Raw genomic sequence first — 224,470 nt, 5'->3', positions numbered from 1 at the left:
GCATGGCGCAGTCGAACGAGCGGGTCTCCGAGCTGCTGCGCAACCTGGGCAACAGCAGCCCGTGGCTGGTCAAGCCCGAGCTCATCGAGATCACCTCGGCGACGGTGAGCCTGAGTGCGCGCGACCAGCGGCGCGTCGCCAACTTCAGGATGCGCATCGGCCTCAAGCGGCCGACCGACGCCCAGAAACCACCCGCCGGCGCGCCCGCGGCCATCAAGGCGAAGGGGTAAGCGCTCATGGCAAAGAAACGCCCTTCCGAGAGGTTCGACCTCGCACTGGCCCTGCGCCGCTTCAGCCAGCAGTTCCAGGGGCTGAACCCCAACGATCCGTCGGTCTGGCCGGCCGTGCCGCGCTACGCCTTGTGCGCGGCGGTGGTCGCCGCGGTCCTGGCGGCGCTGTGGTTCGTCTGGCTCACCAACTCGAACGACGAGCTCGATGCCGAGCGCGCCAAGGAAGTCACCCTCAGGGCCGACTACCAGAAGAAGGTGGCGCAGGCCGCCAACCTCGATCTGCTCAAGAAGCAGCGCGAGCAGGTGCAGCAATACGTCACGCTGCTTGAGAAGCAGTTGCCCAGCAAGGCCGAGATGGATGCGCTGCTGTCGGACATCAACCAGGCCGGCCTGGGTCGCAGCCTCCAGTTCGAGCTGTTCCGCCCGGGCCAGATTTCGGTCAAGGACTACTACGCCGAGCTCCCGATCGCGGTCCGCGTGACCGGCCGCTACCACGACATGGGTGCCTTCGCCGCCGACATCGCGAACCTGTCGCGGATCGTGACGCTGAACAACCTCTCGGTGTCGCCGCAGAAAGACGGGGTGCTGGTCATGGACGCCACGGCGCGCACCTACCGCTATCTCGACGAGGAAGAGCAGGCGGCGCAGAAGCGCGCAGCCGCCGCGGCTGCGGGGGCCAAGAAGAAATGAGAACGCTCAGCTTTCTATGGATCGCGGTCGCAGCCGTCGGGCTGACCGGCTGCTTCGGCTCGGAGCAGGAAGACCTCCAGCGCTGGATGGCCGAACAACGCGCGCAGGTGAAGCCCAGCGTGCCGCCGATCACCGAACCGAAGAAGTTCACGCCGCAGGCGTACACCGAGGCCGCGGCCTTCGACCCGTTCAACATTCAGAAGCTGACGCAGGCGCTGCGCCGGGACTCGGCCCAGCCCAGCACCTCGGGCCTGATCGCGCCCGAGCTGGCGCGTCGCAAGGAAGCGCTCGAGGCCTTCCCGCTCGACTCGATGGCGATGGTCGGCAGCCTGAGCCGCAATGGCCAGCCGGTGGCGCTGATCAGCGTCGACAAGCTGCTCTACCAGGTGCGGGTCGGCAACTATCTGGGACTCAACTACGGGCGCATCACCCGTATCAGCGAAACCGAACTCGGCCTGCGTGAAATCGTGCAGGACGCTGCCGGTGAATGGATCGAACGCGTGGCGACCCTGCAGTTGCAAGAGAAGGCGAAATGAACCAACAAAAATCTATGCTCGCGCAGTGGCTGCGCGTGGCCGGTGCCGCGATCGTGGCCTTCGGTGCCGCGGCAGTCGTTCATGCGCAGAACGCGATCGAATCGGTCACGAGTTCGATGCAGTCCGGTGCCGAGGTGATCCGGGTCGACTTCACCCAGCCGCTGGCCGCGGCGCCGACCGGCTTCGCGATCCAGTCGCCGGCCCGTGTCGCGCTTGATTTTCCGGGCGTGACCAACGCCATCGGTCGCAACGCGATCGAAGTCAACCAGGGCAACTTGCGCTCGGTCAACGTGGTCCAGGCCGGCGATCGCACGCGCCTGGTCCTGAACCTGAAGCAGGCTGCCGCCTACAAGACCGAGATCCAGGGCAAGTCTTTGCTGGTCTCGCTGGAACCGGTCGCGGGGGCCGCATTGGCCGCTTCGACGCCGTCCGCCTTCGCCGAGAACCGCAACCGCGACATGCTGCCGCTGCGCGATGTCGATTTCCGCCTGGGCAGCGACAACACCGGCCGCGTGATCGTCGACCTCGCCAACAACCAGGTGGGCGTCGACATCCGCCAGCAGGGCAAGAACCTGGTGGTCGAGTTCACCAAGTCGACCCTGCCCGAAGGCCTGCGCCGCCGCCTCGACGTCTCCGACTTCGGCACCCCGGTGCAACTCGTGACGACCCAGCAGGTCGGCGACCGCGTCCGGATGGTGATCGAGCCGCGCGGCGAGTGGGAGCACAGCGCCTACCAGAGCGAGAATCAGTTCGTGGTCGAAGTGCGTCCGCGCAAGATCGATCCGACCAAGCTGACGCAGGGCGTCGGCTACAACGGCGAAAAGCTGTCGCTGAACTTCCAGAACATCGAAGTGCGCTCGCTGCTGCAGGTGATCGCCGACTTCACCAACTTCAACATCGTGACCTCCGACTCGGTCACGGGTTCGCTGACCCTGCGCCTGAAGGACGTGCCCTGGGACCAGGCGCTCGACATCATCCTGCAGGCCAAGAACCTGGGCATGCGCAAGAACGGCAGCGTGCTCTGGATTGCGCCGAAGGACGAGATCAACGCCAAGGAAAAGATGGAGTTCGAGGCCCAGGCCGCGATCCAGAACCTCGAGCCGCTGCGTACCCAGTCGTTCCAGCTCAACTACACCAAGGCGATCCAGATCGCCCAGGGCCTGACCGGCACCGGCGCTTCCAGCGGCGGCGGAGGCGGCAGCAGCACCACCCGCATTCTGAGCCCGCGCGGCAGCGTGATCGCCGAAGCCCGCACCAACCAGCTGTTCGTGTCGGACATCCCGTCGCGGCTGGTGCAGGTGGCCGAGCTGATCCAGAAGCTGGACATCCCGGTGCGCCAGGTGCTGATCGAGGCCCGCATCGTCGAGGCGTCCGACACCTTCGGCAAGTCGCTGGGCGTGCGCCTCGGCGGCGGCGCGCTGAACAACAACAATGCGATCGGGCCGACGACCTTCATCCCGGGGACCGCGACCTCGCCGCCGAACCTGATCTCGACCCCGACGGGCAGCAATTTCGTCAACCTGCCGTCGACCGGTGTCTCCGGCAACGGCAATGCGCCGGGCACCTTCGCGGTCTCGCTGTTCAATTCGAGCCTCTCGCGCATCCTGAACCTCGAGATCTCGGCCCTCGAAGCCGACGGCAAGGGCAAGGTCGTGTCGAGCCCGCGCGTCGTGACCGCCGACCAGACCAAGGCGCTCATCGAGCAGGGCACCGAGCTGCCCTACCAGGTCGCGACTTCCAGCGGCGCCACCTCGATCGCCTTCCGCAAGGCCAACCTGAAGCTCGAGGTGACGCCGCAGATCACGCCCGAGGGCAACATCATCCTGACGCTGGACGTCAACAAGGACACGGTGGGCCAGCCGACCACCGCCGGCTTCGCGATCAATACCAAGCACGTGCAGACCGAGGTGCTGGTCGAAAACGGCGGCACGGTCGTCATCGGTGGTATCTTCGAGCTCACCGAAGCCAACGACGAATCGCGCATCCCGGTGCTTGGTGAGGTGCCCTACCTCGGGGCGCTGTTCCGGACGCGCACTCGCACTGCCAACAAAACTGAAATGCTCGTCTTCATCACCCCGAAAATGATCACCGACCGCAACGCTGCGCGCTGACGCGCGGCGTTCGCAGCTTTGCATGGCGGTCGCACTCGTCGGCTTGCCCGGCGCCGGCAAATCCGCGATTGGCCGGCGCCTTGCGCAGCGCCTTCAACTTCCCTTCGTCGACAGCGATCACGTGATCGAGGAGCGGATCGGCTGCTCGATCCGCGACTATTTCGAGCGCGAAGGTGAGGCCAGTTTCCGGGATCTGGAGCAATCCGTCATTGCCGAACTGGCCGCCGCGCCGCACGGCGTGGTCGCCACCGGTGGCGGCTGCGTGTTGCGCGAGGCCAATCGGCAGGCGCTGCGCGCCGGCTTCCATGTGCTCTACCTGCGCTCGCTGCCCGAGGACCTGTTCCGCCGGCTGCGCCACGATGTCAAGCGTCCGCTGCTGCAGGTGGCCGATCCGCTGGGCCGGCTGCGCGAGCTCCATGACGCGCGCGACCCCCTTTACCGCGAGACCGCCCATGAAACCGTCGAGACCGGCCGGCCGTCGATCTCGGTGGTGGTCAACATCATCGTGATGCAGCTGGAGCTCGCCGGCGTCGTGGTGCCCCCCGACCCGGGGCCGCTGACGGACTGACCGTCCCCCAGGCCGGGCCCGAACCCGCGCCGCCGCATGCACCTAAACTCGGGGGATGCCATTGCCAGTCCCTCCCGAACGCGTCGAGATCCAGCTCGGCGAGCGCAGCTACCAGATCCTGATCGGCAGCGACCTGCTGGGCGATCCGCGCAGCTTCGCGGCCGCCCCTTCGGCCGCCAGCGCCCTGATCGTCACCAACACCACCGTGGCGCCGCTCTATGCGGCCACCCTGCGCGAGGCGCTGGCCGGCCGCTACCGCGAGGTGCACGTGCTCGAGCTGCCCGATGGCGAGGCGCACAAGGACTGGCAGACCCTGAACCGGGTCTTCGACGCGCTGCTGGCCCGCGGCGCCGATCGGAAGACGGTGCTTTTCGCGCTGGGCGGCGGCGTGGTGGGCGACATGACCGGCTTCGCCGCCGCCAGCTACATGCGGGGCGTGCCCTTCGTGCAGGTGCCGACGACGCTGCTGGCGCAGGTCGATTCGTCGGTCGGCGGCAAGACCGCGATCAACCACCCCCTGGGCAAGAACATGATCGGCGCCTTCTACCAGCCGCAGCTGGTGTTGTGTGACCTGGCGACGCTGGCCAGCCTGCCGCCGCGCGAGCTCAGCGCCGGGCTGGCCGAGGTCATCAAGTACGGGCCGATCTACGACCTGGACTTCCTGGCCTGGATCGAGGCCCACATCGATGCGCTGATCGCCCGCGAGCCCGCGGCGCTGGCGCATGCGGTCAAGCGCAGCTGCGAAATCAAGGCCGAGGTCGTGGGCCAGGACGAACGCGAAGCCGGCCTGCGCGCGATCCTCAATTTCGGCCATACCTTCGGCCATGCGATCGAGTCCGGCCTCGGCTATGGCGAATGGCTGCACGGCGAGGCGGTCGGCTGCGGCATGGTCCTGGCGGCGCAGCTGTCCGCGCGCCTCGGCGGCATCGACGCCGCCTTCGTCGAGCGGCTGACCGCGCTGGTGCGGCGTGCCGGCCTGCCGGTGGTCGCGCCCGCCCTGGGCGCTGAGCGCTACCTTGAACTCATGCGGCTCGACAAGAAATCCGAGGCCGGCGAAATCCGCTTCGTGGTGCTCGACAAGCCGGGTTCGGCGGTCGTGCGCAGCGCGCCCGATGCGATGGTGCGCGAAGTCCTGGCGCAGGGCTGCGCCGCTTGATTTTGCCGGGCTTCATCCGATGAGCCTCGCGCCCTACGCCAGCGATCCGGCCCGCTCGCGCGGCCGGCGTCATGCCGAGGCGCCGGCGCCGACCCGCGACGACTTCCAGCGCGACCGCGACCGCATCGTGCACTCGACCGCCTTCCGGCGCCTGGTCTACAAGACCCAGGTGTTCCTGAACCACGAGGGTGACCTATTTCGCACCCGCCTGACCCATTCGCTCGAGGTCGCGCAGCTTGGGCGCTCGATCGCGCGGGCGCTGCGGCTCAACGAAGACCTGGTGGAGGCGATCGCGCTGGCCCACGACCTCGGCCACACCCCCTTCGGCCATGCCGGACAGGATGCGCTCGACGCCTGCATGCAGGCGCATGGCGGCTTCGAGCACAACCTGCAGAGCCTGCGCGTGGTCGACGAGCTCGAGCACCGCTATCCGCAATACGACGGCCTCAACCTGAGCTTCGAGACCCGTGAAGGCATCCTCAAGCACTGCTCGCGCGCCAATGCCGAGCGGATCGAGGCCGCGGAGCCCGGCGGGGTGGGGCGGCGCTTCTGCGACCGGACCCAGCCCGGCCTGGAAGCGCAGCTGTGCAACCTGGCCGACGAGATCGCCTACAACGCCCACGACATCGACGACGGCGTCAGGTCGGGCCTGATCAGCATCGAGCTCCTGGGCGAGGTCGACCTGTTCGATCGCCACCGGCGCGAGGCCTTGGCCGAGCACCCCGGGCTGGAAGGGCGGCGGGTGCTCTACGAGACGATCCGCCGCATGCTGAGCGCGCAGGTCTACGACGTCATCGACGCCACGCGCGCGGCGCTCGAAGCGGCCGCGCCGGCCGATGCCGACGCGGTCCGGCGAAGCGACCCGCTGGTGCTTTTCAGTGCCGGGATGCGGGCCGAATCCACGGCGCTCAAGCGCTTCCTGTTTCGCAATCTCTATCGCCACCCGCAGGTGGTGCAGACCGCCGAACAGGCGCAGGGCGTGGTGCGCGCGCTGTTCGATGCCTACCTGGCGGCGCCCGCGGAAATGCCCGAGGCCTTCGCCCGGCGCGGCGACCGGCAGCGCGGCGTGGCGGACTACATCGCCGGGATGACCGACCGCTTCGCGATCCGGGAGTACGAGCGTCTCACGGGGCAGCGGTGGGTGCCATGAGCCCCCGCCCGGCCGCTCCGAAGGGGGCTCGCACCGCAGTGCGCAGCACGGAGGTTTCCGAATGAGCCCCCGCCCGGCCGCTCCGAAGGGGGCTCGCACCGCAGTGCGCAGCACGGAGGTTTCCGAATGAGCCCCCGCCCGGCCGCTCCGCAGGGGGCTCGCACCGCAGTGCGCAGCACGGAGGTTTCCTCATGAGCCCCCGCCCGGCTGTGACCCGCCGGATTCCGGTCGCCGCGCTGGCGGTCGTCGCCGGCGGCGTCGCCGCGGCGCTGCATATCGGCAAGCTGCCGCCGGCGGTGCCCGCCTTGCAGGCCAGCCTGGGCATCGGACTGGTGCAGGCGGGTTTCCTGCTGTCGCTGGTGCAGGTCGCCGGCATGAGCCTGGGCCTGGGTGTCGGGTTGATGGCCGACGCCATCGGTCTTCGACGCAGCATGCTGGCCGGACTGGCGCTGCTCGCCGCCGCCAGCGCGGTCGGTGGCGGTGTCGGCGCCTGGGTCGACGATCCGGCGCAGGCCTTCGCCTGGCTGCTCGCGCTGCGGGCGCTCGAGGGGGTCGGCTTCCTGCTGGCCGTGATGCCGGGGCCGGGACTGATCCGTGCCGTCGCGCCGGTTGGTGCCGACAAGGCCGCCATCGGACTCTGGGGGGCCTACATGCCGCTCGGGGTGGCATTGGCGCTGCTGGTCGGGCCGGCGCTGATCGCCCAGGCCGGCTGGCCCGGTTGGTGGTGCGCCCTGGCGGCGGCTTCGGCCTGCGCGGCCATCTGGGTGGCGCTGGCGGTGCCGGCCGACGGCGCCCGCCGCCGCGTTGCGTCCGCCGGCTCGGCAGAAGGGTGGGGCGTCCGCCTGCGCGAGACGCTGAGTGCGGGCGGTCCGTGGACGCTGGCGCTGGCTTTCGCGGTCTACTCCTCCCAATGGATCGCGGTGATCGGATTCTTGCCTGCGATCTATGTCGACGCGGGCGTCCCGAGCGGCTGGAACGCGGCGCTGACCGCGCTCGCCGCGGCCCTCAACATCATCGGCAACGTGGTCGGCGGCCGGCTGCTCCAGCGAGGGCTGCCACCGGTTCGACTGCTGCGCTGGGGCTTTGTCGTGATGGCGCTCGCGAGCGTCGCGGCCTTTCTGCGGATCGGGGCGCCCGAGGTCGCCTGGAGCCTGCCGCCGGCCCTGCGCTACCTGGCGGTCTGCCTGTTTTCGCTCGGCGGCGGCATGGTGCCGGCGACCTTGTTCATGCTCAGCGTGCGGCTGGCGCCAGGGCCCGCCACGGTCTCGACCACCGTGGGCATGATGCAGCAGGCCTCGTCGTTCGGGCAGTTCGTCGCCCCGCCGGTCGTGGCCTGGCTGGCCCATCGCGTGGGCGGCTGGCAATGGACCTGGATCGTCACCCTGTCCTGCTCGCTGGCCGGCCTGGGCCTGGCAGCCCGGCTGGCGCGGCCGGTCTCCAGCAGGGGCATGGCATGATCGACGGCGCTCCGATCTCCGCTGCGCAAGCCGAGGCCGACACCCGGCGCTGGCTCGAGCGCGCCGTGATCGGGCTCAACCTGTGCCCCTTCGCCAAGGCCGTGCACGTGCGCGGCCAGGTGCACTATGCCGTCTACCTGGCGGGCGACGAATCCGGACTGATCGACGCGCTGCTCGCCGAAGCCCGGGCGCTGGCGGCCAGCGCTGCGTCGGAGCGCGACACCACGCTGCTGATGGCACCGAACACGCTGGCCGATTTCCTCGACTTCAACGATTTCACGGGGCGTGCCGAACGGCGCCTGGCGCGCGCCGGCTTCGACGGCGTTTTCCAGCTGGCGAGTTTTCACCCGCGCTTCCAGTTCGGCGGCACCGAAGCCGACGACATCACCAACGCCACCAACCGGGCGCCTTATCCCACGCTGCACCTGCTGCGCGAGGACAGTGTGAGCCGGGCGGTGGACGCCTTTCCGGAGGCCGAGGCGATCTTCGGCCGCAACATCGAGACGCTCGAAGCGTTGGGCGCCGACGGCTGGGCCGCGCTCGACGTCGGGCCTGGGAGTGCATCATGAACAAGGCGTCGAAGGCGTCCAGGGCCGAGGCGGAAGTGCTGGCGGAATTGCGGCCGGGACAATCGGTCGAGCTGCTGAAGGAACTGCACATCCTCACGCGCGAAGGCCGGCTCAACCAGGATTCGCGTCGCAAGCTCAAGCAGGTCTACCACCTGTTCCAGTTCATCGAGAAGCTGCTGCGCGAGCTCCCCGGCGAAGGGGCCGAGGCGTCGCTGGCCGACCATGGCGCCGGCAAGTCGTACCTCGGCTTCATCATCTACGACCTGTTCTTCAAGCAGGGCGGCGCCGGCCATGTCTACGGCATCGAGACCCGGGCCGAGCTGGTCGAGAAATCGCGCGCGCTCGCCGCGCGACTGGGCTTCGACCGCATGGGCTTCCTCAATCTCACGGTGGCCGAATCCGCGACCGCGGCGGAGCTGCCGCCGACGATCGATGTCGTCACCGCGCTCCATGCCTGCGACACGGCCACCGACGACGCGATCGCCTTCGGGCTGGCCAAGCAGGCGCGCTTCATGGTGCTGGTGCCTTGCTGCCAGGCCGAGGTCGCCGCCTGCCTGCGTGAGACCAAGGCGCTGGCGCTGTCCCGCACGCCGCTGGCGGAGCTGTGGCGCCATCCGCTGCACACGCGCGAGATCGGCAGCCAGCTCACCAATGTGCTGCGCTGCCTGTACCTCGAAGCCAGCGGCTACCAGGTCACGGTGACGGAGCTCGTGGGCTGGGAGCACAGCATGAAGAACGAGCTCATCATCGCGCGCCGCACCGGGCAGCGCAAAGCCAGCGCGGCCGAGCGGCTGCGCGAGCTGCTCGAGCAGTTCGGCCTGACATCGCTGCTCGAGACGCGCTTTCGACTGGCCTGAGCCGGCGCGCCGCCCGTCACCCTCCTGCGCCGCCCTCCGCCATGGCACGACTGCCCCGCCTCACGCTCGCCGGCCAGCCGCACCACGTGATCCAGCGCGGCAACAACCGGCAGCCGGTGTTCCTGGATCGCGCCGACCGCGAGATGTTCCTCGGCCTGCTGGGCGAGAACGCCACGCGATTCGGCATCGCGCTGCACGCCTATGTCCTGATGGACAACCACTTCCACCTGCTGGCCACGCCGTCGACCGCCGACGGCCTGCCGCAATGGATGCAGGCCGTGGGGCGGCGCTACGTGCGCTACTTCAACGATCGGCACGGGCGCAGCGGAACCCTGTGGGAGGGACGCTACAAGTCGACGCTGATCCAGACCGACCGCTACCTGTTCGCCTGCATGGCCTACATCGACCTGAATCCGGTGCGCGCCGGCCTGGTGGCGGAGGCGCGCGAGCATCCGTGGTCGAGCCACGCACACTATGCCGGCCTGGTGCACGACAAGCTGCTGACGCCGCACCCCCTCTACTGGACGCTGGGCAACACGCCCTTCGCGCGCGAGGCCGCCTATGCCGAAATGGTGCGCGCGGGCGTTCCGGCCGCCGCGCAGGCGCTGCTGACCGAAGCGACGTTGCACGGATGGGCCGCCGGCGACCCTGAATTCGTCGATTCGTTACAAAAAACGACAGGTCGGCGCACGGTAAAGGCACGCGCAGGAAGGCCGCCGCTGCCTCGAAAAGCGTAGCGAAAAGTGCCAAATCTCCCGTCAACGCTTGATTGATTGCTATGTCTTTTGATATGTCCCCAATTTAAAGTCGACAAGATTTATCGGAAATAAATTGGAATCTGACCCCAATTAAAGGGTTTGGCATTATTTGTGCAAAGCAATATGCTCCTTTTCCCTGCGAAAACTGAAGGAGCACGCCCATGACGACGGCTGCCGAGATCCAGCATCTCCAAGAACACGGTCTTTATTCCGCCGCTGACGAGCACGACGCCTGCGGCGTCGGCTTCGTGGCCCACATCAAGGGCGAAAAGAGCCACGCCATCGTGTTGCAGGGCCTCAAGATTCTCGAGAATCTGGACCACCGCGGCGCAGTGGGCGCCGACAAGCTCATGGGCGACGGCGCCGGCATCCTGATCCAGCTGCCCGATCTGCTGTACCGCGAAGAGATGGCCAAGCAGGGCGTGACCCTGCCGCCGCCCGGCGAGTACGGCGTCGGCATGATCTTCCTGCCGAAGGAGCACGCCTCGCGCGAGGCCTGCGAGCAGGAGATGGAACGCGCGATCAAGGTCGAAGGCCAGGTGCTGCTGGGCTGGCGCGACGTGCCGGTCAACCGCGATATGCCGATGTCGCCCAACGTGCGCGCCAAGGAGCCGCTGCTGCGCCAGGTCTTCATCGGCCGCGGCAACGACGTCATCGTGCAGGACGCCCTGGAGCGCAAGCTCTACGTGATCCGCAAGACCGCCAGCGCCAACATCCAGCGCCTGAAGCTCAAGCACAGCAAGGAATACTACGTCCCGAGCATGTCGAGCCGCACGGTGGTCTACAAGGGCTTGCTGCTGGCCGACCAGGTCGGCACCTACTACCTCGACCTGCAGGACAAGCGCTGCGTCTCGGCCCTGGGCCTGGTGCACCAGCGCTTCTCGACCAATACCTTCCCCGAGTGGCCGCTGGCCCACCCGTACCGCTACGTCGCCCACAACGGCGAAATCAACACGGTCAAGGGCAACTACAACTGGATGAAGGCGCGCGAAGGCGTGATGTCCTCGCCGGTGCTGGGTGCCGACCTGCAGAAGCTGTATCCGATCAGCTTCGCCGGCCAGTCCGACACCGCCACCTTCGACAACTGCCTCGAGCTGCTGACGATGGCCGGCTATCCGATCAGCCAGGCCGTGATGATGATGATTCCCGAGCCCTGGGAGCAGCACGCGACGATGGACCCGCGCCGCCGCGCGTTCTACGAGTACCACGCGGCGATGCTCGAGCCCTGGGACGGCCCGGCCTCGATCGTCTTCACCGACGGCCGACAGATCGGCGCCACGCTCGACCGCAACGGCCTGCGCCCGTCGCGCTACTGCGTGACCGACGACGACCTGGTCATCATGGGTTCCGAGTCCGGCGTGCTGCCGGTGCCCGAGCAGAAGATCGTTCGCAAGTGGCGTCTGCAGCCCGGCAAGATGTTCCTGATCGACCTCGAGCAGGGCCGCATGATCGACGACGAGGAAGTCAAGGCGACGCTGGCCAACAGCAAGCCCTACAAGCAGTGGATCGAGAACCTGCGCATCAAGCTCGACAGCGTCGAGGCCGAGACCGTGCAGCCGCCGCCGAGCCAGGTCAGCCTGCTCGATCGCCAGCAGGCCTTCGGCTACACGCAGGAAGACATCAAGTTCCTGATGAGCCCGATGGCCGCGGCCGGTGAAGAGGGCATCGGCTCGATGGGCAACGACAGCCCGCTGGCCGTGCTGTCGAACAAGAACAAGCCGCTCTACAACTACTTCAAGCAGTTGTTCGCGCAAGTGACCAACCCGCCGATCGACCCGATCCGCGAGGCGATCGTGATGTCGCTGGTGTCATTCATCGGCCCGAAGCCGAACCTGCTGGACATCAACCAGGTCAACCCGCCGATGCGGCTCGAGGTGAGCCAGCCGATCCTCGACTTCGCCGACATGGCGAAGCTGCGCGACATCGGCAAGTACACGCAGGGCAAGTTCAAGAGCCATACGCTCGACATCACCTACCCGCTGGCCTGGGGCGACGAAGGCGTCGAAGCCAAGCTGGCCTCGCTGTGCGCGGAGGCGGTCGATGCGATCAAGGGCGGCCACAACATCCTGATCGTCAGCGACCGCAACGTCGGCCCGACGCAGGTCGCGATCCCGGCGCTGCTGGCGCTGTCGGCGATCCACCAGTACCTGGTGCGCGAAGGCCTGCGCACGACCGCCGGCCTGGTGGTCGAGACCGGCTCGGCGCGCGAAGTGCATCACTTCGGCGTGCTCGCGGGCTACGGCGCCGAAGCCGTGCACCCATACCTGGCGATGGAAACGCTGGCGGCGATGCATGAAGACCTCTCCGGCGACCTGAGCGCCGAAAAGGCCATCTACAACTACGTCAAGGCGGTCGGCAAGGGTCTGTCGAAGATCATGTCGAAGATGGGTGTCAGCACCTACATGAGCTACTGCGGCGCCCAGCTGTTCGAGGCCATCGGCCTGAACACCGAGACGGTCGAGAAGTACTTCACCGGCACCGCCAGCCGGGTCCAGGGCATCGGCGTGTTCGAGATCGCCCAGGAAGGCATCCGCATGCACAAGGCGGCCTTCAGCGACGATCCGGTGCTGGCCCACATGCTCGACGCCGGCGGCGAATACGCCTGGCGCACCCGCGGCGAAGAGCACATGTGGACGCCCGACGCCATCGCCAAGCTGCAGCACAGCACGCGCGCCAACAACTTCAGCACCTACAAGGAATACGCGCAGCTGATCAACGACCAGAACCGCCGTCACCTGACGCTGCGCGGCCTGTTCGAGTTCAAGATCGATCCGGCCAAGGCGATTTCCGTCGACGAGGTCGAGCCGGCCGCCGAAATCGTCAAGCGCTTCGCCACCGGCGCCATGTCGCTCGGCTCGATCAGCACCGAGGCGCACGCCACCCTGGCGGTGGCGATGAACCGCATCGGCGGCAAGAGCAACACCGGCGAGGGCGGCGAAGACCCGGCGCGCTACCGCAACGAGCTCAAGGGCATCCCGATCAAGATGGGCGACACGCTCAAGAGCGTGATCGGCGAGGCCAATGTCGAGGTCGACCTGCCGCTCCAGGACGGCGACTCGCTGCGTTCGAAGATCAAGCAGGTGGCCTCGGGCCGCTTCGGCGTCACGGCCGAGTACCTCTCGTCGGCCGACCAGGTGCAGATCAAGATGGCGCAGGGCGCCAAGCCCGGCGAGGGCGGCCAGCTGCCCGGAGGCAAGGTCACGAAGTACATCGGCCAGATGCGCTACTCGGTGCCGGGCGTGGGCCTGATCTCGCCGCCGCCGCACCACGACATCTACTCGATCGAGGACCTGGCGCAGCTGATCCACGACCTGAAGAACGTCGCGCCGCATGCCAGCGTCAGCGTCAAGCTGGTGAGCGAAGTTGGCGTCGGCACCATCGCCGCGGGCGTCGCCAAGTGCAAGAGCGACCACGTCGTGATCGCCGGCCACGACGGCGGCACCGGCGCCTCGCCGTGGTCGTCGATCAAGCACGCGGGCAGCCCGTGGGAGATCGGCCTGGCCGAGACCCAGCAGACGCTGGTGCTGAACCGCCTGCGCGGCCGCATCCGGGTGCAGGCCGACGGCCAGATGAAGACCGGCCGCGACGTCGCCATCGGCGCCCTGCTGGGTGCCGACGAGTTCGGCTTCGCGACCGCGCCGCTGGTGGTCGAGGGCTGCATCATGATGCGCAAGTGCCACCTGAACACCTGCCCGGTCGGCGTCGCGACGCAAGACCCGGTGCTGCGCAAGAAGTTCTCGGGCAAGCCCGAGCACGTGGTCAACTTCTTCTTCTTCGTGGCCGAGGAAGTGCGCCAGATCATGGCCCAGCTCGGCATCCGCAAGTTCGACGACCTGATCGGCCGCGCCGACCTGCTCGACACCAAGCTCGGCATCGACCACTGGAAGGCCCGCGGCCTGGACTTCAGCCGACTGTTCGCCCAGCCCAATGTGCCGGCCGAGGTGCCGCGCTTCCATGTCGAGAACCAGGACCACGGCCTCGAGAAGAGCCTGGACGTGAAGCTGATCGAGCGTTCGCGCCCGGCCATCGACAAGGGCGAGAAGGTGCAGTTCATCGAGGTGGCGCGCAACGTCAACCGCTCGGTCGGCGCCATGCTCTCGGGCGCGCTGACCAAGGTGCATCCGCAGGGCCTGCCCGACGACTCGATCCGCATCCAGCTCGAAGGCACGGGCGGCCAGTCCTTCGGCGCCTTCCTGGCGCGCGGCATCACGCTCTACCTGATCGGCGATGCCAACGACTACACCGGCAAGGGCCTGTCGGGCGGCCGCGTGGTGGTGCGCCCGAGCCTGGACTTCCGCGGCGAGGCGGCGCGCAACACGATCGTCGGCAACACCGCGCTCTATGGCGCGACCACCGGCGAGGCCTATCTCTGCGGCGTGGCCGGCGAGCGCTTCGCGGTGCGGCTGTCGGGCGCCACCGCGGTGGTCGAAGGCACCGGCGACCATGGCTGCGAATACATGACCGGTGGCACGGTCGCGGTGCTGGGCCAGACCGGACGCAACTTCGCGGCCGGCATGAGCGGCGGCGTCGCCTTCGTCTATGACGAGGACGGCCAGTTCGCCTCCCGTTGCAACCTGTCGATGGTGTCGCTCGACAAGGTGCTGACCTCGGCCGAGCAGACCGCCAGCGTGCACCGCAAGGTCTGGCACGATGGCGAGACCGACGAGGCGCAGCTGCGCAAGCTGCTCGAGGACCATCACCGCTGGACCGGCAGCAAGCGCGCCCGCGAACTGCTCGACAACTGGGCCGTTTCGCGCACCAAGTTCGTCAAGGTGTTCCCGAACGAATACAAGCGAGCGCTGGCCGAGATCCACGACCGCGAGGTCGAGCTCACGAGCAGCGGCAACAACGCGCATGCCGGCATGGAGCCGCATGCGGCCGCCAAGCCGGTGGCGGCGGTCTGAGCGACAACGAACAGAACAGGAAAGCACGATGGGAAAAATCACCGGCTTCATGGAGCATGAGCGCATCGAAGAGGGCTACAAGCCGATCGATGAGCGGGTCAAGCACCACAAGGAATTCGTGGTCGGCCTCGACGAGGCACAGGCCAAGGTCCAGGGCGCGCGCTGCATGGACTGCGGCACGCCGTTCTGCAACAGCGGCTGCCCGGTCAACAACATCATTCCGGACTTCAACGACCTGGTGTATCGGGCCGACTGGCAGAGCGCCTTCGTGGTGCTCGACTCGACCAACAACTTCCCCGAGTTCACCGGCCGCATCTGCCCCGCGCCCTGCGAGGCGGCCTGCGTGCTCAACGTGAACGACGATCCGGTCGGCATCAAGTCGATCGAGCACGCGATCATCGACCGCGCCTGGGACGAAGGCTGGGTGGCGGCCCGTCCGGCCAAGCACAAGACGGGCAAAAAGGTCGCCGTGGTCGGGTCCGGCCCGGCGGGCATGGCGGCAGCCCAGCAGCTGGCGCGGGTCGGCCACGATGTCACCTTGTTCGAGAAGAACGACCGCATCGGCGGCCTGCTGCGCTACGGCATCCCCGACTTCAAGATGGAGAAGGTGCACATCGATCGCCGCGTCGAGCAGATGAAGGCAGAAGGCGTGACCTTCCGCACCGGCGTGATGGTCGGCGCGGCCAAGGATCCGCTGGGCAAGGGCTCCAAGGTCACCAACTGGGCCAAGGAAACCGTCACGCCCGAGCAGCTCGACAAGGAGTTCGACGCGGTGCTGCTGACCGGCGGCGCCGAGCAGTCGCGCGACCTGCCGGTACCGGGGCGCGACCTCGACGGCATCCATTTCGCGATGGAGTTCCTGCCGCAGCAGAACAAGATCAACGCCGGCGACAAGGTCAAGGGCCAGCTGCGCGCCGACGGCAAGCACGTGATCGTGATCGGCGGCGGCGACACCGGCTCCGACTGCGTGGGCACCAGCAACCGCCACGGTGCCGCGAGCGTGACCCAGTTCGAGCTGATGCCCCAGCCGCCCGAGGAAGAGAACCGCCCGCTGACCTGGCCCTACTGGCCGTACAAGCTGCGCACCAGTTCCAGCCACGAAGAGGGCTGCGAGCGCGAGTTCGCCATCTCCACCAAGGAATTCATCGGCGAAAAGGGCAAGGTCACGGGCCTGAAGACGGTCCGCGTCGAGTGGAAGGACGGCAAGATGGTCGAGGTGGCCGGCAGCGAGCAGGTGCTCAAGGCCGACCTGGTGCTGCTGGCGATGGGCTTCGTGAGCCCGGTGGCCAATGTGCTGGACGCCTTCGGCGTCGAGAAGGACGCCCGCGGCAATGCCAAGGCCAGCGTCGATTTCATTGGCGGCTACGCGACCAATGTGCCCAAGGTGTTCGCCGCCGGCGACATCCGTCGCGGGCAGTCGCTGGTGGTCTGGGCGATCCGCGAGGGCCGCCAGGCCGCGCGTTCGGTGGATGAATTCCTGATGGGCTTCAGCGACCTGCCGCGCTGAACTATTTTCGGATTTGTCTCGGCACAGCCTGTTACGCGCTTCCCTTATCATTGGCTGTTACCGCGAGCCGGGATGTCCTCATGGGGGCGCCCCGGCTTTTTCATTGCCATGGACCCATCACCTGCCACTTCCCTCGTTGAGTTTCGCGACGTCGTCTTCGGCTATGGCGACCGCGCCATCCTCGATGGCGTCTCGTTCCGCGTGCCGCGTGGCAAGGTGACCGCGTTGATGGGCGCCTCGGGCGGCGGCAAGACCACCGTGCTGCGCCTGATCGGCGGGCAGGTGCGGGCGCGCCGTGGCGAGGTGCTGGTGGACGGGCAGGACGTCGGCCGGATGGCACCCGATGCGCTTTATGCCGCCCGGCGTCGCATGGGCATGCTGTTCCAGTTCGGTGCGCTCTTCACCGACATGAGCGTGTTCGACAACGTGGCCTTCCCGCTGCGCGAGCACACGCGCCTGTCCGAGGGCTTGATCCGGGACATCGTGCTGATGAAGCTCGACGCCGTCGGCCTGCGCGGCGCCCGCGAGCTGATGCCGAGCGAAGTCTCGGGCGGCATGGCGCGGCGCGTGGCGCTGGCCAGGGCGATCGCGCTCGACCCCGACCTCGTCATGTACGACGAGCCCTTCGCCGGCCTCGACCCGATCTCGCTCGGCACCGCGGCGCGGCTGATCCGGCAGCTCAACGACACGCTGGGGCTCACCAGCGTGATCGTGTCGCACGACCTCGAAGAGACCTTCCGCATCGCCGACCACGTGATCATCCTTGCCAATGGCGGCATTGCCGCGCAGGGCAGCCCGGACGCGGTGCGCGCCAGCGCCGACCCGCTGGTCCACCAGTTCGTCAATGCGCTGCCCGAGGGGCCGGTGCATTTTCACTACCCCGCGGTGGCTGTCGAGGCCGATTTCGGCAACTCCCAAGGGGGGCGTCAATGAGCTGGTACAAGCCGGCCGACGTCGGCTTCGCCGTACGCAGCAAGCTGGCCGACCTCGGTCTGGGCGCGCGCCTTTTTTTCCAGCTCGTGGGGGAGGGTGCGCGCAGCCTGCGCCGCTTCGGCCTGGTGCGCGACCAGATCCACTTCCTGGGCAATTACTCGCTGGCGATCATCGCCGTCTCCGGCCTGTTCGTCGGCTTCGTGCTGGGCCTGCAGGGCTACTACACGCTGCAGCGCTACGGCTCGTCCGAGGCGCTGGGCCTGCTGGTCGCATTGAGCCTGGTGCGCGAGCTCGGCCCGGTCGTGGCGGCGCTGCTGTTCGCGGGCCGTGCCGGCACCTCGCTCACCGCCGAGATCGGCCTCATGAAGGCTGGCGAGCAGCTCAGCGCGATGGAAATGATGGCGGTCGACCCGGTCCAGCGCATCCTGGCGCCCCGCTTCTGGGGCGGCGTGATCACCATGCCCCTGCTGGCGGCGGTGTTCAGTGCGGTCGGCGTGATCGGCGGCTATGTCGTCGGGGTGCTGATGCTGGGCCTCGATGCGGGGGCCTTCTGGGGCCAGATGCAGGGCGGCGTCGACGTCTGGAAGGACGTCGGCAACGGCGTCGTCAAGAGCATCGTCTTCGGCATCGCCGTGACTTTCATCGCCCTGCTGCAGGGCTACCAGGCGCAGCCGACGCCCGAGGGAGTCTCGCGCGCCACCACCCGCACGGTGGTCGTCGCCTCGCTCACCGTGCTCGGGCTCGATTTCATGCTGACCGCCATGATGTTCAGCATCTAGGCTCCACGTTCACTGAGAGTGCAACACATGCAACGTTCCAACAATGACATCTGGGTCGGCCTGTTCGTGCTGATCGGCGGCGCGGCGCTGCTGTTCCTGGCGCTGCAGTCGGCCAACCTGCTGAGCCTGAATTTCCAGAAGACCTATGCCGTGACCGCGCGCTTCGACAACATCGGCGGGCTCAAGCCCCAAACCGCGGTCAAGAGCGCCGGCGTGGTGGTCGGGCGCGTCGAATCCATCACGTTCGACGACAAGAACTTTCAGGCCGCCGTGACGCTGGCGCTGCAAAATCGCTACAGTTTCCCCAAGGACAGCTCGTTCAAGATCCTGACCAGCGGCCTGCTGGGCGAGCAATACATCGGCATCGAGGCCGGCGCCGACGAAAAGACCCTTCAAGCCGGCGATGTCGTGACCGATACCCAATCAGCGGTTGTGCTCGAGAACCTGATCAGCCAGTTCCTGTACAGCAAGGCGGCCGAAGGAAGCACGCCATCCGGTAACGCCAACAACAAGAAATGAAACCACGAAATTCTCTCGCCGGCCGGGTCGCGTGCGTCCGCATCGCCAATGGCCTGCGTGCAGCAGGCGCCGCCGGCGTCCTGGCCTTCGTCACGGGTTGCGCCACCGGCCCGAACGCCAATCCGGCCGATCCGCTGGAGCCGCTCAACCGGCAGGTCTATCGCTTCAACAACGCGCTCGACGATGCGGTTCTGAAGCCGGCCGCAACGGTCTACGTCAAGGTGCTGCCCTCGCCGGTGCGCACCGGTGTGAACAATTTCTTCGGCAACCTCTCCGACGTCTGGAGTTTCGCCAACAGCGTGGCGCAGCTCAAGCTCCAGGACAGCGCGCAGACTTTCATGCGCCTGAACGTCAACACGTTCTTCGGCCTCGGCGGGGTCCTGGACGTCGCGACCGAACTCGGCATCGACCGCCACAGCGAGGACTTCGGCCAGACGCTGGGCCGCTGGGGCGTTCCGGCGGGCCCCTACCTGATCCTGCCCCTGCTCGGCCCCTCCACGCTGCGCGACACCGCCGCTTTGCCGCTGGACCTCCGGGGCGACCTGCTGAGCGGCGTGTCGGACATCTCGGTGCGCAACTCGATGTACGCTCTGCGCCTGATCGACATCCGCGCCAACCTGTTGCGCGTCGGCCAGCTGCTCGAGGATGCGGCGCTCGACCGGTACACCTTCACCCGTGACGCCTTCCTGCAGCGCCGCCGCAACGACGTCCACGACGGAAACCTGCCCGACGAGGGCAATTAAGGCCTTGCGCGGGCGGGGCCATTGCATTCGGTTGCAGGCCATGAGCCGCGATGTGGAACCCTCCGTGTGGCGTGGACTCGAACTCGGTTGGGCGAACGCCTCACTTTTGATGACAAGGGATTGACTCGATGAACCAGATTCTTCAACGCCGCACCCTGGGACGGTTGGCGCTGGGCGGCCTGCTGCTGGCGGGTGCCGCTGCCGGATTCGTGCGGCCGGCCCTGGCCGCGGACGAGGCGCCCGATGCGCTCGTGAAGCGGCTGTCTTCCGACGTCCTGGACACGATCAAGGCCGACAAGTCGATCAAGGCGGGCGATGTCGGCAAGATCATGCAGCTGGTCGACACCAAGATCATGCCGAACGTGAACTTCCTGCGCATGACGTCCTCGGCCGTCGGTCCGGCCTGGCGCCAGGCCACGCCGGAGCAGCAGAAGCGGCTCGAGGACGCGTTCAAGACCCTGCTGGTGCGCACCTACGCGGGCGCCCTCGACCAGGTCAGCGACCAGACCGTCGTCGTGCGCCCGTTCCGCGGCTCGGCCGACGACAAGGAGGTGCTCGTGCGCACCGAAGTCAAGGGCAGCGGCGATCCGGTGCAGCTCGACTACCGGCTCGAGAAAACCCCCGGCGAGGCCGGCGGCTGGAAGATCTACAACATCAACGTCCTGGGCGTATGGCTGGTGGATACCTACCGCACCCAGTTCGCGCAGCAGATCAACGCCAAGGGCATCGACGGCCTGATCGCCGCCCTCGAGGCGCGCAACAAGAACAACGGCAAGGGTTGAGCCGGCCATGCTGGTTCTGCCACCCAAGTTGACGCACGACGAGGCACCGGCCTGCGCCTACATGCTCCAGCGCGGCCTGGCCGGGCAAACCGACACGGCCACGGTGGTCGACGCCAGCGCGCTGGTCCACTTCGACTCCTCGGCGCTGGCGGTGTTGCTCGAGTGCCGGCGCGAGTCCAGCGCGCTCGGCCGCGGTTTCGCGGTCAAGGGCCTGCCGGCCCGCCTGCGCGAACTGGCCGCCCTGTACGGAATCGCAGGCCTTTTGCCGGCCGCGCCCTGACTGGGCTCGCCCCCAGGTTGCCCGGCACTTCGTGTCCGGGCGCCCACCCCCTGCCAGGGGGCGCAGTCAGCGGCCCGGCAAAGCCGGTCCCGCGACTGCCCACGAACAGGCGTGCGCTGCGCGCCGCCCGAGAACCGATGCCTTTCTTCCATTGGCCGGCGCAGCCAGGCCCGTTGGTGAAACACCGCGGAACCGGCTTCGCCGGGCCGCTGGTGTTGCCCCCGGCAGGGGGTGGGCGGGCTACACGAAGTGAGCCCAACCTGGGGGCGAGCTTAAAATAGCGGGTTCCCATGCCCGCGATCTCCTTCCAGTCGGTCTCCAAGACCTATCCCCCCTCACGCCAGCAACGAAACCAGGGTAAATCCGGGCTTCGTGCCGTAGATGACGTGAGCTTCCAGATCGAAGAGGGCGAGTTCTTCGGCCTCCTGGGGCCGAACGGGGCCGGCAAGACCACCCTGATCAGCATGCTCGCCGGGCTGTCGCGCCCGACCAGCGGCGCCATCGCGGTCCACGGTTTCGACGTCCAGAAGGACTACGCCCAGGCCCGCCGCCAACTCGGCGTGGTGCCCCAGGAGCTGGTCTTCGACCCGTTCTTCAACGTCCGCGAGGCGCTGCGGATCCAGTCGGGCTATTTCGGCATCAAGAACAACGACGACTGGATCGACGAACTCCTGCAGAGCCTCGGCCTGGCCGACAAGGCGGGCGCCAACATGCGCCAGCTCTCGGGCGGCATGAAGCGGCGCGTGCTGGTGGCCCAGGCGCTGGTCCACAAGCCGCCTGTGATCGTGCTGGACGAGCCCACCGCCGGCGTCGACGTCGAGCTGCGCCAGACGCTGTGGCAGTTCGTCGCCAAGCTCAACAAACAGGGCAGCACGGTGCTGCTGACCACCCACTATCTCGAAGAGGCCGAGGCGCTGTGCCATCGGATCGCGATGCTCAAGCAAGGCCGCGTGATCGCGCTCGACCGGACCAGCGAGCTGCTGCGGTCGGCCGCCAGCAACGTGCTGCGCTTCAAGACCGACGGCATGCTGCCCTGGGCGATCGCCCAGAACGCCCGCATCACGGGCCGCATCGTGCAGCTGCCCGCGCAGAACGCCCACGAGGTCGAACAACTGCTGGCCGCGATCCGCGAGGCCGGGCTCGATGTCGAGGACGTCGAGATGCGCAAGGCCGACCTGGAGGATGTCTTCATCGACCTGATGGCCGGTGAGCAGACGCCGCTGGAGGTCGCAAGATGATGATCAACGCTCTTGGGTGGCGCGCGCTTCTCTACAAGGAAACGCTGCGCTTCTGGAAGGTCGGCTTCCAGACCGTCGGCGCCCCGGTGCTGACCGCGGTGCTCTACCTGGCGGTCTTCGGCCATGTGCTCGAGGACCACGTCAAGGTCTTCGGCACCGTGAGCTACACCGCCTTCCTGGTCCCGGGCCTGGTGATGATGAGCGTGCTGCAGAACGCCTTCGCCAACAGCTCGTCGTCGATCATCCAGAGCAAGATCATGGGCAGCCTGGTGTTCGTGCTGCTGACGCCGCTATCGCACTGGGGCTGGTTCCTCGCCTACGTGGGCTCGTCGATCGTGCGCGGGCTGGCGGTGGGCCTGGGCGTGTTCATCGTCACCGCCTTCTTCGCGATGCCGAGCTTCGTGGCGCCGCTGTGGATCCTGGTGTTCGCCTTCCTGGGCGCCGCCATCCTCGGCACGCTGGGCCTGATCGCCGGCCTCTGGGCCGAGAAATTCGACCAGATGGCGGTGTTCCAGAACTTCCTGATCATGCCGATGACCTTCCTGTCCGGCGTGTTCTATTCGATCGGGTCGCTGCCGCCTTTCTGGCAGACGGTGAGCCACCTGAACCCCTTCTTCTACATGATCGATGGCTTTCGCTACGGCTTCTTCGGCATCAGCGATGCATCGCCCTGGCTGAGCCTGGCGATCGTCGGCAGTGCCTGGCTGGTGGTCAGCGCGATCGCCGTCCACCTGCTGCGCATCGGCTACAAGATCCGCGGATGAATGAAACACCCCCGAAGCGCCTGCGGCGCCTCCCCCTCAAGGGGGCGATACCAGCGGCCCGGCAAAGCCGGTTCCGCGGTATCCCTGGCTTTGCGCCGGGCCGGATTCATGCGTCGCGGGTCACGCGATCACACGCTGAAACACTGACATGACTGCCGAAGAACTGCAATCGATCATCCAGGCCGGCCTGGCCTGCGACCACATCACGCTCGAGGGCGATGGCCGCCACTGGTACGCCACCATCGTCTCCCCCGAGTTCGAGGGCAAGCGCGCCATCCAGAGGCATCAGCGGGTCTATGCCACCCTGGGTGCGAAAATGCACACCGACGAAGTGCACGCGCTCTCGATGAAAACCTTCACGCCTGCCGAATGGGCAGGCCAGTCTCGCTAGACCTCCGCTGGATTCCTCATGGACAAACTTCTGATTCGCGGCGGGCGCAAGCTTCGCGGCGAGGTACTCATTTCCGGCGCCAAGAATGCCGCGCTGCCCGAACTCTGCGCGGCCCTGCTGACCGATCGCCCCGTCACGCTGCACAACGTGCCGCGCCTGAAGGACGTCGCGACCATGCTCAAGCTGGTCCACAACATGGGCGTGCGCGCCGAGCGCGACGACAACGGCACGGTGCGCATCGACGCCCGCTCGCTCGAGGTGCCCGAGGCACCGTACGAACTGGTCAAGACGATGCGGGCCTCGGTGCTCGCGCTCGGCCCGCTGCTGGCGCGCTTCGGCCGGGCCAAGGTCTCGCTGCCGGGCGGCTGCGCGATCGGCTCGCGTCCGGTCGACCAGCACATCAAGGGCCTGCAGGCCATGGGTGCCGAGATCGTGGTCGAGCACGGCTACATGGTGGCGGGCATCGGCGGCGGCCGCAAGCGCCTGCACGGCGCCCGCATCACGACCGACATGGTGACGGTCACCGGCACCGAGAACTTCCTCATGGCGGCGGCGCTGGCCGAGGGCGAGACGGTGCTCGAGAACGCCGCCCAGGAGCCTGAAATCGCCGACCTGGCCGAGATGCTGATCGCCATGGGCGCGAAGATCGAGGGCCACGGCACCAGCCGCATCCGCATCCAGGGCGTGGAGCGGCTCGACGGCTGCACCCACCAGGTGGTGGCCGACCGGATCGAGGCCGGCACCTTCCTGTGCGCCGTGGCCGCGGCCGGCGGCGAAGTGTTCCTGAAGCATGGCCGCGCCGACCACCTCGATGCCGTGATCGAGAAGCTTCGCGAGGCCGGGGCGCAGGTTGCGGCGGTCGAGGGCGGCATCCGGGTGCAGAGCCAGGGCCGGCTCAAGGCCCAGAGCTTCCGCACCACCGAGTATCCGGGCTTCCCGACCGACATGCAGGCCCAGTTCATGGCGCTCAACGCGATCGCCGAAGGCACCTCGACCGTCACCGAGACGATCTTCGAGAACCGCTTCATGCACGTCGACGAGATGCTGCGCCTCGGCGCCAAGATCCAGACCGACGGCAAGGTGGCGGTGATCGAGGGCGTGCGTCAGCTGTCCGGCGCCACCGTGATGGCAACCGACCTGCGCGCCTCGGCCAGCCTCGTGATCGCCGGCCTGGTGGCCGATGGCGAGACCCTGGTCGACCGCATCTACCACCTCGATCGCGGCTACGACCGCATGGAAGGCAAGCTGCGCGGCATCGGCGCCGACATCGAGCGGGTGGCCGGGCCGGCCGAGGTGCAGCCGTGATCACGCTGGCGCTGTCGAAGGGCCGCATCTTCGAGGAGACCCTGCCGCTGCTGGCCGCGGCCGGCATCGAGGTCACCGAAGACCCCGAGAAATCGCGCAAGCTGATCCTCGCCACCACAAGGCCCGATGTCCGCGTGGTGCTGGTGCGCGCCTCCGACGTGCCGACCTACGTCCAGTACGGCGGCGCCGACCTCGGCGTGACCGGGCTCGACGTGCTGCTCGAGCACGGCAACCAGGGCCTCTACCAGCCGCTCGACCTGCGCATCGCGGCCTGCCGCCTCAGCGTGGCGGTGCGTGCCGACTACGACTACGCCTCGGCCGTCAAGCAAGGCTCGCGGCTCAAGGTGGCGACCAAATACGTCGGCCTGGCGCGCGAATTCTTCGCCAGCAAGGGCGTGCACGTCGACCTGATCAAGCTGTACGGCAGCATGGAACTGGCGCCGCTCACGGGGCTGGCCGATGCTATCGTCGACCTGGTCTCGACCGGCAACACGCTCAAGGCCAACCATTTGGTCGAGGTCGAACGCATCATGGACATCAGCGCCCGGCTGGTGGTCAACCAGGCCGCGCTCAAGCTCAAGCAAGAGCCCATCCGCCGCATCGTCGATGCCTTCGCATCGGCCCTCCCGACATGAACCTGAAAGCCGCTCCCGCCCGCCTGTCCACCGCGTCGGCCACCTTCGAGGCCGAATTCAAGGCGCGCCTGCATTGGTCGGCCGAAGCGGATGCGGCCATCGAGCAGGTGGTGGCCGACATCCTGGTCGACGTTCGGCAACGGGGCGACGAGGCGGTGCTCGAGTACACGCGGCGTTTCGACCGCCTCGACGTCGACGGCCTGCCGGCGCTGGAACTCACGGCCGCCGAGTTGCGCGCCGCCTTCGAGTCGCTGCCGACGGAGCAGAAGGATGCGCTCCAGGCCGCGGCAAGCCGCGTCAGGAGCTACCACGAGGCCCAGAAGAAGGCGAGCGGCGAAAGCTGGAGCTACCGCGATGCCGACGGCACGCTGCTTGGCCAGAAGGTCACGCCGCTGGACCGCGTCGGCATCTACGTGCCGGGCGGGAAGGCCGCCTATCCGTCGAGCGTGCTCATGAACGCGATCCCGGCGCACGTGGCCGGTGTCGGCGAGATCATCATGGTGGTGCCGACGCCGGGCGGCGAGCGCAACCCGCTGGTGCTCGCCGCCGCCCACGTGGCTGGTGTCACGCGCGCCTTCACGATCGGCGGCGCCCAGGCGGTGGCGGCCCTGGCCTACGGCACGGCCACGATTCCGGCGGTCGACAAGATCACCGGGCCCGGCAATGCCTACGTGGCGGCCGCCAAGCGGCGCGTCTTCGGCACCGTCGGCATCGACATGATCGCCGGCCCGAGCGAAATCCTGGTGCTGGCCGACGGCAGCACGCCGCCCGAGTGGGTCGCGATGGATCTGTTCAGCCAGGCCGAGCACGATGAACTCGCGCAGAGCATCCTGCTCAGTCCTGACGCCGCCTACATCGAGCGCGTGCAGCAGGAGATCGACCGCCTGCTGCCCTCGATGCCGCGCGCTGAGATCATTGCCGCCTCGCTCAACGGCCGCGGCGCGCTGATCCACACGCGCAGCATGGAAGAAGCCTGCGAAATCAGCAACCGGATCGCACCCGAACACCTCGAGGTCAGCAGCCAGGAGCCGCACCGCTGGGAGCCGCTGCTCAGGCACGCCGGCGCGATCTTTCTCGGTGCCTACACCAGCGAAAGCCTGGGCGACTACTGCGCCGGCCCCAACCACGTGCTGCCGACCAGCGGCACGGCACGCTTCAGCTCGCCGCTCGGGGTCTACGATTTCCAGAAGCGCTCGAGCCTGATCGAAGTCAGCGAGGAGGGCGCCCAGGCGCTCGGCCAGGTGGCCTCGGTGCTCGCCCATGGCGAGGGCCTGCAGGCCCACGCCCGGGCGGCCGAGATGCGGCTGCGCCAGCGCTGATTTCGGTTAGCCTGCGGCCATGAGCAGTTTCGTCAGCTACCTCCGGCGCTACCGGGACCCGCACGGTGCGCTCGGCATGCTCGGACCGGCCTGTCGGCGCGTCGGCACCGTGCAACTGGTGCGGGTGCCCATGCATCCGGTGCTGGTCGATGTCGCGCCGCTGCCGCGCCGTGCCAGCGGCATGCTGGGCAAGCTCTTCGGCCACCTGAGGCTGATTCCCAGGGCCTGGACGGCGGGCGGACGGACGCTGTTCATCCGCGAGTTCCTGACGGTCCCGCTGTTCCTGGTCGCGCCGGCCCTCTGGCTGCGCCGGCGCTCGCTGTGGTTCCTGTGCCATCACAACGTCGGCCAGGCGGCCCGGCATCCGGTGCATCGCCTGATGCTGCGCATCCTCTATGCGGTCGGCTTTCGCTTCGTCGTCTACGAGACGATCGACACCTGGCGCCCGGTCGCGGCGCATCCGGACCCGTCCCGCATCATCGCCATGCCGACGCCGATTCCGGAGCTCGCGCGCAGCGCGCCGGTGCGCGACCCGGTCGGGCGGAAGATGGTGGTCGGCTTCATCGGCAGCTTCCGGGCCGAGAAGTCGCCGCGCTGGGCGCTCGATGCCATCGCCGGCGCCAGCGCCGAGGGCCGTTTCACGCCGCCGATCGAACTGCTGGTCGGCACCGCCGACGCAGACTTCCTGGACCGCTGGAAGGACCGTGCGACCGTCATGAACACCACCCTGCGCGCGGACTACCTGCGTGCGCTCGAGTCGTGCGACGTCGTGGTCCTGCCCTATGACGAGTCGGCCTACAGCTACCGGATCTCCGGCGTGCTGGCGGAGGCGGTGGGGCTGGGCTGCCTGGTGGTGGCCCCCGACCTGCCCGCGCTGCGCGAGCAGGTGGGTCTGCCGCTGCCGGCCGGTGCCTGCTACCGCGACCGTGCCGAACTGGTCGAATGCGTGCAGCGGGCGGTCGACATGGCGCGCCTGCCGGCCAGGGCCGAGGCCGTCCAGGCGCACCGGGAGCACCGGTCGATGGACGCGGTGACCCGGGCCATTGCACGGATGGGAGCCGCGGCATGAAGCAGGACGCCATGGACCTCCAGAACAGCAGGCACCCGTGGAGCCTGGGCCACAAGCTGCGGCGGGTGATCTGGATGATCGTCTGGACCCTGCTGGGCCGCGTGGGGCCGCGTGCGCTGTCGCCGCTGCGCGTGCGCCTGCTGCGCCTCTTCGGCGCCCGGGTGGGACAGGGCGTGCTGGTGTGCCCCGGCGTCAAGGTGCTGATGCCCTGGAACCTGCGCATCGGCGACTACACGGCGATCGCCGAGGGCGTGGACATCTACAACTTCGGCGAAGTCCGCATCGGCTCGAACACCTGCGTCTCGCAGGGCGTCTGGCTGTGCACCGGCTCTCACGACTACAACGTCCCCAACTTTCCGCTGATCTGGGACGACATCCAGGTCGGCGACCGGGTCTGGATCGCTGCCCAGAGCTTCATCGGACCGGGCGTCAGCGTCGGCGATGGCGCCGTGGTGGGCGCGCGCTCGGTCGTGACCCGCGATCTCGAAGCCTGGTCGGTTTCTGCAGGCAATCCATGCGTATTCATCAAGCCGCGCCGGCACGACTAGGCCGAGGCCGGCGGGCCGCCGCGGCCTGCGCGCTGCTGCTGATGCTGCCGGCGCTCGCCCAGGCGATGTCGATCCGCGAACTGCGCACGCTCGAGGCCAACGAGAAAGACGGCAAGGCCTACGCCAACTATTACCTGGTGGGCGTCATGGAAGGCCTGCGGGAAGCCAACGACGCCGAACAGCGCGCCGGCCAGAAGCCCCTGTTCTGCATCAACGGCCGCCGGCTCGAGCCCGTGATGGCGCGCTCCCTCTATCAAACCGAACTGACGCGCAACGCCGACAGCTACGAGGCCGACATGCCGGTGCAGCTCGTGCTCTCGGCGGCGCTGCGCAACAGCTATCGCTGCAACCCGTGAATCCGAACGAGCCCCGAATGACCGCCACCGACGATACCCGCCGCGCCCTCGGCCGCATCCGCGCCGACGTGCAATCCATGCATGCCTACGCCGTGCAGGACGCCCGCGGCCTGCTCAAGCTCGACGCGATGGAAAACCCCCACGGCCTGGCGCCCGCGCTGCAGGCCGCCCTCGGCGAGCGGCTCGGCGCGCTGGCGCTCAACCGCTACCCGGGCGAGCGCGGCGCCGACCTGCAGCGCGCGCTGGCGGCGCACGCCGGCATGCCCGAGGGCTTCGCGCTGATGCTGGGCAACGGCTCGGACGAGCTGATCTCCCTGCTGGCGATCGCCTGCGACCTGCCGGGCGCCACGGTGCTGGCGCCGGTGCCCGGCTTCGTGATGTACGCCATGAGCGCCCAGCTGCAGGGCCTGCGCTTCGTCGGCGTTCCGCTCTCGGCCGACTTCGAGCTCGACGAGGGCGCCATGCTCGACGCCATCGCCCGCGAGAAGCCGGCCATCGTGTTCCTGGCCTACCCGAACAACCCGACCGCCAATCTCTGGGACGACGCCGTGATCGAGAAGATCGTCCAGGCCCAGGGCGCCCAGGGCGGCCTGGTGGTCATCGACGAGGCCTACCAGCCGTTCGCGGGCCGCAGCTACATCGACCGCGTGGCCCGCCATGGCCACGTGCTGCTGATGCGCACGCTCAGCAAGTTCGGCCTGGCCGGCGCCCGCCTGGGCTACCTGATGGGCCCGGCGGCGCTGGTGGCCGAGATCGACAAGGTGCGCCCGCCCTACAACATCAGCGTGCTGAACTGCGAGTGCGCCCTGTTCGCCCTCGAGCACGCCGATGTGTTCGCCGCCCAGGCGGCCGAGATCCGCAGCCAGCGCGCTGTGGTGGTGGCGCGGCTGGCCCGCCTGCCGGCGGTCCGGAGCTGGCCGAGCGAAGCCAACATGATCCTGATCCGGGTGCCCGACGCGGCAAAGACCTTCGAGGAAATGAAGGCTCGCGGCGTGCTGGTCAAGAACGTTTCTAAAATGCACCCATTGCTCGCCAACTGCCTGCGCCTGACGGTCGGAACCGCCGACGAGAATGCGCAGATGCTCGCGGCCCTCGAAGCCTCACTATGAACACCCCACTGGCACCCGAAGCCGTCATCGCCACCGGCGCGCGCGCGGCGTCCGTCACCCGCAACACGGCCGAGACCAAGATCACGGTCAAGCTCGACCTCGACGGCACCGGCCGCGCGAAACTGTCGACCGGCATCGGCTTTTTCGACCACATGCTCGACCAGATCGCCCGCCATGGCCTGATCGACCTCGACATCGACTGCCAGGGCGACCTGCACATCGACGGCCACCACACGGTCGAGGACGTCGGCATCACCCTGGGCCAGGCGGTCGCCAAGGCGGTCGGCGACAAGAAGGGCATCCGCCGCTACGGGCATGCGTATGTGCCGCTCGACGAGGCGCTGAGCCGTGTCGTGATCGATTTCTCGGGCCGCCCGGGCCTGGTCATGGACGTGCCATTCACCAGCGGCATGATCGGCACCTTCGACAGCCAGCTGACCTACGAGTTCTTCCACGGCTTCGCCAACCACGCCTTCGTGACCCTGCACATCGACAACCTCAAGGGTGTCAACGCGCACCACCAGTGCGAGACCGTGTTCAAGGCCTTCGCCCGGGCGCTGCGGGCGGCGCTCGAACTCGATCCGCGCTCGGCCGGCGTCATTCCCTCGACCAAGGGCTCCCTCTGACCGTGTCGACCGCCAACAACACAGTGGCCGTGGTCGACTACGGCATGGGCAACCTGCGCTCCGTGTCGCAGGCCGTGCAGCACGCCGCCGACCAGGTCGGGGTGGAGGTGTTCGTCACCTCCGACCCCGACGTGGTGCGCCGGGCCACCCGCGTGGTCCTGCCGGGACAGGGCGCCATGCCCGACTGCATGCGCGAACTGGCCGACTCCGGACTGCTCGACTCGGTGCTCGAGGCCGCCGCCAGCAAGCCGCTGTTCGGCGTCTGCGTCGGCATGCAGATGCTGCTGTCGCACAGCGACGAAGGCCCGACCGATGGCCTGGGCCTGATCCCGGGCCAGGTCCGGAAGTTCGAGCTCGAAGGCCGGCTGCAGCCGGACGGCAGCCGTTTCAAGGTGCCGCAGATGGGCTGGAACCAGGTTTTCCAGACCCGGCCGCACCCGGTCTGGGCCGGCGTGCCCGACCAGAGCTATTTCTATTTTGTCCACAGCTTCTATGCCCGGCCGGCCGATCCCGCGCACAGCGCCGGGGAGGCCGACTATGGCGAGCGCTTTACCGCTGCCGTCGCACGCGATAATATTTTCGCTACCCAGTTCCACCCGGAGAAGAGTGCGGACCACGGGTTGCAGCTCTATCGAAATTTCCTCCACTGGAACCCCTGACGCATTGAACGCCTCCACCGTTCGGCCCGGGCCTGTGCCCGCGGCCCGTCGGGTTCTGAGTACCATCGCGCTTTTCCCCGTCCGCAATCCCGCACCACCATGCTCCTCATTCCTGCGATCGACCTCAAGGATGGCCACTGCGTTCGCCTCAAGCAAGGCGATATGGACCAGTCCACCACTTTCAGCGAAGACCCGGCCGCGATGGCGCGCAAGTGGCTCGAAGCCGGCGCCCGCCGCCTGCACCTGGTCGACCTGAACGGCGCCTTCGCGGGCAAGCCGCAGAACCACGCGGCGATCAAGGCGATCCTGAAGGCGGTCGGCGACGAGATCCCGGTGCAGCTGGGCGGCGGCATCCGCGACCTGGACACCATCGAGCGCTACATCGACGACGGCCTGCGCTACGTCATCATCGGCACCGCCGCGGTCAAGAATCCGGGCTTCCTGAAGGACGCCTGCAGTGCCTTCGGCGGCCACATCATCGTCGGGCTGGACGCCAAGGACGGCAAGGTCGCCACCGATGGCTGGAGCAAGCTGACCGGGCACGAGGTGGCCGACCTCGGCAAGAAATTCGAGGACTACGGCGTCGAGTCGATCATCTACACCGACATCGGCCGCGACGGCATGCTGTCGGGCATCAACATCGATGCCACCGTGCGGCTGGCCCAGGCGCTGACGATCCCCGTGATCGCCTCGGGCGGGCTCTCGAACATGGCCGACATCGACAAGCTGTGCGCGGTCGAGGCGGACGGCATCGAAGGCGTCATCTGCGGCCGGGCCATCTATTCGGGCGACCTGGACTTCGCTGCCGCCCAGGCCCGGGCCGACGAACTCGCGGTCTAGGGTCCAGGTCCGGGCCGATCACTCGGCCTTGATGGCCATCGCCTGGATGATCGTCTCCAGCTGCGGGCTCATCGGCAGGTCGAGGCTGGTGCCGCCGGGCAGCTTGCGAAGGAACCAGCGCTTGTACTGGCGCTCGATCTCCCCGTCCTCGGCCAGCACCTGGAAGGTGTCGTTGACCACCTTCGCCATCTCCGGATCGCCCTTGCGGTACATCACGCCGTAGGGGTCGTAGGACAGGAAGTCACCGACCACCTGGTAGTCGGTCGGGCCCTGGGCGCCGCCCCTGTCCTGCGCGATCAGGCCGTACAGCAGCACCTCGTCGGTCGCGAAGGCCTCCACCTTGCCGGACTTCACGAGCGCGAACGATTCGGCGTGATCGCGCGAAACGACCAGCTCCAGGCCCAGCTTGAAGCGCGCCGACAGATCGCGCATCGTCTTCTCGTTGGTGGTCCCGGCGGTCACGGCCACCGGCTTGCCGGCGAGGTCGCGGAAGGACTGGATCGGCGAGCCTTTCCTGACCAGCAGCCGGGTGCCCGAGACGAACATCGTCGGCGAGAAGGCGACCCGCTTCTGGCGCTCCAGGTTGCTGGTGGTCGAGCCGCATTCGAGGTCGACCTGGCCGCTCGCCACGGCATCGATGCGGGTCTCGGCCGTCACCGGCAGCCACCGGATCTCCAGCGTCTTGTGCACCGCATCGCCCATCGCCTCGACCACCGCCTTGCACAGCTCGATCGAGTAGCCGATCGGCTCCTTGCGCGGCGACAGGAAGGAAAACGGCACCGAGGATTCGCGGTAGCCGATCACGACCGCGCCGGCCGCCCGTACCTTGGCCAGCGTGCCGCTGAGCGCGGCCGGCGTCGCCGGCGTCGGATCGGACTGGGCGAACGCGGCCGGCGCCAGGCCCAGCAGTGCGCCCAGCAGCGCGGCGGTGGTCGCCAGGGTCCGTACGGCGCTCATTTCGGGGCCTCAGGCATGCACCGGATGGGCGAGGGTGGCGGCGCTTTCGATGTCCATCGCCCGCGCATTGGCCGCGGCGTCGCTTTCGGAGAGCAGTTCGCCCTCCCATTTGGCGACCACCGCCGTGGCGATCGAATTGCCCACCGCGTTGGTGGCCGACCGGCCCATGTCCAGGAAGGTGTCGACGCCGAGGATCAGCAGCAGCCCGGCTTCGGGGATGTTGAACTGGTTCAGGGTCGCTGCGATCACGACCAGCGAGGCGCGCGGCACGCCGGCCATGCCCTTCGAGGTCAGCATCAGGATCAGCAGCATCGTGAGCTGGGTGCCGAGCGACAGCGGGATGTCGTAGGCCTGGGCGATGAACAGCACCGCGAAGGTGCAATACATCATCGAGCCGTCGAGGTTAAACGAATAGCCCATCGGCATCACGAAGCTGGAGATCTTGCGCTTGACGCCGAAGCGGTCGAGGGCGATCAGGATCTTGGGGTAGGCCGCTTCCGAGCTGGCGGTGGCGAACGAGAGCAGGAACGGCTCCCGGATCAGCTTCAGCAGCGTCACGATGCGCGGCCCGAGGAAGAAGAGCCCGGCCAGGGCCAGCAGCCCCCACAGCAAGAACAGGCTCAGGTAGAAGCCGCCCATGAAGACCGCGAACTTGAGCAGGATGCCCAGGCCGTTGACCGCCACCGTGGCCGCCATGGCGGCCAGCACCGCCAGCGGCGCCAGCTTCATCACGTAGCCGGTGATCTTGAGCATGGCGTGGGAAAGCTCCTCGATCGCGTTGACCAGCGTGCGGGCCTTCTCGCCGAGCGAGGCCAGCGCGACGCCGAAGAACATCGAGAACACCACGATCTGCAGGATCTCGTTGTTGGCCATGGCCTCGACGAAGGATTTCGGCACCACGTGGCCGACGAAATCCTTGAGCGTGAACTTGGAGGTGGCGAGGTTGGCGGAGGACCCGATCTCGGGCAGCGGCAGCCCGAGGTCGTGGCCCGGCTGCAGCAGGTTGGCCATCAGGAGGCCCAGCAGCAATGAGACCAGCGAGGCGGTGATGAACCAGCCCAGCGCCTTGCCGAACACCCGTCCGACGGCGGCCGCGTCGCCCATGTGGGCGATGCCGACGACCAGGGTGGAGAACACCAGCGGCCCGATCAGCATCTTGATCAGGCGCAGGAACACGTCCGACATGATCGAGATGTAGCCGGCGATCTCGCCGGCGGTCTTCTTGTTCGGGAAGTTGACGAAGACCATGTAGCCGATGGCGATCCCGATCAGCATCGCGATCAGGATCCAGGCGGCCGGCGGCAGTTTCCTTCTCATGGAGGCGCTCCTCGTTGCGAGTTGTTCTGAAGCGGGATCCGTGTCGCCGGTGCCCAACCGCAACCGCCGGCCAAACCTAGAATCGGGCCATGACCCTCCAAGCCCTCGTCTTTCGTGGCCAGCCGGCCGTGCGGCTGGCGCTGCCCGGCGGCGACAGTTGCACTGTAGCGCTGCACGGCGCTCATGTGTTGTCGTGGACCACGGCCGATGGCGTCGAGCGGCTCTACCTGAGCCCCGACGCCCGCTTCGACGGCCAGAGCCCGATCCGCGGCGGCATTCCGGTCTGCTGGCCGCAGTTCAACCTGCGCGGCTCCCTGCCCAAGCACGGCTTTGCCCGCACCCTGCCGTGGACGGCCGAGCCGCAGGCCGACGACCGGCGCGACACCGTCGTGCTGGCCTTGCGCGACGGCGCCGCCACGCGGGCGCTCTGGCCGCACGCGTTCCGGGCCCGGCTGGCCGTCACCCTGGCCGCGCGTTCGCTGCGCGTCGCCCTGGCCATCGACAACATGGGCGGCGAACCCTGGTCCTTCGCGGCGGCGCTCCACAGCTACCTGCGGGTCGACGAGGCCACCGAGGTCCGGCTCGAGGGCCTGCAGGGCGCCAACCGCTGGGATGCGGTGCGCGACGACCGCCATGTCGAGATGGCGCCGGCGCTGGCCTTCGGCAGCGAATTCGACAGCGTCTACGCCGCGCCCGCCCGGCCGCTGCGGCTGGTCCAGCCTTCGGGCACACTCGAGATCTCGCAAAGCGCGAGCTGCACCGAGACCGTGGTCTGGAACCCGGGCCCGCTGCTCGCCGCCAAGCTCGACGACCTGCCCGACGACGGCTGGCGCCACATGCTCTGCGTCGAGGCTGCCCGCATCGACGAACCCGTGCTGCTGGCGCCCGGCGCGCAGTGGCAGGGCTGGCAACAGCTCAGGGTCGCCTGAACCTCTTTTCGCCCGAACCACACCATGCTTGCCAAACGCATCATTCCCTGTCTCGACGTCACCGGCGGCCGCGTCGTCAAGGGCGTCAATTTCGTCGAATTGCGCGACGCCGGCGACCCGGTCGAGATCGCGGCCCGCTACAACGCACAGGGCGCCGACGAGCTCACCTTCCTGGACATCACCGCCACCAGCGACGGCCGCGACCTGATCCTGCCGATCATCGAGGCGGTGGCCTCCCAGGTCTTCATCCCGCTGACCGTCGGCGGCGGCGTGCGCACCGTGGCCGATGTCCGCCGGCTGCTCAATGCCGGGGCCGACAAGACCAGCTTCAATTCGGCCGCGATCGCCGATCCCCGGGTGATCGAGGATGCCTCGCAGAAGTACGGCGCCCAGTGCATCGTGGTGGCGATCGACGCCAAGCGGCGCTCGCCCGAGGACGCCGCCACGCGCGGCCCGGGCTGGGACGTCTACAGCCACGGCGGGCGCAAGAACACCGGCCTCGACGCCGTGCAGTGGGCGGTCGAGATGGCGCGCCGCGGCGCCGGCGAGATCCTCCTGACCAGCATGGACCGCGATGGCACGAAAAGCGGTTTCGACCTCGAACTGACGCGGGCCGTGAGCGACGCCGTCAGTGTGCCGGTGATCGCCTCGGGCGGTGTCGGCAGCCTGGAGCACCTGGCCGACGGCATCCAGACTGGCGGCGCCGACGCCGTGCTGGCGGCGAGCATCTTCCACTATGGGGAGTTCACCGTCGGCGAAGCGAAGCGGCAGATGGCCGCACGCGGCATCCCGGTGCGTCTGTGACCGACAATAGCCCGCTATGAACTGGCTAGACGAAGTGAAATGGGACGCGAACGGCCTGGTGCCGGTGATCGCGCAGGAACAGGGCAGCAACGACGTGCTGATGTTCGCCTGGATGGACCGCGAGGCGCTGGCCAGGACGGCGGAACTCGGCCGCGCCGTGTACTTCAGCCGCTCGCGCCAGAAGCTCTGGTTCAAGGGCGAGGAATCCGGCCACGTCCAGACCGTGCACGAGATCCGGATCGACTGCGACAACGACGTGGTGCTGCTCAAGGTCACGCAGCAGGGCCACGAGCCCGGCATTGCCTGCCATACCGGCCGCCACAGCTGCTTCTTCAGCAAGTACGAGAACGGCCAGTGGGTCGCGACCGAGCCGGTCTTGAAAGACCCGGCCTCGATCTACACATCGTCCCCAAGATGAGCACCGAAGCCCGCAACGCCGAAGACGCCCTGGCGCGCCTGGCGGCCGTGATCGAAAGCCGCCTGCCTTCGCGCGGCGGCGACCCCGACAAGAGCTATGTCGCCCGCTTGCTGCAGCGCGGCCCGGATGCCTTCCTCAAGAAGATCGGTGAGGAGGCCACCGAGGTCGTGATGGCCGCGAAGGACGCCGACCACGGCGGCGACCGCGCGAAAGTGGTGAACGAAGTGGCCGATCTGTGGTTCCACAGCATGGTGGCGCTCGCGCACTACGGTTTCTCGCCCGCCGACGTGGTGGCCGAACTCGAGCGTCGCGAGGGCACCAGCGGCATCGAGGAAAAGGCCCTGCGCAAGGCGCAGGATCGCGAAGCTTCCAACGACTGAAAGGAGCGCACGCCATGCCCAACGACATCGTGACCGTCGAGCCCGACGACTCGCTCAAGACCTGGGGCTGGGTCAGCTACATCCTGCACCTGGCGGTGGCGGTCGGCGCCGTGCTGCCTGGCGCCCAGGCCTCGATCGGGCTGCTGGTGATCGCGCTGGTGATCGACCTCGTCAAGCGCGATGACGCCGCCGGCACCTGGCAGGCGTCGCATTTCAGCTGGCGCATCCGCTCGGTGCTGTGGGCCGGCGTGCTGTATGTCCTGACCTCGTGGCTGTGGCTGCTCTTCCTGGTGCCCGGCTGGATCGCCTGGGCCCTGATTTCGCTTTGGTTCCTCTATCGCATCGTCAAGGGGATGGTGCGCATGAATGCGAGCCGCCCTATGGATACCAGCAATGTCATCTGACCCGAACTGCATCTTCTGCAAAATCATCGAGGGCAAGATTCCCTCGCGCAAGGTCTACGAGGACGACGAACTGTTCGTCTTCCACGACATCGCGCCCTGGGCGCCGATACATTTCATGATCGTCCCGAAGCGCCACATCCCGTCGATGGCCCAGGTCACGGCCGACGACGCGGGGCTGCTGGGCCGGATCATGACCCTGGCGCCCAAGCTGGCGATCGAGCAGGGCTGCCGGCCGTATCCCGAGGGCGGGTTCCGTATCGTGGTCAATACCGGCGCCGAGGGCGGGCAGGAGGTTCAGCATCTCCATGTGCACGTCATGGGTGGCCCGCGGCCCTGGCTGCGTGGCTGAAAGCCATCCTTTCGGCCGGTCATTCGGCGCCGACTAAAATGCGACACATTCTTCAGGAGTAATCCATGGGTTCACTTTCCATCTGGCACTGGCTGATCGTGCTGCTCGTCGTCGTGATGATCTTCGGCACCAAGAAGCTGCGCAACATGGGGTCCGACCTCGGTGGCGCCGTGAAGGGCTTCAAGGACGGCATGAAGGACGGCGCGAGCACCGATGCCCCGACCGCCGCCGGCCCGAACGCCCAGGTGAGCGGCAACAGCACCGCCGACAAGACCACGATCGACGTCGAAGCGCGTCAGAAGTCCTGAGCCAGACCGTTCCGTGATCGATCTCGGCATCTCGAAACTGGCCCTGATCGGCGCCGTGGCGCTGATCGTCATCGGGCCGGAGAAGCTGCCGCGCGTGGCGCGCACCGTCGGCACCCTGCTCGGCAAGGCGCAGCGCTACGTCAACGACGTCAAGGCCGAGGTCAATCGGTCGATGGACCTCGACGAACTGCGAAAGATGAAAGACACCGTGCAGGAGGCTGCACGCGACGTCGAGCAGAGCATCCAGTCCGGCGCCAGCGACTTCGAGAAGCAGTTCTCGGAAAGCGGCCAGACCTTGTCCGCGCTGTCGGACACCACGCCCGCCTATCCCGAGTACAAGCACCCACGCAAGAAATGGCGCCTCAAGCAGGGCGCCACGCCGCAGTGGTACAAGGCGCGCAACGGCGTGCGCACCAAGGCGCTCTCGGGCGCGGCGCGCGTCGCCCGCTACCGCCCTCACAAAATCAATTAGGCGCAAGCAAGCGAAGGGCGGCGCACAGCGCGCGCCGATTTCTGAACGCAGCGTCCCCACATGGCCGATCCCAAAGACAAGAACAAAGAAGACGAACTGGCCGGCACCGAGCAGCCTTTCGTCCAGCACCTGATGGAGCTGCGGGATCGCCTGCTCTATTGCGTCTACGGCCTGGTCGTGGCCGGTGTGCTGCTGGCCATCTGGCCCGGGCCGGCCGGGCTGATCGACATGATCGCGGTGCCGATCCGCGCCCACATGCCACCGGATGCCAAGCTGATCGCCATCGGCGTCTTCTCGCCGTTCTTCGTGCCGCTCAAGGTGCTGGGGATGACGGCCGTGCTGCTGGCGCTGCCCTGGCTCATGTACCAGGCCTGGATGTTCGTGGCGCCCGGCCTCTACAGCCACGAGAAGAAGTTCGCGCTGCCGTTGATCTTCTTCGGCAGCCTGCTGGCCTACGGCGGCATCGCCTTCGTGCAGTTCTTCGTGCTGGACAAGATGTTCGGCTTCATCCAGAAGTTCACGCCGCCCTCGGTCAATGCCACGCCCGACATCTCGTCCTACGTGGAGGCGATCCTGTCGCTCTACATCGCCTTCGGGGTCGCTTTCCAGGTGCCGATCGTGGTGATGCTGCTGGTCCGCTTCGAGCTCGTCACGATCGAGAAGCTGCGCTCGTTCCGCGGCTATTTCATCGTGCTGGCCTTCGTGGTCGCCGCGGTGCTGACGCCGCCCGACGTGGTCTCGCAGCTCGCACTGGCGATTCCGATGTGCCTGCTGTACGAGGTCGGCATCATCGGCGCCCGCTACTTCACCAAGTACAGCAAGCCGCCAGAGGAAAGCGCCGACTCCGCCCAGTCCTGAAAACCTGATCGCCGGCCGGGCCGGCGTGCAGGTTCACTCTGCGTCGCTGCTCGGCACCCGGCGCACCGGCGACTTGGGGCGCAGGCCCGGCGTCACGTCCAGTTCCAGCTTGTCGCTGCCCCGCTGAAGCGCGAAGCGCGTCGCCGTGCCCGGCTTGAGCCCGGCCACGGCGCTCAGCAGCTCCTGCGTGTTGCCCACGCTTTTCTCGGCCACGCCCGTGATCACGTCGCCGGGACGCACCCCCGCCTTGGCGGCCGGGCCGTTCTGCAGCACGCCGGTGATGATCACGCCGCTGCTGGCCTTGACGCCGAAAGTCTCGGCCAGTTCGGGCGACAGGTCGTTGGGCTCGACGCCGATCCAGCCGCGCGTGACCTTGCCGGCCTTGACGATGTCCTCCAGCACCTGCTTGGCGGTCGAGACCGGGATCGCGAAGCCGATGCCCATGCTGCCGCCCGAGCGGGAGTAGATCGCCGTGTTGATGCCTTCGAGGTTGCCGTTGACGTCGATCAGCGCGCCGCCCGAATTGCCCGGGTTGATGGCGGCATCGGTCTGGATGAAATTCTCGAAGGTGTTGATGCCGAGCTGGTTGCGCCCGAGCGCCGAGACGATGCCGCTGGTCACGGTCTGGCCGACGCCGAAGGGGTTGCCGATGGCCAGCACTTGGTCGCCGACCTGCAGCGCGTCGGAGTTGCCCAGCACGATCACGGGCAGCTTGTCGAGCTCGATCTTGAGCACCGCCAGGTCGGTGTCGGGATCGGTGCCGATCACCTTGCCGCGCGCGTGCCGGCTGTCGTTGAGCGTGACGTCGATTTCGTCCGCGCCCTCGACCACGTGGTTGTTGGTCAGGATGTAGCCGTCGGCGCTGACGATCACGCCGCTGCCGAGGCCGATCTGCGGCTGGTCGCCCTGGTCGCCGAAGAAGAAGCGGAACCAGGGGTCGTTGCTGCGCGGCGAGCGCTGGGCCGCCTTGCTGGTGTTGATGCTGACCACGGCCGGCGACGCCTTCTTGGCCGCGGCGCTGAGGCTGCCGGCGGCGATGCTGCCGGCGGGCGCGGCAGGGGCTTCGACCACCGAGACCAGGCCGTTGAGCGGGCCGGTGCGCCGGTTCAGCCATTCGGGCTTGAGCGTCGCGACGACGAAATAGGCCGCCAGCAGGACGGTCACGGCTTGGGCAAACAGCAGCCAGGTGCGTTTCATGAAAAAGCGGGAAGCAAAGCGCCAATTGTCCCCCAAAGGGTTCTGCGCTTCGGTCGGTCCCCGCCCGCGAGCCCGGCAGTGTCGGCAAGAATAAGGGAAAACCCTTAAAATAGACGAACTTGCAGCCGGACACCCTATCGGGACCGATCCGGCGTGACGCGCGCGAGACCCCGCCGCGATTCGCCTTGGCAAGAAGCGTGCGCTCCGTCCGGGGGTGCTTGTCCCGCCATTCGCCTTTCGCCCGTCCATGACCGCTCAACTCCTTGCCGATGGCGCCGCCGCGCCTGCGAGCCGCGCCCGCCCGCTCGGCGCCCGGGACTACAAGACGCTCGCCCTGTCCGCCCTCGGCGGCACGCTCGAGTTCTACGACTTCGTCATCTACGTCTTCTTTGCCACCGTACTGGGCGGCCTGTTCTTCCCGGTCGACATGCCGGACTGGCTGCGCCAGCTGCAGACCTTCGGGATCTTCGCCGCCGGCTACCTGGCACGTCCCTTGGGCGGCATCGTGATCGCCCATTTCGGCGACCTGCTCGGCCGCAAGCGGATGTTCACGCTGTCGATCTTCCTGATGGCCGCGCCGACGCTTGTGATTGGGCTGCTGCCGACCTATGCCTCGATCGGCGTGGCGGCGCCGCTGCTGCTGCTCGCGATGCGGGTGCTGCAGGGCGCGGCGATCGGTGGCGAGATGCCGGGCGCCTGGGTGTTCGTTGCCGAGCACGTGCCGGCGCGCCGCTACGGCTTCGGCATCGGCACGCTGACCTCGGGCATCACCGGCGGCATCCTGCTGGGCTCGCTGGTCGCGGTGGCGATCAATGCCCGCTACACGCCGGCCGAAGTGGGCGCCTTCGCTTGGCGCATTCCGTTCGTGCTGGGTGGCGTGTTCGGGCTGGTGTCGGTCTACCTGCGCCGCTTCCTTCACGAAACGCCGGTGTTCCAGGAGCTCGCCGGGCGCCGCAGCGCGGCGCGCGAGCTGCCCCTCAAGACCATCCTGCGCGAGCACCGCGCGGCCAGCCTCTACGTCGCGCTGCTGACCTGGGTGCTGTCGGCCGCGATCGTCGTGGTGGTGCTCTACACGCCGACCTACCTGCAGAAGGTCCACCACGTGGAGCCCGCGCTCGCGCTGGCCGCCAACGCGGTCGCGACGCTCATGCTGACCCTGGGCTGCGTGGCGGTCGGCTGGGCCTGCGACCGGATCGGCACGCGGGCCGTGATGCTGATCGGCTGGGCCGGCCTGCTGGTCACCAGCTACCTGTTCTATACCGGGCTGCCGGGGACGCCGGCCTCGCTGGTCTGGCACTACGGGCTGGTGGGCCTGTTCGTCGGCAGCATCGCCACCGTGCCGATCGCCGGCGTGCGGGCGTTCCCGGCGCCGGTGCGCTTCACGGGTCTTTCGTTCGCCTACAACATGTCCTACGCGATCTTCGGCGGCCTCACGCCGGTGATCCTGACCGTGTGGCTGCAGCGCGACCCGATGGCGCCGGCGCACTACGTGGCCGCGCTCGCTGCGCTGGGCTTCGTGCTGGGCCTGATGCCCCTGGCGGCGCGCGGCCATGCGATGCGGGCGGCGCCGGCCGGGGCCACAATGGCGCGATGAGCACGACCCGCCACGAACTCCTGCACGCGTTCGACCTGCTGCTTGCGCCCGCGCGCTTCAAGGACTACGGGCCCAACGGCCTGCAGGTCGAGGGCCGCACCACGGTGCGCAAGATCGTCTCCGGCGTGACCGCGAGCCGGGCCCTGATCGAAGCCGCGATCCACGCCGAAGCCGATGCGATCTTCGTCCACCACGGCCTGTTCTGGCGCGGCCAGGACGGGCGTGTCACGGGCTGGATGCGACAGCGCCTGGGCCTGCTGCTCGGCGACGACGTCAACCTGTTCGCCTACCACCTGCCGCTGGATGCCCATCCGGAACTCGGCAACAACGCGCAGCTCGGGCTGCGGCTCGGCCTGGTCGCGCACCCGGGCTCGGCCGGCCGTTTCGGCGAGCAGGAGATCGGCTTCCTCGGCGCGCGCGACAACGGCGAAGGCTTCACGAATGCGAAGGCGCTGGCCGCCCACGTAGAGAAGGCGCTCGGCAAGGCCGTGACGCTGGTGGAAGGCCCGCCGCGCCCGATCCGCAACGTCGCCTGGTGCACGGGCGGGGCGCAGAGCTACTTCGAGGCCGCGATCGCCGCCGGTGCCGATGCCTTCATCACGGGCGAGATCTCCGAGCCCCAGGCCCACTACGCCCGCGAGATGGGTGTCGCCTTCCTGGCCTGCGGCCACCATGCCACCGAACGCTACGGGGCGCCGGCCGTCGCGGCGCATGTCGCCGCCCAGTTGGGCCTGGCCCACGAATTCATCGACATCGACAATCCGGCGTGAGCAACAACGACGCATCCCTCCCCATCGCCATCACGCTCGGCGACCCGGCCGGCATCGGCCCCGAGATCATCGCCAAGGCCTTTCGCGACGCCGCGACCGACTTGCGAGGCTGCTTCGTGGCCGGCGACGTGGCGACGGTGCGCCGGGCTGCGCAGGCGATCGCCACGACCGGTGCGCCGGCCCTGCCGGTCGCGTTGCTCGAGACGCCCGGCGAGGTGCGCGATGCGCCGGCCCGCTGCATCCCGGTACTGCAGGTGGTCGCGCCGACGGGCGCGCCGATCGTCCAGGGCCAGGTCAGCGCCGAGGCCGGCCGCATCGCCGGCGATTGCGTGGTGTGGGCCGCGCGCGCGGCGCTGCGCGCAGAGATCGCCGCGATCGTCACGGCCCCTCTGCACAAGGAAGCGCTCGCGGCGGCCGGCTTCCCGTATCCGGGCCACACCGAACTGCTGCAGGCCGAAGCCGCGGCCCATCTGGCCCGGCCGCTGTCGGAGGTGCCGGTGCGCATGATGCTGGCCAACGACGAACTGCGCACCGTGCTCGTCAGCATTCACATGTCGCTGCGCCAGGCGATCGAGGCCGTGACCGTCGATGGCGTGCTGCAGACGCTGCGGATCGCGCACCGGGCCCTCGGCGCGGTGCTCGGGCGGGCGCCGAAGATCGGCGTCGCGGGGCTCAATCCGCATGCGGGGGAGGGCGGCCTGTTCGGCTCCGAGGAGCGCGACATCATCGCCCCGGCGATCGCGGCCGCGCGCGCCGAAGGGATCGATGCCGACGGACCTCACGCGCCCGACACCGTCTTCATGCGCGCCCGTGCCAAGGCCGATGGCCCTGGCGAGTTCGATGTCGTGATCGCGATGTACCACGACCAGGGGCTGATCCCGGTCAAGTACCTGGGCGTCGAGAAGGGCGTGAACGTGACGCTGGGGCTGCCGCTGGTGCGGACCAGTCCCGACCATGGGACGGCGTTCGATATCGCGGGGACTGGACGGGCGGATGCTTCCAGCTTGATCGAGGCCGTGCGGATGGCGCGGTCGTTGGTGCGGGGAGCTAGCGCTTGAGGCTGTCGCGGATCTCGCGCAGCAGCATCACGTCTTCGGGCGTCGCCGCGGGCGCCGGCGGCGGCGGGGCTTCGGTCAGGCTGCGCAGCCGGTTGATCTGCTTGACCATCAGAAAGATGATGAAGGCCAGGATCACGAAGTTCACCGCCACGGTGATGAAGTTGCCGTAGGCCAGCACCGGTGCGCCGGCCTTCTTGAGTTCGACCAGCGTGTCGGCCACGCCGCTGGGCCTGGGGCCCAGCACGATGTAGAGGTTCGAGAAATCGAGCTTGCCGAAGATGAGCCCGACCAGCGGCATGATGATGTCGCTCACCAGCGAGTCGACGATCTTGCCGAAGGCCGCACCGATGATCACGCCGACTGCCAGGTCGATCACGTTGCCCTTGACGGCAAATTCGCGGAACTCTTTCAGAAAGCTCATGTCGTGCACCTCGTCTGCGGTTGGTTTTGAACGGCGGCCAGTATAGGGGCGGGGGCGGTGTCTGCGTCCGGTCACAGGCGCGTGCGGCGGGCACTGCGCGCCGTTGAATTCGCCTTTTACGCTCCGCTACAATCCTTGGTTGACCCAAGTCCCCCCGAAGAAGATTGAGGATCTCCATGAGTGACAGCAGCGCGAGTACCGCCGGCCGACCCCGGATCGACACCAGCAAGCGGACATGGTTGATTGCCTCAGGCTGCGCCGGCGCAGTGGGTGGCGTCGCCGTCGCAGTGCCTTTCGTGAGTTCGTTCCAGCCGTCGGAAAAGGCCAAGGCCGCCGGCGCTCCGGTCGAAGCCGACATCGGCGCGCTGCAGGTCGGCGAGAAGATGACCGTCGAATGGCGGGGCAAGCCGGTCTGGATCCTGAAGCGTTCGCCCCAGCAGGTCGCCGAGCTGCCCAAGCTCGATCCGCTGCTCGCCGATCCGCAATCGAAGCGCAACCCCGACGAGTTCACGCCGGAGTACGCGCGCAACGAGCATCGCTCGATCAAGCCCGAGATCCTGGTGGTCGTCGGCATCTGCACGCACCTGGGCTGCTCGCCCACCGACCGCTTCCAGCCGGGCCCGCAGGCTTCGCTGCCCGACAACTGGGAGGGCGGCTTCCTGTGCCCCTGCCATGGCTCGACTTTCGACCTGGCCGGCCGCGTCTTCAAGAACAAGCCCGCACCCGACAACCTGCCGGTGCCGCCGCACATGTACCTCTCCGACACGCGCCTCCTGATCGGCGACGACAAGAAGGCCTGAGGAGAACAAGAACATGGCTGAATTCCACGAAATTTCCCCCAACGCGCCAGCCAACGAGAAGCTGCTCAACTGGGTCGACAACCGATTCCCGCTGACCAAGCTCTGGAACGACCAGTGGGGCAAGTACTACGCGCCGAAGAACTTCAACTTCTGGTACATCTTCGGCTCGCTCGCGATGCTGGTCCTCGTGATCCAGATCGTGACCGGCATCTTCCTGGTGATGCACTACAAGCCCGACGCCGCGCTGGCGTTCGGCTCGGTCGAGTACATCATGCGCGACGTGCCGTGGGGCTGGCTGATCCGCTACATGCACTCGACGGGGGCCTCGGCCTTCTTCATCGTGGTCTACCTCCACATGTTCCGCGGCCTGATGTACGGCAGCTACCGCAAGCCGCGCGAGCTGATCTGGATCTTCGGCTGCGCGATCTTCCTGTGCCTGATGGCCGAGGCCTTCATGGGCTACCTGCTGCCCTGGGGCCAGATGAGCTACTGGGGCGCCCAGGTGATCGTGAACCTGTTCGCCGCGATCCCCTTCGTCGGCCCTGACCTCGCCCTGCTGATCCGCGGCGACTACGTGGTGAGCGACGCCACCCTCAACCGCTTCTTCAGCTTCCACGTGATCGCGGTGCCGCTGGTGCTGCTCGGCCTGGTGGTCGCCCACCTGATCGCGCTGCACGAAGTGGGTTCGAACAACCCCGACGGCATCGAGATCAAGGCCAACCGCGGTGCCGACGGCCATCCGGTCGATGGCATCCCGTCGCACCCGTACTACACGGTGCACGACATCTTCGGCGTGGTGGTGTTCCTGACGATCTTCTCGGCCGTGATCTTCTTCGCGCCCGAGGCCGGCGGCTACTTCCTCGAATACAACAACTTCATCCCGGCCGATTCGCTCAAGACGCCCAACCACATCGCGCCGGTCTGGTACTTCACGCCCTTCTATTCGATGCTGCGTGCCATCACCAGCGAGATGATGTATGCGCTGATCGCCTGCGTGGTCGGTGCCGCCGCCTACGGCGTCTGGAAGGCCCGCTTCCCGTCCTTCATCAAGGCCGGCATCGTGATCGTCGCGGTCGGCGTGGTCGCGATGATGCTGTCGATCGACGCCAAGTTCTGGGGCGTGCTGGTGATGGGCGGCGCGGTCGTCATCCTGTTCTTCCTGCCCTGGCTGGATCACAGCCCGGTCAAGTCGATCCGCTATCGCCCGAGCTGGCACAAGTATGTCTACGGCGTGTTCGTCGTCAACTTCGTGGTGCTGGCCTACCTCGGCGTGCAGCCGCCGTCCCCGGTCGGCGAACGCATCTCGCAAATCGGAACGCTCTTCTATTTCGGTTTCTTCCTGCTGATGCCGTGGTGGAGCCGCCTCGGCGAATTCAAGCCGGTCCCCGAGCGCGTGGTTTTCAACGCTCACTGACCGGGAGACAACAAGAATGAAGAAACTGATCCTCACGTTGATCGCGGCGCTCGGCATCGTCACCGGCGCACACGCTGCCGAAGGCGGCCTCGCCTGGGACAAGGCGCCGAATCGCACCACCGACCTGGCCGCGCTGCAGAACGGCGCCAAGCTGTTCGTCAACTACTGCCTGAGCTGCCACTCGGCGGCGTACATGCGCTTCAACCGCCTGACCGACCTCGGCATCACCGAGCAGCAGATCAAGGACAACCTGCTGTTCACGACCGACAAGATCGGCGAGACCATGCGGGTCAACATGGACCCGCGCCAGGCCAAGGAATGGTTCGGCACGGTGCCGCCCGACCTGACCCTGGTGGCGCGTTCGCGTGCCGGCCACGGCGGCACGGGTGCCGACTATCTCTACACCTACCTGCGCACCTTCTACCGCGACGACACCAAGGCCACGGGCTGGAACAACCTCGCGTTCCCGGCCGTGGCGATGCCGCATGTCATGTGGGAGCTGCAAGGCGAGCGCCGTCCGGTCTTCGACAAGGTCGAAGCCCACGGCCATGAAACCGAAGTGTTCAAGGGCTGGGAGCAAGTGAGCCCCGGCACCATGACGCCGATCCAGTTCGACCAGAACATGGGCGATCTCGTGAGCTTCCTGCAATGGATGGCCGAGCCGGCGCAGAACACCCGCATTCGCGTCGGCGTCTGGGTGCTGCTGTTCCTCGTCATGGCGGTCGTCTTCACGTGGCGCCTCAATGCCTCGTACTGGAAAGACGTCAAGTAATGCCACGCCGATCCGGCGCCTCGTGCGCCGGGTCCCGCAGAGTGGGTTGCGAACGCGACCCACTCTTTTTGATTTTTAGGAGTCTTTCGCCATGATGGTCCTGTATTCTGGAACGACCTGCCCGTTTTCCCATCGCTGCCGCTTCGTGCTGTTCGAGAAGGGCATGGATTTCGAGATTCGCGACGTCGATCTCTACAACAAGCCCGAGGACATCAACGTGATGAACCCGTACGGGCAAGTGCCGATCCTGGTCGAGCGCGACCTGATCCTGTACGAGTCGAACATCATCAACGAGTACATCGACGAGCGCTTTCCGCATCCGCAGCTGATGCCCGGCGACCCGGTCGACCGCGCCCGCGTGCGCCTGTTCCTGCTCAACTTCGAGAAGGAACTGTTCGTTCACGTGTCCACCCTCGAGAACCGCACCACCAAGGGCAACGAGAAGGCCCTCGAGAAGGCGCGCTCGCACATCCGTGACCGCCTCACGCAGCTGGCGCCGGTGTTCCTCAAGAACAAGTACATGCTGGGTGACAACTTCTCGATGCTCGACGTCGCGATCGCGCCGCTGCTGTGGCGCCTCGACTACTACGGCATCGACCTCAGCAAGAACGCGGCCCCGCTGCTCAAGTACGCCGAGCGCATCTTCTCGCGCCCGGCCTACATCGAGGCGCTGACGCCCTCCGAAAAAGTCATGCGCAAGTGAGTCGCTTGCGCCGTCGCCCATGATCAACGCGCTCGAGTCGTCATCCACCCGCCCCTACCTGATCCGGGCGTTGTACGAATGGTGTACCGACAACGGCTTCACGCCGTACGTCGCGGTGCAGGTCGACGACACGGTGCAGGTGCCGCGCGAGTACGTCAAGAACGGCGAGATCGTGCTGAACATCAGCTTCGACGCGACCAGCTCGCTCAAGCTCGGCAACGACTTCATCGAGTTCAAGGCCCGCTTCGCCGGGACGGCGCGCGAGATCAGCGTGCCGGTCGGCCGAGTGATCGCGATCTATGCGCGCGAAAACGGGCAGGGCATGGCGTTCCCGGCGCCGGCACCGGCGCCGGCCGATGGGGCTGCCGCACCGGCCGCCCCGACGCCGTCGGCCGCCTCGACCCGGACACCGCTGCGCGACGCATCGCGCGGTACCGAAGGCGACGCCAGCAAGGTCGTGCACCTGGTGACCGGGGAGGGCGAGGAGCCGGCCGCCACCAGCAGCACGCCGCCGCCGGACCCCGAAGACCCGCCACGGCCGCCGGCCGGCGGCGGGGCGCGTCCGTCGCTCAAGCGCATCAAATGAACGGCGCGGCCCGGTTCGTTCCGGCCCGCTAAAATCCAGGTCCCGCCGCTTTAGCTCAGTTGGTAGAGCAACCGCCTTGTAAGCGGTAGGTCGTCAGTTCGATTCCGACAAGCGGCACCAATTTCCTGGCGCATCCGTCCGGCGCTCCCATGAACACTTCATCGAATACTTTCGCTGCCGGCGGGCGCGTGCAGGCGCTGCAGCGCCGCGCCACCGCCGTGCAATGGATTCGCAAGACCCACGGCTGGATCGGCCTCTGGGGCGCGATCCTCGGCCTGCTCTTCGGCACCGCAGGCATCTGGCTCAACCACCGCGCGGTGCTCAAGCTGCCGATGGCCCAGCAGCGCGCCAACGCCCAGCTGGCGCTGCCCGAGCCGCCACCGGCGAGCGCGGCCGAGATGGCCGTCTGGCTGCAGGCGGCCCTGGACCAGGACCGGCCTCCGAATTCGGTGCGCACCGAGCCCGCGCGACCGGTGGCCTGGGGCGAAAAGGGCAAGCCCGACCCGCTGATGCAGCCCGAGCGCTGGACCTTCAATTTCGGCGGGCCCGACGCCATCGTCCAGGCCGACTATTGGCGCGGCAACCGCTCGGTCGGCGTCACGACCACCCAGAACGGCTTGGTCGCCACGCTGACCAACATGCACAAGGGCACCGGCATGTCGGTCGGCTGGATCCTGCTGGTCGACACCTTGGCCGGCAGCCTGATCTTCCTGTCGATCTCGGGGGTGATCCTCTGGATGCTCACCCACCGCCGCCGCGCGGTCGGGCTGGCCATCTTCGGGACCTCGGTCGCCCTGACCCTGGGCCTGGCGCTGGCGCAGCTCTGAAGCCCCGGCGCGGCCGGCCTCAGCGCCGCGACATCACCTTGATCCGGATCGTCGAGACGTCCCAGCCGCGCGACTTGAGCCGCGCCTGCAGCATGGGCGCCAGCTGACGCAGCTTGGCGGCCGCGGCGCTGCCGTTCACCAGCATGCACCAGACGTCGGCTTCGGCCGGCCCGGCCTGGACCGCGGCGCGCATTTCCGTCGGGATCAGGTCCTGTACCGCGGCCAGACGTTCGTTGGCGTCACGCGCGCGCGCCGCCAGGCTCGCCAGGGTGGGCGAACCCTCGGCGGCTTCGAGCAGGGTGACGGCGGGGTTGAGACGGCGGTACATGGACGGTTCGAAGGCAGTGGGCGGGCAATGGGCGGCGGTTCGGAAGGTCGAGGCAAGGTGGCTAAAATCGGCGGTTTGCCGGCATCCTGCGCGCCGGCCCGCTTGCCTTTTGGTCAAGCGCGCCCAAGTTCGTTCTCTTGTCTATCTTAGGGATTTCGGTCGAGGCGCCCGCATCCAGCGAGTGTGCATCGATCTCCATTCATGGCCACCAACTTCCTGACTCAAATTTTCGGCAGTCGCAATGACCGGCTCCTGAAGCAGTATCGCAAGACGGTCGAACGCATCAACGCGCTGGAGCCGTCCTTCGAGAAGCTCGACGACGCGGCGCTGCGCGCCAAGACGCAGGAGTTCAAGGACCGCGTCGCCAAGGGCGAGTCGCTCGACGACCTGTTGCCCGAGGCCTTCGCCACGGTGCGCGAGGCCTCGAAGCGGATCATGAAGATGCGCCACTTCGACGTCCAGCTGCTGGGCGGCATGGCGCTGCACAACGGCAAGATCTCCGAAATGCGCACCGGCGAGGGCAAGACCCTGACGGCGACCTTGCCGGTGTACCTGAACGCGCTCACCGGCAAGGGCGTGCACGTGGTCACGGTCAACGACTACCTCGCCAACCGCGATGCCCAGTGGATGGGCCGGCTCTACAACTACCTCGGGCTCTCGGTCGGCATCAATCTGCCGCAGATGCCGCGCGAGGAGAAGCAGCAGGCCTACGGCAGCGACATCACGTACGGCACCAACAACGAGTACGGCTTCGACTACCTGCGCGACAACATGGTCTACGAGCCGGGCGACCGGGTCCAGCGCGGGCTGAACTACGCGATCGTCGACGAGGTCGACTCGATCCTGATCGACGAGGCCCGCACGCCGCTGATCATCAGCGGCCAGGCCGAGGACCACACCGAGCTCTACCTGGCGATCAACAAGGTCGTGCCGCTGCTGGTCAAGCAGGAGGGCGAGGCCGACCCCCGCACCGGCGAAGGCGTCACCAAGCCGGGTGACTTCACGGTCGACGAGAAGACCCACCAGGTGTTCCTGACCGAGGACGGCCACGAGAAGGCCGAGCAGGTGCTGTCGGAGTTCAAGCTGCTGCCAGAGGGCGCCTCGCTCTACGACCCGGCCAACATCACGCTGATGCATCACCTGAACGCGGCGCTGCGGGCCCGGCATCTCTATCACCGCGACCAGCACTACGTGGTGCAGCAGGGCGAGGTCGTGATCGTCGATGAGTTCACCGGCCGCCTGATGACCGGCCGCCGCTGGAGCGACGGCCTGCACCAGGCCGTGGAAGCCAAGGAAGGCGTCGAGATCCAGGCCGAGAACCAGACCCTGGCCTCGATCACCTTCCAGAACTACTTCCGCCTGTACGGCAAGCTGGCCGGCATGACCGGCACCGCCGACACCGAAGCCTACGAGTTCCAGGAAATCTATGGTCTCGAGACCATGATCATCCCGCCGAACCGGCAAAGCCGGCGCGAAGACCAGCTCGACCGCGTCTACAAGACCACGCGCGAGAAATACGAGGCCGCGATCCAGGACATCCGCGAATGCCACGAGCGCGGCCAGCCGGTGCTGGTCGGCACCTCGTCGATCGAGAACTCCGAGATCATCGCCGGCCTGCTCGAGAAGGCCGACCTGCCGCACCAGGTGCTGAACGCCAAGCAGCATGCACGCGAAGCCGACATCGTGGCCCAGGCGGGCCGCACCAAGATGATCACGATCGCCACCAACATGGCCGGTCGCGGGACCGACATCGTGCTGGGCGGCAACGTCGAGAAGCTGATCGAGGCGGTCGAGGCCGACGAGTCCAGGGACGACACGGCCAAGGCCGCTGAAATCGCCAGCCTGCGCGCCCAGTGGGACAAAGACCACGAGTTCGTGAAGTCGCTCGGCGGCCTGCGCATCATCGCCACCGAGCGCCATGAATCGCGCCGTATCGACAACCAGCTGCGCGGCCGCTCGGGCCGCCAGGGCGACCCGGGTTCCTCGCGCTTCTACCTGAGCCTGGACGACCCGCTGATGCGCATCTTCGCCGGCGACCGCGTGAAGGCGATCATGGACCGCCTGAAGATGCCCGACGGCGAGGCGATCGAGGCCGGCATCGTGACCCGCAGCATCGAGAGCGCGCAGCGCAAGGTCGAGGCGCGCAACTTCGACGTCCGCAAGCAGCTGCTGGAGTACGACGACGTCTCGAACGACCAGCGCAAGGTGATCTACCAGCAGCGCAACGACATCCTCGACGCGACCGAGCTGACGGCGCAGATCGAGGGCTTGCGCGAGGGCTGCTTCACCGACCTGGTGCGCCAGTACGTGCCGGCCGAATCGGTCGAGGAGCAATGGCAGCTGGCCGGCCTCGAGAAGGTGCTGAGCGACGAATGGGGCCTCGAGATCCCGCTGCGCCAGCAGGTCGAGGCCGCGACCGCGATCGGCGACGAGGACGTGGTCGAGAAGGTGGTGACCGCCGCCAACGAGGTCTTCAACGCCAAGCTGGCGCTGATCGGCCAGGAGAACTTCACCCAGTTCGAGCGCATGGTGCTGCTGCAGAGCATCGACACCCACTGGCGCGAGCACCTGGCGTCGCTCGACTACCTGCGCCAGGGCATCCACCTGCGCGGCTATGCGCAGAAGCAGCCCAAGCAGGAATACAAGCGCGAGGCCTTCGAGCTCTTCGGCCAGCTGCTCGATTCGGTCAAGAACGAGGTCACGCGCCAGCTCATGACGGTGCGCGTGCAGTCCGGCGAACAGCTCGAAGAGGCCGCCGAGGCGATGGAAAGCCGCGGCGAGAACCTTGCCAACATCACCTACACCGCGCCGACCGAGACCGGCGAGGTCGAGGTCCGGGTCGACGAGGAAAGCCAGCGTCGCCAAGTCGCCGGCGGCCTCTCCGCCGGTGCCGCGGCCTTCGCGCGGGTCGGCCGCAACGATCCGTGCCCCTGCGGCAGTGGCAAGAAATTCAAGCAGTGCCACGGCAAGCTCACCTGACATCCATCGACAGGATTTCTCCATGCCAGTGAATCTCTCCGCTCCCGACCCCGCCGCGCTGCATGCGGTGCCCGGCGTTCGCATCGGCGTGGCCGAAGCGGGCGTGCGCAAGGCCAACCGCAAGGACCTGACGGTCGTCCTGATCGACGAAGGCGCCGCGGTCGGTGGCGTGTTCACCCAGAACCGCTTCTGCGCGGCGCCGGTCCAGGTCTGCCGCGAGCACCTGGCCCGCGATTTCGGCATCCGGGCGATGCTGATCAACACCGGCAACGCGAACGCCGGCACCGGCGAGGACGGACTGGCGCGCACCCGCGCCACCTGCATCGCGCTGGCGCGTCACCTGAACCTGGCGCCCGAGCAGATCCTGCCCTTCTCGACCGGCGTCATCATGGAGCCGCTGCCGATCGACCGCATCGAAGCCGGCCTGCCCGCCGCGCTCGCCGATGCCGCGCCCGACCATTGGGCGCGCGCGGCCGAAGGCATCATGACCACCGACACCGTGCCCAAGGCCTTCAGCCAGCAGGTGCAGATCGGCGGCGCGACCGTGACGGTCACCGGCATCAGCAAGGGCGCCGGCATGATCCGGCCGAACATGGCGACCATGCTCGGCTTCATGGCCACCGACGCGAAGATCGACCCGGCGCTGATCCAACCCCTGGCCAAGGCACTGGCCGATGCGTCCTTCAACCGCGTGACGATCGACGGCGACACCTCGACCAACGACTCGTTCGTGGTCATCGCGACGCAGAAGGCGGCGCATGCCACGATCGGCTCGCTCGAATCGCCCGAAGGCCGCGCGCTGCTCGAAGCGATGCGCAATGTCGCCCGCCAGCTGGCGCAGGCCATCGTGCGCGACGGCGAAGGCGCGACCAAGTTCATCACCATCCAGGTCGAAGGCGGCAAGGATGCGGCCGAGTGCCGGCAGGTCGCCTATGCGGTCGCGCATTCGCCGCTGGTCAAGACCGCGTTCTTCGCCAGCGATCCGAACCTGGGCCGGATCCTCGCGGCCGTCGGCTATGCGGGCATCGCCGATCTCGACCAGACCGGCATCGACCTCTACCTGGACGATGTCCACGTGGCGGTCAAGGGCGGCCGCAATCCGGCCTACCGCGAGGAAGACGGCCAGCGCGTCATGAAGCAGAGCGAGATCACGGTGCGCATCGCGCTCGGACGCGGCAGCGCCGCCGACACCGTCTGGACCTGCGACCTGAGCCACGACTACGTCTCGATCAACGCCGACTACCGGTCATGAACGTCCAGTTCGAACGCCTGCTCGAGCGGGCCGAGCACCTCATTGCGCGCATCGAATCGATCCTGCCGCAGCCGCTCGCGGCGCCGACCGACTGGAGCGCCTCGATCGCCTGGCGCTACCGCCGTCGCAGTTCCGGCCACGGCACGCTCGAGCCGGTGCGCCACGTGGCCGCGATGGCGCTCGACTCGCTCAAGGAAATCGACGTCCAGAAGGACAAGATCGAGCGCAACACGCGCCAGTTCGTCGAAGGCAAGCCGGCCAACAACGTGCTGCTGACCGGCGCCCGCGGCACCGGCAAGTCGTCGCTGATCCGCGCCTGCCTGCAGGCCTACGCACCGCAGGGCCTGCGCCTGATCGAGGTCGACAAGGCCGAGCTGACCGACCTGCCCGACATCATCGAGGTGGTCGCGAACCGGCCCGAGAAGTTCATCATCTTCAGCGACGACCTCAGCTTCGACGAGGGCGAGCCGGGCTACAAGGCGCTGAAGTCGATCCTCGACGGCTCGATCGCCGCGTCGACGCCCAACGTGCTGATCTACGCGACCAGCAACCGGCGCCACCTGCTGCCCGAGTACATGAAGGACAACCTCAGCTACACCCATACCGAAGATGGCGAAGTCCATCCGGGCGAGGTGATCGAGGAGAAGATCTCGCTGTCGGAGCGCTTCGGCCTCTGGGTCAGCTTCTATCCCTTCAGCCAGAACGAATACCTGGCGATCGTCGCCCAATGGCTGTCCTCGTTCGGCGTCGACGCCAAGGCGGTCGAGGCCGCGCGCCCCGAGGCCCTGGTCTGGGCGCTCGAGCGCGGCTCGCGCAGCGGCCGCGTGGCCTACCAGTTCGCGCGCGACTACGCAGGGCGTGCGGCTTGACCGGGACCCGCAAGCACACCGAAGTCGCGGTCGGCATCCTGATCCGCGAGGACGATTCGCTGCTGCTGTCGACCCGGCCCGAAGGCAAGCCCTATGCCGGCTACTGGGAATTCCCGGGCGGCAAGCTCGAGGCCGGCGAGACCGTCGAGGAGGCGCTGCGGCGCGAACTGCACGAAGAGCTCGGCATCACGATCGCCGGGGCCGCGGTCTGGAAGGTCACCGAGCACGACTACCCGCATGCGCTGGTGCGCCTGCACTGGTGCAAGGTGCATCGCTGGAGCGGCGATTTCGAGATGCGCGAGGGCCAGGCGATGTGCTGGCAGCAACTGCCGCTCGACGTGACGCCGGTGCTGCCGGGCGCGCTGCCGGTGCTGGCCTGGCTGGCCGAGGAGCGCGGGCTGGTCTTCGAGCCGCCGGCGGCTTAGGGCCTGTTGCCGCTACTGCCGCTTCGGATCGCCGAACGGATCGTCGTCCGGCGGCGCATCGGCCGGCATCCTGAATTCTTCGCTGGCCCAGGCACCCAGGTCGATGCCCTTGCAGCGCGCGCTGCAGAACGGCCGGTAGGGATTGCTGGCCGCGTAGACACTGTCCTGTCCGCATGCCGGGCAGCGGACGATCCGCTCGCCGATGGAATTCGTCGCACCGCTCATCGAATGTCTCAGGCGCAGAGGGTCAGTTCGAACGGGGCCTCGTCCGTGCTTTGATGAAGGCGATCATCGGTGCCATGCCGCATCAGCCTGACCGACACCATCAGCCGGTTGCCGGAAATCTCGGGAATCAGCCCGAGCTTGGGGTCGATGCGCAGGCGCAGCAACTGGAAGCTGCGGCCCTGCGGCAGGGTCTGCTGGAACTGGCCGTTGGCCGCGATCACCTTGTAGGGCACGTCGGCATCGCGCAGCAGCTTGAGCAGCAGGTAGATCGACTCGGCCAGCGGCGCGAGCGTGGACGACCAGCGCTCGAGGTCGGCGCGGCGCTCGTGGGCGCGGCGGTTCTGCCAGGCGTAGTAGGCCGGCAGGTCGAACTCGCAGGTGCCGCCCGGAATGCCGGCGCGGCTGCGGATGCTCATCAGCCACTCGTTCTCGGTCAGGGCCTGGCCGGCCTTGCCCGGCACCGTGTTGAGGGTGGTGAAATTGCTTTCGAGCTTGCCCACCACCTGGTCCAGCACCGATTCGGCGATGGCCGGGTTGCCGCGGTAGCTGTTGAAGACGTTCTTGTGCTTGTCGAGGTCCCGCAGCACGTCGGCCTTGAGGTCGGCGCGCGCCGCCACGTCCATGATCTCGAAGATCGTGACCAGTGCGTAGTGATGCAGCAGCGGCGAATCGGCCGGCACCAGCTCGCCAAGGCGACGGAACAGGTGTTCCAGCCGAAGGTAGGTCCGGATGCGCTCGTTGAAGGGGTACTCGTAGAGGATCACGCGTGGTGGCTTCCGGTTGCAGATGATAGCTTCAAGAGGCCTTCGAGGGGGCGGCGGGCAGGATCTTGCGCACCGCTTCGAGCATCCGCTGGCCGACCACCAGCTGCCCGTGCATCGACAGGTGGGTGTCGTTCGGGAAGAAATAGTCGCGGACCTTGTTTTTCTGATCGAACGAGAGGCTGAACAGGTCGGGGCCGATGTCGGCGGCACCGAATGCCGTCACGAAATCTTTCGAATGTTCCGGCTTGACATACACGGTGGTCTTGTTGGGGATGATCATCCACAGCACGGTGCGCCGTGGATGGGCGTCGCCAAAGGCCTTCATCTGGGCCGCGTGCTGCACCGTCAGCTCGCCGTTCTCGTCGTCGGCCGGCCAGAACGGGACCTTGTCGCAGAGCTGGTGGCTGAACAACGCGCAGCCCCCGGGAACCGGTCGCACCAAAATCTTGTCGTTCGACAGGATCGGCTCGGTCGCCTCGCGCGCCCGCCGGGTGTTGCGATAGATCCGCACGCCGGAGGTCAGCTTGCCGTCCCAGTTGAGCACCGGCGCCGGCACCGACGAGGGCGACTCGAAGAAGGGCTTGATGCCGGCCGAGAAGGGCTTGGCCATCGTCTTGCAGGTCTGGGTGCCGACCATGCGTTCGTTCACCAGACGCTCGATGCTCTCGACGATCACCAGCTTGCCGCGGAAGCCCGCGCGATCGAGCCAGGCATCGAAGTCGCCGCAGAGCTCTTCGTTGATCTGGCCCCAGAAGGTGGTCGTGACCCGGTAGCCGGCCCGGGTGAGCATCGATTGCCAGCGGTTCGACATCGAGAAGCTGTCGCCGATCACGACGATGTCGGCTTCGGCAACCGGGACCGCATTCAGGTACTTCGGATCGACGTGCGGCGGCTCGATCCGCCAGCCGAAGGCGGTCTCCGACAGCAGGCCGATGCGGGTCATGTCGCCATAGAAGGGCGGCGTTTTCAGGGTCACGATCAGCAGCGCGATGATGACGAGGAAGCCGGCCCCGAAGATCCGCAGCCAGAGTTTCGCGGGAGTCATATCAGAATTGGAAATAGAGGAAGGGGCTGTAGGAGCCCAGCTTCGAAACGCAGACGCCCAGCAGGTACACCGTGAAGGCGGCCATCAGCGCCGTGAACACCCAGGCCAGGCGCGGCCGGCCGGCCAGCGCCTGCAGCTGCGGCACCCAGCGCTGCAGCGTGATGGTCGGCGGCATCACCAGGCAAATGAACAACCCGACCAGCAGCGTATGGAAGAAGTCGTTCTTGCGGTAGGGCACGCCGCCGAGCTCGCTGAACACCGAATCCGAGGTGCCGTGCAGCCCGAGCATGGCCTGGTAGATGGTGGTCGCGGCGTGCATGCTCTCGGCCCGGAACACCACCCAGGCGATCATCACGCAGACGAAGGTCAGCAGCCAGCCGAGCAGGCGTGCCAGCCTGCCGGGCTTGGCGTTGCGGCGCACCTTGGCGTTCCAGAGGTGGTTGACCATCAGGAAGAAGCCGTGCAGTGCGCCCCAGATGACGAAGGTCCAGGCGGCCCCGTGCCACAGGCCGCCCAGCAGCATCGTCAGGAACAGGTTCAGGTAGCGGCGCGCCGGTCCCTTGCGGTTGCCGCCCAGCGGCACGTAGAGGTAGTCGCGCAGGAAGGTCGACAGCGAGATGTGCCAGCGGCGCCAGAACTCAATGATGTTGGTCGACTTGTAGGGCGAATTGAAGTTGAGCGGCAACTGCACCCCGAGGCACAGCGACAGGCCCACGGCCATGTCCGAGTAGCCCGAGAAGTCGAAGTAGATCTGCAGCGTGTAGGCCAGCACGCCGACCCAGGCGGTGCCCATGGTCGGCGTCAGGCCCTTGTGGACGCCGTTGAACATCAGGTCGGCGTACTCGCCCATCGGGTCGCCGATCAGCAGCTTCTTGGCCAGCCCGAAGACGAAGATCGCCAGCCCGAGCGCCACCTTGTCCAAGTCGACCCGGTAGGTCGCCGGATTGGCGAACTGCGGCATCATCTGCGCGTGGTGCAGCACCGGGCCCGCGATCAGATGAGGAAAGTAGGTGACGAACAGCACGTAATGCACGAAGCTGCGCTCGTGTACCTTGCCTTGCCAGCAATCGACCAGGAAGGCGATCTGCGTGAAGGTATAGAACGAGATCCCGATCGGCAGCGCGATGTGCAGCATCGAGATCGGCGAGTAGCCCGCGGCCAGCAGGCCGTCGTTGACGTTGGCGACGAAGAAGTTCGCGTACTTGAACACCGCCAGCACGCCCAGGTTGACCACCAGCGCGAGCACCAGCATCTTCTTGCGGCCGGGGTCGGTGCGTCCGGGGCCGGGGGTCAGGCGCAGGCCGGCCCAGTAGTTGAAGCAGATCGAGCCCAGCAGCAGCGGCAGCGCCTGGACACTCCACCAGCCGTAGAAGAACAGGGAGGCGAGCGCCAGAAATCCGGCGGCGGCCCGTGCGTTGCGCTTTCCGATCAGGAAGAACCCGACCAGCACGATCGGGAAGAAGAAAAAGATGAACGCGTACGAATTGAAAAGCATCTTGGGGGAGGGCTGTCTCGCGGGGTCGAAACGCACGCCGCATTCTTGTTGTCGGGCGCACGCGCGCCGGCGGACCGGAGATTATCGCGTGTCCGCGACGGCCCAGCGATCCCAAAGACTCCGGACTTCGAGGGAGAGTTCCGCCAGCGACATGGTCTCGTTGAAGATCAGCGCATCGGCGGCCGCGCGCCGCAGGCTGCGTTCGGCCTGCTGCGCGATCACGGCGCGGACCGCTTCCGGCGCCCAGCCGGAACGTGCCACCACGCGATGCAGCTGCACCGCCTCGGAAGCGTCCACCACCAGCACGCGATCGACGATGGCGCGCCAGCGCCTGGACTCGACCAGCAGGGGCACGTCGAAGACGAGCGTCTGGCCGGCCGCCGCGGTCGCCGCCTGCCGTTCGCATTCGACCCCGATCAGCGGATGCAGGATGGCTTCGAGCCGGCGTTTGGCGTCCGGGTCCGCGAACACGAGCTCGCGCATCCGCGCCCGGTCGAGGCCGCCGTCGGCCGCGATCACCGAAGGGCCGAACTCGGCCTCCAGCGCCGGCATGGCGGCGCCTTGCGGCTGCGCCACCGCCCGGGCGATCGCATCGGTATCGACCAGCTTGGCGCCGAGCCCGACCAGCAGCGACGCGACGGTGCTCTTGCCGCTGCCGATGCCGCCGGTCAGGCCGATGCGCATGGTGCGCCCGCCCTTCAGAGCCCGACCGCGCGCAGGATCGCGTCCGGGCCGAAGATCATGGCCGTGAAGCCGGCAGCGGCCAGGAAGGGCCCGAAGGGCACGTAGCCGCCTTCGCGCAGGCCGCTGCTGAACTTGAGCGCGAGCCCGACCACCACGCCGATCACCGACGCCATCAGGATGATCGGCACCAGCGCCTGCCAGCCGAACCAGGCGCCGAAGGCCGCGAACAGCTTGAAGTCGCCATAGCCCATGCCCTCCTTGCCGGTGGTCAGCTTGAACAGCCAGTAGATGGCCCACAGCGACAGATAGCCGGCCACGGCGCCCCAGACCGCATGGGCGAGGGGCACGCCGGTGAAGCCTGCGATCGATGCCAGCAGGCCGCCCCACAGCAGCGGCAGGGTGATGTCGTCGGGCAGCAGCGTGGTGTCCCAGTCGATCAGCGCCAGCGCCAGCAGCGCGGCGGCGAAGGCGCACCAGGCCAGCGCGCCGTACTGGCCGGGCATGCGCCAGACGCACCAGGCGAACAGCGCACCGGTCAGCAGTTCGACCACCGGATAGCGCAGGCCGATCGACGCCTCGCAGGAAGAGCAGCGCCCGCGCAGCACCAGGTAGCTCAGCACCGGAACGTTCTCGTACCAGCGGATCACGTGGCCGCACTGCTGGCAGCGCGAATGCGGCACCATCAGGTTGAAGGGCTCGACGGCGGGCGCTGCCGCCGCGTCGCCGTCGGCGAGGCTCGCGCATTCGGCCGCCCACTGCCGCTCGAGCATCTTGGGCAGCCGGTAGATCACGACATTGAGAAAACTGCCGATCATGAGCCCCAGCACGCCGGCCAGTGCGGCGTCCACCCCCTGCGACACCAGCATCAGACGACCTGGCCGAGCTTGAAGATGGGCAGGTACATCGAGACCACGATGCCCCCGATGATCACGCCCAGGAAGACGATGATGATGGGTTCCATCAGGCTCGACAGGCCGGCGACCATGTCGTCGACTTCCGACTCGTAGAAGTCGGCCGCCTTGCCCAGCATGTGGTCGATCGAGCCTGATTCCTCGCCGATCGCGGTCATCTGCAGCACCATCGACGGGAACAGGTTGGCGTTGGTCATCGCGGTGGTCAGGCTGGTGCCGGTCGACACCTCCTGCTGGATCTTGGTGGTCGCTTCGGCATAGACCGAGTTGCCCGAGGCGCCGCCCACCGAGTCGAGTGCCTCGACCAGCGGCACGCCGGCGGCGAACATCGTGGCCAGGGTGCGGGTCCAGCGGGCGACGCAGGACTTGTCGATCAGGGTGCCGAAGATCGGCAGGCGCAGCAGCAGGCGGTCCATGACCTTCTGCACCCGTTCGTTGCGCTTCCAGGCCTGCAGGAAGAAATAGATGCCGCCGCCGATCACGCCGAAGATCAGCCACCAGTAGGAGACGAAGAATTCGCTGATGCCCATGACGATCAGGGTCGGTGCGGGCAGGTCGGCGCCGAAGGAGGTGAACACCTGCTTGAAGGCCGGGATCACGAAGATCATGATGATCGCCACCACCACGAAGGCCACCACGATGACCGAGGTCGGGTACATCAGCGCCGACTTGATCTTCGACTTGATCGCCTCGGTCTTCTCCATGTAGGTGGCCAGGCGGTCGAGCAGGTCTTCCAGGATACCGGCCGCCTCGCCGGCCTCGACCAGGTTGCAGTAGAGGCTGTCGAAGTACTTCGGGAACTTGCGGAACGCCGCCGAGAGCGAGGTGCCGGTCTCGACGTCGCTGCGGATGTCGTTGAGCAGCTTGGCCACGCTCGGGTTGGCATTGCCGCGGCCGACGATGTCGAAGGCCTGCAGCAGGGGCACGCCGGCCTTCATCATGGTCGCCAGCTGGCGGGTGAAGATCGCGATGTCCTTGGGCTTGATCGCCTTGCCCGAGCGCATCCGGCGCTTCTTGATCTTGGTCGTGAGGATGCCCTGGCGCCGCAAGGCGGCCTGCACCTGGTTCTCGCCGGCGGCGCGAACTTCGCCGCGCACGGTCTTGCCGTTGCGGTCCTTGCCTTCCCACTCGAAGACGAATTCCTTGACCGTCCGGGACGATGCTGTTGCCGTTGCCATGGGATCTCCGCTTCTCCGTGTGCTGGTGCTGCTGCTGATGCGTGCGAATCGACGCGTTCTATTCGTTGGTGACGGCCAGCACTTCTTCGAGCGAGGTCAGCCCCTGCATGACCTTGCGCAGGCCCGACTGGCGCAGCGACCTGACGCCCTCGGATTCGGACTGCTTGGCGATATCGAGCGAGGTGCCGTCGCGAAGGATGATCTTCTGGATCTCCTCGGTGATCGGCATCACCTGGTAGATGCCGACGCGCCCCTTGTAGCCGCCGTTGCAGGCCGAGCAGCCCACCGGGTGGTAGGGCTTCCAGGAGCCGTCGAGGTCGCTGTCCTTGAAGCCGGCGTCGAGCAGCGCCTGCCGCGGCACCTCGGTCGGCGCCCGGCACACGGTGCAGAGCCGGCGCGCCAGCCGCTGGGCGGTGATCAGGATCACGCTCGAGGCGATGTTGAAGGGCGCGATGCCCATGTTGCGCATCCGCGTCAGCGTGGTGGGGGCGTCGTTGGTGTGTAGCGTCGAGAGCACCAGGTGGCCGGTCTGCGCCGCCTTGATCGAGATGTCGGCGGTTTCGATGTCGCGGATTTCGCCGACCATGATGATGTCGGGATCCTGGCGCAGGAAGGCCCGCAGCGCGGTCGCGAAGGTCAGGCCGGCCTTGTCGTTGACGTTGACCTGGTTGACGCCCGGCAGGTTGATTTCGGACGGATCCTCGGCGGTCGCGATGTTCACGCCGGGCTTGTTGAGCAGGTTCAGGCAGGTGTAGAGCGACACCGTCTTGCCGGAGCCGGTCGGCCCCGTGACCAGCACCATGCCGTAGGGGCGGCCGATGGCCGTGAGCAGACGTTCTTTTTCGTCGGCGTCGTAGCCGAGCGCGTCGATGCCGAGGCGGGCGCTGCTCGGGTCGAGGATACGGATCACGATCTTCTCGCCGAACAGCGTGGGCAGCGTGCTGACCCGGAAGTCGATCACGCGCTCGGGACCGATCTTGAGCTTCATCCGGCCGTCTTGCGGAATCCGCTTCTCGGAGATGTCGAGCCGGGAGATGACCTTGATGCGCGAGGCCAGCTTGTCCTTGATGACCGTCGGCGGGCTGGCGATCTCGCGCAGCTCGCCGTCGATGCGAAAGCGCACGCGGTAGTTGTGCTCGTAAGGTTCGAAGTGGATGTCCGAGGCCCGCATGCTGAAGGCATCCAGCAGCATCTTGTGCAGGAACCGGACGACCGGCGCGTCCTCGACTTCGGCCACCGCCGGGTCGTTGCTTTCGCTCGAGGTGTCGGCCGAGACTTCGTCGAACTCGAATTCGGTGCCGATGATGCTGTCGATGGTCTCGGAGGCGCTCACCGCCGCCGCCTCGATCATGCGGGAGAGCTTGTCGTACTCCGCGATGACCCAGTCCACGCCCATCTGGGAGGCGAACTTGATCTTTTCGGCCGCTTGCTGGTCCGAAGGATCGGCTGTTGCGACAATGAGACGATTGTTACGCTTGCTGAGCACCACGACCCGGTAGGCCTGGCACAGCTTGGGGTCGAGCAGGTCCTTGGGCAGACGCTGGGAGTCAATGGCGTCGAGGTCGAGCAGCGGGGCGCCGAAGGCGCTCGACAGCGTGTGCGCCAGGTCGGCCGCCGACACGGCGCCGGTGCCGGTCAGCTCGGCAATGAAACTGGTCCTGCCGCTCAGGGACTTCTGGTAGATGTCTTCGGCCGTCTTGGCCGGGAGCTTTCCGGCCGAAACCAGTGCGCGCGCAAGCCCTGGAAGGGCGATCGGCGAGCTGTCTTTGACGAGGGGTTCGGCTGCGGCCATTCAACGAATGTAAGAAACGTGAAAATTTGCTTCACGATCATCGCTGATCGCCCAAGCGCTGTAAACCGCTGCGCGGCAACGGTTCCGCGGAGCATTTGGCAATTACAGCCCTGAAAGGCTGATGGGGGTGAGAGGGTCGGACCTCCTTGCACTGCCCTGCTCCAGGGGCCCGCTGCCTGAGTCAATGGGCAAACCCTGTGCAATCGACGCACCGGAGACTTAGCGTAGCACAGCGTCCAGGGACGCCGAAAGGGCTGTTGCGGGGATGCCGCACACCGGATGAAGGTGCAGAGGATTCGAAACGACCTAGCCGTTGCCTGCGTGCTCGGCAGGCGGTCCACGTTGCATGGACGCCAGAAAAGTCGACTTGATTCAAGAATTGGTCGGGGTGAGAGGATTCGAACCTCCGGCCTCTACGTCCCGAACGTAGCGCTCTACCAGGCTAAGCTACACCCCGATGGTGCTGATTGCGAGAACAGTGACGCGACCGTGGCGTTCACTCGGGTGAGTTGATCGTCAGGCGCGCCGCTCAAGCAGCTGAGCCGCTAATTGTAGCAAAGCCGCGGAGTGCGGATTTGCAGAAAAACCACGAAGCGCGTCGATCGCGCGTTGCGCCTCGGCGGCAGCGGCGGCGCGCGTGGCTTCCAAAGCGCCGGTTTCGCGCACGATGGCGACGATCTGCGGCAGTTGCGTCGTGTCGCCGGCCTCGATGGCGCCGCGGATCAGCGCCTGCTGCGCCGCCGTGCCGCGCTGCATCGCGAGGATCAGCGGCAGCGTGGTCTTGCCCTCGCGCAGGTCGTCGCCGACGTTCTTGCCGGTTTCGCTGGCGTCGCCGGCGTAGTCGAGCACGTCGTCGATGACCTGGAAAGCCGTGCCCAGCGCCTGCCCGTAGGTGGCGCAGGCTTCTTCGACGTCCGGCGGCACCCCGGCCAGCACGGCGGCGAGCCGCGTGCTGGCTTCGAACAGCTTGGCGGTCTTCGAGCGGATGACGCGCAGGTAGGCGTCCTCGTCGAGGGTGGCGTCATGCATGTTCATGAGCTGCAGGACTTCGCCCTCGGCGATCACGTTGGTCGCCTCCGCCAGGATCTGCATCACGCGCACGTCGTCGGCGTCCAGCATCATCTGGAAGGCGCGCGAGTAGAGGAAGTCGCCGACCAGCACGCTTGCCGGGTTGCCGAAGGATTCGTTGGCGGTCGGGCGGCCGCGGCGCAGCGTGGACTCGTCCACCACGTCGTCATGCAGCAAGGTGGCGGTATGGATGAACTCCACCACGGCCGCCAGGTTGAAGCGCTGCTCGCCGCGATAGCCCAGGGCGCCCGCCATCAGCAGCAGCAGCGCCGGACGCAGCCGCTTGCCGCCGGCGGAGATGATGTATTTCGAGACTTGGCTGACCAGCGGCACGCCTGTGTCGAGCCGACGTGCGATCACGAGATCGACGCTGTCCATGTCGTCGGCGATCAGGCTGAGAACGGCGGCGGCGGGGGAGGTGTCGGCGGCGTGAACTGACAAAGGCAAGGGCGCTTGCGCGCAGCAGGAGGTGCGACGATGGCGCTGGCGGCCGTGGAGGCCGGATGGGCCGGAAGCTGTCGATTATAGGGACGGCCGGCCCGGTCCCCAGGCGGCCCTGGCATGCCATGTGGCGCAAAACGGCCGGAGTGCTATAATCGTGGGCTCTACGGAATTCGCCGTGGAGCCATCTTTTCCCAAGAGGTCAATAATGTACGCGGTCATAAAAACCGGCGGCAAGCAGTATCGCGTTGCTTCCGGCGAAAAAATTAAAGTAGAACAGATTGCTGCGGACGTGGGCCAGGAAATCGTGATCGATCAGGTGCTCGCAGTCGGAACCGGCAGCGAAATCAAGGTCGGTACGCCCCTGGTATCCGGCGCCACGGTGACGGTCACGGTCCTGTCGCACGGCAAGCACGACAAGGTTCGCATCTTCAAGATGCGCCGTCGCAAGCACTATCAGAAACGTCAAGGCCATCGCCAGCAGTTCACCGAACTGCAAATCGGCGCGATCGCCGGCTAAGGAGCACATTCCATGGCACAGAAAAAAGGCGGCGGCTCAACGCGAAACGGGCGCGATTCCAAGCCCAAGATGCTCGGCGTGAAGCGCTTCGGCGGCGAACTGATCAGCGCAGGCTCGATCATCGTGCGCCAGCGCGGTACCCAGTTCCACCCCGGCGTCAATGTCGGCATCGGCAAGGACCACACGCTGTTCGCCCTGGTCGAAGGCACCGTTTCCTTCGGCACCAAGGGTGCACTCAACAAGCACACGGTCAACGTGACGCCGGCGTAAGCCAGTCACTTCGACCCGATCGGAGCCCCGCTTTGCCGGGGCTTTTTCATTTTGTAGACTGACTGACTGGACATCTCATGAAGTTCGTGGACGAAGCCTTCATCGACGTCGCCGCTGGCGACGGCGGCAACGGCTGCGTGTCGTTCCGCCATGAGAAGTACAAGGAGTTCGGCGGCCCGAACGGCGGCGACGGCGGACGTGGCGGCCATGTGTTCGCAGTCGCCGACTCGAACCTGAACACGCTGGTCGACTTCCGCTTCTCGCGCCGCCACGACGCCAAGCGCGGCCAGCACGGCATGGGCTCCGACATGTTCGGCGCCGCCGGCGAGGACATCACGCTGAAGATGCCGGTCGGCACCATCATCTCGGACGCCGAGACCGGCGAGGTGCTCTACGAACTGCTGACGCCCGGGGAGGTCATCACGATCGCCAAGGGCGGCGACGGCGGTTTTGGCAACATGCGCTTCAAGAGCGCGATCAACCGGGCGCCGCGGCAGAAGACACCCGGCTGGCCGGGCGAAAAGAAAAACCTCAAGCTCGAACTCAAGGTGCTGGCCGACGTCGGCCTGCTGGGCATGCCGAACGCCGGCAAGTCGACCTTGATCAGCGCCATCTCCAACGCGCGTCCGCGCATCGCCGACTATCCGTTCACGACCCTGCACCCGAACCTGGGCGTGGTGCGCGTCGGGCCGGAGCAGAGCTTCGTGGTCGCCGACCTGCCGGGCCTGATCGAAGGCGCCTCCGAAGGGGCGGGCCTGGGCCATCTGTTCCTGCGCCACCTGCAGCGCACCCGGCTGTTGCTGCACGTGGTCGACCTGGCGCCTTTCGACGAGGGTGTTGACCCGGTCGCCCAGGCCAAGGCGATCGCCGGCGAGCTCAAGAAGTACGACAAGGCGCTGTACGAGAAGCCGCGCTGGCTGGTGCTGAACAAGCTCGACATGGTGGCCGACGACGAGCGGGCCGCGAAGGTCAAGGATTTCGTCAAGCGGCTGCGCTTCAAGGGGCCGGTGTTCGAGATCTCCGCCCTCACGCGCGAAGGCTGCGAGCCGCTGGTGCAGGCGATCTACCAGCACGTCAAGGCGCAACAGGTGGCCGAGCAGCCGCCGGTCGAAGTCGATCCACGCTTTCCCGATCTCCAGCCATGAGTTCGACTTCCGGCTCCACCGTCTTGCGCGATGCGCGCCGCATCGTCGTCAAGGTGGGTTCCAGCCTCGTGACCAACGAGGGGCGCGGGCTCGACGACGCTGCCATCGGCGAATGGTGCCGGCAGCTTGCGGCTCTGGTGCGCGATGGCCGCGAGGTCGTGATGGTGTCGAGCGGCGCGATCGCCGAGGGCATGAAGCGCCTGGGCTGGCGCACCCGCCCGCACGAGATCCACGAACTGCAGGCCGCCGCCGCCGTCGGCCAGATGGGCCTGGCGCAGGTCTACGAGACCAAGCTGCGCGAGAACGGCATGGGCAGCGCCCAGGTGCTGCTGACCCACGCCGACCTGGCCGATCGCGAGCGCTACCTCAATGCGCGCTCGACCCTGGTGACCCTGCTGGCACTGGGCGTGGTGCCGGTCATCAACGAGAACGACACGGTGGTCACGGACGAGATCAAGTTCGGCGACAACGACACGCTGGGCGCGCTGGTCGCCAACCTGGTCGAGGCCGATGCACTGGTGATCCTGACCGACCAGAAGGGCCTGTTCACGGCCGACCCGCGCAAGGATCCGGCTGCCCGTTTCGTCGACGAGGCGGCCGCCGGCGACCCCGAGCTCGAAGCCATGGCCGGCGGCGCCGGCAGCAGCATCGGGCGCGGCGGCATGATCACCAAGATCCTGGCGGCCAAGCGCGCGGCGGGTTCCGGCGCCTCGACCGTGATCGCCTGGGGCCGCGAGCCCGACGCCCTGCTGCGCCTGGCGCGCGGCGAGGCGATCGGCACCCTGCTGGTGGCCCAGACGGCCAAGCACCAGGCGCGCAAGCGCTGGATGGCCGACCATCTGCAACTGCGCGGCGCGGTCCTGGTCGATGCCGGCGCGGCGGCCAAGGTTCGCGGCGAGGGCAAGAGCCTGTTGCCGATCGGCATGACGGGCGTGGAAGGCGAGTTCTCGCGCGGCGACGTGATTGCCATCCGCGATGCCCTGGGCGTCGAGCTCGGGCGCGGACTGGCGAATTATTCGAGCGCCGAGGCGCGGATGCTGTGCCGCAAGCCCTCGTCGGAGTTCGAGCGCCTGCTGGGCTATGCGGCCGAGCCGGAGATGGTGCACCGCGACAACATGGTGCTGCTGCAGGGCTGAGCGCCCCGCGGGGCGCCAGTTACTCGACTTCGCGCACCGGCGCCTTCAGGACCCGGATCATCTCGCCGACCGAGCCCCGCGGGGCATCGCCGCGGCACAGGGCCTGCGCCGCCAGCGCCTTGGTGTAGATCGAGTTGCGTTCGCTCAGGCGCTTCCATTCGGGCGCCGGCGTCGGGTCCCAGGCGCCGTTGGTGAAGCGCGCGTAGCTCTTGTATTCGGCCGTGGCGCAGCGAAGCCCCTCGTAGTAGGCGTTGAGCGCGCCGCCCTCCTTGTGGGTGGCCACCACCACGTAGCGGACCACGCCGTCGCCGGTGATCTTGATGGTCGCCGGATCGACGCCGAACTTCAGCGTCATGTAGGGCGGCATGGTGATCGGGACCAGCTTGTTCAGGTCGAACGCCGGCGGCGGCGGCGCCTCGGTTTCCTTCCAGTCGACATCGCCGAACACCTGAGCCTGGGCCAGGCTGGCGGCGCCCAGCGCGCAGGCCAGCAGCAGCGCGCGGCCGGCGCGGCTAGCGGGGGAAGTGGGACGGGTCGTTCGTCGAGGCAGGATCGTTGGCAAGATTGGCATTCGGGTTGGGATCGAAGCTGGCGCCGGGCGGCAGCTCGAAGGTCGGTTCGTGGCCCGCGCCGGGCGGATGGCGCTCGAATTCACGGGCCCGCACATTGCTGCGCAGGAAGCGGTTGCGGAAATCCTGCCGAGGCAGGTAGCGGGCGAGTTCGGTCAGCGCCATCTCGTAGACGCCGCGCTTGAACTCGACCACGACGTCGAGCGGGACCCAGTAGTCGTGCCAGCGCCAGGCGTCGAACTCCGGGTGGTCGGTGGCGCGCAGGTTCAGATCCCAGTCGTGACCGGTCAACTGCAGCAAATACCAGATCTGCTTCTGGCCCTTGTAATGGCCTCGTGCGTCTCGGCGGATGAACCGATCCGGCACCTCGTAGCGCAACCAGTCGCGGGTACGGGCGACGATCCGCACATGCTCCGGATGGAGACCTACTTCCTCGTGCAGTTCCCGGAACATGGCTTGCTCGGGACTTTCGCCGCGATCGATGCCGCCTTGCGGAAACTGCCAGGAATGGGTGCGGATGCGTTTGCCCCAGAAAACCTGGTTTCTCTGGTTGAGCAGGATGATGCCGACGTTGGGCCTGAAGCCGTCCCGGTCGAGCATAATCAAACCCCAATTTTTTGAACTGAGTCGATTATGCATGCCGGGTTGCGCACGGCAAGCGACCGGTTCCAGGACCCCCCAGGACCTGCCCTCCCGACCACCCGTTCCAGCCCCCTGCGAGACCGATGAAAGCTTCCCGATTCTTTATCTCCACCCTCAAGGAAGCGCCCGCCGATGCCGAGGTCGCCAGCCACCGCCTCATGATGCGCGCCGGCATGATCAAGAAGCTGGGCACCGGCATCTACACCTACATGCCCATGGGCTTGCGCGTGATCCGCAAGGTCGAGGCCATCGTGCGCGAGGAAATGAACCGGGCCGGCGCGGTCGAACTGGCGATGCCGGTGGTGCAGCCGGCCGAGATCTGGCAGGAAGCCGGGCGTTTCCAGGGCTACGGTCCCGAGCTGCTGCGCATCAAGGACCGGCATGACCGCGATTTCGTGATCCAGCCGACCAGCGAGGAGGTCGTGACCGACATCGCGCGCCAGGAGATCCGCAGCTACAAGCAGCTGCCAAAGAATTTCTACCAGATCCAGACCAAGTTCCGGGACGAGCGCCGGCCGCGCTTCGGCCTGATGCGCGGGCGCGAGTTCATCATGAAGGACGCCTACAGCTTCGACCGCGACCTCGACGGCGCCAAGGCCAGCTACAAGATCATGTCGGACGCCTACCGCCGGGCCTTCGACCGCTTCGGCCTGCGCTACCGGGCGGTGGCGGCGGACAGCGGCGCCATCGGCGGCGACGTCAGCCAGGAGTTCCAGGTGATCGCCGCGACCGGCGAGGATGCGATCGTCTACTGCCCCGACAGCGACTACGCCGCCAACATGGAAAAGGCCGAGGCGCTGGCGCCCGCCGGCCCGCGTCCTGCGGCCGCAGATGCGCTCACGAAGACGCCGACGCCCGGCAAGGCGACTTGCGAGGATGTCGCCGCGCTGCTCGGCGTGCCGCTGGCGACCACCGTGAAGTCGCTGGTGCTGGCCACCGAGCAGCTGGACGCCGCCGGCAACGTCCAGAAGGTGACGGTCTGGCTGCTGCTCTTGCGCGGCGACCACGACATGAACGAGATCAAGGTGAGCAAGGTGCCGGGCCTGGACCAGGGCTTCCGCTTCGCCACCGTGACCGAGATCGAAGACCATTTCGGCTGCAAGCCGGGCTACCTGGGCCCGCTCAACCTCAAGCAGCCGGTCAAGATCGTCGCCGACCGCGAAGTCGCGGTGATGGCCGACTGGATCTGCGGCGCCAATGAAGTCGACTTCCACCTGACCGGCGTCAACTGGGGGCGCGACCTGCCCGAGGCCGATGCGGTGGCCGACCTGCGCAACGTGGTGGCCGGCGACGCGTCGCCCGACGGCCGAGGCCTGCTCGCGATCGAGCGCGGCATCGAGGTCGGCCATGTGTTCGTGCTCGGCACCAAGTACAGCAAGCCGATGAACGCCACCTTCCTCGACGAGGCCGGCAAGCCGCAGTTCCTCGAGATGGGCTGCTACGGCATCGGCATCACGCGGCTGCCGGCGGCGGCGATCGAGCAGAACAACGACGAGCGCGGGATCATCTGGCCGGACGCGATCGCGCCGTTCACGGTGGTGGTCTGCCCGATCGGCATGGACCGCAGCGCCGAGGTCAAGACGGCGGCCGAGGCCCTCTACGAGCAGTTGCTCGCGGCCGGCGTCGACGTCCTGCTCGACGACCGCGGCGAGCGCCCGGGCGCGATGTTCGCCGACTGGGAGCTGATCGGCGTGCCGCACCGGGTCGTGATCTCCGACCGCGGCCTCAAGGAAGGCCAGCTGGAATACCAGCATCGCCGCGACACGGCGGCGACCAAGGTGCCGGCGGCCGGCATCGCCGACTTCATCGCGGGCCGCCTGGCGGCGGCCTGAGCCGACGGCCTTGAAAGCGCCCGGCCTTTCCCGCCGTCTGTGCCTCGGCGGCGCGGCCGCGGGTGCGCTTTCGCTGGCGCTGCCGAAGAGCGCCCTGGCCGGGGCGCAGATCGAGGAGCCGCTGATCGACTCGGTGCGCACCGCGCTGAACTCGGCGATCCAGAACAAGGCGCCGCCGATCCCGGAATTCGGCGACACCGAAGCGCGCATGGCCTACCTGCGCTGGCTCGGCGCCATGAGCGAGCGGCTCAAGAAGAAGCTGACCGACTGGCCGACGCGCAAGGAATTCCTGCAGACCGTCTGGTACGAGGCGCGGCGCTCCGGCCTCGATGTCAGCCTGGTCATGGGGCTGATCCAGGTCGAGAGCAACTTCCGCAAGTTCGCGGTGTCCAGCGCCGGTGCCCGCGGCTACATGCAGGTGATGCCCTTCTGGACCCGCGTGATCGGCGACAGCGACCCGTCCAAGCTGTTCCACATGCAGACCAACCTGCGCTTCGGCTGCGTGATCCTGCGCCACTACCTGGACCGCGAGCAGGGCGACCTGTTCATGACGCTGGGTCGCTACAACGGCAGCCGCGGTCGCTCGCCGTATCCCGACGCAGTTTTTTCCAACCAGCGCCTCTGGGTGTTCAAGGACCGGCCGCTGGACTGACGGCCGGGCCCGGGCGCGCGCCCCGGGTCACCATCACCTGGTCGATGCGGTAGCTGTCGACGTCCATCACTTCGAAGGTGTAGCCGGCCCAGCTGACGCTGTCGGTGCGCTTGGGCACCCGGCGCAGCATGACCATCAGGAAGCCGGCCAGGGTCTCGTACTCGTCGTCGTGCGGCAGGCGCTCGATGTCGAGCGCGCGCTGCACGTCCTGGATCGGCGTCACGCCGTCGATCAGCCAGGAGTTCTCGTCGCGCCTGACGATCTGCTGCTCCTCGTCCTGGGCGCCGACCAGGTCGCCCATCACGGTGCTCATGACATCGTTGAGCGTGATGACGCCGACCACCAGGCTGTATTCGTTGACGATGATCGCGAAGTCCTCGTGGGCCTGCTGGAACTGCTCGAGCACTTCGGTCAGCGAGAGCCGGTCGGGAATCACCAGGGACTTGTGCAGCGGCAGGCCATGGTCGAAGGACAGCGGCTGGCCGCTCAGCACGCGCTGGAACATGTCCTTGGCGTCGACGTAGCCGAGCACGTGGTCGATGTCGCCCTCGCACACCGGGTAGGCGGAGAAGGGCTCGGCCACGATGCGTGCGCGCAGCACCGATTCGGGGTCGTCGCGCAGGAACCAGGCGATGCGGTCGCGCGAGGTCATCACGCTGCTGACCAGCCGGGTGTCGAGCTCGAACACGTTGGCGATCACCTGCTGCTCGCGCACCGCGAGCACGCCGGCCCGGGCGCCGGCCTCGGTCATCGCGAGGATGTCGGCCGAGGTGATCTTCTCGTCGCGCGCGAGCGGCATGCCCAGCAGCTTGAAAAGCAGGTCGGTCGTGACCGTGAACAGCCAGACCAGCGGCTTGAAAGCGGTGATCAGCACCTGCATCGGCCCGACCATGCGCACCGCCAGCAGTTCCGGGCTGCTCATGCCCAGGCGCTTCGGGAACAGGTCGGCGAACACCAGGAAGACCGAGATGATGGTGATGAAGGAAGCCAGGAAGGCGGCGGTCTGCGCCGCGTCAACGCTGAGCCAGAGTCCGAACAGGCGGGCGAAATAGGGGCTCAGCGCGCCCTCGCCGACGACGCCGCCGAGGATCGCGACCGCGTTCAGGCCGATCTGCACCACGGTGAAGTAGTGGCCCGGCTGTTCCTGGACGCGCATCACCCGTTCGGCGCGCGCATCGCCTTCATCGGCCATCTGGCGCAGCCGCAGGCGGCGCGAGGCCGCCAGCGAGATCTCGGCCAGCGAGAAGAAGGCGCTGGTCGCGATCAGCGCGACGATGATCAGGAGGCTCTGTGTCAGGGTCATGGTGCGGTCGATGAAGACCGCCATGGTGCCATGACCGGCAACTGCCCCGTTATTGGACGAAGCCGATCCGGCTTCTCGCCGCGTTGATCCGGGGCAGGTCGTCGACCCGGACCTCGTCGCGCCCGGCCAGGCGGGCATTGCCGAAGCCGGTCATGAGGGCGCGCCGCATCTCGCGCGGCGCCAGCGTGGCGAGCTGGTCGAGCACGTCCGGTGCGGGCTCCACGGCCAGCAGCCGGCCCCAGTCGTGGTCGCCGCGGATCGCGTCGTAGAGCTGGCGCGCGATCTGGCGTGCCGCCTCGGGCGAGGGCGATTCGATCTCGAACACGTTCATGCGGTTGAGGATCGGTTCCGGGATGCCGCGCGCGTCGTTCGCGGTCGTGATCCAGATCACCTGGCTGGCGTCGATGGCGACCTCGGCGAATTCGTCGACGAAAGCGTGCGCGGTGTCGTGTTCGAGCAGGTTGTAGAGCGCCCCCAGCGGGTCGTACTGGCTGTCGCTGCCGGCCTTGTCGATCTCGTCGACCACCATCACCGGATTGGCGTACTGGCCCTCGACCAGCGCCTCGAACACCTTGCCGGGCTTGGCGCCCTTCCACTGCGAGGAAGCGCCCGAGAGCAGCCAGCCCGCGGTCATGGAGTTCATCGGCACCAGCGACATCCCGGTGCCCAGCAGATCGGCCAGCTTCTTCGCGAAATGGGTCTTGCCGATGCCGGGCGCGCCGAGCAGCAGCATCGGCGTGACCTCGAGGCCGTCGCGGCTGTCCTGCGCCAGGGCGACATGGCGCCGCACGTCGTCGAGGACTTCGGTGAAGTTGGGCAATTGGGCGTAGAGCGACGCCATCTCGGGCACGCCGCTCGGCTTGACCTGGAACCGGTCGGGGCCGCGCTCGAGCATGCGCTCGTAGGTGGTGCGAAGGTGTTCGTGCTCGCGCTCGGGGAGCTTGGCGAGCTTGCGCTCGACGTCGTGCGTCTGGAACACGCTGCGCAGGTTGGCGACCGGCAGCTGGAACGACGGCGATGCGGGGACGAGACTGCGGGAATCCATGGACACCTCCGGTTTCGAACACTCTTTGGACAGCATAAGCCGTGCCCGGGTTCGCCGGATGTCTACGTTTTCTCGCTTTGCCCTGTTTTGGGGGTCTGTCGCGCGCCGATCACACGCCGCCGTGCGGATGGGTCGGGTCGACCCACAACACCGATTCGGGCTTTTCGGCCGGCTCGATGTCGAGGTTGACCGCCACCGCCTGGCCGTCGCTGCGGCACAGCACGCATTCGAGCGCCTCGGTCTCGCTGGCGTTGATTTCCTGGTGCGGCACGTAGGGCGGCACGTAGATGAAGTCGCCCGGGCCGGCCTCGGCCGTGAATTCGAGCTGCTCGCCCCAGCGCATGCGGGCCCGGCCGCGCACCACGTAGATCACGGATTCGAGATGGCCGTGATGGTGGGCGCCGGTCTTGGCGTTGGCGTGGATGGTGACGGTGCCGGCCCAGAGCTTCTGGGCCCCGACGCGCGCGAAGTTGATCGCGGCGGCCCGGTTCATGCCCGGCGTCTGGGCGGTGTTGGTGTCGAGCTGGTTGCCGGGGATCACGCGCACGCCGTCGTGCTTCCACGCCGGCTCGGCGTGTCCATGATCGGCGTGGTCGTGGCTCATCGCCGTGGGGAGGCTCAGGCCGGGCTGCCGTTGAGCATCTGCTGCAATTCGCCGGATTCGTACATTTCCATCAGGATGTCCGAACCGCCGACGAATTCGCCCTTGACGTAGAGCTGGGGGATGGTCGGCCAGTTGCTGTATTCCTTGATGCCCTGGCGCACTTCGGCGTCGTCCAGCACGTTGACGGTCTTGAGCGTGCGGGTGTCGACACCCACGGCCTTGAGGATCTGGATCGCGCGGCCCGAGAAACCGCACATCGGGAAACTGGCATTGCCCTTCATGAAGAGCACGAGGTCGTTGCTCTTGACGAGATCGTCGATGCGTTGCTGGGTATCGGACATGGGGAACTCCTGGAAATTGGATTGGGCGGATTATTTCACTGTGCGCCGGATTCCGCCCGAGCAGCGCGCGATGCCGGCGAGGTCGTCGCGGCTTTGGACCTCGGAGAAACCGCCTGCGGCCAGCAGCTGCCGCACCGCGTCGGACTGGTCGTAGCCGTGTTCGAGCAGCAGCCAGCCGCCCTCGGCCAGGTGCTCCGGCGCCGCCCGGACGATGCGGCGGATGTCGTCCAGCCCGTCGGCCCCGGAGACCAGCGCCCGCAGCGGCTCGTGGCGCAGGGCGGCCAGGTGCGGGTCGCCGGCCACGATGTAGGGCGGGTTCGAGACGATCAGGTCCAGCCCGCGGTCGGCGCCGTCCAGCCAGTCGGCCTGGGCGAAGCGCACCGGCAGGCCGAGCCTTGTCGCATTGGCGCGGGCCACGGCCAGGGCGTCGGCGCTGGCATCGACCGCCGCCACCCGGGCGTCGGGCCGCGCATGCTGGATCGCCAGGGCGATCGCGCCGCTGCCGGTGCCGAGGTCGAGCACGGCCGGGGCCGGCCGGCCGTCCAGGCATTGCAGCGCCCATTCGACCAGGGTCTCGGTGTCGGGACGCGGCACCAGCACGCGGGCGTCGACCTGCAGGCCCAGGCCGTGGAACTCCTTCTCGCCGACCAGGTAGGCCACCGGCTCGCCGGCGAGGCGGCGCTCGCACAGCCGCTCGAAGGCCTGCCAGGCGGCGTCCGGCAGGGGGTCGGTGTCATGCGCCAGCAGCCAGGCGCGCTCGCTGGCGGCGCGGCCCAGCGCATGCAGCAGCAGCAGTTGGGCGTCGAGACGGTCGATGCGAAGCGCGGCCGCCGCGGCCAGCATCTGCGCCGGGGTCGAGGGCCGGTGTTCGGGCGGAGGGGTCACGCCGGCAGACTGGCTTCGAGCTCGGCCAATTGCTCTGCCTCGCGCGCCGCCTGCAGCGCCGCCAGCACGTCGCCGAGGTCGCCTTCCATGATCGCCAGCAGCTTGTAGAGCGTGAGGTTGATGCGGTGGTCGGTGAGCCGGCCCTGCGGGAAGTTGTAGGTGCGGATGCGGTCGGAGCGGTCGCCGGTGCCGATCAGGCCCTTGCGCATGGCGGCGTCCTTGGCCGCGCGCTCGCTGCGGTCCTTTTCCTGGATCCGCGCCGACAGCACCTGCAGCGCCTTGGCCTTGTTGCGGTGCTGGCTGCGGTCGTCCTGGCATTCGGCCACGATGCCGGTCGGGATGTGGGTGATGCGCACCGCCGAATCGGTCTTGTTGATGTGCTGGCCGCCGGCGCCGCTGGCGCGGTAGGTGTCGATGCGCAGGTCGGCCGGATTGATCTGCACCGCCTGCGCCTCGTCGGGCTCGGCCAGCACGGCCACCGTGCAGGCGCTGGTGTGGATGCGCCCCTGCGTTTCCGTCGCCGGCACGCGCTGCACCCGGTGGCCGCCGGATTCGAAGCGCAGCTTGCCGAACACGTCGTCGCCGACGATCCGGATCACGACTTCCTTGTAGCCGCCGAGCTCGCTCTCGCTTTCGCTGACGATCTCGCAGCGCCAGCCGGTGCGCTCGGCGTAGCGCGTGTACATGCGCAGCAGGTCGCCGGCGAACAGCGCCGATTCGTCGCCGCCGGTGCCGGCGCGGATCTCCAGGAAGGCGTTGCGGGCGTCGTCCGGGTCCTTGGGCAGCAGCAGGCGCTGCAGTTCGTCGTCGAGCTGCAGCAGCTCGGCCTCGGCGGCGGCGATCTCCTCCTGCGCCATCTCGGCCATCTCGGGCTCGTCGAGCATCTCGCGGGCGCTGGCCAGGTCGGCCTCGCGCTGCAGGTAGCGGCTGTAGCGGCCGGCCACCTGCGTCACCTCGGCATGCTCGCGCGAGATGGTGCGGTACTGCGCCATGTCGGACATGATGTCCTCGCGCGAAAGCAGGAAGTCGAGTTCGCCGAGGCGTTGCGCGTAGCGCTCGAGTTGGTGACGCAGGAAGGGTTTCACGGAGAAGGGGGCGTTGCGAATGAGAGGGGGCGCAGCCGATGCGCGGCGGCGGGCGTGGCGGCAGGCGGCGCCGCCGGGACGGCCAGCGTCGCTAACGCTCTTTGCGCGGTTCGTTGCGCAGGAACAGGCGCGAGATCGTCTCTGCCGTCTGCTCGCGGGCCGCGGCATCGCCGGCGTGGAGCTCGGCCATCGCCCCGTGCAGCATCTTCTGCGTCAGGCCGCGCGACAGGGCTTCGAGCACCGCATCGACGTCCTCGCCCCGGGCCAGGAGCTTGCGCGCGCGGGCCAGTTCGGTGGCGCGCCATTCGTCGGTCTGGGCGTTGAGCTGGCGGATCAGCGGCACCGTGCCGCGCTGGTCGAGCCAGTGCATGAAGCTCTGCACGCCAGCATCGATGATGACCTCGGCCTGCGCCACGGCGGCCTGCCGGTTGGCGTGGCCCTGCTGGACCACCTGCGCCAGGTCGTCCACCGTGTAGAGATAGACGTCCTCGAGTGCCTTCACTTCGGGTTCGATGTCGCGCGGCACCGCCAGGTCGACCATGAACATCGGGCGGTGCCGGCGCACCTTGAGCGCGCGCTCGACCGCGCCCAGGCCGATCAGCGGCAGCGTGCTGGCGGTGCAGCTCACGACGATGTCGAACTCGGCCAGCCGGGCCGGCAGGTCGGCCAGCCGCATCGCCTCGCCGCCGAAGCGCGAGGCCAGCTTTTCGCCGCGTTCCAGCGTGCGGTTGGCGATCACGATGGATTTGGGCTGGCGGGCCGCGAAGTGCGTCGCCGCCAGGTCGATCATCTCGCCGGCGCCGATGAACAGCACGCGCGTGTGCCTCAGGTCCTCGAACAGCTGGCCGGCCAGGCGCACGGCGGCGGCGGCCATGCTGATCGAATGGGCGCCGATCTCGGTCGCGGTGCGCACTTCCTTGGCGACCGCGAAGGAGCGCTGGAACAGCTGGTTCAGGGTGCTGCCGAGGGCGCCGGCGGTTTCGGCGGCGCGCACGGCGTCTTTCATCTGGCCGAGGATCTGGGGCTCGCCGAGCACCATCGAATCGAGCCCGCTCGCGACCCGGAAGGCGTGGCGCGCGGCGTGGTCGTCGTGCAGGGTGTAGGCGTGCGAGCGAAGCAGGGCCGGCGAGACGCCGCCGCTGTGGGCCAGCCAGTCGACCGTGTGCTCGAGCGCGACCTGGTCGGCGGCGCAGTAGATCTCGGTGCGGTTGCAGGTCGAGATGATCGCGGCCTCGACGCCGGGATGGCGGTTCGAGCCGAAAGAATGGCGCAGGCTGTGCAGCGTCGGGGCGATCTGGTCGATGGCGAACGCGAAACGACCGCGCAGGTCGAGCGGCGCGGTCGTGTGGTTCAAGCCGAGGGCCCAGACTGACATAGCCGCTGATTATAAAATGAGCAAGGCCCAGACCACCCGCGGCCGGAAAAAAGGCCGCAATCCGATCGGCGACCCCCTGACATGGCACCGCTGGACCTTTTCAACCACCTGCTCAATTTCGTCGCGCCGGCCTTTGCGGTCGGTTTCCTCTCGGCGCTGCTGGGCCGGTTGACGATGAGAAAGGCCGCCGGAACGCTGTCCTGGTGGCTTCAGGGCGCTATCAATTTCATAGTGGGCGTGGCCGTGCTGGCGGGCGGACTGGTCTTTTTCGGCCGCGACGGCAAGATGGCGACTTACGCGGCCCTGGTGCTGGCCTGCGCCACCAGCCAGTGGCTGGTGGCCGGCGGCTGGCGCCGTTCCTAGGTCGCCATACCGGGCAGAACGGGCGGCGGTGGTGGCGGCGCCACGGCCGCCGGCGCGGGCGGCCCGCCCGGATGGGGGGGCGCCCCCGGATAGGCCGCCATCGGCAGGTCGGCCGCGCGCAAGCCGTCCAGCATGGCGAACAGCACGTCGCTGCGCACGCCGCCGGCGAGCCGGGGGCTTTGCACGTAGGCCACCGCCTGGAAGATCAGGAAACCGACCTCCACACCCTCGAGCGTGACCGAGGGGGCCGGGCTCGCCAGCACGCCGGGATGGTCGGCGAACGCCGCCAGGATGACTTCCCGGGCCCGCGTCGCGTGGGTCGTGAGCGGCATCGGCAGGCGAATCAGCACCCGTCCCTCGGCATTGGCGAGGGTCATGTTGCGCACCGTCTTGGTGATGAACTCGGAGTTCGGCACGATCATGGTGGAGCGATCCCCCAGCTGGATCTCGGTGGCGCGGACGTTGATGCGGCGCACGTCGCCCTCGGCATTGCCCAGCACCACCCAGTCGCCGACCTTGACCGGCCGTTCGGCCAGCAGGATCAGGCCCGAAATGAAGTTCTGCACGATGGCCTGCAGCCCGAAGCCGATGCCGACCGACAGCGCGCTCGCCACCCAGGCGATGCGCTCGATGCCGATGCCCAGCGCCGAGAGTCCGAAGGCGACCACCAGGATGCCGCCCACGTAGCCGAGCAGGGTGGTGATCGAGCTCTGCATCCCGGGCTCGAGCCCGGTATGCGGCAGGTACCGCTGTTCCAGCCAGCGCTTGACCACCCGCAGCGCGATGAAGCCGACCACCAGCACCGTGACGGCGCTGATGATCGCGCTGGGCACCAGCTGGATCTCGCCGATCTTGATCCCGCCGCCGAACTTGCCGCTACGCTGGTAGACCTCGCCCGGACTGGTCCCCAGGGGCGTGGCGAGCGCGATCACCATGTAGAAGAACAGGATCACGCGGCTCAGGCCGGAGAGCACCACCGCCGCCTGGTCGAGCGTGCGCGGTTCCAGGCCGAAGCTCAACTGGAGCCGCTGGCCGAAATTGCTGCGCGACGACACCACCGACACGAACAGGTCGTCGGCGAACTTGAACAACACGTAGAAGGCCGCGGCCACGATGCCGGCCCAGGTAAGCTGGCTGGCCAGGAAGCTCGCCATGGCGACGTAGCCGATCGCCACCAGCACCCAGATGCCGATCAGGATCAACGTGACGGCGGCGAGCAGCACGCCGACCCACATCGGCCGCTCGTCGAGGCTGCCCCTGGGGGGTTCGGGCGCGACGACGGCCGGCGCCGGGCCCGGCGGGGCTTCCTTCGGCGGCGCCGCCGCGGGCGGCTCGGCCACCGGCGCGCCGTGCAGGCGCAGCAGCATCGCACCGATCATGGCGGTCAGGATCAGTGCCGTCATCACGTGGGTGGCGACCACCGCGGCGAAGCTGGCCTCGACCACGGCGTTGACCTGGGTCGGCGCCCAGACCACGATCGCCACCAGCGCCATGATCCAGGGGAAGGGCGCGAGCCGTTCCGCCATCGGGTCGGAGATCGGCGGCAACCGCCACGAGGGACGACCGTTGGACAGCAGCGCGCGCCCGAGCCCGACCACGAAGGCGATGAAGATGCTGGACTGGACCACGCTCTGCGCCAGCTTGCGGGTCTGCGGACCCCAGACGCCATGGTTGTCGAACACGGAGAACGCACCTTGCGCGGCCACGCCGACCAGCACCATGTTGGTGGTCACTATCGCGATGACCAGCAACGAGCGCCGCAGCCGCCCGGGCGGCAGGAAGCTCGCGGCGAACCGGGCCAGCGCGCGTTCGGCCAGCCAGTTGCCCAGCAGCGCCAGCAGCAAGGCCGCGGCCAGCGTGCCCAGCACCGGGGCGGCGTGGCCCGGGCTGCGCGCGGCCTCGAAGCCGCTCTCGAACTCGGCGCCGAGCCTCTCGAGCCGCACGACGTCGCCGGACCAGGCGTCGGCGATGTCTTCCCAGAACTCCCGCCCGAGCGGCGAGGGCGCGCGTTCGGTCAACTGGGCCTCGAACAGGGCGCGGCGCTTGTTTAGCAGGTCGTTGGCGCGTTGCTGCGCATCCACCGACACCAGCCGCGCCAGCCGGATATCGGCATCCAGCGCATTGCGTTCTCGTGTCAGCGCCGTCCGGCGGCGGGTGATGTCGGGGTTCTCGGTGGTGCCCGCGGCGGGCGCGTTGCCGAGCTCGCCGAGCCGCGCGTTCATGTCGTTGAGCTCGCCGGTGCGCGCGGCGATGAACTTGTCGGTCGAGACGCTGATGGCGTTGAGCTGCTCGACCATGCCGCGCACGTCGGCGCTGGTCTCCACCGAGGACGGGACCGCTTCGAGCTGGCTGCGCAGCGAGGCCACCGTCGGGGAGGAAGCGGGCGCTGCGGGGTCCTGTGCCCAGGCGCCGGCGCCGCACAGCGCGACAGCCAGCAGGAGGGCCGGGAGACGGAGGAGCCAGCGCATGGGCTTCATCATAAAAGCCGTCGGGCCGGATCGATGTCGGCCGAGGGCGCGCTCAGGCCGGCGCCGGGCCGGCATTCAGGCCGGACTGAAGCGATCGACGCGGTCGGTGATGATGCCATCGGTGCCGAGCGCGAGCAGCCGTTCGGCCGCCCATTCGTCGTTCACGGTGTAGCTCAGCGCCCGCAGGCCGGCGGCATGCACCTGCGCCACGGTGGTGGCGTCCCACAGCGCGTAGTTGCAGACCACCGCGACGCAGCCGAGCGCGAGCGCGGTGGCTAGCCAGCCCGCGGGCAGCGTGTCCAGCAGCAGGCCGCGCGGCAGTCCCGGCTGGGCGGCGAGGGCGCCGCGCAGGGCGTCCGGGGCGAAGGAGGTCAGGAAGGGCGGCGGCTGGGTCGGGTCGGTCCAGAGCCGCGCCGCGTGACTGGCGACGAGTTCGCCGGTGCGGCGCTCGGTGCCCGGTGTCGGCTTGATCTCGATGTTGAGCGCGTGGCGGTTGGCCTGGCAGAAGCGGATCAGGCCCTCGAGGCTGGCCAGCGGCTCGCCGGCGTAGCGCCGCGAGTGCCAGGCACCGGCATCGAGCTGCGACAGCGCCGCCCACGGCAGCTCGCCGGCGACCCCGCGGCCGTTGCTGGTGCGCTCGAGCGTCGCGTCGTGCAGCAGGAAGGGCACGCCGTCGGCGCTCAGCTTGGCGTCGCATTCGAACATCCGGAAGCCATGCTCGGCGCCGAGGCGGAACGCCGCCAGCGTGTTTTCCGGCGCCAGCTTGCCGGCACCGCGGTGGGCGATCCAGCGCGGGTAGGGCCAGTCGGTCATGGGCTTCGTTTTCCGGAGCCGGCGTCGAACCAGTGCAGCTTGTCCTGGCGGGCCGCGATCTTGACGGTGTCGCCGGCGACCGGCGGCGGCTGGCCTTCGTCGACCCGCATGATCAGTTGTTCCTCGCCGATGCGGCCGTAGATCAGGCGCTCGGCGCCCAGCAGCTCGACATGCTCGACCTGCACCGACCAGCCGCTGGCGTCCAGGCTCAGGTGCTCGGGCCGGATGCCGAGGATCATGCCGGGACGCACGCCCGGCGCGTGCCGCAGCAGGTTCATCGGTGGCGAGCCGATGAAGCTGGCGACGAAGGTGGTCGCAGGACGCGAATAGACCTCCTCGGGCGTGGCGAACTGGTCCATCACGCCGCCGTTCATCACGATGATCCGCTCGGCCAAGGTCATGGCCTCGACCTGGTCGTGGGTGACAAAGAGCGAGGTGATGCCGAGCTCGCGGTGCAGCTTCTGGATCTCGAGGCGGGTCTGGGCGCGCAGCTTGGCGTCCAGGTTCGACAGCGGCTCGTCGAACAGGAAGACCTTGGGCTGGCGCACGATCGCACGGCCCATGGCGACGCGCTGGCGCTGGCCGCCCGACAGCTCGCGCGGCTTGCGCGCGAGCAGGTGGCCGAGCTCGAGGATGCCGGCCGCCTTGTCGACCCGGGTCTTGATCTCCGGCACCGGCACCTTGGCGATCTTCAGGCCATAGGCCATGTTGTCGAACACCGTCATGTGCGGATAGAGCGCGTAGTTCTGGAACACCATCGCGATGTCCCGCTCGGAGGGCTCGAGGTTGTTGACCACGCGGTCGCCGATGCGGATCTCGCCGGCGCTGATTTCTTCCAGCCCCGCGACCATGCGCAGCAGGGTCGACTTGCCGCAGCCTGAGGGGCCGACGATGACGACGAACTCGTGGTCGGGGATCTCGGCGCTGACGCCGTGGATGACCTGGTTGGCTTTCGGGCCGTGGCCGTAGCGCTTGATGACGTTGCGAAGTGAGAGGGCAGCCATATCTAGTCAGTTGGAGGCAATGGGTGGACCGGGGAGGGCGGGCGGGTCACTTCTCGGTGTCCACCAGTCCCTTGACGAACCACTTCTGCATCAGGATCACCACCAGCGCCGGCGGCAGCATCGCCAGCAGCGCGGTCGCCATCACGATGTTCCATTCGTTCTGGCCGTCGCCGCCGGCGATCATGCGCTTGATGCCGATCACCACCGGGTACATGTCCTCGGTGGTGGTCGCGAGCAGCGGCCACAGGTACTGGTTCCAGCCGTAGATGAACTGGATCACGAACAGGGCGGCGATTGAGGTCTTCGACAGCGGCAGCAGCACGTCCCAGAAGAAACGCATCGGGCCGGCGCCGTCCATGCGGGCGGCCTCGATCAGCTCGTCGGGCACGGTCAGGAAGAACTGCCGGAACAGGAAGGTCGCGGTCGCCGAGGCGATCAGCGGGATCGTCAGGCCGGCGTAGCTGTTGAGCATGCCGAGGTCCGACACCACCTGGTAGGTCGGGCCGATGCGGACTTCGACCGGCAGCATCAGCGTGATGAAGATGGCCCAGAAGCACAGCGACTTGAACGGAAAGCGGAAGTACACGACCGCGAACGCCGACAGCAGCGAGATCGCGATCTTGCCGAAGGTGATGACCAGCGCCGTGACGAGGCTGACCCACATCATGCGGGCCACCGGCGCGGTCGAGCCGGCGCCGGCCGTGCGGCCGAACAGGGCCGACTTGTAGGTCTCCCAGAGGTGGCCGCCGGGCAGCAGCGGCATCGGTGCCTGAACGATCTCCTGCGCCGTGTGGCTCGACGCGACGAACGCCAGGTAAAGCGGGAAGGCGACGATCAGCACGCCGAAGATCATCACGGCGTGGGCCAGGATGCCGAGGGAGGGGCTTCGTTCGACCATCAGTAGTTCACCTTTTTCTCGACATAGCGGAACTGGACGACCGTGAGCACCACGACGATCGCCATCAGCACCACCGACTGCGCGGCCGAGCCGCCGAGGTCCATTGCCTTGAAGCCGTCGTAGTAGACCTTGTAGACCAGGATCGTTGTGGCGCGGCCCGGCCCGCCCTGGGTGGCGGCATCGACGATCGCGAAGGTGTCGAAGAAGGCGTAGACCACGTTGATCACCAGCAGGAAGAAGGTGGTCGGCGACAGCAGCGGGAACTGCACGGTCCAGAAGCGGCGCCAGGGGCCGGCGCCGTCGATGGCCGCCGCCTCGATCAGCGACTTGGGGATCGACTGCAGGCCGGCCAGGAAGAACAGGAAGTTGTAGGAGATCTGCTTCCAGACCGCCGCCATGACGATCAGGGTCATGGCGTGGGTCCCGTTGAGCAGGTGGTTCCAGTCGATGCCGACCTTGGCGAGTGCATACGCCACCACGCCCAGCGAGGGCGAGAACATGAAGACCCAGAGCACCGCGGCCACCGCGGGCGCCACCGCGTACGGCAGGATCAGGAGCGTCTTGTAGATCATCGCCCCGCGCACGATGCGGTCCGCGAAGACCGCCAGCACCAGCGAGATCGTGAGGCCGAAGAAGGCCACCAGGATCGAGAACAACGCCGTGGTCTCGAACGAGGCGATGTACTTCGGGTCCGCGAAAAGCTGCTTGAAGTTGTCGAGGCCGACCCATTCGGTCGAGGTGCCGAACGCGTCCTGCATCTGCATCGACTGCAGCAGCGCCTGGCTCGCCGGCCAGAAGAAGAACACGATGATGACGATCATCTGCGGCGCGAGCAGCGCCCACGGCAGCCAGCCCGAGCGAAAGACGACGCGTTTTTCCATGGATCCCTCAAAAAAGAAACCCCGCCGATTCTTATGCCCGGCGGGGCTGCGAGTCTAACTGTGTCTCCACCGTGCCAGCCACCGCCGGCAAGGGCCCTCCCCGCTCGGCGGGGAGGGTTGGGAGGGGTGCCGTCTTGTGCCCGAAGGGCTGCAAGGGCGCCAGCCCTTGTCAGCCCTTGTTGGCTTTCTGGAACTTTTCCAGTTGCTCGTTGCCGCGGGTCACGATGGCGTCGAGGGCTTCCTTGGCGGTCTTCTTGCCGCTCCAGACCTGTTCGAGTTCTTCGTCCTCGATGGCGCGGATCTGGACGTAGTTGCCCAGGCGGATGCCGCGGCTCTTGTCGGTCACCTTGCGGATCATCTGGGTCACGGCGACGTCGGTGCCCGGGTGCTCCTTGTAGAAGCCGGACTTGTCGGTGAGCTGGTAGGCGGCCGTGGTGATCGGCAGATAGCCGGTGCGCTTGTGGCTGGCCGACTGCACTTCAGGCGTCGAGATGAAGCTGAAGAACTTGGCGATGCCCTTGTACTCCTCGGGCTTCTTGCCCGCCATCACCCACAGGCTGGCGCCGCCGATGACCGTGTTCTGGGGCGCGCCCGGGACATCGGGGTAGTAGGGCAGCGCGGTCAGGCCGTAGGCGAACTTGGCGTTCTTCGCCACGTTGCCGTAGAAGCCCGACGAGGTGGCGATCATGGCGCATTCGCCGGACACGAACGAAGCCTCGGGCACGTTGCCGCGGCCCTTGTAGATGAACAGGCCCTGCTTGGCCATGCTCGCGAGGTTCTCGACATGGCGCTCGTGCAGCGGCGAGTTGACCTTCAGGCGGGTGTCCAGGCCGGACAGGCCGTTGTTCTTGCTCGCGAACTCGACGTTGTGCCAGGCCGAGAAGCTCTCGAGCTGGGTCCAGTTCTGCCAGGCGGTCGTGAACGGGCACTTGTGGCCGCTGGCCTTGAGCTTGGCGGCGGCGGCGACCACCTCGGGCCAGGTGGCGGGCGCCTTGTCGGTGGGCAGGCCGGCCGCCTTGAAGGCGTCCTTGTTGAAATAGAAGATGGTGGTCGAGCTGTTGAACGGGAAGCTCAGCATCTGGCCGCTGGGCGCCGTGTAGTAGCCGGCCACCGCGGGGATGTAGGCGCTCGGGTCGAACTTCTCGCCGGCGTCCTTCATCACCTGGCCGACCGGGACGATGGCGCCCTTGCTGGCCATCATGGTCGCGGTGCCGACTTCGAACACCTGCAGGATGTGCGGCGCGTTGCCGGCCCGGAAGGCGGCGACGGCGGCGGTCATCGATTCGTCGTACTGGCCCTTGTAGGTCGGCACGATCTTGAATTCTTTCTGGCTCTCGTTGAACTGCCGGGCCAGGTCGTTGACCCATTCGCCGTTGACGGCGGTCATGGAATGCCACCACTGGATCTCGGTCTGGGCCAACGCGGATGTGGAAAGCGTTGCGGCCAGCGCCGATGCCATGGCGAGCGTTTTGAATCGCATGAAGACTCCTGAGGGGGAAATGAAAGCGCGGATGCTAGGTCGTGCGTATGACACGACAGCGTCACATATTCTTGGCGCGCGGCCCGGCGTCCACCAACGGGGGAAACCCTTTTGGTGCGCCGCGGCGTGCTCTGCATGCTGCGGCGCACCATGCTAGCATCGTCCCTCGACTTCCTGGCCCCGGAATGAGCAAGACTTCACTCGACAAAAGCAAGATCAAGTTTCTCCTGCTCGAGGGCATCCACCCTTCGGCCGTCGAGGTGCTGCGGGCCGCCGGCTACAGCAACATCGAATCGCTCCCGGGCGCGCTGCCGGACGCCGAGCTCAAGGCCCGTGTCGCCGACGCCCATTTCCTAGGGATCCGCTCGCGCACGCAGCTGACCGCCGAGGTCTTCGCCGAGGCCCAGAAGCTGGTGGCCGTGGGCTGCTTCTGCATCGGCACCAATCAGGTCGACCTGGAAGCCGCGCGCGAACACGGCGTGGCGGTCTTCAATGCGCCCTATTCGAACACCCGCTCGGTCGCCGAACTGGTGCTGGCCGAAGCCATTCTGCTGCTGCGCGGCGTGCCCGAGAAAAGCGCTGTCGCCCACCGCGGCGGCTGGCTCAAGTCGGCCGACAACGCTTTCGAGATCCGCGGCAAGACGCTCGGCATCGTCGGCTACGGCTCGATCGGCGCCCAGCTGTCGGTGCTGGCCGAGGCGCTCGGCATGCAGGTCGCCTTCTTCGACGTTGTCACCAAGCTGCCGCTCGGCAACGCGCGCCAGGTGCGCCTGTTGCCCGACCTGCTGGCGCAGAGCGACATCGTGAGCCTGCACGTGCCTGAGACCCAGGCCACGCAATGGATGATCGGCGCCGCCGAGATCGCGGCCATGAAGCCCGGGGCGATCCTGATCAACGCCTCGCGCGGCACCGTGGTCGAGATCGAGCCGCTGGCCGAGGCGCTCAAGGCCAAGAAGCTGCTGGGCGCCGCGATCGACGTCTTCCCGGTCGAGCCGCGCAGCAACAAGGACGAGTTCCAGTCGCCGCTGCGCGGGCTCGACAACGTGATCCTGACGCCGCACATCGGCGGCTCCACCATGGAAGCCCAGGCCAACATCGGCCTCGAGGTGGCCGAGAAGCTCGTGAAGTACAGCGACAACGGCACCTCGACCTCGTCAGTGAACTTCCCCGAGGTGGCGCTGCCGGCGCACCCGGGCAAGCACCGGCTGCTGCACGTGCACCGCAACGTCCCGGGCGTGCTGTCGGAGATCAACCGGATCTTTTCCGACAACCACATCAACATCGCCTCGCAGTTCCTGCAGACCAACGAAAAGGTCGGCTACGTGGTGACCGACATCGACGCCGCCTCGTCCGACCTCGCGCTCGAGAAGCTGGCCAAGGTGCCGGGCACGATCCGCAGCCGGGTCCTCTTCTAGGGGCCGATGCCCCTGCCGCCGCACGCCGGCCGGTGCTGCCTTAAAATTCCCACCCCTGGTTGATGGGCGCGCAGCGCCCGACCGAGGCCACTCCCCGATGAATGCTCCGACCGCGTTGACGGCGTTGTTGTCGCAGGCCGCAGAGCCCGCGCGACTGCGTGAGATCCCCTACAACTACACCAGCTTCTCCGATCGCGAGATCGTCATTCGCCTGCTGGGCGAGCGCGGCTGGGAACTGCTGCAGAGCCTGCGCTCCGAGCGCCGCACCGGCCGCTCGGCCCGGATGCTCTACGAGGTGCTGGGCGACATCTGGGTGGTCCAGCGCAATCCCTACCTGGTCGACGACCTGCTGGACAACCCGCGCCGGCGTGGCCAGCTGGTCGAGGCGCTCAACCATCGGCTGGGCGAGGTGCAGAAGCGCCGCACGCCCGCCAGCGACGCCCAGCGCGACGTCTCGGTCGGCGAGCTGACCGACCTGGTGGCGCAGGCGGTGACCGCCTTCGACGCCATGTTCCGCGACGTGGCGGCGCTGCGGCGCAAGGCCACGCGGGCGCTGCGGCGGGTCACGGCCAAGGACAACATCAAGTTCGACGGCCTGTCGCGCGTATCGCACGTGACCGACGCCACCGACTGGCGGGTGGAATACCCGTTCGTGGTGCTGACGCCCGACACCGAGGCCGAGATGGCGGGCCTGGTCAAGAGCTGCATCGAGCTCGGCCTGACCATCGTGCCGCGCGGCGGCGGCACCGGCTACACGGGCGGCGCGATCCCGCTCACCTGGAACAGCGCGGTCATCAACACCGAGAAGCTCGAGGCCATGACCGAGGTCGAGATGCGCGCGCTGCCGGGTCTCCATGTCCCGGTGGCGACCATCTGGACCGAGGCCGGCGTGGTCACGCAGCGGGTCGCCGATGCGGCCGAGCGCGGCGGCTTCGTGTTCGCGGTCGACCCGACTTCGGCCGAGGCCTCGTGCGTGGGCGGCAACGTGGCGATGAACGCCGGCGGCAAGAAGGCGGTGCTGTGGGGCACCGCGCTCGACAACCTGGCCTCCTGGCGCATGGTGACGCCCGACGCCGAATGGCTCGAGGTCACGCGCATCGGCCACAACCTCGGCAAGATCCACGACGCCGAGAGCGCCGTGTTCGAACTGCAGTATTTCGCCGCCGACGGCAAGACGCCCTTGCGCACCGAGCGGCTCGAGATCCCCGGCAAGACCTTCCGCAAGGAAGGCCTGGGCAAGGACGTGACCGACAAGTTCCTCTCGGGCCTGCCCGGCATCCAGAAGGAAGGCTGCGACGGCCTGATCACCAGCTGCCGCTGGATCGTGCACCGCATGCCGGCCCACACCCGCACCGTGTGCCTCGAATTCTTCGGCAATGCCAAGGACGCGGTGCCCAGCATCGTCGAGATCAAGGACTTCATGTTCGCCGAGCAGAAGCGCTCGGGCGTCTTGCTTGCGGGGCTGGAGCACCTGGACGACCGCTATCTCAAGGCTGTCGGCTACGCGACCAAGTCCAAGCGCCACGGCGGCCTGCCGAAGATGGTGCTGTTCGGCGACATCGCCGGCGACGATGCCGACACGGTGGCGCGCGTCACCTCTGAGGTGGTGCGCATCGCCAACTCGCGCAGCGGCGAGGGCTTCATCGCGATCAGCCCCGAGGCGCGCAAGAAGTTCTGGCTCGACCGCAAGCGCACCGCCGCCATCAGCCGGCACACCAACGCCTTCAAGATCAACGAGGACGTGGTGATCCCGCTGCCGCGGATGGCCGAGTACACCGACGGCATCGAGCGCATCAACATCGAGCTGTCGCTGCAGAACAAGATCGCGCTGGCCGATGCGCTGGAAGATTTCCTGGCCCGCGGCAACCTGCCGCTGGGCAAGCGCGAGGACGCCAACGACCTGCCGGCCGCCGAGCTGCTGGAAGGCCGCGTGGGCGAAGGGCTGGCGCTGGTGCGCGAGGTCCGCGCCCTGTGGCAGGGCTGGCTCGACCAGGTCCAGGCCCTGTTCCCGCAGCTGCAGGACCACGCGCTGCGCGCCAGCTGGAAGACCCAGCTGCGCGAGCCGCTGGCGGCGATCTTCACCGGCGCCGAGTTCGCGCCGATCCTGGCTGCCTGCAACGACATCCACCAGCAGGTGCTCAAGGGCCGGGTCTGGATCGCGCTGCACATGCACGCCGGCGACGGCAACGTCCACACCAACATCCCGGTCAACAGCGACAACTACGAGATGCTGCAGACCGCGCATGCGGCGGTGGTGCGCATCATGGCGCTGGCCCGCAGCCTCGACGGCGTGATCTCGGGCGAGCATGGCATCGGCATCACCAAGCTCGAGTTCCTGAGCGACGCCGAACTGCAGCCCTTCACCGACTACAAGCAGAAGGTCGACCCCGAAGGCCGCTTCAACAAGGGCAAGCTGCTGCGCGGCAGCGCGCATGCCGGCCCCGACGGGCGGGCGCTGCATGCCGACCTGACCAACGCCTACACGCCGAGCTTCGGCCTGATGGGGCACGAGTCGATCATCATGCAGCAGAGCGACATCGGCGCCATCGCCGACAGCGTCAAGGACTGCCTGCGCTGCGGCAAGTGCAAGCCGGTCTGCGCCACCCACGTGCCGCGCGCCAACCTGCTCTATTCGCCGCGCAACAAGATCCTCGCCACCTCGCTGCTGGTCGAGGCCTTCCTGTACGAGGAGCAGACCCGGCGCGGCGTCAGCATCAAGCACTGGGAAGAGTTCGAGGACGTGGCCGACCACTGCACCGTGTGCCACAAGTGCCTGACGCCTTGCCCGGTCAACATCGACTTCGGCGACGTCTCGATGAACATGCGCAACCTGCTGCGCAAGATGGGGCAGAAGTCGTTCCGGCCCGGCAATGCGGCGGCGATGTTCTTCCTCAACGCGACCAGCCCGCAGACCATCAAGCTGATGCGCACCGGCATGGTCGACATCGGCTTCAAGGCCCAGCGCATGGCCAACGACCTGCTGCGCGGCCTGGCGAAGAAGCAGACCGCCGCCCCGCCGGCGACGCTGGGCCCGGCACCGCTCAAGGAGCAGGTGATCCACTTCATCAACAAGAAGATGCCGGGCGGCCTGCCCAAGAAGACGGCGCGGGCGCTGCTGGACATCGAGGATGCCGACTACGTCCCGATCATCCGCAACCCGCAGGCGACCACGCCCGAGACCGAGGCGGTGTTCTATTTCCCGGGCTGCGGCTCGGAGCGCCTGTTCTCGCAGGTCGGCCTCGCCACCCAGGCGATGCTGTGGCATGCGGGCGTGCAGACCGTGCTGCCGCCGGGCTATCTGTGCTGTGGCTATCCGCAGCGCGGCAGCGGCCAGTTCGACAAGGCCGAGAAGATGATCACCGACAACCGGGTGCTCTTCCACCGCGTCGCCAACACGCTCAACTACCTCGACATCAAGACCGTGGTGGTGAGCTGCGGCACCTGCTACGACCAGCTGCAGGGCTACCAGTTCGACAAGATCTTCCCGGGCTGCCGGATCATCGACATCCACGAATACCTGCTCGAGAAAGGCATCACGCTCGGCGATGCGGGCGGTGGCGGCTACCTGTACCACGACCCCTGCCACACGCCGATGAAGCTGCAGGACCCGATGAAGACCGTGAAGGCGCTGGTGGGCGGCAACGTGCTCAAGAACGACCGCTGCTGCGGCGAATCCGGCACGCTGGGCGTGACCCGGCCGGACATCTCGACGCAGATCCGCTTCCGCAAGGAAGAGGAACTGAAGAAGGGCGAGACCGCGCTGCGCGAAGCTGGCCAAGTGGCCCCCGGCGCCAACGTCAAGATCCTCACCAGCTGCCCGAGCTGCCTGCAGGGCCTGAGCCGCTACGGCAACGACCTGAACAACGGCCTTCTCGAAGCCGACTACATCGTGGTCGAGATGGCCAACAAGATCCTCGGCGCCGACTGGATGCCGGCCTATGTCGCGGCCGCCAACCAGGGCGGCATCGAACGCGTGCTGGTGTGATGGCGCTGCGTGTCGCGGGGTGCCCGCTGTGCGACGAACCGGGCGGCCGCCTGGTCTTCCAGGGCGCGAAGCTGCGTGTCATCCATGCGGCCGAGGCGGACTTCCCGGCCTTCTACCGGGTGGTCTGGGCCGACCACGTGGCCGAATGGTCCGACCTGGCGCCCGACGACCGCGCCCTCTGCATGGAGGCCGTGGCCGTGGTGGAGCAATGTCTGCGCGCGCATCTGTCGCCCGCCAAGATCAACCTGGCGGCCCTCGGCAATATGGTGCCGCACCTGCATTGGCACGTGATCGCGCGCTTCGACTGGGACAGCCGCTTTCCTTCGCCCGTGTGGGCCGCGGCCCAGCGTCCGGCCGACCCGCAGCGCGAGCAGGCGATCGCGCAACAATTGCAGCTGCTGGAACGCGAGATGATCCGGCAATTGGCGACAAGGAGTTTCTGATGGCAGGTTTGCAGGCGGGCGCACCGACCCCCCAGTCGATCACGGTGCACGGCCAGTCGCGCGTGCTGGAGGTCGGCTTTTCCGACGGCGCGACCTTCCGCATCCCTTTCGAGCTGATGCGGATCTATTCGCCCTCGGCCGAGGTGCAGGGCCACGGGCCGGGGCAAGAGGTGCTGCAGACGGGCAAGCGCAATGTCGAGCTGGTCGACCTGCAGCCGATCGGCAACTACGCGGTGCAGCCGACCTTCAGCGATGGCCACGACAGCGGCATCTTCTCGTGGGACCTGCTCTACGACCTCGGCGCCCGGGAGGCCGAGCTGTGGGCCGCGTACGAACAGCGCCTGGCTGCGGCCGGCGTCGATCGCGACGCGCCGATGGCCGAAAAAGCCGCGGCTTCCGGCCACGGCGGACACGCCTGCGGCAACCACTGAGCGACGAAATTCCGGATTCCTTGCGGGGTATCCGGCTTGAGGTGAACGCTTCCGGCCTAACATCGGAGGTATGAGCACCACCCATTTCGGATTCGAATCGGTCGACGAAAGCGACAAGGCCACGCGCGTGCGCGGCGTCTTCGATTCGGTCGCCTCGCGCTACGACCTCATGAACGACCTGATGTCGATGGGCCTTCACCGCGCCTGGAAGGCCTACACGGTGATGGTCGCCAACGTCGGCGAAGGATCGAAGGTGCTGGACATCGCCGGCGGCACCGGCGACCTCGCGCTGGCCTTTGCCAAGAAGGTGGGCGCCAGCGGCGAGGTGGTCCACACCGACATCAACGAGGCCATGCTGCGCACCGGCCGCGACCGCCTGCTCGACGCCGGCGTCGTCCTGCCCACGCTGGTCTGCGATGCCGAGAAGCTGCCGTTCCCCGACAACCACTTCGATGTCGTGACCGTCGCCTTCGGCCTGCGCAACATGACGCACAAGGATGCGGCGCTGAAAGAAATGAATCGCGTGCTGAAGCCGCGCGGCAAGTTGCTGGTGCTCGAATTCTCCAAAGTCGCCAAGCCGCTGCGAAAGGCCTACGACTGGTATTCGTTCAGCGTGCTGCCGCGCCTGGGCAAGGTGGTTGCGGGCGACGACGCCAGCTACCGCTACCTGGCAGAGTCGATCCGCATGCATCCGGACCAGGAAGACCTCAAGACCCTCATGAAGGAGGGCGGTTTCGGTCATGTGGACTATCACAACATGACGGGCGGCGTGGTCGCCCTGCATGTTGGAATCAAGTGTTGAAGCTGTTTTTGGCCGAAGAGGAGACGTCATGAAGAAGTTTGGGTCCTTGTTGCTGGTGTGCGCATTGGCTATCGTGAGCATCGATGCCAGTGCCGCCCGCATGGGTGGCGGCAAGTCGTTCGGCCGGCAATCCAGCAACGTGACGCAGCGTCAGGCGACGCCGCCCGCCGCACCCGCGACGCCCGGCGCGCCGGCGCAGACCGCGAACAGCGCCACGGCCGCCAAGCCGGCACCGGCGGCGCCCGCGGCCGCGGCGCCCAAGCGTCCATGGGCCGGCATGCTCGGCGGCCTCGCGGCCGGCCTGGGCCTGGCCTGGCTCGCCCATTCGCTCGGCCTCGGTGCCGCCTTCGGCAACATCCTCCTGATCGGCCTGCTGGTGCTGGCCGCCGTGGTGGTCTGGCGGATCTTCTCGGCCCGCTCGCGTGCCGCGGCCGCGCCGCGCGCCGGCGGCTTCGCCTTCCAGGGCGCGGGCAGCCCGGCCGATGCCACCGCACCGCCCCAGTACAGCCCGCGCAACGTCGGCAACGACGCCTCGGCCAGGCCCTGGGAGAACCATGCCGCCGCTTTCGATGCCAGCGCGTCCCCTGCCGACCATCCGGCCGACCGCACGGGCGGCTCGTCGATGGCCGGTGCCGCCGCCGCGGGCGGCAGCATGATCGGCTCGGCCCTGGCCGGCTCGCAGTCCTGGGGCATCCCCGCGGGCTTCGATGCCGACGGCTTCCTGACGGCGGCCAAGCGCAACTTCGTCACGCTGCAGGACGCCTGGGACCGCGCCGACATCGGCACCTTGCGCTCGATGATGACCGACGGCATGGTGGGCGAAATCCGCCAGCAGCTCGCCGAGCGCGAGACCCACACCGGCGGCCAGCCGAACAAGACCGAAGTCGTGATGCTCGACGCCAAGCTGCTCGGCATCGAGGAACTGCCCGATGCCTACCTGGCCAGCGTCGAGTTCTCCGGCATGATCCGCGAGGACGTGTCCTCGGGCCCGAGCCCCTTCCGTGAAGTCTGGAACATGACCAAGGACACCAAGGGCGGCAGCGGCTGGCTGGTGGCGGGCGTCCAGGCATTGCAATAGGCTCGCCCCCAGGTTGCCCGCACTTCGTGTCGGGCGCCCACCCCCTACCGGGGGCAACACCAGCGGCCTGGCAAAGCCAGTTCCGCGGTGTTTCACCAACGGACCTGGCTGCGCCGGCCGGTGAATAGTGGCGCTATCGTTTGTTCTTCGGCGGCGCGCAGCGCACGCCTGTTCGTGGGCAGTCGCGGAACCGGCTTTGCCGGGCCGCTGACTGCGCCCCCGGTAGGGGGTGGGCGCCCGGACACGAAGTGCCGGGCAACCTGGGGGCGAGCGTGATAATACGGACATGGTTACACCATCGTCCCCTTTTTCGTTTCTGGAAGACCTCGCGAACCGCGTCGGCAGCCGCCTGCAGCCGCCGGAGTGGGCGGTCCACGAGATCCAGCACCGCGCCGTCCTGTTCCTCAACCACGTGCTCCAGCAGGAGCCAGAAGCCCAGCAGCGCCTGCTGCGGCTGCAGGGCCGGGTGGTGAAGTTCGAGTGGCGCTTCGTCACGATGCAGTTCGTCCCCACCCCGGCCGGCCTGCTCGACCTGGCGCCCGAAGGCGCCGTCGCCGAACTCACGCTGACCGTCACCGAGACTTCGCCGTTCGGGCTGGCCCGCGCGGCCTTCAAGGGCGAGAAGCCGGCGGTGCGCATCGAGGGCGACGTGCAGCTGGCGGCCGAGATCAACTGGCTGGTCGACCACGTGCGATGGGACGTCGAGGACGACCTGGCGCGCGCCATCGGCGACGTGCCCGCGCACACCATCGCGAGCGGGGCCCGCCGCGTGGTGGATGCGCTGCGGCAGTTCGTCGGCCAACGTCCGGGCAAGGCCGGCGGGTCTGCAGCCGAATGAGGCGGATCTACCGCGGCGTATTCATCGTCTGGGTCGCACTGCGCTACGGCCTCGACGAACTCGTCCTCACGAGCTTCCAGAAGCCCTGGCTGCGCGTGGTCGCACGCATCGTTTCGGTCGGGCGCAATCTCGACGCGCCGCGCGGCCAGCGGCTGCGCGAGGCGCTCGAACGCCTGGGCCCGATTTTCGTCAAGTTCGGCCAGGTGCTGTCGACCCGGCGCGACCTGCTGCCGCCGGACATCGCCGACGAACTGGCCTGGCTGCAGGACCGGGTGCCGCCGTTCCCCTCCAAGGTGGCGATCGCGACCATCGAGCGCGCCTTCCGGCGCCCGGTGAGCGACATCTTCGTGCAGTTCGACGAGACGCCGGTGGCCAGCGCGTCGATCGCCCAGGTGCACTTCGCCACCGTCCGCCTGGCCGATGGCTCGGTGCGCGACGCGGCGGTCAAGGTGCTGCGCCCGGGCATGCGCGACGTGATCGAGAAGGATCTGGCGCTGATGGCCATGATGGCCGGCTGGGTCGAGGGCTTGTCGGCCGACGGCAAGCGCCTGAAGCCGCGCGAGGTGGTCGCCGAGTTCGACAAGTACCTGCACGACGAGCTCGACCTGGTGCGCGAGGCGGCCAATGCGGCCCAGCTTCGGCGCAACATGGAAAAGCTCAACCTCGTGCTGATCCCCGAGATGTACTGGGACTTCTGCCACCCGGAAGTGATGGTGATGGAGCGCATGAAGGGCGTGCCGATCGCCCAGCTCGACCGCCTGCGCGCGGCCGGCGTCGACATCCCGAAGCTGGCCCGCGACGGCGTCACGATTTTCTTCACCCAAGTGTTCCGCGACGGCTTCTTCCACGCCGACATGCACCCGGGCAACATCCAGGTCAGCCTCGAGCCGGAGAGCTTCGGGCGCTATGTGTCGCTCGACTTCGGCATCATCGGCACGCTGACCGAGTCGGACAAGGAATACCTGGCGCAGAACTTCGTCGCCTTCTTCCGCCGCGACTACAAGCGCGTGGCCGAGCTGCACCTCGAGAGCGGCTGGGTGCCGCACGGCACCCGCATCGACGAACTCGAGGCGGCGATCCGCACCGTCTGCGAGCCCTACTTCGACCGGCCGCTGAAGGAGATCTCGCTCGGCATGGTGCTGATGCGGCTGTTCCAGACCTCGCGCCGCTTCCAGGTCGAGATCCAGCCGCAGCTGGTGCTGCTGCAGAAGACCCTGCTCAACATCGAGGGGCTGGGTCGCCAGCTCGATCCCGAGCTCGATCTCTGGCACACGGCCAAGCCCTTCCTCGAGAAGTGGATGACCGACCAGATCGGCCCCCGCAAGCTGTTCGAGCAGCTGCGCGCCGAGGCGCCGCGCTACGCAAAATTGCTGCCGCAGCTGCCTCGACTGATGCACGATTTCCTGGAGAATCGCCCCCCGGACCACCGTCGCGAACTGCTCGAACTGCTGGCTGCACAGAAGCGGACCAACCGGCTGCTGCAGGCGATCATCTACGGTGGCATGGGATTTGTATTGGGCTTGATCGCGATGCAGGTGCTGGTGCGCGTGCGTCTTTTCTGAGGAAGGAATTGCTGCCGTGCTGCTGACACTGGTCTTCGTCTACCTGCTGGTCACCATCGCCATCGGCCTGTATGCGGCCCGGCGGGTGAAGAACACCACCGACTTTGCGATCGCCGGCCGGCACCTGCCGCTCTACATGATCGTGACGACCACCTTCGCCACCTGGTTCGGCTCCGAAACCGTGCTCGGGATCCCGGCCAAGTTCATCGAGGGCGGGCTCAATGGCGTGATCGAAGACCCGTTCGGCGCCGGCACCTGCCTGATCCTGGTCGGCCTCTTCTTCGCCGGCAAGCTCTATCGCATGACGCTGCTGACCATCAGCGACTACTACCGCGAGCGCTTCGGCCGCAGCATCGAGATCGCCTGCTCGCTGATCATCATGCTGAGCTACCTGGGCTGGGTGTCGGCCCAGGTCACGGCGCTGGGCCTGGTGTTCAACGTGCTCTCGGGCGGCGCGATCGGCGTCTCCCTGGGCATGGTGATCGGGGTCGTCTCGATCCTGGCCTACACCCTCTTCGGCGGCATGTGGTCGGTCGCGGTCACCGATTTCATCCAGATGATCATCCTGGTGCTCGGGCTGGCCGTGATCGCGGTCTTCGCCGGCAACATGGCCGGCGGCGCCGACAAGGTGGTGGCCTTCGCGGTCAGCAAGGACCTGTTCAGGTTCTGGCCGGAGCCGAGCTACAAGGACATGGTCTTCTTCTTTGCCGCAGCGATCACCATGATGCTGGGCTCGATCCCGCAGCAGGACGTGTTCCAGCGCGTCATGTCGGCCAACAGCGTCAAGTCGGCCACGCGCGGCCCGGTCATCGGCGGCATCGCCTACATCCTGTTCGCCTTCGTGCCGATGTTCCTGGTGGCGAGCGCGCTGCTGATCATGCCGGCCGAGACCGCCGACCTGCTGAAGGACGATCCGCAGAAGGTGCTGCCGACGCTGGTGCTGCAGAAGATGCCCTTCGTGATGCAGGTGCTGTTCTTCGGCGCGCTGCTGTCGGCCATCAAGTCGACCGCCTCGGCGACGCTGCTGGCGCCGAGCGTGACCTTCACCGAGAACATCTGGCGCCAGTTCCGGCCCGCGGGCAGCGACAAGTCCAACCTGATGACGATGCGCATCACGGTGCTGGTGTTCAGCGCGGCAGTGCTGGCCTATGCGATCCGCATGCAGGGCACCCCCATCTACGAACTGGTGTCCGGGGCCTACCAGGTCCCGCTGGTGGGCGCCTTCGTGCCCCTGGTGTGCGGCCTCTACTGGCAGCGCGCGACCACCCAGGGCGCCGTGGCGGCGGTGGTGCTGGGCATCGGGACCTGGCTGCTGTTCCTCGGAATGCCGTGGGGCAAGGAGTTCCCGGCCCAGCTGGCCGGCCTGCTGGCTTCGTTCGGCGGCATGGTGGCCGGCTCGCTGGCGCCGCAGTGGGTGTCCAACACCCGCACGCCGCATCGGCCCCTGGCGGTCGATCCGGCCTGAACTCCCGCCCGCCCGGAGCGGGGGCGCCCTTATAATCGAGGGCTTTGCGAGCGGCCGCCGGCCGCTCCTTTTTCGCTTCCCAATCCCATGCCTATCTACGCCTACAAGTGCGGCGCCTGCGGCTTTGCCAAGGACGTGCTGCAGAAAATGTCCGACGCTCCGCTCTCGGAGTGCCCGGCTTGCGGCGCGAGCGCGTTCAGCAAGCAGCTCACCGCCGCCGGCTTCCAGCTCAAGGGCTCGGGCTGGTACGTGACCGATTTCCGCGACGGTGGCGGCAAGAAGGGTGACGGCGCCGACAAGACCGCCGCCCCCCCGGCCGCCGCGCCGGCTGACGGCACGGCCGCGGCACCCGCCGCCGCGCCCGCCAGCGCCCCGGCGCCCGCCGCGGCCCCGGCACCGGCACCTGCCGCTTCTTCAGGCAGCGACTGAGACCCCCCATGCTCGCGCTGCGCAAATGGCTGCTCTCCGGCTTGCTTGTCATCGTGCCGCTGGTCATCACGCTGGGCGTGCTGAACTGGATCATCGGCACGCTCGACCAGACGCTGTGGCTGCTGCCCGAGACGTGGCAACAGTACCTGAACGAGCACAAGGTGCGCGGGCTCGGCGTGCTGCTGACCTTGGGCATCCTGCTGTCGGTCGGCGCCATCGCGAGCAATTTCGTCGGCAAGCGCCTGCTCGGCTGGGGCGATGCCGTGGTGCGGCGCATCCCGGTGGTGCGCTCCATCTATTCCAGCGTCAAGCAGGTGTCCGACACGCTGTTCTCCGAGAACGGCAACGCCTTCCGCACCGCGGTGCTCATCGAGTGGCCGCGCGCAGGCGCCTGGACCATCGCCTTCGTGACCGGCACGCCCGGCCACGAGGTGGTCGGCCACCTGGGCGGCGGCGACTATCTCGGCGTCTACGTGCCGACCACGCCCAATCCGACGGGTGGTTATTTCGTGATGCTCAAGCGCAGCGACTGCATCGAACTCAAGATGAGCGTGGACGACGCGCTCAAGTACATCGTGTCGATGGGGGTGGTCGTTCCTGGCGGCCCCGCGACGATCGCGACCAAATAAAAATGCGCCCATGCGGCGCCGGGGAATCCATCTATGGCCATGCGTTCAATCTATTGCGGTCTCGTGACCGAAGCCCTGCTCGGACAGACCGTCACCCTGTGCGGCTGGGTCAACCGCCGGCGTGACCACGGCGGCGTGATCTTCATCGACCTGCGCGACCGCGAAGGCTACGTGCAGGTGGTCTGCGATCCCGATCGCGCCTCCACCTTCGCCGCCGCCGAAGGCCTGCGCAACGAGTTCTGCGTTCAGGTCACGGGCCTGGTGCGCGCGCGCCCCGAAGGCACGGTCAACGACAACCTCAAGAGCGGCAAGATCGAGGTGCTGTGCCACGAGATGAAGGTGCTGAACCCGTCGGTGACGCCGCCCTTCCTGCTCGATGACGACAACCTCTCGGAGACCACCCGCCTCACGCACCGGGTGCTCGACCTGCGCCGTCCGGCGATGCAGCGCAACATGATGCTGCGCTACAAGGTCACGATGGAGGCGCGCAAGTTCCTCGACGCCAACGGCTTCATCGACATCGAGACCCCGATGCTCGGCAAGTCGACGCCCGAGGGCGCGCGCGACTACCTGGTGCCCAGCCGCGTGCACGACGGCAGCTTCTTCGCGCTGCCGCAGTCGCCGCAGCTCTTCAAGCAGCTGCTGATGGTGGCCGGCTACGACCGCTACTACCAGATCGTCAAGTGCTTCCGCGACGAGGACCTGCGCGCCGACCGCCAGCCCGAGTTCACGCAGATCGACATCGAGACCTCGTTCCTGTCCGAGGAAGAGATCCGCGAGATGTTCGAGGGCATGATCCGCAACGTGTTCCGCAATGCCGCCGGCATCGAGCTGCCGGTGTTCCCGACCATGAGCTACGCCGACGCGATGTTCAAGTACGGCTCCGACAAGCCCGACCTGCGTGTGAAGCTCGAATTCACCGAGCTCACCGAGCTCATGAAGCGGGTCGAGTTCAAGGTGTTTTCCAATGCCGCCACCATGACCGGCGGCCGCGTGGTGGCGCTGCGCGTGCCGGGCGGCGGCGGCGAGGGCGGCCTGTCGCGCGGCGAGATCGACGGCTACCAGGAATTCGTCAAGATCTACGGCGCCAAGGGTCTGGCCTATATCAAGGTCAACGATGCGGCGCTGGGCCGCGAAGGCCTGCAGAGCCCGATCGTCAAGAACCTCGACGACGGCACGCTGGCCGAGATCATCGCCCGCACCGGTGCCCGCAACGGTGACATCCTGTTCTTCGGCGCCGACAAGGAAAAGGTAGTCAACGACGCCATCGGCGCACTCCGCGTGAAGATCGGCCACAGCGCCTTCGGCAAGAAGAACGGCCTGTTCGACGACCGCTGGGCGCCGCTCTGGGTGGTCGACTTCCCGATGTTCGAGTTCGACGAGGAAGGCCAGCGCTGGTCGGCCGTGCACCATCCGTTCACCGCGCCCAAGGACGGCCACGAGGACCTCATGGACACGGCGCCCGAGAAGTGCATCGCCAAGGCCTACGACATGGTGCTCAACGGCATCGAGATGGGCGGCGGCTCGGTCCGTATCCATCGCGAGGAAGTGCAGAGCAAGGTGTTCCGCGCACTCAAGATCAGTGCCGAGGATGCGCAGAACAAGTTCGGCTTCCTGCTGGACGCGCTGCAGTACGGCGCGCCCCCGCACGGCGGCATCGCGATCGGGCTCGACCGCCTGGTGATGCTCATGACCGGCGCCGAGTCGATCCGCGACGTGATCGCCTTCCCGAAGACCCAGCGCGCCCAGGACCTGCTGACGCAGGCGCCGAGCCCGGTCGACGAGAAGCAGCTGCGCGAGCTGCACATCAAGCTGCGCAACGCGCCGCAGGCCGCCTGAGGCGCACAGCGGCAGCAGACCAGGGGCGCCTTCGGGCGCCTTTTTTTTGCGCACCCGAGCAGATGGCTAAAATGGCTAATAGCTCGTGAACGGGATTCTTCATGCAGATCAGCGCGACTGAAGCAAAAAACCGCTTCGGCTACTACCTCGGACAGGCCGAACGCGAACCCGTGCATGTGATGAAGAACGATCGGATCGCCGGCGTCATCGTCTCGGCCGCCCGCTACGCGGAACTTGAGGCGCTGGAGCAGGCGAAGACGATGGACGCTCGCAAGCGCGAGTTCAACGAAACCTACCGGGAATGGATCGCGGCCCAGAACGCGTTGGTCGAACGGATCGGGGTCTTCGGCGAAGAGCTCCGACCCTGGTAGGTGCGGCATGGCCCAGTTCGATGTCCACGCCAATCCCGTGAAGACGCAGCGTGACGACATTCCCTGGTGTGTCGACATCCAGAGCGACTTGCTGGAAAGCCTGCCGACCCGTCTGGTCGTGCCCTTGGTGGCGCTCGCACAGATGCCCACGGCGCTGCCTCGGCGCCTGTGCCCGGTGCTGCAATGGAACGGCGAGTCCTTCGTCGCCTTGCCGCAGATGACGGCGCCGTTTCGCGTCAAGGATCTGGGCCCGTCGCGCGGCAGCCTGCGGGCCCAGGCCAATGAACTCGTCGCTGCCATCGATGCAGTGATCAGCGGCGTGTGACGGACGGTCCCCGGTTCAAGATCCCCGAGTCGGTGCTGGTCGTGGTCCACACGCCGGCGCTCGAGGTCTTGCTGATCCGCCGCACCGGCGACGACGACCTCTGGCAGTCGGTCACCGGCAGCAAGGACTTCGACGACGAGCCGCTCGCGCGCACCGCCGCGCGCGAAGTCGAGGAAGAGACCGGTATCCAGTGCGGCGAAGGCAGCCCGCTGGCGCCGTGGCTGCTCGACTGGCAGCGGCGCAACGTCTACGAGATCCTGCCGCGCTGGCGCGCACGCTATGCACCGGGCGTGAGCGCCAACACCGAGCACCTGTTCAGCCTCTGCGTGCCGGTGCCGCTGGCGCCGCGGCTCGATCCTTGCGAGCACACGGCCTGGCGCTGGCTGCCCTACCGGGAGGCGGCAGCGGCCACTTTTTCCTCCACCAACGCCGCGGCCATCCTGCTCCTGCCACAATTTGCGCGATGAATCCTCCGGCGACCAGCTTCCGCGTAGCCACCTACAACATCCACAAGGGTGTGCAGGGCATCGGCCCCGCCAGGCGGCTGGAGATCCACAACCTCGGCCATGCGATCGAGCAGCTGGACGCCGACATCATCTGCCTCCAGGAAGTCCGCAAGATGAACCGCCAGGCGGCCGCGCGCTTCCATCGCTGGCCGGAGCTGCCGCAGGCGGACTTTCTCGCGCCGGAGGGCTACACGGCGGTGTACGAGACCAATGCGATCACCAAGCACGGGGAGCACGGCAATGCGCTGCTCACGCGCTGGCCGGTGCTGCGCAAGACCCACCAGGACATCTCGGACCACCGCTTCGAGCAGCGCGGGCTGCTGCACGTGGCGATCGACCTCGATGGCCGCACGGTGCACACCATCGTGGTGCACCTGGGCCTGATCAAGGGCAGCCGGATCCGCCAGATCGCGCAGCTGCGCGAATTCGTCGAGCGCGAGATCCCGCCCGGCGAGGCGCTGGTGGTGGCCGGCGACTTCAACGACTGGGGTGCGCGCATGCGCTACGCGATGAACGCCATGGGCATGCGCGACTCCAGCGACCTGCGCGGGCCGCGGACGCTGACCTATCCCTCGCGGCTGCCGGTCGCGCAGCTCGACTTCATCTACGGGCGGCAGGTCGAGCCCGTCGCCTGCGTGGTGCCGCGCGGCCCGATCTGGGCCCGCATGTCTGACCACCTGCCGCTGGTGACCGACTTTTCGCTATCAAAACAATAGCGTCCTGGGCAGGCGGGGAGGGCGCCGTAGGGAGCTTGTGGGAATCCATTCGCTGATACGATGGGCGGATGCTCAGGACCATCGACGCCGTACCGCGCCCCGCCGCAGGGGATGAAGACGAGGGCACGCCCGTGTCCGTGAAGATTCGCGAGCGTCTGCTCGCTGCCCGCAAGCGCTTCAACGCCAACGACAACATCGCCGAGTTCATCGAGCCCGGCGAACTCGAAGGGCTGCTCGACGAGGTCGAGGGCAAGATGAAGGACGTGCTCGAGAGCCTGGTGATCGATCTCGACAATGACCACAACACCGGCAACACGGCCCGCCGCGTCGCCAAGATGTATGTCAATGAAGTCTTCAAGGGCCGCTATGTTCCGCCGCCCTCGCTGACCGAGTTCCCCAATGCGGAGCATCTCAACGAGCTGATGATCGTCGGCCCGATCACGGTGCGCAGCGCCTGCTCGCACCATTTCTGCCCGATCATCGGCAAGCTCTGGATCGGCGTCATGCCGAACGAGAAGACCAACGTGATCGGCCTCTCGAAGTACGCACGGCTGGCCGAATGGGTCATGGGCCGGCCCCAGATCCAGGAAGAAGCCGTGGTGCAGCTGGCCGACCTTATCCAGGAAAAGACCCAGCCCGACGGGCTGGCGCTGGTGGTCGAGGCCGAGCACTTCTGCATGCAGTGGCGCGGCGTCAAGGAGATGGACAGCAAGATGATCAACTCGGTCATGCGCGGCGTCTTCCTGAAAGACCCCAACCTGCGGCGCGAATTCCTCTCCCTCCTGCCGCGCAAGCGCTAAGCCGGACACACCATGCTCGTACGCCTTCTCTACGCCAGCCGCGCCGTGGACACCAGCCAGGGCGCCATCGAGGCGATCCTCGCGCAATCGCGCTCGCACAACACCGCCTGCGGCGTCACCGGCATCCTCTGCTACGGGGCCGGCGTCTTCCTGCAGGCGATCGAGGGCGGCCGGGTGGCGATCAGCGAGCTCTACGGCCACATCCAGCGCGATCCGCGCCACAAGGACGTGGTGCTGCTGCACTACGAAGAGATCTCCGAGCGCCGCTTCGGCGGCTGGACCATGGGCCAGGTCAACCTGTCGAAGCTCAACGCCTCGACCCTGCTCAAGTACTCGGAGCGCCCCGAACTCGACCCGTACTCGGTGTCGGGCAAGGTCTCGCTGGCGCTGCTCGAGGAACTGATGGCCACCGCCGCCATCGTCGGGCGCCACTGAACTCCCGGCTGCTCGGCTGCGATTTCTCGAGCGCGCCGACCGCGCGCAAGCCGATCGTGGTCGCGCTCGGCGCGGCCCTGGACGGTCGTGTGGACCTGGCCGGCTTCGAGACCTTCGCCGCGCTCGACGATTGGGCGCACTGGCTGCGCACGCTCCCGGCCTGGGTGGGTGCCTTCGATCTCCCGTTCGGACTGCCGCGCGAACTGGTGATGCAACTCGGCTGGCCGCTGGCCTGGGAGCCGCTGATCGCGCACTACGCGGGCCTCGGGCGCGACGAGATCCGGCGCACTTTCGCGACCTTCTGCGCCGCCCGGCCCAGCGGCGGGAAGTTCGCGCACCGGCAGACGGATGGCCCTGCGGGCTCCAGCCCCTCGATGAAATGGGTCAATCCGCCGGTCGCGTTCATGTTGCATGCCGGCGTGCCGCGGCTGCTGGCCGCCGGCGCCGCGCTGCCGGGCCTGCACCCGCCGCTGCGGGTGGCGGGCGCGTCGCGCATCGCGCTGGAGGCCTACCCGGGCCTGCTGGCGCGCGAGCTGATCGGCCGGCGCAGCTACAAGAGCGATGCGGTGTCCAACCAGACCCTCGAACGCCGCCAGGCGCGGGCCGATCTCCTCGCCGCACTGGAGCGGGGTTCCGGAAGGCTCGGCCTGCGCCTCGCGCTCGACCCGGGCGCGCGCGACGCGTTGCTCGCTGACGCCAAGGGCGACCGTCTCGATGCGGTCTTGTGCCTCCTGCAGGCGGCTTGGGCCGAGGCGCGCCGCGACAGCCGCCCGGGCCCCGGTTATGGGCTTCCGGAGGCCATCGATCCGATCGAAGGCTGGATCGTGACGGCCTGACTTCCCCGTGTCCTACAAGAGGACGAGCCGCTGCCCGCCGCAGCGTCCGCTCCACCGCACTAGATTGAAAGCAGTGGTTCAGTCGAACCACCGATTCATCTCATTTGCGAAGGAAACGCCATGAACAAGGACCAGGTTGCAGGCCGCGTCGAAGAGGCCAAGGGCAAGATCAAGGAAGTCGCCGGCAAGGTGACCGGCAGCGAAAAGCTCCAGACCGAGGGCGTGGTGGACCAGGCCGCCGGCAAGGTGCAGAAGACCTACGGCGACGTGAAGGAAAAAGCCAAGGACGCCCTGAACACCGACCCGAAGAGGCCGTGACTTCGCGACAGGAGACCGCTATGACATCATCGAATGACTCCGGCGCGCGCGGGCGCGGCGCGCTGGCGCTGTTGCTGACCGCCGGCGTCCTGGCCTTGGGCGCCTGCAGCAAGACCGACAACGAGACCATGGGCAAGAAGGTCGACTCGGCCGTTGCAAAGACCGAGCAGGCCGGCGCCGATGTCAAGGCCAAGACGGAGTCAGCCGCAGCATCGGTGGCCGGCACCATGGACGATGCATCGATCACCGCGGCCGTGTCGACCGGACTGGCCAAGGATCCCGACCTGAGCGCGATCAAGATCGATGTCGACACCAAGGGCGGCCAGGTGACCTTGAGCGGGCCCGCGCCCAACGCCGCCGCCAAGGCGCGCGCCGAGGAGATCGCGAAGTCCGTCAAGGGCGTGAGCGCGGTCGACAACAGGCTCGAAGTGAAGATGTAGCCGCCGCGTCGGCGCGCGGCACCCAGCAAAAAGCCCGGTTGCCCGGGCTTTTTGCTGGTTCTGCTGGCCGATGCGCGATCAGTGACCGAGCCAGTCCTTCAGCTCGTCGGCATGCTCTTCTTCGTCGCTCAGGATCTCTTCCAGCATGCGGCGGGTCGTCGGGTCCTTGTCGCCGATCAGCGCGATCATCTGGCGGTAGGTCTCGACAGCGATGCGCTCGGCCACCAGGTTGGCGCGCACCATCGCCTGCAGGTCGAGCGATGCGTCGTAGCTGGCGTGGCTGCGGTCCTGCAGGCTCTGGGGGTTGAAATCGGGTTCGCCGCCCAGCTGCACGATGCGCTCCGCGATCTTGTCGGCATGCCCCGATTCCTCGTTGGCATGCACCAGGAATTCATCGGCGATGGCCGGCGAGGCCTCACCACTGGCGGTGAAGTAGTGGCGCTTGTAGCGCAGCACGCAGACCAGCTCGGTGGCCAGGGCGTCGTTGAGCAGCTTGACGATGTCGTCACGCCAGGGTCCATAGCTGGGCGTGACGGCGCCTTCGTCGAGGCTCTTCGAGGCCTTGTCGATCGCTGCCTGGTCGAGCTTCAGGGGTTCGTGGCGCTCTTTGACGGCGGTGTTCATGGAGGGTCCTTTCGTGGGTTTGCGTTTTTCTGCATCAGCGTCGTCACCATGTCGGCGACGTCGGATGTCTTCACGACCGCGGCGAGCACCGCGGTGATCGAGAGCAATCGCCACGGCTTGACCAGCACCACCAGGGCACCGGCCGCGGCGGCCGCGCCGACCAGCGCGGCCGGCTCCTCGCGCGCATAGCGCTCGAGCAGCGGGCGCGCCAATTGGCCGGCCGCATTCGCCGGGTGCCGGCGCCACCAGCGGCGCACCACGCCGCGGGCCACCGAGGACCACGCGAAATGGTCGTAGGCCGCAGGACGCACTGCAGGCGCAGGCAAGGAATACAGTTCGTCTCGGGCCGCCTCGGGCCGGTCTCCCTGCAGCTGCGCGACCAGCGCCCGGCGCGACAGTGCGAGCCTTTGCTGGGGCGTGAGCGCTTGACGGTCAGCGGCCATGGCGTTCTCCGGCCACCCGCAGCGCCCGCACGTCAGCATCGAGCTGGCTGCGGAGGTCGTCGAAGGCGTGGAAAGGCCGGGGACGCGCCGCGGCCAGCGCCGAGAACACGGCGATCACGATCGCCACGCCGGGCACTGCCGCCAGGACCCAATGGAAACTGCCGTGCAGCACGCCGAGCATCACGGCGACGCCGACCAGGCCGAGGGCCAGCATGCCGCTGACGGCCGCGATGACACCCGCCATCAGCTTCGAGATCAGGCCCTGGCTCGCAGCCTGGGACTCTTCCCGGATCAGCGCGCCGTAGTTGGCGAGATGTTCGGCGACGAGTTCCGGGTGGCCGAGCACCGTGGAGACAATGGGATGGAACATGGTGCTGCGGCGGCCGGAGCGGGGATCAGTAGTCGTCGCGACGGCGGCTGGCCAGCACGATCAGAGCCGTGATGGCGGCACCAGCCGCGGCAGCGACCAGCACCGAGCGAACCGGCTGGTCGGCGATGTACTTGCCGGTCACATCGGCCGCGGCCTCGAGGCGGCGCTGGGCTCGGGCGCTGGTGGTCGACGCGGCATCGAGCCCGCGCTGCACCGCCTGCTGGACTCGCGCCGCCAGCTGCTCCACCGCCGGCTCGGCATCGCGACGCAGGTCGCGCACCTTCTCGCCGGCCGCATTGACCGCGTTCTGCGCATAGGCCCGCGTCGTGTCGATCGCGTCGTTGGCCGTCTGGCGCGCGTCCTCGGCGAGCTGTGCGGGCGTCTTGGTGGTCGTGTTCATGAAATGAGTCCTTCCGAAAATTGATTGCTTGACCTGTCCATCGTAACGACGCTAGCCGCGTCGCATCAAGCCCGCGATGAAGCTGGCGAGGGCCAGGACAAGAAAGATGACGAAGAGGATCTTCGCGATGCCCACGGCACTGGCCGCGATGCCGCCGAAACCGAACAGCGCGGCGATCAAGGCAATGACCAGGAAGACGACGGCGTAGTGCAACATGCTGACTCCTTTTCGAGGGATGGCCCCATGGATGTGAAAACAGCGCGTTCGGGTCCCGAACGGCTTGGCATCCACGTTAAGGGCATGGTCGCCCGGACCCTGTCAGCAGCCGCGGCCTGGGGGCGTAGGAGAGGACCGAAAGGGGCGCGCGCGGGGCGTCGCGGGCCCGCCGCGTCAGGCCTGCCTGGCCGGCAGGATGGCGCTCAGGTGGGTGCCCTTGCCGGGCGTCGACGCCACGCTGAGCTTGCCCTTGGCGGCTTCGACCCGGTGCCGCATGCCGGCCAGGCCGTGCGTCGACGGACGGGCGCGCTGGGTGTCGAAGCCCTTGCCGTTGTCGATCACCTCGACCACCACGTGGTTGCCGTAGTTCTTCATGACGATGCTGGCTTCGGTGGCCTGCGCGTACTTGCCGATGTTGGTCAGGCTCTCCTGGACCATCCGGTAGGCCGTGAGCTGGTTGTCCTCGTCGAGATCGACCGGCTCCAGCACCATCTCGATCTCCATGCCCGATTGCTCGGCGAACTCGCGGCCCAGTATTTCAAGCGATGCGATCAGCCCGAGGTTGGACAGCGATGACGGGCGCAGGTCCTCGATGATCCGGCGCTTGAGCGCGATGCCGCTGTTGAGCAGTTCGTTCAGGTGCTGCAGCCGCTGGATGGCGTCCGGCGAATCGCCGAGCCTGGATTTCAGGCGCGCGACGTCGAGCTTGGCGGCCGTCAGGAGCGAGCCCAGTTCGTCGTGCAGCTCGCGCGCCAGGAAGCCGCGCTCGGATTCGCGCACCTGCTGCAGATGGGTGGCGAGTTCGCCCAGCGTCGCCGTGCGCTCGCGCACCTCGCCTTCGAGCGCGTTGCGTTCGCGCTGCAGCGCCTCTTGCTGCCGCTCGCCGACCAGTTGCAGTGCATGGGTCTGGCGCAGGTAGAGGTAGAAGGCCAGCAGCCCCGCCAGCGTGACCAGGGTGATGCCGATGCGAGCCAGGCGCAGCGAGCTGGCGATCTGGAGCTGGCTGCGCGTCAGCTCGTCGTTGCTGATCGCGATCAGCTGGCCGACCTGCTGGCGGATGGCCTCCATCTCCTCGCGGCCGACATCGGTGGTGATGACGAACTTCCAGGCGTCCTCGTTGCCGCTCTGGCGCAGGCGCACGCTCATCTCCATTTCGGCGAGCTTGCGCGACACGTGCTTGGAGAGTTCGCCGACCCGCGTCAGTTCGCCCGGGCGCCGGGCGTAGAGGTCCTGCAGCGTGGCCAGGTTGCCCTCCACCTGCTTGACGGCGAGGTCATAGGGCTCGCGATAGCGGGCTTCCCCTGTCAGCAGGAAGCCCCGTTGGCCCGTTTCGGCATCGAGGACGTTCTGCAGCACCAGGTTGAGCAGGCCGCGCGCCTTCTGCGCGTCGCCCACATCCTGCAGGGCGCGGTGCGACTGCTGGTAGCCTGCCTCGTTGATGCCCACCAGCGCCAGCGCCGCCAAGGCGGCGAGCGCCAGCCCGAGGGCCATCTTGGGAAAAGCTAACCAGCGCATGAGGTCTCCGAGCGATGCCTGCAGATCAAATTCGGGAATAATCGGAGCCGACCAGGGACCGGCATGTTGCGACGCAAAAGGCCGCGATACAACGACGAAGGTAACAGATGATCAAGATCGGAATTGTGGACGACCACGCCATCGTGCGCTCCGGCTTGCGGCAGTTCTTTTCGGAGCATGTCGACCTGCGGGTGGTGGGTGAGGCGGCCAGCGGCCGCGAGGCGATCGAGCTCGTGCGGACCACCGAACTCGATGTGCTGGTGATGGATCTGTCGATGCCGGGCCAAAGCGGCATCGACGCCCTGGCGATGATCCGCGCCAAGGCGCCGGACGTCGGCATCCTGATCCTCAGCGGCTATCCGGAAGAGCACTATGCGATGAACCTGATTCGCCAGGGCGCCAGCGGCTACCTCAACAAGGAGTGCGATCCGATCGAGATCGTCAATGCGATTCGCACCATCTCGCTCGGTCGTCGCTACATCACGCCTGCCGTGGCCGAACTGCTGGCGCGCCAACTCGACCGCAAGGACGACGCGGCGCCGCATGAACAGCTGTCGGAGCGGGAGTTTCAGGTGTTCCTCAAGCTGGCCAAGGGCGAGACCGCCGGCGACATCGCCAAGACGCTGTCGCTGTCGGTGAAGACGGTGAGCACCTACCGGACGCGGCTGATGGAGAAAATGAATCTTTCATCGAACAGCGACCTGACCTACTACGCGCTGAAGAACAAGCTGATCGACTGAGCCCGAGGCGCCGCGCGCCGTCAGTTGCTGCTCTGCGAAACCCTCGACGCGGATGCCTGATCGATGCAGAAGTCGATCAGTCCGTCGATTTCGTTGGATTTGTCGAACACCGCGTCGACCCCGAACTGGGCGCAGCGTTTGCGGATGTCGGGGGTGGCGTAGTTGCTGAGCACTACCACCTTCTGGTTCGGCCGGCGCGAGCGGCAGGTCTGCAGCACGCCCAGCCCGCTGCCCTGCTTCAGGAACAGATCGACGATGGCCAGTTCCCACTCGTCGGCATGGTCGGTCAGCCATTGGCTGGCCTCGGCCTCGGTCTCGGCAAAGCCGATCGCCGAAATGCACGTAAGCTCCTCCAAAGTGCCGACGAGGTTCTCTCGGATCGTGACGTTGTCTTCGACGATGTAGGTTTTTAATCTTGGGTCCATGAGAACCGCTGTCCCCCGGGGGCGCTTTCTTGGTGGACTGGATTGTCTCCAAGGAAAGCCCGCGGTGGCAATGCTACGGAATTGTTCGCTCGCATGATGAAGGTTTGCGCGGCCTGCGGCTGTAGGCTGGTTCTTACGCGCCGATGAGAACGCGCCCGTAGGCGACGCCGCACACCGTTTGCACTCGGCCGCCGACCCGCCGGACGTGCAAGGGGATCCATGCTTGCACCCACTGGCGGCGGCCCGCCGTCCATTTCACAATCTTGCAAGGGTGCGGCCATGAACATCATCTGGAGTTCCATCGCGATCGTTCTGCTGGCGCTTGCCGGGGGCGTCGCAGTGGCCGGCGGCGAGCCGGCGATGGCCGAATTGCGGCTGGCCGAGGCGGCCACGATGGCGGCTGCGGCCGGGGTCGCTGCCGTCTGCATCCGCGAGGCGGCCCAGAGCGTCAGCGCGGTGCATACGGGCGCGCCGATCGATTGACGCCCATGCCGACCGCTTCCGCCGCCTCCCCGCCGCGCCGCCGGCGCTGGGTGGCGCTGGGCGCGCCAGTCCTGGGCCTGGTCCTCGCATTGCTGCTGCTGGCGGCGTTTTTCCCTTGGGACACGCTGCGTGTGCCGGTCAATCGTTATGTCAGCGAGAAGACGGGACGCAAGTTCGAGATCACGCGGCACCTCGACGTCGCCCTTGGCTGGCGCCAGGCGACGGTCAAGTTCGACGGCATCGAGTTCGCCAACCCTTCGTGGGCCCGGGACCCTTATCTCGTTCGGGCCGAAAAGGCGGAGTTCGACATCCGCTTCTGGGAGTTGCTGCGCCGCCGCATCGTGCTGCCGCGACTGGTGCTGAGCCGGCCTTCGCTCGGACTCCAGATGGAGGAGGACGGCCGCAAGACCTGGGCGCTCGGCAAGGACAGTGCCGACCCGGGAACAGTCCCGGTCATCGGCCTGATCCAGGTCGACGGCGGCAGCATCGACTTCCTCGCCAAGGCGCAGGCGCTCGACCTGCACGCGGATTTCAGCTTCGACAGCAACCGCGGCGACTTGCCCCTCGACTACGAGATCAAGGGCCGCTACCGGGGGCAGCCAATGTCCGCGGTGGGGCGCACCGGCAACGTGCTGCAGCTGACGTCCGTCGGGCAGCCGCCGTTTCCGATCGAGATCGACCTGAAGGTCGCGCAGACCCGCCTGCAGGGCAAGGGCACGGTGGCCGAGCTGGCCAACCTGGACGGCCTCGACGCCCAGGTCGAGATGAGGGGGCCGAACCTGGGCCGCCTCTATCCGGCGCTGGGCATCGCGCTGCCGCAGACGCCGCCCTACGCGCTGAGCGGCAACCTGCGCAAGAACGGCGCGCTCTGGGAAGTACGCGGCCTGAAGGGCCGCCTGGGCCTGTCCGACATCGGCGGCGACATGCAGTTCGACAAGTCGCAGCAGGTGCCGCACCTGGGCGGCACGCTGCGTTCGCGGGTCATGGACATGGACGATCTCGGCCCGCTGATCGGGCTGCCGCCGACCGCGCGCTCGGCCAACGCGGTCGAGGGCGTGGCCGCACCGCCCAGCATCGCGCAGGTCGACAAGCAAAAGCGCAACGACCCCGCGCGCAAGGTGCTGCCGGACGCGACCCTGGATTTCGAGCGGCTGCGTGCCATGAACGCCGATGTCAGCTACACCGCGGAGCGGATCCAGAACGTGCGCGAGCTTCCGCTGGACAAGGGCAGTGTGCAGGTGAAGCTGAAGGACGGCGTGCTGACCCTGGACCCGCTCGATCTCGGCGTGGCGAGCGGCAGGATCGCCGGCGCGATCCGAATCGATGCGACGCAGAATCCGGCCGACATTCGTGCGGCGCTCGATATCCGCGGGATGCAGCTCAATCGATTGATTCCGAAGGTCGAGACCCTGAAGACCAGTTTTGGCCGACTGGACGGCCGGATCAACCTGTCCGGCCGCGGCAACTCGGTGGCGGCCTGGCTCGCCAATTCGTCCGGCGACGTCGCGGCGCTCACCGGGCGCGGGCAGTTCAGCAACCTGCTGCTCGAGTTCCTCGGCCTCGACGGCGGCGAGATCATCAAGTTCCTGCTCGAAGGCGACCACAACGTGGAACTGCGCTGCGCCGCCGTGGCCTTCGACGTGGAGAAGGGCGTGATGAACGGCCGCACGCTGCTGCTCGACACCAGCGACACGGTGTTCCATGGCAGCGGCAACATCAGCCTGGCCGACGAGCGCATGGACCTCATCGTCAAACAGGCGCCGAAGGACAAGAGCATCCTGGCGCTGCGCACGCCGCTGCGAGTGCGCGGCACCTTCGCGGCGCCGAAGGCCGGCGTGGAGGTCGCGCCGCTCGCGGCCCGCGGCGCTGCGGCGCTGGCCCTGGCGGCGATCAATCCGCTGCTGGCGCTGGCAGCGACGGTCGAAACCGGTCCGGGCAAGGATGCGGACTGCACCGAAGTGCTGACCGAGGCCAAGACCCCGTCGTCGCGCGCCGCCAAGGCCGGCGCCGCCAAGGCGAAGCAGCAGCCGGCGCCGGCAAGCGGCAGCTGAGCCGAGCCGGCCTCAGGACGGCGGTGGCCGGTGGCCGCACACCCCGCAGCCCGGGTCGCGGGCCACGCCCAGCGAATCGAAAGCCGTGCGCCGGCCGTCGAACATCAGCAGCCGGCCCGCCAGCGATGGCCCGATGCCGGCCAGCAGCTTCAGGGCTTCGCTGGCCTGCAGCGTGCCGATGGTGCCGACCACGGGCGCGAAGACGCCCAGCACGGCGCAGCGGGTCTCCTCGAACTCGGCCTCCGGCGGGAACAGGCAGGCGTAGCAGGGCGAAGCCGGATCGCGCGTGTCGTAGACGCTGAGCTGGCCGTCGAAGCGGATCGCCGCCCCCGCCACCAGCGGCTTGCCATGGGCGACGCAGGCGCGGTTCACCGCCTGGCGGGTGGCGAAGTTGTCGCAGCAGTCGAGCACCACGTCGGCGCCCGCCACCAGCCGGTCGAGCAGCTCGGCGTCGGCGCGCAGGCGATGGGTCTCGATCCGGATATCGGGATTGATGGCGCGCATCGCCTCGGCCGCGGACTCGACCTTCGGCATGCCGACGCGGGCCGTGGCGTGGGCGATCTGGCGCTGGAGATTGGTGAGGTCGAGGTCGTCGTCGTCGACCACCGAGATGCGCCCGACGCCGGCCGCGGCCAGGTAGAGAAGGGCGGGCGAGCCGAGCCCGCCGGCCCCGATCACCAAGGCATGGCCGGCGCTCACCCGTGCCTGGCCGTCGATGCCGAATTCCTCCAGCAGGATGTGGCGCGAATAGCGCAGCAGGTCCTGGTCTTCCATGCGCCGCGCGGAACCGACCGCCGGGGCGGGCCCCCTCCGGAGCCGCCCGGGATCAGTTGTCCTTCTTCTCTTCCTTGTTGTCGACGATGATCTGGGTCTTGCTGACCAGCACCGGCTGGCCCTTCAGGCTCTTGAGGGCCTGCGCCAGCGCGAAGTCGTCGGCGGCGCCGAACTCGGGCACCTTGCGGTCCTGCGGCGGCTTCTTGGCTTCTTCCTCGAGGCGCTTGCGAGCCTCGTCGCGGGCCTTTTCGCGCTCGGGGTCCTTGCTCTCGGGGCCCTGGCCGCTGGCCAGGTGCTTCTCGAGGTCGGCCTCGCGCATGCGCAGGGCGGCGAAGGGGCTGCCCTCGGCGCTCTCGTCGACCAGCACGTTGGGCACGATGCCCTTGGCCTGGATCGAGGTGCCGCTCGGCGTGTAGTAGCGCGCGGTCGTGATCTTGAGGCCGGTATCGGGGCCCAGCGGACGGACCGTCTGCACCGAGCCCTTGCCGAAGGTCTGGCTGCCCATGATCGTGGCGCGCTTGTGGTCCTGCAGGGCGCCGGCGACGATCTCGCTGGCCGAGGCCGAGCCTTCGTTCACGAGCACCACCAGCGGCACGGTCTTGAGCCCGGCCGGCAGGTTGCGCAGCGGGTCGCTGCCGGCGCGGCGCTGGTAGAACTCGGGCGCCGCCTTGTAGATCGACTTGCTCTCGGCCAGCTGGCCGTCGGTCGACACCACCGTGACGTTCTCGGGCAGGAAGGCGGCCGAGATCGCGACCGCAGCGTCGAGCAGGCCGCCCGGGTCGTTGCGCAGGTCGAGCACCAGGCCCTTGAGGTTCGGGTCCTGCTTGTAGATTTCTTCGACCTTCTTGACGAAGTCGTCGACCGTGCGTTCCTGGAACTGCGACAGGCGGATCCAGGCGTAGCCCGGCTCCATGACCTTGCCGCGGACCGACTGGGTGCGGATTTCCTCGCGCGTGATCGTGACCGGGAAAGTGCGGTTCTCGTCCTTGCGGAAGATCGTCAGCAGCACCTTGGTGTTGGCCTCGCCGCGCATCCGCTTGACCGCCTCGTTGAGCGACAGGCCGCGCACCGCGGTGTCGTCGATCTTGGTGATCAGGTCGTTCGGCTTGAGGCCGGCGCGGAAGGCGGGCGAACCCTCGATCGGCGACACCACCTTGATCAAACCGTCTTCCTGGGAGATCTCGATGCCGACGCCGACGAAACGGCCGGTCGTGCCTTCGCGGAATTCCTTGAAAGACTTCTTGTCGAAATACTGCGAATGCGGGTCGAGCCCGGCGACCATCCCCGAGATCGCATCCGAGATCAGTTTCTTCTCGTCGACCGGTTCGACGTAGTCGCTCTTGACCATGCCGAAAACTGCAGCAAGTTGCTGCAGTTCCTCGAGCGGCAGGGGAGCCAGCGATCCGCGCGCAACGGTTTGTAACGAGACGGTTGTCAGCACGCCGGCGAAGGCGCCTGCGGCGACCCACCCGGTGATCTTCATTTTCTGGCCCATGTGAAAGTGTCCTTGTCGCCTGTCAAACCAATATACACAGCTTGGAAGCAAGTTGTCTGCCGGGGTTCCGCGACCCTTTGAACAAATTAAGAATATTTGTTACGCCTTGGCTTGTGACGCCACGGCGGCCACGGCCTTTTCGGCGGCGTCGGCGTCACCCAGATAGTAGTGGCGCAGCGGCTTGAGTTCGTCGTCGAGTTCGTAGACCAGCGGAATGCCGTTGGGGATGTTCAGGCCCACGATGGCGTCATCGGAGATGCCGTCGAGGTATTTCACCAGCGCGCGGATCGAGTTGCCGTGCGCCGCCACCACCAGCCGACGGCCGGCGCGGATCGCGGGCGCCATCGATTCGTTCCAGAACGGCAGCACCCGGGCCACCGTGTCCTTGAGGCATTCGGTCAAGGGCACCTGCTCGGGCGCCAGCTTGGCGTAGCGGACGTCGCCGCGCTCGCTGCGCGGATCGCTGGGCTCCAGCGGCGGCGGCGGCGTGCCGTAGCTGCGGCGCCAGACCAGCACCTGCTCGTCGCCGTACTTCTTGGCCGTCTCGGCCTTGTTCAGGCCCTGCAGGCCGCCGTAGTGGCGCTCGTTGAGGCGCCAGGAATGGATCACGGGCAGCCAAGTGCGGTCGAGCTCGTCCAGCGTGTGCCAGAGCGTGCGGGTGGCGCGCTTGAGCACGCTGGTGTAGGCGACGTCGAAGTCGTAGCCCTCGGCCTTGAGCAGCCGGCCGGCCTGCTTGGCCTGCTCGACGCCGGTCGGCGTGAGGTCGACATCGGTCCAGCCGGTGAAGCGGTTTTCGAGATTCCAGGTCGATTCGCCGTGGCGGATCAGTACCAGTTTGTGCATGGGAGAGGCCTTTGGGAACGCGTTCGGAAAGCCGACATTCTAAAATCCGGGGTTTGCCACTCAAGGAACACCGTGAAATTCATTGTCGACAACTGGATGCTGATCCTGATTGCGCTCAGCTCGGGCGGCATGCTGGCATGGCCGTTGGTGCGCGGCGCCAACGCCGGCTCGCTCACGGCGCAGGGCGCGGTGCAGCTGATCAATCGCGAGCGTGCGGTGGTGGTCGACGTCCGCGAGCCCGAGGAGTTCGCGGCCGGCCACGTGACCGGTGCCAAGAACGTGCCGCTGAACCAGCTCGAGCAGAAACTGCCGGTCACGGTCAAGAACAAGTCGTTGCCTTTGTTGCTTGTCTGCGCAACAGGCGCACGGGCGCAGCGCGCCGTGGCGACCGCCAAGAAGCTCGGCTACGAACAGGCCCAAGCGGTCGCCGGCGGACTCAAATCCTGGAAAGACGCTAATCTGCCGCTTGAAAAGGCCTGAACCCTCCACGAAATAGCCCAGATGCAAGCCGTCAAGATGTACACCACCGCCGTTTGCCCGTACTGCATTCGCGCGAAGCAAATCCTCAAGTCCAAGGGTGTCGATCAGATCGAGGAGATCCGCATCGACAGCGACCCGCAGGCGCGTGCCACCATGATGGACATCACGCGCCGGCGCACGGTGCCGCAGATCTTCATTGGCGACACCCACGTCGGCGGCTGCGACGACCTGATCGCGCTCGACGGGCGCGGCGGCCTGGCGCCGTTGCTGCAAGGCGCCTGAGCCGGTCGCCGGCCTGCCATCCGGCCGGGCGATAATCGCCGGCTGACCCCTCAGAAGCCCGCTGCGGGAGCATTTCCCGGGCGGGCCTTGTTTTGATCCTCGAAAGTTAGAGCCATGGCCGAACAGCAATCACAAGACCCCGTTTTCCAGATCCAGCGCGTCTACCTGAAGGATCTGTCGCTCGAACAGCCCAATTCGCCGGCCATCCTGCTGGAGCAGGAGCAGCCGACCGTCGACATCCAGCTCGGCGTCGACGCCCAGCCCGTGACCGACGGCATCTTCGAGATCACCGTGTCGGCCACCGTGCAGACCAAGATCGGCGACAAGACCGTGTTCCTGGTCGAGGCCAAGCAGGCCGGCATCTTCGAGATCCGCAACCTGCCGGAAGACCAGATGGGCCCGATCCTCGGCATCGCCTGCCCGCAGATCGTCTACCCGTACCTGCGCGGCAACGTGGCCGACGTGATCCAGCGCGGCGGCTTCCCGCCGGTGCACCTGGCCGAGATCAACTTCCAGGCCATGTTCGAACAGCAGCAGGCCCAGGCCGCGGGCCAGGCTTCGCCGATCGTCACGCAGTAAATCCGGCTTGGCGCCAACGCCGATGAAGATCTGCGTGCTCGGCGCCGGTGCCTGGGGCACGGCGCTGGCCATCAATGCCGCCGGCCGCCACGCGGTCACGCTGTGGGCGCGCGATGCCGCCCAGGCCCAGGCCATGGCGGCGGCGCGCGACAACGCCCGCTATCTGCCGGGCATTCCTTTCCCCGCGGCATTGAAGGTCGTCGGCGGACCGGCCGCGGCCGCCTTCGAAGGGGCCGAACTGGTCATTGTGGCGACGCCGATGGCGGCGTTGCGCGAACAACTCGGCATCCTGCGTGACGTGGCCTGTCCGGTGGCATGGCTCTCGAAGGGGGTCGAGCCGTCACGCCCGGGCTCCGCGGACCTGGGGCTGCTGGCCCATGAGATCCAGGCCCGCGTGGCGCCGGGGCTGAAGGCCGGCGTGCTGAGCGGACCGAGTTTCGCCCAGGAAGTGGCGCAGGGCCGGCCGACGGCACTGGTCGCGGCCAGCCCGCTGGCGGCGGTGCGCGAGGCGCTGGTCGAGGCCTTTCACGGTCCGACCCTGCGCGTCTACGCCAACGACGACATCGTCGGCGTCGAGGTCGGCGGGGCGGTCAAGAACGTGCTGGCGATCGCCACCGGCCTGGCCGACGGGCTGCACCTCGGCCTCAATGCCCGGGCGGCCCTGATCACTCGCGGACTGGCCGAGATGACGCGCTTCGGCCTCGCGATCGGTGCCCGCAGCGACACCTTCATGGGTCTCTCGGGACTGGGCGACCTGGTGCTGACGGCGACCGGCGACCTGTCGCGCAACCGCCGGGTCGGGCTGCTGATGGCGCAAGGCCGCACGCTGGCGCAGGCGGTCGATTCGCTGGGTCACGTGGCCGAGGGGGTCTATTGCGCGCGCACCGTGGTCCAGCGGGCGCGCCACCTGGGGATCGAGATGCCCATCTCGGACAGTGTGGTGGCCGTGCTGGATGGCCGGATGGCCCCGGCGGAAGCGGTGGCCGGCCTGATGGGCCGCGAGCCGGGCGTCGAATCGGCCTGAGCCTGGGTCAGGCCGGCGAGTAGGCCAGCCGCACGTAGATCGGCGCGAAGGCTTCGGCCTGCGTGATGTCGATCAGGGTTTCCTTGGCCAGTTCGAGCATCGCGATGAAGGTCACGATCAGGACCGGCGTTCCGCGCGTGACGTCGAACAGCTTCTCGAACTCGACGAACTGCCGTCCCTGCAGGTGCCGCAGCACGATGCTCATGTGCTCGCGCACGCTGAGCTCTTCGCGCGAGATCTTGTGGTGCTGGACCAGCTTGGCGCGCTTGAGGATGTCGGCCCAGGCGTCGCGCAGGTCGACCACGTTCATGTCCGGGAAGCGCGGCTTGAGCGACTGCTCGATGTAGACCTGGGCCTTCCAGAAATCGCGACCGGCCTGCGGCATGGCGCTGAGCGATGCCGCCTGCAGCTTGGTCTGCTCGTACTCGAGCAGGCGGCGCACGAGTTCGGCGCGCGGGTCTTCGGCTTCCTCGCCCTCGGCCGACTTCTTGGGCGGCAGCAGCATGCGCGACTTGATCTCGATCAGCATCGCCGCCATCAGCAGGTATTCGGCGGCGAGTTCGAGGTTGGTCTGGCGGATCTCGTCGACGTAGCTCAGGTACTGCCGCGTCAGCCCCGCCATCGGGATGTCGAGGATGTTGAAGTTCTGCTTGCGGATCAGGTAGAGCAGCAGGTCGAGCGGGCCTTCGAAGGCCTCGAGGAAGACCTGCAGCGCCTCAGGGGGGATGTAGAGGTCGTTCGGCAAGGCGAACAGGGGTTCGCCGTAGAGGCGGGCGAGGGCGACCTGGTCGATGACCTCGGGCATCGCGGCGACCACCGCCGCGCCGTCGTCGGCGATCACCTCGATCGGCCCCGAGCCTGCGCTGTCGGCCGATGCGACATCGCCCTGGCGGCGGGCGCCGGAACCCGGAACGGCCCGGATGACCACTTACTTCACGCGGGTCTGGTAGACGTAGGGCTGCTGCGGCACATTCGCCTCGCTGTACTCCTCGAGCAGGCCGCGGTCGAGGTGCTTGTCCCACAGCAGCGCGCGTCCGGCGCGCTGCTCGGCCTCCAGCGTCGGCTTCTGTTCCTTCATCTGCTCGATGAAGTTGGTGATTTCGGACTGGTAGTGGGGACGGGCGAAGATGGACATGGCAATTGGACCTTTGGTGGGGATTTTACCGGGTGGAATCCGCCTTGAAGCCTTCTTGCGCATGCGCTAGCGTGGCGGCTCCCATCCATCCAAGGAGATTGCCGATGAAGCGCCGCTACTCGATCTTCCTCGCCGCGACCGGGGCGGCTGCCCTGGCGCTGGTCGCCTGCAGCACCGGCGGACCCGCCACGCCCCAGAGCAAGATGAGCTTCTTCATCACCAGCGCGAACCCGGGCAAGGGCGGGGACTTCGGCGGGCTTGCGGGCGCCGACCGCTACTGCCAGAGCCTGGCCCAAAGCGTCGGCGCAGGCGGGCGCAGCTGGCGGGCCTACCTGAGCACGACCGCGACGGCCGGCGGTGCGGCGGTGAACGCCCGCGATCGCATCGGCAAAGGGCCGTGGGTCAATGTGAAAGGCGTGACGATCGCCAACAACATCGACGAACTGCACGGCACCAACAACCTCGACAAGCAGTCGGGCCTGACGGAAAAGGGCGAGATCGTCAGTGCCAGCGGCGACCCCGTCAACAACCACGACATCCTGACCGGCTCGATGCCGGACGGGCGCGCCTCCACCGACACCAGCAAGGACACCACCTGCGGCAACTGGACCAAGAGTGGCGAGGGCTCGGCCATCGTCGGCCATCACAACCGCATGGGCACGAACGCGCCTCCGGCGTCGATGTCGTGGAACTCTTCGCATGCGACACAAGGCTGCAGCCTGGAAGCGTTCAGGAGGACGGGCGGCGCAGGTCTGATGTATTGCTTCGCGGCGAACTGAGCGGTGCGGCGACGAGACCGGGCGCGGATCGCGGTGGGTTGGCTGGCGGCGCTGTTGGCCCTGGTGGGTTGCGACCCGCAGCGCATCGCGGAGCTGGAGGAGGGCGTGGCGACCGAGGCCGACGTGCGCGCGCGCTTCGGCCAGCCGGAGAACATCTGGGATGCGCCCGACGGACGGGTGTTCGAATACAACCGCCAGCCGCAGGGCCAGAAGAACTACATGATCACCATCGGGCCCGATGGCCGCATGAAGGCCTTGCGCCAGGTGCTCACGCCCGAGAATTTCGCCCGGGTGAAGCCGGGGATGGCGATGGAGGATCTGCGCCGGCTGCTGGGCAAGCCGGCGCAGCGCATCCCCTACCCGCTGAAGAAGGAGACCGCGTGGGAGTGGCGCTGGATGCAACCGCCGAACTCGCCGATGGTGTTCACCGCGTCGCTCGATGACGACCAGCGCGTGACGAGCGCGGGCTCTTCGCCGGATCGCAGCACCGAGGCGCCCTGATCGCTCATTCGGGTGCCGCGGCCGCCAATTCCGCCGCGAACCCCGAGCGCTCGAACGCCTCGCTCGGTTGCGGCTGCAGAGACTCGACCCGCAGCACGCCGCCGCGCTCGCGCACCGCCTTGTGCAACTGGCGCAGTGCGTCGAGGCCGGTGGCGTCGATCAGGATCAGCTGCATGGCGTCGAGCACCACGGTCATGCCGCGCGGCGCACGCTCGACCGCCGCCACCATCGGATCGAGCCTGGCGGCGGCGCCGAAGAACAGCGCCCCATACAGCCGGTAGGTCAAGACCGGCGGTTCCAGCGAAACCAGTTCGACGCTGAACAAGGTGCTCATGCGCCGCACGAACAGCGCACAGGCCAGCACGATCCCCGCCTGCACCGCCACCGTGAGATCGAACACCACGGTGAGGAAGAAGGTGCCCAGCATCAGCAGCCGGTAGTGGCGGCTGAAGCGCCGCAGCATGGCGGGCGAGAACTCGCGCCATTCGCCCATGTTCCAGCCCACGGAGACCAGGATGCCGGCGAGCACCGCGAGCGGCACATGCTGCGCGAGCGGCGCGGCGACCAGCACCACGACCATCAAGGTGATCGCATGCACGATGCCCGCGATCGGCGACGTGGCGCCGGCGCGCACGTTGGTCACGGTGCGCGCGATGGTGCCCGTGGCCGGCATGCCGCCGAAGAACGGCGCGACCGCGTTGGCGATGCCCTGCGCCATCAGCTCCTGGTTGGGATCGTGGCGCGGCAGGCCGCTGACCTGGTCGGCGACGCGCGCGCAGAGCAGCGATTCGATGGCGCCCAGCGCCGCGATGGTGAGGGTCGGCGTGACCAGCTGCTTGACCGTCTCCCAGGAGAAGTCGGGCAATGCGAAGGCCGGCAGGCCCTCGGGGATGCCGCCGAAGCGGGTGCCGATGGTCTCGACATGCAGGTTGAACCCCCAGGACAGCAGTGTCAGGGTGACCAGCGCCACGATCGGGCCCGGCACGCGGGAGCCGGCCTGGGCCGCGCCGGTGTTGGCGAAGCGGCCGAGCACGATGCGCACCGTCTGGCCGACGCGGGTCTTCTCGCGCAGCAGGTGCGGCCATGCGAACAGGCCGGCCAGGCAGGCCAGCCCGAGCCCGAACGCGGAGGGATTGAAGGTGTCGAGGTGCGTCGCCAGCGTGTGCAGCTGCGAGAACATGTCGGCCGGCATCTTGTCGATCGACAACCCGAGCCAGTCCTTGATCTGCGAGATCAGGATCAGCGCCGCGATGCCGTTGGTGAAGCCGACCACGATCGACACCGGCACGTAGCGCACCAGCGTGCCGAGCCGGAACAGCCCCAGCAGGAACAGCAGCAGGCCGGCGCAGACCGTGGAGATCAGCAGGTTGGCCACGCCGTAGCGCTCGACGATGCCGTAGACGATCACGATGAAGGCGCCCGCCGGGCCGCCGATCTGCACCGCCGAGCCGCCGAGCGAGGCGATCAGGAAGCCGGCGATGATCGCGGTCCAGATGCCGGCCTCGGGCTTCAGGCCGGACGCGATCGCGAAGGCCATCGCCAGCGGCAGCGCGACGATGCCGACGGTGGCGCCGGCACCGACGTCCTTCAGGAAGCGGCCCCTGTCGTAGCCCGCCAGCGCGTCGATCAGTCGAGGACGGAAGGCGGCGAGCTTCAGGGGCGAGGTCATGGCGCCATTGTGGACGCCGGGCGGGCGCCTCAGTCGGAGCTGCCGGGCAGCACCGCGTCGGCGGCGGCGCCGACCGCCTTGCCTGTGATGCGCACGGTGCCGATGGCGGCATCGGCCGCCAGGCCCACGGCGCCGGCACCGACGCTGACGGCGGTGCTGGCCACGCTGACCACCGCGCAGCCGGGGAGGGCCGCGCAGGCGGCCAGGACCAGGGCCAGGACGAGGCGATGCTTCATGGCGTCGGGGCTCAGCGCACCCGCATGCCCGGCGTCGCGCCCGGCCACGGTTCAAGCACGTGGATGCCCGGATTGGTCTTCTCGTCGGCGTGGCTGGCGGCCAGCACCATGCCTTCGGAGATGCCGAACTTCATCTTGCGCGGCGCCAGGTTGGCGACCAGCACCGTGAGCTTGCCGACCAGCTGCTCGGGCTGGTAGACCGAGGCGATGCCCGAGAACACGTTGCGCGTGCGGCCCTCGCCGGCGTCCAGCGTCAGGTGCAGCAGCTTGGTCGAGCCCTCGACCTTCTGGCAGGCGACGATCTTCGCGATGCGCAGGTCGATCTTGGCGAACTCGTCGATGGTGATGGTCGGCGCGATGCCCTCGCCGCCGGGCAGCACGACGGCCTTCTCGGCGGGCGCGGGCGCCTCTCCGGCCGGTGGTTCGAACAGCTGGTCGAGCTGCTTCGCGTCGACCCGCTGCATCAGGTGCTTGTAGTCGTTGATCGCGTGGCCGGCGCCCAGCAGCCGGCCGGCGTCGGCCGACAGCAGCGGGGCGCAGCCCAGGAAGGCCTCGACCTGCGCGGCCAGCGCGGGCAGCACCGGCTTGAGATAGATCGTCAACAGGCGGAAGGCCTCGATGCAGGTCGTGCAGACGTCCTGCAGGCGGGCCTCCATGCCTTCTTTCTTGGCAAGTTCCCAGGGCTTGTTCTGGTCGACGTACTCGTTGACCTTGTCCGCCAGCAACATGATCTCGCGCAGCGCACGGGCGAAGTCGCGGCTGTCGTAGAGCGCCTGCATCGGCGCCGCGGCGGCCTGCAAGGTGGCCAGCAGCGCCGCGCCATCGGCCGACGGCGTGCCGAGCTTGCCGCCGAAGCGCTTGGCGATGAAGCCCGCGGCGCGGCTCGCGATATTGATGTACTTGCCGATCAGGTCGGCGTTGACGCGGGCGATGAAGTCGTCGGGGTTGAAGTCGACGTCTTCCACCTTGGCATTGAGCTTGGCCGCGATGTAGTAGCGCATCCATTCGGGGTTCATGCCGATGGACAGGTACTTGAGCGGGTCGATGCCGGTGCCGCGGCTCTTGCTCATCTTCTCGCCCGAGACCGTGATGAAGCCGTGCACGTTGACCTGGCTTGGCGTTTTGCGGCCGCTGAACTGCAGCATCGCAGGCCAGAACAGGGTGTGGAAGTAGACGATGTCCTTGCCGATGAAGTGCACCTGCTCCACCGCCGGATCGGCGACGAAGTCGTCGAAGCTCTGCACGGTGCGCGAGGGCTCGTGCCAGTGGTTGGCCGCCTGCCCCTTGTCGAAGTGGTTCTTCAGGCTCGCGAGGTAGCCGACCGGCGCGTCGAGCCAGACGTAGAAGTACTTGCCGGGCGCGTCGGGGATCTCGATGCCGAAGTAGGGCGCCTCGCGCGAGATGTCCCAGTCGGCCATGCCGGCCTCGAACCATTCGCTGGCCTTGCGGGCCATCTCTGGCTGCAGCTTGCCGTCCTGGGTCCAGGTCTTCAGGAAGTCGACCACCTTCGGGTCGGACAGCTTGAAGAAGAAGTGCTCGGAACTGCGCAGCTCGGGCGTCGCGCCGGTCAGGGTCGAATAGGGGTTGATCAGCTCGGTGGGCGAATAGACGCTGCTGCAGACCTCGCAGGCGTCGCCGTACTGGTCCTTGGCGTGGCACACCGGGCATTCGCCCTTGATGTAGCGGTCGGGCAGGAACATGCCCTTGACCGGGTCGTAGAACTGCTCGATGGTGCGCGTGGCGATCATCCCGCTGTCGCGGAGCTTCTTGTAGATGCCTTGCGCGAGTTCGGTGTTCTCGGCGCTGTCGGTCGAGTGCCAGTTGTCGAAGCGGATGTGGAAGCCGTCGAGGTATTCCTTGCGGCCCGCGGCGATCTCGCCGACGAAGGCCTGCGGCGTCTTTCCGGCCTTCTCGGCCGCGATCATGATCGGTGCGCCGTGCGCGTCGTCGGCCCCCACGAAATGCACCATGTGCCCCTGCATGCGCTGGAAGCGCACCCAGATGTCGGCCTGGATGTATTCCATGATGTGGCCGACGTGGAACTTGCCGTTGGCGTAGGGCAGGGCGGTGGTGACGAAGAGTTTGCGCTGGGACATAGGGGGTGCATTTTAGGTCGCGGGGCTATAGTCGTTGCCGCAACCGGAGGAAGCCGTGATCACCGCCTACGAAATCACCCTTGCCCAGGCGGCCGATGCCCGGGAGATCGCGGAGCTTTCCCGGGACACGATCGAGCAGGGCCTGTCGTGGCGCTGGACCGAGCGGCGGGTGCTGCGCGCCAGCCGCGACGAGGCGACCAACGTGGTGGTGGCGCGGCGTGACGGCGTGCTGCTCGGCTTCGCCATCATGCAGTACGGCGACGACGAGGCCCACATTTCGCTGCTCGCGGTGCGGGCGTCGCAGCGCCGCTCGGGGCTGGGCAGCGCCCTGCTGGCCTGGCTCGAAACGACCGCCGGCGTCGCCGGCATCCGCGCGATCCGCCTCGAGGCGAGGGCCGGCAACGCGGCGGCCAAGTCGTTCTATGGCAGGCACGGCTTCACCGAGTGCGGATCGAGCCCGGGCTACTACGAAGACGTGGAGGATGCGGTCCGGATGGTCAAGCGACTGGGCCCGGCCGTCTGAGGCCGCCCCAGCCGAAGAATTCGCACACCGCGTCGCGCTGGTTCAGCGTATCGGCCCGGCCGAGCGCCATCAATTCGCGCGTGAAGCCCGCATCGAACAGCAGGTAGCTCGCCAGCGCCGAACCCTTGAGCTCGGCTGTCGCCGCGGACACCGCCGGTTCGCCCAGCAGGCTGCGCACCGCGGGCGGCAGGGCATGGACGTGGCGCGCGGCGATCGCGTCGATGCGCTGCGACGGTGCGATCAGCAGCAGCTCGACCGGCTCCAGCGTGGTGGCGGCGCGTGCCTCGGCCGGGATCAGGGCCAAGGTCGAGTTGATGCGGCGCAGGCGCTCCACGTCGGCGGTCAGGGCGTCGAGGAAGATGCTCGACAGCGCATGGCCGGCGATCTGCGCCAGCGACGGGTAGCCGCTCAGGGCATTGGGCGCCAGCGCTTCGGCCGGCTCCTGCATGCGGCCGGCCCCGACCGCCAGGATGCGGCGCGCGCCCAGGTGGATGGCGGCGGCGAGGGGGGCCGCCTGGCGCATCGAACCGTCGCCGAAGTATTCGGCATGGCCGCCGATGTCCAGCGCGGTCGCGGGGAAGACGAACGGGATCGCCGACGAGGCCAGCAGGTGCTCGTGCGCGATGCGCACCGGCGCAGCCAGCCGCCTGGAGCGGACCCAGGGCTGCTGCGTGTCGCTGGCCTGGTAGAAGGTCACGTGCTCGCCCGAGCCATAGCTGGACGCGGTGACGGCCAGTGCGTCGAGGTGGCCCCGGGCCATCAGTTCGTCGAGCCGGCCCAGCGGCACCAGTTCTTCCAGCAGCCGGCGCAGGGGGCTGTTGTCGAGCAGCGAGCGCGAGCCGCTGCGCCGCCAGCGCGCGATCAGCCAGCCGGCCGAGAGCAGGCGCGCCCAGGGCGCATCGCTGCTGAGCACGCGCAAGGCGTCGACGCGGTAGATCTGGTCGGGCCCGAGCCCGGCCCAGACCTGGCCGATCCGGCGCACCGTGGCCTCGAAATCGTCGGCGCCGCACGCCAGCGCGGCCGCATTGATCGCGCCCGCCGAGGTGCCGGTGATGATCGGGAACAGCGGGGCCCGGGAGGACGCGCCGGCAGCGCGCCGCAGCTTGGCCAGCGCCTGCAGCACGCCGACCTGGTAGGCGGCGCGGGCGCCGCCGCCGGTCAGGACCAGGCCGGTGGCGGCGGGAGGGGCATCCGGGGCAGGCAGCATGGCCCGAGCGTACCTGCCCTAGACTACCCGCCATTCAGGAGTGATCAATGGCAGTTACGCAAGAGGCGCTCGCGGAGGCCCTCAAGGCCGTCCTCGACCCCAACACAGGCAAGGATTTCATCGGCACCAAGGCGCTGAAGAACCTGCAGATCCACGAGGGCGAGGTCTCGTTCGACATCGAGCTGGGCTATCCGGCCAGGAGCCAGGCGCCGGAGCTGCGCAAGGCACTGGTGGCGGCCGCCAGGACCGTGCCGGGCGTGGACAACGTCTCGGTGAACATCGCGACCAAGGTCACCAGCCACGCGGTGCAGCGCGGCGTCCAGCTGATGCCGAACGTCAAGAACATCATCGCCGTGGCTTCAGGCAAGGGTGGCGTCGGCAAGAGCACCACGGCCGCCAACCTGGCGCTGGCGCTGGCCGCCGAGGGGGCCAGCGTCGGCCTGCTCGATGCCGACATCTACGGCCCCAGCCAGCCCATGATGCTGGGCATCCAGGGCCGTCCCGAGAGCGAGGACGGCAAGACCATGGAGCCGATGTCCAACCACGGCGTGCAGGTCATGTCGATCGGCTTCCTGGTCGACTCCGACGAAGCCATGATCTGGCGCGGCCCGATGGCCACGCAGGCGCTCGAGCAGCTGCTGCGCCAGACCAACTGGAAAGACCTCGACTACCTGATCGTCGACATGCCGCCCGGCACCGGCGACATCCAGCTCACCTTGTCGCAGCGGGTGCCGATGACCGGGGCGGTGATCGTCACCACGCCGCAGGACATCGCGCTGCTGGACGCCCGCAAGGGGATCAAGATGTTCGAGAAGGTCGGCGTGCCGATCCTCGGCATCGTCGAGAACATGGCGGTGCACGTCTGCTCGAACTGCGGCCATGTCGAGCACATCTTCGGTGCCGACGGCGGCCGGAAGATGGCCGAGCAGTACCAGATGGACTACCTGGGCGCGCTGCCGCTCGACATCGACATCCGCCTGCAGGCCGACAGCGGCAAGCCGACGGTGGTGGCCGACCCCGACGGCGCGGTCGCGGGCATCTACAAGGCGATCGCCCGGCGGGTGGCCGTGGGCATCGCCGAAAAGGCCAAGGATTTCTCGGCCAAGTTCCCGACCATCACCGTCAGCAAGAACACCTGAGAATGCCGGCGGTAGTCAGGCTGACGCCGGGCCGCCAGCGCGGCGAATTCCGCGCTTCGCGCAGACGGGCGGCCTGCTGTCTCCCCCTCGGGGGGCAGCGAGGACACGCAGTGCCGAGCGTGGGGGCTCCATGAACCTGCTCGCCTCGATGCGCTATCTCGTCGCGCTCGACGAGCATCGCCATTTCGGCCGTGCGGCGCAGGCCTGCCACATCACGCAGCCGGCGCTGTCGAATGCCCTGCGAGCGCTGGAGGCCGAATACGGCGTGGTCATCGTGCGCCGCGGGCGCACCTACGTCGGCCTGACGCACGAAGGCGAACTCGTTCTCGCGACCGCCCAGCGCATGCTGCGCGAAAGCGAAGTGCTGCAGCAGGCGCTGCGCAGCGAGGAGGGCAGGCCCTGCGGCCACCTGCGCATGGCCGCCGTTCCCACCGCCATTCCGATGCTCTCGCGCTTCGCGGCGCTGCTGCAGCAGCGCCACCCCGGCATCGTGCCCGCGGTGCTGACGATGAGCTCCCAGGAGCTCGAAACCGGCCTCGAGACCCTGTCGCTGGACCTGGCGCTGGGCTACATCGAGCGGATGCACCTGCGCGACGTCAAGCTGGAGGCGTGGCCGCAAAGCATCGAGCACTACTTCCTGTTGCGGCGCGCCGCGCGCCCGGCGGCCGATACGCTGCGGATCGGCCAGCCGATCGGCTGGGCCGAAGCGGCGTTGCAGCCGCTCTGCCTGCTGACGCCGGACATGCACAACCGCTCCATCGTCGACCAGGCCTTCCGAAGCGCGGGCGCGACCGTGACCCCGGCGATCGAGACCAACTCGGTGCTCACGCTGGTGCTCGGCGTCGTCGCCGGCGAGGTCTGCAGCGTGCTGCCGGGCGCCATGGTCGCCGCCGTGCGCAGCCAGCGCGAGCTCGAGGCGCTGCCGCTCGTGGCCCCGGAGGTGACGACGCCGATCGGCTTCATGACCCAGCAGGGCGTGCGGCCTTCGCGCGCCCTCGAGGCGGCGCTGGCGCTGCTGCGCACGCCGCAATGGCAGGCCCAGGTCGAGATGCACAGCGGTGCCCTGGGCGGTTGAGCCGGGATACAAGCGTCATACCTACTTGACGTTTTGTAACAAGCGCACCGACACTCCACGGGCCCCAGAGAGGGCCGTTCGGGTTCACACCACAACTGGAGAAAAACAGATGGCAGCATTATCCGCAGGCGTCCTCGACGGGGACGGCATCGGCGCAACCGGGCCGCAGCCCGGCTTTCTTGACAAGGAACGGATCATCGCCGGGCCGGGCTTCAACCGTTGGCTGGTGCCGCCGGCCGCCCTGGCCATCCACCTCTGCATCGGCATGGCCTATGGCTTCTCGGTGTTCTGGCTGCCGCTGTCGAAGGCGCTGGCCACCGCCGGCACCGGCGCCCAGGCCTGCGCCAAGGACATGAGCTTCTTCGCCGAACTGTTCGCCAGCGGCTGCGACTGGCGCATCGCGACGCTGGGCTGGATGTACACGCTGTTCTTCGTCTTCCTCGGCTGCTCGGCGGCGCTGTGGGGCGGCTGGCTCGAACGCGCGGGCCCGCGCAAGGCCGGCGTCGTGTCGGCCGTGTGCTGGTGCGGCGGCATGATGCTGTCGGCCGTCGGCATCCATCTGCACCAGTTCTGGCTGATGATCATCGGCTCGGGCGTGATCGGCGGCATCGGGCTGGGCCTGGGCTATATCTCGCCGGTGAGCACCCTCATCAAGTGGTTCCCCGACCGCCGCGGCATGGCGACCGGGATGGCCATCATGGGCTTCGGCGGCGGCGCGATGATCGGCTCGCCGCTCGCCGTCGACCTCATGAAGAGCTTCGCGAGCCCGACCGACGTCGGCGTGATGCAGACCTTCGTCGTGATGGCGATGGTCTACTTCCTCTTCATGATGGGCGGTGCGCTCGGCTACCGGGTGCCCGCCACCGGCTGGAAGCCCAAGGGCTGGACACCGCCGCCCGCGCAGGCCGGCAACGCCATGATCACGCAGCGCCACGTGCACGTGAAGAAGGTGTGGGGCATTCCGCAGTTCTGGCTGGTGTGGATGGTGCTGACGATGAACGTGAGCGCGGGCATCGGCGTGATCGGCATGGCCAGCCCGATGCTGCAGGAAGTGTTCGGCGGCAACCTGATCGGCGTCGCCAAGAAGTTCGGCGAACTCGACAAGACCCAGCTCGCTGCCATCGCCACGGTGGCGGGCGGCTTCGCGGCGCTGCTGTCGCTGTTCAACATCGGCGGGCGCTTCTTCTGGGCCAGCCTGTCGGACAAGCTGGGGCGGAAGTTGACCTACACCGTCTTCTTCGTGCTCGGCGGCCTGCTGTACTGGAGCATTCCGTCGTCGGCCGGCGCCGGCAGCAAGCTGCTGTTCGTCGGTGCCTTCTGCATCATCCTGTCGATGTACGGCGGCGGCTTCGCCACCGTGCCGGCCTACCTCGCCGACCTGTTCGGCACGCAGATGGTGGGCGCCATCCACGGCCGCCTGCTGACCGCCTGGGCGACGGCCGGCATCCTCGGGCCGGTGGTGGTGAACTACATGCGCGAATACCAGCTCGGGCTTGGCATTCCGCGCGAGCAGGTCTACAACCAGACCATGTACATCCTGGTCGGCATGCTCGTAATCGGGCTGGTTTGCAACCTGCTGGTGCGGCCCGTGGCGGACAAGCACTTCATGAGCGACGAAGAACTCGCGCATGAGAAAAAGCTCGCGCACGAAAAGGCCATTGCCGCCGAGATGGGTTCGGCCGCGGCGCGCAACAATGACGCAGTCAGCCCGCTCGTGGTCGCACTGGCCTGGCTGGCGGTCGGCATTCCGCTGGCCTGGGGCGTCTACCGCACACTGGTGGCCGCCGCGAAATTTTTCAACTGACCGTGAGACCCAGGCGCCCGCCCGAACGGCGGGCGCCCCAGGCCGAGGCAAATGCAATACCCAGGCACCGAAGAGACAATCAAGGAAGTCGTCGTCGCAACCCCCGACCAGTTGCGCGAGCGCATTCGCAAGAAGAGCCGGCTGAAGGGGCGGCAACCCGAAGAAGATTCGCTGCGGCAGGTCGGCGAACTGCTGGGCCCGCGGCCCGGCGACGGCTACCCGCGTGACCTGCTGATCGAATACCTGCACAAGGTCAACGACGCGCACGGTTGCCTGCGCGACCACCACTTGGTCGCCCTCGCGAAGCTCATGAACATCCCGATGGCGGAGGTGTTCGAGGTCGCGACCTTCTATCACCACTTCGAAGTCGTTCGCGGCGGCGACGCGGCGCCCGGCCTCACGGTGCGCGTGTGCGACAGCCTGTCGTGCGAGATGGCGGGCGCCAAGGACCTGATCGCGCGGCTGCCCGTGCTGCTCGGCCAGGCCGGGCGCGGGGATGTGCGCGTGATCGCGGCGCCGTGCCTGGGCCGGTGCGAGCAGGCGCCCGCCGTGGCCGTGCACCAGCGCGCGGTGCCGCAGGCGACGGCCGACAAGGTGCTCGCCGCGCTGGCGTCCGGCGACGCGCTGCGGGCGCAGCCGCCCGGGCCAGCGAAGCCGGTGGCGCGCTTCGAGCCCTCGGCGTGGGCCGAGCGAAGCGTGCCGCCGCTGCCCGATGCGATCGAGGTCCATCCCGCCTACACCGACTACGCGACCTACCGCGCGCACGGCGGCTACCAGCTGGTCGCCGCCCTGGTCGACAACGACAAGCAGGCCGAGACGGTGATCCGCGCCATGGAGAACTCCGGCCTGCGCGGCCTGGGCGGCGCGGGATTCCCGACCGGACGCAAGTGGCGCATCGTGCGCGAGCAGCCGGCGCCCAAGCTGATGGCGGTCAACATCGACGAGGGCGAGCCCGGCACCTTCAAGGACCGCGTCTACCTCGAACGCGATCCGCATCGCTTTCTCGAAGGGGTGCTGATCGCCGCCCGCATCGTGGGCATCGATGCCTGCTACCTGTACCTGCGCGACGAATACCACGACTGCCGCGAACTGCTCGCCGCCGAGTTGGCCAAGCTGCAGGCCGACCCGCCGTGCCCGCTGCCGCACATCGAACTGCGTCGCGGCGCGGGTGCGTACATCTGCGGCGAAGAGTCCGCGATGATCGAAAGCATCGAGGGCAAGCGCGGCGAGCCGCGGATGCGGCCGCCCTACATCGCGGAGGTGGGTCTGTTCGGCCGGCCGACGCTGGAGCACAACTTCGAGACGCTCTACTGGGTGCGCGACATCGTGCAGAAGGGACCCCAGTGGTTCGGCGGCTTCGGCCGCCACGGCCGCAAGGGGCTGCGCAGCTTCAGCGTCAGCGGGCGCGTGAAGTCGCCGGGCGTCAAGCTGGCGCCGGCCGGCATCACGGTGCAGGAACTGATCGACGAATACTGCGGCGGCATGCAGGACGGCCACGCGCTGTATGCCTACCTGCCGGGCGGCGCATCGGGCGGCATCCTGCCGGCCCGCATGAACGACATCCCGCTGGACTTCGACACGCTGCAGCCGCACGGCTGCTTCATTGGCTCCGCGGCGGTGATGGTGCTGAGCCAGCATGACCGCGCGCGCGATGCCGCGCTCAACGTGATGCGCTTCTTCGCGCATGAGAGCTGCGGCCAGTGCACGCCGTGCCGGGTCGGCACCGCGAAGGCGGCGGCGCTGATGGAGGCGCCGGCGTGGGACAACGCCACGCTCGAAGACCTCGCGCAGGTCATGGGCGATGCATCCATCTGCGGATTGGGGCAGGCTGCACCCAACCCGATACGCTGCATCCAGAAATATTTTCCGCAGGAGATTGCCGAATGAACGCGCCCGCCAAGCTGGCCGAACTGCTGCCGCAGACGGTCGAGTTCCGGCTCGACGGCAAGACCGTGGAAGCCTTCGAGGGCGAGACCATCCTGAAGGCGGCGCAACGCCACGGGGTCGACATTCCGCACCTTTGCTACAAGGACGGCCTGCGCCCCGACGGCAATTGCCGCGCCTGCGTGGTCGAGCTGAAGGGCGAGCGCACCCTGGCGCCGAGCTGCTGCCGCACGGTCGCCGCCGGCATGGAGGTTCAGGCCACCAGCGAACGGGCCCTGAAGAGCCAGAAGATGGTGGTCGAGATGCTGCTGTCGGACATGCCGGACACGGGCTACAAGTGGATCGGCGACGACGCGACCCGCCAGCACGGCGAGCTCAGCGACTGGGCGGCGAGGCTCGATGTCGCAGTGCGGCCCGAACTGAAGGCGCTGCGCCGCGAGCAGCCTGCGGCCGACGTGTCGCACCCGGCGATGGCGGTGAACCTCGATGCCTGCATCCAGTGCAACCGCTGCGTGCGCGCCTGCCGCGAGGAGCAGGTCAACGACGTCATCGGCTACGCCCTGCGCGGCGAGCATTCGAAGATCGTCTTCGACCTCGACGACCCGATGGGCGACAGCACCTGCGTGGCCTGCGGCGAGTGCGTGCAGGCCTGCCCGACCGGTGCGCTCATGCCCAAGAGCTTCATCGGCTCGCAGGCAGTCGATCGCAAGGTCGATTCGGTGTGCCCGTTCTGCGGCGTGGGCTGCCTGATCACCTACAACGTCAAGGATGAGAAGATCGTCAGCGTCGACGGCCGCGACGGCCCGGCCAACCACAGCCGGCTGTGCGTCAAGGGGCGCTTCGGCTTCGACTACGCGCACCATCCGCAGCGTCTCACCAAGCCGCTGATCCGCAAGCCCGGCGTGCCCAAGGGCTTCGACGATGCGCCGCGCCCCGGCGACTGGAGCGAAGCCTTCCGCGAGGCGAGCTGGGAGGAAGCGCTGGCGCTCGCCGCCGGCCAGCTCAAGGGCCTGCGCGACACGCACGGCCCGAAGGCGCTGGCCGGGTTCGGCTCCGCCAAGGGCAGCAACGAGGAGGCCTACCTGTTCCAGAAGCTGGTTCGCACCGGCTTCGGCAGCAACAACGTCGACCACTGCACTCGGCTGTGCCATGCGTCCAGCGTCGCGGCGCTGCTCGAAGGCGTGGGCTCGGGCGCGGTGAGCAACCAGGTCAACGACGTCGATCACGCGGAACTGATCTTCATCATCGGCTCCAATCCGACCGCCAACCATCCGGTGGCCGCCACCTGGATGAAGAACGCGGCCAGGCGCGGGGCGAAGATCGTGCTGGCGGACCCGCGCCGCACCGACATCAGCAAGCATGCCTGGCGCACCTTGCAGTTCAAGGCCGACACCGATGTCGCGATGCTCAACGCGCTGATCCACGCGGTGATCGACGAGGGCCTGGTCGACGAGGCCTTCATCCGCGACCGCGCCAGCAACTTCGAGGCGCTGCGCGACAACGTGAAGGGCTACAGCCCCGAGGCGATGGCGCCGATCTGCGGCGTGCCGGCCGAGACGCTGCGCGAAGTGGCCCGCGCCTTCGCCACGGCCAAGGGTGCGATGGTGCTGTGGGGCATGGGCATCAGCCAGCACGTGCACGGCACCGACAACGCGCGCTGCCTGATCGCGCTGGTCACGGTCACCGGCCAGATCGGCAAGCCCGGCTCCGGCCTGCACCCGCTGCGCGGCCAGAACAACGTGCAGGGGGCGAGCGATGCGGGGCTGATCCCGATGATGTTCCCCAACTACCAGCGGGTCGACAACGCTGGAGCCCATGCGTGGTTTGAGAAGTTCTGGGGCATGCCGCTCGACGAGAAACCCGGCTACACGGTGGTCGAGATCATGCACAAGGCGCTGGCGCCCGACGACGATCCGCACAAGGTGCGCGGCATGTACATCATGGGCGAGAACCCGGCCATGAGCGACCCCGACCTCAACCATGCGCGCCATGCGCTCGCCAGCCTGGAGCACCTGGTGGTGCAGGACATCTTCATGACCGAGACCGCCTGGTTGGCCGACGTGGTGCTGCCGGCCAGCGCCTGGCCCGAGAAGACCGGCACGGTGAGCAACACCGACCGCATGGTGCAGCTCGGCAAGCGGGCGCTCGATCCGCCGGGCGATGCCAGGCCCGATCTCTGGATCATCCAGCAGATCGCCCAACGCATGGGCCTGGACTGGAACTACGAGGGCGAAGAAAGCGGCGTGGCCGCGGTCTACGACGAAATGCGCCAGGCCATGCATGCCGCCATCAGCGGCATCACCTGGGAGCGCCTGCAGCGCGAGTCGAGCGTGACCTACCCGTGCCTGAGCGCGGACGATCCCGGCCAGCCGACCGTGTTCATCGACCGCTTCCCGACCGCCGACGGCCGCGTGAAGCTGGTGCCGGCCGACATCATCCCGGCCGACGAGCGGCCCGATGCCGATTACCCCTTCGTGCTCATCACCGGCCGCCAGCTGGAGCACTGGCACACCGGCAGCATGACGCGCCGTGCGAGTGTGCTCGACGCGCTGGAGCCGATGGCGACGGCCTCGATGCACCAGGCCGACCTCGATGCGATGGGGCTGGCGCCGGGCGACGTGATCACCATCCGGTCGCGCCGCGGCGAGGTGGCGATCCATGTGCGGCGCGACGACGGCACGCCGCACGGGGCGGTGTTCGTGCCCTTCGCCTACTACGAGGCGGCGGCCAACCTGATGACCAACGCAGCGCTCGACCCCTTCGGCAAGATCCCGGAGTTCAAGTATTGCGCGGTGCGGATCGAGCGCGGCGGCCAGCCCATGGCGGCTGCGGGTTACGGAACCGGCGCGACGGGGGACAATCCACCCCACCCATGGACAGCCTCGACCTGATCAAGACCTTTCGCGAGGTCGCCTCGCACGGCAGCTTTTCCCGGGCCGCGACCAAGCTCGACGTGTCGAAGGCCACGGTGAGCAAGTACATCGCCGAACTCGAGACCCGACTGGGCGTGCGGCTGCTCAACCGCTCCACGCGCGCCGTCAGCCTGACCGATGCCGGATCGCTGCTGCTGGAGCGCAGCAAGCCGATGATGGAGATGTTCGAGTTGACCCAGGCCGAGGTCCAGGAGCACGCCAGCCACCCCACCGGGCGGCTGCGCATCTCGGCGCCGCTGGGGGCGGGCCAGGGTGACCTGCCGAAGATGATCGGCGAGTTCATGGGCCACTATCCCGACGTCAGCATCAGCCTGCAGCTGCTGAACCGGGCGCCCGACATGGCGGAGGAGGGCATCGACCTGGCGCTGCACTTCGGCCCGGTCGAGGACGAGAACCTGATCGTGCGCAAGCTGGCGCGGCGCGCCCTGGTGGTGTGCGCCTCGCCGCTCTACTGGCGCAAGCACGGCAAGCCCACGCACCCGCGGGAACTGGCGGGCCACGATGCCTTGACCCAGACCCGGTTGGGCGCCCACCCCGAGTGGCGCTTCGAAGTCGATGGCAAGCCCTTCGACGTGGCGATGAAGAGCCGGATGGATGCGACCGAGGCGGCGCCCCTGATCCAGGTCGCGATGCAGGGCTTCGGCGTGATCTACATGCCCGAGATGCTGGTGCAGCCGCACATCGACCACGGCGAGCTGGTGCCGGTGCTGCAGGACTATGTGCGCAGCGACATGTGGCTGTCGGCCGCCTACCTGCAGCGGCGCCACAACAGCGCCGCCCTGCGGGCGCTGCTGGATTTCCTGGAGTCGCGCTTCAAGGGGCGGGGCGGCGCCAAGGGCTGAGCCGGACGCGGGCGCGCATCATTTCCGTTTTGAATCGTGGCATGTCCCGATTCAATTTGACGCTGTGGCGGGGTCCGCCAACACTGCCCGCCATGCAGGAACAGAAGATCGAGTTTTACCAGGGGCCGGCCGGCGGCTGGGGTGCGCTGCGCAGCGTGACACGGGCGCTGCGGGCGCAGAGCATCGCGCTGAAGGGGGCGAGGACCCTGCTGTCTGCCAACCAGCCCGATGGCTTCGACTGCCCCGGCTGCGCCTGGCCCGATCGCAACCATGCCTCGACCTTCGAGTTTTGCGAGAACGGTGCCAAGGCCGTGGCGGCCGAGGCGACCGCCCGCCGGGCCGGGCCCGAGCTGTTCGCGCAGCACACCGTCAGGCAGCTGGCCGAGCAAAGCGATTTCTGGTTGGAGGACCAGGGCCGCCTGACGCATCCGATGGCCTACGACGCCGCCAGCGACAAATACGTTCCGATCGGCTGGGACGACGCCTTCGCGTTGATCGCCCGCCATCTCCAGGCGCTGCCCGATCCGAACCAGGCCATCTTCTATACCTCGGGCCGGGCCAGCAACGAGGCCGCCTTCCTCTACCAGCTGTTCGTGCGCGAGTACGGCACCAACAACTTTCCCGACTGCTCCAACATGTGCCACGAGCCCAGCGGCAGCGGCATGCGGCCGCAGATCGGCGTCGGCAAGGGCACGGTCACGCTGGAGGATTTCGAGCACGCCGATGCGATCTTCATCTTCGGCCAGAACCCGGGCACCAACCATCCGCGGATGCTCGGCGAGCTGCGCGCGGCGCACCGGCGCGGCGCCAGGATCGTGAGCTTCAATCCGCTGCGCGAGCGCGGCCTGGAGCGCTTCGCCGACCCGCAGGACAAGCTCGAGATGGCGACGCTCGGCTCGACGCCGATCAGCACCCACTACTTCCAGCTGCGCGTCGGCGGCGATTTCGCGCTGGTCAAGGGGATGATGAAGCACCTGATCGAGTGCGAGGACGCCGGCCAGGCTACGCTCGACCACGCCTTCATCGCCGAGCATTCGGTCGGCTTCGAGGCCCTGGCGGCCGACCTGCGGGCCGAGTCCTGGGCGCTGCTGGTGCGCGAGTCGGGGCTGTCCGAGGCGCAGATCCGGGCCGCCGCCGAGGTCTACCGCCAGGCCGAACGGGCGATCGTCTGCTGGGGCATGGGCATCACGCAGCACGTCGATTCGGTCGCCACGATCCAGATGCTGGTCAACCTGCTGATGCTGCGCGGCAACATCGGCCGGCCCGGCGCCGGCGCCTGCCCGGTGCGTGGCCACAGCAACGTCCAGGGCGACCGCACCATGGGCATCTGGGAAAAGCCGCCCGCCGAACTGCTGGACCGCCTGCGCGATGTCTTCGGCTTCGAGCCGCCGCGCCAGCCCGGCTGGGACACGGTGGAGTCGATCCGCGCGATGCGCGATGGCCGCGGCAAGGTCTTCTTCGCGCTTGGCGGCAACTTCGCCGCCGCCACGCCCGACACCCACGAGACCTGGAAGGCGCTGCGCCGCTGCGATCTCACGGTGCACGTCACGACCAAGCTCAATCGCAGCCACGTGGTGCACGGGCGCGAGGCGCTGATCCTGCCTTGCCTGGGCCGCACCGAGGTCGACCGCCAGGCCGGCGGCCTGCAGGGGGTGACGGTGGAAGACTCGATGAGCATGGTCCACATGTCGGTGGGCATCAACGCGCCGGCCTCGGAGCACCTGCTGTCCGAGCCGGCGATCGTGGCGCGGCTGGCCGCCGCCACGCTGGGGGCGCGCAGCCGCACGCCCTGGCTGGCGCTGATCGAGGACTACGGGCGGATCCGCGACCGGATCGAGGCGGTGTTCGACGACTTCAAGGATTTCAACCGCCGGGTCGCCGTCCCGGGCGGCTTCCGCCTGCCCAATCCGGCGGCGCGGCGCGACTGGGCGACACCTTCCGGCAAGGCCGTCTTCTTCACGCATGCGGTGCCGCAGGACACGCCCTCGCACCGGGCGCGCGCCCGGCGGGGCGACACGGTGGTGTTCACGCTGCTGAGCACCCGCTCGCACGACCAGTACAACACCACCATCTACGGCCACGACGACCGCTACCGAGGGGTCTTCGGCCAGCGCCGCGTGGTCTTCATCCATGCCGAGGACATCCGGGCGCTGGGCCTCCAGGACGGCGACTGGGTCGACATCCACACTGTCTGGGACGATGGCCAGGAACGCCGGGCCGACCGCTTCAAGCTGGTGGCCTACGACATTCCGCGCGGCAACCTCGCGGCCTACTACCCCGAGACCAATCCGCTGGTGCCGCTGGAATCGGTGGCGCGCGATGCCGGCACGCCGGCGTCCAAGTCGATCCCGGTGGTGTTGCTGCCGCACGCGGCGGGGCCGCTGTGACGAGCGCGCTGGTCGACGCCGGTGCCGAGCTCGACGTCGAGGCCCCGGCGCCGCTGTCGCACCGAAGCGTCCGCGTGTTCGGCGAGGCCGGTGCGCCGGCGGCGGGACTGGCGCGCGGCGACGTGCTGGCGACCGAGGTGCCGGTGGCCCTGGTCTTCAACGGCATTTCGCATGCGGTGATGATGGCCACCCCGCAGGACCTCGAGGCCTTCGCCCTCGGCTTCGCGCTCAGCGAAGGGATCCTCGACCACGTGCGCGACTGCCGCGGCATCGCGTTGCGGCGGGTCGACGCGCACGAGGCCGGCCTGCCCGAGGGCATCGACGGCATCGAGGTGCAGCTCGAGATCTCGGCGCGCAGCTTCGAGCGGCTCAAGGGTCGCCGGCGCAGCATGGCCGGGCGCACCGGATGCGGCGTCTGCGGTGTCGAGAGCTTCGCGGCCCTCGACCTGCAGAGCAGCCCGGTCGCGCGGCGCGCCTGGATCGAACGGGTCGACCTGCCGACCGTGCTGCGCGCCTTCGCGGCGCTGCCGGCGCGCCAGACGCTCAATGCCGAAGCGGGCGCGCTTCACGCGGCAGGCTGGGCGACCCTGGGCGGCGAGTTGACCGACGTGCTGGAAGACGTAGGCCGCCACAATGCGCTCGACAAGCTGCTCGGGACGCTGGCCCGCGCTGGCCGGCTCAGCGAGCCCGGCTTCGTTGTCCTTTCCAGCCGCGGCAGCCACGAACTGGTTCGCAAGTGCGCGCGCCTCGGCATTGCCGCGATCGCCACCATCTCGGCGCCGACGGCGATGGGCGTGCAGGTCGCCCAGCTGGCCGGATTGCGGCTGTGGGGGCTGTGCCGGGCCCCGCGCGGCGTGCTGTACGCGGCCGGCCGCGGGCCGGATGCCAAAACTTCACGCCCCTGAAACGAACAGGAATGGATTAAGCCTTCTGTTTCGTTCTTTCGAAAGCGCACTTAAGTCCTAAGCTCGATCCCAGTTCAATGAACCACAGGAACGGGGTATGGCAAGACTGATCATCCTGGCTCGAAACAGCAGCGTGCGCCAGGTCAACATCGCAAGTCCGATCACCACCATCGGGCGGTCCGGCAGCAACAGCGTCTGCATCGACAGCCAGCGCGTGAGCCGGCATCACGCGGCGATCGAGTGGACCGGCGAGCATTTCCTGCTCACCGACATGGGCAGCCGCAACGGCACTTATGTCAACAACGAGAAGGTCAGGTCGCACGCCTTGGTCAACGGCGATGCGATCGTGGTCGGCGATTGCCAGCTGCGCTTTCTCTACAGCCGGGCCTTGCCGCCGGTCGATGCGCTTCGGCTCATGACCCAGCCGGGCGAGCTGGTGGAGATCGATGCGCACATGGCGCGCAGCGTGAACCGGCGCCTGCTCGAGCGCCGCGTGTTCGCCCGCTGACTTCAGGCGTACTGCGCCGCCATCGGACGGCCTTGCGGCGCGATCGCCTGGGCCGGCATGGCCATCGCCTGGCGACGCTCGGCGATCAGCCGGGCCACCAGCTGCGCGGCCAGCTCGAGCTTCTTGAGGTCGCGCGCCTCCAGCACCGGATCGGGATTGAAGCTGAACGAATAGAAGGTGCCGTAGATCGCACCGTCGGCGAGCACCACCGGTGCGCTCAGGTAGCAGCCCGCGGGCACTTGGGCGCGCAGCACCTGCTTGCAGAAAGCCAGCTCGAGCGGCTCGGCCTGCTCGTCGATGAACTGGGCGCGCTGCGCGTCCTCCCGGCGATGCGAGACCTGGCGGCCTTCGACGAACTCGCAGGCGAATGCGGCCTCCATCGCGTGCTGGTCGCGCAGCAGCTTGAGCACCTGATGGACTGCGGGGTCGAGCAGCGGATCGCTCATGTCCGGGGTCGCCATCAGGAGCTCGGACACGGTCACCTCGAGCGATTCGAGTGCGTGAAGGTGTTCGTAGTAGCTCATGTAGGGTCTCCGGTGGAATGTGTCCATTGGAGCCCAGAAATCCGCCAAGCTTGGAAAATGAGAACTAAGGTTTCGTTTTTGTGCGGACCTTTGTCACGAAATCCGCGCCGGGCTTGCTTCAGGATGTGACTCGGCCACCGGTGCCCGGCTTCGGCTATCGTCCCCTGCATGGCGAATCTTGAAACCCCGTCGGCCGTGGCAGCGGCCCTTCCGCGGCTGACGCAGGCGCGGGCACCGCTCACGCGCGAAGTCGAGGTGGTCGACGAGCATGGCGCGTCGAGCCGGGTGTCGATTCCTGCCGAACGCGACCTGACGATCTACGTCGACCGCCGCGAACTGGTCACGCTCATGACCCTCGGCGCGCAGCCCGAACTGCTGGTGCTGGGCTACCTGCTGAACCAGCGCCTGATCGAATCCGCGGCCGACGTCGAGTCGATCACGGTCGACTGGGAGGTCGGCGCCGCGGCCGTCAAGACCCATGCCGGCATCGACCGGATCGAGGAGCGGACCGCGAAGAAGGTGGTCACCACCGGCTGCGGGCAGGGCAGCGTGTTCGGCGAACTCATGGCCGGCATCGACAGCCTGCAATTGCCCGACACCCGCATGACCCAGGCCCAGCTCTATGCGCTGGTCGACGCGATCCGGCTCCAGGAAAGCACCTACAAGTCGGCCGGCTCGGTGCACGGCTGCGCCCTCTTCACGCTCGAGGAGGGCGACCGGGCCCGCATGCAGTGCTTCGTCGAGGACGTCGGTCGCCACAACGCGATCGACACGATCGCCGGCTGGATCGCGATGCAGCCGCGGCTGGCCGGCGGGCGCGTGTTCTACACCACCGGCCGCCTGACCAGCGAGATGGTCATCAAGTCGGCGCAGATGGGCGTGGCGATCGTCGTCTCGCGCAGCGGCATCACGCAGATGGGCCACGAGGTGGCGCAGCGGGTCGGGCTGTGCGCGATCGGGCGGGCGACCAACCGCCGCTTCCTTTGCTTCGCGGGGGCGCAGCGGCTGGTGCTGCAGCCGGGACTGGCCGGCGCCAGGCCCTAAATCCTTCGATTTCGCGGGCGCCGCCGGCTCGGCTATCGTCGGGCCCATGAATGCCTTTCTTCGCCTCGGCTGGCGCACGCTCTGGCGCGACCTGCGCGCCGGTGAACTCCGACTCCTGATCGTCGCCGTGCTGCTGGCGGTGGCGGCGTTGACCGCGGTCGGCTTCTTCGCCGACCGGCTCAAGGGCGGGCTGCAGCGCGATGCCCGCCAGCTGCTCGGCGGCGACGCGGTGCTGGCGAGCGACAACCCGACGCCGCCGGCCTTCGTCGCGCGGGCCCGCTCGCTCGGGCTGGCGGGTGCCGGCACCTACGGCTTCCCGACCATGGCGCGCGCCGGCGAGGCGCAGGGCGGTGCGAGCAAGCTGGTGGCGCTGAAGGCGGTCTCGGCCGGCTATCCGCTGCGCGGCGCGGTGCAGGTCGCGGTCGACGCCGAAGGTCCCGGACAGGCCACGCGCGAGGTGCCCGCGCCCGGCGAGGCCTGGGTCGACGGCCCGCTGCTCGACGCGCTGGCGCTCAAGGTCGGCGACACGCTGCTGCTCGGCGATGCCGGCCTGCGCATCGCCCGCGTGATCACGCTGGAACCCGACCGCGGCGCCGGCTTCATGAGCTTCGCGCCGCGCGTGATGCTGAACCAGGCCGACATTGCCCGCACCGGGCTCGTGCAGCCGGCCAGCCGGGTGAGCTACCGCTTCGCGGTGGCGGGCGACACGGCGGCGGTGAAGCGCTTCAGCGACGAGGTCGATGCCTCGATCAAGAAGGGCGAACTGCGTGGGGCCCGCCTCGAATCCTTCGAGAGCGGCCGGCCCGAGATGCGGCAGACGCTCGACCGGGCCGAGAAATTCCTCAACCTGGTGGCACTGCTGGCGGCGTTGCTGTCGGCCGTGGCGGTGGCGTTGGCGGCACGCGGCTTCGCGGCCAGCCACCTGGACGACTGCGCGATGCTGCGCGTGCTGGGCCAGAGCCAGCGGACCATCGCCGGCGCCTATGCCTTCGAGTTCGCCGTCATCGGGCTGATCGCCAGCGCGCTGGGCGTGGCGATCGGCTACGGCGTGCACTACGTCTTCGTGCTGCTGCTGGCCGGGTTGGTCGAGAGCGCGCTGCCTGCGCCCACGCTGTGGCCGGTCGCCTTCGGACTCGGCGTCGGACTCACGCTGCTGTTCGCGTTCGGCTTGCCACCGGTCTTGCAACTCGCCCGGGTCCCGCCGCTGCGCGTGATCCGGCGCGATGTCGGCGGCCTCAAGCCGGCCTCGATCACCGTGCTGGCCATCGGGGTGGCCGGGTTCGCGGCGCTGCTGGTCGCGGCCAGCAGCGACCTCAAGCTGGGGCTGATCGCGGTCGGCGGCTTTGCGGTGGCGGTGGCGGTGTTCGCGCTCCTGAGCTGGCTCGCCGTCAAGGTGCTGCGGCGCAGCGTCAACGAGACCACGGCACCGCGCTGGCTGGTGCTGGCGACGCGCCAGATCTCGGCCCGGCCGGCGTATGCGGTGGTGCAGGTGAGCGCGCTGGCGGTCGGCCTGCTGGCGCTGATCCTGCTCGTGCTGCTGCGCACCGACCTGGTGTCGAGCTGGCGCGCGGCCACGCCGCCGGATGCGCCGAACCGCTTCGTGATCAACGTCATGCCCGACCAGAGCGACGCCTTCCAGCAGAGCCTGCGCGACGGTGGCGTGCGGAAGTTCGACTGGTACCCGATGATCCGCGGCCGATTGGTGGCGATCAACGATCGGCCGGTCTCGCCGGACGACTACAGCGAAGACCGCGCCAAGCGGCTGGTCGACCGCGAATTCAACCTCAGCAACAGCGCCGAGGCGCCGCCGCACAACCAGATCACCGCGGGGGCCTGGACGCCCGATGCCGCGGGCGAACTGAGCGTCGAGGAAGGGCTGGCCCAGACGCTGGGCCTGAAGCTCGGCGATACCCTGCGCTTCGACATCGGCGGCCAGCAGAACGAGGCCCGGATCACCTCGCTGCGCAAGGTCGACTGGGGCTCGATGCACGCCAATTTCTTCGTCATGTACACGGTCGCGGCGCTGGCCGACGTGCCGGTGACCTACATGGGCGCCTTCCGCGCGCCCGAGGTCAAGGGCTTCGACAACGCGCTGGTGCGCAGCTACCCGAACGTCACCAACGTCGACATGAGCGCCACCATCGGCCAGGTCCAGCGGGTGCTCGACCAGGTGATCCGTGCGGTCGAGTTCCTGTTCGGCTTCACGCTCGCGGCCGGGCTGGTGGTGCTGTTCGCGGCCGTCACCGCGACCCGCGAGGAGCGCGCGCGCGAGTTCGCCGTGATGCGGGCGGTGGGTGCGCGGGCCAGCCTGCTGCGGCAGGTGCAGCGCGCGGAGCTGGCGGGTGTCGGGCTGCTGGCCGGCTTCCTGGCCAGCATCGTGGCCTCGGTCATCGGCTGGGCACTGGCGCGCTTCGTGTTCGATTTCACCTGGACCGCGTCGCCGCTGGTGCCGATCGCCGGTGCCCTGGCGGGCGCGGCGCTGGCGCTCGCGGCCGGCTGGTGGGGATTGCGCGAAGTGCTGCGGCGACCGGTGGTGGCGACGCTGCGGCAGGCTGCAGAGTAGCTGCGTCGGTGGGGTGGGTGCGGGTCATGTTCGGAGCGCGTGCCGAGGGCACCGGGTGGCCCCCTCCGCGAATGTCCCCCGCCTTCGGCTCCTCCTTTATTTCGCTGCGGGGGCCACCCGGTGCCCTCGGCACGGGTAGCGCCGTGCAGTGCTGCCAAGGATGAAGCACCGACTTGACGGCTCACGCCGATGGTGCGCTCTGCGCAGCGAAATAAAGGAGGAGCCCGAAGGGCGGGGGACATTCGCGGAGCAGAGTACGCCGTCGGCGTGAGCCCGCCCCGAACCAGGAATCGCCATCCAGGTCGCTACCAGCTTTCTCCGAAATTGACGAGCACATTCACCAATCGAACTTACTGTTTGGACGATTGATGCTCAATTCGTTGCCTATATGCAACTTTTCTCTTCCGGCCCGCCGTCTCTTCGCCGGGGTTCTCACGGTTCTACTCAGCTTCGTGTTGAGCGTGTGCGGGTCGCGGGACGATGCCCGCGCGCTGGCGGCGGAATGCTTCCGCAGCGTTTCCACGCTGGCGCCGATCATGGGCGGCCAAGGCGGCGCGCCCTGCGCCGCGGCGCCTGCAGGCGTGGCGTCCGAAGCGCCTGCCGCGCCCACCGCAATGGCATGGGCAAGGACGTCTTCGCCGATCGGGAGCTCGTTCTGACCCTTCACAGCACCTCGTCGCGCAATTGCGGGAACACCTTCGACACCTTGGCCAGCAGGTAGTCGCCGTAGCGGCCGCTGAAGGCATGGACGTTGGCGCGGTCCCAGCGCTCGGCGCTGTCGTCCGTGGCGGCGCTGCCCAGTCCTTCGATGCGCCGGACCCGGGCCTCGAAATTCGGATCGAAGAACAGCGGGAAAGACAGCCGGTCGCGGCCCGAGGTGTTGCGCGTCACGCGGTGCGGGGTCGACTTGTAGAGCCCGCCGGTCATGCGGTCGAGCATGTCGCCGATGTTGCAGACGAAGGATTGCGCGACGGGCGGCGCCTCGATCCAGCCGCCGGGCGTTCGCACCTGGAGTCCGCCCACGTCGTCCTGGCGCAGGATCGTGAGCAGGCCGTAGTCGGTGTGCTCGCCGACGCCCCAGTGCACGTCCATGCCGTCGGGCACCGGCTGCGTCGGGTAGTTGAAGATCCGGAACAGGATCAGGGGATCGGCCGTGTAGCGCTCGGCGAAATAGGCGGCCGGCAGGCCGAGGCTCAGCGCGATGCCTTCCATGAGGCGGTGGCCGAGCCGCGTGACGGCGTCGATGTAGGCCAGCACGGTGTCGCGGAAGCCTTCGATGTCGGGGAACAGGTTGGGCCCATGCACCGGCGTGCCGGCGCGCACCAGCGGATGGTCGGCAGGCAGCTCGGTGCCGAGATAGAGGCCCTCCTTCCAGTCGGGCCGGCCGGAGGTGAGTTCGCCGCCGAGCGGGAAGTAGCCGCGCCAGGCCCGGCCGCCGAGCGCCATGCGCCAGCGCATCTTGGTCGGCTCGTCGAGCGCGAAGAAGCGGCGGCTCAGGTCCTCGAGGCGCTGCACCAGCGCCGGGTCGACGCCGTGGCCAGTGACGTAGAAGAAGCCATGGGCCCGGCAGGCGGCGCCGATCTGCGCCGCCACCTGTTCACGCCCGGGGCCGCCGGCGACCAGGGCCGAGACGTTGATCACGGGCAAGCTTTCGCCGCGGGAGGAGGGGGTTGAATCGGCCATGGCTGCGATGGTGCCTCAAGTCTTGGGACAATGGCGTCCATGCAAATCCAGGACAAACCGCCCTTCGACACCCCTTTCGAATGGATCGGCGGCGAAGCCGCGGTCCACGCGCTGGTCGAGCGCTTCTACGATCTCATGGACCTCGAGCCAGCCTATGCACAACTGCGCGCGGTGCACGGCAGCCCGCTCGACAACGCGCGCCAGCGCCTGTTCTGGTTCCTCTGCGGCTGGCTCGGTGGCCCGCAGCACTACACCGACCGCTTCGGCCATCCGATGCTGCGCGCGCGGCATCTGCCGCAAAGCATCGGCGGCCACAGCATCGGCATCCGCGAGCGCGACGAGTGGCTGGCCTGCATGGACCAGGCGATGGGCGAGACCGGTGTGCCGGAAGACTTGCGCGAGCGCCTGCGCGGGTCGTTCTTCCAGACGGCGGACTGGATGCGGAACCGCTAGATACCGGCATGCAGGAGCTCTTCGATTCGCGGCGGGTGCACTACTTCCAGCAGATCGTCGCCAGCGGGTCGGTGCGCGCCGCCGCCGAGCAGCTCGGCGTCGAGCCTTCGGCCGTGAGCCGGGCGGTTGCGCTGCTCGAGAAGGAATGCGGCATGAGCTTGCTGGAGCGTCGCGGCCGCGGCGTCGTGCCGACCGATGCCGGCCGGCTGCTGGCCACCTACGCGCGGCGCCAGCTCGACGTGCAGGCGACCTTCTATGCCGAGGTCGACAACCTGCGCCATGCCAGCCGGGGCCATGTCGACATGGTGCTGGGCGAGGGCATGCTGGACCTGTTCTTCGAGCCGCTGATCGCCGACTTCGTGCGCGGCCATCCGCAGGTCACGCTGGCCGTGCACGTCGCCAGCACCGCGGGCAGCGTCGATCTCATCGTCGAGGACCGGGCGCACATCGGACTGGTCTTCCAGCCGCCGCACGACGTCCGCCTGCGTTCGCACCGCAGCACGCCATCGGCGCCAATCCAGGCCATCGTGCATCGCAGCCATCCCCTGGCGCGCATCGGGCGGCCATTGCAGCTCAGCGACCTGCTGGACTATCCGGGCGCCGCGATGATGGACAGCTTCGGCGTGCGCCAGCACGTGCAGGCCGCGGAGGTCAGCGAGCAGGTGCAGCTGCGCAACGTGGTCACGACCAGTTCCTTCAAGCTGCTGTGGCAGTTCGCCGAGGCCGGCCTGGGCTATGCGCTGACCACGGCGAGCGCGCCCTACACGTCGCGGATCGGCATGCCGGACGTGGTCGCGTTGCCGATGGCGAACCCCATCCTGAACCGCGGAAGCACCCATGTGATGACCCGCGTGGGCCGGCATCTGTCGCCGGCAGTGAATGCGTTGCTGGCGCATCTGGTCGAGGGGCTCGAGTCGCGTGGCTGAGGCAATTGCCTTTTCGGCAACGATTCTCCGTCGCAAGCGACATTGATCGCCAGGTCGCCGCTGTCGAGAATTCCGGCCCATGCCTTGCTCGACGCCTCGGACCTCGGAAGAACTGCTCGCGGACATCCGCCGGATCGCACCGGAACTGGTGCAGCTGCGACGGCAGATCCACGCCCACCCCGAACTGGCCTTCGAAGAGGTCCGGACCAGCAACCTGGTGGCCGAGAAGCTCGTCGAATGGGGCTACGAGGTCGAACGCGGCATCGCCGGCACCGGACTGGTCGGCCAGCTTCGCAAGGGGCGCGGCGAACGGCGGCTGGGCCTGCGCGCCGACATGGACGCGCTGCCGATCGTCGAGCGCACCGGGCTGCCCTACAGCAGCACCGTGCACGGCAAGATGCACGCCTGCGGCCATGACGGCCACACGGCGATCCTGTTGTGCGCGGCGAAGTACCTGGCCAGCCATGGCCGGTTCGACGGCACGCTGAACCTGATCTTCCAGCCGGCGGAAGAGAACGAGGGCGGCGCCCTGCGCATGATCGACGAGGGCCTCTTCGAGCGCTACCCCTGCGACAGCATCTATGCGCTGCACAACGCGCCGGGCCTGCCGGTGGGGCACATGGCGATGAGCGCCGGGCCCGCGATGGCCTCCTTCGACCGCGTCACCATCGAACTCACGGGCGTGAGCGCCCATGGGGCCATGCCGCACCACGGCGTCGATCCGATGCAATGCGCCGCGAGCATCGTGCTGGGCCTGCAGAGCCTGGTGTCCCGCGAGGTCGACGCCCAGCGCGCCGCGGTCATCACCGTGGGCTCGGTCCAGAGCGGGGATGTGTTCAACATCGTGCCTGAGCGCGCCCTGATCAAGATCGGCGTCCGCGCGCTGGAACCCGGGGTGCGGGCGCAGATCGAGCGCCGCATCAAGGGCTTCGTGCAGGCCCAGGCCGAGAGCTACGGGCTGGGCTGCCGCATCGACTACGTGAACAAGTATCCGGTGCTGGTCAACGAGGCCGAGCACACGGCTTTCGCCCGCCAGGTGGCCATCGAACTGCTCGGCGACCACAGGGTCTCGGAACGCGAACCGACCATGGGCAGCGAAGACTTCGCCTGCATGCTGCAAAGGGTGCCGGGCGCCTATGTGCGGCTGGGCAACGGCGTCGGTGCCGACGGCGGCTGCATGGTCCACAACCCGGGCTACGACTTCAACGACGAAGCCCTGCCGGTCGGCGCGGCCTACTGGGTCCGGCTGGTGCACGCCGCACTGACCTGAGCGGCGGCGCCAGCCCGAAGGCGGCCAAGAGAAGACAGACATCCAAGGAGCAAGCACCCATGTTCACCCTCTCAAGACGATCCCTCATCGCGGCCGCTGCCGCCGCGGCCACGCCGCCGGGCTGGGCGCAGTCCGGGTCCTATCCGAACAAGCCGCTGACGCTGATCGTTCCCTATCCGGCCGGTGGCGCCAGCGATGGGGCGGCGCGCATCTTCGCGGAGGCGATCGGCAAGGACATGAAGCAGCAGGTGGTGGTCGAGAACATCGGCGGCGGCACCGGCTTGCTCGGCGCCAACAAGGTGCTCGCCGCGGCGCCCGACGGCTACACCTTCTTCCACGGCTCGGCCAACGAAGTGATCCTGGCGCCGCTGCTCAACGCGGCCGCCAGGTACAAGCCGACCGATTTCAAGTTCGCGCAGCCGACCACCGAAGCCGTCATCGTCCTGCTGGTGCGCAACGGACTCGGCGTCGGCACCTTCGATGAATTCCTCGAACATGCGCAGCGGAACAAGGCCAGGCCGTTGAGCTTCGCGACGGTCGGCATCGATTCGCTCTACCACCTGATGGGCGACGCGATGGCCAGGCGCACGGGCGCCAGCTTCCTGCATGTGCCGTACAAGGGGGCCGCACCGGCCATCCAGGACTTGGCGGGCGGGCAGGTCGACTTCGCCATCCTGCCGTACCAGTCCATCATGGACGGCATGGCCCAGCAGGGCCGCCTGAAGGTGCTGACCAGCTTCTCGAGGACGCTGCCTTCGACCTTGAAGCACATCCCGACCATCGACGCCAGCAAGCGGCTGCCCGATTTCGAGTACACGATCGGGGCCGGCTACCTGGTGCGAAAGGAGACGCCGAACGAGATCGTTGAACGGCTGCGGGCCTCGGTAGGCCATGCGCTGAGGCAGTCCGACGTGCGCACCCGGCTCGAAGCCGAAGGGCGAACGGTGCTGCAGCCGTTCGCGACCCAGGCGCAGGCGGATGCCTACCTGGCCGCCCAGATCGACCGCTATGCGCGCTTGCTGAAGGAGATCGATCGCGAGCCTGCGCGCTGAGCGCGCTTCGCGGGCTGCCGCGGCTCAGCGCCGCGATGGCGCCAGCAGCACCACCAGCGCCCCGCCGCCGCCCTCGGCGGGCTTGGCCTGCACGAAGGCCAGGGTCTCGTTCTTCTGGATCAGCCAGCGCTGAACCTTGGCCTTGAGCACCGGCTGCTTGCCCGGCGAGCCGTGGCCCTTGCCGTGCACCACGCGCACGCAGCGAACGCCCTGCTTCCAGGCCTCCCGGATGAAGGCGCCGAGCGCCTCGCGGGCTTCGTCGCTGCGCATCCCGTGCAGATCGAGCTGGCGCTGGATCGACCATTCGCCGGCCCTCAGCTTGCGCGTGACATCGGTATGGATGCCGGGCCGCCGGAAGCTCATCGCATCGTCGGCGTCGAGCAGGGTGCTGACGTCGAATTCGTCGGACAGCGATTCGCGCAGCACGCGCTGCTCATCGAGCTGCTGCTGGACCGGGATCGGCGCCGGCGGCTCGGGGGCCAGGGGTACCGAGGCCTTCCTGCGCAGCGGCTGGGTGGCGCCGATCGCGCGCGAGAACAGGTCCTGGTCGGCGAGGCGCTTCTTCTGCCCGGCGGCCCGCTCGGCCGCCGCAGCCGCTTCGCGCTCCCGTTGCTCGGCGAGTGAGCGTTGCACCTGCTTGAGATCGGAGAGGCTCTTGAGGCTGTTGGATTTGGCAGGCATGGTGTGGAGCCTAACGCTCACGGGGAGACCGTGGCGTCGATCGGGCAATGCAGTTCGAGCGTCGTGCCGGAGTCGTTGCTGTGGACGGCCAGCCTGCCGCCCAGCCGTGCCGCGCGGGCCTCCATGTTCTTCAGGCCCATTCCGCTGCTCTGCCTCGACGCCGCATCCGGCGCGACGCCCCGACCGTTGTCGCGGACCGAGAGCGCGAGCTGTCCGCCCGCCGCCTCGATGGCGACATCCACCCGGGTCGCACCGCTGTGCTTGATCACGTTGGCGAGCGCTTCCTGCAGCACGCGCAGGAAATCCAGGTCCCGCTTGCCGCCCAGCCGGCAGGACTGCAGCCCGGCGAAGCGCCAGCGGCATTCGATGTCGGCCGCTTCCAGCAGGCGTGTGCTGCGGTGGCGCAGGGGCAGCAGCCGCTCCGCCAGTTCTTCGGTGTCGTCGAAGGCCGAACTCTCGATGATCAGGCGCAGGTCGTCGTTCACTTCCCTGAGCGCCCACAGCGCGCCGTCGTCGCTGTCAGGCCGGTTGCCCAGCGAATGGATGTGGCTGCTGAGGGTCATGCCGAGCCCGTCGTGCAGATCGCGCACCAGGCTCAGGCGCTCGGTCAGCCGGGTCTGCACCAGTTCCGCCGCATGCTGCCGGCTGAGCCCGTCGGCCAGGCGCCGCGTGGCCTCTTCCACGCGCTGCTTGAGCTCGGCGTTGAAGTGCTCCGCCAGTCGCATGTCCTTGACCATGCGCCAGGTCAGCACAAAGGAGATTCCCAGCAGCGTCGCACTCGACGACAGCGTGGCGTAGTAGCGGTTGCCCGGCAGGTATTCGAGGAACACCAGCGTGTCGTGCACGCCGGCCATCAAGGGGATCACCAGGAAGGCCGCGAGCACGGCCGCCTCGAGTTGGCGCGAGCGGAACGCATGCCGCAGGATCACCACGCAGCCGCCGACATAGAGCAACAGCGTTGCCAGCACGGTGTGGTTGCGCACCTGCACCTGGATTGCCGACGGCGCCAGCATGAGCGCCGCGATGCCAGCCCCCGAGCTCAGGAGGAGGATCCACCGCAGCCCCGCGCCGGCCAGCTGGCAGAAGTGCAGTGCGAACATCAGGAAGCAGCCGATGCTCGCGAGCATCGCGATGTGGTTGGCGCGCTGGAAGGCCTCGGTGCTGTCGAAGGGCCAGGTCCCCAGCGCCACGTAGTTGTACGAATAGGCCACCCACAGCAGGCAGAACAGGCTGAACCAGCCATACGACCGCTCACTGCGCCGCATCAGCCAGAGCATGCCGTAGAGCACCCCCATGACCAGGGTCAGGCCGATGCCGAGCAAGGGCAGCGACCGGTGAACCAGGGTCGCGCGGCGGTACGTTGCCCGCACCAGTTCGGGTTCGCCGAGCGTGACCGCGCCGAGCCCCGGCTGGTAGGCCGCCAGCCCGGAAACACGCACCAGCAGTTCATTGGCGCCGGGGCGCAGGAGCGGGGCGTCGAGTACCCAGTAGCGCGGCAGGTTCCAGGCGCGCGAGAGCGGCTCCACGAGGTCGCTGTCGCCGCCGATCAGGCTGCCGTTGAGATACACGGCGCCCGCCATGTTGAAGTGGCTGGCCATCAGGCCTTTGGGCCGCAAGCCGGCGGGGTCCGCGGGCTCGGACCAGCGCAGGCGATACCACACGACGCCGTCGAATCCGGGCCAGCGCGAAGTCCAGCTGTCCGGCAGCGTGACGGCCGTCCAGCCCCCTGCGGGTTGCGCGCCGGCATTCCAGTCGGAACGCGCCGCCTCGATGCGCTCGAAGGCATGCGCTGTGCCGGTGATGAAGAGGCAGGCCAGCCACAGGCCTGCCCAGCGCATCAGGGCAGCAAGCCCTTCGCCCGCGCGCTGTACACCGCGCCCGCGCGCGAGTGCACCGCGAGCTTGCGGTAGATGTTCTTGGCGTGGCATTCGACGGTGTTGATGGACAGTGAGAGGCTCTGGGCGATCTCGCGGTTGCTGTGGCCTTGCGCCACCAGCTGCAGAACCTGCGTCTCTCGGGCGCTCAGCTGGGCGGGCGGCGTGGTCGCCGGGGCCGCGCCGATGTTAGCAAGCGCGCCCGGACCGGGTTGCGGCGCGGCCATCAGCTGGAGGATGCGACGCGCGATCACCGGATCGATCGGCGCGCCGCCACGCCGCATGCTGCCCAGCGACAGCTCGAGCTCGACGTCGCTGCCGTTCTTCAGCAGGTAGCCGACGGCGCCGCCGCGGATCGCCTGCAGCACCGTCGCATCGTCGCCGAGGCTCGAGACCACCACCGCGTCGACCGTGGGTGCGTGGGCCTGCATCCAGGGCAGGAGCTCGAGGCCGTTGCCGTCGGGCAGGCCGATGTCGAGCAGCGCCAGGTCGAAGCGGCCGGCCGACAGCTGCTCGCGCGCCTCGGCCAGCGAACCGGCCATCGCGCAGCGGGCCTCGGGTGCGGCTTGGGCGGTCACCCGTTCGAGGCGCACGCGCACCGACGGGTCGTCATCGACGATCAATATGTCTTCCACGGCCACCTTTGCATCCTTGGGGTCCGGCATTGTCGGTCGAACCCGGATCAGTTACGTTTAGTTTCTATTGTTGGCTACAACGGAAGTGTTCTCAGAGCATGCCGCCCTCGGCCATGGACAGCGCGCCGCCGCGAGCCACGATCACGTGGTCGAGCACGCGCACGTCGATCAGCGCCAGCGCGGCCTTCAGCGTCTGGGTGAGCGACTGGTCGGCGCGCGAGGCTTCCACCGAGCCGCTCGGGTGGTTGTGCGCCAACACCACGGCGGCGGCGTGGTGGTGCAGCGCGCGCGTGACCACCTCCCGCGGATAGACGCTGGTCTGGGTCAGGGTGCCGCGGAACAGCTCTTCCATGGCGATCAGCCGGTGTTGCGCGTCGAGAAACAGGGCGGCGAAAACTTCATGCGGCCGGGCGGCCAGGTGCAGCTGCAGGTACTGCTTGACGGCGCCGGGAGAGTCGAAGACCGCGCGCTCCTTCAGCCGCTCGGCCATCGCGCGGCGCGCGAGCTCGAGCACCGCCGCCAGTTCGGCACGCTTGGCGGTGCCGCCCAGGCCCTTGACCTGCTTCAGGTCGTCGAGCCCGGCGTGGAGCAGGCCGGAGAGGCCGTCGAAGCGATCCAGCAGTTCCTGCGAGAGCTGCAGCACGTTCTTGCCGCGCAGGCCGGTGCGCAGCAGCAGCGCCAGCAGTTCGGCATCGGCCAGCGCGCCGGCGCCGAGCGCGATGAGTCGCTCGCGCGGCCGCGCGCCATCCGGCAGGTCCTTGAAAGACATGGTGCCTACGGGGTTCTGACCCCACTCCCTAAAATAGGGGCCCAGTCTATAGGGACCCCTCACCTTGTCTTCGATTTCCACCGCCGCCGTCGTCACGCCCGGTTCCTTCCTCACGCTGCACTACCGGCTGTCCGGTCCTGCGGGCGACATCATCAACACCTTCGACGACAAGCCGGCCACGCTGTCGCTCGGCACCGGCGAGCTGTCGCCGGCGGTCGAGCAGCGCCTGATCGGCCTGGCGGAAGGGGCGCACGCCACCTTCGAGCTGCCGGCGGGCGAGGCCTTCGGCGAGCGCAACGTCGAGATGCAGCAGTGGGTCGCGCGCAAGCTGCTGACCCAGATCGGCGACCCCGACGAGCCATACGCCATCGGCGACGTGATCCAGTTCCCCACACCCGACGGCACCGGCAGCTATGCGGGCGCGGTGATCGAGTCGAACGCGACCGCGGTGCGCTTCGATTTCAACCATCCACTCGCAGGGCAGCCCGTGACCTTCGAAGTGAAGCTGATCGGCGTCCTGTGAACGGAATCGAAGAAGTCATCCTGGCCGAGCCGCGCGGTTTCTGCGCCGGCGTCGACCGCGCGATCGAGATCGTCGAGCGCGCCATCGCCAAGTTCGGCGCGCCGATCTACGTGCGCCACGAGATCGTGCACAACACCTACGTGGTCAACGAGCTCAAGGCCAAGGGCGCGGTCTTCATCGAGGACCTGGCCGATGTGCCGCCCGGCGCCACGCTGGTGTTCAGCGCCCACGGCGTCAGCAAGGCGGTGCAGGCCGAGGCGCGCGCGCGCGGCTTCGAGATCTTCGACGCCACCTGCCCGCTGGTGACCAAGGTCCACGTCGAAGTGGCCAAGCTGGCCAAGGAAGGCTACGAGTTCATCATGATCGGCCACAAGGGACACCCCGAGGTCGAGGGCACGATGGGACAGCTGTCGAGCGGCATCCACCTGGTCGAGGACGTGGCGGACGTGGCGCAGGTGGCGCCGGCCCAGACGGCGAAGCTCGCGGTCGTGACGCAGACCACGCTGTCGGTCGACGACGCGGCCGAGATTTCGGCCGCGGTGCGGGCGCGCTTTCCGAGCGTGCGCGAGCCCAAGCAGCAGGACATCTGCTATGCCACGCAGAACCGGCAGGACGCCGTCAAGATGCTGAGCCCGCAGGTCGACCTGGTGATCGTGGTCGGCAGTCCGACCAGTTCCAACAGCAACCGGCTGCGCGAACTCTCGCAGCGCCTCGGCACCGAAAGCTACATGGTCGACTCCGCCGCGGAACTGCAGCCCGAATGGTTCGAGGGCAAGTCCCGCATCGGCCTCACGGCGGGCGCCTCGGCGCCCGAGGTGCTGGTGCGTGAGGTGATCGACCGCATCAAGGCCCTGGGCGCGGTGTCCGTGCGCAAGATGGACGGCATCCAGGAGACCCTGAAGTTTCCGCTGCCCAAGGGGCTCAAGCTCGACGACATCCCGCCGCCGGGGCACATCTCGTGAGCGGCGACTTGCAGCACGACTGGCGCGGCGACGTCGAGGCCGCCGCGCGCCGGATTCGCGAGCGCGCGCCGCACTTCCTGCGCGAGACGCCGCTGTGGAAGCTCCCGGGGCGCGCGCTGGGCGTGGACACGCCGGGTGTCGAAATCTGGCTCAAGCTCGAGCATCTGCAGGTGAGCGGCAGCTTCAAGGCGCGCGGCATGATGAACCGGCTGCTGGCCAACGAGATTCCGGCCAGCGGCGCCATCGTGGCCTCGGGAGGCAATGCCGGCATCGCCACCGCGGCGGCCGCGCAGGCGCTCGGCGTGCCTTGCGAAGTTTTCCTGCCCGAGGTGTCGCCCGAGGCCAAGCGTGCCCGGCTGCGTTCGCTCGGTGCCAGGGTGGTGGTCGGCGGTGCCGCATACGCCGATGCGCTCGCGGCCTGCCTGCAGCGGCAGCGCGAGACAGGCGCCTTGCTCACGCATGCCTACGACCAGCCCGAGGTGGTGGCCGGTGCGGGCACGCTGGGCCGCGAGATCGAGCAGCAGGGCGGCCTGCCCGACGCGGTGCTGGTGAGCGTCGGCGGCGGCGGCCTGATCGGCGGGCTGGCGGCCTGGTTCGAACGGCGCAGCCGCGTGGTGGCGCTCGAACCGGAGCGCGCACCGACGCTGGTGCGGGCCCGCGAGGCGGGCGAGCCGGTCGACGTCGAGGTCGGCGGCATCGCGGCCGACTCGCTCGGCGCGAAGCGCATCGGCGGGATCGCCTGGGAGCTCACGCAGCGCCATGTCGGCGATGCGCTGTTGCTGCCCGACGATGCCATCCGCGCCGCCCAGTCCTGGCTGTGGAAAGAGCTGAAGCTGGGGGTTGAGGCGGCTGCGGCGCTGCCGCTGGCCGCGCTGCAGACCGGCGTCTACGCGCCGCGCGAAGGCGAGAAGGTCTGCCTGATCGTCTGCGGCGCCAACGTCGATCCGGCGACGCTGGGCTGATCGGTCAGGCCTTGGCGGGCTCTTGTTCGCAGTTGACCATCCATGGCACGCCGAACTTGTCTTCGAGCATGCCGAAGCCGGTCGACCAGAAGGTCGCCGCGTAGGGCATCGTCACCTTGCCGCCGGCGCCGAGGGCGTTGAAGAGCTTTTCGCCTTCTTTCACGTCCTTGGCCTGCACCGACAGCGAGAAGCCGTGGTAGCCCTTGAACGGATAGCCGGGCGGGGCGTCGGACGCCATCAGCTGGTGGCCGCGCGCCTCGAGCGTGGCGTGCATGATTTTGCCCTTGTAGTCGGCCGGCGTCTCGGCGCCCATCGGGCTTTCGCCGAAGGTCATGCTGAAGAGGATTTTTCCGCCCAGCGCCTGGGCGTAGAACGCGAGCGCCTCGGCCGCGTTGCCGTTGAAGGTCAGGTAGGCTTGCATCGCAACTCCTTGGGGTGAACGAGGGACGAAGGCCAAATGCTACGCGCACCTAAAATCACGCCATGCTCGATATCACACTGTTACGCAAGGACCTGCCTTCGGTCGTTGCCCGCCTCGAAACCCGCAAGAAGAACCAGACCTTCCTCGACGTCGCGAAGTTCAGCGCGCTCGAGGCCGAGCGCAAGACGCTGCAGACCCGCACCGAGGAGTTGCAGGCCCGGCGCAACAGCCTCAACAAGCAGATCGGGCCGCTGAAGGCCAAGGGCGAGTCGGTCGACGCGCTGATGGCCGAGGTCAACGGGCTGAAGGCCGAGCAGGAGTCCTCGCTGGTGCGCCTCGATGCGATCCAGCCTGAATTGCAGGCGCTGCTGCTGGCAGTACCGAACCTGCCGCACGCCAGCGTGCCGGTCGGCGAGGACGAGCATGCCAATGTCGAGGTGCGGCGCTGGAGCCCGCAGGGCGGCGAGGGCGCTTCGGCGACGCCGCTCGGGTTCACCGCCCGGGACCACGTCGACCTCGGCGCCCCGCTGGGCCTCGACTTCGAGATGGGCGCCAAGCTCTCGGGCTCGCGCTTCACGGTCATGAAGGGCCCGATCGCGCGGCTGCATCGGGCACTCGCGCAGTTCATGATCGACCTGCAGACCGAGCAGCACGGCTACACCGAGTGCTACGTGCCCTACGTCGTCAATGCCGATTCGATGCGCGGCACCGGCCAGCTGCCCAAGTTCGAAGGCGACCTGTTCGCCGCCAAGAAGGGCGGGCAAGACGGCGAGCCCGCACCCGACCATTCGGCGCTCTACCTGATCCCGACCAGCGAAGTGCCGCTGACCAATTTCGTGCGCGACGAAGTCGTGGCCGAGGCGCAGCTGCCGATCCGCCTGACCGCCCACACGCCCTGCTTCCGCTCGGAAGCGGGCAGCGCCGGGCGCGACACGCGCGGCATGATCCGCCAGCACCAGTTCGACAAGGTCGAGATGGTGCAGGTCACGCATCCCGAGAAGAGCTACGAGGCGCTCGAGGCCATGACCGGCCACGCCGAGGCGGTGTTGAAGGCGCTCGAGCTGCCGTACCGGGTGGTGCTGCTGTGCAGCGGCGACATGGGCTTCGGTTCCAGCAAGACCTACGACCTCGAGGTCTGGCTGCCGGCGCAGGACACCTACCGCGAGATCAGCTCGGTGTCGAACTGCGAGGCCTTCCAGGCGCGCCGGCTGCAGGCCCGCTTCAAGAATGCGCAGGGCAAGAACGAACTGGTGCACACGCTCAATGGTTCGGGTCTGGCGGTGGGCCGGGCACTGGTCGCGGTGCTCGAGAACCACCAGAACGACGATGGCTCGATCCGGGTGCCGGCGGCGCTGCGGCCCTACCTCGGCGGCCTCGAAGTGCTGCGAGGCTGAAAAATCGGCCAGAAAGTGCTGCTATAATCGTTGGCTCGACAGACACCGGAGAGGTGGCAGAGTGGTCGAATGTACCTGACTCGAAATCAGGCGTACTAGCGATAGTACCGAGGGTTCGAATCCCTCCCTCTCCTCCAGGACTGGCTTCCTGACGCGCCTCGCGGCGCATCGAAAAAGCCCATGAAAGCCCCGCCAGCCGGGGCTTTTTTGCGTCTGCACGGTGGCCCCGGACGGGCCTGTTCTCCACCGGCCCCGTGGACAGCCTTGTGGACAACGTCAGGGGTAACTCCGGGGAAGGGCTCCAGGCTTGGCTTCCGACACGATGCCTCCTAAACAGGCAGCGTCGCGCCCTCAGCCGCGTGGCGCGCGCGCCGCGATCAGCGCGATCTCGTCGAGCAGGTCGCCCAGCGCCGCCCCGATGAAGTCCAGGGTGGCGGGATCGACCAGCCGGCCGTCCTGGATCTTGGTGCCGACGTTCGCGATCGCCACATGCTGGCGCACCACGGGCCGTGCCAGGGTCGCCGCCAGCGCGTCCCGGATCTGCGCCTGCGCGCGGACGCCGCCCGCGGTGCCCGGCGATGCCGTCATGACCAGCGCCGGCTTGCCCTTCAGCGGCGACGCGAAGCCCGGGCGCGAGGCCCAGTCGATGGCGTTCTTCAGCACGCCGGGCATGCCGTAGTTGTATTCGGGCGAGCACAGCACCAGGCCGTCGGCATCCCGGATCGCCTGCTTGAGCTGCGCGACCGGCGGCGGCGGCGACTCGCCGTCGAGATCGGCGTTGTACACGGGGATCTCGTCGAGCGGAAAGATCTGGAGCGTGGCGCCGGCAGGCAGCAGCGGCTGCAGGCTGCGCAGCACGGCGGTGCAGTTCGAGGCGCGGCGGATGCTGCCCGAGATGGCAACGAGGCGCAGGGACGGGGTCTGGTCAGTGTTCAACGGTGCGGGTCCTTCTCTTCGGGTCGCGGGAGTTTATGCATAAAATTAGGATCATGTACAAAAAAGAGATGCTCGCACGTACCCCGCCGTTGGTCGACCAGGCCTTTGCGCGGCTGCGCCACGATGTGCTGACAGGCACCTTCGCGGCCGGCGCCAAGCTCAAGCTCGACGAGTTGCAGACCGCGTACGGCTTCTCCAGCAGTCCGCTGCGCGAGGCGCTGAGCCGGCTGGCGCAGGAGGGGCTGATCCGCGCCGACGAGCGGCGCGGCTTCAGGGTGGCCGAGATCTCGCCCGAAGACCTCGCGGACATCACGCGGATGCGCGTGATGCTCGACGTGCCTGCGCTGCGCGAGTCGATCGCCCATGGCGACGACGCCTGGGAGGCCCTGGTGGTGGGCGCCTACCATCGGCTGGAAAAGGTCGAGGCCCGCCTCGCCGACGGCCCGGTCGTGCTCGACGACGACTGGACCCAGTTGCACGCCGCCTTCCATCTGTCGCTGCTGGCGGCCTGTCCCTCGGAGCGGATGCGAGCCTGGAGCGCGAGCCTCTTCGACCAGGCCGAGCGCTACCGGCGCTACTCGGCGCGCTTTCGCAAGAGCGCCCGGCGCAAGTCGAACGAGCACCGCAAGATCATGGACGCCACCCTGCGCCGTGACGCCGACACCGCCTGCATGCTGCTCGAAGAGCACATCCTCGGCACCCAGCGCAATGTCATGACGATCCTGGGCGCTGCGCGGAAGGAACTCGCCTAGCGCCTCGCCGCCGGGGCCGCTCCGGACTCGCCCCGAACGCCTTCCCGCACTCCGCTTCGTGCGGCTGCCAGCGCAGCCACGCGCGCGCTTGCCCGCCCGCCGATCCGCGTTCAGTAGAAACCACTATGCACGAGATCAGTTTTATGCATAAAAATCCATTCGTGCATTAAACAAAGGAAGCCGAATGAAACTGATGTCCTACTCGATCGCAGGGCGCGAGACCTGGGGCGCCGTCGTCGATGGCGGCGTGGTCGACCTCGCGGGCCGCACCGGCCATGCCACGCTAGCCGCCTTCATCGCCAGTCCCGATTTCGCCCGCCGCGACGCGCTGCTCGCCGGCCTGGCCGCCGACGCCCAGCTGTCCGACGTGAAGTACCTGCCGGTGATCCCGCAGCCCGAGAAGATCGTCTGCGCGGTGCGCAACTACATGGACCATCACCAGGAGGTGCTCGCCGCCGGCATGCAGCGCGAGCTCTCCGAGCAGCCGCCGATCTTCCTGCGCGTGTGGCGCTCGCAGACGCCGCATCAAGGCCCGATCGTCCGCCCGCGCGTGTCCGAGTCGCTCGACTGGGAGGGCGAGCTGGCCGTGATCATCGGCGCCGGTGGCCGTGACATCCAGGAGGCCGACGCCTGGAACCACGTCGCCGGCTACAGCTGCTACAACGACGCGAGCGTGCGCGAATGGCAGTTCCATGCGAAGCAGATCGCCTCGGGCAAGAACTTCGAATCGACCGGCGGCTTCGGTCCCTGGATGGTCACGGCCGACGAGATCGCGCCGGGCCGCGAACTCAAGCTCGAGACCCGCCTCAACGGCCAGGTGGTCCAGTCCAGCCACACCGGCCACATGATCTTCTCGATCCCGCGCCTGATCGCCTATGCCTCGACCATCTTCACGCTGGTGCCGGGCGACGTGATCGCCACCGGCACGCCGGCCGGCGTGGGCTGGAGCAAGAAGCCGCCGCAGTTCATGAAGCCCGGCGACGTGGTCGAGGTCGAGATCGAGGCCGTCGGCCTGCTGCGCAATCCCATCGTCGCCCAGGACTGAGCGCCTGCGGCATTCCCGGCAACAAGGACGGGCGCAGGGACCGAGACGCGCCGCCCGTGGAGACACCCATGAAAAGAAGACAACTGGTCGCGGCCTGCGCCGCCGCCGCCGCGGCCTGGTCGACGCCCCGGGCCTTCGCGCAGGCCTATCCGGAGCGCCCGATCAAGATCTACCAGGGCTTCGCGCCCGGCGGCAATGCCGATGCGATCGCGCGCGCGGTCGGCCTCGAGATGGGCAAGGCGCTGGGCCAGCCGATCGTGGTCGAGGCGCAGTCGGGCGCCGGCGGCACCATCGCCGCGCGGCGACGGTGGCGCGCGCCAGGCCCGACGGCTACACGCTGCTGCTGGCGACGGGTGGCCATGCAGTGGCCGGGGCGCTCTACAACACGCTGCCGTACAAGTCGGTGGCGGACTTCGAGATGATCTCCACGGTCACCTACTTTCCGTTCCTGATCGTGGTCAACGCGAACTCGAAGGTGCAGGGCCTCACGGAGGTGCTCGCGGCGGCGCGTGCCGCACCGGGCACCGTGGCCTACGGCACGGCCGGCGTCGGCTCGACCCATCACCTGGCCGGCGAGTTGCTCGCGAAGATGGCGGGCGCGCCGATGCTGCACGTGCCCTACCGCGGCGATGCCGCCGCGCTGACCGCACTGCTCGGCGGCGACATCCCGTTCATCGTCGCGCCGCCGACCGCGGTCATGTCGAACATCCTGGCCGGCAAGCTGCGTGCGATCGCCACGACCGGGCCGCAGCGCTGGCCCGGCCTGCCGAACGTGCCCACCGTCGCCGAGCAGGGCGTGCCCGGCTACGACGTGCGCTCGTGGGCCGGGCTGATGGCGCCCGCGGGCACCCCGCGGCCCATCGTCGAGCGCCTGCAGGCCGAGACCCAGCGCGCGCTGCAGTCGGCGGCCGTGCGCCAGCGCCTCGAGGAGATGGGCGGCGAGGCGCGCGGCAGCACGCCCGAGGAGATGAAGACCATGGTCAGCCGCGAGGTCGACAAGTGGACGCAGGTGGTGGCCGATGCCAAGATTCCCAGGCAATGAACGAACCGAAGGATGATTCCATGTCGCTGATCGCGCTGCGCAAACGCAGCCTCACCATCGAGACCGTGTACCACGAAGGCGGCCCCGTCGCCGACAAGCCGCTGCGGGTGGCCGCCGCCTGCGCGGTGATCCGCAACCCCTACGCGGGCCGCTACGAGCCCGACCTGTTGCCCTTCATGGCCGAGCTGCGCAGCCTCGGCACCCTGCTGGCCGAGGAGCTGGTGGCGACGCTGGGCAAGGACAACGTCGAGGCCTACAGCAAGGCGGCCATCGTCGGCGTCAACGGCGAACTCGAGCATGGCGCGGTGTGGCACGAGGCCGGTGGCTGGGCGATGCGCCAGGTGCTGGGCGAGCCCAAGGCCATCGTGCCTGCGGCCAAGGCCGTGGCCGCGACCGGCTACCGCCTGATGGTGCCGCTGCACTACATCCATGCGGCCTACGTGCGCAGCCACTTCAACAGCATGGAGGTCGGCATCCAGGACGCGCCGCGGCCCGACGAGATCCTGTTCGCCCTCGTGATGGCCGACGGCGGCCGCATCCATTCGCGCCTGGGCGGCCTGACCAAGGACGCGGTCTCGGTCCACGACGGGCAGCGATGAGCATGACGAACACCATGAAAGCCGTGCAGTTGCAGGTCACGGGCGGCCCCGAGGTCCTGTCCCTGGTCGAGCTGCCGCTGCCCGTGCCGGGTCCCGGCCAGGTGCGGGTCAAGGCCGAGGCCGTCGGGGCCGGCGGGCCGGACGTGCTGATCCGCAACGGCACCTACAAATGGATGCCGCCGCTGCCCGCCATTCCGGGCAACGAGCTGGCCGGCGTGGTCGATGCGGTGGGGCCGGGCGCGAGCCGGCTGGCGGTCGGCGAGCGCGTGCTGGTCAGCGCGCGCGAGCTGCCGCAGCGCGGCGGCTGCTATGCCGAGTACATCTGCGTGCCGGAGGCCGTGCCTTTCGTGCTCCCCGCCAGCGTGAGCTTCGACGCCGCCGTCAGCCTGGGCAATTTCCAGCTGGCGATCGCGCTGCTGGCGAGCAATGGCAACCTGCCGGCGCAGGCGGTGCTGGTGCCGGGTGCCGCCGGCGGCGTGGCGACCGCGCTGGCACAGGTGGCGCGCGCGCGCGGGCTGCGCGTGATCGGCACCGCCTCGTCGGACGAGAAGCGTGCCTTCGCACTGGACAACGGCGTCTCGGACATCGTCGACGGCGACCCGCGGACGCTGCCCGAGCGCGTGCTGGCGCTGACCGGCGGCCGCGGCGTGGACCTGGCCTTCGACCACGTGGGCGGCGCGCTCTTCGTCGCCTGCCTGCGCAGCCTGGCGCCGTTCGGCATGGCGGTCTCCTACAACATCCTCGCGGGTCCGCCATCGAGCGACGTCTTCGATGAACTGCGCCGGCTGCTGGGCCGGAGCCTGGCGATCCGGACCTTCTCGATCCACACGGTCGATGCCGATGTCGCGCAGCGCCGCGGACTGATGGCGCAGGCGATCGCGCTGATGGCCTCCGGCCAGGTGCGCGCGCCGCGCGCCACACGCATGCCGCTGGCCCAGGCTCGCCGGGCCCATGAACTGCTCGACAACGGCGGCTCGCTCGGCAAGCTGGTCCTCGTTCCCTGATGGCGCCCGGAGGCCTCCATGACCCAGCCCTACGTCCCCAACCTCTCGCACTGCGGCATCTTCTGCCGCGACCTCGACCTGATGAAGGCGTTCTATACCGGCGTGTTCGACATGCAGGAGACCGATCGCGGCGAGGGCGTCACCTTCCGCTTCCAGATCGTGTTCCTGAGCGGTCGCCACGACCAGCACCATCAACTGGTGCTGGCCGGCGGCCGCGCGAGCGATGCCCCGAGCACCGTGATGCAGCTTTCGTTCAAGGTGCAGACGCTGGACCACCTGCGCGAGGCACGCCGCCGCGCGCTGGCGCTCGGCGCCACGCAGATGCGCGGCCTGAACCACGGCAATGCGCTGTCGATCTACTGCATGGACCCCGAGGACAACACGGTCGAGGTCTACCTCGACACCCCGTGGTACGTGAGCCAGCCGCATGGCGACCCGCTCGATCTCGACCAGGATGACGCGGCGATCTGGGCCCAGACTGAAAGCGTCGTTCGCACCGACCCGAGCTTCATGCCCGTGGCCGAGTGGGCGTCGCGCTTCGTGCAACGGCGCGAGCTGCGGGGCGGCGCGCCCTGAGCCCGTTTCGGCTCAGCCCTTCGCGAAGCGATCGGTCGCCCGTATCAGCTGGTCCAGGATGCCAGGCTCCGACCAGGCATGGCCGACGCCTTCGATCAGGTGGAACTCGGCCTCCGGCCAGGCCTTGTGCAGCGCGTGGGCGTAGCGGGCCGGGCAGGGCATGTCGTAGCGCCCGTGCACGATCACGCCGGGGATGCCGTGCAGCCGATCGGCATCGCGCAGCAGTTGGCCGTCGTCGAGCCAGGCGCCGTGCGAGAAATAGTGGTTCTCGATGCGGGCGAAGGCGAGGGCGAAATGGCCGTCGCCATGGGCCGCGGCGATCGAGGGATCGGGCAGCAGCGTGATGGTCTGGCCTTCCCAGAGGCTCCAGGCCCTGGCCGCCTCGAGCTGCCGCGCCGGGTCGTCGCCGGTGAGGAGCCGGCGGTAGGCACCGATCATGTCGCCGCGCTCGGCCTCGGCAACCGGGGCCTGGAAGCATTCCCACTGCGCCGGGAACATCTCCGACACGCCGAACTGGTAGTACCAGCCGAGTTCCGCCCGGGTCACGGTGTAGATGCCGCGCAGCACCAGTGCGCTGACGCGCTCGGGGTGCTTCTGCGCATAGGCCAGGGCCAGGGTCGACCCCCACGAGCCGCCGAACACCAGCCACTGCGAAACGCCCACGTGTTCGCGCAGGCGCTCGATGTCGGCGACCAGGTGCCAGGTGGTGTTGGCCTCGAGCCCGGCATGGGGCGTCGAACGGCCGCAGCCGCGCTGGTCGAACAGCAGCAGGTCGTAGCGCGTTGGGTCGAACAGCCGGCGATGGTCGGCCGAGATCCCGCCGCCGGGGCCGCCATGCAGGAAGACGGCCGGCTTGCCGCCCGGCGTGCCGACCCGTTCGTAATGGATGCGGTGGCCATCGCCGACATCGAGCAGGCCGCTGTCGTAAGGCTCGATCGGTGGGTAGAGTGAAAGCAGGTCGGTCATGGTCGAGGGGTGGGTCACAGCCCCAGCCGCGTCAGGGCCCAGGCCACGGTGGCCAGCTCGGCCACGTTGAGCATCATGCCGACGATGTGAAGCCGGCGGAACCGGAAGATCGCGGTGTCCGAGGCCGGGATCAAGTCGCGCAGCAGGTCCATGCGTGGGATGACGAGCCAGCGGCGCAGCGCAAAGGCCAGGGTGGCGATGCAGGCCATGCCCAGGGCGAAGGCAGGCTTGGCGGTCCAGGCGTAGCCCAGGGCCGCCGCGCCGGCCGTCAGCATCACGGCAGGTAGTAGACGTTGAACAGGCCGCGGATGAAGCGCGAGTCGAGCGGCGTGTCGTGCTTGAGCACCAGCAGCGGCAGCGAGCCCATCATGAAAAAACCCATCCAGACCAGCAGCAGCACCGTCGGGATCAGCGCCATGACGATGGGCGGCATCGTCACCCCTTGATGAGGTTCTTGTGGATCTTGCCGTCCTTCATGATGACCACCAGGCTGGCATCGGGATCGGCCAGCAGCGACACGTCGTCCAGCGGATTGCCGTCGACCAGCAGCAGGTCGGCGTAGGCGCCCTGCTCGAGCACGCCCAGCTTGGCCGGATAGGGATTGCGCGGGCCCGACAGGGCGAGCAGCTGCGCGTTGTCGGCCGTCGCCATCGAGAGGATCTGCGGGTTCGAATACCAGCGCGTGAGGTGCGTGAGCATCGTGCCCTGCCGCTTCGCGAGCGCCGGCGCGAACAGCATGTCGGAGCCGAACGCGGTCTTGAGCTTGTACTTTTTCGCCAGCTTGTAGAGGTTGTCGGTGCCCGCGAACACCTGGAGCGCCGCGACCCTGTTGGGGCCCGTGAGCGCGCCCGTGTCTTCCTCGGAGAGAAAGGGCTGGGTGCTCAGCCAGACCCCCTTGTCGGCCATCATCCGCGCGGTGGTGTCGTCCATCAGGTGCGCATGCTCGATGCACTGCGCGCCGGCCATGACCGCTCGCTGCACGGTGGCGGGTGCATAGGCGTGCACCGCGACGTAGGTGTTCCAGTCTTTCGCGACCTCGACGGCGGCGCGCAATTCGGCCTCGGAGAGGGTGGTCAGGTCGAGCGGGCTGCGCGGCGACGAGACGCCGCCGCCGCCCACGACCTTGATCTGCGAAGCGCCCTGGGTCAGCTGCTCGCGCACCCGCAGGCGGATCTCGTCGGGGCTGTCGACGATGGCCGCCGCGCCCGTGCGCTCGACGGCGCTCGGGACGCCCGGCGAGCGCGGGAGATCGGACAAGCCGCGCAAGTCGCCGTGGCCGCCGCTGCCGGTGATCATGGCGCCGCAGGGATAGATGCGCGGCCCTGGCGTGAGCCCTTCGTCGATCGCCTGCTTGAAGGCGAAGGCCGGGCCGCCGAGATCGCGCACGGTCGTGAAGCCCCGCATCAGCGTGCGCTGGGCCTCCGCGGCGGCGGCCATGTGGATGTAGCCGATATTGCCCTGCAGCAGCACGGGCAGCGGCAGGGCCGCAAAGAGCGAATGCCAGTGCGCGTCGATCAGCCCCGGCATCATGACGCGGCCGCGGGCATCGATGGTCTGGGCCCCCTCGGGCGCGGCCGGCGTGCCGGTGCCGATCGACTGGATCCGGTTGCCCTCGACCAGCAGGTGCAGGCCGTCGCGCAGCGACGACGACTTGCCGTCGAACAGGCGCACGTTGGTGAAGAGCACCTTCGATGGCGCCGCTGTCTGGGCCTGGACGCGGAACGGAAGGCCAAGCGCGGCCACGGAGGCCGCCATGCCCGCCACGAAGCCTCGGCGCGACAGATCGGCGTCGATGCGCCGGGTCAAGGCCTGGAGTTCAGGGCGATGGCAGAGGCAGACGGCGCGTCTGACCTCGGTGTCTTCGGTGAGGGAGCTGCAGCTGTACAAGATCGGGCTTCCAGGAACACCGCGCCGCTCAGTGTCGGAGGCCGCCGGTGGCGGCGATGATATCCGCCGCGGTCGGGAAGAGGGAGATGCTGTTCGGCCCGTCCATGGCTTCGATCTGCACCCAGCTGACGATGCCCTGCGCATCGATGAGGAAGTGACCGGCGAGCTGGGTGGGGTGGCTGGCCAGCATCGCCTCGTCGGCCTCGGTCATGGCGAAGCCGTCCTTGGCATTGAGTGCCGGGTTGGCCGCCATCGGGTTCATCGGTTCCGGCAGCTCGCCGGTCGGGTTGATGCGCGCCGCCTCGAACTCCGCCATGCTCGCGAGGTAGGGCCACCGGGGGCTGTCGGTGCTGCCTTCGGGCAGGAACTCGGCCCGCGGCACGCCGAAGGCCTGGTGGGTGGCGCAGTCCGGGTCGCTGAGGAGCACGACCGGCGTCGGCCGATAGCGGAAATAGAGGCTGGCGCGCTCGACCGGCGTGTTGATCACGGCCACGGTGTCGATGCCGGCCGCGTGCAGCGCCGGCTGGACCTCGCCGAGCCGCAGCACCTGGCGCCGGCAGAACGGGCAGTGCAGTCCGCGAAAGAACCCGATCAGGAACGGCCTGCCCCGCAGGTCAGCGAGAGACACCCGGCCTTCGAGATTGGCCGCGGGAAGCGAGAACGCCGGCGCGGCTTCTCCCGGTTGCAGAGGGTGTTTCTGGTCCACGGGAATTCCTTTGTCTTGAAGCTCGGGAGCGGACGGCAATCGGACCGTATCACTTGTCGAGGCATGGCACAACGCGCCGCCGCCCTCAGCGCCGCCGCCCGCGCGCCGGCGCGGCCGGCTGCACCGCCTGCTCGATCGGCAGTGCCATCTCCGACTTCACCTGCCGCAGCACGATGCTCGAGCGCACGTGCGTCACGCCCGGCAGGCTGAACAGGGTCTCGTGCAGGAAGCGCTCGTAGTGCTTCATGTCCTGCACCAGCACCGTCAGGATGTAGTCCGCCGGACCGGTGGCCGACACGCAGCTGGTGATCTGCGGGCTGGCGGCGACCGCGTCCTCGAAGCGCTGCACCTGCGATTCGCTGTGGCGGTCGAGGTTGACTTCGGCCACCGCCGCCACGTGCAGGCCGACCTTCTCGCGGTCGATCAAGGCGGTGTAGCCGCGGATCACGCCGGCCGCCTCCATGTCCTTGATGCGCTTCCAGCACGGGGTCGGCGAGAGCCCGACGGCCTCCGAGATTTGCTGCACGGTCTGCCGCGCATCGCGCTGCAGCTCGAAAAGGATCTTCAGGCTGTGGGCGTCAAGAAGAATGGAATCGACGTTCATGGCGCATCTGGAGAATTTCATCCTCCAATCGGGGGGATTCCATAGTGTATTGAAGAAGCACTTACTCGCCGCGCGATGGAACAATTTCGGCCATATGAAAAGCCTTCCCCACGATCCGAACGTCCTGCGCGCCGACTACAAGCTGAGCGACGGCCTGTGGGCGACATCGGGCGCCGTCTTCCTGACCGGCACCCAGGCGCTGATCCGCATCCTGCTGATGCAGCGCCAGCGTGACGCGGCCCGCGGCCTCGGCACCCAGGGCTTCATCAGCGGCTACCGCGGGTCGCCGCTGGGCATGGTCGACCAGGCGATCTGGAAGGCCGGCAAGGGCTTCGAGGAAGCCGGCATCCGTTTCGTGCCGGCGATCAACGAGGAACTGGCCGCCACCCAGGTGCTCGGCACCCAGCGGGTCGAGTCCGACCCCGAGCGCACGGTCGAGGGCGTGTTCGCGATGTGGTACGGCAAGGGCCCGGGCGTCGACCGCGCCGGCGATGCGCTCAAGCACGGCAACGCCTACGGCTCGTCGCCGCACGGCGGCGTGCTGGTGGTGGCGGGCGACGACCACGGGTGCGTCTCGTCGTCGATGCCGCACCAGAGCGACCACGCCTTCGTGGCCTGGAGCATGCCGGTGCTGCAGCCGGCCTCGGTGGCCGAGTACCTCGAGTTCGGGCTCTACGGCTACGCGCTGTCGCGCTATTCGGGCGCCTGGGTCGGGATGGCGGCGCTGTCGGAAGTGGTCGAGAGCGGCAGCACGGTCGATCTCGACCTCGTCAACGCCCGCGCCGCCGCCTGGGCCGATGCCGACACGGTGCATGCCGCCACCGGCCACCGCGCGCCGGACGACGGCCTGCACTACCGCTGGCCCGACCTGCCGTCGCTGCGCATCGAATCGCGCCTGGCCGACAAGCTGGAGGCGGTGGCCGCTTTCGCGCGCGTCAACAGCATCGACCGCCACGTGATCGAGAGTCCGCAGGCCAAGGTCGGCATCGTGACCTGCGGCAAGGCGCACTACGACCTGATGGAGGTGCTGCGCCGCCTCGAGATCACGCCGGACGTCCTGGCGCGCGCCGGCGTGCGGCTCTACAAGGTGGGGCTGAGCTTCCCGATCGAGCAGACGCGCATCAAGGACTTCGCGCAGGGCCTGGACGAGATCCTGATCGTCGAGGAGAAGGGCGCGATCATCGAGACCCAGCTGCGCGACCTGTTCTACAACGCGCCGCCCGAAGCCCGCCCGGCCCTGATCGGCAAGCTGGACCGCGACGGCCGGCCGCTGGTGTCGGCGCTCGGCGAGCTGCGGCCTTCGCGGCTGATCGAGCTGGTGGCCCACTGGCTGGCGGTCCATTTCCCCGGCCACGCCGAATTCGGCGACCACCTGCAGCACGTGCGCGACTTCACGCCGCCCGAACTGCTCAGCAACGACGGCGACTCGGTCAAGCGGGTGCCTTATTTCTGCGCCGGCTGCCCGCACAACACCAGCACCAAGGTGCCCGAGGGCTCGACCGCGCGCGCCGGCATCGGCTGCCACTTCATGGCCAACTGGATGGACCGCAGCACCGCCGGCCTGATCCAGATGGGCGGCGAGGGCGTCGACTGGGTCTCGCACTCCATGTTCACGCGCACGCCGCACGTGTTCCAGAACCTCGGCGACGGCACCTACTACCACTCGGGCTATCTCGCGATCCGCCAGGCGGTGGCGGCCAAGGCCACGCTGACCTACAAGATCCTCTTCAACGATGCGGTGGCGATGACCGGCGGCCAGCCGGTCGACGGCATCATCAGCGTCGACGCGATCGCGCGCCAGGTCGAGTCCGAAGGCGTGAAGCAGGTGGTCGTGGTCAGCGATGCGATCGAGAAGTACGACGCCATCAAGGGCAAGTTCCCGGCCGGCACCGAGTTCCACGACCGCGCCGAACTCGACGCGGTGCAGCGCCGCCTGCGCGAAGTGCCGGGTGTCACGGTGCTGATCTACGAGCAGACCTGCGCCGCCGAGAAGCGCCGCCGCCGCAAGAAGGGCGAGCTGGCCGATCCGGACAAGCGCTTCTTCATCAACGAGGCGGTGTGCGAGGGCTGTGGCGACTGCACGGTGCAGAGCAACTGCGTGGCGGTGCTGCCGCACGAGACCGAGCTCGGCCGCAAGCGCAAGATCGACCAGACCAGCTGCAACAAGGATTACTCCTGCGCCAAGGGCTTCTGCCCGAGCTTCGTCGGCGTCAGCGGCGGCAAGCTGCGCAAGAAGAGCGGCGCCCTGGCGGCCGGCAAGGACGCCTTCCTGCAGCACGTGGCGGCGCTGCCGCGGCCCGCAGCCCACGGCTGGAGCGCACCCTACGACCTGCTCGTGACCGGCGTCGGCGGTACCGGCGTGGTCACGGTGGGCGCGGTGATCGCGATGGCTGCGCACCTCGAAGGCAAGTCGGCCAGCGTGCTGGACTTCATGGGCTTCGCCCAGAAGGGCGGCGCGGTGCTGAGCTTCGTGCGCCTGGCCGACACGCCCGAGCGGCTGAACCAGGTGCGCATCGACACCCAGCAGGCCGATGCGATCCTGGCCTGCGACGTGGTGGTCGGCGCCTCGGCCGATGCGTTGCAGACCGTGCGCCACGGCCGCACCCGCATCCTTGCGAACATGCACGAGATCCCGGTGGCCGAGTCGCTGCGCAACCCCGACGCCGACCTCAAGACCGCGCTGCTGCTCGAGAAGATGCGCTTCGTCGCCGGTCGCGACCAGGTTCAGACCTTCGACGCCCAGACCTTGGCCGAGGAGTTCCTGGGCGACACGCTGGCATCGAACATCCTGGCTGCCGGCTATGCCTGGCAATGCGGGCTGATCCCGCTGAGCCTGGAGGCGCTGACGCGTGCGATCGAACTCAACGGTGTCGCCGTGGCGTCGAACTTGATGGCCTTCTCGCTCGGCCGGCTGGCGGCCGGCGATCCGCGGGCGATCGATGCGCTGCGCGGCACGCCCGCGGCGGTGCCCGAGAACGAATCGCTAGCCGCGCTGGTGGCGCGCGGCATGCGCCATCTCGCTGGCTACCAGAACGCGGCTTGGGCGAAGCGCTTCGAGGCCCGGGTGCTGTCGCTGCGCGAGCGCGAGGCCGCCCTGGCCGGCGGCGACGTCTCGCTGCCCGTCACCCGCAATGCGGCGCAGAGCCTGCTCAAGCTGATGAGCTACAAGGACGAGTACGAGGTGGCCCGCCTGTACAGCGACGGCAACTTCCGCGAGAAGCTCGCCGAGCAGTTCGAGGGCGACCTGAAGCTCGAATTCCACATGGCGCCGCCCTTCCTCGCGAAGCCCCGCAACGGCCAGCCGCCGGTCAAGATCCGGCTCGGCGGCTGGATGCTGCCGGCGATGAAGTGGCTGGCGCGCGGCAAGGCCCTGCGCGGCACGGCCTTCGACCTGTTCGGCCACACCGAGGAGCGCCGACTGGAGCGCGAGCTGATCGCGCGCTTCGAGGCCCGGCTCGACGAGTTGGCGGCCGGGCTGTCGACCGCCAATCAGCGGCTGGCGGCGCAGATCGCGGCCGTGCCGCTGGCGATCCGCGGCTACGGCCACGTCAAGCTGGCCAACCTCGCCCTGGCGCGCGGCCGCGAGGCCGAGCTGCTGCACCGCTTCGCGCCCGAACGCTATCCGCGTCCGGCGGTCGAGGCGAAGGCGGGCCAGATCCGGGGCATCGCGGTGGTGGCCCAGTGAGCAATTTCATGGCGGGTGCGTTGTGCGAACGCGACGAACAAGGCCATGTTTTGGCGGGTGACATGCTGCCGGCCAATTAAGATCAAGCGCTAGCGCCTGGCGCACCCCGGGGTGTGTGGCACGAGGCGGCACGCTCTTTCTCATGTGCCGCATGCAGGGCCCCCTCGCGAGGGGCCTTTTTTTTGGCCTGGATGACAAGGGCGTGATAGCCATGATCGGTAATTCGTCGTTCGCGGGGCTGGGCAACTCCTCGTTCGCCAGCCTCACACCGGCACCAGCTTCCGCCGACGAGGCGGAACCGTGGGTGCGCGGCGAACTGATCCGCAGCCTGATGCGGGCCTCGCGCGGCTCCTACCTGCTGGCGGCGGCGCTGATGCCGGCGATGGTGGGCCTGAGCTGGGGCCACGTGCCGGCCTGGCAACTGATCGTCTGGCTGGCCATCGGCATCGTCGCCACCGGCTGCCGGATCTGGGGCGAGCAGCTCTATGCCCGCCACTACGCCGACCGCGACTCGGCGGCGCAGCAGTATTTCGTCGAGCGCTACCGCTATCTCTGGAGTGCCAGCGGCTTCGCCTGGGGCCTGTCGATCCTGATCTTCTTCGAGCGCACGCCGCTGGTGAACCAGTTCATGAGCTGGCTGATCGTCGCCGGCGTGGCGACCTTCCCGCTCAACGGGCTGGCGCTGCACCCGCCGCTCCTGCGGCGCTACGTCAACACCCTGTTCTTCACGATGCTGGCGGCGATCATCCTGCGCATGATCGAGCTCAAGTTCGAGCGGCCGCATTTCCACTACGGGTTCCTGATGTTGCCGGTGCTGCACTGGTGGCTGCTGCTGCGGGCCGGCCGGCGCATCCACGAGACCGCGCGCAACAGCTTCGAGCTGCTGTTCCACAACCACATCCTGATCAATTCGCTGACCCAGCAGCGGCAGGCGGCGGTCTCGGCGGTGGCCATGAAGAACCGCTTCCTCGCCAGCGCTGCCCACGACATGCGGCAGCCTGTGCTGGCGCTGTCGCTGTATGCCGACTGGCTGCGCAACGAGCCCGAGCTGGTGGCCGACATCGCGCCCAAGATCGTGCGAGCCACGCACGCCGTGAATGCGCTGTTCGATTCGCTGTTCGACTTGGCGCGCATCGATTCGGGCCAGGTGCGCCTGCACATCGAGCGGGTCGACGTGGCCCAGCTGCTGCACGACCTGGAACTGCAGTACCGGCCGGTGGCCGAGGCCAAGGGCCTGACCTTCCGGATGCACGTGACGCCCGGCACCGTGCTGACCGACCCGATCCGGGTGCGCCGGATGATCGGCAACCTGCTGGCCAACGCCACCAAGTACACCGCCGAGGGCGGCATCCTTCTGGCGTCGAGACAGACCCGCGACGGCCTGCGGGTGGAGGTGTGGGACACCGGCATCGGCATCGCGCGCGAGCACTTGCGCGACGTCTTTCTGGAGTTCTACAAGGTGGCCGACCATGCCGGCACCTCGGACGGCTTCGGCCTCGGGCTGGCGATCGTGGCGCGGCTGTCGCACGCGCTCGGCCATCCGGTCAGCGTGCGTTCGCGGCTGGGGAGAGGCAGCGTCTTCCGCGTCGCCCTGCATGACGCCGACGAGACCCAGGCCCAGACCCGGATCTCGGGCGCTGTCGGTTAGGCCGACGCCGGGCCGCCCCAAGGCGGCCTGCGCCCCCTCGGGGGGCAGCGACACACGCAGTGAGGAGCGTGGGGGCTGGTTAGCCGGAGAGAAGGCCGTTGGTGCGGGCGTGGTGCAGCGCCTGGGTGCGGCTCTTCACGCCGAGGCGACGGAACAGGCGCCACAGGTGCACCTTCACCGTGTGCTCGCTGATGTCGAGTTCGGTGGCGATGTCGCGGTTGCTCATGCCCTGGTCGAGCATGGCGATCAGCTGGGTCTGGCGCTTCGACAGCTTGCTGTTGGCGGCGGCCACCGGCTCTTCGGCGTCGGTGTCGGCCATCAGCAGGCCGCGCAGTGCGGCGGTGAGTTCGGCCGAGCTGGCCGATTTCTCGATGTAGGTGTCGGCGCCGGCCTCGATGCAGGCTTCTTCCATGTCGGCCGAGGGCGAGGCGGAATAGACCGCGATCGGCACGTCCGGGTAGGCCAGCTTGACCGCCACGACGCCCGAGACGCCGGTGGTGTCCGGCAGCTTGAGGTCGAGGCAGAAGAGGCCGGGCGCCCCGTGTTGCTTGACGGCCGCTGCCAGCTTGTCGAGGCGCTCGAGTTCGACGATGTTCTCGGCCGGCCGCAGGCGCCGCAGCACCATCACGATCGCGTCGCGCATCAGGGGGTGGTCGTCAATGACATAGATACTCATGATTTACTCGCAGTGTCCGCGGGTCGGGCGTTGCCCATCGCCGCGGGAAATTGACTCACTTCAACCCTCGCTCGCCGCATCGGCTGCAGCAAGCGCCTCCAGTGCGGCCGAAGCCGCACGCATACTTTCGTTGTCCAGTGGCTCGAGCTGCGCGGCGAGTTGCGCCAGGCCGTCTGCGCGCTGCTGGCGCAAGGTGCCGATGGCGCGGCCCGCCTCCTGCGGCGACGCGAACCCCCGGCTTTGTACCAGTTGGACCCCACTGGCGTCGAGCAACTTGAAATAGAACAGCCCGTCGCTGTCGCGGTATTGCTTGAAGCTCGGCCGCGCCACCTTGGCTGCCTTGCGGGCCACCGCCGGGTCGTGGCTGGCCAGGTTGCGCAGGCCGACCGCGTGGCGCACGCCCTCCATGAAGGGCCGCGACAGCGCGCGCGCCTTCTCGGCGCCGGTGCGCAGGATCCGCTCGATCTGGGCCGGGTCGTTGAGCAGGGCGTCGTAGTGGGCCCGCATCGGCGCGACTTCGCGGTCGATGCGCTCGAACAGCAGCTGCTTGGCCTCGCCCCAGGCGATGCCGGCGGCGAAGGCCTGGCGCAGGCTCTCGGTCTCCTCGTCGTCGGCGAAGGCCTGGTAGATCTGGAACAGCGCCGAGCCCTCGGTCTCCTTGGGTTCGCCCGGCGCGCGCGAATCGGTCACGATGCCGTTGATCAGCTTCTGCAGCTGGGCGCGCGGCGTGAAGAGCGGGATCGTGTTGTCGTAGCTCTTGCTCATCTTGCGGCCGTCGAGGCCGGGCAAGGTCGCCACCGAGTCGTCGATCTCGGCCCCGGGCAGCGTGAAGTGCTCGCCGTAGAGATGGTTGAAGTGCTGCGCCATGTCGCGCGCCATCTCGATGTGCTGCACTTGGTCGCGGCCCACCGGCACCTTGTGGGCGTTGAACATCAGGATGTCGGCGCCCATCAGCACCGGGTACATGAAGAGGCCGGCACTGACGTCGGCGTCCGGGTCCTCGCCGCGGGCGGCGTTCTTGTCGACCTGCGCCTTGTAGGCATGGGCGCGGTTGAGCAGGCCCTTGCCGGTGACGCAGGTCAGGAACCAGGTCAGCTCGGGGATTTCGGGAATGTCGGACTGGCGGTAGAAGGTGACGCGCTCCGGGTCCAGCCCGCAGGCCAGCCAGCTGGCGGCAATCTCGAGCGTCGAGCGCTGGATGCGTGCCGGCTCGTCGGTCTTGATCAGCGCGTGGTAGTCGGCCAGGAAGTAGAAGCTCTGGACGTCGTCGCGCCGGCTGAAGCGCACCGAATGGCGAATCGAACCGACGTAGTTGCCCAGGTGCGGCGTGCCGCTGGGGGTGATGCCGGTCAGGTAGCGGATGGGAGTGTCGGGAAGCAGGGCCATGGGAAGTTCAGCGGATGAGGGCGGTGAGCGGGCTCAGGAGCAGCGAGATGGCCTGGTAGCCGAAGGCCATCAGCGGGCTCAGCCACCAGGTGCTGACGACGCCGGCAATGACCAGGCCCATCACGATGAAAAAGCCGAAGGGCTCGATGCGGGCCAGGAACTCCTGGGGGCGGCCGCGCGGCAGCAGGCCGGCCAGCACGCGGCCGCCGTCGAGCGGCGGCAGCGGGAACAGGTTGAAGGCCCACATCACGAGATTGACCAGCACGCCGCCCTGGGCCATCTTGATGAAAAAGGTTTCATTGATGCCGGCGCCGACCAGGCCGACCAGGAACAGCGCCCAAAGAATGGCCTGGAAGAAGTTGGAGGCCGGGCCGGCCAGCGCGACCCAGACCATGTCGCGCTTGGGATGGCGCAGCCGGTTGAAATTGACCGGCACCGGCTTGGCGTAGCCGAACAGGAAGGCGCCCGAAGTGGCGAAATACAGCAGCAGCGGCATCAGGATGGTGCCGATGGGGTCGATGTGCTTGATCGGGTTGAGCGTGACCCGGCCCATCACATAGGCCGTGTTGTCGCCGAAATACCTCGCCACGTAGCCATGGGCGGCTTCGTGGATGGTGATCGCGAAGACCACCGGCAAGGCGTAGATCAGGACGGTTTGGATGAGATTTGAAATATCCACCGCCGGATTGTCTCAGACGGTCCGGATGTCCCTTGCGGGACTCACAGTCCCAGTACGGCCAGCGCGCCGCGGCCCTGCCGCACCAGCAGCGGTTCGCCGCCCGCACCCATGGGCGTGAGGTCGACCACGGTGGTTGGCTCGGAAGGACAGGCGCCGGCGTCGATCACGCCGCCGATCTGTTTCTCGAAGCGCTCGCGGATCTGGGTCGGGTCGTTCATGGCCTCGGTCTCGCCAGGCGGGATCAGCGTGGTCGCCAGCAGCGGCTCGCCGTGCAAGGTCAGGAGTTCGAGCAGCACCCGGTGGTCGGGCACCCGCAGGCCGATGGTCTTGCGCTGCGGATGGCTGACCCGGCGCGGCACCTCCTTGGTCGCCTCGAGCAGGAAGGTGTAGGGGCCGGGCGTGGCCGCCTTCAGCAGCCGGTACTGCTTGTTGTCGACCCGGGCGTAGTTGGACAGCTCGCTCAGGTCGCGGCAGATCAGCGTCAGGTGATGCTTGTCGTCGACCTGGCGGATCCGGCGCAGCTGGTCGACCGCGTCCTTGTCGTCGAGGTGGCAGGCCAGCGCGTAGCTGGAATCGGTGGGTACGGCGACGATCTCGCCGCGCGCCAGCAGGGCGGCGGCCTGCTTCAGCAGGCGCTGCTGGGGGTTGTCGGGGTGGACTTCGAAGAACTGGGCCATGGGGTCGATTCTGCCGCCTGGCGGCGGGGCACTGGTGAACCTTCGCGCAGCAGCGCTTCGGTATTCGCCTTGGGAGCGGCCCGGCGGCTCATGATTCAGCGGGCTCGATGGGCACCCGGCGTTCGCGGACCGTGAGCCAGGCGCCGGCCGCCCCGCAGACTGCGATCAGGCCCATGCCGATCAGCGAAATGCGGTCCGGCACATAGGAGAACATGACCCAGCCGCCCAGCATCGCGAAGGCGATCTGGGCATAGAGATAGGGTGTCAGGGTGGAGGCGGGGGCCCGCTGGTAGGCCAGGATCAGGATGAAATGGCCGACCGTGCCCATGAAGCCCATCAGGCACAGCAGGGCCCACCAGTGCCAGGAGGGCAGCGCGGTCCAGACGAAAGGCAGTGCGAAGGACGCCAGCAGCGCGCCGACCCAGCCGGTGTAGAAGTGCATCGTGAGCGGGTTCTCGGTCTGCGCCAGCTTGCTGGTCAGCACCTGGAACCAGGCGTTGGTCAGCACCAGCCCGATCGGCAGGAACATGGCCCAGCTGAAGGCTTCTCCGCCTGGGCGCAGGATCACCAGCGTGCCCGCGAAGCCGCCCGCGACCAGCGTCCAGCGCAGCGGCGACACGTGCTCCTTGAGCGTGGTGGCGGCCAGCAGCGTGATCACCAGCGGCGCAATCAGCACGATCGAGGTGAACTCGGCCAGCGGCATGTAGCGCAGGCTGAAGAAGGCCAGCGTGCTCGAGGCGAGCAGCAGGGCGCCGCGCAGCAGCTGGTAGCGCGGATGGCGGGTGCGCAGCAGCGCCGTGCCGTTGCGCGGCAGCAGCACCAGCGTGGTCGCCACCGCCTGGAACATGTACCGGACCCAGACGCCCATCAGGATCGGCACCGCCGCGGTCGACAGCTTGGTGGCGGTGTCCAGCGTGGCGAAGCAGGCGACCGCGAGCAGCACCAGCCCGATGCCGGCCAGGATCCGCTCGGATTCCAGGTCGCGCGTGCTCCTGCCGGCGGTGGCCTCGCTCGCCGACGCCATCACTGGATGCGGTGGGCCAGCAAGTCCCAGACCGGCGTCAGCTTGCCGGGCAGCGGCGGCAGCTTGCCGAGGTCGCAATGGCTTTCGTCGGGGCTGTGGAAATCGCTGCCGCGCGAGGCGGCGAAGTCGAACTCGAGCGCCTTGTCGGCGTACTCGACGTACTCGGCCGGCGTGTGGCTGCCGGTGACCACCTCGATCGCTTGGCCGCCATGGGCCTTGAACTCGACGAACAGGGCGTATTCCTCGTTGGCCGTGAACTTGTAGCGGCCGGGATGGGCGATCACGGCCATGCCCTTGGCCGCCGTGATCCATTGCACGGCATCCTTGAGCGTGGCCCAGCGGTGCGGCACGTAGCCCGGCTTGCCTTCGGTCAGGAACTTGCGGAACACCTCGGCGGTGTCGCGGCAATGGCCGGCCTCGACCAGGAAACGGGCGAAATGGGTGCGCGAGATCAGTTCGGGGTTGCCGACGAAGCGCAGCGCGCCCTCGTAGGCGCCGTGGATGCCGACCTTGGCCAGGCCTTCGGCCATTTCCTGGGCGCGCTTGCCGCGTCCGCCGCGGGTGTCGTAGAGGCCCTGGCTGATGGCGGCGTCGTCGGGGTCGAAGCCCAGCCCGACGATGTGGACGGTCTCGCCGGCGAAGGTGACCGAGATCTCGGTGCCCGTGAGGTACTTCAGGCCGCGCTCGCGGGCGGCGGCGGCGGCCCGGTGCTGGCCGCCGATCTCGTCGTGGTCGGTCAGCGACCAGAGCTCGACCCCGTTGGCGGCGGCGCGTTCGGCCAGCGCCTCGGGCGTCAGCGTGCCGTCCGACACCACGGAGTGGCAGTGCAGGTCGGCGTTGAGGATGGAGGTCACCGAGCGAGTTTATTCCTTCTCGGAATGGCTTGCGGCGGGCTCGGTTTCAGCGCTTCTTCCGGAACGCGACCCAGGCGGCGATGGCGGTGAAGGTCATCACGATGGCGACCACGATCCAGAAGCCGTGCTTGTGCTCCGCCAGCGGGATGCCGCCGACGTTCATGCCGAACAGGCCGGCCAGGATGTTGATCGGCAGGGCCAGCACGGTCACCACGGTCAGCACGAACAGGCTGCGGTTGTTGTCCTCGTTGACGTTGTCGGCGATCTCTTCCTGCAGCAGCTTGATGCGTTCCTGCAGCGCGCCCATGTCGCGCAGGACGACCGAGAACTCTTCGGTCGATCCGCGCAGCTCCTGGGCGTCGGGCTCGCTCATCCACGCGGGCGGGCTCTGCAGCAGCCGGAACAGCGCCGCCGGTTCGGGCGCCAGCAGGCGCTGCAAGCGCACCAGCACCCGCCGCAGCATCCCCAGCCGGGCCCGCTTGTGGTCGAGCCGGCCGGCCAGCAGCGCATCTTCGATGTCGTCGATCCGGGAGGTCACGCCGCGCACGATGCGCACCAGCACGTCGGCCTGCACCCGCAACAGGTGCTCGAGCAGCTCGGTGCTGGAGCGCGGCGCGTCGCCGGCCTTGACCGCGGTGCGCAGCGCGTCGACCGAGCGCAGCGGCTGGTTGCGGGCGGTGACGACCAGCCGCGGGCCGACGCTGATCCACAGGGTCGAGATGTCCGAGGGTTCGAAGCTGAACTCGAAGTGGACGTCGTTGATGACTGCGATCAGCGAGTCGTCGGCGCGTTCGATGCGGGTCGAGTGCAGCCCTTCCTTCAGGGTCTCGAAGAAGAGGTCGGACAGGCCGGCGTGGCGCTGCAGCCAGCGCTCGGCCTGGGCATGGCTCAGGTTGAAGTGCAGCCACATGTAGGCCCCGGGCGGCGTGCCCGCGGCCAGCCAGTCGGCGGCCTGGGCGGAATCGACCGCGCGGACCGGGGCGGGGGCGGCGGCATCGAAAAGGTAGCCGCAGATCAGGCCGGCTTCGTCGCTGCCGTAGGCGCCAGCGATCGAATTCATGGAGCGAGGGGCATGGTGGGAGTCGTGCCGATGGTGCGGGCCGCATGTGTCAGCCATGTGACGGCGCCGGATTGGCGTACTTTCTGTCACGCAATCGTCATCCGGCGGCTGCAGGATGAGGGATTGCCCTGCCTCCTACAGAGAAGACCATGACCCTTCCCAGCTCCCTCGGCGACCATGACGAACTGATGGCACGCATCGCCCGCGACCTGGTGGACAGCTACGACGAGGAGATCGAGCTCGAGCTCGAGGACCGCAACCTCGACGAGCTGGAATCGGGCACCATCACCGACAAGGCGGGCCGCCAGGCCTACTTCAAGGAGCTGTTCCGGCTCCAGGGCGAGCTGGTCAAGCTGCAAGACTGGGTGCAGCACAGCAAGCAGAAGGTCGTGATCCTGTTCGAGGGGCGCGACGCGGCCGGCAAGGGCGGCGTCATCAAGCGCATCACGCAGCGGCTCAACCCGCGCGTGGTCCGGGTGGCGGCGCTGCCGGCGCCGAACGACCGCGAGCGCACCCAGTGGTACTTCCAGCGCTACGTGGCGCACCTGCCGGCGGCCGGCGAGATGGTGCTGTTCGACCGCAGCTGGTACAACCGCGCCGGCGTCGAGCGGGTGATGGGCTTCTGCTCCGACGAGGAGTACGAGGAGTTCTTCCGCACGGTGCCCGACTTCGAGCGGATGCTGGTGCGCTCGGGTATCAAGCTGATCAAGTACTGGTTCTCGATCACCGACGAGGAGCAGCACATGCGCTTTCTCGGCCGCATCCACGACCCGCTGAAGCAGTGGAAGCTGAGCCCGATGGACCTGGAGTCGCGCCGCCGCTGGGAGGAGTACACCAAGGCCAAGGAAACGATGCTGGACCGCACCCACATCCCCGAGGCCCCGTGGTGGGTGGTGCAGGCTGTCGACAAGAAGAAGGCGCGCCTGAACTGCATCAGCCACCTGCTGGGCCAGATGCCCTACCACGATGTGCCGCATCCGCCGGTCGAGCTGCCGGCGCGGGTGCGCAATGCCGACTACCTGCGTCATCCGGTGCCCGCCAGCATGTACGTGCCGGAAAGGTACTGATCCGTTCCTTTCGTTGCCGGTAGCTGGGCAGGGGCGAAGCTGCTACCGTGTCCGCAACGATGTCCCGCCGCTCCCTTTCCCCCCTGACGCGCGCCTACGAGCGCAACCTGAAGGCGTTGACCAAGGTCGCGCTGGGCAGCGGCAAACGCATCGCCCGGCGGGTCAGCGATGCTGCGGCGCAGCAGCTCAAGCCGCCGCCGGGGCCTGGCGACTGGATCGCGGGCGCCGCGCTGGGACCGGCCGGGGCCCGGGCCTTCCACCTCTATCGGCCGCCCGCGCTCCAGCTGCAGCCGGGCGAGAAGCTGCCGCTCATGGTCATGCTGCACGGCTGCGCCCAGACCGGACGTGAATTCGCGATCGCCACCCGCATGAACCGGGTGGCGGACCGCGAGCGCTTCCTGGTCCTCTACCCGGAGCAGGATCGCCTCGCCAACGCGCAGGGCTGCTGGAACTGGTATGACCGCCGATCGGGCAAGGCCGATGCCGAGGCCGCCACCCTGATGGCCGCGATCGACCAGGTGCTGCTGCTCTATCCGGCCGATCGCGAGCGGGTGGCGGTCGCCGGCCTGTCCGCCGGCGCGAGCATGGCGGCCCTGCTGGCCACCCGCTATCCGCTGCGATTCCGGGCGGTGGCCATGCATTCGGGCGTGGCGCCGGGTGCGGCCAAGTCGCCGGCCACGGCGCTGGGTGCCATGCGCGGGCGGCACGTGCCGCCGATGCCGGCCACCGCGGTCGGCAAGGCGATGGGCGCCGCGGCGGTCTTCGGCACGCTGCCGCCGCTCTTGATCCTGCATGGCGATGCCGACAGCGTGGTGGCGCCGAGCAACGCCGGCAGCAGCGCCGAGGTCTGGGCCGTGGCCACCGGCAGCCGGCCCGGCGCCGCCCGGGCGCTGCAACGGGGCAAGCGGCATGCGATGCGGGTCACCGACTACCTGCGCGCCGGCCAGGCCGTGGTGACGCTGTGCGAGATCGCCGGGCTGGGCCACGCCTGGAGCGGCGGCGCGTCCAGCATGCGCTTCACCGACGCGGCCGGGCCCGATGCCTCGAAACTGGTGTGGGCCTTTGCGGCGCGCCAGTTCCGGCGCACCATGACGACCCCCTAGCGTCGACCTGCCGGAAACCGCCGATGCCCACCATTGCCTACGACGCCAGCCGGATCGCGCTCTACACGCCCGAGCGGCACCCGACGCTGTTCGAGGCCGGCCGCGCCCACACGCCCGTTCAATGGGCGGTCGAAGCGGCACGGCTGGCCTATTACCGCGCCGAGGAGTCGGAAGCCGAACGGCTGCGGCTGGCCGAGGCGCTGGGAAGCGCCGGCTTCGGTGCGCCGACGTTTTTCAGGGACCACGCCACCTGCGCCTTCGGCACCTCGAACGCGGGCGACGGCACCGCGCTGATCGCGTTCCGCGGCACGCAGCCCGACGAGATCCGTCACCTGGCGACCAACCTGCAGGCCCAGCAGACCGAATGGAGCGAAAGCGGCGGCCGTGTGCATGCCGGATTCGCCAAGGCCGCGCGGTCGGTGTTGCCGCAGGTGCGCGACTGGCTGGGTGGCGAGGCGCGGCAGCACAGCCGGCTGATCCTGGCCGGCCACAGCCTGGGCGCGGCGCTCGCCACCCTGGCTGCCACCGTGCTGCAACCGGCCCTGACCGTGACGCTCGGTTCGCCCCGGGTCGGCGATGCCGATTTCGTCGCGGCGCTGGCCGAGCTGCACGTGATGCGCATCGTCGACGGCTGCGACGTCGTCACGCAGCTGCCGCCGGCGCTGTCCTTCTATGCCCATGCCGGGGCCGTGCGCTACATCCGCTGCCTCGACGGCGTCTGCGTGGACGACCCGAGCCCGTCCGAGATCGAGGCCGACCGGCTCCAGGGCCGCGCCCGCTACGCGGCCGAACACGCCTGGCGGCCGGGGTCGGTGCTGCTGCGCGAGCTGGCGGACCACGCGCCGATCAACTACGTGCGCGGGTTTTTCTAGCGCCCCTGTTGCGAGCCGAGCGGCCCCGGCCGGCGCAGCCAGGCCCGTTGGTGAAACACCGCGGAACTGGCTTTGCCAGGCCGCAGGTGTTGCCCCCGGTAGGGGGTGGGCGCCCCGACACGAAGTGCGGGGCAACCTGGGGGCGAGCCAACTTGTACGCCACCCGGCGTATTTCCGCCGTGGCAGCCGGTGCGCAGACTCTCTCCATCGTTCCAACCAAACCAGGAGAAGGTAGCCACCATGCAACGTCGATTCACACTCAAGGCGATGACCGCCGCTGTCGCTCTCGCGAGCCTGTCCGCCGTGCCTGCCTTCGCGCAGGACACCATCAAGGTCGGCATCCTGCATTCGCTGTCGGGCACGATGGCGATCTCCGAGACCGTGTTGAAGGACACGGTGCTGATGGCCATCGACGACATCAACGCCAAGGGCGGCGTGCTGGGCAAGAAGCTCGAGCCCGTGGTGGTCGACCCGGCTTCCAACTGGCCGCTGTTCGCCGAGAAGACCAAGCAGCTGCTGGGCCAGGACAAGGTGTCGGTGATCTTCGGCTGCTGGACCTCGGTCTCGCGCAAGTCGGTGCTGCCGGTGCTGGAAGAAATGAACGGCCTGCTGTTCTACCCCGTGCAGTACGAGGGCGAAGAGCTGAGCAAGAACGTGTTCTACACCGGTGCCGCGCCCAACCAGCAGGCGATCCCCGCGGTCGACTACCTGATGAGCAAGGAAGGCGGCGGCGCCAAGCGCTGGGTGCTGCTGGGCACCGACTACGTCTATCCGCGCACCACCAACAAGATCCTGCGCGCCTACCTCAAGAGCAAGGGCGTGGCCGACAAGGACATCGACGAGAAGTACACGCCCTTCGGCCACAGCGACTACCAGACCATCGTCGCCGACATCAAGAAGTTCTCGGCCGGCGGCAAGACGGCCGTGGTGTCGACCATCAATGGCGACTCCAACGTGCCCTTCTACAAGGAACTCGGCAACGCCGGCCTGAAGGCCAAGGACGTGCCGGTGGTGGCCTTCTCGGTCGGTGAAGAAGAACTGCGCGGCGTCGACACCAAGCCGCTGGTCGGCCACCTGGCCGCCTGGAACTACTTCATGAGCCTGAAGAACCCGACCAACACGGCCTTCATCAAGCAGTGGAGCGACTACGCCAAGGCCAAGAACATCCCGGGCCACAAGGACAAGCCGCTGACCAACGACCCGATGGAAGCCACCTGGATCGGCATCCACATGTGGAAGCAGGCAGTCGAGAAGGCCAAGAGCACCGACACCGACAAGGTGATCGCTGCGATGGCCGGCCAGACCTTCAACGCACCCTCGGGCATCGTCTCGAAGATGGACGAGAAGAACCACCACCTGCACAAGAGCGTGTTCATCGGCGAGATCAAGGCCGACGGCCAGTTCAACGTGGTGTGGAAGACGCCGGGCCCGGTGCGCGCCAAGCCGTGGAGCCCGTTCATCGAAGGCAACGACAAGAAGCCCGACTACCCCTCTGGCAAATCCATGTAAGTTGGCCTGCAAGCGGCGCGCCACGGCGCGCCGCTTCATTGCGGAGCCTGTCTTCGCCCTTTCGATTCTCCTCACCGGCCCGCCTATGCTCCGGACTTTTCTTTCATCCGCTCTCGCCGCCTGCCTGCTGGTCACCGGCGTGGCCCACGCGCTGACCGCCGACGAGGCCAAGGCCATCGCCTCGGGCGAATCCGAAGCCCGCATCGCAGCGCTCAACAAGGCGGTCGCCACCGCCGACGAGAAGACTGCGGCCTTCATCCAGGCGATGTCGGACGATGCGGTCAAGTTCACGGCCGACAAGGTGTTCGTCATCAAGGACGACAAGGCCTTCGACCCGGTCACCGGCGCCGAGCAAAAGCTGCCCGACGACGCCGAGGACGTGGTCAACAACAACATGATGCGCGGCGCGCTGGATGCCGCGCAGGCCGCCCTCAAGCTCACCAGCAAGGACGACGCGGTGCGCGCCGAGGCGGCCCAGGCGCTCTTCAAGGAGCCCGACGAATCGCGCCTGCCGTTGGTCGAGAAGGCGCTGGCCGCCGAGGCCAACCCGAAGATCAAGGCCCAGCTCGAACTGGTGCGCGCCGCCAGCATGCTCAGCAGCACCGACAAGGACAAGCGCCTGGCCGCCGCCAGCGACCTCGGCGCCAGCCGCAGCCCCGAGACCAAGCTGCTGCTGAACCAGCGCCTGGCCGACGAGACCGAGGCCGACGTCAAGGCCGCCATCGTGGCCTCGATCCGCAGCATCGACGGCTCGCTGGTGTGGGGCGACCGCATCAACGCGATCTTCAGTGGCATCAGCCTCGGCTCGGTGCTGCTGCTGGCGGCGCTCGGCCTCGCGATCACCTACGGCCTGATGGGCGTGATCAACATGGCGCACGGCGAGCTGATGATGATCGGCGCCTACGCCACCTACGTGATGCAGGGCATCTTCCAGCGCTACTTTCCCGAGTCGGCCTTCGGCTGGTACCTGGTGGCGGCGATCCCGGTGGCCTTCCTGGCCTCGGCGCTGGTCGGCGCGGTGCTCGAGCGCGGCGTGATCCGCTTCCTGTACGGCCGGCCGCTCGAGACGCTGCTGGCCACCTGGGGCATCTCGCTGATGCTGCAGCAGCTGGTGCGCTCGCTCTTCGGCGCCCAGAACGTCGGCGTCGAGAACCCGTCCTGGATGAGCGGCGGCCTGACGATGCTGAGCAACGTCGTGCTGCCCTGGAACCGCATCTGCATCATCATCTTCGCGGGCCTGGTGCTGCTGGCGATGGGCTGGCTGATCGGCCGCACGCGGCTCGGCCTGTTCGTGCGCGGCGTCACGCAGAACCGGCCGATCGCCTCCTGCATGGGCGTCAACACGGCACGCATCGACACCTACGCCTTCGCGCTCGGCTCGGGCATCGCCGGGCTGGCGGGCTGCGCCCTGTCGCAGATCGGCAATGTCGGGCCGGATCTCGGCCAGAGCTACATCGTCGACTCGTTCATGGTGGTCGTGATGGGCGGCGTCGGCCAGCTCGCGGGCACGGTCTACGCGGCGATGGGCCTGGGCATCCTGAACAAGTTCATCGAAGGCTGGGCCGGCGCGGTGCTCGCGAAGATCGCGGTGCTGGTCTTCATCATCATCTTCATCCAGAAGCGTCCGCAGGGCATCTTCGCAATGAAAGGCCGGAGCGCAGAGGCATGAGCAATTCAGCAGTACTACCTTCGAAGGGGCCGCTACTGAGCGGAAAGGGCTGGACGGTGTTCTTCGTCGCCCTGATCGCGGTCTGTGCGCTGGCGCCGGTGCTCAACATCCTGGTGCCGACCGGCAGCGCGCTGCACATGAGCGACTACGCGGTGGCGCTGGTCGGCAAGATCATGTGCTACGCCATCTGCGCGCTGGCGATGGACCTGATCTGGGGCTACACCGGCATCCTGTCGCTCGGCCACGGCATGTTCTTCGCGCTCGGCGGCTACATGATGGGCATGTACCTGATGCGCCAGATCGGCCGCGACGGCAACTACAAGAGCGACCTGCCGGACTTCATGGTGTTCCTCGACTGGAAGACGCTGCCCTGGCACTGGACCTTCAGCGACAGCTTCATCGCCACCCTGGTGCTGATCGTCGCGGTGCCGGGCCTGATCGCCTTCGTGTTCGGCTTCTTCGCCTTCCGCTCGCGCATCAAGGGTGTGTATTTCTCGATCATCACGCAGGCCATGACCTTCGCCGCGATGCTGCTGTTCTTCCGCAACGAGACCGGCTTCGGCGGCAACAACGGCTTCACCGACTTCAAGCGCATCCTGGGCATCCCGATCCAGACCCAGGAGATGCGCATGACGCTGTTCGCGCTCACGGGGCTGACCTTGCTGGGCTTCTTCCTGTTCTCGAAGTGGCTGATCGGCAGCAAGTTCGGCCGCGTGCTGCAGGCCATCCGCGACGCCGAGACGCGGGTCATGTTCTCGGGCTACAACCCGCTCGGCTACAAGCTCACGATCTGGGTCATCTCGGCCATCATGTGCGGCGTGGCCGGTGCCTTGTACGTGCCGCAGGTCGGCATCATCAACCCGGGCGAGATGAGCGCCGCCAATTCGATCGAGATCGCGATCTGGGCGGCGGTCGGCGGCCGGGCGACCTTGATCGGACCGATCATCGGCGCCTTCATCGTCAACGGCGCGAAGAGCTGGCTCACGGTGGCCTATCCCGAGTACTGGCTCTATTTCCTCGGTGCGCTGTTCATTGCCGTCACCCTGTTCCTGCCCGACGGCATCGTCGGCCTGGTCAGGAAGTGGATGGCCCGGGCCAAGGCGCCGAGCGAAGGCCGGCGCGAGGCCCGGCGATCGATGGCGGTGGAGCAGGGCGTCGAGCCGGCGGCCGTGACGCCGACCCCGCAACCGCTGGGCGTCGAACCGAAGGGAGCCCGCGCATGACCCCCGACCTGATGGAAGCCGGCGCCGAGCGCGTGGCGCGGCATGCCCACCACATCGACCAGGCGCTGCAGACCGAATCCGGCGGGCGCGCGGCGGGCTACGGCCGGCATGCGACCGGCGAGGTCGACGTCACGCACGGCCGCATCCTCTACCTGGAAGACGTCAGCGTGAGCTTCGACGGCTTCAAGGCGATCAACAAGCTGTCGCTCGACATCGCGCCCGGCGAGCTGCGCTGCATCATCGGCCCCAACGGCGCCGGCAAGACCACGATGATGGACATCATCACCGGCAAGACGCGGCCCGACGAAGGCACCGTGTTCTTCGGCAGCACCATCGACCTGCTGCGCCACAAGGAGGCCGAGATCGCGCAGCTCGGCATCGGCCGCAAGTTCCAGAAGCCGACCGTGTTCGAGCACCTGACGGTGTTCGAGAACCTCGAGCTGGCGCTCAAGACCGACAAGGGCGTCAAGGCCTCGATGATGTTCAGGCTCGACTCGGCGCAGGCCGACCGGCTGGCCGAGGTGCTGCACACCATCCATCTCGAAGACAGCGTGCTGCGGCTCGCCGGTAACCTGAGCCATGGCCAGAAGCAGTGGCTGGAGATCGGCATGCTGCTGATGCAGGACCCGAAGCTGCTGCTGCTCGACGAGCCGGTGGCGGGCATGACCGACGAGGAGACGGCCCGCACGGCCGAGCTTTTCCTGAGCCTGAAGGGCAAGCATTCGCTGATGGTGGTGGAGCACGACATGAGCTTCATCCGCACCATCTCGGAGATCGTCACCGTGCTGTGCGACGGCGCGGTGCTGGCGCAGGGCACGTTGGACGAAGTGCAGGCGGACGAGCGGGTGATCGAGGTCTACCTCGGCCGCTGACCAGGAAGGACAACCATGCTCAGCGTCAAGAACATCCACCAGTACTACGGCGGCTCGCACATCCTGCGCGACGTCAGTTTCGAAGCCCGGCTCGGCAAGGTCACGGTGCTGCTGGGCCGCAACGGCGTCGGCAAGACCACGCTGCTCAAGTCGCTGATGGGCCTGGTGCCGATCAAGAGCGGCAGCATCGAGTTCGACGGCTCGCCGATCCAGAAGAAGACGCCCTACGAGCGGGCCCGCGCCGGCATGGGCTTCGTGCCGCAGGGACGCGAGATCTTCGCCCGCCTGACGGTCGAGGAGAACCTGCGCATGGGCCTGGCCTACAAGTCGGGCGGCACGCCGATCCCGCCCGAACTCTACGAGCTGTTCCCGGTGCTCAAGCAGATGCTGAACCGGCGCGGCGGCGACCTCTCGGGCGGCCAGCAGCAACAGCTGGCGATCGCGCGCGCGCTGGCGCCCAAGCCGAAGCTGCTGATCCTCGACGAGCCCACCGAAGGCATCCAGCCGAGCATCATCAAGGACATCGGCCGCGTGATCCGCATGCTGGCCGACCGCGGCGACATGGCGATCGTGCTGTGCGAGCAGTACTACGACTTCGCCCAGGAGCTGGCGGACGACTACCTCGTGATGGAGCGCGGCGAGGTGATCGCGCGCGGCCTCGGCAAGGACATGGAAGCCCAGGGCGTGCGCCAGCTGGTGGCCATTTGATCACCGGGTCGCGGCGCCCTGCGCCATCCGCTCGCGGGCCAGGACCGCGAAGGCCTGCAGCTCGGCTGCATTGAGGTCCGACACCGCCCAGGCCTGCATCCCGCCCTCGGTCCAGTGCACCAGGTTGTAGCCGCGCTTCACCAGCGACTGCGGCGCGCGGGCCCTGGCGTCGGCCGCGGGCCAGACGAACAGGTTGATCACGTGCGGGCCCGATTGGTAGACCAGTGCGGCGACCGGATGTCCGTCGACGTAGTCCAGCCGGCCGCCGGTAAGCGGCAGGCCGTCGGACGCCAGGTCGACCACCGGCGGCGAGAAGTCCAGCTTGCCGGCGAACCAGGGCTTGACCGTGTGGTGGTCGGAGGAGGCCACGTCGGCCAGGTGCGCGCCCATCAGCGAGCGCACATGGCTGTCGGTGAGGGCGTCGCCGGTGGCGTCCGCCACCGGCGCCACGAGCAGCGCCAGCGCCAGGCCCCAGGCCGTGGCCGCACCGGCGCCGAACAGGGCCAGGGCCTGCAGCCAGCGGGCCGGGAGCGATCGGGAGGCGCCCGGCGACGCGGGCGCCTCCCGGCCCCGCAGGTCGGCCCGGATGCGGTCGGCCAGCGCCGCGGACGGCGCGTGCCGGGTGCCCTCGCGCCGGATCAGCGCCCCCAGTTCGTCGTCGTCAACTGTTTGCATCACGCCTTCCTTGCTTCTGTTCGTGCGGCACTTCCGCCTGCAGCGCGGTGCGCAGCAGGGCCCGGGCCCGCGACAGCCGCGACATCACGGTGCCGATCGGAATGCCGGCGACGCGCGCGATGTCCTCGTACGACATCTCCTCCAGTTCGCGCAGGACGATGACCTCGCGGAACGGCGGCGCCAGGGCTTCGATGGCGGCATCGACGCGCTGGCCGCGGGCCTGCCGTTCCCAGGCCAGCGCGGGGTCGCTGAACGCCGCTGCGGCGTCGCCGCTGTCGCGCAGCTCGTCGAACTCGACCTGGTCGGCCAGGTGGCGGTGCTGGCGCATCCAGTCGTAGCAGGCGTTGCGCACGATGCCCAGCAGCCAGGGGCGGGCCGCATCGCCGCGCAGATCGTCAAAGAAGCGGAAGGCGCGCAAAAAGGCCTCCTGCACGGCGTCCTCGGCCTGCCGGTCGTCGCGCAGCAGCCAGCGCGCGAGGTTGTACGCGGCAGGCAGGTGCGGCAGGGCCGCGGCTTCGAATCGACGGGTGCGGTCGTTCAACGGGTTCCTTCCCTTGCTTGACGGACCGGGGCCGCTGCTTATTCCCGTGAAGTCGGGAATAGCCGGGACGCCGGCTGCGTCATGCCCATTGCGATTCTGATCCTTTCCCCGTTTTCAAGGAGCCCCCATGAAGCGTCATCCGATTCTCGCCACCGCGCTGGCCGCCCTGATGCTGGCCAACCCCGCCTTCGCCGCCGGTCCCAAGGCCTATGTCGGCAACTTCAAGGACAACACCGTCAGCGTGATCGACACTGGCGCGCAGCGCCTGATCGCGACCGTGCCGGTGGCCGCCGGGCCCGACGGCATCGCGGTCGGCCGCAACGACCGCCAGGTGTTCGTGAGCGGCGCCAGTGCCTCCAGCCTGAGCGTGATCGACACCGCCACCGACCGCATCGTCGACACCGTGGAAGTGGGCAAGGGACCGCAGGGCCTGGCCCTGACGCCCGACGGCCGCTGGCTGCTCGTGGCCGTGAACGGCGAGGACCGGGTCGCGTTCGTCGACGCCGCCACCCATGCGGTCGCGGCGAGCGTGCCCGTCGCCAAGCCGCACACGCTCACCGTCTCTCCGGACGGCAAGAGGGCCTACGTGTCCTCGCAGGCGCCCGGCAGCTTCGCGCTGGTGGTGATCGACCTGCCGACGCGCGCGGTGGCCGCGAGCGTGCCGCTCGAGAAGACGCCGCGCGACCTCGAACTCAGTCCCGACGGCAAGACGCTCTATGTGACGATGGCCGGCCTCAGCGCGGTGCAGGTCTTCGACACGGCATCGAACAAGCTGCTGACGCAGATTCCGACCGGCGTCTCGCCGCACGTGGCGCACCTGTTTGCCGGCGCGCGCGCCGGCGTCGTGGTGGTGCAGGGGCCGGGCGAGCTGATGCTGTTCGACCCGGCGACCCAGGCGCCGACCGGCAGCATCGCGGTCGGCAAGCAGCCGCACTGGGTCGACATGCTGCCGGGCGGCAAGAAGGTGCTGGTCACCAACGAGGGATCGAACGACGTCAGCCTGGTCGACCTCGCGGGCGGCCCGGTGGTCACGATCCCGGTGGGCAATGCGCCGCGCAAGGTGGCGGTGCAGCACCGGGCCGCGGGCGGCAGCGCCAAGGTCTCGATCAACAACTTCGCCTTCGGGCCGGCGCAACTCGCCATCAACGCCGGCGACAGCGTGACCTGGACCAACGACGACGGCGCCCCGCACGGCCTGGCCTTCAACGACGGCGCGCCGGGCACCACGGACATGCTGCCGGGGCAGAGCTTCAGCCGCGTGTTCGCCAAGGCCGGCGTATTCGACTACGTCTGTTCGGTGCACCCGTACATGATGGCGCGGGTGACAGTGCAGTAGTTCAGTGCTGGAGGATCTTCGACAGGAACTGCTGCGCCCGGTCCGAGCGCGCGGCCGCGCGATCATCGAGTGAGGTCCGAGCCGAGCGGCGGCGCCACTTCCTCCAGCGGCTTGCGCTCGGCGTCGACGGCGTAGCGCAAGGCCAGCAGCCCCGCGAAGATCACCAGCCCGGCGCCGATCGCGTAGCCGACGGCGACCGCGCCGCGGCTGCCGGTGTCGATCAGGGCGCCGAACAGCACCGGCGCGACGAATCCGCCGGCGCCGGTGCCCACCGCATAGAAGATCGAGATCGCGACCGCGCGCATCTCGAGCGGAAACACCTCGCTGACCGTGAGGTAGGCCGAACTGGCGGCCGCCGATGCGAGAAAGAACACGGCCGACCAGCACAGCGCCTGGCTGCGGGCGTCGAGCCATCCCTGCATGAAGGCCCAGCCGGTCAGCGCCAGGCCGACGCCCGACAGCACATAGGTCAGCGCGATCATCTGGCGCCGGCCGACCCGGTCGAACAGCGGGCCCAGCAGCAGCGGGCCGAGCACGTTGCCGAGCGCGAAGGGGAAGATGTAGAGCGCGACCCTTTCGGCCGGCACGCCGTGGAAGCGGGTCAGCACCAGGGCGTAGGTGAAGAAGATCGCGTTGTAGAAGAAGGCCTGCGAAATCATCAATGCCAGCGCCACCGCGCTGCGCCGCGGGTAGCGCCGCAGCAGCACCTGGGCCACCTCGCGCCAAGCGGGGCTGGCACGGCCGCCGAAGCTCAGGTGGCCGACCGCCGGCGCGAGCGGCCCGTGCTGCGCGGTCACCTCTGCCTCGATCCGCTGCACGATGCGCTCGGCCTCCTCGGCGCGGCCGTGCGCGATCAGCCAGCGCGGGCTCTCGGGCACGTCGCGCCGCACCAGCAGGATGGCCACGGCCAGCAGCGCGCCGAGCCCGAAGGCGGCACGCCAGCCCCACACCGGGCCGAGCACCTGGGGATCGAGCAGCCACAGGCTCAGCCCGGCGCCGAGCGCGGCGCCGATCCAGAAGCTGCCGTTGATCGCCAGGTTGACGCGGCCGCGCACCCGCGCGGGGATCAGCTCGTCGATGGCCGAATTGATGGCCGCGTACTCGCCGCCGATGCCCAGGCCGGTGGCGAAACGGCACAGCGCGAAGAAGACGAAGTTGGGCGAGAAGGCGGTGGCCAGCGTGGCCGCGGCATAGACCGCCAACGTGATGAGGAACAGCTTTTTGCGACCCAGCCGATCGGCCAGGCGACCGAACACCAGTGCACCGATCACGGCGCCGCCGATGTAGAGCGAGCCGGTCCAGCCGATCTGGGCCCCGCTCAAGCCCAAGGTGTCGGGCCGTTCGAGCACGCCGCCGATCGATCCGACCAGGGTCACCTCCAACCCGTCGAGCACCCAGGCCACGCCGAGCGCGATCACCACGCGCCAGTGCCAGCGCGACCAGGGCAGGCGGTCGAGACGGGCCGGGATGTCGGTGCGGGTCATCGCGGCCAGTCTAGGGCGTGTTCACCCTATTTCCAGGGATCGCGTTGCCCGGCCAAGGGACTGGATGCAAGGCGCCTGCGCGCAGCAAGGCCGAAGCCTTGCAAGCGCGGGCAACGCCGCAGACGGCCCCTTGGCCGGGCAACCCGAAGGGAAGGCATGCCAAGGCGGGCCACTCCGCGTTGCACTCCTTGCATGTGCCAACGCACATGCGGCGTCGCGCGCCTTGATTGGCCCGCCTTGGCATGCCTTCGCGACCCTGGAAATAGGGTGGACACGCCATAGGCAGTGTCGCTGCGCGCCCCCGTCGGACGGGAGCCCTACATCGACCAGATGCGCGGCGGCTCGCCGGTCATCTGCCAGAGCTCGGCCCGCCAGGCCTTCCAGACCTGGCGCAGCAGCTGCATCGCCGGCTCGACCACCGGGGCCAGGACGCGCAGCACGATGATCTCCGGATGCGGGCTGGTGGCGCCGGCACGCTCGTTCAGCTCGTGCGCCTCGATCAGCGCGCGGGCGGCGTCGAGCGCCGCATCGCGCCGGGCGCGCGGCAGCGGCGTGCCGGCGACGAAGAAGATCGACGCCAGGCAGCGCTGGCCCGCCAGCCCGAGCGGGCTTTGCAGCAGGCGCCCATCGGCGGCGTCGATGCGCCCGCGCTCCAGCCATCGGCCCGGCGCCTCGATGTGCTGCTGCAGCGTGCCGCGCTCGAAGGGCTTGCCCGCGTTCGGCAGCCCGAGCGCCGTGACGTCCCAGCCGATCAGCTCGGCGCCTTCCGCGACGCGCAGGGTCAGCCGGTTCTCGGCCCGGCAGCCGCTGAAGCAGATCGCCTCCAGCGGCAGCCATTCGAGTCGGGCACCGGTCTCGAGGTGCAGGTCGGTGCGCTGCAGCGCCAGCTCGCCGTCCGAGCGGTAGAAGCGCGAGGCGCCGGGCGTGGTGATCAGCCCGTGGCTGCCGGCCGCGGCCCGCACCCGGATGTCCAGCGTGTCGCCGCCGACCAGCCCGCCGGGTGGGTGCACCAGCACGTTGTGGCAGACCGCATCGCCCTCGGGGTAGAGGCTCTGCAGGATCCGCAGCGGGCCTTCGTGGCGAAAGCGGGCCACGCTGCGGGCGTGTTCAAGTTGGTAGTCGAGGTCGAGTCGCGCGTGCCAGGGCATGGGCACCGAGTGTAGGCACTCAGAGGAGCGACTTCTCCTGCGCCCGGGCCAGCGCACCGATCCGGTTCTTGACGCCGAGCTTGGCGAAGATGTTGTGGAGGTGCCATTTCACCGTCGCCTCCGAGAGGAACAGGCTCTGTGCCAGCTCGCGGTTGCCGAGGCCGGCCTTGAGAAGCCGCAGGATCTTGATCTCGCGCTCGGTCAGTTCCTCGGCTTCGCTGCGCTCGTGCGGCGGCTCCGGCGCGGCGGCGGCGACCGGCGTGCGGCCCGCCGCTGCGAGCAGGCGGCGCAGGTAGTCGTCGACGCCGGGCGGCGCCACCGGCCGGCGGGCGGCGATCGCCTCGACCAGATCGAGCAGCTGCGGCTCGGCATCGACCAGGCTGCGCAGCAGGCCGCAGCGGGCCGCCAGGGCCAGCGCATCGTCGAGCGTGCGCAGGGCCAGGGCCGGATCGTGCGAGCGGTGCTGGTGCAGGGCCCGCAGCAGCAGCAGGCGCGCCTGCTGCGCCTGGTGGCCATCGCGCTGGGCGCGCCGCAGCGCATCGTTGAGGGCGCCGGCTACGGGCGCGCCGCCGCCTTGGGCCAGCCGCAGCCGCAGGATGGCCAGGCCGACGCTGTCTTCCTCTGCCGCCACGGCGCCGGCCGGGGCCGCACCGCCGTGGCCGATGAAGCCGTAGGACTGCGCGAGCTTGAGCGCATCGTCGAGCGAGGCCGCCGAAAGGCGCAGCACGCAGCGCTCGGCGGCCAGGATGCGCGCCAGCCGCGGCAGCCGCAGGCGGTGGCCGAGCGATTCGCCTTCGAGCAGGCAGCTGTCGGCGGCCGCCAACTCGCCGCGCAGCCGCAGCAGCCGGGCCCGCGTGAGGTAGCCGGCGGCGCTCATCTCGACCAGCCCGTGCTCGTCGATGAAAGGCAGGCCGAGGTCCAGGTAGTGCTGGGCCTGGGCGAGCTCGCCCTGCTCGTAGCAGACCTCAGCCGCCAGCAGCGTCAGCATCGAGCCCGCATAGGAAGCGACGCCCAGGCTGGGCTCGACCGTCGCCAGGCCGAGGCGGGCCTGGGCCATTGCCTCGGGCAGGTCGCCGCGGCGCATCGCGATCACCATCGCCAGCGCGCTGGCCCAGGCCAGGCCGTAGTGGGCGCCGCATTCCTCGAAGGCGCGGCGGGCGATCGCCAGCGCCTGCAAGCCCTGCTCGAAGGCGTCGCTGGCCGAGCAGCCGGCCGCCAGCACGTTGGCCACCACACCGGTGCGGAAGGCTTCGGCCCGGGGCCAGGACTTGAGCCAGGCCTCGCTCGCGGATTTGGCCAGGAGCGGCTGGTCGGACAGTGCGAAGTACACGCAGCGGATCATCTCGACCACGCAGCGCACGCCGTCGTCGCCATCGTCGACGCAGGCGCTCTCGAGCGCGCGCAGTTCCTGGTCGGCCTCGGCATGGCGGCGGGTCAGCACCAGCGACCAGGCATGGCCGGTGCGGATCTTGGGCCGCGCATGGATCAGCGCCTGCGGCAGCCGCGTGAGCCAGCCGAGCAGCGTGGCGTGCTCGCCGCGGTACTGCACCAGCTCGCCCGAGAATTCAGCCACCAGGTCGGCGGCGCGTTCGATGTCCTGGCCGTCGAAGGCATAGCGCACCGCCTCGTGCGGCAGCCGATGCCGGTTGAACCAGTCGCTGGCGCGCAGGCAGATCGCCCGCGCCGCCTCGCCCGGGCGCTCCTTGCCGCGCCCGCGCAGGTAGTCGGCGAACAGGTGGTGGTAGCGGAACCAGGTGCGCGAGCGATCGAGCCCCGAGAGAAACAGGTTTCGGGCCTGGATCTCGGCCAGCATCGCATGGCTGTCGTCGCGCTGCAGCACCTCGTCGCAGAGCTCGGCGCAGAAGCGGTCGAGCCCGGCGGTGTCGAGCAGGAAATCGCGCAGCGCGGGCCGCAGGCTGTCGAGCACCTGCTCGCCGAGGTAGTCCGTGATGTCGCGGTCGGTGCCCGAGAAGGCCGCCAGGAATGCGCCCCGGTCGCCGCTCTCGCGCAACGCCAGCGAGGCCAGCTGAAGGCCGGCGATCCAGCCTTCGGTACGCTCGTGCAGCGTCTGGAGCTGGCTGCGCTCCAGTGGCGCGCCGCTGACGCGGCCGACGAAGTCGGCGGCCTCGTCGAGACCGAGCCCGAAGTGCGAGGCGTCCAGTTCGAGCAGCTCGCCGCGCAGCCGCAGCTGGCTCAGCGACAGCGGCAGCCGGGTGCGGCTGGCGATCACCAGGCCGATGGTCGGGGGCAGGTGGCCGATCAGCCATTCGAGCTTGCGGTGCACGCCGTCGTCATGCACCAGGTGGAAGTCGTCGAGCACCAGCAGCAGTCGATGGTCGTGGCCCATCAGGTCGTGCAGCAGCGAGGCGACCACCGCATCGGGCGAGGCCATCGTGCCGCCGTCGGTCTGTGCGAGCGCGCTGCGGCCGAGCCGGGCATCCGCGTGGTGCAGGGCGGCCGCGACATAGCGCACGAAATGCAGCGGATCGTTGTCCTCGGCGTCGAGGCTGAGCCAGGCGCAGGTGATGCCGTGTGGCTCCAGCTGTGCCACGAACTGGGCCAGTGCCGTGGTCTTGCCGTAGCCGGCCGGCGCGGTCGCGCTGATCACGCGCTGCATCAGGCCCGCGTGCAGCCGCGTCGAGAGCGCGGAACGCGCGAGCAGGCGCAGCGACAGCTGCGGCGGCGCGAGCTTCGATTCGACCAGCACGGCCGCCGATGTGGGCCTGTCTCTGTCTCTGTCTCTGTCTCTGTCTCCCGATCTGCCTGTCGCCCGCGCCATGGGGGTTCCTTGCTGCAACGAGGGGCGAGTAGTGTGCCTCATCCGGTGCGCCAGGCAAGCGTCCAGTGCACCGGCAGGGCGGCCAGCCCGGCCTCCGCCGCCTGCATGCGCGCTTCGGCCCCCGGCCCGCCGGGCCGTGCGGCGGTGATGCGGGCTTCCAGCCCGTGCTTCGGATGCGGCTCGACCGCGACCTGCACCTCGACCTCGCCGCAGGCGGCGCGCACCGCCTCGGCCAGCGCCCGCGCGATCGCCTGCTGGCGCAGCGCGGGCTTGAAAATCTTGTTGACCGCGGTCAGCGGCATCGCGTCGAGCACCACCACCTCGACCGGCACCGCCGCCCGCTCGGTGATCGTGCTGCGCGCATGCGCGAGCAACTCGGCCGGATCGCACTGGGCGCCCTTGCGCAAGGTCACGTAGGCGATCGGCAGCTCGCCGGCGCGCGCATCGGGCTTGCCCACGGCGGCCGCGATATCGACCGCCGGATGGCGCATCAGGCCTTCCTCGATCATGGCGGGGTCGATGTTGTGGCCGCCGCGGATGATCAGGTCCTTGGCCCGGCCGGTCAGCCAGAAGTAGCCCTTGGCATCCTGCCGGCCGAGGTCGCCGGTGTTGAGCCAGCCGTCAGCCAGGCAGACGCCGCGGTTGTCGCTGTCCTTCACGTAGCCCGCGAAGACGAAGGGGCCGCGCAGCAGGATCGTGCCGATCTCGTCGACCGCCGCCTCGCGCTCCATCTCGCCGTCGGCGCCGAGTTGCGCCACTTTCATCTGCTGGTAGGGCAGGCGCAGGCCGATGGAGCCGATCGCGCGTTCGCCGTCGCGCGGGTTGATCGAGCTGACGCAGGTCGCCTCGGTCATGCCGTAGCCCTCGAGCAGCTTGAGGCCCGTGGCCTGCTCGAAGCGCTGGAACAGCTCGGGCGCGAGCGGCGCGGCGCCGCAGATCGCGAACCGCAGCGAACCGATGTCGGCGCCGTCGCGCGGCACGTTGAGCAGGGCGGACAGCACCGTCGGCACCGCGCTGAAGAAGGTCGCCCGATAGCGCTCGACCGACCGCCAGAAGGCCGCGAAGGTGCGCGGGTCGCGATAGCCCGAGGGCGACAGCAGCACCACGTGCGCGCCGACGCCGAAGGCGGCGAGCCCGGTGATCAGCATCGCATTCGAGTGGAACAGCGGCAGCCCGCACAACAGCGTGTCGCCGGCGCCGATGTCGGCGACGGTGGTCAGCGACCAGGCATTGGCGGCTTCGTTGAAATGGGTGCGGCGCGCCAGCTTGGGCGTGCCGGTGGTGCCGCCGGTGTGGAAGTACGAGGCCACGTCCTCGCCCCCCGGCGGCGTGCCCAGCAGCCTGTCGCCCGGCTGCTGGGCCAGCAGCGCGTCGAAGTCCAGCGCCCAGGGCGGACACAGCCCGAGACCGCCGATGCGCAGGACGGCGCGCAGCGTCGGCACGCGCTCGCGCAGGGCCTCGACCTTTTCCCAGATTCCGGGCTGCGCCTGCCGCCCCTGCGCCACCAGAACCACCGTGCCCGCGGCGTTGAGGATGCCGGCCATGTGCTCGACTTCGAGGAACGGGTTGACCGGGTTCACGATGCCCACGGCCTCCGCGCCCCAGAGCGTGAAGTGCGTCTCGGGCAGGTTCGGCAGCAAGTACGAAACGACGTCGCCGCGCCCCACGCCCAGGCCCGCGAAGACGTTGGCCGCTTGCGTGATTCGCTGCAGCAGCGTGGCGTAGTCGAAGCGCGTTTCGCCGTCCGCCGGGTCGCCGGTCGGCACGAAGGTCAGGGCCGGTGCGCCGGGCGTGGCCGCCGCTTGCCGCGCGATGGCGGCGTAGCTCGACACCGGCCGCTCGAGGCGGGCCTCGATCGGCACGGCCTCCAGCGCCTCGACGTCGGCCAGGTTGCGCAGGGGCGCGCGAAGGCTCGTCATCTGCGGCGGCCGCTTCAGGTCTGGACCGTGAGTTCGGGCTTGGCCACCAGTCCGAAGCTGCGCAGCACGCCGAGCAGTTCATGGTGTCCGAAGGCCTGGCAGCCGGAGGCGAAGCCGACCCGCTTCGGCGGCTGCTGCAGCAATGAGTAGGCGGCATGCGCCTGCAGCAGGCCGGTCTGCTTGTAGTTGCAGTTGCCGAAGATGACGCAATGCGCGCGGCCCAGCGGCCCGGTGGCGTGCACCGAGTCGACCGACTTGTTCAGCCGCGGGTTCTCGCGCGGGGGCATGCTGTTCATCACGCCGGCGGCGGTCTGCGCCAGTGCGGCGTAGCGCTCGTCCGGCTTCATGCCTTCGGTGGCTTTCAGCGCGGCCGCGACGATCTGCGGCACGCCCAGCATCAGCGGCTTGTTGAACACGCCGCCCAGCACCTTGACGTTGGCGACCCGCGGGTCCTTGCGGAACCACACCGGATGCGAGGTGCCGCCCCACGGCAGCGCCAGCGCCATCTCGTGCTGGCCGGGAATGGCCAGGCTGTAGAGGCCGGCGTCGGGCTGCCACTCGACCATCTTGTTCTGGTGCAGGAAGAAGGCCTTCGACGTCGCGGCATTGACCAGGATGGTCTGCGTCGATGCGATCGTCGGGCTGCCGCCCCAGAACACCGCGATGTCCAGGGTGTCCAGGCCCGGTGTTTCCAGGCAGAGCTGCGCCGCGATCTCGCCGGTGGTGTACATCTGCGCCAGCCCGGGCGACAGCAGCAGCCCGGCTTGCGCGAAGCTGGCGCCGAACTCTTCCTCGAGCGTGATCAGCCAGTCCTGCTCGCCGGTGGTGTCGGTGTAGTGGCACTTGGCGGCCAGGCAGGCCTTCACCACTTCGGGGCCGAACCGGGCGAACGGGCCGACCGTGTTCAGCACCACCGATGCGCCGGTGAAGAGCTTGGTCAGCGCCTCGGTGGTGTGCGCCACCTCGACGACTTCATAGTCCGCGGTCTCGATGCCGGCCACATTCGCCTTCATGGCCGCGTCCAGCTTCTCCGCGCTGCGGCCGGCCGCGATGAAGGGCACGCCGTACTCGCGCAGGTATTCGCAGATCAGCCGGCCGGTGTAGCCGCTGGCGCCGTAGACGATGACGGGCTTCTTGTTGCTGCTCATGGTGTGGGTTCCCCGGGTCTGTTGGATGGGTTCAGAGAAGGGACGAGCTCACGCCGCCGTCCAGCACGAAGGGGCTGCCGTTCGAGAAGCTGGCCCGCTCCGAGGCCAGGAAGACGGCCAGGTTGGCCACCTCCTGCGGCGTGCCGTAGCGCCCCTGGCGCTGTGCAATGACCGCGTCGAAGTCCGGGATGCCGAGCATCTGCTCGAACTCCTTCTTGCGCGGCTTGACCATGTCGGTCTCGATGAAGGCCGGCAGGATCGCGTTGACCCGGATGTTGTGCGCACGCAGCTCGGTGGCGGCGGTCTGCGTGAGCGAGACGACGCCGGCCTTGGCCGCCGCATAGCTGCCGATCAGAGGGCAAGCCGCCTTCGCCGTGACCGAGGCCATCGTGACGATGGCGCCGCCGCCCGCAGCGATCATCGCCGGCGCCGCATAGCGGATGCAGAGGAACACGCCGTCGAGGTTGACCGATGTCACCTCGCGCCATTGCTCGTAGCTCGTGGCGACCAGCGGCGAGAGCATGGCGACGCCGGCGTTGGCGACCATGATGTCGAGTCGGCCGTGCTGCTGGGTGGCCGCGGCGACTAGCGCCTCGACCTGGGCCGGCACCCGCACGTCGCAGGCCACCGCGCTGGCGCCCTGCAGCGATGCCGCGACCTTCCGCGCCGCCTCGGCGTCGATGTCCGACACGATGACCTTGGCGCCCTCGGCGGCGTAGGCGCGTGCGATGGCCTCGCCGAGCCCGCGCCCCGCGCCGGTGACGATCGCGACCTTGTCTTGAAGCAGCAACTTGCTCATAGCAATCCGGCAGACAGGCCGCCGTCCAGGATGTAGTGGGAGCCGGTGGTCCAGCTGGCGGCGTCGGAGGCGAGGAAGGCGGTCATCTCGGCCACTTCGAGCGACGTGCCGAGCCGCAGCTGCTTGGCCGCGACCAGCGCGCTGAACGGCACGCCGACGATGGCTTCGACGGTGGGTATGAGCCGGTCGACCATCGCCGTGCCGACGAAGCCCGGGCACACCGCGTTGACCCGGATGCCGGTCGGCTTCAGTTCGGCCGCGGCGGTGCGCGTGAGCTGGATCACCGCCGACTTCGACGCCGCATAGGAGCCGAACAGCGGCACGCCGTTGGTGCCGGCCAGCGACGAGATGTTGACCACCGAGCCCTTGCCCGACGCGACCAACGGCCCCAGGGCGCTCTTCATGCCGAGGAAGACGCCCATCACGTTGATGTTCATGAGCCGGCCGACTTCTTCCTCGGTCTGCTCGAACAGCGGCTTGACGATCTCGATGCCGGCGTTGTTGACCAGCGTGTCGAGGCCGCCGAAAGCGGCGGTGGTGGCCTCGACGGCGCGGGCCCAGTCGGCCGCCTTCGTGACGTCGCACCGCACCGACCGGGCCATCGGCCCGAGTTCGTCGGCGGCCTTGGCGGCACCAGCCTCGTCGATGTCGGCGAGCATCACCTGCGCGCCGCGTTCGACGAAGAGCCCGGCGATGGCGCGCCCGAGCCCCTGGGCCGCCCCTGAGATGAGGGCCTTTCGGCCCTGCAGTTCGATCATGCGTTTGTCTCCTGGGTTCGAAAGTCCGGCCGGGCCGCGCTCGCAGGCGCAGTTTGTGGCCGGGTGCTATTCGAACCTCGGAGGCTTCGCCTGCCTCCCACCTAAAGGTTGGTTTTTCGTGCTGCGGCGCAGCACATGCCAGTCAGCGTGCGCTCAGGTTTTCCAGGCGCCGACGTGGGCGGCGCCGGCTTCGTCGACCAGCGCCGGGCCGATGCATTCGATCGGATGCGGCGAGGCCCGGAACACGTCGCGGCAGGACAGCTCGGCATCGCGCTGGTCGCCGCGCTCGCCGCGGAACACCCGCAGCCGCTCGGCGTCGATGCCGAACACCACGCGGCCGATGTTCGACCAGAAGATCGCGCCCGCGCACATCACGCAGGGCTCGCCCGACGAGTAGATCGTGGCGCCGGCCAGCTCGTCGCGCGACAGCTTGCGCTCGCCGAGCATGCGCACCGCGTTGACCTCGGCATGGCCCGTGACGTCGCCGGTCTCGGCGGTGTTGCAGTAGGCCTCGGCCAGCACTTCGCCGGCGGCCGAGACCACCACCGCGCCAAAGGGCCGGTTGCCGCGCCGGCGGCCGGCGTGCGACCAGACGATGGCCTTGCGCAGGTAGCGGCCGTCGCGCTCGTCGAGCTGCTGCTCGGCGGGAAAGGTTTCTGAAAGAAGTGAACTCATGCCTGAATGCTACGTTCATTGCGCGCCGGCAGCATCGAGCTGTTGAAGATGGCGTCGGCCGACGGCCTGGTCTTGAGTCCGAACACCTCCGCCACCTCGTCGACCTGCTGCTCGAGCAGCAGCTTGCGGATGTCGCCGAGGCCGTGGCCGCGCGTGTCCGGTGCGCCGACGTACTGTGCCGTGATGGCCCAGCGATCGAGCTCGATCTTCGGGTCGAGGATCGGCTCGCGCTGGCGCATCGCCGCGATGCTGGGCGCCGGCTGGGCGAAGGTCTCGACGATCGCGCGGTTGGTGGCGCGCAGGAAGGCCGCCACCGCCTTCGGGTTCTGCGCGATCAGGTTGCTGCTGGCGAGGATCGCGTTGCCGTACAGGTTGACGCCGGCGTCCGCGTACTTGAGCACCGAGAGCTCGTCGGCCTTCATGCGCGCGAACAGCGAGACCGCGGAGTCGTGGAAATAGGTGGCGGCATCGACATCGCCGCGCACCATCACGTTGTCGCGGGCGCTGAAGTCGGTGGTCTGCCACTGGAAGGCGTCAGGCTTCATGCCCTGCTTGCGCGCCACCATCGGCCAGGCGCGGCGGGTCGATTCGACCGCCGCGGCGGCGACCTTCTTGCCCTGCAGGCTCCTGAGGTCGCCGCTGATGCCGCGGTCCTTGCGCCCGATGATCACGAACGGTGCGCGGTTGTAGTACTGGTAGACCGCCTGCACCATCGGGGTGCCCGGGTTCTGCGCATTGAACTCGACCAGCGAGCTGATGTCGCCGAGCCCGAGCTGGTAGACGCCGCTCGCGATCCGGGTGATGGAGGCCACCGAGCCGGCCCCGGTGTCGATCGTGACGTCGAGTCCTTCGTCCTTGTAGTAGCCCTTGCTCTCGGCCAGGAAGAAGGGCGCGGTCTGGCCGTTGATGCGGAAGTCGAGCGTGAACTTGAGCGGCGTCGGCTTGCCGCCCTGCGCGAGGACGGCAGGGGCGGCGAGGGCGGCGGCGCAGGCGGCGCCCGTGGCGATGAAGTGGCGGCGTTGCATGAAGTGATCTCCGGATTTCGTGGGTCTTGAACACCCCGCCGGGCCGGCGAGGCACTTCAAGAGCAATTTCCGGGCGGCGCACGGTGGGTGGGTGCGTGCGCTGCTGAACGCTTCTACTCTTGGATGCGGACATGCAGGACGCATGCCAGCGCCACGGGCCCGCAATTTGCATGAGAATCGCCGCAGAGTAGAAGCGTTCAGCTTTGGTGCGCAAGCGGCCATGGCGGGAAATTGCTCTTTCAAGTTGGTCCTCACGCAACCGAAGGAGTCTTTTCATGCTCGTTACGCAGCAACCCGTGTTCCGCAAGTTCTGGCATGCGGTCATGCCCCTGGCCGATCTGCAGCAGGGCCCGAAGCCCTTCACGCTGCTCGGCGAGAACATCGTCCTGTTCCTCGATGCCGACGGCCAGCCCGCCGCCTTGCGCGACCGCTGCTGCCACCGCACTGCGAAGCTGTCCAAGGGCTGGTGCGTCGACGGTGAAGGCAAGGCCTGCGGGCAGGGCGCGATCCAGTGCGGCTACCACGGCTGGACCTACGACCGCAGCGGCCAGGTGATCCGCATCCCGCAGTACGAGCCGGACCGCAAGATCTCGCCCGAGTACAAGACCACCGCCTACCACTGCAGCGCGCGCTACGGCTATGCCTGGGTCGCGCTCGATGAGCCGATCGCGGAGATCCCGGCGATCCCGGAGTTCGACGATCCGGGCTTTCGCACCATCCACCAGTTCTATGAAGAGTGGCAGACCAGCCCGATGCGCGCGCTGGAGAACTCCTTCGACAACTCGCACTTCAGCTTCGTGCACCGGGCGACCTTCGGCGTGGCCGCGAGCCCGAAGCCGAGCAAGTACGAACTGGTCGAGAACGAATCGGGCTTCTACGCCGAGACCGTGATCCAGGCCGTCAATCCGGTGAAGTTTCATGCGATCAGTGGCGTGACCGATCCGATCACCACCCGCCACATGCGCAACGCCTACTTCCTGCCGTTCTCGCGCCGGCTCGACATCGAATACCCCTCGGGCATCCGCCACATCATCATCAACTGCTTCACGCCGATCGACGACGGCCGCATGCAGCTGTGCCAATGGCTGTTCCGCAACGACACCGAGGCCGACTGCGCGGCGCAGATGCTGATCGACTTCGACGAGGAGATCACGCGCGAAGACAAGGACATCCTCGAGTCGACCGACCCCGATGCGCTGGTCGACACGCGACGGCGAGGGGTTGAGTATTCGATGGAGTCCGACCGCCCGGGCATGCTGATCCGCAAGCACCTGATGCAACTGCTGGCGAAGCACGGCGAGGTCGAGGTGCATCGCGGCATGCGCGTCGTGCCGCTGCAGCAAGCCGCCTGAAGCGGCGCTACCATGGCGCTCCAATCGAAGGAGTGCCGATGGTCACGCGTGGATTCACAGGACGACGTCCGACCGCTGCCTTTGCCCGCCGCCTGCCGCCCGGCCAGTTCGAGACCGACGACTTTCCGGTGCTGGCCAAGGGGCCGACACCCGAGGTCGATCTCGCAGCCTGGCGCTTCACGCTGAGCCAGGGACCGCGTCCGCTCGCGAGCTGGAACTGGGCCGAGTTCCAGGCGCTGCCGCGCACGCAGTGGCAGGGCGACATCCATTGCGTCACGACCTGGTCCAAGTTCGACACCCGGTGGGAGGGCGTGAGCATCGACGACCTGCTGGCCGCCGCGGGCGTGGCGCCGCCCAGTGCTTTCTTGCTGGCGCTCTCGCACGACGACTACGACACCAACGTGCCGGTGGCCGACCTGGTCGGCGGCCGGGCCATGGTGGCGACCCATTTCGACGGCCAGCCGCTCACGGCCGAGCACGGCGGGCCGGCCCGGCTGCTGGTGCCGCACCTGTACTTCTGGAAGAGCGCCAAGTGGCTCAAGGGCCTGCGCTTCACGGCGCGCGACGAGGCCGGCTTCTGGGAGCTGCGCGGCTATCACATGCGTGGCGACCCGTGGAAGCAGCAGCGCTACTCGGACGATCCGTGAGCGCGCAGGGGCCCACGCGCTGGCAGGAGGCGGTGATCGAGCGCATCGCGCCGCTGACGCCGCGCATCGTCAGCGTGATCCTGAAGGCGGACCTGGCGCGGCATGTGGCGGGCCAGCATGTCGACGTGCGCCTGACCGCGCCCGACGGCTACGCGGCACAGCGCAGCTATTCGATCGCCTCGGCGCCCGGACAGCCGGTCGAGCTGATCATCGAGAAGCTCGACGATGGCGAGGTCTCGCCGTATTTCCACGACATCGCCCAAGCCGGCGACGCCATCGAGGTGCGCGGTCCGCTGGGCGGCCATTTCATCTGGCGCGCCGGGGACGGCGGGCCTGTGCTGCTCGTGGCGGGCGGCTCGGGCATCGCGCCGCTGATGGCGATGGTGCGCGACTGGGGACGCGCCGCGGCCGGTCTCCCGATGATGCTGGTCTGTTCGGCTCGCACGTGGGACGAACTGCCCTTCGGCGAAGAGCTGGAGCGACTCGAAGCGAGCCGCGCGGATTTCCGATTCGTTGCCGCGATCACGCGCGGTCCCGCCCACCGGCCCGCCGACCGGACGCAGCGGCTCGATGCCCCGGCGCTGAGGGAACTGATCGCGCGCTGGGGCCATGTGCCGCGCCACGTCTTCGTGTGCGGCTCGAACCGCTTCGTCGAGGGCGTGACCCGGGGGCTGGCCGATGCCACGCTCACAGCGGGCATGATCCGCACCGAGCGCTATGGTGGCGCCGAATGAATTTCAATCAGGAGCAATTCGAATGACCCTCACGGTCCGGCGCGACGGCGTCACAGGCACCCGCCACATCCTCAAGATCCGCGCCCACGAAATCCCGGTCGACGCCTCGCCCGACGGCGGCGGCACCGATGCCGGCCCGTCGCCGCACGATCTCTACGACGCCTCGCTGGCGGCCTGCAAGGCCTTGACCGTGCTGATCTATGCGCGGCGCAAGGGCATGCCGATCGAGGAGATCGAGGTCGCGGTCGACCGCGACGACAGCGAGGAGCGCCACGGCGTGTACCGCCTCGACAGCACGCTGCGGGTCACGGGTGCGCTGACCGAGGCGCAACGCGCCGAGCTGCTGCGGGTGGCGGGCAAGTGCCCGGTGCACCGCCTGATGACCGAGGTCAAGACCGAGATCGAGACCCGGCTCGTGTGAGCAGGCCTCAGCCCACCACCACTTCGCTGATCTGCATCACCGGCTTGATGTCGGTGTAGTTGGCGATGTCCGCCAGGATCTCCTTCGCATGCGGGCCGAAGGCGGCCTGGAAAGATTCCACCGAGTCGGCGAAGACGTGGCACATGCCGACGTAGGTGGGCGGCTCGCCGGGCCCGCCGCCGGCCAGCCCCTTGTCGATCGTGTAGGACTTGCAGGCGTCGCCCATCCGGTTCGCGAGCAGCGGCATGTGCTTGTCGCGGTAGTAGGCGTGGTCGAACCGCGCGCCGGGGGTGTGGGGGTACATCACGCTGACCTTGATCATGGGGTTCGTCTCCTGAAAAAGAACCCGCAAGGATAGGCGCTTTCACTCCCCCTGCGAACCCCGATGCGCCCAGCCCGTCGTGTGCTTCTCGACCGCGCTGAAAAGTTCGTACATGCCCATCGCCATCGCGCCCACCACCATCAGGCCGGCGAAGGCCAGGCCCATCTGCATCGACGAGCCGGCCGAGATCAGCAGGTAGCCGATGCCCTCGTTGGCGGCGGTCATCTCCGACACCGTGGTGCCGACGAAGGCCAGCGTGATCGCCACCTTGAGCGAGGCGAAGAAGTAGGGCATCGAGCGCGGGAAGCCGATCTTCATGAGGACGTCCCAGCGCTTGGCGCCGAGCACCCGCAGCACGTCCTCGAGCTCGGGCTCCAAGGTTGCCAGGCCGGTCGCGATGTTGACCATGATCGGGAAGAAGCTGATCAGGAAGGCCGTGAGGATCGCCGGCCCGACGCCGATGCCGAACCAGACCACCAGGATCGGCACGAAAGCCGCCTTCGGCAGCGCATTGAAGGCGGTCATCAGCGGGTACATCGCCGCGTAGGCCAGCCGCGAACTGCCGATCACGAAGCCCAGCAGCACGCCCACCACGATCGCCAGGCCGAAGCCCGCCATCGTGACCCAGAAGGTGCGCCAGGCGTGGCCGGCGATGATTTCCTTGAACTCCCAGAACTGGGTCCAGATGCGCCAGGGGCTCGGGAAGATGAACTCCGAGACGCCGAAGCCCGAGCAGATGATCTGCCACAGCACGATGACCGCGACCAGCAGCAGCCAGGGCGACCAGCGTTCGATTTGCTTGTTGTTCTTCATGGATGGCTTACTGCGGGATCGCCGCCGGCGCCTTGGCGGCATCGGCGATCGCGTTGCTCCGAATGGCGCCGATGTGGCCGCGCAGTTCGAGCACGATGTCGGTGAACTCCTTGGTGTAGGTCAACTCCAGCTCGCGCGGGCGCGGCAGGTCGATCTCGCGCTTGACCACGAAGCGGCCCGGGCTCTTGCTCATGACGTAGACGGTGTCGGCCAGGAACACCGACTCGCGCAGGTCGTGCGTGACCAGGATCACGTTGAACTGCTGCTCGGTCCAGAGGTCGCGCAGGATGCACCAGAGCTCTTCGCGCGTGAAGGCGTCGAGCGCGCCGAAGGGCTCGTCGAGCAGCAGCATCTTGGGCTCGTGGATCAGCGCCCGGCAGATGCTCGCGCGCTGCTGCATGCCGCCCGAGAGCTGCCACGGGAACTTGTCCTCGTAGCCGCCCAGGCCGACCTTCTGCAGCAGCCTGCGGGCCCGCTCGACGTATTCGCGGCGCTTCGCCTTGAAGGTCGAGCGGTAGGGCTCGACGATCTCCAGCGGCAGCAGCACGTTGTCGACTGTGGTGCGCCAGGGCAGCAGCGACGGCGCCTGGAAGGCCATGCCCGAGATCTTCAGCGGCCCGGTCACGGCTTCGCCGTCGATCCGGATCTTGCCCATCGAGGGCATCCGGAGCCCGGTCGTGAGCTTCATGAAGGTCGACTTGCCGCAGCCCGAGGGCCCGACGATGGCGATGAACTCGCCGCGCTGGACCTTCAGGTCGATCGCCTCGACCGCGAAGTGGTTGGCCCGCAGCAGTTCCTCGTTGTAGGCGAGCCAGACGTCCTGGAAATCGACGAAGGGCGCGTTGGCGTTCTCCGCCATCACTTGCGGAGGATGTTCAGTTCTGCGGCGGGCGGCAGCAGCGAACCGTTCCACACCGCATCGGGGTTCACGCGGGTCTTGGTCCCGAAGGCGTCCGACACCTGCGAGGCCATCAGCGACAGCCGGCCGGCGTTGACCTGCCCGAAGCCCTCGGCGCGGGCGTCGGGCGTGTTGACCACGGTGTCGATCGCGAGCTTGAGGCGGCGCGTCTCGAGCTCGCTGTTGACGATGCCGTCACGCGCCTTGATCGATTCGATCGCGACCGCCGGGTTGGCGATCACGTCCTTGGCGCCCTTGGTGAAAGCCGAGAGGAAAGCCTTGACGGCCGCCGGGTTCTCCTTGATGAGCTTCGGCGAGGCGATGATCGCGTTGCCGTAGAGCTTCACGCCGAAGTCGGGGTAGGGCAGGATCACGATGTCGGCCGCCTTGGCGCCGCGCGCCTCGAGGTTGAGCAGCGAGGTGAAGGTGAAGCCCGTGATGGCGTCGATGTCGCCGCGCAGCAGCATGGTTTCGCGCAGGGTCGGGTCCATCGCGGTCCAGTTCACCGCGCCGATGTTGTTGGCCTTGGCGAAGATCGGGAAGGCGCGGCGGCCGGCATCGAACACCGGGGCGCCGAGCTTCTTGCCCGTCAGGTCGGTGGGCTTCGTGATGCCGCTCTTCTTGAGCGCCATGACCGACGCCGGCGTGTTGTTGTAGACCATCATCACCGCCACCGGCTTGTTCGGGCTGTCGGGGTTGTTGGCGTGGAACTCCATCAGCGCCGCCAGGTCGGCGAAGCCCATGTCGTACGCGCCCGAGGCCACCCGCGTGACCGCGCCGCCCGAGCCGTTGCCGGCGTCGACCGTGACGTCGAGCCCGCTGGCCTTGAAGTAGCCCTTGGCGGCCGGGTGCGTGAAGAAGGCCCCGGGTCCCTCGAAGCGCCAGTCCAGCTGGAACTTGATCGGCGTCGTCTGCGCATGCGCAGTGCCCAGCCCGAAGCTGAGGGCGGAGGCGGCGAGGAAGGTCTGGAGCAGATGGCGCTTGTTCATTCAGGAATTCCATGAAAGGGTGGATGCACGGGATTCAAGCAAAAACGGTGCCGGCACGCACTTGGTGCGAACCCTCTCGATGTCTCCATGCGGGTGCATGCGGTAACCGCGGGTTTCCACCCGCCAGAGGAGAACGCACGAAAAAACGCCCCGCCGCGTGCACCGCGGCGGGGCGTCCAGATTGGTGCGGAGATCAGCGCGTCGAGTTGGCGTCGGCCACCGCCAGCGCGGTCATGTTGACCACCCGGCGCACCGTCGACGACGGCGTCAGGATGTGGGCCGAGCCCTGCGCGCCCATCAGGATCGGGCCGACGGTCACGCCGTTGCCGCCGGTCATCTTGAGCACGTTGAAGAGGATGTTCGCGGCGTCGAGGTTCGGGCAGATCAGCAGGTTGGCCTCGCCCGTGAGCTGGGTCTCGGGCAGCGCCTTGCGCCGCACGTCTTCGGACAGGGCGGCGTCGCCGTGCATCTCGCCGTCGCATTCGATGTCGGGCGCCATCTTGGCGAACAGGTCGCGTGCGAGTCGCATCTTGCGCGCCGACGCGCGTTCCGAAGAGCCGAAGTTGGAATGCGACAGGAACGCGACCTTGGGCGGCAGGCCGAAGCGGCGCACCTCGTCGGCGGCCATCATGGCGATGTTGGCCAGGGTCTCGGCGCTCGGGTCTTCATGGACGTTGGTGTCGGCGATGAAGAGGGTGTACTTCTCGAGCGTCAGCGCGTTGAGCGTCGCGAAGCCCGGCGCGCCGCGCTTCAGGCCCAGCACCTGGTTCAGGATCTTCAGGTGGCTGTCGAAGCGTCCGACCAGGCCGCACAGCATCGCATCGGCGTCCCCCAGGTGCAGCATCAGCGAGGCGATGGTGGTGTTGGAGCGCCGCACCATGGCCTTCGAGGCCTCGGGCGTGATGCCGCGCCGGCCCATGATCTGGTGGTAGGTCTCCCAGTAGGTGCGAAAGCGCGGATCGTCCTCGGGGTCGACGCACTCGACGTCCTTGCCCACCGTGATGTGCAGGCCGGCCTTCTTGATGCGGGCCTCGATGACCGCCGGGCGCCCAATCAGGATCGGCTTGGCCAGCCCCTCGTCGACCGCCAGCTGGGCGGCGCGCAGCACGCGGTCGTCCTCGCCTTCGGCGTAGGCCACGCGCTTGTGGCTCGCCACCTTGGCGGCGCTGAACACCGGCCGCATGAACATGCCGGTCTGGTAGACGAAGCGGGTCAGGTGCTGGCGGTAGGTGTCGAGGTCTTCGATCGGCCGCGTCGCCACGCCCGAGGCCTGCGCCGCCTTGGCGACCGCGGGCGCGATGCGCAGGATCAGCCGCGAGTCGAAAGGCTTGGGGATGATGTAGTCGGGCCCGAACGCGAGTTCCTGGCCGGCGTAGGCGGTGGCCACTTCCTCGCTGATGTCGGCCTTGGTGAGGTCGGCGATCTCGCGCACGCAGGCCAGCTTCATTTCCTCGGTGATCTTGCTGGCGCCGCAATCGAGTGCGCCGCGGAAGATGTAGGGGAAGCACAGCACGTTGTTGACCTGGTTCGGATAGTCCGAGCGGCCGGTGGCGATGATGCAGTCGGGGCGCACGGCCTTGGCCAGTTCGGGCCGGATCTCGGGCTCGGGGTTGGCCAGCGCCAGGATGATCGGCTGGCTGCCCATGCTCTTGACCATCTCCTGGTCGACCACGCCGGGCGCCGAGCAGCCGAGGAAGACGTCGGCGTTCTTCATGACGTCGGCCAGGGTGCGGTCGCCGGTGTCCTTCTGGGCGTAGCGGGTCTTGGAGTCGTCGAAGCCGCCGGGCCGGCCGATGTAGATCAGGCCCTTGGAGTCGACCGCGTGGATGTTGGCCGGCTTGGCGCCCAGGCCGACCATCACATCGAGGCAGGCGATGGCGGCGGCGCCGGCACCCGAGACGGCGATCTTGACGTCCTCGATCTTCTTGCCGACGAGTTCCAGGCCGTTGAGCAGCGCGGCCGCCGAGATGATCGCGGTGCCGTGCTGGTCGTCGTGGAACACCGGGATGTTCATGCGCTCGCGCAGCTTCTTCTCGATGTAGAAGCACTCGGGTGCCTTGATGTCCTCGAGGTTGATGCCGCCCAGCGTCGGCTCGAGCGCCGCGATGATCTCGACCAGCTTGTCGGGGTCGTTCTCGGCCAGTTCGATGTCGAAGACATCGATGCCGGCGAACTTCTTGAACAGGCAGCCCTTGCCCTCCATCACCGGCTTGCTGGCCAGCGGGCCGATGTTGCCCAGGCCGAGCACGGCGGTGCCGTTGGTGACCACGCCCACCAGGTTGCCGCGCGAGGTGTACTCCGCCGCCAGCGAGGGGTCGGCCTCGATGTCCAGACAAGGATAGGCCACGCCGGGCGAATAGGCCAACGACAGGTCGCGCTGGTTCAGCAGCGGCTTGGTCGGCGAGATCGATATCTTGCCCTTGACGGGTGATCGGTGATATTCCCGCGCGGCATCTCGCAATGCTTCTTCGGCGGGGGAGAGGGTGTTTGCCATCGGTGTCTCCTTGCTGTCTTGGCTCAGGGTAGAGGCTACCCCAAAGTTCGCTCTCGGAGGTGGTTTGGTGGGCGGGTTCGGGAAAGCGTGGGGGGTGTTGGAGGGGCGTGCGCTGGGGGAGGCCCGGCAAGCGGTGCGGGCCGGTCGACCCCACTGCGCCGGCCCTTCGGGCTGCCTTGCGGTGCTCGCTCCAGGCGGGGTCCACGCGAAACTCGCTTCGCTCAAACACGCGCGGCCCTTATCCGCCTGAAGCTGCGCTCCTCAGCGGCGCAGAGGGGATCGCCCGTCCCGCACCGCTTGCCGGGCTTGGGGGTGATCAAGCCATCCCGGCGTCTCCAACGCCGATGCAACCCCGACGTATCAGCGGTGGTGGGCGGTATGCACTGGGCCGGCCGTTGAGGCACCGCCGAGCAGCGGAGCGAGTTTGCGCGGACCCCGCGTACCGCGAGCAGCGCAGGGAAGCCCGAAGGGCCGGTGACGTCGGCCGGTCCAGTGCATACCGCCCGCCATCGCCGCCCCGAACACGCCGCCGCCCCTGTCTGTCAACCAGCGTCAGGCGCAACAGGATGCTGCGCCATCGCCTCCAAGGCACGCACCAATGCCGAATGGTCTTCCTGCCCGTACCCCAGCGCCGAGCATGCGTTCATCAATTGCGCCGCACTCGCAGTCTGCGGCAGCGCCACCCCCAGCGCACGCGCCCCTTGCAGCGCCAGGTTCAGATCCTTCTGGTGCAAGGCGATGCGGAACCCCGGGGCGAAGGTGCGCTTGATCATGCGCTCGCCGTGCACCTCCAGGATGCGCGACGACGCGAAGCCGCCCATCAATGCCTGCCGCACCTTCGCCGGATCCGCGCCGGCCTTGGAGGCGAACACCAGCGCCTCGCCGACCGCCGCGATGTTGAGCGCCACGATGATCTGGTTGGCCACCTTGCAGACCTGCCCGTCGCCGACGTTGCCGACCAGCGTGATGTTCTTGCCCATCTTCTCGAGCAAGGGCCGCACGCGCCCGAATGTGCCTTCGTCGCCGCCGCACATGATCGTGAGGCTCGCCGCCTTCGCGCCCACCTCGCCGCCCGAGACTGGCGCATCGATGTAGCCGCAGCCCAGACCGATGATCCGCTGCGCGAAGTCCTTGGTCGCGATCGGATCGATCGAGCTGCAATCGACCACCACCTTGCCCTTGGACAAGCCTGCGGCCACGCCGCCTTCGCCGAACAGCACCTTCTCGACGTCCGGCGTGTCCGGCACCATGATGAAGACGATGTCCGCTTGCCGCGCCACCTCGGTGGCCGACACGCAGACCTTGGCCCGCGAGGCGAACGGCTGCGGCACATCGCCGTGCGTGTTCACGAAGAGCTCATGGCCGGCGTCGAGCAGGTGGCCCGCCATCGGCGCACCCATGATGCCGAGGCCGATGAAGCCGATTTTTTGTGCGTTCGTTTGCGTCATGTCGCGAGAGGTCCTTGTCTTTGGTTATTGGGTCAGCGCCGTGCGCCATCCGAGGCCGTCGAGCGTCGTGCCGCGCGGCTTGTATTCGCATCCGATCCACCCGGCATAGCCCAGCGAATCGATGTGCCTGAACAGCCACGGGTAGTTGATCTCGCCCGTGCCCGGTTCGCCCCGCCCCGGGTTGTCGGCCAGCTGGATGTGGCCGATCCGGGCGATGTTCCGGGCCAGCGTGTTGCCCAGTTCGCCCTCCATGCGCTGCGCGTGGTAGATGTCGTACTGCACCCGCAGGTTGGGCGAGCCGACCTCGTCGATCAGCGCCAGCGCCTGGTCGGTGCGGTTCAGGTAGAAGCCGGGGATGTCGAAGGTGTTGATCGGCTCGATCAGCAGCCGGATGCCGGCGCCCAGCAACTCCTTCGATGCGAAGCGCAGGTTGTCGACCACCACCTTGCGCGCGTCCGCATGCGTCACCCCTTCGGGCAGCTTGCCGAGCAGGCAGTTGACCTGCGGGCATCCCAGCGCCGTTGCGTAGTCGATCGCACGCGCCACGCCTTCGCGGAACTCGCCCACGCGATCCGGATGGCAACCGATGCCGCGCTCGCCCGCATCCCAGTTGCCGGCCGGCAGGTTGTGCAGCACCTGCGCCAGGCCGTTGTCGCGCAGGGCGGCCGCCAGCTCCTTCTTTTCGTAGGCGTAGGGGAACAGGTACTCGACGGCCTTGAAGCCGGCCTTGGCGGCGGCCTCGAAGCGCTGCATGAAGGGCAGCTCGGTGAACAGCATCGTGAGGTTGGCTGCGAATTTGGGCATGTGTTTGTCTCCTCTTTAGTCAGTTGAGGACAGAGCAAAAACTGCTGCGCAGTTTGTTGGTCTGTCCCGCAAAGTCTCAGCAAGTCGAGGACAGAGCAAAAACTGCTGCGCAGTTTCTTGGTCTGTCCCGCAAAGTCTCAGTCCAACATCGCGGCCGCGATCGCCGTCGGTGCGTCCTCGGCGCTTTCGGCCAGCGCCTCGAATTCGTTGATGGCATCGATCTCGGTGCCCATCGCGATGTTGGTCACGCGCTCGAGCATCACCTCGATCACCACCGGCACGCCGAACTCGGCCATCAACGCCTCGGCGCGCTGGATCGCCGGTGTCATCTCTTCCTGCTTGTAGACCCGGATCGCCTTGCAGCCCAGGCCCTCGACCACCTTCATGTGGTCGACGCCATAGCTGCGCTCGACGCCGGCGTCCTCGGCCGCGTTGATGTTGTCGAAGCCGAGCTGCACGCAGTAGTCCATCTCGAAGCCGCGCTGCGACTGGCGGATCAGCCCGAGGTAGGAGTTGTTGACCACGATGTGGATGTAGGGCAGCTTGAACTGCGCGCCCACGGCCAGCTCCTCGATCATGAACTGGAAGTCGTAGTCGCCCGAGAGCGCGACGATCTTGCGGGTCGGGTCGGCCGCGCGAACGCCCAGCGCCGCCGGAATGGTCCAGCCCAGCGGGCCGGCCTGGCCGCAATTGATCCAGTGGCGCGGGTTGTACACGTGCAGAAATTGCGCCGCCGCGATCTGCGACAGGCCGATGGTGCTCACGTAGCAGGTGTCGTGGCTGAAGTTGTTGTTCATGCACTGGTACACGCGCTGCGGCTTCATCGGCACGTCGGCGAAGTTGGTCTTGCGCAGCAGCGTCTTCTTGCGTCCGCGGCACTCGCCGGCCCATTCGCCGCGGTCGCGCAGCTGGCCCTTCGCCTTCATCTCCTCGGCCACCTGCACGAAGAGTTCGAGCGCCGCCCTGGCGTCCGACACGATGCCGAAGTCGGGCGTGAAGACGCGGCCGATCTGCGTCGGCTCGATGTCGACGTGCACGAAGGTGCGGCCCTTGGTGTAGACCTCGACCGAGCCGGTATGGCGGTTGGCCCAGCGGTTGCCGATGCCGAGCACGAAGTCCGACGCCAGCATGGTCGCGTTGCCGTAGCGATGGCTGGTCTGCAGGCCGCACATGCCGGCCATCAGGGGGTGGTCGTCGGGGATCGCGCCCCAGGCCATCAGGGTCGGGATCACCGGCACGCCCGTGGCTTCGGCGAAGCGCACCAGCAGGTCGCTGGCGTCGGCGTTGATGACGCCGCCGCCGGCGACGATCAAGGGCCGTTCGGCGGCATTCAGCATCGCCAGCGCCTTCTCGACCTGGGCCCGCGTGGCAGCCGGCTTGTAGGGCGTGAGTGGCTCGTAGCTGTCGATGTCGAACTCGATCTGCGCCATCTGGACGTCGAAGGGCAGGTCGATCAGCACCGGGCCGGGGCGGCCCGAGCGCATCAGGTGGAAGGCCTGCTGGAACACCTGCGGCACCTGGCCCGGCTCGCGCACCGTGACCGACCACTTGGTGACCGGCTTGGAGATCGACTCGATGTCGACCGCCTGGAAGTCTTCCTTGTAGAGCCGGGCGCGCGGCGCCTGGCCGGTGATGCACAGGATCGGGATCGAATCGGCCCAGGCCGAGTAGAGGCCCGTGATCATGTCGGTGCCGGCCGGCCCCGAGGTGCCGATGCACACGCCGATGTTGCCGGCCACCGCGCGGGTGTAGCCCTCGGCCATGTGCGAGGCGCCCTCGACGTGGCGCGCGAGGATGTGGGCGATGCTGCCCTGCTTGCGCAAGGCGGAATACAGCGGATTGATGGCGGCGCCGGGAACGCCGAAGGCCTGGGTCACGCCTTCCTTTTCCATCACGAGCACGGCGGCCTGGGCCGCGGTCATCTTTGCCATGCGAGTCTCCTTGGGTTGGACTCGACTGTAGGAATTCGGGCCGGTTTGCAGAAGACGGCCCGCGGCCATAAAGCCTATTCCTGGGTGGAATAACTGGCTACCATCCGGGGATGGACCGATTGCTGGCGATGGAGATGTTCGTGCGCGTGGTGGAGACCGGCAGCTTCTCCAAGGCGGCGCGCGAGTTCAACACCACCCAGCCCACCGTGACCAAGCAGGTCGCGGCCACCGAGGCCCGTCTCGGGGCCCGGCTCCTGAACCGCAACACCCGCGGCGTCAGCCTGACCGAAGCGGGTGCGCTCTATTACGAGAAGTGCAAGTCGATCGTGCGCGAGGCCGAGGAGGCCGAGAGCATCGTCAAGCTGCGCCAGTCGCAGGCGCAGGGCCTGCTGCGGATCGGCACCTCGACCGCCTTTGGCCGCCGGGTGGTGGTGCCGCTGGCGCTCGAATTCATGGCCCGGCACCCGCAGGTGCAGGTCGACCTGAGCTTCGAGGACCGCTATGTCGACCTGGTGGCGCAGGGCATCGACGTTGCGATCCGCATGGGCAAGCTGGCCGATTCCTCGCTGGGCGCGCGTTTCCTCGGCATGAATCCATGGGTGATGGTGGCGGCGCCGGCCTATCTCCGGGCCCACGGAACGCCGAAGAAGGCCCAGGACCTGAGCGCCCACGTGGCGCTGATCTACAGCAGCGTGGTCGGCGACGACGTCTGGCACCTGCACACGCCCAAGGGCGAGCCGGTCACGGTGCCGGTGTCGGGCCGACTGCGCTCGAACAACGTCTCGGCCGTGCTGGCCGCCGCGCGGGCCGGCCTCGGCATCGCGCTGATGCCGCGCTACGTGGCGAGCGATTCGCTGGCGTCGGGGCAGGTGAGCGAAGTGCTGGCCGACCATGGGCTGGCCGAGCAGGAGATCCACGCCGTGTTCCCCTCGCCCAAGCTGGTGCCGGGCAAGGTGTCGAGCTTCGTCGCCTTCCTGCAGGGCCGCTTCGGCGACCGCTGGTGGAATATTTAGCTCGCCCCCAGGTTGCCCGGCACTTCGTGTCCGGGCGCCCACCCCCTGCCGGGGGCAACACCAGCGGCCTGGCGAAGCCAGTTCCGCGGTGTTTCACCAACAGGCCTGGCTGCGCCGGCCGATGGAAGAGCGGGTAAAAAGTGAGCCAACCCGAAGGCGCGCTCAATGCGCCTGCGAAGCCACCGGAAGATCGGGCAGCACGTTGAGGATCCGCAGCGTCTGCTGCACCACCGCGCTGAACACCGGCGCCGCCACGAGGCCGCCGAAGTACTTGCCGGCACTGGGCTCGTCGATCATCACCGCGACGATGATGCGCGGCTTGTCGATCGGCGACATGCCGGTGTACCAGGCGCGGTACTTGTTGCTCGCATAGCCCTTGCCGACCTGCTTGTGGGCGGTGCCGGTCTTGCCGCCGACCGAATAGCCTTCGGTCTGCGCCAGCGGCGCGGTGCCGCCGGGCGCGGCCGCCATGTGCATCATCTTGCGGACCTGGGCCGCGACCAGCTCCGAGAACACCGGCACGCCGACCGGCGGCTCGTGGGTCTTGAGCATGGTGATGGGAATCACCTTGCCGCCGTTGGCGAACGCGGTGTAGGCATGGGCGATCTGGAACAGCGAGGCCGACAGGCCGTAGCCGTACGACATCGTGGCCTGCTCGATCGGGCGCCAGGACTTCCAGGGCCGCAGCCGGCCGGTCACGGCGCCCGGGAACTGGGTCTGCGGCTTCTGCCCGAAGCCGAGCGAGGTGTAGGAATCCCACATCTCCTTGGGCGTCATGCGCTGCGATATCTTGGTGGCGCCCACGTTGCTCGATTTCTGGATCACCGTCTCGGTGGTCAGGACGCCGAAGTTCTCGTCGTCGTGGATGGTGGCGCCGGCCACCGTGATGCGGCCCGGATTGGTGTCGATCACGGTCTGCGGCGTGATCCGGCCCAGCTGCAGCGCGGTCGCCACGGTGATCGGCTTCATCGTCGAGCCGGGTTCGAAGACGTCGGTCATGGCCCGGTTGCGCAGCTGCTCGCCGGTCATCTTGCGGCGGTCGTTCGGGTCGAAGCTCGGGTAGTTGGCCATCGCCAGCAGTTCGCCGGTGGCGGCGTCGACCACCACCGCGCTGCCGGCCCTGGCCTTGTTGGCGACCACGGCGTCGCGCAGGGTCTCGTAGGCGACGGCCTGCACCCGGTCGTCCAGGCTCAGCTGGACATCGTGGCCGTCGACCGGCGGCACCTGCTCGCCCAGGTCCTCGACGACCGCGCCGAGCCGGTTCTTGATCACCCGGCGCGAGCCGGCCTTGCCCGACAGTTCCTTGTCGAAGGCCAGCTCGATCCCTTCCTGGCCGACGTCCTCGACGTTGGTGAAGCCGGCCACGTGCGCCGCCGCCTCGCCCTCGGGGTACTGGCGCTTGTACTCGCGGCGCTGGTAGATGCCCTTGATGTCGAGCGCCGCGATCTGCTTGGCGACGCGGTCGTCGACCTGGCGCTTGAGCCAGACGAAGCTCTTGTCCTCGCCGAGCTTGCGCGAGACCTCGGCCACCGGCATGCCGAGCAGTTCGGCGAGCTTGCGCAGCCGGGGGGCCAGCGCCGGGTCGTCCTGGTCGACGTCTTCCGGAATCGCCCAGATGCTGGGCGCCGGCACGTCGGAGGCCAGGATCAGCCCGTTGCGGTCGAGGATGTGGCCGCGGCTGGCCGGCAGCTCGAGGGTGCGGGCGTAGCGCGCCTCGCCCTGGTGCTGGAAGAAGTCGTTGTCGATCACCTGCACGTCGATCGCGCGGCCGGCCAGCACGGCGAAGCCCAGCGCGATGCCGGCGACGATGAACTTGCTGCGCCAGGCCGGCGTCTTGCTCGCCAGCAAGGGGCTGGTGGCGTAGCGCAGGCTGGGCCCGCTGCGATTCATGGTTCGGGTTCCCTGTCAGGACAATGGGGGCGGCGCGTTGTCGTCGGCTTCGTTCGAGGAGGCGAACAGATCCCAGGCCGCCATGAAGAGCGCCGCGATCACCGGTCCGATCACGAAGCCGTTGATGCCGAACAGCGCGATCCCGCCGATGGTCGACATCAGCACCACGTAGTCGGGCATCTGGGTGTCCTTGCCGACCAGCAGGGGCCGCAGGATGTTGTCGACCAGGCCGATCACGAAGACGCCGACGAAGATCAGGCCGAGGGCCTTGGCCGTGGCGCCGACGGCCAGGAAGTAGATCGCCACCGGCCCCCAGATCAGCGCCGCGCCGACCGCCGGCAGCAGCGACAGGAAGGCCATCAGCGCACCCCAGAGCAGCGAGCCCTGCAGGCCCATCAGCGAGAAGGTCACGCCGCCGATGAGGCCCTGCGCCGCCGCCACCGCGACGTTGCCCTTGATGGTGGCGCGGATCACGGTGGTGAACTTGTTCAGCAGGTAGTGGGTGTGCGGCTTGGCCAGCGGCAGCGACGCGCGGATCGTCTTCGACAGGTCGGCGCCGTCGCGCAGCAGGAAGAACAGCAGGTACAGCATGATGCCGAAGCTGATGAGGAATTCGAAAGTGTTCTGGCCGATCGCCACGGCATGCGTGGCGATCGCCTGGCTGCCCCGGGCGGCCGCCTGCGAGACCTGCTTGATCAGGCCCTCGACGTTGCCGAGGCCGAAGCGGTCGAGCAGGCTCAGCGCCCATTTCGGGATCGCGTTGACCACCTGCTGGAAGTAGCTGGAGAAGCTGATGTCGCCGGAGCGGATCTTCTGCGACAGCAGCGACACCTCCTCGACCAGCGACAGGCTGACCGCGACCAGCGGGATGATCACCACCACCATCGCCATCAGCAGCGTCGTGATGGCGGCCAGGTTGCGCCGGCCGCCCATCTTCTTGAGCAGCCGCCGGTAGATCGGGGTGAACAGGATCGCGAGGGCGAGGCCCCACATCACGGCACCGAAGAAGGGGAAGAGGATCCAGCCGAAGGCGATCGTCACGACCGCCAGCAGGAAGAGAAAGGTGCCGCGCTGCAGCGCTGGTGAATTCATGGCGGATCGACTTTAGCCTGAAATGTGGCTCGCCCCCAGGTTGCCCCGCACTTCGTGTCGGGGCGCCCACCCCCTACCGGGGGCAACACCAGCGGCCCGGCAAAGCCGGTTCCGCGGTGTTTCACCAACGGGCCTGGCTGCGCCGGCCTCCTGCAGGCAAGGACAGTGGCGCGAGCGTGCTGCGGAGGCGTTCGTCGGCGTCGGGCTGCGGCGGCGCCTCGACCTGCAGCGCCTGCTCGACGTTGCCGATGTGGTCGAGCATCAGTTGCCGGGCGTGGGGCGTGTCGCCGGCTTCCAGCGCGGCCACGATCGCGGCGTGCTCGGCGCAGGACTCGGCCGCTTCGTGCCGCGACTGGAAGAGGGTGGCCGCCAGGGTGGTGCGTGCGGTCAGGTCGCGCAGCACGTCGCACAGCAGGCGGTGGCCCATCTGGTCGGCCAGGCAGACGTGGAAGTCAGCCAGCAGGAAGGCGCGGGTGGCGGCGTCGGCGCCGGCGATGGCGCGCTGCTCGTCGGCGATGTGCTCGCGCAGCTTGCGGATCACCTTGGCGAGCGGCCGGCCGGCTTCGGCCAGGATGCCGGCTTCGACGATGCGGCGGGCGGCGAAGGCGTCGCGTGCCTCGTCGGCCGAGGGTTCGACCACGTACCAGCCGCGCCGCGACTGGACCTCGACGAAGCCGCGCGCCTGCAATTGCATCAGCGCCTCGCGCACCATGGTCCGGCTGACGCCGAAGTTCTCGGCCAGGGCCTGCTCGCCGAGCCGCTCCCCGGGCGCCAGCTTCTGCGCCAGGATGGCTTCGACCACGCGCTCGGCGATGTGGGTGGGCGTGACGTCGGTCATCGGCGGGTCAATGGGTGGCCGGGATGGCGGCCGGCGAGCCGGGATCGGCCAAGGGTTCGTCTTCGGGCGAGTGGGTGCCGTTGAGCACCGCATGGGCCCGTTCGCGGTCGATGTCGCCCTCCCAGGCGGCGATCGCCACGGTGGCCACGCAGTTGCCGATCAGGTTGCCGAGTGCGCGGGCGATGCCCATGAACCAGTCGACCGACAGCACCAGCACCAGCCCGATGGCGGGGATCGCGGGGATCGCGTGCAAGGTGGCAGCCAGCACCACGATGGCCGAGCCCGGCACGCCGTGCGCACCCTTGGAGGTGACCAGCGCGATCGCGAGGATGGTCAGCAGGTCGGCCATCGAGATCGGCGTGTTGGTGGCCTGGGCGATGAACACCGCGGCCAGCGTGATGTAGATCGAGAAGGCGTCGAGGTTGAACGAGTAGCCGGTCGGAATCACCAGGCCCACGGTCGAGTCGCGGATGCCCATGTGGCGCAGCTTGGCCATGATCTGCGGCAGCACGCTGTCGGAGGAGGTGGTGGCGAAGACGATGGTGAGCTCTTCGCGCAGGTAGCGCAGCAGCTTGACCAGGCTGAAGCCCGACAGGCGCATCACCAGCCCGAGCACCACGAAGACGAAGAACAGCACCGCGACATAGAACAGCGCCACCAGCATGCCGAGCTGCTTGAGCGAGCCGACGCCGTACTGCCCGACCGTGAAAGCGATGGCGCCCAGTACGCCCAGCGGCGCCAGCTTGATGATGATGCCCATGATCTTGAACAGCACCAGCGAGAGCGCATCGACCACCTGCGCCACCGGGCGGCCGCGTTCGCCGAGCAAGGTCAGCGCGCAGCCGAACAGCACCGCGAACAGCAGCACCTGCAGCACGTCGCCGGTCGCGAAGGCGTTGACCACCGTGGTCGGGATCAGCTTCATCAGGAACTCAACCGTGCCGCCGCTGGTGAGCTTGTCGGCGGTCGAGGCATAGGCGCTCATGGCCGCCGGGTCGAGCTTGGACGGGTCGACGTTCATGCCGACGCCGGGCTTGAAGACGAAGGCCAGCACCAGCCCGAGCGCCAGGGCGACGGTGGTCAGCACCTCGAAGTAGACCAGCGCCTTGACCCCGACCCGGCCGACGCGCCGGAGGTCGCCGGCGCCCGAGATGCCGTGCACCACGACGCAGAACACCAGCACCGGGATGATCATCTTGATCAGCTTGATGAAGCCGTCGCCCAGAGGCTTGAGCTTGACGGCGAAGTCCGGGAAGAACAGGCCCGCAACGACGCCGAGCACCAGCGCGATGACCACCTGACCGAAAAGCGATTTGGCGAAACGTGGCATGAAGATTCCCCATGAAGGTTTGCATGCAAGCTGCACGTTGTCTTGCATACAAGCAATGTAGGCAAGATTCGAAGAGGAGTGTTTGAGGGTATTCCCGAGTGGGTCGGGCCCCTCATACTTGCGTCGAGGTCCCCAATCAGCCGCACGTGCTGGCTCATTGGAGCTTGGCAAGGCGCTCCTCGGCCACGTCAGCCGCTTCGGATTCTGGATACGCGTCTACGACGTCTTGAAGCGTCCGGCGGGCCGCTTTGACATTCATGAGTTCTACTTGGCAATCGGCCACAGACAACAGCGCGTCGGGTGCACGCAGATGACTGGGCTCGGCCGTCACCAGCGCCCGGAAATTGACTTCAGCATCCAAGTAGTTGTGCAGGGCGTACTGGACACTACCCAGCCAAAACAGCGCAGAAGGCTTGTATCTGCTTTGCGGATAGTGCTTGACGAAAGCCACAAGGCCATCTTGTGCTTGAGCGATGTCGCCTTCGCGAAGAGTGGCAAGCGCTGCTTCAAACTCATGCTTCTCGGCTGGGCCGACGACAAACCGCTGGCCATCCACCGAGACCATGGTCGACTCAACATTGCGCTCGCCAGCGCTCTGTTCCGTGCCCGTCTGGCTTCGCTGCATATCGGCCATGCCATGGGCCAGCTCCACGTTTTGTCCGCGCACACTCGCCACTTCGTTGCGCAACTCCTCCATCTGGTTGGAAAGATCGAGCATGCTGCGACGAAGCTGGACATTGTCCTCATTGGCTTTTCTCAGGTCATCTGCGACTCGCTGCTGGGAACTGGAGACCCTTTGACGCAACTCGATGGCGCTCGCGGCTGAAAGGGCATACAGGCCATGCCCAATGGTGCAGCCCGTCGAGCACGCCACGCCCGCGCCCATCAATGCAGCACCGACCCGACGGCGAAAGTCGCCGCTCAACAAAGCCCAGAAAACCACCCCCAAGAAAGTCAGCGGGGCCGCGCCCAGCCCAGCGAAGCGGCTCGATATGCCGAGCGCGCTGGGCGTGCTCGATCCAGACATACTCGTTCCTCCAAGGCGGTTGCCAATTAAATCCTGAAGGAAACAGACTTAGGACAGTAGGGTCATGACGCCATTTCTTCAGGTTTGGCGTGCAGAGGTTTACTCAGCGAACAAACCGCTGCTCTCGCCATGACTTCGCGTTTCGCGAGAAGACCCTTGCCCCGAACTTCGTCATCGTGTTCGACGCTCACTTCAGCAGGCAGCCCGAATCGGCCCAGGACGACCCTCGGCCCAAGCCAAGCGCCTACGCATGCAGCCGCGCGCCCGGATCGCATGAAATTCCCACGCACCGAGGGCGTTAGCGAAATGTCGAGACAGCCCTCAGCAGGCCGTCCAAAGAAGAGAGCCGGCTGAGGTTGTTGTTGCCCGCAACGGGCGCGCTCAGGACCCCTGCGGTCGAGTGCCCGCGAAATCTCGACCGATTTCTGTTGCACTGCGCATGGCATCAAGCGCTGGAGATGCCCGATACCGGGCCTCGACCTCCTCGAGGGCGTTGACTGCGCTCTCTACCTCCCGCACGGCGTCGTCGTCGTCACCGTAGCGGGCCTTCAGCTTGGCGCGAAGGCAGTTCAAGTATTGAAGGTGGCGGGACATGCTTCGCTCCTCGGAGGGGGACGTCAATCAGGCAGCCAGGGCACAGAACTTGAATCAAGCATGAACTTGCTCGGAGAGCAGGATATCCGTCGACAGGACGGGGTTGTGACATAAGTGTGTCAACTCGCGTCCGAGGTGTCGCACGCAGCAGGAGGCAGGCGACCGGCATCGGTCCGGAAGCGCGAGGCTCAGCGCGGATTGCCGGCGAGACGCAGCCAGATCGGAAACTGACGATCGAAATCCTGCGGAGTGATTTCAGCGAGGTGCTCGCAGGCGGTATCAGGGAGCGCCACGGTCATTTCCTCGTGCCACAGCACGATGCCGAGCAGTCGATGGACCTGGATGCGTTCCTCGCGTGGAACCGGAAATTCCGACACATGCGGCGGCAGCCGAAGCATCGAAACGCGTCGCCGCACCTCGATGACGATCCATCCCGAACGTTTCGCCCTGATACGCACGGCTTTGGCCAACCAGATCTGGAGGCGCAGCTCCCACGCCAGAAGGAGCAGGAGGATCAGCATCGCGGCCAACATGCAAAGTCCGATGTAAGCGGTTCGTGCGTAAAGGAATTTCGTCAACAGGCTCAGTCGCAAGACTAGGCTTCGGGACGGCGCTGCGCAATACTTCAAAGAGCCTATCGCGTCAACTTGTTCACGAAATTGAACGCTCTGTGGCTCAACAGCAACTTCATCGGATGCGTTCGGGCCAGCCTCTGGGCTGAGTGCGCCTACTGCTGCGGGGCACCATCACAAAAGCTTCATCATTCGGGCGTACGCTGCTTCGCGCGGGACGGTCGGCCGGTGCTGGCAGAGGTTGCTTCGGCGCCCGCCCATTCCGGGCGGGTCCTCGATGCCGGCGACCCGCCCCATGCAGATCCTTGCGACCTGAAGGGGAGTGCCCATGATCACGCTACCTAGACTCGCGGCCCTTGGCCTGATCGCCGCAGCGAATCTTCTGAATCCGGTTGCCGCCCAGGAAGCCACCGGCGCCGGCGCCAGCTTCCCGGCGCCGCTCTATTCCAAGTGGGCCGCCGATTTCAACAAGGCCACCGGCGCCAAGATCAACTACCAGTCGGTCGGCTCGGGCGCCGGCATCAAGCAGATCGATGCCAAGACGGTGGACTTCGGCGCTTCCGACATGCCGCTGTCCGACGACGAACTCAAGACCAAGGGCCTGATGCAGTTCCCGACCGTCATCGGCGGCGTGATCCCGGTGGTCAACATCCAGGGCATCAAGCCGGGCGAACTGAAGCTGAGCGGCCCGGTCCTGGGCGACATCTACCTGGGCAAGATCACCAAGTGGAACGATGCCGCCATCAAGGCGCTGAACCCCTCGCTGAACCTGCCGGACGCCACGATCGCCCCGGTGCGCCGCGCCGATGGTTCGGGCACCACCTTCCTGTTCACCAACTACCTGAGCAAGGTCAACCCGGACTGGAAGGCCAAGGTCGGCGACGGC

At 68.1% G+C, this 224,470-nt stretch carries 226 protein-coding genes, 3 tRNA genes and 1 pseudogene (1 of these 230 cut by a window edge); 136 read left to right on the top strand and 94 right to left on the bottom strand.

Annotated features, from left to right (window positions below):
- The 32 genes from QTI68_RS18990 to hisA all read left to right on the top strand — a co-directional run.
- On the top strand, positions 1–230 hold the end of the coding sequence (locus tag QTI68_RS18990; RefSeq protein WP_286523515.1) for a PilN domain-containing protein. Its footprint begins 385 nt before the window's first position; 230 of the gene's 615 nt are visible here — the last part of the coding sequence; its start codon lies beyond the left edge, outside the window; its stop codon occupies positions 228–230.
- Positions 231–236: 6 nt separating this feature from the next.
- Entirely contained in the window at positions 237–920 is a 684-nt protein-coding gene (locus tag QTI68_RS18985; RefSeq protein ID WP_286523514.1) for a type IV pilus inner membrane component PilO, read from the top strand.
- Entirely contained in the window at positions 917–1,456 is a 540-nt protein-coding gene (locus QTI68_RS18980; protein WP_286523512.1) for a pilus assembly protein PilP, read from the top strand. Before QTI68_RS18985 ends, QTI68_RS18980 begins: the two co-directional genes overlap by 4 nt.
- Entirely contained in the window at positions 1,453–3,567 is a 2,115-nt protein-coding gene (locus tag QTI68_RS18975; protein ID WP_286523511.1) for a type IV pilus secretin PilQ, read from the top strand. Before QTI68_RS18980 ends, QTI68_RS18975 begins: the two co-directional genes overlap by 4 nt.
- A gap of 22 nt (positions 3,568–3,589) precedes the next feature.
- Entirely contained in the window at positions 3,590–4,135 is a 546-nt protein-coding gene (locus QTI68_RS18970) for a shikimate kinase (protein WP_286523510.1), read from the top strand.
- 55 nt (positions 4,136–4,190) lie between these two features.
- Positions 4,191–5,291 (top strand): 3-dehydroquinate synthase, encoded by a 1,101-nt coding sequence (aroB, locus tag QTI68_RS18965; RefSeq protein WP_286523508.1) that lies wholly within the window; start codon positions 4,191–4,193, stop codon positions 5,289–5,291.
- A gap of 19 nt (positions 5,292–5,310) precedes the next feature.
- Entirely contained in the window at positions 5,311–6,441 is a 1,131-nt protein-coding gene (locus QTI68_RS18960; RefSeq protein ID WP_286523506.1) for a deoxyguanosinetriphosphate triphosphohydrolase, read from the top strand.
- Positions 6,442–6,632: 191 nt separating this feature from the next.
- Complete coding sequence (locus QTI68_RS18955; protein WP_286523504.1) at positions 6,633–7,898, top strand: MFS transporter; 1,266 nt, start codon at positions 6,633–6,635, stop codon at positions 7,896–7,898.
- Complete coding sequence (locus tag QTI68_RS18950; RefSeq protein WP_286523503.1) at positions 7,895–8,467, top strand: DUF1415 domain-containing protein; 573 nt, start codon at positions 7,895–7,897, stop codon at positions 8,465–8,467. The genes QTI68_RS18955 and QTI68_RS18950 overlap by 4 nt, the downstream gene beginning before the upstream one ends.
- A complete protein-coding gene (locus QTI68_RS18945) occupies positions 8,464–9,324 on the top strand; it encodes a class I SAM-dependent methyltransferase (RefSeq protein WP_286523501.1) in 861 nt (286 codons plus the stop codon). Before QTI68_RS18950 ends, QTI68_RS18945 begins: the two co-directional genes overlap by 4 nt.
- A gap of 41 nt (positions 9,325–9,365) precedes the next feature.
- Entirely contained in the window at positions 9,366–10,061 is a 696-nt protein-coding gene (locus tag QTI68_RS18940; protein ID WP_286523500.1) for a transposase, read from the top strand.
- Positions 10,062–10,243: 182 nt separating this feature from the next.
- Complete coding sequence (locus tag QTI68_RS18935) at positions 10,244–14,986, top strand: glutamate synthase-related protein (RefSeq protein WP_286523498.1); 4,743 nt, start codon at positions 10,244–10,246, stop codon at positions 14,984–14,986.
- A 28-nt stretch (positions 14,987–15,014) separates the two neighbouring features.
- The gene (locus QTI68_RS18930) at positions 15,015–16,493 is read left to right on the top strand and encodes a glutamate synthase subunit beta (protein WP_286523497.1); all 1,479 of its coding nucleotides are present in this window, start codon (positions 15,015–15,017) and stop codon (positions 16,491–16,493) included.
- A gap of 108 nt (positions 16,494–16,601) precedes the next feature.
- On the top strand, positions 16,602–17,426 hold the full coding sequence (locus QTI68_RS18925) for an ABC transporter ATP-binding protein (RefSeq protein WP_286523496.1): 825 nt from the start codon (positions 16,602–16,604) through the stop codon (positions 17,424–17,426).
- Positions 17,423–18,205 carry a lipid asymmetry maintenance ABC transporter permease subunit MlaE gene (gene mlaE, locus QTI68_RS18920; protein ID WP_286523494.1) on the top strand — a complete coding sequence of 261 codons (783 nt, stop codon included), beginning with the start codon at positions 17,423–17,425 and terminating at the stop codon, positions 18,203–18,205. Before QTI68_RS18925 ends, mlaE begins: the two co-directional genes overlap by 4 nt.
- A gap of 27 nt (positions 18,206–18,232) precedes the next feature.
- A complete protein-coding gene (gene mlaD / locus QTI68_RS18915; protein WP_286523493.1) occupies positions 18,233–18,724 on the top strand; it encodes an outer membrane lipid asymmetry maintenance protein MlaD in 492 nt (163 codons plus the stop codon).
- Complete coding sequence (locus tag QTI68_RS18910; protein ID WP_286523491.1) at positions 18,721–19,467, top strand: MlaA family lipoprotein; 747 nt, start codon at positions 18,721–18,723, stop codon at positions 19,465–19,467. The genes mlaD and QTI68_RS18910 overlap by 4 nt, the downstream gene beginning before the upstream one ends.
- 128 nt (positions 19,468–19,595) lie before the next feature.
- Positions 19,596–20,249, top strand: a complete 654-nt coding sequence (locus tag QTI68_RS18905) for an MlaC/ttg2D family ABC transporter substrate-binding protein (RefSeq protein ID WP_286523488.1) — start codon at positions 19,596–19,598, stop codon at positions 20,247–20,249.
- 7 nt (positions 20,250–20,256) lie between these two features.
- Positions 20,257–20,529, top strand: a complete 273-nt coding sequence (locus QTI68_RS18900; protein WP_286523486.1) for an STAS domain-containing protein — start codon at positions 20,257–20,259, stop codon at positions 20,527–20,529.
- Positions 20,530–20,819: 290 nt separating this feature from the next.
- Positions 20,820–21,767 carry an ABC transporter ATP-binding protein gene (locus tag QTI68_RS18895; RefSeq protein ID WP_286523484.1) on the top strand — a complete coding sequence of 316 codons (948 nt, stop codon included), beginning with the start codon at positions 20,820–20,822 and terminating at the stop codon, positions 21,765–21,767.
- A complete protein-coding gene (locus QTI68_RS18890; protein WP_286523962.1) occupies positions 21,767–22,531 on the top strand; it encodes an ABC transporter permease in 765 nt (254 codons plus the stop codon). Before QTI68_RS18895 ends, QTI68_RS18890 begins: the two co-directional genes overlap by 1 nt.
- A gap of 148 nt (positions 22,532–22,679) precedes the next feature.
- Entirely contained in the window at positions 22,680–22,922 is a 243-nt protein-coding gene (locus QTI68_RS18885; protein WP_286523483.1) for a BolA family protein, read from the top strand.
- An 18-nt stretch (positions 22,923–22,940) separates the two neighbouring features.
- Positions 22,941–24,227: a UDP-N-acetylglucosamine 1-carboxyvinyltransferase gene (gene murA / locus QTI68_RS18880; protein ID WP_286523482.1), complete on the top strand. Its 1,287-nt coding sequence runs from the start codon at positions 22,941–22,943 to the stop codon at positions 24,225–24,227.
- Positions 24,224–24,862: an ATP phosphoribosyltransferase gene (hisG, locus tag QTI68_RS18875; RefSeq protein ID WP_286523481.1), complete on the top strand. Its 639-nt coding sequence runs from the start codon at positions 24,224–24,226 to the stop codon at positions 24,860–24,862. Before murA ends, hisG begins: the two co-directional genes overlap by 4 nt.
- Positions 24,859–26,181, top strand: a complete 1,323-nt coding sequence (gene hisD, locus QTI68_RS18870) for a histidinol dehydrogenase (RefSeq protein ID WP_286523480.1) — start codon at positions 24,859–24,861, stop codon at positions 26,179–26,181. Before hisG ends, hisD begins: the two co-directional genes overlap by 4 nt.
- A 19-nt stretch (positions 26,182–26,200) precedes the next feature.
- A complete protein-coding gene (locus tag QTI68_RS18865) occupies positions 26,201–27,250 on the top strand; it encodes a glycosyltransferase (RefSeq protein WP_286523478.1) in 1,050 nt (349 codons plus the stop codon).
- Positions 27,247–27,798 carry a WcaF family extracellular polysaccharide biosynthesis acetyltransferase gene (locus QTI68_RS18860; RefSeq protein ID WP_286523476.1) on the top strand — a complete coding sequence of 184 codons (552 nt, stop codon included), beginning with the start codon at positions 27,247–27,249 and terminating at the stop codon, positions 27,796–27,798. Before QTI68_RS18865 ends, QTI68_RS18860 begins: the two co-directional genes overlap by 4 nt.
- Complete coding sequence (locus QTI68_RS18855; RefSeq protein ID WP_286523474.1) at positions 27,765–28,154, top strand: hypothetical protein; 390 nt, start codon at positions 27,765–27,767, stop codon at positions 28,152–28,154. The genes QTI68_RS18860 and QTI68_RS18855 overlap by 34 nt, the downstream gene beginning before the upstream one ends.
- Positions 28,155–28,171: 17 nt before the next feature.
- The gene (gene hisC / locus QTI68_RS18850) at positions 28,172–29,263 is read left to right on the top strand and encodes a histidinol-phosphate transaminase (RefSeq protein ID WP_286523473.1); all 1,092 of its coding nucleotides are present in this window, start codon (positions 28,172–28,174) and stop codon (positions 29,261–29,263) included.
- Positions 29,260–29,889 carry an imidazoleglycerol-phosphate dehydratase HisB gene (hisB, locus tag QTI68_RS18845; protein ID WP_286523471.1) on the top strand — a complete coding sequence of 210 codons (630 nt, stop codon included), beginning with the start codon at positions 29,260–29,262 and terminating at the stop codon, positions 29,887–29,889. Before hisC ends, hisB begins: the two co-directional genes overlap by 4 nt.
- Before the next feature lie 2 nt (positions 29,890–29,891).
- Entirely contained in the window at positions 29,892–30,548 is a 657-nt protein-coding gene (gene hisH / locus QTI68_RS18840) for an imidazole glycerol phosphate synthase subunit HisH (RefSeq protein ID WP_286523469.1), read from the top strand.
- A gap of 99 nt (positions 30,549–30,647) precedes the next feature.
- Positions 30,648–31,388, top strand: a complete 741-nt coding sequence (gene hisA, locus QTI68_RS18835) for a 1-(5-phosphoribosyl)-5-[(5-phosphoribosylamino)methylideneamino]imidazole-4-carboxamide isomerase (RefSeq protein ID WP_286523466.1) — start codon at positions 30,648–30,650, stop codon at positions 31,386–31,388.
- Positions 31,389–31,406: 18 nt separating this feature from the next.
- Here the strand turns inward: hisA and QTI68_RS18830 are convergent, their stop codons facing one another.
- Together QTI68_RS18830 and QTI68_RS18825 are read right to left on the bottom strand one after the other, a co-directional pair.
- Positions 31,407–32,345: an amino acid ABC transporter substrate-binding protein gene (locus QTI68_RS18830; protein ID WP_286523464.1), complete on the bottom strand. Its 939-nt coding sequence runs from the start codon at positions 32,343–32,345 to the stop codon at positions 31,407–31,409.
- 9 nt (positions 32,346–32,354) lie between these two features.
- Positions 32,355–33,662: a dicarboxylate/amino acid:cation symporter gene (locus QTI68_RS18825; protein ID WP_286523462.1), complete on the bottom strand. Its 1,308-nt coding sequence runs from the start codon at positions 33,660–33,662 to the stop codon at positions 32,355–32,357.
- Positions 33,663–33,751: 89 nt separating this feature from the next.
- Between QTI68_RS18825 and QTI68_RS18820 the strand changes: the two genes are divergently transcribed.
- The 9 genes from QTI68_RS18820 to tatC all read left to right on the top strand — a co-directional run bounded on the left by QTI68_RS18820 (position 33,752) and on the right by tatC (position 38,584).
- Positions 33,752–34,591, top strand: a complete 840-nt coding sequence (locus QTI68_RS18820; RefSeq protein WP_286523460.1) for a D-hexose-6-phosphate mutarotase — start codon at positions 33,752–33,754, stop codon at positions 34,589–34,591.
- A gap of 24 nt (positions 34,592–34,615) precedes the next feature.
- Positions 34,616–35,395 (top strand): imidazole glycerol phosphate synthase subunit HisF, encoded by a 780-nt coding sequence (hisF, locus tag QTI68_RS18815; RefSeq protein ID WP_286523459.1) that lies wholly within the window; start codon positions 34,616–34,618, stop codon positions 35,393–35,395.
- A 16-nt stretch (positions 35,396–35,411) separates the two neighbouring features.
- Positions 35,412–35,813 (top strand): phosphoribosyl-AMP cyclohydrolase, encoded by a 402-nt coding sequence (hisI, locus tag QTI68_RS18810; protein ID WP_286504841.1) that lies wholly within the window; start codon positions 35,412–35,414, stop codon positions 35,811–35,813.
- A complete protein-coding gene (locus QTI68_RS18805) occupies positions 35,810–36,193 on the top strand; it encodes a phosphoribosyl-ATP diphosphatase (protein WP_286369105.1) in 384 nt (127 codons plus the stop codon). Before hisI ends, QTI68_RS18805 begins: the two co-directional genes overlap by 4 nt.
- A 14-nt stretch (positions 36,194–36,207) precedes the next feature.
- Complete coding sequence (locus tag QTI68_RS18800) at positions 36,208–36,597, top strand: DUF4870 family protein (RefSeq protein WP_286523457.1); 390 nt, start codon at positions 36,208–36,210, stop codon at positions 36,595–36,597.
- The gene (locus tag QTI68_RS18795; RefSeq protein ID WP_286523456.1) at positions 36,587–36,946 is read left to right on the top strand and encodes a histidine triad nucleotide-binding protein; all 360 of its coding nucleotides are present in this window, start codon (positions 36,587–36,589) and stop codon (positions 36,944–36,946) included. The genes QTI68_RS18800 and QTI68_RS18795 overlap by 11 nt, the downstream gene beginning before the upstream one ends.
- Positions 36,947–37,011: 65 nt before the next feature.
- Positions 37,012–37,254: a Sec-independent protein translocase subunit TatA gene (tatA, locus tag QTI68_RS18790; RefSeq protein ID WP_286523455.1), complete on the top strand. Its 243-nt coding sequence runs from the start codon at positions 37,012–37,014 to the stop codon at positions 37,252–37,254.
- Between the two features lie 13 nt (positions 37,255–37,267).
- Positions 37,268–37,726, top strand: a complete 459-nt coding sequence (tatB, locus tag QTI68_RS18785; RefSeq protein WP_286523454.1) for a Sec-independent protein translocase protein TatB — start codon at positions 37,268–37,270, stop codon at positions 37,724–37,726.
- Between the two features lie 60 nt (positions 37,727–37,786).
- Positions 37,787–38,584 (top strand): twin-arginine translocase subunit TatC, encoded by a 798-nt coding sequence (gene tatC / locus QTI68_RS18780; RefSeq protein WP_286523452.1) that lies wholly within the window; start codon positions 37,787–37,789, stop codon positions 38,582–38,584.
- A 33-nt stretch (positions 38,585–38,617) separates the two neighbouring features.
- On the opposite strand, the gene QTI68_RS18775 is transcribed toward tatC, so the two are convergent.
- Positions 38,618–39,781, bottom strand: coding sequence for a S1C family serine protease (locus QTI68_RS18775; protein ID WP_286523450.1), 1,164 nt, complete (start codon positions 39,779–39,781; stop codon positions 38,618–38,620).
- Positions 39,782–40,028: 247 nt separating this feature from the next.
- On the opposite strand from QTI68_RS18775, the gene QTI68_RS18770 reads away from it, so the two are divergent.
- From QTI68_RS18770 to pdxA, 3 genes are read left to right on the top strand one after another with little or no spacing between them, the layout of a single operon-like run.
- On the top strand, positions 40,029–41,375 hold the full coding sequence (locus QTI68_RS18770; protein WP_286523449.1) for an MFS transporter: 1,347 nt from the start codon (positions 40,029–40,031) through the stop codon (positions 41,373–41,375).
- The gene (locus QTI68_RS18765) at positions 41,372–42,145 is read left to right on the top strand and encodes a Nif3-like dinuclear metal center hexameric protein (protein ID WP_286523448.1); all 774 of its coding nucleotides are present in this window, start codon (positions 41,372–41,374) and stop codon (positions 42,143–42,145) included. The genes QTI68_RS18770 and QTI68_RS18765 overlap by 4 nt, the downstream gene beginning before the upstream one ends.
- On the top strand, positions 42,142–43,203 hold the full coding sequence (gene pdxA / locus QTI68_RS18760; protein WP_286523447.1) for a 4-hydroxythreonine-4-phosphate dehydrogenase PdxA: 1,062 nt from the start codon (positions 42,142–42,144) through the stop codon (positions 43,201–43,203). The genes QTI68_RS18765 and pdxA overlap by 4 nt, the downstream gene beginning before the upstream one ends.
- Here pdxA and mscL read toward each other — a convergent pair.
- Positions 43,193–43,624, bottom strand: a complete 432-nt coding sequence (gene mscL, locus QTI68_RS18755; RefSeq protein ID WP_286523446.1) for a large conductance mechanosensitive channel protein MscL — start codon at positions 43,622–43,624, stop codon at positions 43,193–43,195. The genes pdxA and mscL overlap by 11 nt on opposite strands.
- A gap of 176 nt (positions 43,625–43,800) precedes the next feature.
- Between mscL and petA the strand changes: the two genes are divergently transcribed.
- The 7 genes from petA to QTI68_RS18720 all read left to right on the top strand — a co-directional run bounded on the left by petA (position 43,801) and on the right by QTI68_RS18720 (position 48,726).
- Entirely contained in the window at positions 43,801–44,424 is a 624-nt protein-coding gene (petA, locus tag QTI68_RS18750) for a ubiquinol-cytochrome c reductase iron-sulfur subunit (protein ID WP_286523444.1), read from the top strand.
- A 13-nt stretch (positions 44,425–44,437) separates the two neighbouring features.
- A complete protein-coding gene (locus QTI68_RS18745) occupies positions 44,438–45,838 on the top strand; it encodes a cytochrome b (protein ID WP_286523442.1) in 1,401 nt (466 codons plus the stop codon).
- Between the two features lie 16 nt (positions 45,839–45,854).
- Positions 45,855–46,610, top strand: a complete 756-nt coding sequence (locus QTI68_RS18740) for a cytochrome c1 (protein WP_286523441.1) — start codon at positions 45,855–45,857, stop codon at positions 46,608–46,610.
- A 91-nt stretch (positions 46,611–46,701) separates the two neighbouring features.
- Complete coding sequence (locus tag QTI68_RS18735; RefSeq protein WP_286369119.1) at positions 46,702–47,313, top strand: glutathione S-transferase N-terminal domain-containing protein; 612 nt, start codon at positions 46,702–46,704, stop codon at positions 47,311–47,313.
- A 19-nt stretch (positions 47,314–47,332) separates the two neighbouring features.
- Entirely contained in the window at positions 47,333–47,899 is a 567-nt protein-coding gene (locus QTI68_RS18730) for a ClpXP protease specificity-enhancing factor (protein WP_286523439.1), read from the top strand.
- A gap of 44 nt (positions 47,900–47,943) precedes the next feature.
- A tRNA-Thr gene (locus tag QTI68_RS18725) sits at positions 47,944–48,019 on the top strand.
- 29 nt (positions 48,020–48,048) lie between these two features.
- Positions 48,049–48,726, top strand: a complete 678-nt coding sequence (locus QTI68_RS18720; RefSeq protein ID WP_286523437.1) for a PepSY-associated TM helix domain-containing protein — start codon at positions 48,049–48,051, stop codon at positions 48,724–48,726.
- A 19-nt stretch (positions 48,727–48,745) separates the two neighbouring features.
- Here the strand turns inward: QTI68_RS18720 and QTI68_RS18715 are convergent, their stop codons facing one another.
- Positions 48,746–49,054 (bottom strand): hypothetical protein, encoded by a 309-nt coding sequence (locus QTI68_RS18715; protein ID WP_286523435.1) that lies wholly within the window; start codon positions 49,052–49,054, stop codon positions 48,746–48,748.
- Between the two features lie 201 nt (positions 49,055–49,255).
- Here QTI68_RS18715 and secA point away from each other — a divergent pair, with 201 nt between their 5' ends.
- The 4 genes from secA to QTI68_RS18695 are packed head-to-tail and all read left to right on the top strand — an operon-like array spanning position 49,256 to position 54,579.
- On the top strand, positions 49,256–52,033 hold the full coding sequence (secA, locus tag QTI68_RS18710; protein WP_286523434.1) for a preprotein translocase subunit SecA: 2,778 nt from the start codon (positions 49,256–49,258) through the stop codon (positions 52,031–52,033).
- Between the two features lie 22 nt (positions 52,034–52,055).
- Positions 52,056–53,285 (top strand): bifunctional glutamate N-acetyltransferase/amino-acid acetyltransferase ArgJ, encoded by a 1,230-nt coding sequence (argJ, locus tag QTI68_RS18705; protein ID WP_286523433.1) that lies wholly within the window; start codon positions 52,056–52,058, stop codon positions 53,283–53,285.
- Positions 53,282–54,154, top strand: coding sequence for an ATP-binding protein (locus QTI68_RS18700; RefSeq protein WP_286523432.1), 873 nt, complete (start codon positions 53,282–53,284; stop codon positions 54,152–54,154). Before argJ ends, QTI68_RS18700 begins: the two co-directional genes overlap by 4 nt.
- On the top strand, positions 54,151–54,579 hold the full coding sequence (locus tag QTI68_RS18695; protein WP_286523431.1) for an NUDIX domain-containing protein: 429 nt from the start codon (positions 54,151–54,153) through the stop codon (positions 54,577–54,579). The genes QTI68_RS18700 and QTI68_RS18695 overlap by 4 nt, the downstream gene beginning before the upstream one ends.
- A gap of 12 nt (positions 54,580–54,591) precedes the next feature.
- Here the strand turns inward: QTI68_RS18695 and QTI68_RS18690 are convergent, their stop codons facing one another.
- From QTI68_RS18690 to QTI68_RS18645, 10 genes are all read right to left on the bottom strand, one after another.
- The gene (locus tag QTI68_RS18690; protein WP_286523430.1) at positions 54,592–54,804 is read right to left on the bottom strand and encodes a DNA gyrase inhibitor YacG; all 213 of its coding nucleotides are present in this window, start codon (positions 54,802–54,804) and stop codon (positions 54,592–54,594) included.
- Between the two features lie 8 nt (positions 54,805–54,812).
- Positions 54,813–55,568 carry a cell division protein ZapD gene (zapD, locus tag QTI68_RS18685; RefSeq protein ID WP_286523429.1) on the bottom strand — a complete coding sequence of 252 codons (756 nt, stop codon included), beginning with the start codon at positions 55,566–55,568 and terminating at the stop codon, positions 54,813–54,815.
- A gap of 31 nt (positions 55,569–55,599) precedes the next feature.
- On the bottom strand, positions 55,600–56,613 hold the full coding sequence (locus QTI68_RS18680; RefSeq protein WP_286523428.1) for an alginate O-acetyltransferase AlgX-related protein: 1,014 nt from the start codon (positions 56,611–56,613) through the stop codon (positions 55,600–55,602).
- Between the two features lies 1 nt (position 56,614).
- Positions 56,615–58,108, bottom strand: coding sequence for an MBOAT family O-acyltransferase (locus QTI68_RS18675; RefSeq protein WP_286523427.1), 1,494 nt, complete (start codon positions 58,106–58,108; stop codon positions 56,615–56,617).
- Positions 58,109–58,189: 81 nt separating this feature from the next.
- Positions 58,190–58,792 carry a dephospho-CoA kinase gene (coaE, locus tag QTI68_RS18670; protein WP_286523426.1) on the bottom strand — a complete coding sequence of 201 codons (603 nt, stop codon included), beginning with the start codon at positions 58,790–58,792 and terminating at the stop codon, positions 58,190–58,192.
- Positions 58,793–58,806: 14 nt separating this feature from the next.
- Positions 58,807–59,658, bottom strand: coding sequence for a prepilin peptidase (locus tag QTI68_RS18665; RefSeq protein ID WP_286523425.1), 852 nt, complete (start codon positions 59,656–59,658; stop codon positions 58,807–58,809).
- Positions 59,658–60,881, bottom strand: coding sequence for a type II secretion system F family protein (locus QTI68_RS18660; protein WP_286523423.1), 1,224 nt, complete (start codon positions 60,879–60,881; stop codon positions 59,658–59,660). Before QTI68_RS18660 ends, QTI68_RS18665 begins: the two co-directional genes overlap by 1 nt.
- Before the next feature lie 58 nt (positions 60,882–60,939).
- Positions 60,940–62,673: a type IV-A pilus assembly ATPase PilB gene (pilB, locus tag QTI68_RS18655; protein ID WP_286523421.1), complete on the bottom strand. Its 1,734-nt coding sequence runs from the start codon at positions 62,671–62,673 to the stop codon at positions 60,940–60,942.
- Positions 62,674–63,053: 380 nt separating this feature from the next.
- Positions 63,054–63,130 (bottom strand) — tRNA-Pro (locus QTI68_RS18650).
- A 59-nt stretch (positions 63,131–63,189) separates the two neighbouring features.
- Positions 63,190–64,182 carry a polyprenyl synthetase family protein gene (locus QTI68_RS18645; RefSeq protein ID WP_286523961.1) on the bottom strand — a complete coding sequence of 331 codons (993 nt, stop codon included), beginning with the start codon at positions 64,180–64,182 and terminating at the stop codon, positions 63,190–63,192.
- Between the two features lie 208 nt (positions 64,183–64,390).
- On the opposite strand from QTI68_RS18645, the gene rplU reads away from it, so the two are divergent.
- From rplU to proB, 4 genes are all read left to right on the top strand, one after another.
- A complete protein-coding gene (gene rplU, locus QTI68_RS18640; protein ID WP_286369298.1) occupies positions 64,391–64,702 on the top strand; it encodes a 50S ribosomal protein L21 in 312 nt (103 codons plus the stop codon).
- Between the two features lie 12 nt (positions 64,703–64,714).
- Complete coding sequence (gene rpmA / locus QTI68_RS18635; RefSeq protein WP_286369136.1) at positions 64,715–64,972, top strand: 50S ribosomal protein L27; 258 nt, start codon at positions 64,715–64,717, stop codon at positions 64,970–64,972.
- Positions 64,973–65,049: 77 nt separating this feature from the next.
- A complete protein-coding gene (gene cgtA, locus QTI68_RS18630) occupies positions 65,050–66,117 on the top strand; it encodes an Obg family GTPase CgtA (RefSeq protein WP_286523420.1) in 1,068 nt (355 codons plus the stop codon).
- Positions 66,114–67,253: a glutamate 5-kinase gene (gene proB, locus QTI68_RS18625; RefSeq protein ID WP_286523419.1), complete on the top strand. Its 1,140-nt coding sequence runs from the start codon at positions 66,114–66,116 to the stop codon at positions 67,251–67,253. Before cgtA ends, proB begins: the two co-directional genes overlap by 4 nt.
- A gap of 19 nt (positions 67,254–67,272) precedes the next feature.
- On the opposite strand, the gene QTI68_RS18620 is transcribed toward proB, so the two are convergent.
- Both QTI68_RS18620 and QTI68_RS18615 read right to left on the bottom strand, forming a co-directional pair.
- A complete protein-coding gene (locus QTI68_RS18620; RefSeq protein WP_286523418.1) occupies positions 67,273–67,824 on the bottom strand; it encodes a CNP1-like family protein in 552 nt (183 codons plus the stop codon).
- The gene (locus QTI68_RS18615) at positions 67,766–68,422 is read right to left on the bottom strand and encodes an RNA pyrophosphohydrolase (protein WP_286523959.1); all 657 of its coding nucleotides are present in this window, start codon (positions 68,420–68,422) and stop codon (positions 67,766–67,768) included. Before QTI68_RS18615 ends, QTI68_RS18620 begins: the two co-directional genes overlap by 59 nt.
- A gap of 125 nt (positions 68,423–68,547) precedes the next feature.
- Here QTI68_RS18615 and QTI68_RS18610 point away from each other — a divergent pair, with 125 nt between their 5' ends.
- Together QTI68_RS18610 and QTI68_RS18605 are read left to right on the top strand one after the other, a co-directional pair.
- Positions 68,548–70,296 (top strand): proline--tRNA ligase, encoded by a 1,749-nt coding sequence (locus QTI68_RS18610; RefSeq protein WP_286523417.1) that lies wholly within the window; start codon positions 68,548–68,550, stop codon positions 70,294–70,296.
- A gap of 10 nt (positions 70,297–70,306) precedes the next feature.
- Positions 70,307–70,948, top strand: coding sequence for a lytic transglycosylase domain-containing protein (locus QTI68_RS18605; RefSeq protein WP_286523416.1), 642 nt, complete (start codon positions 70,307–70,309; stop codon positions 70,946–70,948).
- On the opposite strand, the gene paeA is transcribed toward QTI68_RS18605, so the two are convergent.
- From paeA to hemA, 7 genes are all read right to left on the bottom strand, one after another.
- Positions 70,926–72,251, bottom strand: a complete 1,326-nt coding sequence (gene paeA / locus QTI68_RS18600; protein WP_286523415.1) for a polyamine export protein PaeA — start codon at positions 72,249–72,251, stop codon at positions 70,926–70,928. The genes QTI68_RS18605 and paeA overlap by 23 nt on opposite strands.
- Positions 72,252–72,300: 49 nt before the next feature.
- Entirely contained in the window at positions 72,301–73,296 is a 996-nt protein-coding gene (locus QTI68_RS18595) for an AAA family ATPase (RefSeq protein WP_286523414.1), read from the bottom strand.
- 109 nt (positions 73,297–73,405) lie between these two features.
- On the bottom strand, positions 73,406–73,900 hold the full coding sequence (locus QTI68_RS18590; RefSeq protein ID WP_286523412.1) for a cupin domain-containing protein: 495 nt from the start codon (positions 73,898–73,900) through the stop codon (positions 73,406–73,408).
- Between the two features lie 14 nt (positions 73,901–73,914).
- A complete protein-coding gene (grxD, locus tag QTI68_RS18585) occupies positions 73,915–74,241 on the bottom strand; it encodes a Grx4 family monothiol glutaredoxin (protein WP_286504878.1) in 327 nt (108 codons plus the stop codon).
- 30 nt (positions 74,242–74,271) lie between these two features.
- Entirely contained in the window at positions 74,272–75,084 is an 813-nt protein-coding gene (gene prmC, locus QTI68_RS18580) for a peptide chain release factor N(5)-glutamine methyltransferase (RefSeq protein ID WP_286523958.1), read from the bottom strand.
- A gap of 38 nt (positions 75,085–75,122) precedes the next feature.
- The gene (gene prfA / locus QTI68_RS18575) at positions 75,123–76,211 is read right to left on the bottom strand and encodes a peptide chain release factor 1 (protein WP_286523411.1); all 1,089 of its coding nucleotides are present in this window, start codon (positions 76,209–76,211) and stop codon (positions 75,123–75,125) included.
- Positions 76,212–76,302: 91 nt separating this feature from the next.
- A complete protein-coding gene (hemA, locus tag QTI68_RS18570; RefSeq protein ID WP_286523409.1) occupies positions 76,303–77,586 on the bottom strand; it encodes a glutamyl-tRNA reductase in 1,284 nt (427 codons plus the stop codon).
- 81 nt (positions 77,587–77,667) lie between these two features.
- On the opposite strand from hemA, the gene QTI68_RS18565 reads away from it, so the two are divergent.
- Entirely contained in the window at positions 77,668–77,949 is a 282-nt protein-coding gene (locus QTI68_RS18565) for a hypothetical protein (protein ID WP_286523408.1), read from the top strand.
- On the opposite strand, the gene QTI68_RS18560 is transcribed toward QTI68_RS18565, so the two are convergent.
- From QTI68_RS18560 to ugpB, 6 genes are all read right to left on the bottom strand, one after another.
- Entirely contained in the window at positions 77,946–80,417 is a 2,472-nt protein-coding gene (locus tag QTI68_RS18560; protein ID WP_286523406.1) for a DUF3772 domain-containing protein, read from the bottom strand. The genes QTI68_RS18565 and QTI68_RS18560 overlap by 4 nt on opposite strands.
- 75 nt (positions 80,418–80,492) lie before the next feature.
- On the bottom strand, positions 80,493–81,230 hold the full coding sequence (ugpQ, locus tag QTI68_RS18555; RefSeq protein ID WP_286523404.1) for a glycerophosphodiester phosphodiesterase: 738 nt from the start codon (positions 81,228–81,230) through the stop codon (positions 80,493–80,495).
- Positions 81,227–82,234 (bottom strand): sn-glycerol-3-phosphate ABC transporter ATP-binding protein UgpC, encoded by a 1,008-nt coding sequence (gene ugpC, locus QTI68_RS18550; RefSeq protein ID WP_286523403.1) that lies wholly within the window; start codon positions 82,232–82,234, stop codon positions 81,227–81,229. The genes ugpQ and ugpC overlap by 4 nt, the downstream gene beginning before the upstream one ends.
- Positions 82,235–82,280: 46 nt before the next feature.
- Positions 82,281–83,132: a sn-glycerol-3-phosphate ABC transporter permease UgpE gene (gene ugpE, locus QTI68_RS18545; RefSeq protein ID WP_286523402.1), complete on the bottom strand. Its 852-nt coding sequence runs from the start codon at positions 83,130–83,132 to the stop codon at positions 82,281–82,283.
- On the bottom strand, positions 83,132–84,013 hold the full coding sequence (gene ugpA / locus QTI68_RS18540; protein WP_286523401.1) for a sn-glycerol-3-phosphate ABC transporter permease UgpA: 882 nt from the start codon (positions 84,011–84,013) through the stop codon (positions 83,132–83,134). Before ugpA ends, ugpE begins: the two co-directional genes overlap by 1 nt.
- A gap of 169 nt (positions 84,014–84,182) precedes the next feature.
- Positions 84,183–85,493, bottom strand: a complete 1,311-nt coding sequence (ugpB, locus tag QTI68_RS18535) for a sn-glycerol-3-phosphate ABC transporter substrate-binding protein UgpB (RefSeq protein ID WP_286523400.1) — start codon at positions 85,491–85,493, stop codon at positions 84,183–84,185.
- Positions 85,494–85,678: 185 nt separating this feature from the next.
- Between ugpB and serA the strand changes: the two genes are divergently transcribed.
- From serA to QTI68_RS18430, 21 genes are all read left to right on the top strand, one after another.
- Positions 85,679–86,908, top strand: coding sequence for a phosphoglycerate dehydrogenase (gene serA, locus QTI68_RS18530; protein ID WP_286523399.1), 1,230 nt, complete (start codon positions 85,679–85,681; stop codon positions 86,906–86,908).
- Between the two features lie 97 nt (positions 86,909–87,005).
- Positions 87,006–90,893 (top strand): DUF3683 domain-containing protein, encoded by a 3,888-nt coding sequence (locus QTI68_RS18525; protein WP_286523397.1) that lies wholly within the window; start codon positions 87,006–87,008, stop codon positions 90,891–90,893.
- Positions 90,893–91,336 (top strand): HIT family protein, encoded by a 444-nt coding sequence (locus tag QTI68_RS18520; protein WP_286523396.1) that lies wholly within the window; start codon positions 90,893–90,895, stop codon positions 91,334–91,336. The genes QTI68_RS18525 and QTI68_RS18520 overlap by 1 nt, the downstream gene beginning before the upstream one ends.
- Positions 91,336–91,767 carry a gamma-butyrobetaine hydroxylase family protein gene (locus QTI68_RS18515; RefSeq protein ID WP_286523395.1) on the top strand — a complete coding sequence of 144 codons (432 nt, stop codon included), beginning with the start codon at positions 91,336–91,338 and terminating at the stop codon, positions 91,765–91,767. The genes QTI68_RS18520 and QTI68_RS18515 overlap by 1 nt, the downstream gene beginning before the upstream one ends.
- Positions 91,768–91,837: 70 nt before the next feature.
- The gene (ubiE, locus tag QTI68_RS18510) at positions 91,838–92,569 is read left to right on the top strand and encodes a bifunctional demethylmenaquinone methyltransferase/2-methoxy-6-polyprenyl-1,4-benzoquinol methylase UbiE (RefSeq protein ID WP_286523393.1); all 732 of its coding nucleotides are present in this window, start codon (positions 91,838–91,840) and stop codon (positions 92,567–92,569) included.
- 28 nt (positions 92,570–92,597) lie between these two features.
- Positions 92,598–93,647 (top strand): Tim44 domain-containing protein, encoded by a 1,050-nt coding sequence (locus QTI68_RS18505; protein ID WP_286523392.1) that lies wholly within the window; start codon positions 92,598–92,600, stop codon positions 93,645–93,647.
- Positions 93,648–93,933: 286 nt separating this feature from the next.
- Positions 93,934–94,485 carry a ubiquinone biosynthesis accessory factor UbiJ gene (locus QTI68_RS18500; RefSeq protein WP_286523390.1) on the top strand — a complete coding sequence of 184 codons (552 nt, stop codon included), beginning with the start codon at positions 93,934–93,936 and terminating at the stop codon, positions 94,483–94,485.
- Positions 94,482–96,047, top strand: a complete 1,566-nt coding sequence (ubiB, locus tag QTI68_RS18495; RefSeq protein ID WP_286523389.1) for a ubiquinone biosynthesis regulatory protein kinase UbiB — start codon at positions 94,482–94,484, stop codon at positions 96,045–96,047. The genes QTI68_RS18500 and ubiB overlap by 4 nt, the downstream gene beginning before the upstream one ends.
- Positions 96,048–96,063: 16 nt before the next feature.
- The gene (locus QTI68_RS18490) at positions 96,064–97,512 is read left to right on the top strand and encodes a high affinity choline transporter 1 (protein WP_286523388.1); all 1,449 of its coding nucleotides are present in this window, start codon (positions 96,064–96,066) and stop codon (positions 97,510–97,512) included.
- Positions 97,513–97,599: 87 nt separating this feature from the next.
- Positions 97,600–97,941, top strand: a complete 342-nt coding sequence (locus tag QTI68_RS18485; protein WP_286523387.1) for an FmdB family zinc ribbon protein — start codon at positions 97,600–97,602, stop codon at positions 97,939–97,941.
- 8 nt (positions 97,942–97,949) lie between these two features.
- Positions 97,950–98,570, top strand: coding sequence for a DUF502 domain-containing protein (locus QTI68_RS18480; protein ID WP_286523385.1), 621 nt, complete (start codon positions 97,950–97,952; stop codon positions 98,568–98,570).
- A 33-nt stretch (positions 98,571–98,603) separates the two neighbouring features.
- Positions 98,604–100,409, top strand: coding sequence for an aspartate--tRNA ligase (gene aspS, locus QTI68_RS18475; RefSeq protein WP_286523383.1), 1,806 nt, complete (start codon positions 98,604–98,606; stop codon positions 100,407–100,409).
- Positions 100,410–100,510: 101 nt separating this feature from the next.
- Positions 100,511–100,780, top strand: a complete 270-nt coding sequence (locus QTI68_RS18470) for a type II toxin-antitoxin system prevent-host-death family antitoxin (RefSeq protein ID WP_286523382.1) — start codon at positions 100,511–100,513, stop codon at positions 100,778–100,780.
- Between the two features lie 7 nt (positions 100,781–100,787).
- Positions 100,788–101,105, top strand: a complete 318-nt coding sequence (locus tag QTI68_RS18465) for a CcdB family protein (protein WP_286523381.1) — start codon at positions 100,788–100,790, stop codon at positions 101,103–101,105.
- The gene (gene nudB / locus QTI68_RS18460) at positions 101,102–101,572 is read left to right on the top strand and encodes a dihydroneopterin triphosphate diphosphatase (protein WP_286523380.1); all 471 of its coding nucleotides are present in this window, start codon (positions 101,102–101,104) and stop codon (positions 101,570–101,572) included. Before QTI68_RS18465 ends, nudB begins: the two co-directional genes overlap by 4 nt.
- Positions 101,569–102,327 carry an endonuclease/exonuclease/phosphatase family protein gene (locus tag QTI68_RS18455; RefSeq protein ID WP_286523378.1) on the top strand — a complete coding sequence of 253 codons (759 nt, stop codon included), beginning with the start codon at positions 101,569–101,571 and terminating at the stop codon, positions 102,325–102,327. The genes nudB and QTI68_RS18455 overlap by 4 nt, the downstream gene beginning before the upstream one ends.
- Positions 102,328–102,395: 68 nt before the next feature.
- On the top strand, positions 102,396–103,127 hold the full coding sequence (folE, locus tag QTI68_RS18450) for a GTP cyclohydrolase I (protein ID WP_286504902.1): 732 nt from the start codon (positions 102,396–102,398) through the stop codon (positions 103,125–103,127).
- Positions 103,128–103,139: 12 nt separating this feature from the next.
- Positions 103,140–103,562, top strand: coding sequence for a BLUF domain-containing protein (locus QTI68_RS18445; RefSeq protein WP_286523377.1), 423 nt, complete (start codon positions 103,140–103,142; stop codon positions 103,560–103,562).
- 56 nt (positions 103,563–103,618) lie between these two features.
- Positions 103,619–104,398, top strand: a complete 780-nt coding sequence (locus tag QTI68_RS18440) for a DUF429 domain-containing protein (protein ID WP_286523376.1) — start codon at positions 103,619–103,621, stop codon at positions 104,396–104,398.
- A gap of 120 nt (positions 104,399–104,518) precedes the next feature.
- Positions 104,519–104,716, top strand: a complete 198-nt coding sequence (locus QTI68_RS18435; RefSeq protein WP_286523374.1) for a CsbD family protein — start codon at positions 104,519–104,521, stop codon at positions 104,714–104,716.
- 20 nt (positions 104,717–104,736) lie between these two features.
- The gene (locus QTI68_RS18430; protein ID WP_286523373.1) at positions 104,737–105,156 is read left to right on the top strand and encodes a BON domain-containing protein; all 420 of its coding nucleotides are present in this window, start codon (positions 104,737–104,739) and stop codon (positions 105,154–105,156) included.
- Positions 105,157–105,234: 78 nt separating this feature from the next.
- Here QTI68_RS18430 and QTI68_RS18425 read toward each other — a convergent pair whose 3' ends face one another.
- From QTI68_RS18425 to QTI68_RS18400, 6 genes are all read right to left on the bottom strand, one after another.
- On the bottom strand, positions 105,235–105,780 hold the full coding sequence (locus QTI68_RS18425) for a ferritin-like domain-containing protein (RefSeq protein WP_286523371.1): 546 nt from the start codon (positions 105,778–105,780) through the stop codon (positions 105,235–105,237).
- Positions 105,777–106,223 (bottom strand): hypothetical protein, encoded by a 447-nt coding sequence (locus QTI68_RS18420; RefSeq protein ID WP_286523369.1) that lies wholly within the window; start codon positions 106,221–106,223, stop codon positions 105,777–105,779. Before QTI68_RS18420 ends, QTI68_RS18425 begins: the two co-directional genes overlap by 4 nt.
- Positions 106,213–106,593, bottom strand: coding sequence for a hypothetical protein (locus tag QTI68_RS18415; RefSeq protein ID WP_286523368.1), 381 nt, complete (start codon positions 106,591–106,593; stop codon positions 106,213–106,215). The genes QTI68_RS18420 and QTI68_RS18415 overlap by 11 nt, the downstream gene beginning before the upstream one ends.
- 25 nt (positions 106,594–106,618) lie before the next feature.
- Positions 106,619–106,993 (bottom strand): hypothetical protein, encoded by a 375-nt coding sequence (locus tag QTI68_RS18410; RefSeq protein ID WP_286523367.1) that lies wholly within the window; start codon positions 106,991–106,993, stop codon positions 106,619–106,621.
- 51 nt (positions 106,994–107,044) lie between these two features.
- Positions 107,045–107,209, bottom strand: a complete 165-nt coding sequence (locus tag QTI68_RS18405) for a DUF1328 domain-containing protein (protein ID WP_286523366.1) — start codon at positions 107,207–107,209, stop codon at positions 107,045–107,047.
- A 174-nt stretch (positions 107,210–107,383) separates the two neighbouring features.
- A complete protein-coding gene (locus tag QTI68_RS18400; protein ID WP_286523364.1) occupies positions 107,384–108,724 on the bottom strand; it encodes a CHASE3 domain-containing protein in 1,341 nt (446 codons plus the stop codon).
- 107 nt (positions 108,725–108,831) lie between these two features.
- Between QTI68_RS18400 and QTI68_RS18395 the strand changes: the two genes are divergently transcribed.
- A complete protein-coding gene (locus QTI68_RS18395; protein WP_028249172.1) occupies positions 108,832–109,464 on the top strand; it encodes a response regulator in 633 nt (210 codons plus the stop codon).
- Positions 109,465–109,484: 20 nt separating this feature from the next.
- On the opposite strand, the gene QTI68_RS18390 is transcribed toward QTI68_RS18395, so the two are convergent.
- Positions 109,485–109,889: a response regulator gene (locus tag QTI68_RS18390; protein WP_286523363.1), complete on the bottom strand. Its 405-nt coding sequence runs from the start codon at positions 109,887–109,889 to the stop codon at positions 109,485–109,487.
- 279 nt (positions 109,890–110,168) lie between these two features.
- Between QTI68_RS18390 and QTI68_RS18385 the strand changes: the two genes are divergently transcribed.
- Together QTI68_RS18385 and QTI68_RS18380 are read left to right on the top strand one after the other, a co-directional pair.
- Positions 110,169–110,372 (top strand): hypothetical protein, encoded by a 204-nt coding sequence (locus tag QTI68_RS18385; protein WP_286523362.1) that lies wholly within the window; start codon positions 110,169–110,171, stop codon positions 110,370–110,372.
- Positions 110,373–110,377: 5 nt separating this feature from the next.
- The gene (locus QTI68_RS18380) at positions 110,378–112,423 is read left to right on the top strand and encodes an AsmA family protein (protein WP_286523360.1); all 2,046 of its coding nucleotides are present in this window, start codon (positions 110,378–110,380) and stop codon (positions 112,421–112,423) included.
- A 12-nt stretch (positions 112,424–112,435) separates the two neighbouring features.
- Here the strand turns inward: QTI68_RS18380 and QTI68_RS18375 are convergent, their stop codons facing one another.
- From QTI68_RS18375 to gpmA, 3 genes are all read right to left on the bottom strand, one after another.
- Entirely contained in the window at positions 112,436–113,197 is a 762-nt protein-coding gene (locus QTI68_RS18375) for a HesA/MoeB/ThiF family protein (protein WP_286523358.1), read from the bottom strand.
- A gap of 52 nt (positions 113,198–113,249) precedes the next feature.
- Positions 113,250–114,692 carry a S41 family peptidase gene (locus tag QTI68_RS18370; RefSeq protein ID WP_286523356.1) on the bottom strand — a complete coding sequence of 481 codons (1,443 nt, stop codon included), beginning with the start codon at positions 114,690–114,692 and terminating at the stop codon, positions 113,250–113,252.
- Between the two features lie 99 nt (positions 114,693–114,791).
- On the bottom strand, positions 114,792–115,535 hold the full coding sequence (gene gpmA, locus QTI68_RS18365; RefSeq protein ID WP_286523355.1) for a 2,3-diphosphoglycerate-dependent phosphoglycerate mutase: 744 nt from the start codon (positions 115,533–115,535) through the stop codon (positions 114,792–114,794).
- Positions 115,536–115,607: 72 nt separating this feature from the next.
- Between gpmA and QTI68_RS18360 the strand changes: the two genes are divergently transcribed.
- The 4 genes from QTI68_RS18360 (at position 115,608) to QTI68_RS18345 (ending at position 117,900) form a co-directional block, all read left to right on the top strand.
- On the top strand, positions 115,608–116,015 hold the full coding sequence (locus QTI68_RS18360) for a rhodanese-like domain-containing protein (protein ID WP_286523354.1): 408 nt from the start codon (positions 115,608–115,610) through the stop codon (positions 116,013–116,015).
- A gap of 21 nt (positions 116,016–116,036) precedes the next feature.
- Entirely contained in the window at positions 116,037–116,297 is a 261-nt protein-coding gene (gene grxC / locus QTI68_RS18355; RefSeq protein ID WP_286523353.1) for a glutaredoxin 3, read from the top strand.
- Positions 116,298–116,411: 114 nt separating this feature from the next.
- Positions 116,412–116,876 carry a protein-export chaperone SecB gene (secB, locus tag QTI68_RS18350; RefSeq protein ID WP_286523351.1) on the top strand — a complete coding sequence of 155 codons (465 nt, stop codon included), beginning with the start codon at positions 116,412–116,414 and terminating at the stop codon, positions 116,874–116,876.
- Between the two features lie 22 nt (positions 116,877–116,898).
- Entirely contained in the window at positions 116,899–117,900 is a 1,002-nt protein-coding gene (locus tag QTI68_RS18345) for an NAD(P)H-dependent glycerol-3-phosphate dehydrogenase (protein WP_286523957.1), read from the top strand.
- Between the two features lie 7 nt (positions 117,901–117,907).
- Here QTI68_RS18345 and QTI68_RS18340 read toward each other — a convergent pair whose 3' ends face one another.
- A complete protein-coding gene (locus tag QTI68_RS18340; protein ID WP_286505140.1) occupies positions 117,908–118,705 on the bottom strand; it encodes a segregation and condensation protein A in 798 nt (265 codons plus the stop codon).
- A 123-nt stretch (positions 118,706–118,828) separates the two neighbouring features.
- Positions 118,829–119,035, bottom strand: coding sequence for a DUF3460 family protein (locus QTI68_RS18335; RefSeq protein WP_286523349.1), 207 nt, complete (start codon positions 119,033–119,035; stop codon positions 118,829–118,831).
- A gap of 104 nt (positions 119,036–119,139) precedes the next feature.
- Between QTI68_RS18335 and QTI68_RS18330 the strand changes: the two genes are divergently transcribed.
- Positions 119,140–119,814, top strand: a complete 675-nt coding sequence (locus QTI68_RS18330; protein WP_286523348.1) for a hypothetical protein — start codon at positions 119,140–119,142, stop codon at positions 119,812–119,814.
- A gap of 3 nt (positions 119,815–119,817) precedes the next feature.
- On the top strand, positions 119,818–120,315 hold the full coding sequence (locus QTI68_RS18325; RefSeq protein WP_503011714.1) for an outer membrane protein assembly factor BamE: 498 nt from the start codon (positions 119,818–119,820) through the stop codon (positions 120,313–120,315).
- Positions 120,316–120,319: 4 nt separating this feature from the next.
- On the opposite strand, the gene QTI68_RS18320 is transcribed toward QTI68_RS18325, so the two are convergent.
- Genes QTI68_RS18320 through metG form a run of 3 tightly spaced genes read right to left on the bottom strand, consistent with a single transcriptional unit; the run spans position 120,320 to position 124,316 of the window.
- The gene (locus QTI68_RS18320; protein ID WP_286523347.1) at positions 120,320–121,984 is read right to left on the bottom strand and encodes a SulP family inorganic anion transporter; all 1,665 of its coding nucleotides are present in this window, start codon (positions 121,982–121,984) and stop codon (positions 120,320–120,322) included.
- A gap of 29 nt (positions 121,985–122,013) precedes the next feature.
- Positions 122,014–122,220, bottom strand: coding sequence for a hypothetical protein (locus QTI68_RS18315; RefSeq protein WP_286523345.1), 207 nt, complete (start codon positions 122,218–122,220; stop codon positions 122,014–122,016).
- Between the two features lie 11 nt (positions 122,221–122,231).
- The gene (metG, locus tag QTI68_RS18310) at positions 122,232–124,316 is read right to left on the bottom strand and encodes a methionine--tRNA ligase (protein WP_286523343.1); all 2,085 of its coding nucleotides are present in this window, start codon (positions 124,314–124,316) and stop codon (positions 122,232–122,234) included.
- Positions 124,317–124,371: 55 nt separating this feature from the next.
- On the opposite strand from metG, the gene QTI68_RS18305 reads away from it, so the two are divergent.
- The gene (locus tag QTI68_RS18305; protein ID WP_286523342.1) at positions 124,372–124,839 is read left to right on the top strand and encodes a GNAT family N-acetyltransferase; all 468 of its coding nucleotides are present in this window, start codon (positions 124,372–124,374) and stop codon (positions 124,837–124,839) included.
- Here QTI68_RS18305 and QTI68_RS18300 read toward each other — a convergent pair.
- Positions 124,814–126,046 carry a patatin-like phospholipase family protein gene (locus tag QTI68_RS18300; protein WP_286523340.1) on the bottom strand — a complete coding sequence of 411 codons (1,233 nt, stop codon included), beginning with the start codon at positions 126,044–126,046 and terminating at the stop codon, positions 124,814–124,816. The two genes, QTI68_RS18305 and QTI68_RS18300, sit on opposite strands and share 26 nt — an antisense overlap.
- A 47-nt stretch (positions 126,047–126,093) precedes the next feature.
- On the opposite strand from QTI68_RS18300, the gene apbC reads away from it, so the two are divergent.
- The 9 genes from apbC to QTI68_RS18255 all read left to right on the top strand — a co-directional run bounded on the left by apbC (position 126,094) and on the right by QTI68_RS18255 (position 139,523).
- Positions 126,094–127,185 (top strand): iron-sulfur cluster carrier protein ApbC, encoded by a 1,092-nt coding sequence (gene apbC / locus QTI68_RS18295; RefSeq protein WP_286523339.1) that lies wholly within the window; start codon positions 126,094–126,096, stop codon positions 127,183–127,185.
- Between the two features lie 130 nt (positions 127,186–127,315).
- Positions 127,316–128,260, top strand: a complete 945-nt coding sequence (locus QTI68_RS18290; RefSeq protein WP_286523337.1) for a LysR substrate-binding domain-containing protein — start codon at positions 127,316–127,318, stop codon at positions 128,258–128,260.
- 109 nt (positions 128,261–128,369) lie between these two features.
- On the top strand, positions 128,370–130,064 hold the full coding sequence (locus QTI68_RS18285; protein WP_286523336.1) for an OFA family MFS transporter: 1,695 nt from the start codon (positions 128,370–128,372) through the stop codon (positions 130,062–130,064).
- A gap of 51 nt (positions 130,065–130,115) precedes the next feature.
- Positions 130,116–131,951 (top strand): NAD(P)H-dependent oxidoreductase subunit E, encoded by a 1,836-nt coding sequence (locus QTI68_RS18280; protein WP_286523335.1) that lies wholly within the window; start codon positions 130,116–130,118, stop codon positions 131,949–131,951.
- Positions 131,948–134,839, top strand: coding sequence for a formate dehydrogenase subunit alpha (gene fdhF / locus QTI68_RS18275; RefSeq protein ID WP_286523333.1), 2,892 nt, complete (start codon positions 131,948–131,950; stop codon positions 134,837–134,839). Before QTI68_RS18280 ends, fdhF begins: the two co-directional genes overlap by 4 nt.
- Entirely contained in the window at positions 134,821–135,723 is a 903-nt protein-coding gene (locus QTI68_RS18270; protein ID WP_286523331.1) for a LysR family transcriptional regulator, read from the top strand. Before fdhF ends, QTI68_RS18270 begins: the two co-directional genes overlap by 19 nt.
- Positions 135,724–135,815: 92 nt before the next feature.
- A complete protein-coding gene (locus tag QTI68_RS18265; RefSeq protein ID WP_286523954.1) occupies positions 135,816–138,110 on the top strand; it encodes an FdhF/YdeP family oxidoreductase in 2,295 nt (764 codons plus the stop codon).
- Complete coding sequence (gene fdhD, locus QTI68_RS18260) at positions 138,107–139,015, top strand: formate dehydrogenase accessory sulfurtransferase FdhD (protein ID WP_286523330.1); 909 nt, start codon at positions 138,107–138,109, stop codon at positions 139,013–139,015. Before QTI68_RS18265 ends, fdhD begins: the two co-directional genes overlap by 4 nt.
- A gap of 97 nt (positions 139,016–139,112) precedes the next feature.
- Positions 139,113–139,523 carry an FHA domain-containing protein gene (locus tag QTI68_RS18255; protein WP_286523328.1) on the top strand — a complete coding sequence of 137 codons (411 nt, stop codon included), beginning with the start codon at positions 139,113–139,115 and terminating at the stop codon, positions 139,521–139,523.
- Positions 139,524–139,525: 2 nt separating this feature from the next.
- Here the strand turns inward: QTI68_RS18255 and QTI68_RS18250 are convergent, their stop codons facing one another.
- Positions 139,526–140,047 carry a hypothetical protein gene (locus tag QTI68_RS18250; protein ID WP_286523327.1) on the bottom strand — a complete coding sequence of 174 codons (522 nt, stop codon included), beginning with the start codon at positions 140,045–140,047 and terminating at the stop codon, positions 139,526–139,528.
- Positions 140,048–140,215: 168 nt separating this feature from the next.
- Between QTI68_RS18250 and QTI68_RS18245 the strand changes: the two genes are divergently transcribed.
- Positions 140,216–141,091 (top strand): formate dehydrogenase accessory sulfurtransferase FdhD, encoded by an 876-nt coding sequence (locus QTI68_RS18245; protein ID WP_286523325.1) that lies wholly within the window; start codon positions 140,216–140,218, stop codon positions 141,089–141,091.
- Between the two features lie 46 nt (positions 141,092–141,137).
- Complete coding sequence (locus QTI68_RS18240; RefSeq protein WP_286523324.1) at positions 141,138–143,654, top strand: ABC transporter permease; 2,517 nt, start codon at positions 141,138–141,140, stop codon at positions 143,652–143,654.
- 337 nt (positions 143,655–143,991) lie between these two features.
- On the opposite strand, the gene QTI68_RS18235 is transcribed toward QTI68_RS18240, so the two are convergent.
- Both QTI68_RS18235 and QTI68_RS18230 read right to left on the bottom strand, forming a co-directional pair.
- On the bottom strand, positions 143,992–144,321 hold the full coding sequence (locus QTI68_RS18235; protein WP_286523322.1) for a hypothetical protein: 330 nt from the start codon (positions 144,319–144,321) through the stop codon (positions 143,992–143,994).
- Positions 144,318–145,337 (bottom strand): isopenicillin N synthase family dioxygenase, encoded by a 1,020-nt coding sequence (locus tag QTI68_RS18230; protein WP_286523321.1) that lies wholly within the window; start codon positions 145,335–145,337, stop codon positions 144,318–144,320. The genes QTI68_RS18235 and QTI68_RS18230 overlap by 4 nt, the downstream gene beginning before the upstream one ends.
- Positions 145,338–145,376: 39 nt before the next feature.
- Between QTI68_RS18230 and QTI68_RS18225 the strand changes: the two genes are divergently transcribed.
- The 4 genes from QTI68_RS18225 (at position 145,377) to QTI68_RS18210 (ending at position 149,038) form a co-directional block, all read left to right on the top strand.
- Positions 145,377–145,790, top strand: a complete 414-nt coding sequence (locus QTI68_RS18225) for a group II truncated hemoglobin (RefSeq protein WP_286523320.1) — start codon at positions 145,377–145,379, stop codon at positions 145,788–145,790.
- A gap of 8 nt (positions 145,791–145,798) precedes the next feature.
- Positions 145,799–146,716, top strand: coding sequence for a LysR family transcriptional regulator (locus tag QTI68_RS18220; protein ID WP_286523318.1), 918 nt, complete (start codon positions 145,799–145,801; stop codon positions 146,714–146,716).
- A 79-nt stretch (positions 146,717–146,795) separates the two neighbouring features.
- Positions 146,796–147,986, top strand: a complete 1,191-nt coding sequence (locus tag QTI68_RS18215) for a M20 aminoacylase family protein (RefSeq protein ID WP_286523316.1) — start codon at positions 146,796–146,798, stop codon at positions 147,984–147,986.
- 59 nt (positions 147,987–148,045) lie between these two features.
- A complete protein-coding gene (locus tag QTI68_RS18210) occupies positions 148,046–149,038 on the top strand; it encodes a tripartite tricarboxylate transporter substrate binding protein (protein WP_286523315.1) in 993 nt (330 codons plus the stop codon).
- Between the two features lie 24 nt (positions 149,039–149,062).
- On the opposite strand, the gene QTI68_RS18205 is transcribed toward QTI68_RS18210, so the two are convergent.
- From QTI68_RS18205 to radC, 4 genes are all read right to left on the bottom strand, one after another.
- Positions 149,063–149,719: a Smr/MutS family protein gene (locus tag QTI68_RS18205; RefSeq protein WP_286523313.1), complete on the bottom strand. Its 657-nt coding sequence runs from the start codon at positions 149,717–149,719 to the stop codon at positions 149,063–149,065.
- 17 nt (positions 149,720–149,736) lie between these two features.
- A complete protein-coding gene (locus QTI68_RS18200) occupies positions 149,737–151,557 on the bottom strand; it encodes a sensor histidine kinase (protein WP_286523312.1) in 1,821 nt (606 codons plus the stop codon).
- A complete protein-coding gene (locus QTI68_RS18195) occupies positions 151,557–152,258 on the bottom strand; it encodes a response regulator transcription factor (protein ID WP_286523311.1) in 702 nt (233 codons plus the stop codon). The genes QTI68_RS18200 and QTI68_RS18195 overlap by 1 nt, the downstream gene beginning before the upstream one ends.
- A gap of 61 nt (positions 152,259–152,319) precedes the next feature.
- Positions 152,320–152,997: a RadC family protein gene (gene radC, locus QTI68_RS18190; RefSeq protein ID WP_286523310.1), complete on the bottom strand. Its 678-nt coding sequence runs from the start codon at positions 152,995–152,997 to the stop codon at positions 152,320–152,322.
- Positions 152,998–153,061: 64 nt separating this feature from the next.
- Here radC and QTI68_RS18185 point away from each other — a divergent pair, with 64 nt between their 5' ends.
- The 3 genes from QTI68_RS18185 to QTI68_RS18175 are packed head-to-tail and all read left to right on the top strand — an operon-like array spanning position 153,062 to position 155,444.
- Positions 153,062–153,520: an FKBP-type peptidyl-prolyl cis-trans isomerase gene (locus tag QTI68_RS18185; protein ID WP_286523309.1), complete on the top strand. Its 459-nt coding sequence runs from the start codon at positions 153,062–153,064 to the stop codon at positions 153,518–153,520.
- On the top strand, positions 153,517–154,482 hold the full coding sequence (ispH, locus tag QTI68_RS18180) for a 4-hydroxy-3-methylbut-2-enyl diphosphate reductase (RefSeq protein ID WP_286523307.1): 966 nt from the start codon (positions 153,517–153,519) through the stop codon (positions 154,480–154,482). The genes QTI68_RS18185 and ispH overlap by 4 nt, the downstream gene beginning before the upstream one ends.
- Positions 154,479–155,444: a threonine/serine dehydratase gene (locus QTI68_RS18175; RefSeq protein ID WP_286523305.1), complete on the top strand. Its 966-nt coding sequence runs from the start codon at positions 154,479–154,481 to the stop codon at positions 155,442–155,444. The genes ispH and QTI68_RS18175 overlap by 4 nt, the downstream gene beginning before the upstream one ends.
- Before the next feature lie 4 nt (positions 155,445–155,448).
- On the opposite strand, the gene QTI68_RS18170 is transcribed toward QTI68_RS18175, so the two are convergent.
- A complete protein-coding gene (locus tag QTI68_RS18170) occupies positions 155,449–155,865 on the bottom strand; it encodes a VOC family protein (RefSeq protein ID WP_286523303.1) in 417 nt (138 codons plus the stop codon).
- A 62-nt stretch (positions 155,866–155,927) separates the two neighbouring features.
- Between QTI68_RS18170 and serS the strand changes: the two genes are divergently transcribed.
- Positions 155,928–157,259, top strand: a complete 1,332-nt coding sequence (serS, locus tag QTI68_RS18165; RefSeq protein ID WP_286523302.1) for a serine--tRNA ligase — start codon at positions 155,928–155,930, stop codon at positions 157,257–157,259.
- A 47-nt stretch (positions 157,260–157,306) separates the two neighbouring features.
- Positions 157,307–157,396 (top strand) — tRNA-Ser (locus QTI68_RS18160).
- 214 nt (positions 157,397–157,610) lie between these two features.
- On the opposite strand, the gene QTI68_RS18155 is transcribed toward QTI68_RS18160, so the two are convergent.
- Complete coding sequence (locus tag QTI68_RS18155; RefSeq protein WP_286523300.1) at positions 157,611–158,195, bottom strand: NADPH-dependent FMN reductase; 585 nt, start codon at positions 158,193–158,195, stop codon at positions 157,611–157,613.
- Between the two features lie 35 nt (positions 158,196–158,230).
- Here QTI68_RS18155 and QTI68_RS18150 point away from each other — a divergent pair, with 35 nt between their 5' ends.
- The 6 genes and pseudogenes from QTI68_RS18150 (at position 158,231) to QTI68_RS18120 (ending at position 163,213) form a co-directional block, all read left to right on the top strand.
- Positions 158,231–158,947 carry a GntR family transcriptional regulator gene (locus QTI68_RS18150; RefSeq protein WP_286523298.1) on the top strand — a complete coding sequence of 239 codons (717 nt, stop codon included), beginning with the start codon at positions 158,231–158,233 and terminating at the stop codon, positions 158,945–158,947.
- Between the two features lie 184 nt (positions 158,948–159,131).
- A complete protein-coding gene (locus QTI68_RS18145; RefSeq protein WP_286523297.1) occupies positions 159,132–159,992 on the top strand; it encodes a fumarylacetoacetate hydrolase family protein in 861 nt (286 codons plus the stop codon).
- 68 nt (positions 159,993–160,060) lie between these two features.
- A pseudogene (locus QTI68_RS18135) lies at positions 160,061–161,034 on the top strand (tripartite tricarboxylate transporter substrate binding protein).
- Between the two features lie 20 nt (positions 161,035–161,054).
- Positions 161,055–161,633, top strand: coding sequence for an amino acid synthesis family protein (locus QTI68_RS18130; protein WP_286523953.1), 579 nt, complete (start codon positions 161,055–161,057; stop codon positions 161,631–161,633).
- Positions 161,630–162,637 (top strand): zinc-dependent alcohol dehydrogenase family protein, encoded by a 1,008-nt coding sequence (locus tag QTI68_RS18125; RefSeq protein WP_286523294.1) that lies wholly within the window; start codon positions 161,630–161,632, stop codon positions 162,635–162,637. Before QTI68_RS18130 ends, QTI68_RS18125 begins: the two co-directional genes overlap by 4 nt.
- An 18-nt stretch (positions 162,638–162,655) precedes the next feature.
- Positions 162,656–163,213 carry a VOC family protein gene (locus QTI68_RS18120; RefSeq protein ID WP_286523293.1) on the top strand — a complete coding sequence of 186 codons (558 nt, stop codon included), beginning with the start codon at positions 162,656–162,658 and terminating at the stop codon, positions 163,211–163,213.
- Between the two features lie 12 nt (positions 163,214–163,225).
- Here the strand turns inward: QTI68_RS18120 and pip are convergent, their stop codons facing one another.
- From pip to QTI68_RS18090, 6 genes are all read right to left on the bottom strand, one after another.
- Positions 163,226–164,179: a prolyl aminopeptidase gene (gene pip / locus QTI68_RS18115; RefSeq protein ID WP_286523952.1), complete on the bottom strand. Its 954-nt coding sequence runs from the start codon at positions 164,177–164,179 to the stop codon at positions 163,226–163,228.
- Between the two features lie 14 nt (positions 164,180–164,193).
- Positions 164,194–164,454 (bottom strand): hypothetical protein, encoded by a 261-nt coding sequence (locus QTI68_RS18110; protein WP_286523291.1) that lies wholly within the window; start codon positions 164,452–164,454, stop codon positions 164,194–164,196.
- The gene (locus QTI68_RS18105) at positions 164,454–164,612 is read right to left on the bottom strand and encodes a hypothetical protein (protein WP_286523290.1); all 159 of its coding nucleotides are present in this window, start codon (positions 164,610–164,612) and stop codon (positions 164,454–164,456) included. The genes QTI68_RS18110 and QTI68_RS18105 overlap by 1 nt, the downstream gene beginning before the upstream one ends.
- A 2-nt stretch (positions 164,613–164,614) precedes the next feature.
- On the bottom strand, positions 164,615–165,985 hold the full coding sequence (locus QTI68_RS18100; protein WP_286523289.1) for a metal-dependent hydrolase family protein: 1,371 nt from the start codon (positions 165,983–165,985) through the stop codon (positions 164,615–164,617).
- Positions 165,986–166,094: 109 nt separating this feature from the next.
- Positions 166,095–166,772: a redoxin domain-containing protein gene (locus tag QTI68_RS18095; protein ID WP_286523288.1), complete on the bottom strand. Its 678-nt coding sequence runs from the start codon at positions 166,770–166,772 to the stop codon at positions 166,095–166,097.
- An 85-nt stretch (positions 166,773–166,857) separates the two neighbouring features.
- A complete protein-coding gene (locus QTI68_RS18090; RefSeq protein WP_286523287.1) occupies positions 166,858–167,376 on the bottom strand; it encodes an Lrp/AsnC family transcriptional regulator in 519 nt (172 codons plus the stop codon).
- 94 nt (positions 167,377–167,470) lie between these two features.
- Between QTI68_RS18090 and QTI68_RS18085 the strand changes: the two genes are divergently transcribed.
- Positions 167,471–171,061, top strand: coding sequence for an indolepyruvate ferredoxin oxidoreductase family protein (locus tag QTI68_RS18085; protein WP_286523285.1), 3,591 nt, complete (start codon positions 167,471–167,473; stop codon positions 171,059–171,061).
- A gap of 211 nt (positions 171,062–171,272) precedes the next feature.
- Positions 171,273–172,709 (top strand): surface-behavior sensor histidine kinase ShkS, encoded by a 1,437-nt coding sequence (gene shkS / locus QTI68_RS18080; protein WP_286523284.1) that lies wholly within the window; start codon positions 171,273–171,275, stop codon positions 172,707–172,709.
- A gap of 79 nt (positions 172,710–172,788) precedes the next feature.
- Here the strand turns inward: shkS and QTI68_RS18075 are convergent, their stop codons facing one another.
- The 7 genes from QTI68_RS18075 to QTI68_RS18045 all read right to left on the bottom strand — a co-directional run bounded on the left by QTI68_RS18075 (position 172,789) and on the right by QTI68_RS18045 (position 179,065).
- A complete protein-coding gene (locus QTI68_RS18075; protein WP_286369234.1) occupies positions 172,789–173,385 on the bottom strand; it encodes a LuxR C-terminal-related transcriptional regulator in 597 nt (198 codons plus the stop codon).
- Between the two features lie 60 nt (positions 173,386–173,445).
- A complete protein-coding gene (locus QTI68_RS18070) occupies positions 173,446–174,771 on the bottom strand; it encodes a tryptophan--tRNA ligase (protein WP_286523282.1) in 1,326 nt (441 codons plus the stop codon).
- Positions 174,772–174,778: 7 nt separating this feature from the next.
- Positions 174,779–175,450, bottom strand: coding sequence for a site-2 protease family protein (locus QTI68_RS18065; protein WP_286523281.1), 672 nt, complete (start codon positions 175,448–175,450; stop codon positions 174,779–174,781).
- Positions 175,451–175,491: 41 nt separating this feature from the next.
- A complete protein-coding gene (locus QTI68_RS18060; protein WP_286523280.1) occupies positions 175,492–176,127 on the bottom strand; it encodes an L-threonylcarbamoyladenylate synthase in 636 nt (211 codons plus the stop codon).
- A gap of 88 nt (positions 176,128–176,215) precedes the next feature.
- Positions 176,216–177,151 (bottom strand): DMT family transporter, encoded by a 936-nt coding sequence (locus QTI68_RS18055; RefSeq protein ID WP_286523278.1) that lies wholly within the window; start codon positions 177,149–177,151, stop codon positions 176,216–176,218.
- Positions 177,151–178,005: a 3',5'-nucleoside bisphosphate phosphatase gene (locus QTI68_RS18050; protein ID WP_286523277.1), complete on the bottom strand. Its 855-nt coding sequence runs from the start codon at positions 178,003–178,005 to the stop codon at positions 177,151–177,153. Before QTI68_RS18050 ends, QTI68_RS18055 begins: the two co-directional genes overlap by 1 nt.
- A gap of 46 nt (positions 178,006–178,051) precedes the next feature.
- Positions 178,052–179,065 carry a transporter gene (locus QTI68_RS18045; RefSeq protein WP_286523276.1) on the bottom strand — a complete coding sequence of 338 codons (1,014 nt, stop codon included), beginning with the start codon at positions 179,063–179,065 and terminating at the stop codon, positions 178,052–178,054.
- Positions 179,066–179,214: 149 nt separating this feature from the next.
- Between QTI68_RS18045 and ppk2 the strand changes: the two genes are divergently transcribed.
- From ppk2 to urtE, 8 genes are all read left to right on the top strand, one after another.
- Positions 179,215–180,132 (top strand): polyphosphate kinase 2, encoded by a 918-nt coding sequence (ppk2, locus tag QTI68_RS18040; protein ID WP_286523275.1) that lies wholly within the window; start codon positions 179,215–179,217, stop codon positions 180,130–180,132.
- A 59-nt stretch (positions 180,133–180,191) separates the two neighbouring features.
- Positions 180,192–181,235, top strand: coding sequence for an extracellular catalytic domain type 1 short-chain-length polyhydroxyalkanoate depolymerase (locus QTI68_RS18035; RefSeq protein WP_286523273.1), 1,044 nt, complete (start codon positions 180,192–180,194; stop codon positions 181,233–181,235).
- A 23-nt stretch (positions 181,236–181,258) separates the two neighbouring features.
- The gene (locus tag QTI68_RS18030; RefSeq protein WP_286523271.1) at positions 181,259–182,107 is read left to right on the top strand and encodes a lipase family protein; all 849 of its coding nucleotides are present in this window, start codon (positions 181,259–181,261) and stop codon (positions 182,105–182,107) included.
- A gap of 240 nt (positions 182,108–182,347) precedes the next feature.
- Positions 182,348–183,616 (top strand): urea ABC transporter substrate-binding protein, encoded by a 1,269-nt coding sequence (gene urtA, locus QTI68_RS18025; RefSeq protein ID WP_286523270.1) that lies wholly within the window; start codon positions 182,348–182,350, stop codon positions 183,614–183,616.
- An 85-nt stretch (positions 183,617–183,701) separates the two neighbouring features.
- The gene (gene urtB, locus QTI68_RS18020; protein ID WP_286523269.1) at positions 183,702–185,285 is read left to right on the top strand and encodes an urea ABC transporter permease subunit UrtB; all 1,584 of its coding nucleotides are present in this window, start codon (positions 183,702–183,704) and stop codon (positions 185,283–185,285) included.
- Positions 185,282–186,508 carry an urea ABC transporter permease subunit UrtC gene (gene urtC, locus QTI68_RS18015; protein ID WP_286523268.1) on the top strand — a complete coding sequence of 409 codons (1,227 nt, stop codon included), beginning with the start codon at positions 185,282–185,284 and terminating at the stop codon, positions 186,506–186,508. Before urtB ends, urtC begins: the two co-directional genes overlap by 4 nt.
- Positions 186,505–187,380, top strand: a complete 876-nt coding sequence (gene urtD / locus QTI68_RS18010) for an urea ABC transporter ATP-binding protein UrtD (protein WP_286523266.1) — start codon at positions 186,505–186,507, stop codon at positions 187,378–187,380. The genes urtC and urtD overlap by 4 nt, the downstream gene beginning before the upstream one ends.
- A gap of 15 nt (positions 187,381–187,395) precedes the next feature.
- Positions 187,396–188,088 carry an urea ABC transporter ATP-binding subunit UrtE gene (gene urtE, locus QTI68_RS18005; protein ID WP_286504985.1) on the top strand — a complete coding sequence of 231 codons (693 nt, stop codon included), beginning with the start codon at positions 187,396–187,398 and terminating at the stop codon, positions 188,086–188,088.
- Here the strand turns inward: urtE and QTI68_RS18000 are convergent, their stop codons facing one another.
- Complete coding sequence (locus QTI68_RS18000) at positions 188,089–188,763, bottom strand: anti-sigma factor family protein (RefSeq protein WP_286523265.1); 675 nt, start codon at positions 188,761–188,763, stop codon at positions 188,089–188,091.
- A complete protein-coding gene (locus QTI68_RS17995; protein ID WP_286523263.1) occupies positions 188,750–189,304 on the bottom strand; it encodes a sigma-70 family RNA polymerase sigma factor in 555 nt (184 codons plus the stop codon). Before QTI68_RS17995 ends, QTI68_RS18000 begins: the two co-directional genes overlap by 14 nt.
- 127 nt (positions 189,305–189,431) lie before the next feature.
- On the opposite strand from QTI68_RS17995, the gene QTI68_RS17990 reads away from it, so the two are divergent.
- Positions 189,432–190,640: a YVTN family beta-propeller repeat protein gene (locus QTI68_RS17990; RefSeq protein WP_286523262.1), complete on the top strand. Its 1,209-nt coding sequence runs from the start codon at positions 189,432–189,434 to the stop codon at positions 190,638–190,640.
- A 62-nt stretch (positions 190,641–190,702) separates the two neighbouring features.
- Here the strand turns inward: QTI68_RS17990 and QTI68_RS17985 are convergent, their stop codons facing one another.
- The 9 genes from QTI68_RS17985 to QTI68_RS17945 form a co-directional block, all read right to left on the bottom strand.
- Positions 190,703–192,124, bottom strand: coding sequence for an MFS transporter (locus QTI68_RS17985; protein ID WP_286523260.1), 1,422 nt, complete (start codon positions 192,122–192,124; stop codon positions 190,703–190,705).
- 317 nt (positions 192,125–192,441) lie between these two features.
- Positions 192,442–193,272: an urease accessory protein UreD gene (locus tag QTI68_RS17980; RefSeq protein WP_286523259.1), complete on the bottom strand. Its 831-nt coding sequence runs from the start codon at positions 193,270–193,272 to the stop codon at positions 192,442–192,444.
- A 19-nt stretch (positions 193,273–193,291) separates the two neighbouring features.
- Positions 193,292–195,979, bottom strand: coding sequence for a winged helix-turn-helix domain-containing protein (locus tag QTI68_RS17975; protein WP_286523257.1), 2,688 nt, complete (start codon positions 195,977–195,979; stop codon positions 193,292–193,294).
- 110 nt (positions 195,980–196,089) lie between these two features.
- Complete coding sequence (locus tag QTI68_RS17970; RefSeq protein ID WP_286523255.1) at positions 196,090–197,970, bottom strand: acyl-CoA synthetase; 1,881 nt, start codon at positions 197,968–197,970, stop codon at positions 196,090–196,092.
- Between the two features lie 14 nt (positions 197,971–197,984).
- Positions 197,985–199,118: a DUF5938 domain-containing protein gene (locus tag QTI68_RS17965; RefSeq protein WP_286523253.1), complete on the bottom strand. Its 1,134-nt coding sequence runs from the start codon at positions 199,116–199,118 to the stop codon at positions 197,985–197,987.
- A gap of 31 nt (positions 199,119–199,149) precedes the next feature.
- The gene (locus QTI68_RS17960; RefSeq protein WP_286523252.1) at positions 199,150–199,917 is read right to left on the bottom strand and encodes an SDR family NAD(P)-dependent oxidoreductase; all 768 of its coding nucleotides are present in this window, start codon (positions 199,915–199,917) and stop codon (positions 199,150–199,152) included.
- Complete coding sequence (locus QTI68_RS17955) at positions 199,914–200,675, bottom strand: SDR family NAD(P)-dependent oxidoreductase (protein ID WP_286523251.1); 762 nt, start codon at positions 200,673–200,675, stop codon at positions 199,914–199,916. The genes QTI68_RS17960 and QTI68_RS17955 overlap by 4 nt, the downstream gene beginning before the upstream one ends.
- Positions 200,676–200,828: 153 nt before the next feature.
- A complete protein-coding gene (locus QTI68_RS17950; protein WP_286523249.1) occupies positions 200,829–201,350 on the bottom strand; it encodes a nucleoside deaminase in 522 nt (173 codons plus the stop codon).
- Complete coding sequence (locus QTI68_RS17945; protein WP_286523247.1) at positions 201,347–202,375, bottom strand: ABC transporter substrate-binding protein; 1,029 nt, start codon at positions 202,373–202,375, stop codon at positions 201,347–201,349. Before QTI68_RS17945 ends, QTI68_RS17950 begins: the two co-directional genes overlap by 4 nt.
- A gap of 275 nt (positions 202,376–202,650) precedes the next feature.
- Between QTI68_RS17945 and QTI68_RS17940 the strand changes: the two genes are divergently transcribed.
- The 4 genes from QTI68_RS17940 to QTI68_RS17925 are packed head-to-tail and all read left to right on the top strand — an operon-like array spanning position 202,651 to position 205,529.
- The gene (locus tag QTI68_RS17940) at positions 202,651–203,727 is read left to right on the top strand and encodes an aromatic ring-hydroxylating dioxygenase subunit alpha (protein WP_286523245.1); all 1,077 of its coding nucleotides are present in this window, start codon (positions 202,651–202,653) and stop codon (positions 203,725–203,727) included.
- 38 nt (positions 203,728–203,765) lie between these two features.
- Positions 203,766–204,374 (top strand): sulfite oxidase-like oxidoreductase, encoded by a 609-nt coding sequence (locus QTI68_RS17935; RefSeq protein WP_286523243.1) that lies wholly within the window; start codon positions 203,766–203,768, stop codon positions 204,372–204,374.
- On the top strand, positions 204,371–205,108 hold the full coding sequence (locus QTI68_RS17930) for an FAD-binding oxidoreductase (protein ID WP_286523242.1): 738 nt from the start codon (positions 204,371–204,373) through the stop codon (positions 205,106–205,108). The genes QTI68_RS17935 and QTI68_RS17930 overlap by 4 nt, the downstream gene beginning before the upstream one ends.
- 22 nt (positions 205,109–205,130) lie before the next feature.
- The gene (locus tag QTI68_RS17925; RefSeq protein WP_286523241.1) at positions 205,131–205,529 is read left to right on the top strand and encodes an OsmC family protein; all 399 of its coding nucleotides are present in this window, start codon (positions 205,131–205,133) and stop codon (positions 205,527–205,529) included.
- Positions 205,530–205,536: 7 nt separating this feature from the next.
- Here QTI68_RS17925 and QTI68_RS17920 read toward each other — a convergent pair whose 3' ends face one another.
- The 8 genes from QTI68_RS17920 to gcl form a co-directional block, all read right to left on the bottom strand.
- Complete coding sequence (locus QTI68_RS17920; RefSeq protein ID WP_286523240.1) at positions 205,537–205,851, bottom strand: EthD family reductase; 315 nt, start codon at positions 205,849–205,851, stop codon at positions 205,537–205,539.
- Positions 205,852–205,893: 42 nt separating this feature from the next.
- Positions 205,894–206,664, bottom strand: coding sequence for an ABC transporter permease (locus QTI68_RS17915; protein ID WP_286369269.1), 771 nt, complete (start codon positions 206,662–206,664; stop codon positions 205,894–205,896).
- Between the two features lie 7 nt (positions 206,665–206,671).
- Positions 206,672–207,523, bottom strand: coding sequence for an ABC transporter ATP-binding protein (locus QTI68_RS17910; RefSeq protein ID WP_286523238.1), 852 nt, complete (start codon positions 207,521–207,523; stop codon positions 206,672–206,674).
- On the bottom strand, positions 207,523–208,551 hold the full coding sequence (locus tag QTI68_RS17905; RefSeq protein WP_286523237.1) for an ABC transporter substrate-binding protein: 1,029 nt from the start codon (positions 208,549–208,551) through the stop codon (positions 207,523–207,525). Before QTI68_RS17905 ends, QTI68_RS17910 begins: the two co-directional genes overlap by 1 nt.
- Positions 208,552–208,744: 193 nt before the next feature.
- Positions 208,745–211,045, bottom strand: a complete 2,301-nt coding sequence (locus QTI68_RS17900; RefSeq protein WP_286523234.1) for an NADP-dependent malic enzyme — start codon at positions 211,043–211,045, stop codon at positions 208,745–208,747.
- Between the two features lie 542 nt (positions 211,046–211,587).
- Entirely contained in the window at positions 211,588–212,493 is a 906-nt protein-coding gene (locus tag QTI68_RS17895) for a 2-hydroxy-3-oxopropionate reductase (protein ID WP_286523233.1), read from the bottom strand.
- Between the two features lie 24 nt (positions 212,494–212,517).
- Positions 212,518–213,297, bottom strand: a complete 780-nt coding sequence (gene hyi / locus QTI68_RS17890) for a hydroxypyruvate isomerase (protein WP_286523232.1) — start codon at positions 213,295–213,297, stop codon at positions 212,518–212,520.
- A gap of 137 nt (positions 213,298–213,434) precedes the next feature.
- Positions 213,435–215,228, bottom strand: coding sequence for a glyoxylate carboligase (gcl, locus tag QTI68_RS17885; protein WP_286523229.1), 1,794 nt, complete (start codon positions 215,226–215,228; stop codon positions 213,435–213,437).
- A 110-nt stretch (positions 215,229–215,338) separates the two neighbouring features.
- On the opposite strand from gcl, the gene QTI68_RS17880 reads away from it, so the two are divergent.
- Complete coding sequence (locus tag QTI68_RS17880) at positions 215,339–216,241, top strand: LysR family transcriptional regulator (RefSeq protein WP_286523227.1); 903 nt, start codon at positions 215,339–215,341, stop codon at positions 216,239–216,241.
- 162 nt (positions 216,242–216,403) lie between these two features.
- On the opposite strand, the gene QTI68_RS17875 is transcribed toward QTI68_RS17880, so the two are convergent.
- From QTI68_RS17875 to QTI68_RS17845, 7 genes are all read right to left on the bottom strand, one after another.
- Positions 216,404–218,131, bottom strand: coding sequence for a peptidoglycan D,D-transpeptidase FtsI family protein (locus QTI68_RS17875; RefSeq protein ID WP_286523226.1), 1,728 nt, complete (start codon positions 218,129–218,131; stop codon positions 216,404–216,406).
- A gap of 15 nt (positions 218,132–218,146) precedes the next feature.
- Positions 218,147–219,223 carry an AI-2E family transporter gene (locus tag QTI68_RS17870; RefSeq protein ID WP_286523223.1) on the bottom strand — a complete coding sequence of 359 codons (1,077 nt, stop codon included), beginning with the start codon at positions 219,221–219,223 and terminating at the stop codon, positions 218,147–218,149.
- A gap of 121 nt (positions 219,224–219,344) precedes the next feature.
- Entirely contained in the window at positions 219,345–220,061 is a 717-nt protein-coding gene (locus tag QTI68_RS17865; RefSeq protein WP_286523222.1) for a GntR family transcriptional regulator, read from the bottom strand.
- Positions 220,062–220,068: 7 nt separating this feature from the next.
- Entirely contained in the window at positions 220,069–221,391 is a 1,323-nt protein-coding gene (locus tag QTI68_RS17860) for a C4-dicarboxylate transporter DctA (RefSeq protein ID WP_286523220.1), read from the bottom strand.
- A gap of 154 nt (positions 221,392–221,545) precedes the next feature.
- Positions 221,546–222,418 carry a tol-pal system protein YbgF gene (gene ybgF, locus QTI68_RS17855; protein ID WP_286523219.1) on the bottom strand — a complete coding sequence of 291 codons (873 nt, stop codon included), beginning with the start codon at positions 222,416–222,418 and terminating at the stop codon, positions 221,546–221,548.
- Positions 222,419–222,799: 381 nt separating this feature from the next.
- On the bottom strand, positions 222,800–223,012 hold the full coding sequence (locus QTI68_RS17850; RefSeq protein ID WP_286523217.1) for a hypothetical protein: 213 nt from the start codon (positions 223,010–223,012) through the stop codon (positions 222,800–222,802).
- A gap of 188 nt (positions 223,013–223,200) precedes the next feature.
- The gene (locus QTI68_RS17845; RefSeq protein WP_286523215.1) at positions 223,201–223,605 is read right to left on the bottom strand and encodes a hypothetical protein; all 405 of its coding nucleotides are present in this window, start codon (positions 223,603–223,605) and stop codon (positions 223,201–223,203) included.
- Positions 223,606–223,912: 307 nt separating this feature from the next.
- Between QTI68_RS17845 and pstS the strand changes: the two genes are divergently transcribed.
- Positions 223,913–224,470 (top strand): phosphate ABC transporter substrate-binding protein PstS (gene pstS / locus QTI68_RS17840; RefSeq protein ID WP_286523214.1); only part of this gene is annotated, 558 nt, incomplete at its 3' end.

The sequence above is a fragment of the Variovorax sp. J31P207 genome (genome assembly GCF_030316965.1).
GTDB classification, from domain to species: Bacteria; Pseudomonadota; Gammaproteobacteria; order Burkholderiales; family Burkholderiaceae_C; genus Variovorax; species Variovorax ginsengisoli_B.
This window is presented reverse-complemented; position numbering and strand designations above follow the sequence as displayed.

Coding starts and splice junctions, on each gene's coding strand:
- QTI68_RS18945 (WP_286523501.1), top strand. CDS start 8,464: ATGAACAAGGCGTCGAAGGCGTCCAGGGCCGAGGCGGAAGTGCTGGCG.
- QTI68_RS18935 (WP_286523498.1), top strand. CDS start 10,244: ATGACGACGGCTGCCGAGATCCAGCATCTCCAAGAACACGGTCTTTAT.
- metG (WP_286523343.1), bottom strand. CDS start 124,316: ATGTCCCAGCGCAAACTCTTCGTCACCACCGCCCTGCCCTACGCCAAC.
- QTI68_RS17985 (WP_286523260.1), bottom strand. CDS start 192,124: ATGACCCGCACCGACATCCCGGCCCGTCTCGACCGCCTGCCCTGGTCG.
- proB (WP_286523419.1), top strand. CDS start 66,114: ATGAGTTCGACTTCCGGCTCCACCGTCTTGCGCGATGCGCGCCGCATC.
- QTI68_RS18225 (WP_286523320.1), top strand. CDS start 145,377: ATGCAAATCCAGGACAAACCGCCCTTCGACACCCCTTTCGAATGGATC.
- QTI68_RS18375 (WP_286523358.1), bottom strand. CDS start 113,197: ATGGAAGACCAGGACCTGCTGCGCTATTCGCGCCACATCCTGCTGGAG.
- urtA (WP_286523270.1), top strand. CDS start 182,348: ATGCAACGTCGATTCACACTCAAGGCGATGACCGCCGCTGTCGCTCTC.
- QTI68_RS18255 (WP_286523328.1), top strand. CDS start 139,113: ATGGCAAGACTGATCATCCTGGCTCGAAACAGCAGCGTGCGCCAGGTC.
- hisB (WP_286523471.1), top strand. CDS start 29,260: ATGAACACCCCACTGGCACCCGAAGCCGTCATCGCCACCGGCGCGCGC.
- mlaD (WP_286523493.1), top strand. CDS start 18,233: ATGCAACGTTCCAACAATGACATCTGGGTCGGCCTGTTCGTGCTGATC.
- QTI68_RS18715 (WP_286523435.1), bottom strand. CDS start 49,054: ATGTACCGCCGTCTCAACCCCGCCGTCACCCTGCTCGAAGCCGCCGAG.
- hisD (WP_286523480.1), top strand. CDS start 24,859: ATGAACCTGAAAGCCGCTCCCGCCCGCCTGTCCACCGCGTCGGCCACC.
- QTI68_RS18345 (WP_286523957.1), top strand. CDS start 116,899: ATGAAGATCTGCGTGCTCGGCGCCGGTGCCTGGGGCACGGCGCTGGCC.
- radC (WP_286523310.1), bottom strand. CDS start 152,997: ATGTCTTTCAAGGACCTGCCGGATGGCGCGCGGCCGCGCGAGCGACTC.
- QTI68_RS18280 (WP_286523335.1), top strand. CDS start 130,116: ATGCAATACCCAGGCACCGAAGAGACAATCAAGGAAGTCGTCGTCGCA.
- pilB (WP_286523421.1), bottom strand. CDS start 62,673: ATGGCCGCAGCCGAACCCCTCGTCAAAGACAGCTCGCCGATCGCCCTT.
- QTI68_RS18170 (WP_286523303.1), bottom strand. CDS start 155,865: ATGCAAGCCTACCTGACCTTCAACGGCAACGCGGCCGAGGCGCTCGCG.
- QTI68_RS18000 (WP_286523265.1), bottom strand. CDS start 188,763: ATGCAAACAGTTGACGACGACGAACTGGGGGCGCTGATCCGGCGCGAG.
- QTI68_RS17920 (WP_286523240.1), bottom strand. CDS start 205,851: ATGATCAAGGTCAGCGTGATGTACCCCCACACCCCCGGCGCGCGGTTC.
- cgtA (WP_286523420.1), top strand. CDS start 65,050: ATGAAGTTCGTGGACGAAGCCTTCATCGACGTCGCCGCTGGCGACGGC.
- QTI68_RS18220 (WP_286523318.1), top strand. CDS start 145,799: ATGCAGGAGCTCTTCGATTCGCGGCGGGTGCACTACTTCCAGCAGATC.
- QTI68_RS18370 (WP_286523356.1), bottom strand. CDS start 114,692: ATGGGCCAGAAAATGAAGATCACCGGGTGGGTCGCCGCAGGCGCCTTC.
- secB (WP_286523351.1), top strand. CDS start 116,412: ATGGCCGAACAGCAATCACAAGACCCCGTTTTCCAGATCCAGCGCGTC.
- QTI68_RS18765 (WP_286523448.1), top strand. CDS start 41,372: ATGAGCACGACCCGCCACGAACTCCTGCACGCGTTCGACCTGCTGCTT.
- QTI68_RS18145 (WP_286523297.1), top strand. CDS start 159,132: ATGAAACTGATGTCCTACTCGATCGCAGGGCGCGAGACCTGGGGCGCC.
- urtC (WP_286523268.1), top strand. CDS start 185,282: ATGAGCAATTCAGCAGTACTACCTTCGAAGGGGCCGCTACTGAGCGGA.
- QTI68_RS18195 (WP_286523311.1), bottom strand. CDS start 152,258: ATGCCGGACCCCAAGGATGCAAAGGTGGCCGTGGAAGACATATTGATC.
- hisI (WP_286504841.1), top strand. CDS start 35,412: ATGAACTGGCTAGACGAAGTGAAATGGGACGCGAACGGCCTGGTGCCG.
- QTI68_RS18060 (WP_286523280.1), bottom strand. CDS start 176,127: ATGGCCCAGTTCTTCGAAGTCCACCCCGACAACCCCCAGCAGCGCCTG.
- QTI68_RS18430 (WP_286523373.1), top strand. CDS start 104,737: ATGACATCATCGAATGACTCCGGCGCGCGCGGGCGCGGCGCGCTGGCG.
- ugpA (WP_286523401.1), bottom strand. CDS start 84,013: ATGGAAAAACGCGTCGTCTTTCGCTCGGGCTGGCTGCCGTGGGCGCTG.
- QTI68_RS17895 (WP_286523233.1), bottom strand. CDS start 212,493: ATGACGCAAACGAACGCACAAAAAATCGGCTTCATCGGCCTCGGCATC.
- folE (WP_286504902.1), top strand. CDS start 102,396: ATGCTCAGGACCATCGACGCCGTACCGCGCCCCGCCGCAGGGGATGAA.
- QTI68_RS18285 (WP_286523336.1), top strand. CDS start 128,370: ATGGCAGCATTATCCGCAGGCGTCCTCGACGGGGACGGCATCGGCGCA.
- hemA (WP_286523409.1), bottom strand. CDS start 77,586: ATGTCAGTCTGGGCCCTCGGCTTGAACCACACGACCGCGCCGCTCGAC.
- QTI68_RS18395 (WP_028249172.1), top strand. CDS start 108,832: ATGATCAAGATCGGAATTGTGGACGACCACGCCATCGTGCGCTCCGGC.
- QTI68_RS18970 (WP_286523510.1), top strand. CDS start 3,590: ATGGCGGTCGCACTCGTCGGCTTGCCCGGCGCCGGCAAATCCGCGATT.
- QTI68_RS18975 (WP_286523511.1), top strand. CDS start 1,453: ATGAACCAACAAAAATCTATGCTCGCGCAGTGGCTGCGCGTGGCCGGT.
- QTI68_RS18245 (WP_286523325.1), top strand. CDS start 140,216: ATGGCGAATCTTGAAACCCCGTCGGCCGTGGCAGCGGCCCTTCCGCGG.
- QTI68_RS18565 (WP_286523408.1), top strand. CDS start 77,668: ATGGCACCGCTGGACCTTTTCAACCACCTGCTCAATTTCGTCGCGCCG.
- QTI68_RS17880 (WP_286523227.1), top strand. CDS start 215,339: ATGGACCGATTGCTGGCGATGGAGATGTTCGTGCGCGTGGTGGAGACC.
- ugpB (WP_286523400.1), bottom strand. CDS start 85,493: ATGCGATTCAAAACGCTCGCCATGGCATCGGCGCTGGCCGCAACGCTT.
- QTI68_RS18895 (WP_286523484.1), top strand. CDS start 20,820: ATGCCCGCGATCTCCTTCCAGTCGGTCTCCAAGACCTATCCCCCCTCA.
- QTI68_RS17955 (WP_286523251.1), bottom strand. CDS start 200,675: ATGATCGAACTGCAGGGCCGAAAGGCCCTCATCTCAGGGGCGGCCCAG.
- hyi (WP_286523232.1), bottom strand. CDS start 213,297: ATGCCCAAATTCGCAGCCAACCTCACGATGCTGTTCACCGAGCTGCCC.
- mscL (WP_286523446.1), bottom strand. CDS start 43,624: ATGAGCTTTCTGAAAGAGTTCCGCGAATTTGCCGTCAAGGGCAACGTG.
- QTI68_RS17870 (WP_286523223.1), bottom strand. CDS start 219,223: ATGAATTCACCAGCGCTGCAGCGCGGCACCTTTCTCTTCCTGCTGGCG.
- QTI68_RS18400 (WP_286523364.1), bottom strand. CDS start 108,724: ATGCGCTGGTTAGCTTTTCCCAAGATGGCCCTCGGGCTGGCGCTCGCC.
- argJ (WP_286523433.1), top strand. CDS start 52,056: ATGCCAGTGAATCTCTCCGCTCCCGACCCCGCCGCGCTGCATGCGGTG.
- QTI68_RS18125 (WP_286523294.1), top strand. CDS start 161,630: ATGAGCATGACGAACACCATGAAAGCCGTGCAGTTGCAGGTCACGGGC.
- QTI68_RS18215 (WP_286523316.1), top strand. CDS start 146,796: ATGCCTTGCTCGACGCCTCGGACCTCGGAAGAACTGCTCGCGGACATC.
- QTI68_RS18390 (WP_286523363.1), bottom strand. CDS start 109,889: ATGGACCCAAGATTAAAAACCTACATCGTCGAAGACAACGTCACGATC.
- fdhF (WP_286523333.1), top strand. CDS start 131,948: ATGAACGCGCCCGCCAAGCTGGCCGAACTGCTGCCGCAGACGGTCGAG.
- QTI68_RS17990 (WP_286523262.1), top strand. CDS start 189,432: ATGAAGCGTCATCCGATTCTCGCCACCGCGCTGGCCGCCCTGATGCTG.
- tatA (WP_286523455.1), top strand. CDS start 37,012: ATGGGTTCACTTTCCATCTGGCACTGGCTGATCGTGCTGCTCGTCGTC.
- urtD (WP_286523266.1), top strand. CDS start 186,505: ATGACCCCCGACCTGATGGAAGCCGGCGCCGAGCGCGTGGCGCGGCAT.
- QTI68_RS18805 (WP_286369105.1), top strand. CDS start 35,810: ATGAGCACCGAAGCCCGCAACGCCGAAGACGCCCTGGCGCGCCTGGCG.
- pip (WP_286523952.1), bottom strand. CDS start 164,179: ATGACCGACCTGCTTTCACTCTACCCACCGATCGAGCCTTACGACAGC.
- ugpQ (WP_286523404.1), bottom strand. CDS start 81,230: ATGACCGACTGGCCCTACCCGCGCTGGATCGCCCACCGCGGTGCCGGC.
- grxD (WP_286504878.1), bottom strand. CDS start 74,241: ATGTCCGATACCCAGCAACGCATCGACGATCTCGTCAAGAGCAACGAC.
- rpmA (WP_286369136.1), top strand. CDS start 64,715: ATGGCACAGAAAAAAGGCGGCGGCTCAACGCGAAACGGGCGCGATTCC.
- QTI68_RS18110 (WP_286523291.1), bottom strand. CDS start 164,454: ATGCTGACGGCCGGCGCGGCGGCCCTGGGCTACGCCTGGACCGCCAAG.
- QTI68_RS18825 (WP_286523462.1), bottom strand. CDS start 33,662: ATGAGAAGGAAACTGCCGCCGGCCGCCTGGATCCTGATCGCGATGCTG.
- QTI68_RS18415 (WP_286523368.1), bottom strand. CDS start 106,593: ATGTTCCATCCCATTGTCTCCACGGTGCTCGGCCACCCGGAACTCGTC.
- mlaE (WP_286523494.1), top strand. CDS start 17,423: ATGAGCTGGTACAAGCCGGCCGACGTCGGCTTCGCCGTACGCAGCAAG.
- QTI68_RS18665 (WP_286523425.1), bottom strand. CDS start 59,658: ATGCTGGTGTCGCAGGGGGTGGACGCCGCACTGGCCGGCGTGCTGGGG.
- QTI68_RS18465 (WP_286523381.1), top strand. CDS start 100,788: ATGGCCCAGTTCGATGTCCACGCCAATCCCGTGAAGACGCAGCGTGAC.
- QTI68_RS17960 (WP_286523252.1), bottom strand. CDS start 199,917: ATGAGCAAGTTGCTGCTTCAAGACAAGGTCGCGATCGTCACCGGCGCG.
- QTI68_RS18380 (WP_286523360.1), top strand. CDS start 110,378: ATGCCGACCGCTTCCGCCGCCTCCCCGCCGCGCCGCCGGCGCTGGGTG.
- QTI68_RS18090 (WP_286523287.1), bottom strand. CDS start 167,376: ATGAACGTCGATTCCATTCTTCTTGACGCCCACAGCCTGAAGATCCTT.
- QTI68_RS18690 (WP_286523430.1), bottom strand. CDS start 54,804: ATGAGCGGTGCGACGAATTCCATCGGCGAGCGGATCGTCCGCTGCCCG.
- grxC (WP_286523353.1), top strand. CDS start 116,037: ATGCAAGCCGTCAAGATGTACACCACCGCCGTTTGCCCGTACTGCATT.
- QTI68_RS18900 (WP_286523486.1), top strand. CDS start 20,257: ATGCTGGTTCTGCCACCCAAGTTGACGCACGACGAGGCACCGGCCTGC.
- QTI68_RS17875 (WP_286523226.1), bottom strand. CDS start 218,131: ATGAATCGCAGCGGGCCCAGCCTGCGCTACGCCACCAGCCCCTTGCTG.
- QTI68_RS17935 (WP_286523243.1), top strand. CDS start 203,766: ATGGTCACGCGTGGATTCACAGGACGACGTCCGACCGCTGCCTTTGCC.
- QTI68_RS18480 (WP_286523385.1), top strand. CDS start 97,950: ATGCTCGCGCTGCGCAAATGGCTGCTCTCCGGCTTGCTTGTCATCGTG.
- QTI68_RS18035 (WP_286523273.1), top strand. CDS start 180,192: ATGTCCCGCCGCTCCCTTTCCCCCCTGACGCGCGCCTACGAGCGCAAC.
- QTI68_RS18485 (WP_286523387.1), top strand. CDS start 97,600: ATGCCTATCTACGCCTACAAGTGCGGCGCCTGCGGCTTTGCCAAGGAC.
- serA (WP_286523399.1), top strand. CDS start 85,679: ATGAGCAAGACTTCACTCGACAAAAGCAAGATCAAGTTTCTCCTGCTC.
- QTI68_RS18425 (WP_286523371.1), bottom strand. CDS start 105,780: ATGAACACCGCCGTCAAAGAGCGCCACGAACCCCTGAAGCTCGACCAG.
- hisA (WP_286523466.1), top strand. CDS start 30,648: ATGCTCCTCATTCCTGCGATCGACCTCAAGGATGGCCACTGCGTTCGC.
- QTI68_RS17925 (WP_286523241.1), top strand. CDS start 205,131: ATGACCCTCACGGTCCGGCGCGACGGCGTCACAGGCACCCGCCACATC.
- QTI68_RS18070 (WP_286523282.1), bottom strand. CDS start 174,771: ATGGCCCTGCTTCCCGACACTCCCATCCGCTACCTGACCGGCATCACC.
- QTI68_RS18075 (WP_286369234.1), bottom strand. CDS start 173,385: ATGAGTATCTATGTCATTGACGACCACCCCCTGATGCGCGACGCGATC.
- QTI68_RS17900 (WP_286523234.1), bottom strand. CDS start 211,045: ATGGCAAACACCCTCTCCCCCGCCGAAGAAGCATTGCGAGATGCCGCG.
- QTI68_RS18520 (WP_286523396.1), top strand. CDS start 90,893: ATGGCGCTGCGTGTCGCGGGGTGCCCGCTGTGCGACGAACCGGGCGGC.
- QTI68_RS17965 (WP_286523253.1), bottom strand. CDS start 199,118: ATGAGCAGCAACAAGAAGCCCGTCATCGTCTACGGCGCCAGCGGCTAC.
- QTI68_RS18795 (WP_286523456.1), top strand. CDS start 36,587: ATGTCATCTGACCCGAACTGCATCTTCTGCAAAATCATCGAGGGCAAG.
- QTI68_RS18030 (WP_286523271.1), top strand. CDS start 181,259: ATGCCCACCATTGCCTACGACGCCAGCCGGATCGCGCTCTACACGCCC.
- aroB (WP_286523508.1), top strand. CDS start 4,191: ATGCCATTGCCAGTCCCTCCCGAACGCGTCGAGATCCAGCTCGGCGAG.
- QTI68_RS18720 (WP_286523437.1), top strand. CDS start 48,049: ATGAACACTTCATCGAATACTTTCGCTGCCGGCGGGCGCGTGCAGGCG.
- QTI68_RS18960 (WP_286523506.1), top strand. CDS start 5,311: ATGAGCCTCGCGCCCTACGCCAGCGATCCGGCCCGCTCGCGCGGCCGG.
- QTI68_RS18980 (WP_286523512.1), top strand. CDS start 917: ATGAGAACGCTCAGCTTTCTATGGATCGCGGTCGCAGCCGTCGGGCTG.
- QTI68_RS18860 (WP_286523476.1), top strand. CDS start 27,247: ATGAAGCAGGACGCCATGGACCTCCAGAACAGCAGGCACCCGTGGAGC.
- QTI68_RS18590 (WP_286523412.1), bottom strand. CDS start 73,900: ATGAGCCACGACCACGCCGATCATGGACACGCCGAGCCGGCGTGGAAG.
- QTI68_RS18335 (WP_286523349.1), bottom strand. CDS start 119,035: ATGTCCATCTTCGCCCGTCCCCACTACCAGTCCGAAATCACCAACTTC.
- QTI68_RS18885 (WP_286523483.1), top strand. CDS start 22,680: ATGACTGCCGAAGAACTGCAATCGATCATCCAGGCCGGCCTGGCCTGC.
- QTI68_RS17950 (WP_286523249.1), bottom strand. CDS start 201,350: ATGAGTTCACTTCTTTCAGAAACCTTTCCCGCCGAGCAGCAGCTCGAC.
- shkS (WP_286523284.1), top strand. CDS start 171,273: ATGATCGGTAATTCGTCGTTCGCGGGGCTGGGCAACTCCTCGTTCGCC.
- QTI68_RS18330 (WP_286523348.1), top strand. CDS start 119,140: ATGAAGCGCCGCTACTCGATCTTCCTCGCCGCGACCGGGGCGGCTGCC.
- QTI68_RS18470 (WP_286523382.1), top strand. CDS start 100,511: ATGCAGATCAGCGCGACTGAAGCAAAAAACCGCTTCGGCTACTACCTC.
- QTI68_RS18085 (WP_286523285.1), top strand. CDS start 167,471: ATGAAAAGCCTTCCCCACGATCCGAACGTCCTGCGCGCCGACTACAAG.
- ugpC (WP_286523403.1), bottom strand. CDS start 82,234: ATGGCTGCCCTCTCACTTCGCAACGTCATCAAGCGCTACGGCCACGGC.
- QTI68_RS17915 (WP_286369269.1), bottom strand. CDS start 206,664: ATGAAGAACAACAAGCAAATCGAACGCTGGTCGCCCTGGCTGCTGCTG.
- QTI68_RS18405 (WP_286523366.1), bottom strand. CDS start 107,209: ATGTTGCACTACGCCGTCGTCTTCCTGGTCATTGCCTTGATCGCCGCG.
- QTI68_RS18265 (WP_286523954.1), top strand. CDS start 135,816: ATGCAGGAACAGAAGATCGAGTTTTACCAGGGGCCGGCCGGCGGCTGG.
- QTI68_RS17865 (WP_286523222.1), bottom strand. CDS start 220,061: ATGACCGACGTCACGCCCACCCACATCGCCGAGCGCGTGGTCGAAGCC.
- urtB (WP_286523269.1), top strand. CDS start 183,702: ATGCTCCGGACTTTTCTTTCATCCGCTCTCGCCGCCTGCCTGCTGGTC.
- QTI68_RS17905 (WP_286523237.1), bottom strand. CDS start 208,551: ATGAACAAGCGCCATCTGCTCCAGACCTTCCTCGCCGCCTCCGCCCTC.
- QTI68_RS18730 (WP_286523439.1), top strand. CDS start 47,333: ATGATCAACGCGCTCGAGTCGTCATCCACCCGCCCCTACCTGATCCGG.
- QTI68_RS18925 (WP_286523496.1), top strand. CDS start 16,602: ATGGACCCATCACCTGCCACTTCCCTCGTTGAGTTTCGCGACGTCGTC.
- QTI68_RS18745 (WP_286523442.1), top strand. CDS start 44,438: ATGGCTGAATTCCACGAAATTTCCCCCAACGCGCCAGCCAACGAGAAG.
- QTI68_RS18105 (WP_286523290.1), bottom strand. CDS start 164,612: ATGCCGCCCATCGTCATGGCGCTGATCCCGACGGTGCTGCTGCTGGTC.
- QTI68_RS18045 (WP_286523276.1), bottom strand. CDS start 179,065: ATGAATTCGATCGCTGGCGCCTACGGCAGCGACGAAGCCGGCCTGATC.
- QTI68_RS18055 (WP_286523278.1), bottom strand. CDS start 177,151: ATGGCGTCGGCGAGCGAGGCCACCGCCGGCAGGAGCACGCGCGACCTG.
- coaE (WP_286523426.1), bottom strand. CDS start 58,792: ATGCGCATCGGCCTGACCGGCGGCATCGGCAGCGGCAAGAGCACCGTC.
- QTI68_RS17940 (WP_286523245.1), top strand. CDS start 202,651: ATGCTCGTTACGCAGCAACCCGTGTTCCGCAAGTTCTGGCATGCGGTC.
- QTI68_RS18505 (WP_286523392.1), top strand. CDS start 92,598: ATGAAGAAGTTTGGGTCCTTGTTGCTGGTGTGCGCATTGGCTATCGTG.
- QTI68_RS18620 (WP_286523418.1), bottom strand. CDS start 67,824: ATGCCAATCTTGCCAACGATCCTGCCTCGACGAACGACCCGTCCCACT.
- QTI68_RS18890 (WP_286523962.1), top strand. CDS start 21,767: ATGATCAACGCTCTTGGGTGGCGCGCGCTTCTCTACAAGGAAACGCTG.
- QTI68_RS18385 (WP_286523362.1), top strand. CDS start 110,169: ATGAACATCATCTGGAGTTCCATCGCGATCGTTCTGCTGGCGCTTGCC.
- QTI68_RS18615 (WP_286523959.1), bottom strand. CDS start 68,422: ATGCTCGACCGGGACGGCTTCAGGCCCAACGTCGGCATCATCCTGCTC.
- QTI68_RS18320 (WP_286523347.1), bottom strand. CDS start 121,984: ATGACCTCGCCCCTGAAGCTCGCCGCCTTCCGTCCTCGACTGATCGAC.
- QTI68_RS18855 (WP_286523474.1), top strand. CDS start 27,765: ATGCGTATTCATCAAGCCGCGCCGGCACGACTAGGCCGAGGCCGGCGG.
- serS (WP_286523302.1), top strand. CDS start 155,928: ATGCTCGATATCACACTGTTACGCAAGGACCTGCCTTCGGTCGTTGCC.
- gcl (WP_286523229.1), bottom strand. CDS start 215,228: ATGGCAAAGATGACCGCGGCCCAGGCCGCCGTGCTCGTGATGGAAAAG.
- QTI68_RS18830 (WP_286523464.1), bottom strand. CDS start 32,345: ATGAGCGCCGTACGGACCCTGGCGACCACCGCCGCGCTGCTGGGCGCA.
- aspS (WP_286523383.1), top strand. CDS start 98,604: ATGGCCATGCGTTCAATCTATTGCGGTCTCGTGACCGAAGCCCTGCTC.
- QTI68_RS18800 (WP_286523457.1), top strand. CDS start 36,208: ATGCCCAACGACATCGTGACCGTCGAGCCCGACGACTCGCTCAAGACC.
- QTI68_RS18525 (WP_286523397.1), top strand. CDS start 87,006: ATGAATGCTCCGACCGCGTTGACGGCGTTGTTGTCGCAGGCCGCAGAG.
- QTI68_RS17850 (WP_286523217.1), bottom strand. CDS start 223,012: ATGTCCCGCCACCTTCAATACTTGAACTGCCTTCGCGCCAAGCTGAAG.
- QTI68_RS18905 (WP_286523488.1), top strand. CDS start 19,596: ATGAACCAGATTCTTCAACGCCGCACCCTGGGACGGTTGGCGCTGGGC.
- secA (WP_286523434.1), top strand. CDS start 49,256: ATGGCCACCAACTTCCTGACTCAAATTTTCGGCAGTCGCAATGACCGG.
- QTI68_RS18445 (WP_286523377.1), top strand. CDS start 103,140: ATGCTCGTACGCCTTCTCTACGCCAGCCGCGCCGTGGACACCAGCCAG.
- QTI68_RS18435 (WP_286523374.1), top strand. CDS start 104,519: ATGAACAAGGACCAGGTTGCAGGCCGCGTCGAAGAGGCCAAGGGCAAG.
- hisF (WP_286523459.1), top strand. CDS start 34,616: ATGCTTGCCAAACGCATCATTCCCTGTCTCGACGTCACCGGCGGCCGC.
- QTI68_RS18675 (WP_286523427.1), bottom strand. CDS start 58,108: ATGCTTTTCAATTCGTACGCGTTCATCTTTTTCTTCTTCCCGATCGTG.
- QTI68_RS17970 (WP_286523255.1), bottom strand. CDS start 197,970: ATGACGAGCCTTCGCGCGCCCCTGCGCAACCTGGCCGACGTCGAGGCG.
- QTI68_RS18290 (WP_286523337.1), top strand. CDS start 127,316: ATGAACCTGCTCGCCTCGATGCGCTATCTCGTCGCGCTCGACGAGCAT.
- tatC (WP_286523452.1), top strand. CDS start 37,787: ATGGCCGATCCCAAAGACAAGAACAAAGAAGACGAACTGGCCGGCACC.
- QTI68_RS18865 (WP_286523478.1), top strand. CDS start 26,201: ATGAGCAGTTTCGTCAGCTACCTCCGGCGCTACCGGGACCCGCACGGT.
- QTI68_RS18560 (WP_286523406.1), bottom strand. CDS start 80,417: ATGCGCTGGCTCCTCCGTCTCCCGGCCCTCCTGCTGGCTGTCGCGCTG.
- QTI68_RS18205 (WP_286523313.1), bottom strand. CDS start 149,719: ATGCCTGCCAAATCCAACAGCCTCAAGAGCCTCTCCGATCTCAAGCAG.
- QTI68_RS17945 (WP_286523247.1), bottom strand. CDS start 202,375: ATGCAACGCCGCCACTTCATCGCCACGGGCGCCGCCTGCGCCGCCGCC.
- prmC (WP_286523958.1), bottom strand. CDS start 75,084: ATGCTGGCCGCGGCGGCCGCGCTTCGCATCGACCGTCTCGACGCCCAA.
- QTI68_RS18120 (WP_286523293.1), top strand. CDS start 162,656: ATGACCCAGCCCTACGTCCCCAACCTCTCGCACTGCGGCATCTTCTGC.
- ubiE (WP_286523393.1), top strand. CDS start 91,838: ATGAGCACCACCCATTTCGGATTCGAATCGGTCGACGAAAGCGACAAG.
- QTI68_RS18680 (WP_286523428.1), bottom strand. CDS start 56,613: ATGACTCCCGCGAAACTCTGGCTGCGGATCTTCGGGGCCGGCTTCCTC.
- QTI68_RS18950 (WP_286523503.1), top strand. CDS start 7,895: ATGATCGACGGCGCTCCGATCTCCGCTGCGCAAGCCGAGGCCGACACC.
- QTI68_RS18300 (WP_286523340.1), bottom strand. CDS start 126,046: ATGCTGCCTGCCCCGGATGCCCCTCCCGCCGCCACCGGCCTGGTCCTG.
- QTI68_RS18930 (WP_286523497.1), top strand. CDS start 15,015: ATGGGAAAAATCACCGGCTTCATGGAGCATGAGCGCATCGAAGAGGGC.
- QTI68_RS18340 (WP_286505140.1), bottom strand. CDS start 118,705: ATGCCCGAGGTCATCGACCAGGTCGCCCTCGCCCGCCTCTACGGCGAA.
- QTI68_RS18500 (WP_286523390.1), top strand. CDS start 93,934: ATGGTTACACCATCGTCCCCTTTTTCGTTTCTGGAAGACCTCGCGAAC.
- QTI68_RS18150 (WP_286523298.1), top strand. CDS start 158,231: ATGCATAAAATTAGGATCATGTACAAAAAAGAGATGCTCGCACGTACC.
- QTI68_RS18230 (WP_286523321.1), bottom strand. CDS start 145,337: ATGGCCGATTCAACCCCCTCCTCCCGCGGCGAAAGCTTGCCCGTGATC.
- QTI68_RS18660 (WP_286523423.1), bottom strand. CDS start 60,881: ATGGCAACGGCAACAGCATCGTCCCGGACGGTCAAGGAATTCGTCTTC.
- QTI68_RS18770 (WP_286523449.1), top strand. CDS start 40,029: ATGACCGCTCAACTCCTTGCCGATGGCGCCGCCGCGCCTGCGAGCCGC.
- QTI68_RS18210 (WP_286523315.1), top strand. CDS start 148,046: ATGTTCACCCTCTCAAGACGATCCCTCATCGCGGCCGCTGCCGCCGCG.
- QTI68_RS18910 (WP_286523491.1), top strand. CDS start 18,721: ATGAAACCACGAAATTCTCTCGCCGGCCGGGTCGCGTGCGTCCGCATC.
- paeA (WP_286523415.1), bottom strand. CDS start 72,251: ATGACCCTGACACAGAGCCTCCTGATCATCGTCGCGCTGATCGCGACC.
- hisC (WP_286523473.1), top strand. CDS start 28,172: ATGACCGCCACCGACGATACCCGCCGCGCCCTCGGCCGCATCCGCGCC.
- QTI68_RS18955 (WP_286523504.1), top strand. CDS start 6,633: ATGAGCCCCCGCCCGGCTGTGACCCGCCGGATTCCGGTCGCCGCGCTG.
- ppk2 (WP_286523275.1), top strand. CDS start 179,215: ATGACCCTTCCCAGCTCCCTCGGCGACCATGACGAACTGATGGCACGC.
- QTI68_RS18250 (WP_286523327.1), bottom strand. CDS start 140,047: ATGAGCTACTACGAACACCTTCACGCACTCGAATCGCTCGAGGTGACC.
- petA (WP_286523444.1), top strand. CDS start 43,801: ATGAGTGACAGCAGCGCGAGTACCGCCGGCCGACCCCGGATCGACACC.
- QTI68_RS18700 (WP_286523432.1), top strand. CDS start 53,282: ATGAACGTCCAGTTCGAACGCCTGCTCGAGCGGGCCGAGCACCTCATT.
- QTI68_RS18130 (WP_286523953.1), top strand. CDS start 161,055: ATGTCGCTGATCGCGCTGCGCAAACGCAGCCTCACCATCGAGACCGTG.
- QTI68_RS18735 (WP_286369119.1), top strand. CDS start 46,702: ATGATGGTCCTGTATTCTGGAACGACCTGCCCGTTTTCCCATCGCTGC.
- QTI68_RS18610 (WP_286523417.1), top strand. CDS start 68,548: ATGAAAGCTTCCCGATTCTTTATCTCCACCCTCAAGGAAGCGCCCGCC.
- QTI68_RS18270 (WP_286523331.1), top strand. CDS start 134,821: ATGGACAGCCTCGACCTGATCAAGACCTTTCGCGAGGTCGCCTCGCAC.
- QTI68_RS18595 (WP_286523414.1), bottom strand. CDS start 73,296: ATGGATTCCCGCAGTCTCGTCCCCGCATCGCCGTCGTTCCAGCTGCCG.
- QTI68_RS17910 (WP_286523238.1), bottom strand. CDS start 207,523: ATGGCGGAGAACGCCAACGCGCCCTTCGTCGATTTCCAGGACGTCTGG.
- QTI68_RS18420 (WP_286523369.1), bottom strand. CDS start 106,223: ATGGCCGCTGACCGTCAAGCGCTCACGCCCCAGCAAAGGCTCGCACTG.
- QTI68_RS18240 (WP_286523324.1), top strand. CDS start 141,138: ATGAATGCCTTTCTTCGCCTCGGCTGGCGCACGCTCTGGCGCGACCTG.
- rplU (WP_286369298.1), top strand. CDS start 64,391: ATGTACGCGGTCATAAAAACCGGCGGCAAGCAGTATCGCGTTGCTTCC.
- QTI68_RS18775 (WP_286523450.1), bottom strand. CDS start 39,781: ATGAAACGCACCTGGCTGCTGTTTGCCCAAGCCGTGACCGTCCTGCTG.
- QTI68_RS18820 (WP_286523460.1), top strand. CDS start 33,752: ATGACCCTCCAAGCCCTCGTCTTTCGTGGCCAGCCGGCCGTGCGGCTG.
- murA (WP_286523482.1), top strand. CDS start 22,941: ATGGACAAACTTCTGATTCGCGGCGGGCGCAAGCTTCGCGGCGAGGTA.
- QTI68_RS18200 (WP_286523312.1), bottom strand. CDS start 151,557: ATGCGCTGGGCAGGCCTGTGGCTGGCCTGCCTCTTCATCACCGGCACA.
- QTI68_RS18455 (WP_286523378.1), top strand. CDS start 101,569: ATGAATCCTCCGGCGACCAGCTTCCGCGTAGCCACCTACAACATCCAC.
- QTI68_RS18315 (WP_286523345.1), bottom strand. CDS start 122,220: ATGAAGCATCGCCTCGTCCTGGCCCTGGTCCTGGCCGCCTGCGCGGCC.
- ybgF (WP_286523219.1), bottom strand. CDS start 222,418: ATGTCTGGATCGAGCACGCCCAGCGCGCTCGGCATATCGAGCCGCTTC.
- QTI68_RS18740 (WP_286523441.1), top strand. CDS start 45,855: ATGAAGAAACTGATCCTCACGTTGATCGCGGCGCTCGGCATCGTCACC.
- QTI68_RS17980 (WP_286523259.1), bottom strand. CDS start 193,272: ATGCCCTGGCACGCGCGACTCGACCTCGACTACCAACTTGAACACGCC.
- apbC (WP_286523339.1), top strand. CDS start 126,094: ATGGCAGTTACGCAAGAGGCGCTCGCGGAGGCCCTCAAGGCCGTCCTC.
- urtE (WP_286504985.1), top strand. CDS start 187,396: ATGCTCAGCGTCAAGAACATCCACCAGTACTACGGCGGCTCGCACATC.
- QTI68_RS18515 (WP_286523395.1), top strand. CDS start 91,336: ATGGCAGGTTTGCAGGCGGGCGCACCGACCCCCCAGTCGATCACGGTG.
- QTI68_RS18940 (WP_286523500.1), top strand. CDS start 9,366: ATGGCACGACTGCCCCGCCTCACGCTCGCCGGCCAGCCGCACCACGTG.
- ubiB (WP_286523389.1), top strand. CDS start 94,482: ATGAGGCGGATCTACCGCGGCGTATTCATCGTCTGGGTCGCACTGCGC.
- gpmA (WP_286523355.1), bottom strand. CDS start 115,535: ATGCACAAACTGGTACTGATCCGCCACGGCGAATCGACCTGGAATCTC.
- ugpE (WP_286523402.1), bottom strand. CDS start 83,132: ATGGTCGAACGAAGCCCCTCCCTCGGCATCCTGGCCCACGCCGTGATG.
- QTI68_RS18985 (WP_286523514.1), top strand. CDS start 237: ATGGCAAAGAAACGCCCTTCCGAGAGGTTCGACCTCGCACTGGCCCTG.
- QTI68_RS18410 (WP_286523367.1), bottom strand. CDS start 106,993: ATGAACACGACCACCAAGACGCCCGCACAGCTCGCCGAGGACGCGCGC.
- QTI68_RS17860 (WP_286523220.1), bottom strand. CDS start 221,391: ATGCCACGTTTCGCCAAATCGCTTTTCGGTCAGGTGGTCATCGCGCTG.